The sequence below is a fragment of the Aridibaculum aurantiacum genome, from assembly GCF_017355875.1.
GTDB lineage: Bacteria > Bacteroidota > Bacteroidia > Chitinophagales > Chitinophagaceae > Segetibacter > Segetibacter aurantiacus.
Window position 1 is genome coordinate 1 of the sequence record NZ_JAFEWC010000004.1, and the last position, 230,686, is coordinate 230,686.

A 230,686-nucleotide genomic window follows, 5' to 3' on the forward strand; every position below is an offset into this window, starting at 1 on the left:
CTTCAATCTCCTGGACAACCATTAGCTTAAAGCTATTACTGTACCGGATGACTGTTCTCTCTACTTTTTGTGACATATTGATTGAGTTTAATTACTTCAATATGTCAACCAGTTTCAGGACGTGACACTAACGCCCAACTTCCAACCCCCAACTTCCAACTCAACATCTACCTCACCCACTCCCTCACATCCGGACAGTCTATAGCTGCTTCACGTACTGAAGCAGTATTACGGTATTGCTTAAGCTGGCGGAGATAAGTGGTACTACTGTTTTCCTGGAAACGGCTGCAGGCGACCAACCCTAACAGGCACTTAGCTTTCAGCTCGTTGTTTTTAGTTAGCGACATTGCCCTGCGAAAGTTGTCCATTGCTGATCGGCATCTATAGTAGTCATCGCCATAGCGGTGGCCATTTGGCCAGAATGTATAACCAAACCAATGTGCCTGCGGGTAAATACTTTCTGCATAATCTTCATTTGCTGATTTGCCATAACTAAACATCATCCATCCCTTGCCGTTGTAGGATGTATTTACCTGCACATTTCCCAGTTGATAATAGGCCGCAGCCTTTGCTTCATCATTGGTAGCATTGTTGATGGTATTCGTGATCTTAACCACGTCTTCCAGTACCAGCCGCTTGCTCACCATTTTATATGCATTCCTGCTTTTTGTTTGTGGTGCAAAACCAGTATTGGTGATATGTGTCAGCGGGAGGAAATCAGCATACTCATAGTTGTCTTCCCAAAAGCTCGGGTTCATCTGCTTTGCCACAGCCAACGCTTCAGCATATCGCTTCTGCCTGAAGAGGATCGTCAACTTCACATCTCGATACATATCATCTTTTGCCCACCGCACAGGGCTTAACAGTTTCTCAAAACCTGTCTTATCCTTCTTATGTTTCAGCGCCAGCAGGCTATCTATATGATGCGGCGAAGCAAACCTGTCGTACCAGGCTATATGACCATAACCCACATCACCCTCACTCCATCCATCGTAGGCATTGGTGATAACGCCTGCTTTGGTATACAACATGCCGGCGGTAAGTGTATCCTTCTTCTTTTCATAACCCCTGCTAAGCATCAGCACCAGCTCGGCCCAGTCATCAGTTCGTTCGGCACCTTCATCATCGTAGCTGGTGTAGTCTTTAGTAGTTCTTTTCCTGTAGCTTTCATTCAGCTGGTATAGCTTCTTGAGCTGCGCAGCCAGTAACGCTTTAGCTTGCGGTGAAGTGATATCTGTAGTATGTGCCGTTACCACCACCTGTTCTACCAGTCGCTGTACTTCCAGTTGTTTGTTCATGTACACCGGCAGCGTTTGCAGCAGCTGTTTTGCTTTGTTGTACTGCCGCTCCATGTTGTACAGGTGAACAAGTGCCAGTTGCAGCGAAGGCTTGCGGCGCCTCATCTGCAGTCCTTCTACGAAAGCGCGTAACTGCCCCAGGTATTGCACATCTGTCCTTCTCAGCCTGTCCAGTTCAGCTTGTGTATATTCCTCCATTGCCCGCTCTTCATATTCGAAGCCTAACATAGCAGGTGTCCAAAGCCATGTCTCCAGTTTGTTCACCTCTTGTCCCACCAGCATGGGCAGGTATTTTTCAACAGCATCGTAGCGCGCCAGTGCCTGCAGGTGTTTTAGTGCGCGACCATTCGTTTTATAAGCCTGCATCGCATGCACCAGCGCCAGCATTTTTGGATCTTTTGTTACTTGTTGCAGTTGCACCAGGTCATCCTTTTCTACATGTAAAAAAGCATACTGCTTCTTTTCTTCCGATTCATCAAATGCTTTTAAGAGGTAGCGGGTTTGCTCATTTCGATCCTGCAATACCATTGCATAATAAATGTTTGCCCATGCTGCCACAATTGTAGGCTTCCCCTGCAGGTGACGCTCATATGCCTGGCGCATTTGCGGGGCAAAGCCAAATCCTTCGCGACCGATGTACGCCCACAGCTTCATAGCCTGGAAGGCATAGCGCGGCTGCAGGTATGCAGGGGCAGTAGCAATTTTCTGAAACGAAAGTTGCGCAAGTTTTGCCACCTCCTTTTTCTGCCTCTCCACCGTTGTATCCCACGGATCGGGTTGTGCAAAATCAACTGCTTCTGCCTGCTTGGCAAGTACCATGTACTGGAGTGCTGCAGCATTTTCCTTTTGTATAAGCCACTTAATGAAACTGTTGTTACCAAACGATTTCCAGTTGTTCCGCTTGTAAGCTTGAACAAAAATATCTGGTGGCGTTTCATATTGCACATTGTATACATCAGCTTCTTTTGCTTTGTTACTACTATAGCTCACCCACTCGTTACAGTTGCGTATATAATCAGGCTGTTTCTCCGGCTCCCACTGGTACAGCTGCTGCGAATAGGTAAATGGTTTAAGACCTGCAGGAGCCTCAAGCCCGCTGTTGAAAAGGGAGAACCGCTGCTCATCGCTGCTAAGAGAAGGCCCGCAACAAAGGATGATCGTCCAGGGCAGCAGCAGGCACACCAGCAGCAGGCTAAAGCGCTGTAAATATTTTTTTGATAGCTTGTTCATATCGCTGTACAAGTTGTGGGTCGTAATGGTAAAGTGCTATGCGTTTGGCGGAAGGAACTTTTTGGCGTAACAGTTTTGCTGCCTCTTCCAATGCAGCCTCTGATGGGTATTCTACACGCAGTACATCACCCTGCCGAAGATAATGTGCCCCCACCTCTATATCTTCCTTCACTTGTATGCCCTGGTTAGTGGTCACAAAATGATTTGAATCTGCCATCCGCTCCGAAAACTGCGCATCATGAAGCAACCCTTTGAAGTTGTTTTGCTGAAACCATGCATACCAGCCAAAAACCGGCAGCGCCACATCAAGAGGTAGCGGGTAGTTGCTGATGGTAAGGTATTGCTCCAGGTCTTTTATGTCAAAAACAGAATTGGTAGTAGCTGCATGTTTTATGTTGCTCATATTGTAGCACATCAGCAGCCCTTTATCTACCGGCGGCAAACCCATCTTGTGGTGGTACTTGTAAGGGTACAGCCTTATAGTGGCAGAAATTGTTTTGCCCGGGAAAAGGCTCTTCATATACCGCAGGAAGTTGAAATAGTCGTCTCTTGTTGTCTCTGTCCAATCGCAATCGAACTGTATTTCTGCAGGTTCAGGCAGTGCAGGACCACCAGCAGCTACGTTGGCCTGGCTTAGTTTATTATGCAAAAACAGAATCCGGTTGCGCACTTTGTGTGGAAGCGAATCGCGCCAATAGCCGGTCAACCGCATAAAGGTTTGCTGGGTGATGTATATAACAGGCGTATAGCTGCCCTGCAGGTAAGGCGCAGCATGCTGACTAACGGAGAGTTCCGCACGTGGCACCGGCATCCACTGCTGGTAGTTCCAATCTATATCAAACAACCGGATGTAAAAGTGTGAGATGTCATGCTTCTTTATAAAATGCTTCGCAGTGCTATCGGCAGAAAAGCTCGTTTTCCAATAATAAAATGAATGCTGCGCCGGTTGTTTTTGCTTGCAGGCGTTGCAAATAAACACAACCAGCGCCAGCAGGAGCAGCATGTTTTTTAAACGAGATCGGGCGGGGAGCATAGATGTATAAATGTACGGAAGAGGAAGAATTGTGGCAGGCGATTTCATTCCATCTCCAAGAACTTTTATTACCGTATGATGTAGTTACTTCCTTCTATTTCGCTTTCACCCTCTATACCGCCAGTTCAAAAAAGCTTACTAGATTCGCTCATCCTAAACTCATGAACTTTTTAGCTGCAGTCATATTTGCTATAGCTGTTCAAGGCTTCTTCCTTTGCTACCTGCTCATCAACACTAATAAAGGTGTAGCGCAGCGGGTACTGGCTGCATTGGTCCTGGCTATGTCAATAGCCATACTGGGACCAGCCATGGGATTAGCTGGCTACTACGTTCTCCTTCCGCACTTCATACGCGTAGGCGATCCTTTGGTCTTCGTTTTTGGACCATTACTTTTTATCTATATCTGCTGCCTTACCCGCGGCCAGTTACCCAAAAAATGGCTGTTGCATTTCCTGCCGTTTTTGTTATATGTGCTGTACCTGCTGCCGTTCTATGCCATGAGTGGCGACGACAAAATAGCTTATGTAGAACGGCTTTTTGCTGACAAAACAATGAACACGGAAACGATGGTAGTGCAGTTTGTACGTACGGTACATGTTACCATTTACATGCTGGCTTCATTGCAACTGGTAGTGGCGTTCCAGAAACAGATAAAAGATAATTTTTCAAATATTGAAAAGGTAACACTGGCAACGGTAAGCCGCTTGCTGAAACTCTTTTTAGCCGTTGCTGTAGTTGGCACCTGCACTTTTATCGCCAGCTTTTTTACTTCCATCAATATTGTCTTCATCAACGGATTGATCAGCCTAACGGTGGGCATTGTAATTTATGGCGTTGCCTACGCCACCTGGTCAAGACCAGCTGTTGTACTGCCGGAACAGGTAGAAACCATGACTGATACTCCGTTGCCGCCAGAACTGCCTGCAAAACCTGCCGAACCAGAAGAAATACAAGAGGTACTGCAGGAGGAAAAAGAACGTACGAAACATCATATACGTGATGAGGATTACCCGCAGTTAGTAACCAAACTGGAAGAGCTGGTAAAAGAGGGCCTACACCTGGATAATGATCTGACGCTTCTTCAACTGGCCTATCGGCTGCATATTCAGCCTTACCAAGCTTCAGAACTGATCAACCGCTACTATAAGGGCAGCTTCTTTGATTTCATCAATAGTAAGCGAATACAAGAAGTACAAAAGCGGCTGAAAGATCCGGAACTAGCACATTTTTCAGTACTTGGAATAGCCATGGATTGTGGCTTCAATTCCAAATCATCCTTCAATACTGCTTTTAAGAAATTCACCGGCCTTACCCCCACCCAATTCCGCGAGACCACCCCGGCGTAGGCGTTCGACTTCCGAAATCAGCACGTCCGACTTTTGAAAATCAGTCGATTAGCCGCTTTTTGATGATCAATTTTGTGTTTTCAAACCACAACAAAAATCATCATGAAAAAGATTTCCATCATCATCGCTACGTTCCTAACATTACAAGCAGCAGCACAAAAAACCACCAGTTCTACCTGGGAAATTGAAATTGACCCATTGGCATATGCCTTCTTCAAAGGCTACTCAGGTCACGTTTCATACAATACTAAAAACATGAAGTACGACGCCGGCTTCTATGGGCTGGAGGTGCCGCCAAGTGTTCATGGTAATGAAGGTTTTACTGAAAAAGTGAAAGGCTTCGGTTTTAAAACCAGCTACCTGCTGGGAAATGTAAAAGGTCTGTATACTGGCTTAGGTGTTGGTTATACCACTACCGAGGCAAGACACCAGGCTACTTCAACCATTGCAACGGGAAATTCTGTGGGTGTGGGTGCTCATCTTGGTTACCGGCTTTTCCTGCAGAAGGAAAAAGATGGCACCCGCAAAGGCCTATACATAGCACCGTGGGTGAGCGTAGACTACAACATGCACTTACAAAAAGTGAAGTTTGAGAATATGCATTACAAGCAGAGCAACTGGGGCTTTTTTCCTACTGTACACATTGGCTACCGTTTCTAATCACCAAAAATTTTACAATGAAAAAGCTGATCAACCTGGAAGAAGCAGCAAAATTTCTTCTTTCGTTTCTTGTATTCATTCAACTCGGAAATAGCTGGTGGCTCTACTTTGCCCTGCTGTTCCTGCCCGACTTAAGTATGATAGGTTATGCTTTCAACAACCGTGTAGGAGCTGCCGCCTACAACCTGTTTCACCACCAGGCAGTAGCCATTGCCACACTGGTTGCCGGTTACCTGCTGCAGGCGGATTACCTGGTAATAATTGGCATCATCCTTTTTGGACATTCTGCCCTTGACAGGATGCTTGGCTACGGGTTAAAGTACCCGGATAGCTTTAGCCATACCCACCTTGGCTGGATTGGAAAAGAGAAAAGCCGCGCCAGTAACTAGCGCGGCTTTTCTAAAACATTCCGCGAATACTTACGACTTTTTAGAAGGTTTGAGGTGCTTCTCCTGCTCTTACTTTCTAAATAAGCGGAACGGCATTTAGCATTCTTCTTCTGGTTAAATTGCAGCTTCACACGTATGGACAGTTTCCGCTACTTTATTCCCGGTGATGATGGCTTCAGGGCAGACACAATGGATAACCTGTTGGCTGCAGGTTATTATCGCATGCAGCACCTGATGTTTACCACCAACGACACGCAAATTGAAGAAGACGAAGAACCGATACCGGTTTTCTGGCTACGTACACGCGTCAGCAGTTGCCAGCTCAACAGGTCGGCGCGGAACATCCTGAAGAAATGCAGCCAGTTTACTACTACTATTTTGCCAGCCTGTGTTACTGAAGAAATTGAAGATCTGTATGCGCTTTATAAAGATCATGTAGTGTTTTCCGTATCCCCTAGTTGTGCTGAATATTTACATACCGATCTTTTACCTCATCCTTTTGATTCGCTGATGGTGCAGGTAAGGCACGGTGCGCAGCTGGTTGCTACCGGCTTTTTTGATGTAGGACAACAGTCTATTGCGGGCATCATGAATGTTTACCACCCCGCATACCACGCTTACAGCCTCGGAAAGTTCCTGGTATTGCAAAAGCTGCAGTATGCGCTGGACCTGCAAAAGACGTATTACTACACCGGCTATATCAGCCCCGACAGTACCCGCTTCGACTACAAAGTTTTCCCCGATCCTACAGCGGTTGAGGTTTTTCTACCGGACCAACAGCAGTGGGTGCCTTACCATGCTTTGGGAAAACCTTTTCTTGCTGAATATTTTTTAAAGTACCTGCAGTAGGTTTTTTCAAGCTGGCTACTGTTTCCGCAGGCACATCTCTTATTCTTCTATTAACAGTTGATGGTTAAACACTAGCTACTGCACAGTATCTATCATTTGAACATTTAAACTTCAAAAACATGAAAAAATTTATACTCAGTGCAGTGATCACTTTAATGGTGGCAGGGTCAGTGGAGGCCCAGGAAAGGAAGTCGAAACAAAAACAACATTGGAAGCAGAATAAGTCGTGGTCGGCTTCGCAGCCAACAAAACTAAAGGGGCAGTTGTATAACCAACTCAACCTTTCTTCAAATCAGCGTGTACAGGCAGATAGGCTAAACCAAAACCTGGCTAGCCGTCTTCAATCTATGAACAGCAATAGCAGGCTTCCGCAACAACAAAAAAGAATGGCTGTTCTAAACCTTGTTCAACAACATCAGAATGGATTTCATGCGTTACTATCCCCGCAACAGTCGCAGCAATACAACTCGCTGCTGGGCAGTGGTGCGCTCAGCCAGGGTCTGGCAGGAAATAGCGCTTTAGCTTCTCTACTTGGCGATTATGGCTGGGTGGTGAACCTGCTGGGCAGCAACCTGAACCTCGGTAGCTTGTTAGGTGGCAACCTGGATATCGCCTCTCTACTTGGCTTGTTTACCAGGTAAAACATTGTTCATATATGAATGGAAAGAGCTGCCAATTAGCAGCTCTTTTTTATGTCTTTCTTTCTTATGCTGGTCTGAAACCTCCAGGCCAGCAACCATTTTCTACTAGCGGAAAGTTCTATTTGCCAGCACGCAGCTCCTGTTCTGGCCAATGCGGTAGCCCATGTAGTAGCCGGTATTGGTTGGCTGGTGGTGCAGGCGGATCTCATCCCGGGTACTTTTGTTGGTTGCCGCCGCTTCGGTACTTTGGTATACGGTCCAGTCTAAGCCATCGTGACCTTTCAGCAGCGTTATACCCGGCACATCACCGCGCTCCGTCCAGCGGCCCCTGATAACTTTTTTATCCATCTGCCAGGTATAAGTACCATCCGCTTTTATATCCAATGGCTGCAGTTTCATGCCACCACTAATGCGTCGGTATTTGTCGTCGCCTTTGTTGTAGGTAAATGTGGCGCCGGAGACATACATGTCCCACTTTCCAATGAAGTAGCTGTTATCAGGTTTCTCGCCCGGGGCTATTACGCCATAGCAAGGATAAGAATAGCGACTGCTGGCATCTTTTTCATCTTTTACGGTGTAGCTGCGTTTATCTACATCCACCGAGATGATGGTTCCGAAGTACGGGCCGGTAAGGAAATTACCACCGTCGTACCTCACCCTGTCGCCGATCTTGTACTTCTGACCAGGAAAATTAGCGGCGGCAACAGGCGCAGCATTGTTAGCTGCTTTAACCCTTATTTCAGAAACCCATTCGGTCGACTTAACCCCATCGCGGATATAGGTAATGTTATATTGTTTCCCGTCAACACCCACCACTTCACCTTCATACTCCTTGTTATCCCACCGCGTGAAGAGAACGCGGCTACCAGGTGTAAAAGTTTGCGCTTCGTTTTGGCGGTATAGCGGGAACATCAGGTTAGCTGCCAGGTTCATTTCACCGCTATAGTCATCATATTTAATTAAGTAGGTGCCTTCGCTGCCATTGGGCTGAAGATTGCTCTTGACGATGGCTCTTACCCTGTCACCAGAATAGGAAACTTCTACGCGATCGCCGGGCTTGAATGCACCCGGTACAGCAGGTGCTCCTGCATTATTTCCTGGCTGGTTACCTGCCTGGCCGTTGTTTCCCTGGTTACTTCCATTTGCAGGTGGGTTAGCTGGTGGAGGTGGAGGCGGAGGCGCAGCATTAGATGCCTTAACAGAAATCTCTGAAACCCATTCTGTATTGGTGAAACCATCACGGACGTAAGACAACTGGTAACGTTTATCATCTACAGCCACTACCTGCCCTTCATATTCCTTATTATCCCATCTAAGAAAAAGGACACGGTCTCCTACCTTGAATGATTGACTTGCATTGGGGCGGTACGGCGGACGGATCAAGTTAGCAGCCATGGTTTGGTTGCCACTGTAGTCGTCGTACTTAATTAGGTAAATACCTTCACGTCCTTCTGATTTTAAGTCCCTGATTATGGTGGCGCGTAACCAGTCGCCGGCATATGATGCCTCTACTCTATCACCTGGTTTATAGGGTTGAGCACTGGCAGCTAAGGAAAATAGGAATGCAAACAGGATGAATAAGCATGGTGGCAGCATGTGTTTCATAAGCTGAAGGTTCAGTTAAGGGTGGAAAAAATACGAACATCATCTGAAAAATGAGGAGGTAGGGGATTAAAATCGGGATGAATGATGGAGCGTCTATGGAGATAAAAAGTTACTCAGGCCGCGTGGCCTCGTCATTGCGCCGCCGCTGCACTTCTTACTTTACGTCAAGCTGCGCAAGCCGCAATTCCGGCTACGGCCGGAACCGTAAGAACTGAGGCGGCTCTGCAATGACTGGTAACTGGTTACTTGTTTTAGGCAGGCACTATATGCAAATAGAAAAGTGACAACAACAACTAAGAAGAAAAGAAACCTTTACAAGTTTACTTTAGGCTCATGAGGAGTAGAATCTACTGCCGCCGCAGGTACTCTGCCGGCACATGATCCGTCAGCCAAACATTATTTTCTGAAAGAAAGAATGCAAAACCTTGTTCATGCATCTGCAATGCATCTACTACCAGCACCACCGGCTTACCATGTCGTTGCCCAACTTGAAGGGCTGTAGATATACCTGCACTAAGATGAACGTGCTGGCGACCGCGTTTTTCTAAACCATGCGCTAAAATAGAAGCGAGGTTTTGTTCTGCTGTTCCATGATAAAGCTGTACCGGTGGCTCCACTGGCGCCAGCTCAAGGTCAACATGGATTGAGTGGCCCTGGCTCGCCCTGATCATGGATTTGTCTTCATTGAATGCAAAGCGTTGCTTGGCATTGGTAGCTACCATTTCCGCAAGCAGCTCATTGGTGATAGCTTTGCCAGATGCCTCTAGCTTCTCCAACAATTCAGCCGTAGAGGCCCAACCTTTTTCATCCAGACGAAGACCGATCAACTCCGGCCGGTGCCGCAATACAAGGCTAAGAAACTTGCTGGTTGATTTTAAAAGTTGTTCGTAATTCATGCGATTCAACGTGAAGAAGAAAAAGAAAACCTATTCCGCATATTTATATCCCACACCTCTTACAGAATGGAAGAACTGCGGGTTGCGGCTGTCTTTTTCAAAATACTTGCGGAAGTTGAGGATGAAGTTGTCGATTGTGCGGGTGGTAGGATATACATTGTATCCCCAGACTGATTGAAGGATTTTCTCCCTTGTCACCACTTCATTTTTATTTTCAATCAGCAGCTTTAGCAGCATGGTTTCTTTCTTGCTCAGCTCTATTGCCTGCTTGCTGAACGTTATAGCTGTTTGTGCTTTAAAGTCTACCTCGTTATTACCAAAACGATAGGTATCGCCAATGGTTTCCTTTTCCTGCAGTTGCTTATTCTTCTTGATCAGCTTCTCTACCCGCAGCAGCAACTCTTCCAGGTTGAAGGGTTTTGCCATATAATCATCTGCACCTTTTTTCAAACCCAATACACGGTCGGCGCTGGTGTTCTTCGCACTAAGAATTAGTATGGGCAATTCAGTATTCGACAGTCTTATTGTTTCAGCTACGGATATTCCATCTACATGCGGCAGCATCACATCCAGGATCATCAGGTCAAAATATTCATCTTTAACTGCTTTCAATGCTTCGTTGCCATCGTATGCAGAAGTGATCTCGTATCCCTCCAGTTCCAGGTTTAGCTTCAGCGCTTCATGCAGGTTCTCTTCGTCTTCTACCAGTAAAATATTTGCTCTTGCCATTCTATTTGAAGTTGGAGGATTGTAATCTTGTTGCACTGCAATTTACTGCATGCACTGCAAAGCAAAGTGCAAGGCACCAATGCTTCACTTTTGACAAGCGGAAAATTTAGGTAGATCAATTAGTCCTGAAGGTGACTGTAAAAGTTGTCCCTTCACCTTTTGCACTTGAAACACTAATGTGCCCGTTGTGGTCTTTTGCAATCATTTTACATAAAAACAAACCCAATCCTGTACCCTTAGTAGTACGTGTAGCTTCGTTGCCAATGCGGTAAAACTTCTCAAATAATTTTTTCTGCTCCTCTTCTGCTATACCTGCGCCTTCGTCCTCTACAGAAAAAATAACGTGGTTGTTTTTCTTCTGCAGCGTCACCTTTACTGGTTTGTCTTTGGGTGAATACTTTATGGCATTTTCAACCAGGTTGTTCATCATCATTTGCAGCAGCAATTCTTCGCCATATATCTGCACACCATCCTGTATTTCTTCCAAAAAAATACGTTGGGCAAAGCGGCTGGAAAAATCATCAACCGTTCTTTCCGCCAGGTCACTCAAGTTAATATTGCTTTTGGTGAGCTGGTAATCACCGGTATCTAATTGCGATGCAAGCAGAATATTACTGGCGAGTGCATTCAGCCTGTCAGCCTCCTGCAGCGTATTACTTACCAGTTTCTTTTGTTGTTCAGGATTAAGCTCCCGCCTAAGCAGTGTTTCCAGGTTGAGACGAGCAACGGCTATAGGAGTTTTAAGCTCGTGCGTGACCGTCATCATAAAATTTTGCTGCTGCCGCGACACCATGAACTGCCGGCGGGTAGCGCGATAAACAAAAACAGCTCCCACTACTATTACAGCTAAAAAGGTAACACCTTCACCTATGTATTGTGCTTTTTTGCGCTTGTATGCGTCGTAGATGGCTGCTTCTTTTTTCTGTAATTGCGGATCAGATGGGATAAGCTCATTTATCAACAGCTCCGTCATCTTTTCGTTCTGCGATTGCAGCGAAATGAACCAAAAGATCAAAGCGGCAATGATGTATAAAAGCAAGAACCAGTAAACTACGGTGATAATGGCAAGTTTCCTGGTGGTGAACATACTCATAGTGATCAGTTGACCTTCTGTACGCGGATCCCCACATTCAGCACATGATCCAGCGGATCTTCGCGCATGTCTTGAACAAGGGTAAATTTATAAGTACCAGCTTTTAGTGGTGCAGGTTTATCATTGAAAGGTAGCCTGTGTTCAAATATATCATCCATGCCACTGCCCAACCAGCCTTGCGCACTATTGGCTAACACAAACTGCCTGCGCAAGCTGGTGCTGTCGTCAGGGCTTTTGATATTCAGCTTTACCCAAATGTTGTTGTAGCGGTATGCATCAGAATGACGCAGCACCAGCATGATGTTGTACAAAGAAGTTGTATCTGTTATTTCAAAAGTAAAAGATGGCTTTTCCTTGCTGCTCCATTCGTGCTTTGGAAAGAACTTGGTCTTTTCAAAAACATCTATCGGCTGGCACGAAACAGCTGCAACAATCAATAATAAGAAGAGGTAAAACCGGTTCAAGAGTGAGTTATGATTGAGAGTTATGAATATGAGTAGAGTTAGCTTGCTACTTTATCAATTTTGACTTTTGCCTTTTGCCTTATAAAACGTTCAGCACCTGCTCTTTTGCCTTTTCCAGTTCATCTTTCATCAGCACTACATATTTCTGAATTTCTGAATCGTAAGCTTTAGAGCCAGTAGTATTTATTTCGCGCCCAATTTCCTGCATGATGAAGGAAAGCTTTTTTCCTTTGCTTTCGTCCTGCTCTGCCAGTATGCTCCTAAAGTAATCGCAGTGGTTTTTAAGCCTTACCTGCTCTTCGCTTATGTCTATCTTCTCGATGTAGTATATCAGCTCCTGCTCCAGGCGATTGTCATCGTAGCTTTCCTTACCTACGTTTTCTTCCAACACACGCTTCAGGCCTTCGCGGATCTTTTGCTGGCGCAATGGTTCCAGCCTGGCTACAATAGCTTGTTGCAAAAGAATGTTCTCTATCCTCAGCATCAGGTCAGTTTCTAGCGACTTTCCTTCGTCCACCCTATGCAGTTTCAACTGGTTGATCGCATCCAGCAGCACTTCTTCAAAACCTTTGAAGTCTTCATCTGTAAGCACATCATTGGTAGGTGTGATAACATCTGGAAGCTTAAGCAACGTGCTTAAAACAGAGCCTGCATCCAAACCTAATTCCTGCGTCAATTCTGCGATTGGTTGGTAGTAAGCCTTTGCCAGTTCTTTATTTATAGAAACAGGTTTAGAAGAACCATTCTGCTTTATATACACAATACATTCTACACTACCACGGACCAGCTTTTCCTGCAGCAGGTTGCGGATATTAAATTCGAATGGTTTCAACAATGGCGGAATAGTGATCCTAAGATCGAATTGTTTGCCGTTCAGTGATTTTAGTTCTACCAGGAATACTTTGTCTCCTACTGCCCGCTCTGCCCTGCCAAAGCCCGTCATTGAATGCAACATAATAATGTATAAGTTGATTAATTGTCCTTCCTGTTGAACCGCCTTTTCAACCTGCAAAATGCAGTGCTGACTGGGGTTGTATGCAACAAAAACGGCAAATGTTATTCGGGTAAAAATAAGGCAAAAGGTGGTTGTGCTAAAAAGTAAAAGCCGGCTCTTTTAAGAACCGGCTTTTGTTTAATTACCTTATATCGTCGAACAGAGTTGTGGTAGCTATTGAATGGTCATTGTTTGGGTACGTTCGTTGAGCGTAATCGTATAAGTACCAGCGGTTGCAGGTGTCTTAAAGTTATCACCGCCTTCCCAACGTATTCTTCTTGTATTTGCTGCAGCACCAGGACCGGCATCTTCATAATCAAATGCGCCCCATGCATTTCCTGAAAGGAATTTGATATCCTTATTCGCTTTTAAACCTACAGTCAACGTCCATATACCATTTCCTGAAAATTGCATAGCTGGAGAAGATGCAGGATCCCAATCATTCACGCCAGCCATGTTTATACCATCACCCACCAAACGCATTTCAGGAGCCAGCATCAACTCGTACTTAATGTTGTCTGGATCTCTGCCATCCCAGATTACCCTGTACCTGCCGGCTGCAGGAATGTTAGGGAAATTAGAACCATTTACTTCCATAGTAGTTCCGGTGCCGCCAGCTGCACCATAGCTGCGGGTTTCAGTTACAGTATTGCTACCGTTGTTCCACTCGTTATTATCAATCATTTTCCATCCACCTGCAGGAAGATCGAAAACGCCAACAAAAAGGTTTCTTCCGGCATAGCCCAATGAATGTGTGGTTACAGCCGAAGCAGGAGACCATCCATTCACATCACCAACTATACCCATTCTGCCTTCGCGGATATCGTATTTCATATTTGCCAGGTCTACGCTTATGCGATATACACCAGCATTTTGTACTGAAAGGTTCGCACCACCAGCAGACAGGTTGCCATTCGTGCCACCGTAGTTTGTACTCCATGAGCGGCCTTCAGTTATTTTGAATTCAGCACCTGCAGGCAGGTAGATGTAGGTGTAGTACATTTTGTTGAGCAAGCCACTGCGCAGGTCGCGAATGAATTCAGGCGCATTGCCTGGTTCCCAATCGGTACCGTTGCCGGTAGCAGCCTGGTAGCCTCCCGGCATGTACAGGCGCAGCAATGGCACGTAAGTATTTACAGTAATGGCAACCCTGTTACTAAAAGCAACTGCACCTTGTGCAGTGGTAGCTTTCACCCTGTATTCCAATCTTCCGGTAGTGCCGCCTGCTACACCTTCAGTAAGAGCTGTTTCGTTTATTTGTCCTTGAGTTAATGCTAAGCTATAGGTGTTAGCTCCTGCTGCTAATTCATTAGGACTAGCAAAGTTTTTACCTACAGAATCGTACTGGATGCTATAAGTGATCATTCCTGTATAACCTACAAAAGAAGGTGTCCAGTTAAACGTCAGCGCATTTTGACTAGATGAGGCCAATGTACCTGTAACGGTGGTGGCAGTGCTGGTAAGCGTAGAAGAGTCAGTGAATGGAGTAACTGTCAGGCGAACCACGTTAGACATGTACTGCTCGTTGTTGTTCTTATAAGAAGAAACCACACGAACATCCATGTTATATGGTGTACCCAGTTGGAAGCCATATCCAAGTAGAATAGCATTCAGTTCTCTACCTGTGAAAGAAGTACTTCTTTGACCGGTAACCTCTTTGGTTACTTTACGTGAAAAATCCCTACCAGCAGAATCGATCTCAACTACATATTTATAGTTGTTGCTGTCGGTGGCGTAGTTGGGACTTGTCCATGAAAAAGAAACCACAGCAGTATTAGAATCTGCAGGGGTAGGAGCTACAGTGGTACGCGAAGCTGTCAGTGTAACAGGAGTACCCTTTCCATAATAAGGAAGGTCTGCTATTTTTCTACAGCCGGCGATGGATAGCACCACTACCAGTGTGAAAGAAAGAAGTTTAAAAAGAGTTTTCATATCTGATAATTTATTAGCTGGTCGGCTGCCTTTGTTGGGGCAGCCAACCGTTTACTATTACTGTTTTACTACCGTGTATTTACCTGTTCTGAAATTCAGGGTGATCTTGTAAGTGCCGGCATCACCAGGTGTAGGAATGGCATCAGGATCGCTGCCGCCGCCCAGGTTCACACCTATATCACCACCGGTAGCACTGCTTCCACCATACTGTGGTTGCCACTGCCCTGGGTGCGATAAGAACTTATACATGGTTCCCGGAGAAAGCTGCGTGATGATGAAATATTCTCCCCTGTCTACACGGGTAAGCTTTTGAGCTGCAGGTGGTGAATTTGTCCAGCCTGAAGCGGTAGCATCACCAGTCATATACAACTCGTTGCTTGTAGGAGGAGGCACAGCAAAATCCTCGTAAGGCACAACGCCTGTTATTTGTATAGCATTGGAGAATAAACGAGCAGTTCCATTAATACTGGAAGCAATGCGGATCTCAATGTTATGCGGAATCTCTGCAACCATTCTCATCCGGGTCAGGTAGTTGTTCATCATTGCTACCGTTACTGTACGCGACAGGTCGTTGCTGATAGCTATTTCCACCTTTTCAGGATTGGTGAAATTTGCTCCAACTGTATCTACCTGTAAATGGTAGGTTACATTGTGAGAACTGACACCGGTATTGAACATATAATCCGGGTTGGTCCAGTTTAGCTGTGCAAACACTTCGTCTTTTCTTGCTGCTGTCAGCACTTTGTTGGCTGTAACTGTAGCAGTCAGTTTAGGCGCTGTTCCTCCTTGCAGAACAACCCTGTTCTCTTCTTTCTTACAACCCGCCAGTACAACCAGCGTGAGTGCAGCAGAAAAAAACCAATTCATATATCGTTTCATAATTATGATTATTTAGAAGATTAGTACCCTGGGTTTTGCCTGATGTTAGGGTTAGCACTTACCTCAGTAGAAGGTAATGGGAACAACCTGTAATTAGATGATACTGCTGTTCCGCCTTGTACTCCGCCTTTCCATGGCCATAGGTAAGCTGCAGTAGTAAACCTGTTGTAGCGGATAAGGTCGCTACGACGAACAGCCTCCCAATACATTTCACGGGATCTTTCATCCAGCAGCAGGTCAAGCGACAGTGCAGAAACATTGCCTGATGCATTTCCATATGCACGCTGGCGTAGCGTGTTGAAATAGGTCAGTGCTTCATTCTGGTTACCACCTGTTCCACCGCGCAATACTGCTTCAGCGTATATCAGGTACATTTCAGCTAAACGGAAAACAGGAAAATCTACATCAGAGTAAGTTCTTTCAGGGTCGTTACCATAGCCACCTGTGCGGGTACGGTTTCTAAACTTAGCTACACCCAAACCTTGCTCAAATACGCTGATGTCAGAGATTTCTACATTGTGCCCGTCAGTGAAGAAAAGTGCTCTCCTGTCGGTAATGTTTGATGAAGAAAAATTAGGGAAGCCAGGGAATTTTTCTGGCAGGTTGCGTGTTGTGCGCAGACCACTCCAGCCAGAAAGGCCGGTAAGGTCTTTATGCGGGGTGCTGCCACCACCTGTTGAACCATTGATTAAGAATGTAGTTCCTCCAAAGTTCCTTGTACGTACACCATCATAGTTCAATGTCCAGATAAACTCAGTGTTATTAACATGGTTATCAGCCATAAACAAGTGGCTGTAGTTAGGCATCAGCGTATAGCCGCCATCTATTACTTTTTTAGAATAGGTAATAGCGTCGTTCCACCTTGCAGTTCCTGTATAAACTTCTGCATTTAGGTAAAGCCTTGCCAGCTGTGCCCATGCAGCTGCCCTGTCAGCCCTGCCGTATGGTGCAGCTCTTGGCGCATCCATTTCAGGTTCTATTGCTTTCAGTTCAGCTTCTATAAAATTGAACAGGTTCTGCCTGGTTATTTGCTGTGGAAGATTTCCTGCACCTATGGGTGTTTCTTCATTAGTAAAACCTGGATTTCCAAAAAGGTCAAGCAGTACGCTATAAACGTGCGCCCTTACAAACCTTGCTTCAGCGCGCATCTTGCGTATATTATCAGCAGAAGCTGTTAATCCACGCTGGCTGATCCTTTCAGGAGAACTTTCCCTGATGAATTCGTTGGAAAGTGTAATGATATAAAAACAGCGGTTGTACAACCCGTTCAACATACCATTGTTAGCGCTCCAGTTCAGGTTGTGGAAGTCACGGATACCGGCATCGTTCCAGGCAACTACTGCTTCGTCTGTGGTTAGCTCCTGTGCCATCCACATCAGGCGCAGGAAGTCAGAGGTACCTTCATCTATACCTGCTACATCACCTGCACCAGCAGGACCAGCATTACCGGTAAGCGCCATTGAACCGTACACTTTTGAAAGCACCTGCAGGTAACCTCCTTCAGTGCCGTATACCTGCGCCGACGTTACATCGTTGGGCGGGAACCTATCAAGATCTTTGTGGCATGCTACCAGCAGCGTTGCCGCCATCAGCACCCAAATACTATATGTTATTAGCTTTTTCATTTCAATCGTTGTTTTGAATTAAAAGTTCAGGTTGAAGCCTAAAGTGAATGTGCGTGGACGAGGATAGAACTGGTTGTCTATACCGCCATTGATCTCAGGATCGATACCAGAATACCTGGTGATCACAAATGCATTTTGCACATTGGCTGAAACTCTTAGTCTTGAACCTCTGAAAACCTCACCTGCATCGTAAGAAACATTGATGTTATCCATACGCAGGAATGAAGCGTTCTGAACAAAATAATCAGATACATACAAGTTTGGATCTGCACCAACAAAGTTGGTAGTAAGGAAGCTGGTAGAACCATTGTTCATCCAACCAAGGGGGTTGAAGATGGCACGTTGTGTTCCTAAGTTAGAGTGAACGTTGTTGTACACATAGTTGTCGAAGCTACCACGTGCAACAAAACCTGCAGCCCACTTCTTATAAGTAAGGCTTGAGCTAAAGCCAAGCAGGTAACGAGGCTGAACTGACTTGTACTGGTAACGGTCGTCATCGTTGATAACACCATCACGGTTCAGGTCTTCATACAAACCTTCTATCGGGCGTCCTGATGCATCATATACTTGCTTCAGTACATAGAAACTTGAAGGCAGGTACCCGATACTGTGGATTAAAACAGTGTTACCTGTACCACCCTGGATGCCGCCAAAACGATTTCCGCGGAAAGAAGGATCAGGGTTCAACAGTAGCTGGCTGATCTTAGGATCGATGTATGTAAAGTTGAAGTTTGCATCCCATGTGAAATCCTTACGCTGAATAGGCACAGTATTGATGGTTACTTCCACACCACGGCTTTCTATGCTACCAACGTTTGTCAACAACTCATTACTGAAGTTGGTTCCCAAAGCAATTGGCACTACGCTCAGCAGGTCTCTTGTTTTACGAGAGAATACATCTACCGAACCATTGATACGGTTTTTAAAGAAACCAAAGTCAAGAGCTACGTTTACATTCTCTGTTGTTTCCCACTTCAGGTTTGGATCGTAAGCCTGTGGGCGCAACATTGGGTAGAAAGTGTTGCCAAGCTGGTATTGAGCTGTGTTATTGCTAAGCGTATAACGAGGAATGTAGCCATAGAAATCAATTCCACCTTGCTGGCCTGTAACACCATAACCAACTCTCAATTTCAGGTCAGATACTGTATTGGAATTTTTCAGGAAGCTTTCTTCGTTGATGCGCCATGCAAAGGCAGCAGCAGGGAAGAAGCCCCAGCGATTGTCCTGGCTGAACTTAGATGTACCATCTGTACGTGCACTCAATGTAACTACATACTTATTGGCAAGGGTATAATTCAAACGGCCGTAGTAAGAGATCAGTGTAAACTGCGGTTGGTTCATTGGGAACTGCGGCGTAGACTCTGGTCTTATACTTCCATTGAATCTGAAGTCAGGATAATTAAAATTAGTAAACCTGAAATCCTGGTAACCATGACCAGCCATCAGTTCCAAACGGCTATTGATGCTGGTAAGGTCGCGGGTATAGTTCAGGTAAAAATCGAGAAGCAGGTTGCGCTGCTGGCTCTTATAACGGTTGCGCATACCACCATAATGAAGAACGCTGTCTGCAGTACCTGCACGGTTCCTGCCAATTTCGTAACGACGATAAAATGCACCCGCACTGTCGCTGGCAACATCAGTACCCTCGCCACTTTGTACATCATATCCTAGGTTCAGGTTAGCACGCAAGCCTCTTACAAAAGGAAGTGAATAGTCGAACTGAACATTACCGATGCTGCGGAATACTTCGCTCCTGTTTTCACGCATTTCAAGTAAAGAAACCGGGTTACGTGGAGCAAGATCTCTTGGAACCTGTCCAATACCAATTGTTTCTAAATATTCGAAATAGCCACCAAAGCGGTTGCTGTTGGTACGTACTGGTTGTGTAGGATCGAATGCTATTGCAGAGCCGATAGCTCCTTCGTCAGCAAAACGATTACCTGTTCTTGCACCTTTTAAATTAATATCTACACGCAGTTGGTCCTTCAGGAAACGTGGGCTCAGGTTGATGGCCAATGTTTGCCTGTTGAAGTTGCTGGTGCGCAAAATACCATCCTGGTTTAGCATGCCACCAGAAATACGGAAAGGCAGTTTACCATCTGCTATTGCACCAGATGCAGATATGTTCAAATCCTGGCCAAAAGATGTTCTGAAAATCTCATCCTGCCAGTCAGTATTAGCTGTTCCAAGTTTAGCTGCATCACCAGGTGCACCCTTGCTGTTTACTATGCTACGCAGCTGGTCTGCTGAAAGCACATCCACCTTGCGGGCAGGAGTTTGAGCAAATGCCTGAGCATTTACATTGTAAACAACTCTACCTCTTTTACCTTTTTTGGTAGTAATAAGGATAACACCATTAGATGCCCTTGAACCATAGATAGCGGCAGCAGAAGGATCTTTTAGTACAGTAAAAGTTTCGATGTCGTTTGGATTGATCATGTTGAGCGGGTTCGCAGAACCAGCTACACCACCATTGTCTACAGGTACACCATCAATTACAATCAGCGGATCGTTGCTCGCATTTAGCGAAGCACCACCACGAATTCTTATTTGGCTACCAGCACCAGGAGCACCACTGGAAGGTGAAATCTGAACACCCGCTACTTTACCGGCTATCAGTTGCTCCGCTGAAACGATGTTTCCTTTCTGGAAATCTTTTTCAGTAACGGTGGCAACAGCACCTGTAACATCGCGGCGGCGCTGGGTACCATAACCCACTACTACCACCTCGTTGAGTGCAGCGGTAGCACCTGCCAGCACCACGTTAATAGGACCATCAACAATGGCCACTTCTTGTGTGGTAAAATTTACCGAGCTGATCACAATGGATGTTGCCCGGGCAGGAACTTTTAAAGAGAAGCTGCCATCAGCGGCAGTTGAGGTACCAGTTGTACCTCCTTTCATTACAACGGAGGCATTAGCAACAGGAGCTCCACCGGCATCGGTTACGCGTCCTGTAACTACTTTGTCTTGCGCAATTACTTGTCCTGTAAAAAGGAGCAAGGGCAAGACCATAGCAAAGAGCAGTCGTTTAAAGGTCATATTTTAAAATTTACGAGTTTACAAAAAGGCGCTGTTCTGATTTTTATGAGGATTAAGAAATAAGTCGTTCTTCTTCTTGCTGTGTATAGTGGAGTAAGGCCGCAAAAGAATGGGTTAATAAGACAATGCACCTCTTCAACACGATGCTTGCTGCCACACCATTTAAGCGTACTTTAATTTATAACCTGGAACTGTTGAACCTTCATTTTGCCATTCACTTCAATCTTTAACAAGTACATTCCTGTGGCAAGTCGCGAAGGATTGAAACCATTAGAATTAATTGGTAATTTTTGAGTTCCTCTTGCTTTAAAACCTGTGTATAGTGTAGCCAGTTGCTGGCCTGTCATATTCAATACAGACACCGTCACATTTCCACTTTCAGGCAGATCGTAATCTATAACCGCGAACTTGTTTACCGGGTTTGGATATATAGACATACGCATGTTGAGCGCTGTGGCAGCAACATTTCGCACTGGTGTGGTAACAAGATTATTTACATCCCTGTTCAGGTATACAGCATATTCTCCAGGCTGCAGTGTGATGCTTTCTGTACCACCTGTCGCGTTGCGCGTACCACCGCCTGTATAGTTGTACCAAATACCAGGGCTCTGGAAAGTGATATTACCAGTAGCCGGCACTACATCAAAATTGCCTATGACGGTAACGCGTAACGAGTCAGAATTCACCTGCAACCACTTAAAGGCTCCGGCTAAGTTGTATGAAACATTATTGGTAACCCAGGTAGGAAGGAAGTTGGGAATATTGCGCAAACGCAGCATGCGTGCATAATGATCGTGTAATGCTTTGCGATTTGGATTGCCTAGATAATCCCAGCGAATAGGCTTCGGATCTGTACGGCAATTATCATTCACGGTTCCGTTCTGGCAATAGTTGATAGAAAAATCGTAACCAAGTTCACCAAACTGCCACATCATTTTTGGCGCAGGTATCATTGACCAGAAACTGGTAGTTAGCTCGTTTCTTTTAAGTGCTACATTCAGGTCGCGTACATTATGAGCAGGGTTGTTGGTATTACCAAAGTTCAGGTTTCTATACATTAGCCTTTCTTCATCATGGCTTTCCTGGTAAGTGATCAGGTGAGGCCGCGTCCAGTTCCTGGCAGTATGAATGCCCCATTGGAAATTTGACTGAGCCAAATGCCCCATGGCAGCTTCGCTGAAGTTGTGGTTCAGGTTGCCCCACAGCAGCATGCCATAATTAGCCAGTTCTGTTTCTTCTGAGTTATCTGCAAAGTGTTCCAGTATGCAATAAGAATTAGCGGACGTTGCCATCATTTTATCGTAAATGCGTTTCCAGATGGCAATACGGCTGGCATCGTAGTTGCCCCACTGCGCTACATTACTACCAGAGTTTACCTGTGTAAACCCTTTAGAAAGATCCCATCTGAAACCATCGATCTTATAGTTGGTTAGCCAATGCTCCACCACGCGGTCTACCAATGTCCTTGTTGCCTGGCTTTCATGGTTGAAATCAAAACCAACATTGAAAGGGTGACGCGCTTCTTCATTGTGCCATGGGTTATCGGCAGACGGACGATTGAGTGCTGCATTCCAATACATCTGCACAGTTGGTGACATACCAAAAGCATGGTTCAATGCTATATCCATCACCACTGCTATGCCTTCTTTATGGCACTCATCAATAAACTGGCGCAATGCTGTTTCTGTACCATAAATTTTATCAGGGGCAAAAAAGTAAGAAGGATTGTATCCCCAGCTGATGTTGCCTTCAAACTCGTTGAACGGCATAATGTTGATGGTGTTGATGCCCAAACGCTTCAAATAGCCAAGCGTATCGCGTAAGGTATTCCAGTTTTGTGTGGCCACAAAATCACGCACCAGCAGTTCGTAAATAATCAGGTTTCTTTTATCAGGCCTGGCAAAATTTTGTACCTGCCAGTTGAATGTAGGCTTTGCTGTCTGCAGCACACTCACCACACCCGACTGACCAGCAGGGTAAGGTTTCAAATTTGGATAGCTGGCAGCCGGGATGTATTGGTCATTCCATGGATCCAATACTTTTTCAGCATACATATCTGCCACCTTCAATGTGCCATCAATCAAAAACTGGTAAGCATATTCTCTTGCAGGTGTAAGACCAGTAATCCTTACCCAGAAACGATTTCCATCAGGCGTTTTCTTCATCTGGTGCTGTACAGTTGGCGCCCAGTTATTGAACTCGCCAATAACAGCAACCGAATTTTTACCCGGGGCAAAAAGCACCAACGTAACAGAAGTATCGCCACTCTCGTAGTTGATACCATTGCGTACACCAGCAGGTAGTGGTTCCACTACAGTGGTCGGTGTTACAAAAAAGGTAACGGTATCTCTTTTTACTGTAGTACCCACTGTCGCTTCTGCTATCACGGTTTGGGTACCGGTAGTGGTGATGGTAACATTTGCTGAGACAGTGGTAGCATTTGCTGCATTTGCCACCTCGGTTCCATTAAATAGTAATTTCAGTTGTGCAGCATCGCTCGAAGCGCCAGAAATTGTAAGTGAATTTCCAATGACAAGGTTCAAAGGCTCTGCAATAGGATTGAACGTAGGCTGACGGAAAGGCTGCGTCACTCTCACCTGCAGGTTGTTATCATAAACCGGGATGTACATATCCGTTCCATCACGATTTCTTTGCGCCTTGGCTCCAGTTCCGCTTCTAAACAGGATCACGATCTTTTGGATCACCTCGTTCTGGTTGGTAACGCCAAAAAAGCTGCGTAGTCCACCTGTAATGGTAAACCTCCACTTGTTAGGCGACACATAAGTAGCCTGCGCTGCCGGTGTTGCCTGTCCCCATGTGAACTTAGAGTACTTCCAGTCGGTAGGGCTGGTGCTCAGGTTGGTGATCAGACCAATATGTACATAAACATCAGAAGTAGGTGTATGATCTTTTAATCCCTGGTTGCCAAAGTTGGCGTCCATGGAGATCTCAATTGTAGAAGAAGATTCTCTTACAAAAACAGGATTGGTAGAGAGGAGCTGTCCCTGGCAGATCACTGCATAGAACAGGAAAAACAGTGTAGAAAATAGTTTCATACGCACAGCAATTTCGTCAGTTAGAATTTGATTTAGTTGATAATCAACGTCATCTACTTAAATCAAATGTGTAAATCTTACACAATATAGAAAATATTTTATCCGTCAAATACTTTGTTAAAAAATAATCCTCTGCTATAGGCTTATAACCATTAGAAATCTATTCCGAACCACTTCCGCTTGTTTTGTTCATATTTCTCAAAATTGAACTTGTACAGTTTTCCCGGCCGGTGCGGAACATCTTCTTCATATTCTTCTATATCTATCAGGAAATCCATAGAGAAAAACTTCTTCCGGAAATTGCGGCGGTCGAGTGAAACGCCTAGAATTGCTTCATAAAGGTTCTGCAACTGGCGCAGCGAAAACTTTTCGGGCAGCAGGTTGAAAGCTAATGGATGCTCCTGGATACGCTTCTGCAGCCAGCTGTAGCATTCATCAATAATATCCTTATGATCAAAAGCCATATCGCACAGCTGGTTCACCGCATGCCAGTGCAATTCATTATCTAAGATCTTTAACTGGTGGTGAAGCACATTTAACAGCGAACAGTAAGCAACTGTTACTACTCTTCCACCCGGGTGGCGGTTGGGGCTGCCAAAGGTTTTTACCTGCTCCAGGAATACGTCTTCCATGCCCGTACGCTGGCGAAGAACCCGGTACGCTGCCTCGTCCAATTCTTCTGTATCGTGCACTACATCACCCAGTAGCGACCATTTACCTTCAAAAACTTCAAGATCACTGCGTATCAGCAGCACTTTCAGCTCATTCTCGTCAAAGCCAAAAATGACACAGTCTACAGTAATGGGAACAACAGGATAGGAATCAACAAGTGATTTTGGATCTTGAATAAGTGGAGCTTCCTGTGGCATATCTAGTACGCCTGGTGATGGAGATTTATCCATATTGGCAATCGTTAGTTTCTAGAAAGGATATGAAAGTAGGATATTTTAAGATTAATGTGTAAATGATACATATCATCAAAATCCTGGTGAACGCACATTTCCTTTACGAGTCAAAGATATCTGGTAAAGTGTAAAAGTTACACATTCATTTTATACTTTTATTTTCCTCAATTATTGCTAATGATAACTTGCCTTGCCCGCCACACATTTTTGGTGGTATCAATTTTTCTCTATTGCTCTTTCAATATGATAGCAATAGCACAAGAACAAACAACGTATCCAGTTTATACCGGCTCCGATCTTGGGGTAACGTACCAACCCAAAGGCACCAAATTTAAAGTATGGGCACCCAATGCATCGGAAGTGGTGCTACGGCTGTACCCATCAGGCCTGGGTGGAACGGCAACAAAAACCATCAATTTAAAACCTAGCACCAATGGTGTATGGGAAGTAGTGGCGGAAGGAGATCTGAAGAACCAATACTATACTTTCCAGGTAAAACAGGAAGGGAAGTGGTTGCTGGAGAGACCTGATATTTATGCCAAAGCCGTAGGCGCCAATGGTCTGAGAGGAATGGTGGCAGACATGAGATCTACTAATCCAAAGGATTGGGAGAAAGACAAAAGACCGCAGCAGAAGAGCTTTACCGACATCATCATTTACGAAACGCATGTACGCGACCTCTCCATCAGCCCCAACTCAGGCATCAAGAACAAAGGCAAGTTCCTGGGTTTTACAGAAGCCGGAACCAAATCACCAACAGGTGAAAGCACTGGTCTTGATCATTTAAAAGAACTGGGAATTACCCACGTTCACCTGCTGCCTTCCTTCGACTTTAGCACCATAGATGAAACGAAGCTGGAGCTAAATGAATACAATTGGGGCTATGATCCTGCCAATTACAATGTTCCTGAAGGGAGTTATGCTACAGATCCATATGATGGAAATGTGCGGATCAAAGAATTCAAACAACTGGTAAAAACACTTCATGATAATAGTATCCGTGTGATACTGGATGTAGTATACAATCATACAAGCACTACTGAAAAATCCAACTTCAACCAGTTTGCGCCGGGTTATTACTACCGGTTAAAAGAAGATGGCTCCTATTCCGACGCCAGTGGCTGTGGAAATGAAACTGCATCGGAAAGAGCAATGATGCGCAAGTTCATTGTAGAATCAGTTGCATATTGGGCAAAGGAATATCATATTGATGGTTTCCGTTTCGACCTGATGGGTATCCATGATATTGAAACCATGAACCAGGTAAGCGAGACGCTGCATAAAATAGATCCTACCATTTTTGTGTATGGCGAAGGCTGGACAGCAGGTGGCAGTCCATTGCCTGAAGATCAAAGGGCAATAAAGATCAACACGCCAAAACTGCAAAATATTGCTGCCTTTAGCGACGACATCAGGGATGGCTTACGCGGCCCTTTTAGCAACGACCGCGAAATTGGCTTTGTTAGTGGAAAAGCGGGCACAGCCGAAAGTGTGAAGTTTGGCATTGTAGCAGCAACACAGCACCCGCAGATCAACTACCATCATGTGAATTATTCAAAAGCTCCATGGGCAAATGAACCGAGCCAGTGCATCACCTATGTTTCCTGCCACGACGACCATACATTGTTCGACAGGCTGAAACATGGCAACGAACATGCCTCGGAAGAAGCATTGATAAAAATGGACAAGCTGGCGCATACTACAGTGCTTACAAGCCAGGGGGTGGTTTTCCTGCATGCAGGCGCTGAACTATTACGCACCAAACAAGGTGTTGCCAATTCGTACAAATCGCCGGATGCCATCAACCAAATAGACTGGAGCTGGAAAAACAAGTACAAGAAAGAATTTGAATATTACAAAGCACTGGTAGCGCTGCGCAAAAATCATCCGGCTTTTAGAATGTCGACTACCAAAATGATCCAGGAGCATCTTAGGTTTCACGATACACACGACCCGCTGCTGATAAGCTACGAGATAAGTGGCAATGCCAACGGCGACAAATGGAAGCAAATACTTGTGCTGCTAAATGGAAATAAGCATGATAAACATGTCTCGCTTCCTGCCGGTGAGTGGACATTGGCTGGTGATGGAAATACCATCAACGAAAAAGGTATCAGGAAAGTAGAAGGTACAGAACTGACCATACCTGCTACCACTGCATATATATTGTTTGCACGGTAACCTACATTTGCTGTCCAATCGTACCACATGTATTCAAAGGAACAAGTAGTAGCCCTACAGAAACGCACGAAAGAGCTAATTGAGGCCAATCATACAGAGAAAGCATTCGAGATAATAGAGCAGCTGCGCGACATTCTCCGCTTTCACGAGTACCGATATTATGTATTGAACGACCCGCTCATTTCCGATGCAGAATACGACCAGCTATACAAACTGCTGGAGAAGATAGAACATTCGCACCCGGAGCTCATTACAACTACATCACCTACACAACGTGTGGGCAGTAGCCTGAACGCTGCTTTTAAAACTGTTCCGCACCTGGTGCCGATGCTTAGCCTGGAGAACAGCTATAATGCTGATGACTTAATTGACTGGGACCGCAAAGCAAGAGAAGTAGCCAAAAAAGACGAGCTGGAATATTGCATCGAGCCGAAGTTTGACGGTGCCAGCATTTCACTTATTTATGAGAATGACCACCTGGTGCGTGGCGCCACCCGTGGTAATGGTGTAGAAGGCGACGACGTTACCACCAACATGAAGCAGGTACGCTCTATTCCACTGCACGCTGCCTTTTCTGAATATGGTGTGCACACGGTAGAGATACGTGGCGAGGTGATGATGAGCAAAAAAGCCTTCAAAGCTTTTAACGAACAACTGGCAGAACAGAACCTGCCGCCACTGGCCAACCCGCGCAATGCTGCTTCTGGTAGTTTGCGCATGAAAGATCCTAAAGAAGTAGCACGTAGAAGACTGGAAGCCTTCCTGTACAACATCAGCTATCATACTACTACCGGAGAAGCTGTAGACAAAAAGAAAGATGCGCTGCTGCACACTCACGCCGGCAACCTGCAGATGCTATGGAATGTTGGCTTTCGCAGCCCGATGAACGAGATGAAGGTGGTGAAGGGAATACAAGCCGTGATAGACTACTGCAACGAGTACGAAAGCAAGCGCGACGACCTGCCTTTTGAAATAGACGGCATGGTGATAAAGGTGAACGACCTGGCGCTGCAGGATGCAATGGGCATGACCACCCACCATCCCCGCTGGGCTATTGCATACAAGTTCAAAGCAAGGCAAGCAACCAGCAAGCTGCGCAATGTAGAGTTCCAGGTGGGCCGCACCGGCTCTATTACACCTGTAGCTAAAATTGACCCTGTGTTCATTGGTGGTGTTACGGTTGGTTCTATCTCTTTGTTCAACGAAGATGTGATAAAGGAGAAGGACCTGATGATCGGCGACACCGTGCTGGTGGAAAGAGCAGGTGATGTAATACCATACATTGTAAAATCATTGGCAGAGGTAAGAGATGGTAGTGAAACAAACATCCAGTTTCCTACTAAATGCCCTGCCTGTGAAAGTGAATTATATAGAGAAGAAGGCGAGGCTGTGTGGCGCTGCGTAAACATTGAATGTCCTGCGCAGGTGGTAGAAAGAATGATCCACTTTGTAAGCAAAGACGCCATGGACATCCGCAGCTTTGGCGAAGCCAACATTCGAAAATTCTATGAACTGGGACTGCTAAAAGATATTCCCGGCATCTACCAACTCGACTGTACCCGCATCGGCAGCCTGCCGGGCTTTGGAAAAAAATCAATAGACAACATACAAGCCGCCATTGAAGCATCCAAGCAACAAACGCTCAACCGGCTGATCTTTGCACTGGGCATTCGCTATGTGGGCGAAACAACTGCCAAGGTGCTGGCCAATACCGTAGACCACCTGCTCGACCTGAAAAACTATAGCGAAGAACAACTCCAGTCGCTGGAAGACATAGGCGTGAAGGTGGCAAAGAGCATCCATACCTTCTTTAGCAACGAACAGAACATAGAGATGCTGCATCAACTGGAGAGCTTAGGTGTGCAGATGAATAACACCAAGCGAACGGCTCCTGTAGCCGGTGGCTTAAGCGGTCAGACCTTCTTGTTCACCGGCACCCTCAACAAACTAAAACGTACACAGGCAGAAGAAATGGTAGAACAGCAGGGAGGGAAGCTACTCGGCAGCGTCAGCAGCAAACTCAACTACCTGGTAGTAGGCGAAGACGCCGGCAGCAAGTTGGAAAAAGCAAAAAAGATCAACACGGTGAAGATTATTAGTGAAGATGAGTTTTTGCAGTTGATCGGTGGTTAGTGATTGGTGATTAGTGTGGTTGATAGGTTGATTGGTTGATTGGTTGAGTAGTTGATATGTTGATATGTTGATTGGTAGCTGCATAATGTTGAACAACCTCATTTTCAAACTTTCAAATTCTGCTCATTTTCAAAATTTGCTTTCCCCCAAAATCCCCAAATCTCAAAATCCCAAAAATCCCAAAATCTAAAATCTAAATTCTCAAATCACCCCCATGCTCTCCCCTTCCACACTACAATACCTGGTTGATCTGAAAGCCAATAACAACAAGCCATGGTTCGATGAGAACAGGAGCCGGTTAGACGCTGCACGCAACGACTTCGAACAGATGGTGTCGGAGATACTAAAGCAGCTGGCAGATGCAGATCCTGACATGGCACCGCTGGAACCAAAGAAGTGCATCTTCAGGCAGTACCGCGATGTGCGTTTCAGCAACGATAAGACACCGTACAAGCACCACATGGGCGCCAGCTTCGACCGGGGAGGTAAGAGCTCAGGCTTTGCCGGCTACTACTTTCATTGCGAGCCCGGCAACAACAGCATGGTAGGTGGCGGACTGTGGATGCCTCCCGCCGATGTGCTAAAGAAAGTAAGACAGGAAATAGATTATTGCTACGATGAACTAAAGGCCATCACCGGCAGCAAAGAATTCAAAAAGACCTACGGCGATCTCGATGCCTCGCCAGAATACAAGCTAACCCGTGAACCCAAAGGCTACGAAAAAGACAATTCCGCCATTGAATACCTGAAGCTAAAAAGCTTCGTAGCCATCAAACCACTTACCGACAACGACCTCACCTCCAAAGGCATCACCAGCAAGATCGTCAAAGACTTCATCGTGCTGATGCCACTGGTGAAGTTTATTAACAGGGCGATTGAGTAGGGACGGGATTACAGGATGCTTTTTTGGTATGATTATTCTTCAAATCCCTCCTTTTTTGAGAGTTGTAGTATTCTTATTCCATTTTTTGCCTGCTTTACGGACATGCCCTTTCCTCTGCTTTCAATAATACCTAAATTGTAAGAAAGCTTTCTGTCGAACGGGGAAAAAAGATTGTTCTCCTTCGCCCATTTTGCCAATGCAAACCAAGTTTCAGCTTTCACAGTTGATGCTTCTTCAATCATTTTAATTTCCTGCTCTGTTAATGCCTCTGCCTGCATGCCATTACCACCATACAGAACCAGATGGTTTTTTAGCATTCCTGTGTCAAAATGCTTATCCCTTAACGTCAGCCAACATTCCTGTCTTTTACACCACTCGGTAATGTTCATACCAGACTTTGAGGGTGACATTATATGTTCCCAGACTACATCAATGAGGCGGTTGATTATTGCACGTAAGTCGTCATTTAATTCCTGCTGTTGCCAAATGGTTTCCAGATCAAGCTTCTGCCCTGTTTTGAAGGAGAGAATAGCAATGGTGTAAGAAACAACATTGGCTTTATAGCCTCCTAGCTTTTTTGCCGTTATCATTTTATCAATCTCATGAAATAAAATAGCTTTGGCAATCACGTGATGGTACTGCGTCTTGGAAATTTCCACGTTGTGATCCGTGTCCTTCACAAACAACAGGAAGTTTTTTTCTCCTCCTTTACTGGCATCATGAGGACGTTGTCGCCAGCTCATCTCATATTTTGCCAAATCTGTTTTATTAAACTTTTGCTTCTTTGGATACTCTACATCGAAGCGCTTCTGATCCTTCTTGGAAGGTATTCTTGAACGTTCGTCTAAATACTGTCCTCTTGTCCTTTCATAATACCACTTGCTTATAGCTTTTCCTCCACCAGTTTCCGGAACCCACTCACTCCTCGACCATTGCTCTAGAGAAACGTGATACTGCGAATTTGAACTGAAGTCCGAGTCTTTGATAGCTGTCTGGCTGTTTGCGAACCTTGAAATGCTGGGAACTACGTCATTTAAACTGTTACCAGGTTTAACGACAGATATCTTCATCGGCACGAAAGCCCTAGAAAGGTCAATTCCCTTTTCACCGGAGGTGTAATAGATGGAAGCCGTTGTCTGGCCACCATTCACAATCTGCAGATTCTCAATTCGGTTCAGATAAGGGATACCTTCTTCATATATCACGTCCACTTTTTCCGCGGTGGTGGAAATGCCATTGTTGTAGGCGAAGAACATATCTGGCTGGGTCCTGATGGTTTCTCGGATGCCGTTATTCACCTTTGCCTTGAACTGCAGAAAGGTCCTTACATTTTTTTCCAGAAGTCCCTGCTTATACTGGCCATATATGTCTGCGAGAATCAGAGCAGGGAGAATTGCAAGATATTCATCCACTTTATCGCTCACATTCTCCATCTGAAGACACTTCAGTCTGTAATTATAATCCCTTTGAAAATCAATTTCAATCTTCTGTTTTCCTGCTTTAATTAAATATTGCTGGTATATCCGCTCGATATCCCACAGCTCATAATCCCAAATAATATCGTTTTCCTCTTTATCCTGTGGTACAATGTGTGGTGAGCATAGCCCATTGGTAAGGACAAAAACACGGACGTTTCTGGAATAAGCTTTGGTATGCTGTATGATATCAATAAAATCAGACAGCTGTTCGTCTGGCTGATCAACTTTATCTCCAATAGTTCCATTTCTAACTGCCAGAAAGAACTTTTCGGCTTTGCTGAAAGCGTCTAGCACGTCTTTGTCTGAGATCTTCTGAATTCTTGAATCTTCTTTACTTAACGTGACAAACAGATCAATAGCCTCATTGTCATCGTCATAGTCCAAGGCGTTAATTTTCATGCCTCTCACTTTGAAACTGCATACTTGCGGTTCAAGAATTTCACCGCAATCTTTTATGTATTCCAAGATATCAATTGTAATTGCATCTTCTAAAGAAAGACTGTCAGTATCGACACTAATCATTACATTTTCAAGAAAGTCAGCTGCAAATTCGTCAAGTGTCACAATGTTTGATTTTATTGATTAAAAAGTCCAATTCGTGAATTATTAAGTGTTCCGATCACCGCTGCACGATCCAGGTATTTGTTCATTTTTTCGCAGCTTGTTTCGGGTAGCAGCACACAGGAATAGCAGGCTGCAAGGTTAAGCCCCATAAAGCCCTGCCCCTGTTCTGCTGATATGCAAAGCGGATCAGAGGAGCACCAGCGCGCTTTATCGACACCTTTGTTCATCACTGATGAAAGATAATCCGGCTGTCCTTTTTCAACCAATCCGCCTAGGGATCCCTCAGCGTCGGAAGTCGTGGTATAAATAAGGATACCGTTCATCTCTTCTTCAGTCCCGATTGAAGAGTTGCCACTACAGTAGATAATTTCTGCGAGGGATGAAAGACTGTATCCGCAGTCCTCTGCCAGCTCTTTTAGCAGTATATGGGAAAGTGTATGCAGGAATAAGTACCGTTTATTGATTAACTCATGATTCTGGTTGAAACTGAGGTTCGCCTGTTCTAAGTTGTGGTTTATCGTATCGAGACGTGCATTCGGATACTCATCTGCCCACGCATTGAGCTTTTTATTACTGAACTTAAGAAAAATTCCTTCTCCTTTCACTTCAACTGCGGGCAATTCCCTTGTATGCAAGGGGTCTCTGCGTGCATCCTGTATACGCTCAAATTCGTGTTTCTGCTTCGTATCTAAATTATCCGCAGCTTCTGCAAAAACTAGTTCTTCACCCATCAATGGTTTCACCCGCGTGAACCCCTTATAGACCTTCAGTGCGGAGAGTTTTTCAAGTAGTACTACTTCCTCCAACAGATCGGGCTGACCTGTGAGGCTGTTGTATTCATTACCATCAACTTTCTTCTTTTTGAACCATACTGTCTTATCCTTTATCACTGTCCCTGTAAAAGCGCTGAATTCCTGTTGACGAAGCAATACAGCTTTGTTGATAAAGCGCTCTTCGGGCTTTTCACCAAAATGATTCCGGATAAAACCGATGACTGCTTCCTTGGTATAGCCAAGTTTCAGCAACTGGTGATTCGGATTGCTTTCGACAAGTCTGATCAGGAAATCGCGCCATTGCTCGTTTGTATAGTCCTGATATATATCCGGCATACTGTCCCTGAAAATTGTGACCGTTGAGTCCAGATTTTGCTGCACTTCCGGAGGGCATTGCTGCTCATAGGCTGACTGTGGCAGGAGGATACCGCTGTAAATAATGGGGAAAATAATATTGCCGGCGCCCCTTTGCATTGTCCTGGGAAACTTGCGCTTTGCAGCCGGTGATAAATCATCACCGTCCATGATGTTTCCCTGCCTTGGAACGTCACTGACGAGCTCTGTTACATAGCTCTCATTGTTATGCCATCCTTTCCATGGTTTTGGCAGGTAATTGTTTACATAATCCAGATAATTTCCTTCTGCATCTGTTTCAGTGAAAATTGACTGGTCAAATATCTGACCGAGATCTCTGCTGGCTAAAAAAGTATTGCTTCCTCTCCGGTAACTCTCAATTGTAATATCGCTCAGACCTGCTGATCCTCCCTTTGATTTATAATAAAGCAGATGTCTCTGGCCCCTTTCTTTAGGACAGCTTTTGTGAACAAACCAGTCCCAAGGAAAATCACCCAGAAAACCCTCTTCTGTCGCAATCACAAAGCGCATTGGCACCAGATTGGGGCCGATACCCGTCTGATTATTAGTGCAGGCATCACAAGTAAAAGCTCGCATCTTCTGATCGAAAGAGCCCCGTTCAATTATTGCCTGCCCTCTCGTCTTTGTAATAAAATGAATCAGCCCACACTTTGGACAATACTGCGCTCCGGGAAACCGTATTCCATAGGCGGATAGATTATTAATGCCATCCTCCTGTGGGGGAACCACAAAATGATCGACCTTAAATGCTTCTGCCAGGCGACTGTCTCTAATCACCTGTTTTTTATTCGGGTCTTCCTGATTTACATTTCCCCAGTCGCCGTAGCCATCATCATGGCACAGCATGATCAGTGAAAGCTCCGGAAAATCAATCATTGAGCCGGACGGCCATGTATGTATAATTTGTGACTGTCTGATATCGTAACTCATAAGTTAAATGCTTTTAATCCTTACTTTGGAAGAAGATTCGACATTTCTCAATGTCTGCATTGTCGGAATGTGGTCCTGCAGCAGGCTTTCAACAAATTGTGCCGGAGCATTGTAAACAGCATTCGGATTTCTGATTTTAGTTACAACCTGTTCTATGTTGGGGTCATAACGCATATAATCCGTATAGACTGCTAGCCTCCGGTCACCATCGAGCATTGAGAGCCGTGTAGTGAACTCCTGCTGAATAGAATCAATTGTATCACATATCTCAGTTGCGTCAGCCGCTCCATAAATGGCAATTGCTTTGGCTTTGACATCCTGTATAACGCCGTCAACAAATGTCCTGTAAGCTGTATCTGCGGGACTGAATACACCGTGGCTTCCGGTAAGAAACAAACTGCGGGTCAGGGTAATCAGCACTGTAGGCAGGACCTTTTCGAGTGCCGGCCGGGAGAATGGTGTAACGGAGCTTGCTTCAACATGATAGTAATAAGCCTGATGGAATGCCTTGAATTGTTCATAATGTGAACGGTCCCTGTTTTTAGTGGGTGCAAGAAAAGTGAAAACCACACCAGGGCCTTCCCTTCCTACCCTTGAGCTGGCCTGAATATATTCTGCAGTAGTTTTGGGCTGACCGTTTACAATCATGGTGTTCAGCCTGGGAATATCAACGCCCACTGAAATCATGTTTGTCGCCGGTGCAATCTGCACCGGATCGGGATGTCCCCCCATAAGATTGTTTACAGCATTGATAAACGATTTATAATCCTTTTCACTGTCACCTGAAAAAGCAAGATCGATCTGATCGAAAAAAGGCTTGTTTAAAAATCCTGACCAGACAGAACCTTTTGCTGTTTTAATATCTCCATTTGTCCGGATACCCGTTGCGAAAAGTTTCTGAACCAGCAAATTATTTTCATCAAGCCCGGCAGGAAGTGTTGTCTTTTCCAGTCTGTCAAGACCTTTGTTAATGTCATCTGCCGTCATGACACTGGACAATTCACAAAGGGCATTCTGGTTGAACGGTTTGAAAAACGTGCTGAAATGATTAGCCAGCATTTTCCTGTAAGCGACAATGTCATCGGTAAGAAAGGTCCTGAACTTTCCCAATTCTTTTAATGCATTGAAATACACAACCAGTGTGTAATACCGATCCAGCTCTCCATTTGCTGCGGGCAGTACAGGTATTCTTTCAAGCAGGACTGAGGCCAGCCGGATCAGGGCTGTGCTGGTAGTCACACCCGATGGCATGAATCCAACATAGAGCCTGTTCTTTGGATCGTCTACCTTGATTTTCTTTGCGTAAAACGAATCGTCTGCATCGGTAGCCGGAGGAGGAAACTGAAGAAAATGCTTCCTGCCGTACAAACGCCTGCATTGTTCTTCCGCATTCCGAACGGTTGCCGTAGCGCCAACGACTTTGCAGATATTTCCCTCAGCTTCCCGGCAAAGTCTGTCGATTACAATCTCATATACCCCATATATCGTTCCCAAGGCAGAACTGATCAGATGTAGTTCATCTTGAATGATCAGTTCCGGGGAAGGATAGAGCCGTTTTACCTGATTATTGCTGAACTCTGTATTGAACAGATTGAAGGCATCACTCCTCCAAGCAAGCTGAACAAATTTATCGACAGTGGAGAACAGCAGTGACGGACGTTCCTGGTAAATTGTTTCATCCACTTCATAAACAGGAAATGTTTTATCAGGGTTTTTCCGGAAGTCAGCAGCAGTCACATAGAAGGCACAACGGGTATTTGTGCAGGCCATGTGATAACGTCCTGTTTCACTCCCTCTGTTATTTACCGTCCTGAAATAACCCCATCGTCCGATTACCTGATTGTTTTCAATTTCACGGACAAGACGGTTGCCGCAACACGGACAGGACAGCAGCGGAGGTGAACTTTTGTAAGTACTTGGTTGTCTGCCTCTGTTTACCTGCCTTATATAATCAGCATAGTCCCTCTGCTGATCCTCCTCATTGTTTGGTGTCATGGATCTACCCATCCAAATACCGTTTGATATTCTGACTTTCCCATATGCAGCCGGTTCCATCCGCCGGATAAGATCACAGGAACAGATCAGAATTGTTGCCCGCTCAAATTGTTGTTTGTTAAGAAGTCTCAATGTATACCGCATGAGGACAGAGACACCTGCTCCTTGGTCAGGGTCATTATATGATTTTCTAGCTTTCAAACGCCTGAAGAAAATAGTGAATGCTGTAAGACCTAAATAAGCTTCAGTCTTACCACCGCCTGTGGGAAACCAGATAAGGTCGACAGTATCACGGTCCGGTGAGGACGGGTCTGTAATCCCTTGGACCTGGGAAAGTAAGAAGGCGAGCTGAAACGGGCGCCAGCGTGCTAGTGTCCCCGTTTTTTCATAGTTGATTAAATCGATATGGAGTTCTCCTTCTTGCCATATTTTTCCAGCACCGGCATCAAATGGAATTTTGGTGTAATCGGGCAGGCCGTCATCTGTACCTGCGTTATTTTTCTGTACGCGTCCTGCCACCCTTCTGTGTCTGCTGAAATCTGCCATTACCCGCTGCATAAACATAGCCCTGTTGGCATCTTCAAAGGCTTTCCGTGCTTCGCTGTCTGCAGCTAGCAACTCAATCCCTTTCTTCATCCTTTCATAAAGCTTCTCACATTTTTTAAGGTTTTTTACGGCCTGTTCTTTAAGTTTCGGTTCCAGCCCATTGTTCTTGATTTGCTCTCCCTGATCGACTATCCACTGTTTATATAAATCGATAAACACTTCCAGCTCACTTTTTACCGTTGTCCAGTCATATGACATTTCAAGCGCAGTTCCGCTCAGTCTCTTTATATACAAAATATTGCTCCCCTTGAATACGTCCGGATTCAGATCCACACCATTCACTTTTTCCTGTGGAAGTACCTGTGTAAACACCTTCTGAACCTGGTCGTTTTCTTCATCCCAGTCCACCGATATGCCGTGTCCTTGTGCATAAACTTTGTAATTTCGGTAAAGCAATTTGAGATTAAGATCTTCTTCTGACAGAATATTTAAGTCGGTCCGGTCATCAAAAGCTTTGAAACCGTTTGTCGTTTGCACCGTTAGAGATGGCTGAAACAGACAATCGTCTGCACTTTTCTGGTGACCCGATGATTTTGCTTCCTTCTTATTGATCAGCGTGAAGGTTTTTATTTCGAGGGCTTCCTGACCATATTTATGCGGGTAGTTCCTTGTTGCAATCGTCAGAATTGCATTCTCATTAAGATTTACATTGATCAGATTTCCATTCTTTGAATAATTAAGGTCGCCAAAATCAAAGGTGTCACCTTTAATTTTAAGAGTAAATTCGTGCGGAACATGTTTATATACATTTACGCTGACCATTGTTACTGCTTCCCCCTTTACAACTTCTTTTTCAGCTTTTTTCTTCACATATACAGCAAAGCGGATATTGATTTCAAGTGAAGCATTTTTTGCAGTAAGAACAGATATCCCTGCAGCAGACGGACGGAACTTAGTGGTCAGCTCCAGCTCTCCGCTTTTATCTGTAGTATCCGCCTCCTGAGATGCTCTTACTTTCTGTGTTGTTGACTTTTCTTCACCGGAAGTATTTTCGCCTGCATTTTCCTGCTGCATCTGTGCTCCTGTGCCCACACTGTTGTCGTCCTGCTCCTCGTATTCTTTGGTAAGTGGGAGTTGAGGAAACAATACGCCGACAGAATAGAAATCAAGTGGGTTCTTCTCCAGCTGTTCGCCACTACCGTTTATTGGTCCGTGCAGAATTCTCGCAACTTCTGCAACAATAGTTTCTCTGAGCATAAAATTGATTTAGTTTGAATTGGCGATACGATTCGCGATAACAGAATGATACCGGCTGTTGATAAAAAAAATGCTTTGCGCTGTAGCCCGTGTATTGGCAATATAGATCAGTGACATCTGCTTTTTGTCATTCGGATTATAATCTTCCGGACTGCAGATAAGGATAAATCTGTTTTCCAGTCCCTTGTAGGCATGAATGGTTGACACAATTACTTTACCGGAAACCGGAAAAGCACTTTCAACATACCGGCCCGGATTGGATTGTACAAGAGATATAAGCTGCTCTCTTTCCGAACAAAGAATTGTTACATCTTTTCGTTCAACTCCTTCAGCTTCCAGTTTTATGATTGTCTCACTGACCCTGTTTTTCAGATCAGTATCAGAAGAATAAAACTTTATTTCACTGTTCCAGGTTTGATCCGTGCGAAGACAGGGCATTTCAGGGAAACCGGTTTGCAGTGAGGCCCTTTTGATTGTGGAAAGCGTATTCCTGCAGTTCAATTGAAGCAGACTGACAAAGCAGGGATACACATCACGCAAGTACTCAAAATATTCATCTGCATCATTGTTGTAAATGTTCTGGTACTCTTTGTCCATAAAAATTGCCCAGTTACCTGATTCTAGGCCGCCTTTCAACAGAAGTCCCAGTGCTTCGAAATGATATTCATTCAATATATCCTGCCCCTCATCTATGATCAGGTAATCGAACGACCGCTTTTTAGTTTCTGCCAAGTTCCGAACAAACTGAAGCGGCAAATCACGGGACCAGTATTCCTCATTGCTGCTGATGTCACCCGGCGGGTTTTGAAGAAAATCCCTGTCCCTGTATAAACTATGAAGGTGACAGATAAAATAATTTCCTTCAGTCACAAGGTTACGGCCTTGCTGAGTAAGGTATTCCGCCAGATTTTTATTAAAACAGATTAACAGGGTGCGCCTGCCATCTGTAAGTGCCCTTTTGAAAAGCTCCAGCGCGAGGAGTGTTTTGCCGGTTCCTGGGCCTCCCATAATCACGCCTCCCTTTCCCGGATTGTATTTCAGGTTATCCAGAATATACATCTGCATTCCTGTGAGGCGCTGTGCTTCCTCGCTTCCTTTTTTCAAAAGATCAGAAACGGGCAACCGGAAATGAAGATCCTGCCGGAAGTAACGGCTGACGGTACTTAGTTCTTTCTGACTTAGACCTGATCTTCCAGCATATTGCGGATGAGCGGACCAGTATCGTTTAACTTTCTGAAGAAAACCGATTAGACCCCCTTTCTTATGATCACTGTAATCATAAATCAATTCCGGATCAAATTCCATTTGCCCCATTGTTGATTTTCTGAACTCATCGGGTTTAATGGTGTCAGGGAACAAGACACCGATACCATATACCAGCCGTCCCGGGATGGATTTGCCCCGGAACAAATCCGGCAGCAGTGTGTCTCTCGTATAAAATAAAGTGTTGTACGCCTGCCTGAAAGGATCACCCGGCTCTGTACCTCCCTGAACATACCACTGATTTTTGAGCGAGTCGAATTTTACTGATCCGCCTTTTACTTCCAGAAAAAGGATGCATTCGCTGTCCATGTACACAAAGTCTATCTCTCCTTTGATCTTCTTATCCCCTGTTTTTGCCATGTTCAGAGAATGAAAAAGATATTTTTCGGTGTTATTAAAATAAGTGCTGTTTGCGGCCACCACATAAATCTCTTTTTCAGCCTGTGAGTTGAATTCATATCCGTTCAATGAAGAGGGACTAAGGGGCATGATTATATTTTATAAATTGTCGAAATTCTTTTTATCTCAATATGATTGATAAAATCATTTAACAGGTTGTCCGTATAAACCTCATCTTCTTGGAACCTGATACCATAAAGCCGTGCGATAAGTCTACGGATTGCGGTTCTTACAAAGCCTGCCTGAATGGATTTAAGATCAGCGTTGTGTTTATTGAAAGAACCGATTTCATCATTGTTGATAATGCCAAGTTTACCCAGTGCATGCAGCAAACTCACAAAATTATCCGGGCGTTGCGTGTCACCATCGATCCAGTTTTTCACTGTTGCAGGACCAATTTTAAATCCGTTGTCCAGCAGTTTTTTGCAGAAGAAATTCAGGTCCATCCGGCACCGGACGATATGATTTTTCAGCAGGAGCCTCCATTTTTTATCCATCTCAATTGCCAGAGAAAACGCAGGGTCTTTTCTTAAGGCCTGCTCCAGCAGGTCTTTGACCTGAAGACCACGTCTGGCTACAATAATCTGATCACCCGCGCTCAAGGTCGTTACGGACCTAAAAGACGCTTCATAATCAAAATCTTCCTTATCATCTTCATACACATAGAAATGTCTTGACTCCGGCACCTGACTAAGTGTCCTGTCATCAAACAAAAGAATGTATTTTTCAGATAGTTCTTTTGCATTAGAACCTTCATATTGCTGAACAATCTTTTGAACCACTTCCTGCAGGTCAATGTCCTGAACTTCTGATACATTTTGGACAATTTCCGGTTCTAACTTCGGCACATTAAACTCAACCTCAATGAGACCAGAGGCTATATTATCCGGAGACGAGGATGGCGGCTGGAGATTAAGCAAAGTATACTTCACACGGTCACAACCTACTTCTTTTTGTATGTCCTGATATTTACCAAATAGGTTTTTTGCAAAATAGCAGCTTCTTTCATTTAATATAAATAACTGATTTGCTGCTAACACATTGCCAATTGCCGCACCAATTGTTTTTCTATCACTGGTCAAATAAAATATATATGAAGAAGGAACTTCATTTTTCTGATTAAATGTGTGGAATTCTTTTTTATGGATATGTAGGATTTTGATGTTAGGGAGGGTCTCTCCCAAAGTATTTACAAGCCACTTCGCATCTTCAATGCTGCTGTTGTCCGATACTATTTCAATTGTTCCTTGTAAAGTTCTGCTGTTTAGCTCCTGTAAAATAATTGGTAGTTTGAAGTTGACAAAACGAGAATTATTCAAAATGTATTGTTCCAAATACCATTTTATGTCTTCTATTAGACCATAATCTTGTCCGCCAGAAAACCAGTTCTGCCGAAGTTCCTCTAAACTGGATAAAAAATCGGTTGAAAATTCCTGCAGAGCTTTAGGATCGAAAAAAGAATTTAGTTTAGTACGTAGATTGTAAAGACAACTGAGGGGTCGTATTATTTCACCATTACAAAAGCTTTCTTGAGCTATGTTTTTCAATCTTAAAATCAGGTCCCAAAGTTTCTTATTTAAATTTTCAAACTCAGGATCTCCTGTAGATGTGACAATTACTTTTGGTGGATTAGCTACTTTCTTTTCATCAAGATCTAATTGCTCCAATGGCTGCAAGAGCCATGGATTGTATTCTATTTTTAATTCATTAAAATAAGTATGAATATCCAGGTTGCTGATCCGGGAAATTAAGTACATATCCTTGATCTGTTTGTCCCGCACCATTTGAAGATATCCTTCATTTAGGTTTTGTAGTTCTTGCAAAAGGCTTTGTGACCTTTCCCAACTGTATATAAAAGAATCGAAATCATCTAAGATTATAGTTTTGACATGATTAAATCGACCTTTACCTGCCTCTATGATTGATTTATAAGCGCGAAACGAATCCTGACGTGCAACAATCAGAGAAACTGGAGCATTCTCAGTATTAGGCCCAGAAAGACGCTGAAACCGTAACTCTGCATCGTTGGCAGGAAAAATGACTTTTTGAATGTTTAAATGTCTTCTTAGATCAGTCCCTGCAACTTTTACGTTTTTAAGAAGACTCTCGAATTTGCTTATATTGGTAAACAAAACAACTGCCTCAAAATTATCTTGGGGAAGTATTGGAAGAGTAAAAATATTTTGTTCAACTGCTTGATCTAAATCTGCAAATTTCTCAATCTTATCTCTTAAAAAATTTGAATTAGACAACCAGTTTAGTTTGTATGTTTCGTCAAATGGAATTGATTTATCACCACCAGTCCCTGCTTGAATAATTAAACTGCGATCTATAAAATTAACTTGCCTTACATCATATATAGTTCCATTTAAAACGACTTGTTTACAGTTTGGTCCGTATGCTAAATTTCCAAAGTCATGCCTTTTCATTGAAAGGGACAATGCTTTCCTGTACTGACCCATTATTACAAAGAATGGGACTAAATTTATCGTAGTGGTACTGTTTGACGGATAAAGGCCTATAATTCGGTGGTTCCGATCGACAGTATTTTGATGGATTAAAAATGGAAGAAGTTGGCTTGCAGTAAAGTCAGACACAATGCAACCATTGATTTCATATTGAAGATTTCTTAAATCTGGGCATTCGCATGATATGGAATGCTGTATATAAGCCTTGTTAAGCATGTCAGGTTAATATTAAAACCGGACAACATTGGGGGATGTTAGTCTTGGTTAGCTAAGCAGGTTAATTGCAAGTTGAATGTACAACTTCATTAATTAACTACTACAGTTAACCTACAAAATCTTCATTATTGATTTCGCAATTGCATAAGCCATTAATGGCGGCACTGCGTTTCCTATCTGCTTGAATGCGGCAGTTCTATTAAAAGATAGTTTTCTTTTAATATCACTTGGCTTCACTCCTTCAAAATAATAATCATCCGGGAACGATTGAAGCCTGGCTGCTTCTCTAACTGTCAATGAACGGATTTGCTTGATATCAGGATGAATATAATAATGACCGTCTTTCGCTATATGGGCAACAACTGTCTGTGAATAAGGCAGGTCATCGGCAACTACTTTGAAACGATCAAAAAAAGAAGTCCTATTGTTATGGGTTTTAAGTTCATCAGGTAGATCATTATAATTTAATCTCTCCCCGCTCCTTTTCCACTTCTTTATAGCGATACGATATATTTTTTTGTCTTGTTGGTTATGTGGACGGGAGATATGTTGGGTCAGTACGTCTATGCCATTTCTGATGCAATTGTTTATTAAATATTGATTTGTATCACCTGCGTAAGCCTGATATTTATCTATTCCAGCTCCTGCCAATAAAACTGGTAAATCAACTAATACATCAGCTACGGTGGATTTGGTTTGGTGTTTTACTTCTTCGAGATTTGGTATCTCAAGATTTAAATCTTTCTTCCATCCAATAATAATTACTCTCCTTCTTCTTTGTAATACACCAAAATTGTTTGCTTCAACAGTAAACAGTTTCATCTTATAACCTCGATCTAAAAACAGCTTCTCCATCTGTTCAAGATAAAATCCTCTTTTGGCTGACTTCAACCCAAGAACATTTTCAAATACAAACATTTTAGGTTTATAAAAAGCTAGATAGTTGGCGTATTCTACAAATAAATAGTTTCGAGGATCACCCTCCATCTTTGTTGCAGATCTGGATCTACCAGCCAGTGAGTAAGCCTGACATGGAGGTCCACCTATAATTAAATCTACTTTTTGCTTGCCGAGGAGGCTCTTTATTGTTTTATGAATGGTCTCATTATGCTCAGGCCCAACTGGCAGATTAATTATTGAAGACTTTACTTCATCAGGGATTTCTTTATACAATTTTTCTCGACTTATCTCTCCCCTTAAATAGGATACATAGATGCTGTACTGATTGTTTGCCTTCAAGTAATGGTAGGCAGTTCTGGTTCTTAAGGAATAGCAAGCAGCTTTATCCATTTCAACGTGTGCAATAGGGGTAAATCCTGCCCGGATGAAGCCCTCGGATAATCCACCGGCACCTGCAAATAAGTCTATGAAGTTCATTTCCTGGAAGATACAATTTTGCCAGGCAATTTAGCAAGAGTTTTTTGAAGTTTCCCTGCTTTTGTCTCACACTCCCAGACTGTGAGTACTTTCCATCCAGCATCTTGAAGAGCTTTTTTGTTTCTCTTGTCTCTTCTGACGGTATCCGAAAACTTCTTTTTCCAATTTGTACTAGATTCTTGTGATGGAGTCGTGCAATACCTGCAGCCTGGATGCCGATGAAAATAACACCCATGTATGTCAACTACCGTTTTATACTTCGGCAAAACAATATCAGGCTTACCCGGCAGATCCTTGACATGAAGCCGGTAACGGAAGCCGTGCTTGTGCAGAAAGCGACGCACCAGCATCTCGGGCTTTGTATCCTTGCCCCTGATTGCAGCCATATTTTTACTGCGTGTTGCTTTATCATGCACATCTGCCATATACCAAAGCTCCAGTTCAATCATCTCGCCAAAGTCTCTGCCAGCACCTTTAACACCGTACAAGTTGCGACCCCGCCTTCGCCAATGCTTCGGTCGGGGCAGGCGCAATCGCGGCCAAATAATATTATAGGGCTGGTCCCATAATAATTCCTTCCCAAGTAAGCGGCGGCGTGGTAACCATGTGATGGATGATTGGTGGCGAGATCCAACACCTATTCACGCAGCACCCACCCATACAAAAAACAAAAGGAGCAGTTGCCTGCTCCTTTCCTTTACGATAAAATGGTGGGTGTTTCAATTACCTCTAGTGGTGGATTTGCTTTATCAAGCTTTGCTTTGCCTAAATAATCAGGCAGGTCCATACCCGCCATTTCGAAGATGTCTTTTAGCGGTGGTACTGATTTGTACAACCCGCTAATGAAGTTGGCGGTAGAACTTTTACCGTCGCCGGCTCCGCCATTCTCCCAAACCGTTACCTTGTCTATCTTGATGTTCTTGATAGCCTCGGTCTGCATCTTCACCAACTCAGGAAGTTTGTCGCTTATCAACAGCAGCACGGCATCTTTTGGATTGTTGCCTGCAGCTTTCACTATGCGATCCAAACCTTCGGCCTGCTTGGTAAGTATCTCGTACATACCACGTGCTTCCGCTTCCAGTTTTGAGTAGATAGCATCTGCTTCACCTTTTGCTTTTTCGCGGATCTTTTCTGCTTCGGCTTGTGCCTCCAGTATTGCCTTTTGCTTTTCTATTTCAGCACTTACTACAATGTTGGCTGTCTGCGATGCTCTTTCTTTTTCGGCACGGGCCTCTTCAGTTTTGCGCTCTGCATTGTAGGCTTCTTCCATGGCCTTGGCTGACTGCACTTTTTCTGCAGACATGGCACGCTTTAGGGCTTCTGCTTCTCTTTCTCTCCTGTCGGCCTCAGAGTTGGCAATTTGTATCCGCGATACGTTCTCACCTTCTACCGCTACAGCATTTGCCGATGCAGTTTTGATACGCGTATCTCTTTCAGCTTCTACTTTACCTATCTGCTCGTCGCGCTTGGCTGCGGCCAACAGTACTTCCCTGTCTTTTACAGCCATGGCTATACGTGTATCACGATCGCGCTGCGTTTCGGCTATCTGCACATCCCTGTCGCGCTGTGTTTCCTGGATGCTGATGTCGCGGCTGCGCTCTGCATTGGCTCTACCTACTTCACCCACCAGGTCTTGTTCTGCTACGCTCTTCTTAGCCTCGTTGATGGCCTTAGCAGCAGCCTCTTTACCAAGCGCCTCTATATAACCACTTTCATCTTTGATGTCGGTGATGTTTACGTTGATCAGTTTCAAACCGATCTTCTTAAGCTCTGCTTCTACGTTACTAGCCACATTGCTCAAAAACTTATCGCGGTTGTTGTTGATCTCTTCAATATCCATCATAGCAACCACCAGGCGCATCTGACCTAAGATGATGTCGTTGGCCAGGTTATGAATATCCTGCGCTTTCAGGCCCAACAGGCGTTCAGCTGCATTCTCCATTACACCAGGCTCGGTAGAAATACCAACAGTGAATTTAGAAGGCACATCCACACGAATGTTTTGCTTGCTCAGCGCCTTTGTCAGGTTTACTTCTATACTCATAGGAGTAAGATCGAGGAAGGAATAATCCTGGAACAACGGCATGATGAAAGCCGCACCACCATGTATACACTTAGCGGTAAGGTTACCTTCAGTTCCCTTACCTACTTTTCCGAATACCACAAGTATCTTATCGGAAGGACAACGTTTGTAGCGCCTGGCAAGCGCCATCACTACAAGAAATAATACAGCAATTACTACTGCAATTAAAATGAGAATTGTTTCTGGCATTGTTTGTTAGTTTTTATTGTAAAGAATTGGTTTTAGAAGTTACTACCAGCACATTGCTGTTCAACTTATTTACTACCTGTACCGTTTTGCCGGTAGCGATATCTGTTTCATCATCCGTTACGGCTTCTATTTCTACCAGGCGGCCCTGCACTACTACGTGCACTTTGCCACGTCCACCGCGCTGCGAAGGAATACGCAGGTATACTTCGCCTACCTGGTTAATGGCATTCTCCACCTGCAGTGTACCGCTCTGCCTGAGCTTATATACATTCTTAAGAAGCAGGTAAAGAATAGCAACCATAGTAACACCTGACAACAGGCCCACTGCTATAGCGGCTATGTCGCTACCACCGGCTTGCTTTGTAGCCAGGCCACTCCAACCGAAAATGGTAAAGAATACTACCAGGTTCCTGATAGAAAAGAATTGAAATGATACATCACCGCCGTCTATATCACCTCCATCGTAGCCGTCGTCAAAAAAATCGAATGCACCACCCAGTAGTGACAGAATTGACAGGATAACTAAAATGGTTGAAAACAATAACGCGATGATCCAGAGCATCATTTCCATTGATTGCATTTCAAGCAACCAGGAAATAAAATTTGAAAGCATGTTTGTTTGGTTTAGGGTTGTGAAAATATAGGAAAAACTAATCTGCCATGGAGCATTAAAGCCGTTACAAGCAAGAATGTCTTTTACAAAATGAATAACCCGCCATGTATAAGCATTCCAAATAAAGAGCAGCAAAAGAGGCTAAAAGAATTTGTCCGGCCACATTTGCTGCTCCTCTAAAAAAACATTTTCTGCTCCGGCACGACCATTATAAAATAATAAAGGTCCGCCAGTTGGGGACCTTTATTAAGTTGTAAAACTTCTTACTTATTTAATGATGTAGCCAAACCCAATATTAAATTGGATTTTTTAGGCTTGGGCTACGCCCAAGACGTTTCGTACATGTTCATTTTCTACAAACGGAGTTGGGCGCTGCCCAATTATTGGTCTCCCTGGTTTAAAGATCCAGCATCCTGCTTCAACATCCAGCATCGCTTTTTCTAACACCTAACATCTAACGCTTGATGCTCAACATCTTTAATCAAGTAGGAATCCTTTTGTTTATTCCTGGTTTTTCAGAATTCCTTTTTCCATTAAATACTCTGCTATTTGTACAGCATTTGTTGCTGCACCTTTACGCAGGTTATCGCTCACAATCCACATGTTTAAGGTATTAGGCTGTGTTTCATCTCTGCGCAATCTTCCTACAAATACTTCATCTTTTTCGTGTGCAGATAAAGGCATTGGATAATGCTGGTCTGCAGTATTATCTTCTACAATTATTCCCGGCGATGATGCAAGCAATTGCTTTACCTCTTCCAGTTCAAAATCATTTTCAAATTCTACATTCACGCTTTCGCTATGGCCACCAATGACAGGTATGCGAACGGTAGTAGCGGTAACACGAATTGTATCATCCTGCATGATCTTTTTTGTTTCGTTCACCATTTTCATTTCTTCTTTGGTATAACCATTATCCATGAAAACATCTATCTGCGGAATTACGTTCAGGTCAATAGGATATTTATAAGCCATTTCTCCTTCTACACCTTTACGCTCATTATGTAGCTGCTGTACAGCTTTTACGCCCGTACCGGTTACACTTTGGTAAGTGCTTACTACCACTCTTTTTATTTTGTATTGCTTATGCAGTGGTTGCAGTGCCACTACCATTTGTATGGTAGAGCAATTAGGATTTGCAATTATTTTATCGTCTTCTGTTAGTACATCAGCATTTACTTCGGGTACCACTAATTTTTTGGTTGGGTCCATACGCCATGCACTGGAATTATCAATTACAGTTATTCCTGCTTCGGCAAATTTTGGCGCCCACTCAAGTGAGGTACTTCCGCCTGCAGAAAATAAGGCTACGTCTGGTTTGGCAGCAATAGCATCGGCAGCGGAAACAACCTTGTATTTTTCACCTTTAAATTCTATTTCTATACCCACTGATCTTTCAGAAGCAACAGGTATTAATTCTGTTACCGGGAAATTTCTTTCTGTAAGTACCTGTAACATTTTGGTACCTACAAGGCCTGTAGCGCCCACTACTGCAACTTTCATATTGTTTTGTTTATTCAGTTATGGTTATAAAAAAAGCCTTCCGTGTTAGGGAAGGCTCAATATTGTATATACATGCAATCACCTTCCTTACCCAGGAAACTGTTTCTTGCACTTATTGATGATTTGTAACATGGCAACGAAAATAGGCATTTGCTGCATCTGAACAAAAAATATAGATATTGATATCAACAATGTATTTTAGGAGTATAATGAACTGCATTGCCTGCAATGGAAATGCAAGTGTATCCTACAGTACATTAATAGTTTACAATGAAAAATGTTTCGACTGCGGCACTGGTTGCTATTCTTATCCTATTTCATAATTCTTTGAAAGCGCAGTTTACTGACAACTTCAGCGATGGAGATTTTACCAGCAATCCTACCTGGGTGGGCAATACCAACGACTGGATGGTGAATTCTTCCATGCAACTTCAGAGTAACAATACCGTTGCAAACAGTACCTATTACTTAAGCACTGCCAATACATTGGCAACTGCTGCGCAATGGGATTGGTTCACCAGGATCGAATTCAATCCTTCGGGACCAAACTCTATTGATGTATACCTTACCGCCTCTGCAAGTGATCTTGCCAGCAATAGTACCGTAGGTTATTTTGTACGAATAGGAAATACCGATGATGAGATAGCATTGTACAGGAAAGATGCAGGAGGAACGATAACAAAGATCATTGATGGTGCAAATGGCATATTGAACAGTTCTGCCAGCATGATGAAAATACGGGTGATCAGAACAGCCAATAACCAGTGGAGTTTGCTACGTGATCTTTCCGGTACAGGTACTACCTATGTTTCAGAAGGAACAGTTACAGATGCTACATATACTACTTCTTCTTTTTTTGGAATACTGGTAAGGCAAAGCACCGCCAGCTTTTTTCAAAAACATTTTTTTGATGACTTTGAGGTAAAGGCTTACGTGCCTGATGTAACACCGCCGGCTATTGTTTCTGCCACGGCTGTTTCACCCAATACCATTGATGTTCTTTTCAATGAACCCGTTGATCTTACCACCTCACAAGTAGCAGCTAATTATTCTGCCAATAATGGTATAGGATCGCCCACAACAGCAGTACGCGATGCAGCTAATACTTCTTTGGTGCGGCTAACGTTTGCTAACAATTTTCCTTCAGGACCAGTACATACTCTTACAATAAACAATGTGCAGGATCTATCGGGCAATGCCATCAGCAACGGCACTGCCAGCTTTAGTTTTTACATACCTAAGCAGTTCGATATAGTGATAGATGAATTGATGCCTGATCCATCGCCTGTTGTATCGCTACCTAATACGGAGTGGGTAGAACTAAAGAACACCAGCGGAAGAGCCATCAACCTGCAAGGCTGGCGGATAACAACAGCCAGTGCTACAAGTGGCGCTATGGCTTCTTATGTATTACCTGCTGATAGTTTTGTTGTCATCACATCGTCCACACAGGTAGCAGCCTTTGCGGCTTATGGAAGAGTTTTGGGAGTTTCATCATTTCCTGCATTACCCAACGAGGCTGGAACAGTATCGCTTATATCTCGTGAAGGAGCAACCATACACACCGTTAGTTATTCTGACACATGGTACCAGAACGCGGTAAAAAAAGAAGGCGGATGGACGCTGGAAATGATTGACACCCGCAACCCGTGCAATGGCGGAAACAACTGGCGTGCAAGTGTAGACCCAAGAGGCGGCACACCGGGTGCAAAAAATTCAATTGATGCGGCTAACCCTGATCAAACATCTCCATCGTTAGTGCGTGCTGCAGCCACAGATAATCTTACGGTGGTACTTACTTTCAGCGAACCTGTAGATAGTGCTCGTGCTGCTACTGCTTCTAATTATACCATAAGCGATGGTGTAGGAACACCTGTTTCTGCATTAACCATTGCGCCTGCATTCAACCGTGTGCAACTGCGATTGGCAACACCTTTACAAACGGGCAGGGTATATACTATCACCGCTAATAATGTAGCTGATTGTAGCGGCAATACCATTTCTTCTTTCAATACAGCAAGAGTTGGACTGCCTAGTCCTATAGACAGCTTTAGCATTGTGATCAACGAGGTGCTGTTCAATCCACCAACAAATGGCGTGGATTACGTAGAGATATACAACCGCACCAACAATGTGTATGACCTGAAAGACCTTTACATCAACAACCGCGCTGGCTCTACTTTAGCTTTGGGTACACCACGACAAGTGTCTACAGATAACCTGCTGCTGTTTCCTGGTGAGTACTTTGTTTTATCGCCAAGTGGCGAAATGGTAAAACAACAATTCAATGCTTTGAACCCGCAGAACTTTGTTGACGTTGCTTCTTTTCCAAGCTATCCCAACGACAGGGGTTACGTGGTGCTGATGAATGCACAAGGCATCATAGTAGATGAACTCGCCTACAGCAATCAATGGCACTACAGGCTGCTGGATAATGAAAAAGGCGTTGCGCTAGAAAGGATCGATTTCAACAGGCCTACGCAGGACCAGAACAACTGGCATAGTGCGGCTTCTACCTCGGGTTTTGGAACGCCATCGTACCAGAACTCGCAGTACCGTGCTGATGTAACACTTCAAGGTGAAGTAACAATAACACCTAAAACATTTTCACCTGACAATGATGGATACGAAGATTTCACAGTGATCAACTATCGACTTACTGATCCTGGATATGTGGCTAACATCACCATTTTTGATGCTGCAGGCAGACCGGTGCGTTTATTGGCAAAAAATGCTACACTGGGATTGAATGGCAGCTTCCGGTGGGATGGATTGAATGATAAGCAGGCACGTGTACCAATAGGTGCTTACGTGGTGTATACAGAGGTGTTCAATATAGATGGAAAGAAACGTTCCTTCAAGAACACAGTGGTGGTAGCTGCAAGGTTCTAACGCAGTAGTTACATCATTGAACTAGACGATCATCCAAAGTTTCACAAAGACAAAACTTGCGAGGAACAACTCGACCATAACTGACCTCTTTATTGTTTTCTTCTGAGTAGTATTTTTACTGGTAATTCCTATGAATAGAACTTCTAAACCTGTGCGGGCATTTGTATGGTTTTCGTCATTGCTTGTTCTCTTATCTGTAGTCTTATATATTACCAGCCTTTCCGGAACCATTTCTTCAAAGCCAGCACTAATTGCTTTGGTTTGTGCATTATATACCGGCCTTCTATGTTTTGTAGCTATTCGCAAATATGCTTTTACTGCTACGGTTATTCTTTGTGCAAGCATTGCTATGATATTTCCACAAGCATTCATTGCATGGAATGGCTTTAGCCTTTCGCTGCTCATTGTGCCGCTAATGCAGCTTATCATGTTTGGAATGGGCACCACGTTGAGCCCTGCTGATTTTGCACGAATTGCACGTTCACCCTTGCCAGTGCTGGTAGGATTGATACTACAGTTTTCTATCATGCCTGTCGTAGGTTATATACTTGCTAACCTGTTTGGATTTGAAGGAGAAATTGCTGCGGGGATCATTTTAATCGGTTCCTGCTCGGGAGGTGTAGCCTCCAACCTGATGACATTTTTGGCTAAAGGAAATGTAGCGTTATCAGTCACCATGACCTTCTTCTCTACATTGGTTGCTCCTTTTGCAACACCTTACCTGATGAAAGTTTTTGCAGGTGCTTTTGTACCTATTGATCCCATCAAAATGATGTTCTCCATTTTGAACATGATCATTGTGCCGCTGCTTGCGGGGCTGGTAGCTCATGAGCTACTGTACAGCAAAAGAAAGTGGATGCAAGAAGTTTTTGTATTACTTGGGCTGGCTGCGGCGGCAGTTGTACTGGCAGTACTTGCGCTAAAGAACAATCTATTGTTCGGTCCGCTTGCCAATGGTATCATGATGGGCAGCTTCCTTATCGCGCTTATCATAATCATTAAGCTGGTAATGAATAACGTGCTGCATAAGCAAGGCGATTGGATGGATGCAGTTCTGCCTCTTATTTCTATGGCTGGAATTTGTATCATTATCACCATCATCATTGCGCAGACACATGAGGTTTTTACGGCTGTAGGTATATCGTTGCTCATCGCAGCTATCATTCATAATGCTGTTGGTTATACATTAGGCTATAGCTTTCCACTTTGGATCGGGCTGCTGTATAGAAAAATGCGGAAGCTATCAGGTTTTGCAAGCAATGATAGACTGATAATAAGTGAAGCAGAAAGAAGAACAATAGCCATAGAAGTAGGTATGCAGAATGGCGGAATGGCTACAGGTTTGGCCATTGATGTACTGCATAGTCATGTGGCGGCGCTTCCTGCAAATCTTTTTGGTACATGGATGAATATTTCAGGATCAATGCTGGCTAATTATTGGCAGCAAAAGCCTGTAGAAGACGAGACTGCCGATGAAGGGGAGAAGCAACCCAAGTAAGGCTGCTGAAAGAACTTTTCATTTTTCCTGCTTCAAATTATTATTGGCTATTTTCAGCCGGTAATATTGGATCTTCTATTTAGTCGGATCTCCAACCACCCAACGCATCTGCTTATGAAAACAAGTGTACTAGAACGCTATAACGTTACAATAACCGGGGAAGGAAAGCAACCTATGATGTTTGCCCACGGCCTTGGCTGTACCCAGATCATGTGGCGCTATATCTATCCTGCTTTTGAAAAAGACTACAAGATCATTCTCTTCGATTACCTGGGCAATGGTGGAAGCAGCAGTCAATCAAACTATGAAAGCATACAAGATCATGCAAATGATGTATTGGAGATTATAGAGGCTCTACAGCTACAGGAGGTAATCTATGTTGGACACTCCATCAGCAGTATGATAGGAATGCTGGCATCAATTAAATCTCGAGGCGTGTTTAGCAAAATGATAATGGTAGCGCCCTCTCCACGCTATATCAACGACAAAGACTATGTAGGCGGCTTTGACAAACACGAGATACAGGAAGTGCTGGCGGTAATGAAAGAAAACATGAACAACTGGGCAAAGATGTTTATGCCACAGGTGGTGAGCGGAGATAATGCTGCAGCATTAAGCGAGGAACTTCGAGCCAGCTTTTGCAACACAGATAACATGGTAGCTTACAAATTTGCAGAGCAAGCATTTAATATTGATCTGCGGGACCAGCTACATAAGCATACTACGCCCACACTCATCCTGCAAGGAACCAATGACATAGTGGTGCCTGAGCGTGTGGGGCATTATCTAAAGGAGAATTTGCAAAACAGCACATTGGTAGTGATGAAGGCGGTTGGTCATTATGCACATTTATCTGCCCCTGGTGAAACGGTGGAGCTGATACAGCAATACTTACAAGAAAATTAGCGTGATCAACAAGAGAATAACTGGCGTAGGAGCAAGTCTACTTTCCGCTTGCTGATCTCTTTGCGGGTTATTTTATAACACCAGGTAAAAAGGCTCTCTTTGTTACTGTCGTATTCATTTATTCGCTGCACGATGTTGATGAAACAGGTTTCAAGTATATCTGCACTGGTAGCTTCGCCAAAAGGAACCTGTACAATGAACCCGTAAAGTGGCTGCGAATACATGTCGTACAACCTGTTGATGGCGGTACTACTCTTACGTGCTATTTCCCTTGCAAGGGCAGCATCGGTAGCACGCTGATGAGGCACTACCAGGTTCTGTACCCGCTGTGGAATGGAGATGGTGTTTGTTTGGTTCATACAGGAATCTATCCACACAAATTATTATGCCAGCTGCTGCAGGTTTATTTATCCAGGTATCGCTCTCCTACTTCTGCAGGAACGAGTACTTCTACTCCCCAATCCTCTAAAATTTCTTCTTTTAGTTTTCGCACGATCTCTTCCAGCCCATGGTACCAATCAAGGTGCGGACTCCACTGGTCGCAGCCACCTTCAGGACCTATACATTGCGTATGATCCCAAACTTTTTTACATGATGGACAGCGGCCGCCGGTGTCAAAGGTGTTCCATACATGGCCACACTCGCACATCCATTCTGAGTCTTCTGCAGGCTCCCACTGGCATTTAGGGCAGTATATGTCTATATTATCCATGGTTATTTCTTTTGTTCAATTTAATAATTCAGCAGCTTTTGAATGTATTCATGCAGCCTGCTTTTAGCCATAAAATTTTTCTCCAACTCCATATTGAAAGGAATGGGAGTGTCGAGAGATGCACACCTGAGCACCGGTGCGTCCAGCATTTCAAAACAGTTTTCTGTGATCCATGCACTTAGCTCACCACCAATGCCTCCTGTTAGTGTATCCTCGTGAAGCAGTAGCACCTTTCCCGTTCTACTTACCGCTTCTTTTATAGCAGTGTAATCTAAAGGAAGTAACGTACGCAGGTCCAAAATGTTTATAGAAATACCTGCATTCTGCCCCGCATATTCCTGTGCCCAATGTACGCCGCTTCCATAAGTTATTATGGAAATATCGTCTCCCTCCTGCACTTTCCGTGCTTTACCTATTTCTACTTCATAATATTCTGCAGGCACATCGCCGCTTACGCTTCGGTATAGCGCCTTGTGTTCAAAAAACATAACCGGATTTGGATCGTTGATAGCAGCTATCAGCAATCCTTTTGCATCGGCTGGAGTTGATGGATACACCACCTTTAGCCCCGGTGTATGTACAAACCAGGCTTCGTTGCTCTGGCTGTGGAAAGGACCCGCACCTACACCGCCACCTGTAGGCATACGTATTACCACATCGGCATTCTGGCCCCATCGGTAGTGGATCTTTGCCAGGTTATTTACGATCTGGTTGAAGCCAACAGAAACGAAATCGGCAAATTGCATTTCCATCATGCTCTTATAGCCTTCCAGGCTCAATCCCAGTGCACTGCCTACAATGGCACTTTCGCACAGCGGTGTGTTGCGAACTCGTTCTTTACCAAACTCCTGCAAAAAGCCTTCTGTAATTTTGAATGCACCACCATATTCCGCTATATCCTGCCCCATCAGCACCAGGTTTTCATGCTTTTGCATCGACTGGTGCAGCCCTTCTTTTATGGCATCTATAAACCGGAGGTTGCGGCCAGATGCCGCAGGTTGGGTGCTTGTGGATGAAGTGTAAGGCGCGTAAACATCGGACAGCTCTTCTTCTGTATTTGGTTGTATATCTGCCGCCTCGAAAGCGAGTTGTAGTTCTGATTCTATGTATGCCTTGAACTCCGCCTGGTTGTCTTCTATCTGTTGCTGTGTAAGCACCGAAGACTCCAGAAGAAAGTGTTGGAAGTTTTTGATCGGGTCGTTCTTGCTCCACTCCTCGAACAGGTGCGAGGGAACATATTTTACCCCGCTGGCTTCTTCGTGTCCACGCATCCTGAAGGTCATACACTCTATCAGGTAAGGCTTCTGCTCCCTGATGCAATACTCACGAATACCATTGATGGTGTCGTACACTTCCAGCACATTGTTACCGTCTATACGTACTCCATCCATACCATAACCTTTGGCCCTGTCTACCAGTCTTTCGCAGCGATATTGTTCATTAACCGGTGTGCTTAGGCCATAACCATTGTTTTCAATAATAAAAATTACCGGCAGGTCCCATACTGCAGCTACATTCAGCGCTTCATGAAAATCTCCTTCGCTTGTACCACCATCGCCGGTAAAAGCAAGGGAAACCTTATTTTCTTTTTTAAGCTTGTAAGCCAGCGCTACACCATCTGCTATGGCCAGTTGCGGACCAAGATGCGAGATCATACCGCAGATATGATGTTCTTTAGAGCCAAAATGGAAGCTGCGTTCGCGGCCTTTGCTGTAGCCTTCTTTGTTGCCCTGCCACTGCATGAAGAGCTTGTGCAAAGGCATTTTACGGGTTGTAAAAACACCGAGGTTCCGGTGCAGCGGCATCATCCATTCATCGTGCTGTAAAGCGAGTGCTGCACCAACAGAAATGGCTTCCTGTCCAATACCACTGAACCACTTGCTGATCTTTCCCTGCCGCAGGAGCACCAGCATCTTTTCTTCGATCATCCGGGGCAGAAGCAGGTTGCGGTAGGTAAATATCAGCTGGTCGTTGGTGAGGTCCTTACGGTGAAATTGCATATGGAAGTAATTACGGCTAAGATAGGGAATGAGCGGAATGGTTGATGCTGGATACTTGATGGTAGATTGGAGGATGGATGTTTCATGCTGGATACTTGATGCTAGATGCTGGATAGCCTAAGCATGCAATGTCATCCCGACGAAGGAGGGATCTCCCATCAAGTAAGTTGGAAGTTGGTTGTTGCAGGTTGGAGGAGATGCCTCGTACCTCGGCATGACAAGCCATTGAATGTCATCCCGACGAAAGAGGGATCCCCTTAAAGTAAGTTGGAAGATGGAGGTTGGAGGTTGGAAGTTGAAGAGATGCCTCGTACCTCGGCACGACAGCAATTAATCAAACAGCAGGCTGCAAGAAATGCCAAAGCCGGTATTGATACCGGCTTCCAAATATTATTAGATATACCTGCTCTTGCTATTTCTCTTTCCTGTTCAACCCAAAGAAAGCCTCTATAAGAGAAGAGGAAATGGAAACGATGAAGCTGAACAGCAGGGCACTGAACCAGCTGCCTACCCTGAAACCCGGAACCAGATCGGACGTCCACATGATGATGAGTATGTTGATGACCAGGAGAAATAGCCCCAGCGTGAATATGGTGATGGGAATGGTTAGCAAAATAAGAATGGGGCGAACGATTGCATTGAGCAAGCCAAGCACCAACGCTACAACAATGGCCGTCCACGAGCTGTTGACGGTAACTGCAGGTAGTATCCATGAAGCTATCAATACAGCTATGGCTGTTATCAGGATCTTGATGATAATACGGTGCATAGGTGAAGTTATTTAGTTAGTTCCTGGTTTCTTTTCCTGGTTTTGCTCCCGGTGTCATGCCGACGAAGGAGGCATCTCCTTTGGCGGTGGTGGGTTTATGTTTTTAGTTCCTGGTTTCTTGTTCCTGGTTTTGCTCCTACTGTCATACCGACGAAGGAGGCATCCGCAAAAAATTATTTAGTTTCTTGTTCCTGGTTCCAAGTTTCTGTCCAGTAATCACTGATCTCCAATCACTGATCTCTGATCTCTCCTATCAAACAACCACCAGCTCATAAAACTCCTCGGGCACCAGGTATTTTTCTGCCAGCTCTTTTATCTCTTCTGCGTTTATGTTTTTGATGGTGTTGATAGACGTATAGAAATAGCTTTCATCCAGCCCGTTCAGCACATAGTTTTTCCAGCGTGCGATTATCTGGAAAGGACCGTCAAGATCGCCAAGTATACTTCCGATCATGTAATTGCGTACTAGCGAAAGTTCATCTTCGTCAACCAATTCCTCACGCAGTCCTTGCATCTCTTTGTACACCTCGGCTATGGTTGCTTCGCTCACATCACGGCCTGCTTCGGTGCTTATCATCCACGCGCTGGTTTGCACATGATTTTGAAAATAGCTGTGGATGCCGTAGGTATAGCCTTTGTCTTCGCGGATGTTGCTCATCAGTCGCGAGCCAAAGAAACCTCCAAACAAGCTGTTCAGAACCTGCACTTTTATAAAATCAGGGTGATGACGATTAGGAAACGGGCGGGCAATGCGTATCGCGCCTTGTACGCCATTTTCATCGTTCATTATCCTGTACTTCTTTTCGCTGGCTGCAGTAGGCAGTATTTCCTTTGCTGCAGGCGCAGTGCCTTTTAGTGGTAAATGCCCCAGCACCTTATTAAGCTGCTCCATCATATCGGCTGGTATTTTACCTGCAACAAATATGACACAGCTACCATGGCGGTAGTACTGGTCGTAAAAAGCAACAATGCTTTCCCGCTCCAAAGCCTCGTAATCTTCCATAGAAGTATAGCGTCCATACGGATGATGGAAGCCATAGATGTACTCATCGATAAGACGGTTGGCAACAAAGTCAGCCTTTTTCATGCTCACTTTTAGCCGCTGCTTTTGGTTCTGCTTATAAATGGCTAATTCTTCTGACGGAAAAATAGAATCTGTAAGCAGTTCACCTACAACAGGCAAAACCGTATTCAGGTGCTTGGTAAGACCATGCAGAGTGATATTGGCTGTTTCGTTGTAGCAGTTACGGTTCAGGTAAGCGCCGTAGTATTCGAAGTGCTCATTGATTTCGAAAGCTGTGCGGGATGAGGTGCCATTCTTCAACATGAAATTGGCGGTACCTGCAACGATGTTCTGCTCTTCATACCAGTTTCCTGCAAAGAACACCAGCTCTACCAGTGTTACTTCCTGTGCACCGGCATCTATGGCATATACCTGCACACCATTATCCAAGGTAAATCGTTCACATTGCTGCAGTTGAAGATCAAAATCAACGGCATCTTTTATAGGGGGAGCTTGTGTTCTGTCTATCATTTTATTGCTGTTAAAGGGTACCTCGCAGATCCTTTAGTTTTGTTTCCACTTATGATCTTCCGTATATAAATCAAATTGTTGATCACAAGCCTGGTGATATTTCTCAATTAACTCTTGCTGAAGTAATGCATGGTGCTGCTGTTGGCTTCATCAAATATTTCTTTAGCAGTTTCTTTCAGGTCTTCAGCGGTTACCTGCTGGTAGCGCTCCAGTTCGGTGTTCATCATGTTAGCATCGCCCAGCAGCTCATAGAAAGCAAGGCTATTAGCGCGGTTCATGATTGTCATGTCTTCAAAAGCGATCACACTTTCCGTCTTGTTCTTCACCTTCTGTAGTTCCGTTTCACTTACAAGGTCAGCCTGCATCTTTTCTACTTCTTCCTGTACCGCTTTTTCAGCCTCTTCCATTTTCACACCTTTTACCAGCTTGCCTTCTATGGTAAGCAGGCCAGGTTCTATGCTGCCCATGTGGTAACAGTCGATATTGCTAAAAAGCTGGCGTTCCTTTACCAGCGCCTGGTATAGTCTTGAAGAACCTCCACCACTTAATACATCAGAAATAAGATCAGCTGTATAGTATCCTTTCTCAAGTCGTGAAGCTATATGCCATGCTTTGTAGAAAGCATCTAATGGCACATCGGCCTCTACCGTCAGAAGTCTATGCTGTGTTTGTTTTGGCTCCTGCGGCAGGTTACGATTGTATTTTTCACCCATTTCTATAGGACCAAACCATTTTTCCGACAGGCGTTTTACCTCTTCCAGCTTTACATGTCCCGACACTACCAATATGGCATTCACTGGGCGGTAGTGCTTAAAGAAGAAATTCTTTACATCCACCAGGCGTGCATTTTCTACATGGCTTAAGTCTTTACCAATCGTCATCCATTTATAAGGATGTGTAGTATAAGCCAGTTCACGCAGCTTATGCCATACATCTCCATATGGCTTGTTGATGTAGTGCTCTTTAAATTCTTCGCACACCACTTTGCGCTGTACGTCCAGGCTTTTTTCGCTAAACGCCAGGCTCAACATGCGGTCACTTTCAAGCCAGAAAGCTGTTTCCAGGTTTTCGGCAGGAAGCTGAATATAATAATTGGTGAGATCGTTGGTTGTGTAAGCATTGTTCTCTCCACCTGCCATTTGTAATGGCTCATCATAATCTTCTATGTTAATGCTACCACCAAACATCAGGTGCTCAAACAAATGCGCAAACCCTGTTCGATCAGGATCTTCATCGCGGGCTCCTACATCATACATCACATTTACCACAGCCATAGGTGTGCTATGGTCTTCATGCACTATCACTCTTAAACCATTATCCAGGACAAACCGATCGAATTGTATCATATATAATAAAGAGGGTGCAAATTATGTAAAATCTAGAGGACGGCTCTAATTCAAATCCTCCACCAGTACGGCAGACATCCCTGCAAACTTTTTCTCTTAAATAAAAACTGCCTCCGTTAGGAAGCAGTCATATAAACACTATTGATTAGCTTCTTATTTAGCTACCATTATCTTCTGGAACAACTGTTCACCGTGGTGATACACGATAACCATGTACGTACCATTGATCAGCTGGCTTGCATCGAGCCTGATGGTGTTACCATTCATTTTCAGGTTGTGCTGCTGTACCATTTTGCCGCTTGCATCGGTTATGCGAACCAGTACGGTGCCATTTACATTGTTATTTAGCTGTAGTTGCATATAACTTGAAACAGGATTTGGATACACTATGAGCTTGCTATTTAGCGGCACGTGCACCGAGAACACCTGGCTATACTTATACGAACCGTCTTTATCTACCATTTTCAACCTATAGTAAATGCGCTGCCCACGATTGGTAATAGATTTATCTGTATAGCTATACTGGCGGCTATTGGTGGCTACTACCTCATCAATCTTTTGGTAAGTAATTCCATTAATGCTTTTCTCGATCTCGTACCTGGCAAGGTCCGATTCGTTTTCTGACAGCCACTCAAGCAAAACATTCTCCGCTTGCAGTTTTCCACCAAACTGTACCAGGTCTACCGGCAATGCAGTTAATCCCGGGCAGCTACTATTCCAAACCCTCGTTACAAACTGCGGGCTATCAACAAAAGGATTCCTGTTTCCCTGGTAAGTATAAGCGGCATTGTTACGGTCTATTTCCTTCTGGCTTACCGGGTCTAACTGGTGCCACTGGATCATAAGACGCAGGTAAGGAATATCTACGCTGGGATAAGTATTAGGTTCAAAAGCTTGTGCAGCCTCAGAATTAGCTGCATAGTTGGCCATGTTATCCTCGTACCGGGTCACGAAATACAGGAAAGCCCTGGCAAGATCTCCTTTGAAAGAATCAATAGGCTCGAACACGGGACCTGTAATTCCTGCCACCGCCGAAGAACCCAACTTACTTCCGTTTTGCGTAGTATGAGTAGCCGTTGCCACTTTACCGTATGGATAGTTAGCTCTTAATCCATTCACGTATTTATCCGTTGGAAAAATATGGTGATAATCAGTTGCCGGACCCGGCGTACTGGTACTTCCAGAGAACCAGCTTAAAGGAACGGAGTGTTCGCGATTGTACAATTGTCCTTCTGAGGTACCACCGGAGCCCTGGTCCTGTTGGCCACCTGTACCTGTGCCGGGTGTGAAATTATAAGGATCATTACTTGGACCCGGCCGATCTGAATACACATCCCAGATAACCATGGCCGAACCAGTTCCTACTTCACGAGGCTTTACATCCGATACCTGGAACTGGGTCCATAGATCGCCATAAGTTCGTGGATTATGACCATTTGTAATGATGGATTTGAGCGTTGTCTTTAAACCACTGCACGACAATCCTGAAGTTGATTGATAATATCCTGCAGGAACCTGTGCTATAGAAAATATAGAGGTTAGTGTATAAGCAGCAAGTAAGAAATATTTCATAGATAGTAGCAAAAAGCGGTAAATGTAAATTTTTACCTCCACCGATGGCTGTTAAAAAGATGTAGAATTCATCTTCATAAATATCATGCCCATTTAGAGAATGGATTGCACCTTCAAAACCACTTCTTTCAGCTGGTTACCACGCCTTATGATCATCCTTGCACGGGAGTTGGCCAGTTGCAGAATATTCTTATATACCTGGATATTTCCGCTCAGATTATTATTAACCGAAATGATCACATCTCCGGGTTGTAAACCTGCCCTTTCGCCCGGCGAGTTTTTTATCACATCTTCTATCACTATTTCGCCATCTACCAGGTAAATGCCGAGCCCGGTATATGAGTAATCAAAAGGTTCTTCAAAATGTGTATTGGGCGAAAGGTGTATCTCTTTCTTTTCATAATTCAGTACCAGGTTAAAACGCCTTAGCAGGTCGTTGCCTACCAGGCCTCCCAATTCAGGGTAGTTGGTCAGGCCATTATCATCGTGAAAAAGGTGCACCGGAACATTCCTGAACTTATAAGGGCCCAAACGCATTTCCTTCACCGTCGTTAGTCGCATAGCTTTTTTTCCTCCCAGTCCCTCGCCTTGCGTTTCAATGATCTTCTTGCGGCGGCCAGTCAGCAGGCTGTCGCCAGCGTATTCTTCCGAAAGTAAAAGACACAAACCCGCACCGGTATCAAAATAAAAACTGGAAGTGGAAGAGCGTCCGTCTCGAATGGAGGCACCAAAAACAGGCAGATTGTTTAGCCGCGGCCTAAGCACCCAGCCCTGCCGCGGGTAGCTTATACTGCCTTGCGAGTAAACCTGCAACAGGTATTTATCATAATCTACCTTTACAATATACCTGCTCAAAAAGCTATAACCGATTATCCCATCGATCTTTAGCCCATACACACTGGTAAGTATGTCGTAGTCATTAATGTGAAAATCCAGCTGGTGCACCGCCAGCCCCGGGAAGTTCAAACGCTGGTTTAGTACAAATGAGACGGTCCTGGTGCCGGCCAACCCGCGTATGGTTCTTTGCGACGGAGTTACTTTCAGCTTTAGGTAAGCTACCGTGGTACTATCCAGCGAAATTCCACCGCTGCCGGTGTCCAATATAAAATTCAGCGTGTCAGGAAAATCAGAAAGCGTAGCCTGCAAAATAATTACTCCGCCACTCAACAGTTTTATGGGAAATGAAGCCAGGAGTTTCGCCTGTGGCTTTATAAAATCCTCCTGTGCATGAGTGGCTATAGTACATACCAACAGGCTGCTGATTACAAGCAGGATCTTTAGGTAACCAGCCTTGGTACTACTATCAGGCTTTTGTTGTGTCACTCACTTCAGGGTTTAGTACGCTATTCAGCCAATCAAATTACAGCTTTACATGTGCACTACCAGCAGTATGTATTAATATAATTTAAGAAACAACTAGCTTACTCTTATAGCTGATGCAGTTGTGGTGTCGTACTTTTGCGAGCTATAAATTATTACATGCAATTAGCTGATTTATACCAGAAGGCGCTCAATTTCGGCTTTCTTAGCGTAGAAGAAGGTGTCTTTCTTTTTGACAATGCTCCCACTGCCGACCTGATGCAGGTAGCCAACGAACTTCGCAAGCAGCAGGTGCCGCATGGTAAAGTTACCTGGATCATCGACCGCAATATGAACACAACCAACGTGTGTATTGCCAACTGTAAGTTCTGCAACTTCTACCGCATACCTGGTCATCCCGAAGCGTATGTTACTGACCTGGAAACGTACAGGCAGAAAATTGAAGAAACCTTTAGGTATGGCGGCGAGCAGCTCCTCCTGCAAGGTGGTCACCATCCTGATCTTGGCCTGCAGTATTATGTAGACCTGTTCCGGAACCTAAAGCAAATGTTCCCTAACCTGAAGCTTCACACTTTAGGACCTCCCGAAGTAGCGCACATTACCAAGCTGGAAAAAAGCACGCACCACGAAGTACTTAAAGCTTTGAAAGAAGCTGGAATGGACAGCATGCCTGGTCCGGGTGCCGAAATACTGGTTGATCGTGTTCGCCGTTTGATAAGCAAAGGCAAATGCGGATCGCAGGAATGGCTCGACATAATGCACGAAGCGCATAAGCTGGATATTACTACCAGCGCTACCATGATGTTTGGACATGTAGAAACAGTGACTGAGCGTTTTGAGCACCTGGTAAAGATCCGCGAAGTGCAGGCAAAAAAGCCAGAGCACGCTAAAGGTTTTGTTGCTTTTATCCCGTGGACCTTCCAGGATGTAGATACACTGCTTGCACGTATACGTGGTGTACACAATCTTACTACAGCCGACGAATACATAAGGATGATCGCACTTAGCCGTATCATGCTGCCAAACGTAAAGAACATTCAAGCCAGCTGGCTAACGGTTGGAAAGCAGGTTGGACAAATCTGTTTACATGCAGGTGCCAACGACTTTGGCAGCATCATGATAGAAGAGAATGTAGTAAGTGCTGCAGGCGCTCCTCACAGGTTTACCAGCAAAAGCATTCAACAAGCTATCCGCGAAGCAGGTTTCGAACCACAGCTGCGCAACCAGCAATACGAGTTCAGGCAATTACCAGAAGTAATGGAAGAACAGGTGATCAGCTATTGATCATCATTGGTTTCAGCATAATTAAACCTACTGTAGCATCGCCTGCAGTAGGTTTTTCTTTTTAATTCATCCAGCATATGGCATCGCTAGGAATGTTTTTTGTGCAACCGGTGATTTCAAGCAATCACTATGTGGAAACAGTTAATAGATCAAATAGACTCTTTGCCTCCGTATGCACTCAACTTAGTACTGGCTTTGGCCGCTATTCTTACAGGATTGATTTTTAAAGGAATAGCTACAATCATTCTTAGAATTTACTCTCGCAAAAACCTGGATTATTCGCTTTTCAGAAGCATCATTAGCCGTTTAAGCACACCTATTACGTGGTTTTTGCCTTTGCTTACGCTCAATATCGTGTTGCCGCTAATGGTTCTAAATGCACGGCAGCTGAAAGTGTTGAATAATATCAACGGTATACTGCTCATCGTCGTTTTTGCCTATATACTGATAGCCTTGGTGCATATTGTCCAGGATTATTTTTACAATATTTATGACCTGCGAAAAGAAGACAACCTGCGTGAACGAAGGGTAAGAACACAGATCCAGTTCATCAGGAAACTTCTTATCGGGATGATCGTAATCATTTCAATAGGAGCGATTTTATTAAGCTTCCCAAGCCTGCGCAGGGTAGGAGCTGGTCTGCTTACCGGTGTGGGTGTGGGTGGTATCATTATCGGTTTGGCTGCACAGAAAACATTGGGTAACCTTTTGGCAGGATTGCAAATAGCATTTACGCAACCTATACGTATAGATGATGTAGTGATAGTAGAAAATGAATGGGGCAGGATAGAGGAAATTACTTTGACTTATGTGGTAGTGAATATTTGGGACCAGCGCCGGCTGGTGGTTCCTATCAACCATTTCATAGAGAAACCTTTCCAAAACTGGACACGAACAACATCACAGATACTGGGTACCGTTTTCCTTTACCTCGATTATACTGCACCTGTAGATATGATAAGAGCGGAGTTCGACAGGCTGGTGAATAAATCGCATCTATGGGATAGGAGAGTAGGCGTTTTACAAGTTACCAATACTACGGATCGCACCATAGAACTGCGTGTATTAGTGAGTGCCGCCAGTGCCGGAAATGCATTTGATCTAAGGTGTTATTTGCGCGAAAACCTGGTGTCTTTCATACAAAAGAATTATCCCGACTCCTTGCCTAAAACAAGAGCAGAAATTTCACCGGAAAAACAACCTGCTGAGCTTGTTGACCTGCTGAAATAATAAAGCGGAAAAGGAGCTAAAGCTTTATTTTTTACCGCGCAACATATCGGAGCCAAAGCATTTTATATGACCATCAGGCCTGTTGGTAGCAATTCTTCTCATACCTGTAGAAAAGCGTTGCTTTTTTGCCTGCATTTTATCTTTTGCCTCTGTTTGAGCAAAATAAAGCCGGATCACTTCTTCGAGAACAATTGCTTTAGGAGCAAGTTTATGATTAGTGGAAATTATCTTTTTTAAAGATGGCAAAGCATCAACACCAAATCTTGATGCTACCTGAACAAAATCAACCTCCTCTTGGTGCAAACATTCATTGATCTGTTCAACCAGGTTCTGTTTCATGATGTATAGTTTATGCAGCTATGGTTTATTTAGAAAATCTTAAACAAAACCCAGGCCGCGTATACAGCCTGATTTTTAGCTAAGACTTGTAAAAGATACATTATTTCAGGAAGTAGCTGTTAAAAAGAAATTCGTAATCTTGAAAGCGATAAAACACCTTTTTTAAATTGTATGATACCTATAAGCACGATCATTTTAATTATCACTGTTCTTGTTTCTTATAAAGGTTTGAAAGACCATTCGTTCTACGACAGGTATTGCTTTAAAATAGCGCCAGTAATACATTACAAAGATTATAAACGCATTATTACTTCTGCATTTTTACACGTAAGCTGGATGCACCTGATTTTCAATATGGTAGCTCTTTATTTTTTTAGCAGCAGTGTAGAATTAGCACTTGGTCCTGTTTATTATCTTATTATTTATTTCTCTTCCATCATTGGTGGCAACCTGCTAAGTATGTTCATTCACAGGCACCACGATAGCTACAGTGCAGCCGGTGCCTCAGGGGCCATTTGTGGGGTAATATTTGCAGCTATTGCCATTATCCCGGGAATGAGTGTAGGCCTGTTTCTTTTGCCATTTAGCATGCCGGGCTGGTTGTTTGGATTGATCTATGTTGCTGTTTCTATTTATGGCATCAGGTCGAGGCGCGATAACATAGGCCACGATGCACACCTTGGCGGCGGACTAACGGGCATGTTTGTAGCCATTGCGTTACACCCTTCAGTCATTACTACCAATATTGTTACCATCCTAATTGTAGCTGTACCAGCTATTGCATTTATCCTGTTCATTATTTATAAACCTGAAGCATTGTTGGTAGATAATATGTTTTACCGCAGCAACAGTTTTTATACTGCAGACGACAAGTACAACCTGACTAAAAAACAAAAGCAGCAGGCACTGGATGATATACTGGAGAAGATCCACAAAAAAGGCATGAATAGCCTGACTGCAAAGGAGAAAATGCTACTGAAAGAATATTCCGAAAAGGCATAAAAAAAGGTTGCCGTGGCAACCCCTTACATAGGTTAGCAACTAATTTTAAACTTCTCTTCTGCTACCACCGCGAAGTAGTGCTACAAGTAGTAAAATAAATACAGCGATACCTACAACCCATACCCAAGGAGAACCAAAAAATCCTCCGCCGCCACTATTAGTATTTACGTTAACATCTAATTGTCCGCCTCCGCCGCCACCATCTTGTGCGAATGTTACAACAGAAACAAGTATTGCCATTAAAGCCATGAAAAATTTAGAAATGAAAGCCAGCGGTGCTGATTTTCTAAGAACGGTTTGCATGATATTGTTTTTTAAAAATGAATTAATTATTAGTAAATTTTTAAAATATCATGCCATATAATACATCCAGCAAACACCTATTAGATCTTCAAAGAAAAGAGCTCCAGGCCATTGCCTTTTCCTTTTAGTTCTACCATGCCTAATGCTTCAGTTTGCCAGGCTTTCAGATCTATAAGCTCACGCATTTCTTCCGAAATAATATACTTCTGGTTTAGCTCGCTACAAGCACTGCGAATGCGTGCCGTAGTATTCATAGTATCGCCGCTCATGGCAATATCTTTTTTGATTACGCCTATCTCTCCTACTGTTACATCACCTACATGTATACCTACCCTAAACTCAGGAATAACTCCATATTTCCGCCTGAAGTCTTCGTTGTGTTTTTGCAGGTTCTTACGAGCCTCAATCAATGCCGCCATACAACGCTTTGCATTCTTCTTATTGTTCACCCACGACACCACTACCTCATCGCCAACGTATTGGTAAATGTTTCCACCATGCTCAATGATAGCATGCGATATCTGGTGAATAAAATCGCGGATGAATTTGAAGTATTGCTGGTGTCCCAGTTTCTCGGCGATAGGCGTCGAATCTTTCAGGTCAAGAAACATAACAATACGTTTCTCAATTTTAGGCTCGATGTATTTTCCGATCAATATATCCATGAACACGCCCGGCGAGTACTTTTCATTTATCTCCAGTACCAGTTGCGTCATAAAGAATAGCCCCATCCAGTAGATGATCTTTTGCGTTAGCCAATCAGGCTGAAATGCATCTTGCCCATAGCGATGAAATGCTTCTACAACGCCAAGATCTAGGATGAAAACAATGTGGGCTGCATGAATGAGGTAGTTAACTATATAAGCCGCCACCAACAGTATAAGACTGCGAAGCAAAAAGCTAAGCCAGAGCGAATGACGCGTAAATAATTTTCGCAACTTAAACACCAGCAGGTAACCGATACCCAGGCTCATTACAAATAATAAAAACGAACGTAGCGCTATGGCTGATGCAAAGCTGTAGTAAGTAGGTTCGCTTCGCGTAAGCAGTACCACAAAATCTAAACACGTCCAGAAAAGTGATATATAAAAAATGAGCTTAAACCTATACCTGTTTACAAAGCTGAAATTGAAATATTGTTTCAGGGATTTCATATGCGGCTTTGCAAGTATTGATAAATTGTTCGTTGCGCATTGACGGGCTCACCTTCGGGTTGCAATTTTCGCTGCTCCAGGTTAGATGATAAAACAACAGCTTTATCTGTATCCGACCATTGTATATCAAAATAATCTACCAGCTCTTTTTTTATCGACAGGTTCTTTATTGATGTGCAAACCTCGATACGGTGGTAAAGGTTACGCGTCATCCAATCAGCTGATCCCATAAAGACCTCAGGATTATCACCTGCTCCAAAAATGAACAGCCGTGTATGTTCAAGGTACCGGTCTACTATTCTCTTCACGGTTATTTTCTCACTAACGGAAGTGATGCCAGGCATCAGGCAACATATACCACGCACCAGCAACTGAACCGGCACATTTGCCTGGCTCGCCTTGTACAACATGCTTATCATGTGTGGTTCTTCCAGGCTATTAACCTTTACGCGTATCAATGCATCTTCGCCCATAGAAGCTTTATGTATCTCCTGGTCTATCAGTTTCTCAAAGCGCTCCACCATATTAAATTGAGAGACCAACAGTTTATCAAACTTCAATCGCGGCTTTTGGTTAAGCTTGTTTTCCTTCTGCAGGTACTTAAACAATTGCAGCAGTTCATTTATGATAAAAGGATCTGACGTAAGGAGTACGTGGTCTGTATAAAACTGTGCAGTTATCTCATTGAAATTACCGGTGCTAAGAATAGCATAGGATACAACCTCCTGCCCATTTTTCTTTTTTATAAGTGCAATTTTAGAATGCACTTTTATATGCGGCATACTGTAGATGATCTTGATGCCGGCCTCACGCATTTTCCTGCTCCACTTTATATTATTAGCCTCATCAAAGCGAGCTTTCAGTTCTACAAATGCCGTAACCTTTTTACCATTTTTAGCTGCACTAATCAGTGCATTCACGATGTGAGAATCAGCAGCAACCCGGTACAGTGTAATATATATTTCAGTAACTGCCGTGTCAACTGCAGCCTGGTTAAAAAAAGACAAAACAGGATTGTACGAATGATAAGGAAGGTGCAGCAGGATATCTTTAGTATTTAGGATATTGAATATGTCGCCACAATCCATTTCATCCGTCAGCGGTAAAGGTTTTAGCTTTTGGTATTTCAGCTTTTTATCAAAAGTTGGAAATGAACCCAGGTCACTTAAATGATGATACCTGCCACCGGCAAACATTTCTTCAAACTGAAGATCAAATGCTGAAGCAAGGAATAGCTGTACATTTCGCGGCATTTCCTGCTCGTATAAAAACCTGGAAGGCGGACCATAATCCCTTTTCTTTAATTGCTTCTCAATTTTGTACAGCAATTCATCATTGTATTCATCTTCTAGTTTCAATTCAGCATCACGGTTGAATTTTATACTGTATGTTCCTGCTATTTCGCAAGCCGGAAATACGCAATTCAAATTTTCCCGGACTATATCGTCAATAAAAATTACATATTGATAATCTTCCAAAGGTGAAAGAACAAAAAAGCGAGGTAATTTATCTGAAGGAATATTTATGACTGCATGTCGCAAGCTGATATTATCAGAACCCTGTATGGTTACTACCAGGTACAGGTGATTATTCTCAGGAACAAAACGATGTTTGAAATTACCTTCAAGGTATAAAGGCTGAATAAACGATAGTACCTGCGAAAGAAATATTTCTCTTATTTCACGAATATGCTCCTCGCGTATTTTTTGCTTGTAATAAAAGATAATCCCTTCTTCTTTTAAGGCAGGCAAAATTTGATCTTCTAGAATGCGTCCGAAATAATCCAGCTGCCTGTTTATTTCGCTTTGCATTTTACCTGGCACGTCTTCATTATATCCATTACTTACCTGTGCCTGTATTTTTGTATTTAATTTTGAAAAAGCAAAAATGGAAGGATATCGGACTCTAAAAAATTCATCAAGATTAGATGAAAAAATAGAAAGAAATTTTACCCGTTCAAATAAAGGAACATTGTTGTCAGCAGCTTCCTGCAAAACCCTATAATTAAATCCTAACCAACTAAGGTCGCGATTGTAAAGCATCTTAATTAATTGTTTATAATGGTGTACCCGAAGAATTGGTTATCGTTCCTTCGGCAGCATCATTTAGAAAAACTGCAAGACCAAAAGCCACTACGGAAATAATAATTCCAAACATGAAAATATTATAAGCCCACCTGATCAATTTGTATTTACGTGCAAGCACCACCCCTAGTTGGAAAATATCTTTCACCAGTGATCCATATAAATATGTTGGATCAATCATCATCCTACTCATTGCTTGCTCGTACTGTGAAAGTGAAGTGCGGTGGAAATTACCAAAAAATAACAGGTTCACTTTTTTATCAATAATGTCCTGGTCACTAAAGGTTCCTTCACTTACTTTAGGCCTGGTAGCAAGAATTGCTACAACAATAGTAACTACTGAAAATGCAAGAAATATAACTGTTGGAATGGTGAGGTAAGTATCAACCTGCAGACGCCGTAGCAGTACCGATAAAATAACTGAAATAATAATTGCATTTACAGAAATAAGGATATTGGCTTTTCCATCTGCCATATCACTTAGGCGCATATGGTTTTCTGATGTTAGCCTCAGCATTGTTTGGATGCCTTTTGTTGTAAAAGCATTCTGCTTATCTACCAATTCATCTTTTGTACTTACTTCAGCAATTTCATTAAGATCTTTTTTCAGCTTCTTTAAATTCTTTCTCTTTTTTTCTGTCAGCAATTCTTTGCAGTAGGTAGTATAATATTGGTGATTTTCCAGTAGCTCAATTGCCTTTTGTTGCCACTCTTTTTTACTACCTGCATTGCCCCGCAACCTGAATTCTTCGTACACCAATTTATTAGTGATATTAAATTCTTTCGTGCCGAGATTGTAAGTATCTGCATCGCAAATAATCTGCTGAAGCAGGTTCACCGCTTTCCTGTTTGGCTTGGTAGCCAGAATACATTCTTCAATTGTGTTTACCAGGTCATCATCCTGCGTTTGCATGCGCATAAATTCACGCATCAATTCTGCACTTTTTTCCTCATGGCGCGCCGGCTCTTCAAATAAGTAGCCAGTATCATGAAACCAGGCAGCTACATAAAGTACCACCATATCATTTTCTACCAGGTTGTAATGTGCAGCTATTTCTTTCGTTCTGTTAACTACACTTTTAGTATGCTGCAGGTTATGGTACACCAGGTTAGGATCGTGTACCCTGCCGTACATATCTGTTACATACTGCTCTGCATTCTTATATATCTGATTGTAATCCATGTTCTGTTATTAAAATGTTAGGTTGAACTTAGTACCAAGAGAAAAATTAAAAAGTTTCTCTTCCTGTGAAAAACCAATAGTGGCTGAAATAAGCACTGCATTATAAGCAGCATAATAAAAGCCACCGCCATACGAGTTGTGCCATCTTTTTGAATCTTCGCCACGCATCCACACACGGCCCAGGTCGTTGAAAGCAACTACACCCACTGCCCCAGGAAAGATGTACGATGTGGACTGGAATAACCTGTAGCGTAATTCCAAGCTGGTATAAAAAGCACCAGAGCCGGCAAACCTGTTCTTTCTAAATCCTCGGAGGAAGTTGTTCTGGCCCAAATTCATAGCCTGGAAATATTCGAAGTTGCGGGTAAAGATGTGGCCGCCACCAATCCTCAATACAGACATAAGCTTAGCTGGTTCTGCCAGGCTTGAATACACCGTCATGTCGGTAGTAAAGCTGGTAACAGGCGCACTGGCTTTATTTAGCCCACCTACTGAAGTAAACTGTGTAAGCCAATAAACACCACGGGTAGGGTAAAGCTGGTTATTCAGGTTGTTTACCAAAGCCATGAAACGTCCACCGAAGTAAGATTTATTACTGTAAACATTTACAGAATCAAGCCCTATCATTCCGGGGTGAGAAAGTATCCTGTTCTCGTTGTCCTGTGGTCGGTTCCAGTAGTGGTAGAAATACGGACCAACACCATAAGTAAGCACAGAGTTAGGTCGGCGGCCTAACAGTGCTTCGGCCTCCACGAAATTGTACCGCACACGGTAGAAGCGCCTGCCAAGCTGTATATCGTTCTCTGAATTGTTTCCTAAACCAAAGAAGTTGTTCAATACAGGCTTTACGATCTGGCCATTCAACAACAGGTCGTTTTTACCAAGCACCCTGTTGAACTGGCCATTGTACCGCACCTGGTAAGAGCCCCTGTTTACAGCAAAAAGGGACGTCAGTCGTTGGTGTGTGGCAAAAGGCTCTTTTCTAAAGCTGTGGGTTGTTTTAGAAAAACCAATACCTACCAATGGACCATCTTCTACGTTATACCCAAGATTTAACTCCGGCAGGTTGATGCGGTTGTACTCGTAACCTGTAGGAGAATAATCATGAATGGCAGGTTCAGCTGAAAAACGCTCTCTAACCTTCGCGCCATTTTTAATAAAATTCTTTTCCGTCTCCAGATCATATATCAAAGCCCTCACGTTCCCCTTCACATCAAAAGTGTCATTCCCTCTTCCTCCTATTATCCTGATCTTGATATTTGATGTAGCATCGGCATCAATATCATAATAGTCATCACCGTTCAACCCGTACAACCTGATCTCTTTGGTAATTGCATCATGAAATTTGCGGTCGTAAAGAACAGATGTAGTATCCTGTTGATTTTTAGAGTAAACCCTAACCTGTACCTGGTCGCCTACTTTACTTACTTTAAAATATTCATGCTCGTTGCTACCTACTATATTCACTTCTTTTGCCAAAAAGTTATAGTACTGGAGCCCGGCCTTCATCAACTGGTCGCGCCTGCTGCGAATTTTTTCTTCAATCAGTGAGCCTTTTAGTGCATATACCTCTTTTGGCATCTTTTGCACTGCATCTCTTATCACCTGGTCTGAAAGCTGCGACTGAAAATTGCTGATCGCCTTTTGCCAGTCATTGCGTTCCAGGTTATTCAGAAACAAACGATCGAAATCGCGTGCCCAATACGAAAGCCATTTTACATTGCGTATGTCTTTTCTAAAACCCTGGAGAAAAGGCATCCTGTTAGCAGAAACAGCTTTTATCAAAAGTCCATCGGATACTGAGAAAGCCTGGTCGCGGTCGCGGGGAATTGGTATGTACAACTTTCCTTTTCCTGTATCTCCTACTATAAACCGCCATTGATCAAAGTGGCGATCCCAGTCAGCGATCAATATATCAAGTAAACGTGCACGCAGCACGGCCTGCTGGTCTACCGTATGATCATTGTCCTCCCGCATTTTACTTATCACCTTAGCCGTACTTCTTGTATCCACCAGGCTTGCCACTGGCTCACGCTCCTCGAACAAGCAGATCTTATTGGCAAACACCTGTCGGTACTCACCAAAATCATTGTCGTTAGGTACAAAATAGATTTTTGGAGAAGCTACCACCACATTGGCTGCCTTAGCCAGTGGCGGTACTATCACCGGCGAATAAGGATGAGCAGTAGTAACAAAATCCTGCAAATAGTTTTGGGCGGCCGTTGCCCTGAAATTTGCAGGCAATAGTTTTTCCAGGTCTTTATCTATTGTTCTAAGAACATATTCCTTTCCATTCTTATCTGCCAACCGCAACGACTTCGTTTGTTTTCCTCCACCTATACTAACAGGTTTTAGTCCCAGCTTCCTTATTTTAAATACAGGTAAGCGAACCGGCGTTGCCCACTCTTCACGGTAGTTGTCACCATTAAAAAACCGTTTCAATCCTGATGCATTGTTGTAGCGTGGATTGGCAGAAATGGTAATGCTATCTGCATTGAAAGGAACATAAACGATCCTTACCGTATCCTCGAAACGCAGTGGTGGCAATTTCGAAAAATTGAACAGGTTAGAATCATAAGCCAGCCTTGTGTCTTCACCCGTTACATTGTAGAAAGAGGTACGAACGTTTTTGTTTTTTGAGATCTCCAATACTGCGTAGCCCAGTGTATCAGATACATATAAACTATTGCTGCCGGGTGAAACACGGGTTTCCTTGCAGCCAGCGCCACTTACTATATAGTAATAAGTAGAGTCTTTTATCAGCTGCTGGTTATGCTCATGGCCTGCAACAAAAATGATATTAGGATGCTGCTGCGCCACTTTTGATATAGCATTCACCATGTTTACATAGGTAGGGTGCTTCAGGTCTTGCGGCGTACCAAACACACCGCGGGCTATTGGGTAAATAGAGCCTATACCCGGCAGCGGCACGTACAGGTTCTTCCTTATATCAGTTAGTGGAAATATGTGCGATTTCAAAGGGAAATATCCACCATGAATGCCGTAGCTTTTGAACGGGTGGTGCGTAGCAAGTATCACCAGCTTCTTCGAATGTTTAGCGATCAGGTCTTCCAGCTGGCTGAGTACCTCTGTTTGTGTTTTGTACGGACAATCTGACTCTATGCCGGGTTTCTCCCAACGGTGTAGCCACCATTGTGTATCCAACATGATCAAAACCACTTCATCAGAAAGTGATACTTCTACAGGACCAGGGCAGCCGTCTTTTGGTTCAAAGCTTACTCGTTGCTTAGCTCCCAGGTTATCTATTAGTTCCTGCTGGCGCTGTACAAATTGCAACCCGTAGCGGCTGCTATTGTTCCAATCGTGGTTACCCGGAATCATATAAACACGTGCAGCTGTTCCCCTGTTTACCTGTACCTGTGTATCTAGTACAGCACGCAGTTCCGTGTAAGTCAGGTCCTGCTCATCAGGCAAACCATCCAGGTACAGGTTGTCGCCCAGGTATAGAACGGTTGTCTTTTTGTCGAGGTTTATATTCTTCCGCACCGACTCAATCACCGGCTGTTTGCCATTGAACAATTTACCAGCGTCGCCTATTAATACCAATCTTGCCTGTATGGTATCTGCTTGTGCTACGCATATGGCAGAACAGAACATACTCACTAAACCGGCGGCAAGTTTCTTCATGGAATGGATGGTTTACTTTTAAAAATGAGAATATTACCTGCACCTACTTCTGCTGCTTCGTTAGAAATAAGCATGTCACCGGCAGGTGTGAAGTTTAAACCTTCAGGTTGCTTGAACCGTGCTGGATCAAGGGGAATAACATCTTTTATTTTACCATCCCGTTCTGCTATCACCAGGCATTTATTTACAGAAGATACGATGTAGAGGTCCTGTGTGATTGGATGTATAGCTGCAGCAGAAGGTTTAAATTTCTTTTCCTCGCTGTTAAGGGCTGCTAAAACCTGTTTGCCAGAAATGGTGAAATAAGGCGAAGCACTAAAGGATTTCGTGTCAAGATCATAAGCATAGGCAGTCACCTCTTTCTTATCCGATTTACAATCTTTGCAGATCACTACCAGCTTGTTGGCAGCACTATCGTAGTACAAGGTTTCAAACTCATTCTTGCCTTCTACCGGCAGTTTAAGTTCTTCTACATCCAAAGAATCTGAAGCATATATTCTGAAGCGGGTAAGATTGCCGTTGCTATGTAATGCGTAAAAGGTACTATCAACTAAAGCCAGGTCTTCGTAATCAGCATCTTTAGAAAACTGCCAGCTTTCAATTCTTACTTTATTCCTTATATAAATCTTATACAACAGACCCAGTTCATCGTTCACGGCAAAAACACTGGTGTCTTTAGGATAATAAACCACTCCCGATATTTCGTCCAGCTCTGTTTTTAAACTTACTACTACTGGTGTGTGGATGTCGTAGCCAGCAATATCAGGGTATTTTTGTTTACCGCTCAGCATATTGCACGACGACAATAATGTCCATCCTGTAAGCAACAGCAGGTTAGCTATTTTCAAAAATCTACACATAGGCATATGAATTCCGGCAGCTGTAACTGCACCTTATAAAGTCAAATCTTTTGCCGCCAATGCGGCGCTGATTCTTAGCAGCTTTGACAGGAAGAAAACCTAAATATGTATGTGTTGGGGAAGTTTTTCTACAGTAGAAGCGGGTGTAGGAAAAGCTGAAAAATATTGAATAACAATACTATGTAAAAGAAAATTGCTTGCGGAAGGGCTCAGCTTAAGACAAACCGGTAGCCTATCCCTTTCATGGTTAATATCTCCACCGAAGGATCATCTTTAAAATATCCACGCAGCTTTGTGATGTATACATCCAGGTTCCTGCTATTGAAAAAACTGTCATTACCCCATAGAAGATTTAGTATCTCGCGGCGGTCAATCACCTTGTTGCGGTGCTGCCACAGGTACTTTAGCAGCTCGCTTTCGCGGTAAGAAAGCTTTCTTTCTTCATCACCAAAAGTAAGCACCTGCCGGTTGGTGAAATATTGGTAGCGGCCAATTTTTACAGTTTCTGCAACTGGTTCTGCTGCGCCATTACCATTATTAATGATGCGCAGCAAATTCTCGATCCGAACAATGAGCTCCTCCATGCTGAAAGGCTTGCGGATATAATCGTTGCCGCCTGTTTTAAAACCTTTCACCACGTCCTCTGTCTGCACTTTTGCGGTTAAAAATATAATAGGAACGTCCTCGTCTATCTCCCTTATTTCTTCGGCTATATCAAACCCGTTTTTGTTTGGCAACATCACATCAAGGACGCAGATGTCTGGCTTATACTGCTTGTAAGATTGCACCACCTTTGCCCCGTCTTCCTCCATCAGCACATCAAACCCTCTCATCTCCAGGCTTTCCTTTACTATTTTACCCAGAAAGGTTTCATCTTCTACATATAGAACTTTTATGACTGGCATGGGTTGATGTTTCTTGTATTTTTTCTGATGATGCTACTATTAAACTTTAGGAAACTGAACGACGAATGAGCTTCCTACTCCCGGCACACTTTCTACTTTTATAGAACCACGGTGCTGCTGCACTATATGAGCCACATAGCTCAGGCCAAGGCCATAGCCTTTAATGTTGTGCTTGTTGTGCATCGGCACGCGGAAGAACTTTTCAAATATCTTGTCTTTAAACTCGGGCTGTATGCCTATCCCATTGTCCCTGACCATAAGTTGCACAACTTCTTCCTTGGCTTCTATTGCCACCTCTACCTGCAGGTCTTCTTTACAATATTTAATAGCATTATCGAGCAGGTTGTAAATAACGCTGGTGATGTGCAGCCGGTCTCCTTCCAGGTGAAAATTCTCTCCTGAGGTATTGAAGCTTACCTGGCCCTTGCACTTCTCAAATTGAAGCCGCATGCTGCCCAACACTTCCTGCACCAGCTGCCTTAGATCAACCCGCTCTATATTAAGTTCAACGTCCTTCTTCTCAAACATGGAGAGCTTGAGGACTTTATCAACCAGCAACGACAACCGCTGCAGTTCAGAAGAAGAGATATCCAGGTATTCTTTTGTCCGTTCCGGATGATGGAGCGCATTAAAACTCTTCATGGCCTCTATCGCCACGTTCACAGTAGCAATAGGTGTTTTCAGTTCGTGGGTAATGTTGCTGATGAACTCGTTCTTCATTTCGGCCAGCTGCTGCTGCGCTAGTACGTTCCTGTACATTACTATAAAACTTGCGACAGTAAAAGCAACCAGCAAAATCGAGAGTGCCATCTGCGGGCCGATCTTCCCGAAAAGGTATGGCGTGAAGGAGTTAAATTGCGCCTGGTAAAAATTAGGTTTCACCATACCAACAGGCACGGGAGAAGTAGCAAGTACAGTGGAGTCAATTATTATCTCATTCTTCTTTTTGTCTTTGTACTTAATGATGTTGAAAGGCACTTTGATGCCTGATTTTGATAATTCTAACTGGTAGGCAGAATCCAATTTAGCCATGGATAGTGTATCAGCAAACGCTGTAGTGGTAAAAATTCTTATCGGCTGAGCTGGCTTCTTTAATACATCTTGTGCCTGGTCATCGCTTTCCTTAAGAGCTATATTGTTTATACGTATGGTGGCTTTTGCAGGTGCTTTTTCAATAGTCTTTATTGGTTCTGGTGGCTGTACTTCCTGCGTATGCTTCATCACAAACCTTGTGATCGTATCGCCGTTAGCACGCATTTCAAGTATCCGTTTTTGCACCTCCTGTAACAGCGAATCCGAATTTTTCACCAGCGATGAATCTCCCTCCAACCGCCTGTACATTACCCGCATCTGGTTTCCTGGTTCTACATTTCTTTTTGTTATCTGGAAATGAGCAGCCGCAGGTACAGTATCTATCCCCAGTTTCTTTACCTCATTTTGCTGCGGATCTTTTAGCTGAATTATCACCTGGTTTGGTAGCGTGTCACCTTTTTTACCGGAGGCCACAGCCTTCCGTTTCATCACATTGATTGCTTCTACATTAAATAGATTTTCGCCCGCCTGCTCAAAGAAGCTTGTATCCATTTTAAAATTTGCCACCTGCACTTTGTAAACGGCCTCCCTGAACACCACATCAGCCTCCCGCTGCAATGCGCTCTTCTCATCATTGTATAGCCTCGATATCCAGTAAACCTGGAAACCGACTATCAGCAGGATGGTAGCCACCATCATTGCCCGTGCTATATGTATCTTTTGCTGCGCTGTCATGTACAAAAACAAATGTAGCCGAAACCAAAAGCATTCACTCCCGCCGTTAACCTTAATTAACCTTGTTGCAACCATACTTAACCCTGCTGCCATGGCTGCCACTTTACATTTGCTCAAGAAAATTTTACCGCATGAAAAAGATACTAATTGCTATTACTGCCGTACTCTGCAGCCATACTTTGCTTGCCCAAGTAAAAGAAGGGACCATTCTTTATGAAAGAAAGATGGATATGCACCGACGCATACAAGATGAGCAAATGAAGGCGATGATGCCACAGTTTCGTACCAGCAAACACCAGTTGTTGTTTAGCGACAGTGTCTCAATTTATAAAGCTGTGCAGGAAGAAGAAGCTCCGGACCCATTTGCCGATGGCGGCGGCAATAGAGTTATGTTTAGAATGTCTGCCGGTGAAGGCGAGCAATATCGCAACTTCAGCAATCAACGGTTTATAGAAAGCCGGGAATTGGGTGCTAAAACTTATATCATAGAAGATACCATACGCCAGCAACCATGGAAGCTAACGGATGAAACAAAAACCATACTGAACTACAGCTGCAAAAAAGCTACACGTAAAACAGAACGCGGTCAAGAGGTGGAGGCGTGGTATACCGAAGCAATACCTTGCCCTGCCGGACCAGAAGGATTTGCAAGTTTGCCAGGTGCTATACTGCAGCTAAACATCAATAATGATGAAATAGTGTATGTGGCTACAGCGGTGTCAGATAAGGTAAATGCTAAAGAACTGAAGGAACCATCTAAGGGTAAAAAGGTAAATCGTGCAGAATTTGCCAAACTTATGCAAGAAATGTATGGCAGTCCTGGCCAGGGCGGAGGCAACAGGGTAATAAGAATAATGAACTAGTGATTAAAGAAAAATGGCAGCCAATTCTAAGGCTGCCATTTTTTAATTTAGCTGGTGGGCTGAGTGGCCTCACCCGGATTGTTTCTTCGTTGACTGTTGTTTTCGCTTTGTCTATTGTTACTGTTTTGCCTGTTGTTTCCTCCCTGCCTGTTGTTCCCAGCTTGCCTATTGTTTCCACCCTGGCCGCTACCGCCGCCTTGCCTGTTTCCGCCGCCCTGGTTGTTTCCACCTTGCCGCGGGTTCCGGAACTGCTGGTTAGGTCTCTTGTTTTTTCTGTAAGCAACAGGTTCATAAGCTGGAGCTTCACCAAAATCAGCTGGCACTGGTGGCTTTTCTACTTCGCCTACCAGTTCTTCTATTCTCTGAAACTTTCGCTGCTCTAGCTCGTTCACAAATGTAATGGCGACACCGTCAGTTTGCGCCCTTGCAGTACGACCTATCCGGTGCACATAATCTTCGCCATCGTTGGGCACCTCGTAATTTATTACCAGCTCTATATTGTCTATATCTATTCCTCTTGACAAGATATCGGTAGCTACCAAAATGCGCAGCCTGCGATTAGCAAATGCTGCCAGCACTTCCTCGCGCCTATCTTGCTCCAGGTCCGAATGTATCTCGTCAACCGAAAGTTTGGCCGACTTCAATAGCCTCGTCAGGTCTTTTACATTGTGCTTCTTGGAGCAGAATATGAGAACGCTACTGTAGCTGGTGGTAGAAAGTATATGCTTGATCAGCGGCAGCTTCTGTTTTTCGTACACCACGTAAGCCTGTTGGTGAATAGACTTAGGCGGAGCCGAAACAGCAATGTTGATCTCCACCGGGTTCTTCAAGATCTTGCGGCTAAGCTCGCGAATACGCGAAGGCATTGTTGCAGAAAAAAGTAGCGTCTGGCGGGTTGCGGGCAGGAATGATATAATCTTCATGATATCATCATTGAAGCCCATGTCCATCATCCGGTCTGCTTCGTCCAGCACCAGGAAATCAAGTTTTTGCAGTTTTACATAACCCATAGCCAGGTGGCCAATCAGCCTGCCCGGTGTAGAGATAACTATATCCGCACCTTTTGAAAGTGCCTGTTTTTCCTGCACAAAGGATGCTCCGCTTCCACCACCGTACACTGCAATATTGCTGATTGGGGTGAAATAAGATAAACCTTCCAGGTTCTGCGATATCTGTATGGCCAGCTCACGTGTAGGAACGATGATAAGTGCATTGATGTGTTCATGCTCCGGCATGGAGATGATCTTATGAATGAGCGGCAAAAGAAAAGCTGCCGTTTTACCAGTACCTGTTTGTGCAGAGGCTATTATGTCCTTGCCTTCCATGATGTGAGGGATCACCTGTTCTTGTACCGGTGTAGCATCTTCAAATCCTGTATAATAGATGCCTTCTACAAGGCGTTCGTCAAAACCAAATTCAGTAAACTTCAAAATATGTATTTAATAATGCCAAATATACGTATAGAAACACAGGAGCAGAAGGTAAGGCAGAAGGAGCAAGATGTATTTATCAAAGAATTAGCCTACACGCATTGGCCTGATTCTTATACCTATCTAAAAAAACAAACAATGAAACCAGTGATGATACGCCTGGACTTGGCAGGAACTACAGTGCATGTAAATGCCAACCAGATACTTTACTACTATGCAAAACAGCGCGATGACGGGCAGGTAGTGACAGAGCTTTTCTTCACTGAAAAGTTTGGGATAGAGGTGAAAGAGACGCCTGCTGAAATAGATGGGCTTATTAACGCCAACACGCTGCTAGGGTAGAACGAAAATTGCGGCTGATTTCGGGTTTGGATGCTGGATTTCTAATACTGATGATGCCTGGTGACCATAAATCTAAAATCCACAATTGCTAAATCTAATATCCTTTGGCATATTTTTTACGCAGGAAAACCTGTACGAAAACTTGAATTATGCTTGACAAACAAGATGCAGGAGACAAACAAAATTTGTCAAAATCAACCGATGATGACAAATACCTTCCGATAGACCCGGGCCAACAAAGTGAAGTGGGGCTAAAAATAGAAACACCCATTGTAAAACGCGATGAAGGTATAAGTGAGCAAAGCGCTAAATGGGAAGATGCCCAGGAACGCGGAGGCATAGGTGAGTCTATCATTCCTGAAGAAGCAGAACAATACATAAAGGATCCTTCGCCAGAGGAAATGGCTCATGATGATAACAAAGACAAGAAAGACTGGAGCTTTATGAAAGATGGAGAACGAACGCCTCCTGAAAATAACCCGGAGGATATAAATAACGAAAGCCTGTGATCATCATAGGCTTTTCTTTTACAGCTATTCCTCCCTTTTCATATAAATGTTTACCTTAAGATTAGATGCATTTGATCCAAAACAAACTTGCTATTGTAACAGGCGCCAGCTCGGGCATAGGGAAAGCAATTGCTGCCGCCCTGCTAGGTGAAGGCACTATAGTAGTGAATGCAGATATTGTTGCTCCACCAGATCCTCCTTCTTTGCCCGGTTATCATTTTGTACCTACCGATGTAACCAACGCAGCTAGTGTGAACGCGCTGTATAGCAAGGTGCACGAGCTGGGTGTTCCAAGCATCCTTGTTTGTAATGCCGGCAAAGGAATTCATGAGAAGCTGGGTGAGGGAGACCCGGAAAAGTGGGCACGTGTAATAGACCTGAACATCACCGGCACCCTGCGTATCCTTCGCAGTTTTCTTCCTGCTCTCACCTCTGGTACAGAGCCTGCCAATATTATTTTCATTTCTTCTATTGCTGCAAAAAGTGCTTACGAATATGGTGGCGTATACGCTGCTACCAAAGCTGCTGTTAATATGATTGCTGAAACCTTACGCTTAGAAACGAAGGGAAAAGCACGCATAACAGTGATAGCCCCCGGCGTGGTGGACACAGGCTTCTTCAGCAACCTGGAGAGCGGCCAGCTAGATGTGGAATCTATCGGCCTTGGAGCGCTCGATCCGGCTGAAGTAGCAGAAGCTGTTCTGTATGCAATTTCCCTCAAACCTGCGCAGGTACTGAATTATATTGAACTCCGGCCTATCCTCCAAGTGCCTTGATTTACAACGTGGAACGATTTTTTAGAGGTAGTAGAAGAACCTGCTAAACAACCATTATAGATGAGTAAAAAAATACTGATTACCGGGGGCGCCGGCTTTATTGGATCTCACCTTGCCGACGAACTATTAGAAAAAGGATACCAAGTAAGAGTGCTGGACAACCTGAGTGAACAGGTTCATGGCAAGAATTGTGAAAGACCCGAATACCTGGACCCTGACGTAGAATTGGTAGTGGGTGATGTGCGCGACCCGGAAAAAGTGAAGCAGGCGCTAAAAGGAGTAGATGCAGTATATCATTATGCAGCTATGGTGGGTGTAGGTCAGAGTATGTACGAAGTAAAAGAGTACACTGATGTAAATAATATAGGTACAGCAGTACTCATGGAAGCCCTGATGAACAACCCGGTGGAAAAACTGGTGGTAGCATCAAGCATGAGTATCTATGGCGAAGGTTTGTATAAAGATGCATCTGGAGCCATCAAAACTGGGCTGGAGCGTAAACTGGACCAGCTAAAGCAAGGACTATGGGAAGTACGCGACGCAAAAGGAACCGTTCTTAATCCTTTTCCTACGCCTGAAACAAAACAACCTTGCCTTTCTTCAGTTTATGCTTTGAGCAAATACGACCAGGAGCGCCTTTGCCTGCTGCTGGGTAAAGCATATAACATTCCAACTACAGCGCTACGTTTCTTCAATGTATATGGTACAAGGCAAGCCCTTTCAAACCCATACACTGGCGTGTTGGCCATATTTGCTTCCCGCCTGCTCAATAACAATTCGCCAATGATATTTGAAGACGGCAACCAGAAACGTGATTTTGTGCATGTATCTGATATTGCCCGTGCCTCACGCCTTGCTATGGAAGTTCCTGAGGCGGATGATGAGGTCTTCAACGTAGGCAGTGGCAATTCATATACTATTACTGAAATAGCTGAACGCATGTCAGCTGTTATGAACAAAGAACATATCAAACCACTTATAACAGGTAAATATCGCGTAGGCGATATCAGGCATTGTTATTCTGATATAACCAAGGCAAAAGAAATTCTGGGTTACGAACCACAAATTACTTTGGAAAACGGGCTGGAAGAGCTGGCTCAATGGCTGGAAGGACAAACAGCTGAAGACAAGGTAAACGAGGCAAGTAATGAATTAGCTGCCAGGGGACTTACTGTTTAATCCATTAAATCAAAACCCGTATGTTAGACAACACCGTAAACAAAATAAACGGCACCATGCCTGGAAAAGTAGGGGTGGTTCAATGGTTTCATATAAATCAATACGAAGAAGTGGAGCGTACGCTTGCCGACCTCGACAAGCTTGGAATAAACCTTTTACGCACTAATATATCATGGGCAGATTATCATCGTCCAAACGGCAAAGAGTGGTATGACTGGCTGTTCAAGACAATTGGCAACAAAGTAGAGATCCTGCCTTGTATCCTGTATACACCGCCATCCATTGCCGTTAAACCTAAATCATCTGCTCCTCCGCAAAATCCACGTGATTATGCGGATTTTGTAGATAGGATCATCAGCGAATACGGCCAGTATTTCACTTATGTAGAGCTTTGGAACGAGCCTAATAATACTGCCGAATACGACTTTACAATAGATCCTGATTGGGACATCTTTTGTACCATGATTGGCGCAGCTGCTAATTGGGCTAAACAATGCGGCAAGAAAACCGTCCTCGGCGGCATGAGCCCTATCGATCCAAACTGGATGCAACAGATGTTTCGCAAAAACCTGATGCAATACATTGATGTGGTAGGTGTACATGGTTTCCCTGATGTATTTGATTACAACTGGGAAGGATGGCAGCCCGAACTACAGAAGATACAGCGTGTGCTTGACGAGAATAATTGTAAAGCAGAACTTTGGATAACAGAAGCCGGTTTTTCTACATGGCAAAAGAACGAGAAGAAGCAGATGAAGGAATTTATTTCCGCTGCAGAAGCTGGTGCGCCTCGTATGTACTGGTACGGCTTGCGTGATCTTTCTCCAGAAATGGCTGCTGTAGACCGCTTCCATTTAGACGAACGCGAATATTATTTCGGAATGCAACATGCCGATGGCTCTGCTAAGTTGCTGTTCACCATGCTGGCTGCTAAGGGTATTGAAGGCCTGAAGAAGTACCAGTGGATGACAGAACATATCGTAGGCAAGCCTCCAGAAGAAAAATATACATTAATAACAGGCGGTGCCGGTTTTGTAGGTACCAACGTGGCTGATAAAATTTTATCATCCGGCAAGCCAGTTATGGTTCTTGATAATCTATCGCGTGCCGGTGTTCAGAACAACCTTTTCTGGCTAAAAGAAAAGCATGGCGACAAGCTGCAGATCATGGTTGCTGATATACGCGATCGTGCCTCAGTGACCGCGGCTGTACAAGGTGCCGATATGGTTTTCCATTTTGCAGCGCAGGTGGCGGTTACATCCAGCCTTACAGATCCTTTCCATGATTTTGAAGTGAATGCACAAGGCACGCTCAACCTGCTGGAAGCCATCCGCCGTTCAGCACATCAACCGCCAATTGTATTTACCTCTACCAATAAAGTGTACGGCGACCTGCACGACCTGGGCATCATTATGAACGGTACCCGCTACCACCCGGAGAACCTGCACTTCCGTAAGCATGGTATAAGCGAAGAAAGAATACTTGACTTCCACAGCCCTTATGGTTGTACAAAGGGTGTAGCCGATCAATACATTTTAGACTACGCAAGAACCTTTGGACTTAAGACTGTCGTATTCCGCATGAGCTGTATTTACGGTCCACACCAGTTTGGAACAGAAGACCAGGGATGGGTGGCGCACTTCCTCATCCAGGCGCTAAAAGGCAAGCCGATCACTTTGTACGGCGATGGCAAACAAGTACGAGATATCCTGTTTGTTGAAGACCTGGTGAACGCATTCCTGCTGGCACAGGAAAACATCGACAGCATAACCGGCAACGCGTTCAATATGGGTGGTGGTGTAGAAAATACCATTAGCCTGTTGGAACTGGTAGACCTGATAGGAACAATCTCTGGCAAAAAACCAGAAGTGAAGTTCGACGATTGGAGACCAAGCGACCAGAAGTATTATGTGTCTGACTTCAACAAGTTTACAAAAGCAACCGGGTGGACACCAGCCTTTAGCACTACAGAAGGTATCAAACGTTTGTACGACTGGCTGCAGGAAAATGCAGACGTTCCGCGCAAAGCCAAAGCACCCGTTAAGAAATTACATAACCCTTCAACCAAACTTACCGTAGTTAAATGATTGCTGCTGTTTTAACCAACCCCGGATCCTTTGAATTAAAAACAACCGCTAAGCCTGCCATACAACCCAATGAAGTACTTGTACAGGTAGCTGGTTGTGGCATCTGCGCATCCAGCCTTCCGTTATGGGAGGGAAGAGAATGGTTTCAATATCCTGTTGCTCCCGGCAGTCCCGGTCACGAAGGCTGGGGCCTGGTAGAAGCCATAGGCGACGAGGTGCGTACAGTAAAGACCGGTGATCATGTTGCCTTTCTTTCCGGTCATGCCTATGCAGAATATGATGTTACCAATGAGAATTCACTTGTAAAACTTCCAGCTTCCTTACAGGGCAAACCTTTTCCTGGTGAGCCTTTGGGATGTGCCATGAATATCTTTGAGCGCAGCGATATAAAAGCCGGTGACACCGTTGCTGTTATTGGAATTGGTTTTCTTGGTGCGCTGCTTTGCCAGCTGGCAAAACATGCAGGCGCCAAAGTCATTGCTATTTCACGCCGGCAATATTCGTTGGATTATGCAAAACAATATGGAGCTGATGAGCTCATTCCTTTAACTGCCACTTGGGAGGTTTCTAACAAAATATCCGAACTAACTGGTGGTGCTTTTTGCGACCGCGTTATAGAGGCTACCGGCAAACAGGAAGCCATTGATGTAGCTACCGAAATAGTAAGCGAAGGTGGTCGCCTCATCATAGCTGGTTACCACCAGGATGGTCTGCGCCAGGTAAACATGCAAAAGTGGAACTGGAAGGGGATTGATGTGATCAACGCACATGAGCGTAAACCTGAACGCTACCTGCACGGTATGCAACAGGCTGTTACCGCGGTAGAAAATGGCGTCATTCAACCTGGTGCACTTTACACAGATCTACTATCAATGGATCAACTGGCGGAGGGTTTCAAAAAAACTTCTGCACGACCCGACGGTTTCATGAAAGCAATCATTACGCTGTAGAACCACGATTGCAGTAATTGGAAGGATTGCTAGGAAACGTGATGATTAGTTCACACATCTTTCAATCCTAACACGGTTGTTGAGATCAGCTAATAATTCTTTACTCAGCATCCTTGCGTCGCACACTTGTACAGCATATCTTATATCAGCAGAAACAAACCTAAATCATCCTACATGTCGACTGCAACCTTATTTGAACCAAACATAACTGAAAGCGAAAATGTAGTTGCTTCAGTACCTGCAGCAACTGCCAAACCCAAACTAGCCTTTGTGGGCGTAGGCTGGATTGGCCGCAACCGCTTGCAAGCCGCTGTAGATAGTGGGCTTGCTGAAGTAACACTCATCTCCGATCCTTCTGAACAATGTTTGGAAGAAGCAGGCAAAATTGTTCCCGGCTGCAAGACAACACAATCTTTTGAAGAGATACTGGCTGATCCTGCAGTGGACGCTGTAGTTATAGCCACACCTAGTGCATTACACAAGCAGCAGGCAGTACAGGCGTTTGAACATAACAAAGCTGTTTTCTGCCAGAAGCCATTAGGCAGAGACGGCACAGAAGTACACGCCGTAGTATGGGCCGCAACCAAAGCAAACAGATTATTAGGCGCCGATTTTTCGTACCGCTACACTGCAGCATGGCAAGCCATCCTGCCCATACTTCATTCCGGTGAACTAGGCAACATCTTCTCTGTTGATCTCACTTTTCATAATGCCTATGGCCCTGATAAGCCATGGTTCTACAATATGAATCAATCAGGCGGTGGTTGTGTACTCGATCTTGGTATTCACCTGGTGGACCTGATGCTTGTAGGACTACAATTTCCTGCTGTAGATAAAGTAGACAGCAGGCTGTATGCTAAGGGTACACCTGTTAAAGGAAAAAATGAAGTAGAGGATTTTGCTGCTGTTACCATGGACCTTGCTAATGGCACGGTTGCTAAACTCAACTGTTCATGGAACCTGCAGGCAGGACAGGAAGCTGTGATAGAAGCAACCTTCTATGGCACCAATGGTGGCGTAACGATGCGCAACATCAATGGCTCATTTTACGACTTTGAAGCCGCTCGTTTTTGGGGTACCAAAACAGAAGTTTTAGCCTCGCCCCCTGATGCATGGGGAGGAAGAGCCCTTGTAAAATGGATAGAACAACTTTCATCAAGCAATGCTTTTAATGAGCAGGCAAAAGAATATTTACAATCAGCAGAAATACTAGACAGGATATATGGAAGAAAATAAACCAATCAAGGTATTGATGACCGCCGACACCGTTGGCGGCGTGTGGACGTACAGCATGGAATTATGTAAAGCCTTAGCTCCTCACAATGTGCAGGTAGCATTGGTAACCACAGGTGCGCGCCTGGCGCCATGGCAGTGGGATGAGGTGATTGCCTTGAGCAATGTAAAAGTGTATGAGACGGATTACCTGCTGGAATGGATGGAGAACCCGTGGCGCGATATAGACGAAAGCGGTGATTACCTGCTCCAGTTGGAAAACGATTTACAGCCTGATATCATTCACCTGAATTGTTATGCTTATGGATCTTTAGCATGGAAAGCGCCAGTTGTTATGGTAGCTCATTCCGATGTTTATTCATGGTTCATTTCAGTAAAAAATGATGATCCGCCAGCTGAGTGGAACGAATACTTCTTCAGGGTAAAAAGTGGATTAGAAAAAGCAACCCTGGTGGTAGCTCCATCCAGTGCTATGATGGATTTTGTTACCAATATCTACGCGCCTCAAACAAACAAGCAGGTCATCTACAATGCACGGCAGCCGCAGCTTTTTAGCAGGGCGCAAAAGCAAGAGACCATCTTTAGCATGGGTCGCATTTGGGATGAAGCTAAGAATGTAAAGCTGTTGGTACAGGCGGCAAAAAACATCAACTACCCGATAAAGATTGCTGGTGAAGCTGCTTTTGAACATAATGTAACGGATGTATACAACCCGCATGTAGAGTACCTGGGTAAGCTTAACAGCACCGATATTTCTAAAGCGCTTTCTACAGCATCTATATATGTTCTGCCGGCGAAGTATGAACCATTTGGTCTGTCTGCATTAGAAGCCGCTCTTTCTGGTTGTGCACTGGTGCTGGGAGATATTCCTTCACTGCGGGAAGTATGGCAGGACAATGCCGTATATGTGCCAACTGATAATGAAGAAGCATTGGCTGATTGCATCAACAATCTTATGAGCAACAAAATGCTTTTAGAAGAATATGCTTCTAAAGCATTTGCACATGCGCAACAGTTCACTCCTGCTGCTATGGCCCGGCAATATATGCAGGTTTACCAGCAACATATACAACTACATCAATCAACAGAAGCAAAAGCTGCATCATGAACATAGTAATGTTTTACCACTCGCTACTAAGCGATTGGAACCATGGTAATGCACACTTCCTGCGTGGAGTGGCAACAGAACTAGTAGAAAGAGGCAACGATGTAAAGATCTACGAGCCAAAGAATGGCTGGAGCCTTGCCAATTTGGTCAACGATTATTGTGAAGAGGTGATACAGGAGTTTCATCAACACTACCCGCTCATAAATAGTATAGCCTACGATCCTGCTACCATCAACCTTGATGAAGTACTTGGTGATGCTGATCTTGTGATTGTTCACGAGTGGAGTGATCATGCGCTGGTGAAATCAATAGGTGAGGCAAAACAGAAGCACAACTTCAAGCTGCTCTTCCACGATACACACCATCGTGCTGTATCCGAAAGAGAAAGTATGAAAGCATATGATCTTACCCATTTTGATGGCGTACTCGCTTATGGTGAAGTAATACGCAAAATCTACCTGGAGCAGGGCTGGACAAAGAAGGCATGGACATGGCACGAAGCTGCTGATACCAATGTTTTTAAACCCTTGGCCTCTGATGGTTACGAAGGTGATTTTGTATGGATAGGCAACTGGGGCGATGATGAACGCACCAAGGAGCTGCATGAATTTATTATTGAGCCAATAAAAGAGCTGAAGCTAAAGGCTAAGATATATGGCGTTCGCTATCCTGATCATGCACTGCAGGCACTTGCCGATGCAGGCATTGAGTATGGTGGCTGGCTGCCCAATTTTAAAGCACCAGAGGTATTTTCTAAATATCGTTTTACTGCGCATGTACCGCGGAGGCCTTATGTAGAGTCTCTGCCGGGCATTCCTACCATCCGCCCGTTTGAAGCTATGGCTTGTGGTATACCTATGATCTCTGCTCCGTGGAATGATGTAGAAAACCTCTTCACGCCTGGTGTTGATTTTCTTACTGCTACCAACAAAGCGGAAATGATCAGTCACATAAAAAGTATTTTGTCAGACGATGCACAGGTAGAGGAGCTGACAAGCCATGCTTTACAAACTATACAGAAACGCCATACCTGCGCTCATCGTGTAGATGAACTGTATGCAATATGCGAAGAGCTAAACGTGAACAATATTTCAACACTTACAACTGCATAACCTATGAAATTTGCATTCTTCGGATCGAGCCTTGTATCAGCTTATTGGAATGGTGCAGCCACTTATTACCGCGGCATCATCAGGGCCATGAATGAAAGAGGCCACAGCATTACCTTCTACGAACCTGATGCTTACGATCGTCAAAAAAACCGCGACATAGACGATCCATCATGGGCAACTATAAAGGTGTACCAGCCGCAGGAGGAAGAAGTATACAAGGCGCTGGAAGATGCAATGCATGCAGATGTTATTATCAAAACAAGTGGTGTAGGTGTAAATGATGAGCTGTTGGAGAAAGAAGTAGCTGCACTTCGATTAAAGAATAAGATCGTCATCTTCTGGGATGTGGATGCACCTGCTACACTGGATCGTGTGATGTACAATGACAATGACTACTTCGCAGAACTGATACCGCAGTACGATATGATACTTACCTATGGTGGAGGCGATCCTGTAGTGAATGCATACAAGTCATTAGGTGCAAAAAATTGCTTTCCTATTTATAACGCACTAGATCCATCTACGCATCACCCGGTTGATAAAGAAGAGCGTTTTGCTGGTGACCTGGCTTTTCTTGGAAATCGTTTACCTGATAGAGAAAAACGTGTAGAAGATTTCTTTTTACAAGTGGCAGAACAACTGCCATCGCAACGTTTTATTTTAGGCGGAAATGGCTGGCACGACAAGCCGATGTCATCCAACATCAACTACATAGGTCATGTGTATACCAAAGATCACAATGCGCTGAATTGCTCACCAAAAGCTGTATTGAACATTAGCCGCGATAGTATGGCGAAATACGGTTTCTCTCCAGCCACACGTGTGTTTGAAGCAGCGGGAGCCGGCGCATGTATCATTACTGATTATTGGATAGGTATTGATTTCTTTTTTGAACCAGGAAAAGAAATACTGGTGGCAACTAGTGGTGATGATGTGCGTGATATCATTTCTCATTTAACTGAAGAAAAAGCAAAGGAGATAGGACAGGCGGCACTCAAGAAGGTACTGGAAAAGCATACCTACACACACCGTGCAGAGGAGCTGGATAAGATCTTTGCAAGAGAATTCACAACTGCAGGAGTGTAGGTGGGAATCATCAAACCCCAAAGGTCACGAAAGAGCATAAAGTTTTTTTGATGACTTTGAATGTTGACATGAAATCGGCTTTTTTATTTTTCATTTTTCATTTTTCATTTTATAATGAACATCGTAATACTTGGGCTATCCATAACTTCTTCCTGGGGAAATGGCCATGCTACCACCTTTCGTGGTCTTGTAAGAGAACTACATAAAAAAGGTCATGACGTTACTTTTCTTGAACGTGATATGCCTTGGTATGCCTCTAACAGGGATATGCCCAATCCGCCATTTGGTAAAACCATTTTATACAATAGCCTTGATGAAATAAAGGTGAAGTATGAAACAGCGGTACAGCAGGCGGATCTTGTTATTGTGGGATCGTATGTACCCGAAGGAGTACAGGTAGGACAATGGGTAGTAGATACTGCAGAAGGTGTAACTGCATTCTATGATATTGATACGCCGGTTACGCTGGCCAAGCTTGAAAAAGGAGATTACGAATACCTGCACCCGGACCTCATTCCGCAGTACAATATCTACCTGTCATTTACCGGCGGACCTACACTAACCAAATTAGAAGAAGTGTATGGCTCACCTATGGCGCGGCCTTTCTACTGTTCATTTGATCCTGAATTGTATTATCCTGAAGAGCAGGAAATGCAGTGGGACCTTGGTTACCTTGGCACCTATAGCGATGACCGCCAACCTCCTCTGGACAAGCTGATGACGGATGCTGCCAGGTGTTTAACTGATCAACGTTTTGTAGTTGCAGGACCGCAATATCCTTCCACCATTGATTGGCCACAAAACGTAGAACGCATAGAGCACCTGCCACCAGCAGCGCATCGCAAGTTTTACAATAGCCAGCGGTTTACCATGAACATCACACGAGCTGATATGATCAAAGCAGGTTATTCACCAAGTGTTCGTTTGTTTGAAGCTGCAGCTTGTGGTACGCCTATCATCAGCGATGTATGGGATGGAATAGAAACCATTTTTGAAGCTGGCACTGAAATTTTGTTAGCATCTTCGGCAGCAGATACCATAAAGTACTTAACAGAGATTAGTGATGAACAACGTAAGGCAATTGGTGAGAATGCACGAAGAAAAGTACTTCAACTGCATACTGCTGAACACAGGGCAACTGAATTAGAAATCTATTACAAAGAAGCAATATGCCAACAGCAGGTACAGCCGTCTCAACAGAGAAACTTAGAAGCAAAGTAGAATCATTAAAGCCTTGGTTTCATAATCTTCATTTACCTGGTGGCATACAAACTGCACCGGGTCATTACTTCGGCGACTTCCCAAAATTTAAGTGGGACCAGGTAAAGGACAGCATTCCTCAAAACCTGGACGGCATGACTGCTTTGGACATTGGTTGTAATGCTGGTTTCTATTCATTTGAATTGGCTAAAAGAGGTGCAACTGTTCTTGGTATTGATCTCGATCCGCATTATTTAAAGCAGGCAAAATGGGCCGCTAAAACATTAGGATTAGAAGACAAAGTAAAGTTCAGGCAAATGCAGGTGTATGATCTTGCAAAGCTGAAAAGGAGCTTCGATATCATAATCTTTATGGGTGTGTTCTATCACCTTCGCTACCCAATGCTGGCGCTTGATATAGTGGCTCAAAAGGTAAAGAAGATGATGGTGTTTCAAACGCTTACCATGCCTGGCGATGATATTGTTTATGAAGAGAACATAGAAGTAACGCAACGTAACAAAATGCTGAAACAAGGATGGCCGAAAATGGCATTTATTGAAAGCAAATTTGCCGGTGATGTTACTAACTGGTTTACACCTAACCATGCATGTATACTGGCTATGCTACGCACCTGTGGCATGAAGGTAACTTCTATGCCTGGTCATGAAATATACATTGCGCAACCAGACGATGCTTTTACCAATGTTGCCAAAACATGGAACCACTCAGAATACCTCTCGGCCATTGGACAGGATTACACAGAGCTTTTAGATGTTAAAGTGAAAAGAAAGGAATAACCCTTGGTTAGGTTTTTGCCAACAGCTTCCAATGAAGTTGTTGGTTTCTATATTCCTGTTATTCTTACTCTCTTGCAACCAGCAAGAAGAGCCACGAATAGCTATCACAGATACATTTGACACCACTCCGTCAGAAGATACCATCAAGGAAGATCTGTATATACCTGACGAGAAGACAATCAGGACAGGAAATACCACTCCCGCCGAAGTAGTTGAGTTTGCCAAAACACTGATTGGAACACCTTATCAGTATGCATCTAACGATCCGGCTAAAGGTTTTGATTGTTCTGGTTTCATACACTATGTTTTCAGCCATTTTCATATACAGGTACCACGTTCTTCAGTTGGTTTTACCAATGTAGAATACGAAGTGCCGCTGGCGGATGCAAAGCCAGGTGATCTCATCCTTTTCACCGGCACGGACTCTTCAGTGCACGAAGTAGGACATATGGGATTGATCACTTCGGGTGGTACAGAAAAGGCATTTATCCATTCTACTTCAGGCAAAGCGCACGGTGTTACCATCACTCCGCTGAATGATTATTACATGAGCAGGTTTGTGAAAGTTATCCGCATTTTTAAGCAGAACGATTCGCTGTAGAATTGCACTTACGTGATAGTGAAAAACTATTGCTTCCAAACCTACTTTTCCACATTACAATAGAAGTATAACCAGCGTTGGTTGCAATAGAAATTTTTATACAACCTAATCCTGTAGCGGGTTTAGAAGAAAATCAAGCAGTTATAGATGAGCTCTCTTTAAGTTAGCTTATTCAGCAGATTTTTTTTAATATTTCTTTGCACAATGTGCATTATTAATGTTTGTTTTTTATGCAACACATCCCCTAAATTGGATGTCTTAAGAGTATATAGAACTGACACAATTCTTTGCATATGGAAATAGATTTTTACATTGACCATCTTTCTACTACCGACGTCAACCATTGGTATTCTGAAGAGTTTATAGTGAGTAGCCTTGTTCGATTTTTGAAGGAGAATGGATACAAAATTCATAAGGACAAAGCAGTAGACAGAAGCGAAAAAGTGGTGATTGCTTCTAAGTATTTTACCAAAGAAGTGATAGAGATAAAGGGTTTTCCTGCTAAAGCGGTACAAACAGGTTCATCACAAAAATCTACCAATTCAACTGCACAGGCAAAACACTGGTTTAGCGATGCATTGTTCAGCTCGTTTGTAAACTTTGGCAAATACTACTCTAATGAAAATGCTGAGATAGCGATGGCGTTGCCAAATGCTGAAAGATATAGAGCAATCATTGAGAAAGTACAGGATTACTTCACCATCAACAATCTTCACTTTAAGATCTACCTCGTAAACGAGGATGGCCAGGTAGAAGTATCTAACCTAAACGAAAACATGCGTAAATAGGCAATATTTAGAATGTGTAAAAAGCCTTTATGCTCTTGCATTAGGGCTTTTTTATTTTCAGCATATTCACATTCCTCTCTGAATGATTGGCTGGCATTATTTTGAAGTAGTTTCAACAATCATTTTAGCTTATGCCAAATCGCGGAACAGTAATCCTGGTATCTATTGTAGCAGTTGTTAGCAGCATGTATTCATGTACGCGCCATCCCTACTATGCTACCAACAAACAGTATAAACAGCAGGCAAAAGAACTGGCACAACAGATACGACAAGAGCCAGCTTTGATTTCCGGGCAGCAACCTGCACCAGCGTATTGGGTGGGAACTACTAATTTCAATTTGCGCAAACCCAACATCGTTGTTCTGCATCACACTGCACAAAATAGTTGCGAGCAAACGCTGAAGACGTTCACACTTACAAGTACACAGGTAAGTGCGCATTATGTTATTTGCCGCGATGGAACAATACATCAAATGCTGAATGATTACTTACGTGCATGGCATGGAGGAGTAGGAAAATGGGGTAGTGTAACCGATATCAATTCATCCTCAATCGGTATAGAACTCGACAACAATGGAACGGAGCCTTTCCCGGAAGTCCAGATCAATAGTCTGCTGGTGTTGCTTGACACACTGAAGCGCAGGCACAACATACCTGCAGCCAATTTTATTGGTCATGCTGATATAGCGCCCACACGCAAAGTTGATCCAAGTATCCTGTTTCCATGGCAGACGCTGGCAAAGCGCGGCTTTGGCTTATGGTATGATGAGACAAAAGATACCATTCCCGCCAATTTTGACCACCTCCTGGCGCTTAAAGTTATTGGGTATGATTTAAAAGACAGCACAGCAGCTATTATGGCCTTTAAACGTAAATATTTCGCGATGGAGCGTACACCACCCACTTTCAGTGAACAGGAGAAGCGACTGTTGTACAGTGTCATGCGAAAAGCTCTGTAACCACTATATCGGCCTTCTTTTAAAAATCATCTTTACCGTATCCAGCTGGCGCAGGTGCAGCGCAGTGTCGTTAATGGAATAATTATTTACACGTAAAAGATTATCAAGAAACACCTGCTCTTTATAAGCGCCTGTACAAGCCATTTTTGTGGTCATAATTTCATTATCAAAAGTTATGGAGGCACCGCGTACCAGGAAGCGGCCACTTATTGTATTGCAGCCTGTATTGCCGTAGAAAGCAGCCGAGTCTACATCCAGGTGAAGGATAGGCACCTTATTCCAGTTGCTCGCATGTCCAGGCATAGCAGTAAGTTGCCACTCACCTGATAATACAGATGGTTTACGCGCCGTATCACGCTGTTCGCTATTGATGGCTGTAGTAGGAGTATCCAAGGCTTCGGCGCCAACTGAAGTGGTATTATTTTCTGAAGTACTACAGGTAGTAAAGAAGATACCAAATGCTACCGTAAACAATAGACTTTTCATATCCCCAGATTTTTTAAAAGCGCCACAATTTTTTTGCCATAGGGTCAGCTTCATATTCAAATAAGCTTTAGCATTTACTACAACTAGTGTAGCTCACATCGAGAATTCCACTGACGGATGACAGGTTGTAGTTCAACAACAAAAAACTAGTTTTGCCGCCACTATGGCAACAACAATTTGCATTTGTGGTGCAGGCACTATGGGGAGCGGAATAGCACAGGTAGCTGCTCAAAAAGGTTTCACCACCATCTTGTTTGACGTAAGCAACGAAATGGTTCAAAAGGCAAGGCTGGCTTTAGAGACTACGCTTACTGCACTTGAAACAAAGGGAAAGATAGCGGAAGGAGATAAAGACAGCATTATTGGCCGCATCACGTTCACAAGCAATGTAGATGACTGCAAAGCTGATGTTATCATAGAAGCTATCGTTGAAAAGCTGGAGGCTAAAGTCGATCTATTCAACAAGCTATCGTCTATCAATTCTCCTGCTACTATTTATGCTACCAACACATCTTCTTTACCTATAGGTGAAATTGCTGCTGCAGTGCCGGAACGTTCGCATGTGGCAGGTCTTCATTTCTTTAATCCTGCACCGCTTATGAAGCTGGTGGAAGTTGTTGCCGGGAAAGATACTTCACCGCAAGTGGTAGAGCAATTGGTAGAACTGGCAAAACAATTGGATAAAACTCCTGTAGTTTGTAAAGATGCTCCGGGTTTTATAGTGAACCGCGTTGCACGTCATTATTATCTTGAAGCAATGAAACTGGTGGAGCTGGGAGTTGCTGATCACGAAACCATTGATAAAGTATTGGAAGCTGCAGGCTTCAAAATGGGTCCATTCAAGCTAATGGATATGATAGGCATGGACATCAACTATGGCGTTAGCAATATTGTTTGGAATGCATTGGGTAAACCTGCCCGTCTTACACCGTCGCCTTTACAAAAAGCAAAAGTGAATAATGGTGAACTAGGAAGAAAAACAGGCAAGGGATTTTATAATTATGAGAAGCAATAAGTAACCGCGTAGGTACAGCTAGAAAGATATGCAGCATACAGAACAAAATCATTCACCAACATCCGTTTTTGTAACGGGAAGCACCGGCCTTGTTGGCTCCCACCTGGTTGCTGCATTGGTTGGTAAAGGATACAATGTGTCTGCATTATATAGAAAAGAAATACCTGTAGTACCACACCAAGAAAAGGTAAGGTGGATACAAGGAGATATACTGGATGTGATCTCACTGGAAGAAGCAATGCAAGGTGTGGATCATGTATATCATTGCGCAGCTGTTGTTTCCTTCAGCCCAAAGGATGTAGACCAACTTTTTAAAATAAACATAGAAGGCACTGCCAATGTAGTGAATGCAGCGGTTGCCAATAATGTAAAGAAGCTTGGTTATGTAAGCTCAGTAGCCGCTCTTGGAAGAACACCTAATGTAGAGGAGATAAATGAAACCATGAACTGGAGCGAAGAGACCAGCAACAGTAATTATGGTAAGAGTAAGTTTCATGCAGAAATGGAGGTGTGGCGCGGAATAGGAGAAGGACTACCTGCTGTTATCATCAATCCGTCTATTATACTCGGCGCCGGTGATTGGAACAGTGGATCTACCAAACTTTTTAAAACTGCTTATGATGAATTTGGCTGGTACAGCGAAGGAACAACAGGCTTTGTAGATGTAGCAGATGTGGTGGATGCATTCATACAACTAGTAGAAAGTGATGTGAGTGCACAACGTTTTATTATCAGTGCAGAGAACATCACGTACCAGGAGCTATTCACCATAATGGCAAAATGCTTTGGCAAAAAACCGCCGCATAAAAAAGTTACTCCATTGCTGGCATCACTGGTATGGAGACTGGATGCTTTAAAAGCTATGTTCACTGGTAACAAACCATTAATAACAAAAGAAACTGCAGTAGCAGCACAAGCCACTGTTAAGTACAACAATAGTAAGATCAACCAGTACCTGCACAACTTTAACTACAAACCTTTAGAAGAAAGCATTGAAGCTATCTGCAAATCGTTGATCAAGAAATACAACCTGTAGCTACTTCGTCTCCATTACCTTCTTCCATAGCTCTGGAATTCTTTTCACCCATACCAGTTCTTTCTTCTTTGAAAGAGCATCTTCTACAGGACTTCCAAAGTAGACTTTACCTGCTTCCAGGTCGCTACCAACACCACTTTGTGCCAGCACGGTTACGTTCTCATGTATAGTAAGTGTTTTACTTACTCCTACCTGCCCCCATAGCGTTACACCATCTTTCAAAGTAGTACCGCCTGCTATAGCCACCTGCGCAGCAAACAAGCAGTTCTTACCTATCACTACATCATGACCTATATGCACCTGGTTGTCCATTTTTGTTCCTGCACCAATGCGTGTATCAGCCGTTACACCTCTATCTATTGTACAACCTGCTCCTATCTCTACATAATCTTCTATCACTACATGTCCGCAGCTCTCCATGCGCTTATACCATACATCGCGATTCTTCTTTGTGTTGTAGTAAAATCCATCGCTGCCAATTACACTGCCTGCTTGTATCACTACATTATCACCAATCTCTGTATAAGGATTGATGGTAACATTTGGATGTATGATGCAGTTCTTTCCTATAATAACATCATTACCTATATAAACATTCGGCATCACTACAGTGCCTTCACCAATGACAGCAGATTCGCTTATAGGTGTAGCTGATGCTTTGAATGGACGATAATGCCTTACTATCTTAAGATAAGCTTCAAAAGGCTCTGGAACTACCAGCAATGTTTTGCCTTCAGGTACAGTTACATCCTTTGTATTTATGATGATGTAAGTAGCATTGCTATGTAGCGACTTGTTGTAGTATTTCGGATGATCAACAAAGCAAAGATCACCTTGTTCTACACGATGAATCTCGTTGATACCTGTAGCCATTGCACTACCATCGCCAACAAGTTCAGCATCTAAAAAATCAGCTAGCCATTCAAGCGAAACAGGTGTAGGAAACTTCATGAGAAAATTGTTTGCTTGCAAAGGTAATATTGATCTTCACCCGGCAAGATTCATTTTCAATTCGGGCATTACTACAAGCACAGAAAGAAACTGAGAGGCTATGTTTTATGTTTCAAGTAAGTACCGATAGAACTATGATGCTGATCAAGCAACATCTCGCAAATGCAGTAGTCATGCATGTTTCAGCATTTGAGCTATCAATATACTTGATACATCATTCTATAGGTTGATCATGTTTACTTCAATAAGTAGTCTGTAGAATGTCTGTAGATAGCAGGACATCTAGTGATGCTGTGATCATCAATTTTTAAAATACTACATCGGCTGAAACTATGATGAATAAAGGGTTTCAGCCTCATCCTGGTAACAAAGCCCTGGTAGATAATTCAGTTTTTCTTCTTCATGCAAATGATAACATCGTGCATAGATTGCTTATCCTTATTAACAACGATATGAAAAATGTGAATAAAATAGTTCAGGATTTTTTTTGTGTTAGAGAAAACTATTTTTAATATTGTGTAGGGAATTTTACGTCCCTGTACTTACTAACCCATCCATATACAAAAGCTCGGTTTTCAACCGGGCTTTTTTCATGTATATGCACTACTACTTTATCATCTATAAACCATTCCAGGTACTCTCACAATTCACTTCGCAAGAAGCAAAAACAACACTTGCTGATGTATTCAAAGTACCCAAAGATGTATACCCTGTTGGACGTTTGGATTATGATAGTGAAGGCTTGTTGATCTTGTCAAATGATGCATCACTCAACCAGCGTTTGCTGCATCCCAAGCATAAGCATGAGCGTGAATATTGGGTGCAGGTAGATGGTGCATTTACATTAGAAGCCTTGCAAAAAATACAGGCAGGCGTAACCATTAGTATAGATGGTAAACAACATCGCACGCTACCATGTAAAGCTTACATTTTTACTGATGCACCATTGGTACCTGAACGAGATCCGCCTATCCGTTTCAGGAAGAATATACCTACCAGTTGGATACGAATCACACTTCACGAAGGGAAGAACAGGCAGGTAAGAAAGATGACTGCAGCTGTTGGTTTTCCTACGCTCAGGCTTATCAGGCATAGGATAGAAAGCATAACCATTGACGGGATGAAACCAGGAGACATAAAACAATACACACAACAGGAGATAATGAAGTTGCTGTTCTAGGTTCTGTTATTCTTCTTTGCAGAAAATAATTTTTTGTAACTGAAGTTTTAGCTACAGGATGGCACTAGTTATTCTTCCACCTATAACAGGTACGCCTCCAACGAAATAGGTAGTTAACGTCTATAGCGCAAAGCATCTCAAATGAAAATATTAGGGTTTAAAAAAGTATAAATTTTCTATACCGCTTCCTTTACTCATAATACATGTTACTTTTGTTGAAACCTTTGGCAGCATGCAATTACAACCCGTTGATGTTGTAAAAAACATCTCACCCGACACCTTCAGATCTGCATATTATTCTCCTAAAAAACCGCTGGTTATAAAGGATCTTTCAAAGCAGTGGCCGGCATACAGCAAGTGGAACTGGGACCATTTTAAAACGCTTGTTGGCGAGAAGAAAGTAGCTCTTTACAACAACGTGAAGAGCGATGCATATACTCCTATCAACACGGCAGATGACTATAAAACATTTGGTGAGTACATAGACATGATAACCACCGGACCTGCAGCGTGGAGGATCTTTCTTTTCAACATTTTCGACCATGCACCAGAGCTTACAAATGACTTTACATGGCCTGAAGACCTGATGAAAGGTTTTGTAAAGAAATACCCGATGCTGTTTGTTGGTGGCAAGTCAAGCATCACGCACATGCATTTCGATATCGATCTTTCGCATATACTGCATACGCAGTTCGTAGGAAGAAAACGCGTTTTGTTGTTTCCTTACGAAGAGCAACACAAGCTATACAGGAAGCCATTTGAAGTACTTAGCATGGCTGACTTTTCTAACTACTACCAAAACAACGGCACACCTAACTATACTGAGTTTCCTGCACTAAAACAGGCGAAAGGTTACGAAGTAATACTAGAGCACGGAGATACTTTGTTCATGCCTGCAGGATATTGGCATCATATGGAATACCTGGATAGTGGCTTTGCCATGAGCCTGCGCGCTATGCAGTCTAGCCTATCCGGAAAAATGCACGGTGTATGGAACCTGTTTGGTATGCGGGGAATTGATACAGTGATGAAGAAAACTGCTCCCATACAATGGTACAACTGGAAGAAAAAGAAGATATACAAAAAGGCAAATGAAGCCCTTGCACAATCTTAAGTTTATAAATGAAAAGACCCGCCTTTACAAGCGGGTCTTTTAGTTATACATCATTTCAATTAATTGATCTCCCAAACCTCCTTACCACGCAGTAGTTTATCCAGGTCACCTTCGCCTTTGGTAGCAATGGTTTCCTCTATCTGCATCTGCATCACATCCTCGTAGCACGCCCTGTCGTTTTCGTAGAACACGCCAAAAGGTCTTGGATAGTGACCACCAGATTTCTGTGGATCATCAAACATACGCACCAGTATCTGTGCTTTATAAAAATCACGTTCGTCGTGTACCCATAGGTCATCAGCGGTTACACCATTTCCTAGCTCAACCACCACTGGCTGAAAGCCATCCAGCTTAATACCCTTGTTTTGCGTAGCACCAAAGATCAATGGCTTGCCATGCTCAAGAAACAGCACTTCTTCAGGCTTGCTTGATTTCTCAGTGAATATTTCAAATGCACCATCATTAAAGATGTTACAGTTCTGGTAGATCTCAAGAAAAGAAGCACCTCTATGTTGGTGGCTGCGGGTAAGCATTGTTTGCAGGTGCTTTGGATCACGGTCCATGCTGCGTGCTATGAAAGTTCCATCAGCGCCCAATGCTAAAGCAAGTGGATTAAAGGGATGATCGATACTTCCGTATGGAGTGCTTTTAGTTACCTTATTTGATTCGCTGGTAGGTGAATACTGTCCCTTGGTAAGGCCATAGATCTGGTTGTTGAACATCAGGACGTTCACATCAAAGTTTCTGCGCAGCAAATGGATAGTATGATTTCCACCAATGCTTAAGCTATCGCCATCACCGGTTACTATCCAAACACTCAGCTCAGGCCTGCTTGCTTTTAACCCACTGGCTATCGCTGTAGCACGACCATGAATGCTATGCATTCCGTACGTATTCATATAGTATGGGAAACGGCTGCTACAGCCAATTCCGCTAATGATGACAATATTTTCTTTAGGAACACCAATCCCAGGCATTATCTTCTGAACCTGTGCAAGTATTGAGTAATCGCCGCAACCCGGGCACCAGCGCACTTCCTGGTCTGTTGCAAAGTCTTTAGCCGTAAGGGTTGTAGGAGCAATTTGTGTTATCGTAGACATCTAATAAATTCAATTGAAGTACAAATTTCTTATAAATAAATTATCTGCAGGTGCTTTTATATTTTTTTAGCTAAGTATATGCATTTGAACATCCATTACAATTGTAAAGCAGCCATTTAGATGGTTTTTGAGTCATTGAAGTCTCTGAAACTAAGATTATATGTTAAGGATTTTCCTGGCAATCACTGCCCTCTGCTTATTTCTGTCCAGTTGTAGAAAGTACGATGACGTAGTACCAAGCCAGCCAGCTGCATCAGAATTTTCATCAACTGTAGCTATAGAATGGATGGAACAATATCGCCAGGCGGTAAAAAATGAAGGACTTAATCCTCCACGTGCTTCCAGATTTTATGCTTATGCTGGTATTGCTTTGTACGAAGCGGTACTACCAGGTATTCCAGGTAATAGGTCTGTAGAAGGACAAGTTCCATTGTTGGCTAATCTTCCTAAAATAGCTTCTTTTACCAGGTTACAATACAACATTGCTTTAAACGAGGCAATGTACAGGGTGGCAAAAGGACTTTTGCCAAATGCCAGCGCGGCTACCAAAAATCAACTGGATGCTTTGTACAAGAAGTACAACGATCAGCTGAATACGCAGGTGCATGAAACGGTAAAAAATGATTCACGCGAGTTTGGTTATATGGTAGCGCAATCAGTTCTGAACCGTGCCAACAAAGATGGTATGGCTGAAACTACCAGCATGGTCTATACAGTTCCAGGTAGAACCTCAAACGCTGCTAACTGGGCTCCTACAGGCGCTGTTCTTAACCCATTAGAGCCTTTTTGGGGTAAGGTAAAATGTTTTGCCATGCTTAGCAGTAGCGAGTGCGAAGAAGCACAGGCTATTCCCTTTAGCAGCACTCCGGGATCTGCTTTTTACAACCAGGCGGTAGAAGTATACCAGGTATCTCAAAATCTAACACAAGATCAAAGGAACATTGCCCAGTGGTGGGCTGATGGCGCTGGCACACCTACACCTCCGGGACACTGGGTAGGTATAGCCAATCAACTAGCAAAAGAAAAGAACCTGCCTTTAGCCAAAACAGCTGAAATGCACCTGATGCTGGGTATTGGTCTTGCTGATGCATTCATATCATGTTGGGATGCGAAGTACAAGTACAACCTGCTACGCCCACAAACATATATCCGCGACTACTTACCAGGTGCTTCTTCATGGTCTTCTTTTATTTCAACACCACCTTTCCCAGAGTATCCCTCAGGGCATTCAGTTTCGTCAGGCGCAGCGGCAGAAATACTTACCGGCTTCTTCGGAAATATCTCTTTTACCGATAAAACCAATACTAGCATGGGGCTGCCTGCACGCACTTATAATTCATTGCGTGATGCAGCTAACGAAGCGGCTATGTCAAGGCTTTACGGCGGTATACACTACAGGGAAGGAAACGAGAATGGCGTAAAACAAGGTAAAACAGTAGGGGAAGTAGTTTTCAAGAACATCAAGCTGAAATAGTAGCGCAACAATAGCTTTTAAAAGAAGAGGAGCAGCACCTGGTAGTGTTGCTCCTCTTCTTTTATAGAGTGAGCCACTCTGAAATCAAATTTCTCTTGTTGTCTCCGAAGCATCTTGCAATTCTTCCCAATACTCTGCCGCACGGCGTGTGTGTGGAATAACAATAGTTCCGCCAACAATATTAGCCACGGCAAATATCTCGTACATCTGTTCGGTGGTAACGCCCAGCTCATAGCTTTTGCCTAAATGATATTTGATGCAATCATCGCAACGAAGTACCATACTAGCCACCAGCCCCAGCATCTCTTTCGTTTTCTTATCCAATGCACCTTCGTCGTATGTATTTGTATCCAGGTTCCACAGGCGCTTCATCACCAGGTTGTTTTTGCCTAGTATCACCTCGTTCATGCGTTCTCTATAGTCGTTGAACTCCTCTACCAGTTTGCTCATATTGTAAAATTTAGACTGCAAAGATAGAGCGATGAAAGAACCATGATTTACAAGATGAGGAAGATTAAGAAATTGCAGGACAGAAGCTGCTTGTAAAACAAAAGACCCTGGATGATCACCAGGGCCTTTAAAAATGTATTGAATGTGGACTAGTATGGATACCTGCCGTCGCTGATCAACTTAGCAGCTATTCTTCTTCTTGCATCTTTGGTATTGTATGCTTCCACTTTAGTGAAACGCTTAATACCTAGTAGCATCATTCGCTGTTCATCGCCGCTGGCAAATGCATTCACAGCGTCTTTACCATACTTATTTATCTTATCAGCAGCATCTGTCAAGTATACTTTCATCATGTCCATTTCGTACTGGATAGCTGCTTCACCCTTGCTTTCAGCCAGCTTCATGACCCGCAACAGTGCGCTTTCAGCATTGAAGGTTTCAATTGCCATATCAGCAATATTCATCAGTATCTCCTGCTCGTGCTCTATCTGCATCATCAGCTTTTGAACAGCAGCACCGGCTGTCATCAATATGGCTTTCTTGAAGTTGGCTATAGCTTTCAGTTCTTTTGAGAAAGCTTCCTCTTCTCCACTTCCAAAATCAGGTATGCTCATCAGCTCCTTCTGCACACTCATAGCAGGACCCATCAGGTCAAGCCTGCCTTTCATTGCGCGCTTCAGTACCATATCTACAGTAAGTAAACGATTGATCTCGTTGGTGCCTTCGTATATCCTGTTGATGCGGCTATCGCGGTAGGCTTTGCTAATAATGTATTCATCGCTATAGCCATTGCCACCATGTATCTGTACGCCTTCATCCACTACAAAGTCCAGCACCTCGCTGCCATAGACTTTCAGCATGGCACATTCTATAGCAAATTCTTCCGCTGCACCTAGCAATGCTTCGTTGAAAGGCTTGCCACTGTTCACCAATTCTGTTTCCTTATCATCTATCCATTTTGCTGTTCTGTAGAGTGCAGTTTCACAAACCCATGTCTGGATAGCCATCTCAGCCAGCTTGTGCTGTATAGCTCCAAAGTTGCTGATCGGCTGCTTGAACTGTTCACGGGTAAGTGCATATTCTATGGAGGTATTCAATGCTCTTCTTGAACCACCCAAAGCCGCAGCACACAATTTCAACCTGCCAATGTTCAAAATATTAAATGCAATGATGTGCCCTTTGCCAATTTCACCGAGCACATTTTCTACCGGTACTTTGGCATCTTGGAAGTACAGCTGAACAGTAGAAGATCCTTTGATGCCCATCTTATGTTCTTCAGGTCCATTAGTAAATCCTTCTGTGCCTCTTTCTACAATGAATGCGGTGAACTGGTTACCATCTACTTTAGCAAATACGGTGTAAACATCCGCAAAGCCTCCATTGGTGATCCAAACTTTCTGACCATTCAGCAGGTAGTGCTTACCATCTTCAGATAAACGGGCTGTTGTTTTTGCGCCCAGGGCATCACTTCCACTATTCGGTTCTGTTAATCCATATGCACCTTTCCATTCTCCTGTAGCAAGCTTGGGCACATACTTCTGCTTTTGCTCTTCAGTACCAAAATATAATATGGGCAACGTACCAATACCTGTATGCGCAGAAACAGCAACTGAAAAAGAGAAACCGCCACCCAGTCCTTCGTTCACCAAAGTAGAGGTAATGAAATCTTTTCCTAATCCACCAAGGTCTTCAGGCATTGAAACACCCAGCAAACCTTGCTCACCGGCTTTGGCAACCAACGAAGGCATCAGACCTTCTTCCAATTGATCTATGCGATCAAGTACCGGTATCACTTCATTCTCAAGAAAAGAAAGACACATTTCTTTTACCATCTTTTGCTCTTCATTGAAATCTTCAGGTATGAAGGTTTCAAACGGCGAAGCTTCTTTTATAAGCCACTCACCGCCTTTCAGGCTTTGGGCATTTTGCGTGCTAGTGCTCATGATTATATTTTTTGAAGTTGTTTGCTATAAGTTTTCGCTTGCTCTCAGCAGCTATAGTTGTAGATGGTTTTTATTGAACCGGCAGTGCCTCTCTCTTCATCATCGTTGCGTCGCACACTTGTACTGCAAAACGCTCTTCTGCCACCAGCGTGGTCCTTATCCATTCTAAGAAGACCAGCATCTCCACATCCAACATCCCCAAATCAGAAATCAGACATCATCCCATCCTATTTTAGGTTGTCATATACCTTCTGCAATACAGCTTTACACATTTCAATATTCGCTTTACTTACACCTTCCAGCGCCTCATTCAGCGTTTGATTAGCCATCTCCAGTGTTACTTCCTGCAGCTCGTTCGCTTTATCTGTTAGGTATATCAGGTTAATCCTTCTGTCATCAGAAGAGGCTACACGCTTTACCAATTGCAGCTTCTCAAGATTATCAACCAGCCTAGTTATGCTCGGCTTATCCCTGAACGTACGCAGGCAAAGCTCTTGCTGGCTCAAACCGTCTTCTTTCCACAGGTGGTACAATACGCTCCACTGCTCTATGGTTATGTCAATGTTCGCCTGTTTGAAATTTTTCTGTAATCTCCGTGCTAGTGCTGTAGAAGCCATACCAGTTATAAAGCTGTATAGCTCTCCTCGCTTAAATTGGTTGTTTGACATATAGTTAGTTATGCAACTATTCAAATATAATGATCTTTTACCTGTACTTCCATTACATTATTGATAAAAAAATAGTTCGTTCTCGTCAGCTACTTTCCAAGATGGTGCCAAAAAGCTTCATCATCTTCATTGATCTTTATGCTTCTTGTTTTTTAATCAGGTATAATTTTCGTTACCAAGTTCAGGCATGAATAGTTTTTACATTCAACATACGCATTCAGATTTTCACTACCGCAAGTATGGAAGTGGTCAAAAGCTGGTGTTTGCTTTTCATGGCTATGGCCGCGATAGTTATACTTTTTACTTTCTTGAAAAACATCTTGGAAAAACGCATACTATCATTGCTATTGATCTACCATTTCATGGTCTTACAGAATGGGATAAGGAGCTGACGTTTCACCCGGAGTACCTGGTACAGGTAATACAAGAAATAAGAAAACAGCAGGACAAACTGAACGAACAATTTGTACTGATGGGCTTTAGCATGGGAGGAAGAATTGCACTGCACCTGGCGCAGATCATGCACAAGCATGTAGACAGGCTGGTACTGGTAGCGCCCGATGGATTGAAAGTAAACTTCTGGCACTGGCTGGCTACACGAACATGGGGAGGAAACAAGCTGATGCACCATACTATCAATCATCCGCAGTGGCTGCAGAAAACGCTTGGCTTTGCCGAACGTACAGGCATGATAACAAAAAGCATTGCAGGCTTTGTTCACTATTATGTAGATGACGAGGAGCAACGGCTTATACTATTTCGCCGCTGGACCACCATGCGAAAGTTTGTACCTAACCTAACCAAACTAAAGCGGCTTATAAAGAAGCAAAAGATGCAGGTGAGAATGTTGTTTGGTAAACACGACAAGGTTATTTTATACACCGGCGGACAGCATTTCATACAAGGCATAGAAGACCTTGCAAGAGTGCGCATCATTGAGTCGGGACACAACCTGCTACACGAGTTTCATGGCAGGCAGATAGCAAGCATGTTCACTGATTAATTCTTTTCTTTGCCGCACATGGTGCTAATTATCATTCTTATCATTGCTGCTGTTTTTACTATAGGTTATGCTGTACTGATAGAAACATACCGGCGCTGGTTCTTACAAGTTCCGCTGTTCCGGGCACACCAGCAGCACGTACCGAGAACTTCTTTTTCAGTTATTATTCCTGCACGAAATGAAGAAGAGCAAATTGAAGCATGCTTGCTTTCTGTATTACAACAAAACTATCCTTCACCACTTTTTGAAGTGATACTGGTTGATGATCACTCTACTGATAATACTGCTGCCATAGCTACATCTCTGCAGCATCAGTATCCTAATCTTAAGGTGCTAAAGCTTGCTGAACTACTGGACCAGAAGTCGCTAAACAGTTATAAGAAAAAAGCTATTGATACGGCAATTCAATATTCTTCAAAAGAATGGATAGTAACAACCGACGCAGATTGTATAGTTCATACCAATTGGCTTAAAACGTTGGATGCATTTATACAGCAGCAGCAACCGGTGTTTGTGGCGGCACCTGTTGCATTTACCAATACAGGTTCATTTGTGTCCCGTTTCCAGTTTCTTGATTTTATGAGCCTGCAAGGCATAACTGCGGCTGCGGTGCATAAGAAGTTTCACAGCATGTGCAATGGAGCAAACCTTGCTTACAGTAAAAAAGCATTTTATGAAGTGGGCGGCTTTAAAGGCATTGACACCATAGCCAGTGGTGACGATATGTTACTCATGCACAAGATCTACAAAAAGCATCCTTCACAAGTAGGTTTTCTTCTATCAAAAGAAGCCATAGTAGAAACCGCTCCTATGCATACATGGAGCGCCTTCTTCAACCAAAGAATCAGGTGGGCCAGCAAAGCAGATAAGTTTGATGACAAACGAATATTTAGCGTGCTGCTGTTCATCTACCTGTACAACTTCTTCTTTCTTGCATTACTTGTTATGAGCCTTTGGTGGCAGGTAATGCTGTTAGTATGGCTGGCACTTATTGCTTTAAAAACTTTGGTAGAACTGCGCCTTGTGATTCCTGTAGCCCGCTTCTTCAATGCTATGCCTTTGCTCTGGTGGTTCCCGGTGATGCAGCCGTTTCACATTGGCTATACCATCATTGCTGGTTGGCTGGGTAAATTTGGAAAATACACCTGGAAAGGAAGAAGCGTGAAATAATGCTACACCGGCTGCTTATGAAGCTTTGACTGCAATACAATGATGAACCCAAGGCTGAGCCAAAATAAACTTCCTATTTTATCTGTCTCCAAAAGATCACTGGAGAGCAATAAGCTCCCTATCATGGTCAATGATACTCCAATGGCTAATGACAGGTTTTTATAAACCTGCCGCCGGTGTCGATGATATAATTTTTCGCAATGAAGCAGCATGCTGTAGAATAGAAGTAAGAATATTACGAGCCCGGGAACACCTTGCTCAACAAGCGTAAGCAGAAAATAATTATGAACCGTTGAGTGTTCAGGATTTTCACTTACCCATGTACGGAATTGGGTTATTGTATAGCGCTTATAGTTCTGGTAGAATGTATTTGGACCAAAACCAACTATTGGTTTATCAGGAACCATATTAGCCGCAGCTACCCACCTATAAAATCGTTCTGCATTGGATACATCTTTCAGTTGCACTGTAGCAGATAAGTGTTCACCAATATCTTCATGAAAAACGGTAGTATTAAAATCGTGTGCGAAGCGCAGGTAGTTATTGTCTTTCACCAGCCAGGCAGACGCAGCTATCAATGCAGCAAGAGCCAAAATCAAAACATGCTTTAGCCATTTAAAATAAAGAATAACAGCGGCGGCTCCGCCAAAAAATAAAGCTAACCATGCACCACGAGCATATGCGAAAACAACTCCTGCCATAGCTATCGTTAAAGCTAGATTCCATATTATTCTATGCTGCTGTTTAGCTGCAGACCGCATCACAAACGCCAGTGGCAGCAGGCAAACCAGCATTGCTGAATAGTTAACATGGTTTCGGAAAAATGGAGATAGCGTGTACTTGATACCTTCGAATGAGAAGCCATACAAAGCATGTCGTGCTATTGACTGAACCACCACAAACAACATCGGCAAAAGCAACAGGTAAGCTAACAGCTTTAGCCGTCTATTACTCCAATTGATCATTGAAGGAAGAATAACAAACGGAACAATGAACCATGTTTTTGCAAGTAGAAACTTTATACTTAGCCATGTATTGGTAGAATAAAAACAACATGTGGCGATCCATAGCAGGTGGATTATTAGTAAGAAAAACAATGGGTGCTGTAAAACAGCAGCAGGGAATTTTTTAGGTGAATGAAAAAATAAAAGTATAGCTGCAGCAGTCAACAGCATCATTAGCGGTTCATCAGGAAAATCAATACCCAGTGAAGGTGTGAAATTATATTCAGTAGAAAGTGGAAGCAGGAAGATGAGCAGGTAGAACAGCCAATGTGTTTTATTAACCACAACATACCACACCGGCTTAGCCACTACATAAGCAAAAGGTAAAAGTAGAAACAGCGGCTGTTCCTTTAAAAAAGCTACAACCATTGCCGCAATGAATATTGCTGCGGCTATCATGAACTTCTTATGCAACGACAGCTGAAGCATCAGCTAGACCATTTACGATCGTACACCACTGCGGCGATAACAGCGAAAGCAAGAGAAGCTAAAAACACTGCTACCAGCACATCTCCTTTGCGCGGCTTATGATGTGTAACAGCTGGAGACGCATGCTGCATAACAACTAACGCTGCAGGTTGATTATCTATAGCCAATTGGTATTCGTTAGATGCTTTGTATAGCTGTTGTAGTTGCTCTACAAGCGCTGCACGCTTGCTTAATAAAGCAATTTGTGCTCCCTCTGTACGGCCAGTGCGTATCATGTTTTCCAAAGCAACTAGTTCCAACTCTTCTTTTTCAATACGTGTTTGTAAAGCAGTTAGTGATGAAGCATATTCTTTTCGCCAGGAGCGTTCTGCTGTAGAGGCTATCAATTCTACCATCCTGTTGGCGATGTTAGAAGACAGGTGACGGTCTTTGGTAGTAACCGAGATATACAATTCGTTGTTCTCTGTCTTAAGCAGTTTTACATCATCCTGCAGTGCCTTTACAGCAGCCTTCTCAGCACCTCGTGTATCACTTACTTCATAATAATCTTCCAGTTTAAACTGCTCTACCAACTGCTGGTATACAGTATCCATACTTGCTATGCCCAACAATCTTCCGAGATCATCGCCATTGCCATAAGGCGAATACAGGTGCTGTACATTGTTATTAAGTAACCTCGATTTATCAGCAAGAGCAGGATTGGTAGCTACAATTACAGCTTCTGATTTGTAATATTTAGGGAGAACAAAAAACAACAGCAATGCTGCCAGCAGCACCACAACAGCAACGAAAGTAGCAATGATTTTACGGTGGCGAATTATAACCTGCCATACGCCAGCCAGGTTGAACTCCGATGAGGGTTGAGACATAATACTATAATTGATGAAGATAGTTACTGGTTGGTAACCACTACATTTCTGTTGAAGCTTTCTTCAAGCGAGATAAATGTTTCGGTTCGTTCTATGCCTTTTATCTTTTGCAGTTCATCGTGCAACACATGGCGCAGCTGGTTGATATCTTTACAAACAATTTCAGCAAACATGCTATAATTGCCCGTGGTATAATTTAACCGCACGATCTGCGGGATCTTCGTCAGCTCTTTTACAACAACGTCGTACAACGAACTTTTCTCGAGGTAGATACCTATGAAGGCAATCACATCGTAGCCTAAAAGCTTCAGGTCTACATTGAGACGTGTACCTTTAACGATGCCCATTTCCTGTAGCTTTTTAATGCGCACATGAATGGTACCGCCCGAAACATACAGTTTCTTTCCAAGGTCAGCATAAGAAATCTCGGCTGTTTCCATCATTTCATAAATGATCTGGTAGTCGAGTTTGTCAAGATTAAATTTAGCAGCCATTTCAAAAACCTTTATTTGATAAATTTCATCATCAGAAGCAAATATTTGATGATTTTCTAAACTTTCAAAATATTTATTGAATTATTTCTTCTATTTCAGCTGTTCAGCCTAACATTGCAATACAAAGTTCTTATACAAACACTGTGGGGTGATGAAATTTTTGGCAGACATGCCCTCTTGTCTCGGGGGTGAGGATAACAGGATAAACTAAGCGTAGAGCCGACTGGAACTTGCGTTCGGCCGACCAGGGTTGACCACTAAACTTTGCGCCATTGCTAACTGCCTCGTGGAGGTTCGATCCCTCCCCCTACAGCAAATTGATTTTAGATTTAAAGATTGCGGATTGAAGATTTACTCTCAATCTTAAATCATCAATCTAAAATCTACAATGTTCTTTAAATACTGTGGAGTGATGAAATTTTTGGCAGACATGCCCTCTTGTCTCGGGGGTGAGGATTATAGGATAAACGAAGCGTAATGCCTTTCGAAAGAAAGACTGGGGTTGACCACCGCTACATTGCACTTTGGCTAACTACCTCGTGAAGGTTCGAGCCCTTCTTCCACAGCAAATTGATTTTAGATTTCGTGATTGCGGATTGCAGATTTACTCTCAATCTTAAATCATCAATCTAAAATCTACAATGTTCTTTACATACTGTGGAGTGATGAAATTTTTGGCAGACATGCCCTCTTGTCTCGGGGGTGAGGATCATAGGATAAACGAAGCGTAATGCTTTCCGTAAGGAAGACTGGGGTTGACCACCACACATTGCACTTTGGCTAACTACCTCGTGAAGGTTCGAGCCCTTCTTCCACAGCAACAGCTATTTGGAAATTTTGAGATTTTGTGATTTTGAGATTTTATTCAATCTCAAAATCACAAAATTCCAAGATCAGCAATTACCTCTTGTTTTCTTAGCCCGTAACTTCTCATGTGTGTTAGTTGCGGGCTTTTTTGTGCTTCCAATGTTTTAGTCAACTCTACTTGTAACTCCTGTATTGCATTTACTTACTGCTATTTTAAGTCTTCTTCCTGTTCTTACAGAACCACACGGCATAAGATTTTTATTATATGAACCTTTCCGACCCATCACCTTTCTTAGTTCATAAATCTATACCTTATGGAACCAGCAGTACCTGGATTTGTGCTTCACCGTGATTTCATTACCCCTTCAATGGAAGAGGACCTGATGAAGGAAATAGACAGCCAGCCATGGGTGGTTGACTATGACCGCAGGCTGCAATACTATGGCTACAGGAATGAACTGGAAAAGCCATATGACCTGGTAGCGTTTCCTGTTCGCATGCCTCCACTGATCCAACAACTATCAGAGCAGATAGTGGAACAGGGTATCGTGGTTGTACAGCCAGACCAGGTAATTATTAATGAATATCTACCCGGCCAAGGTATCAGGCCGCACAAGGACAGGAACTACTTTGAAAACCAGATCTGCGGTATCAACCTGGGAAGCGGTTGTATAATGCGATTTTTAAAAGGTACAGATGTGGTAGATGTAGAGGTGCCGAGGCGTTCGTTGTATGTAATGCAGGATGAGGTACGGTACAAATGGAAACACGCCATACCTCCCAGGAAGAAAGACGTAATTGACGGCAACGTGCAACATAGAGACAGAAGGTGGTCGATCACTTACCGCAAGGTGAAAGAGAAAAAGGTGAAGCCACTTAATCCTGAGGGTAAGGTAGCTGGAATGCTGAGAGAGATCTACGGCATCAACGTCTAATAATCCCGGAAGTGCACACTTCGATAAAAGTTATTTTTGCCACCACCAGCCTCATTGTAAGTAAAAGTATCCGATGAAAGCCAGGGACGAAACTTACCAGTACTACTTCTATTTCATCCAGGAGAGAATGAAGATCTTTTGGAGGAGGTTTGAAGGTTTGGAGAGTGATTTGACTGATGATCCTATTCTTGCTCAATATAAATTTACCAATGTTTATCGTGTGCTGGACAGGGTGAGCCAATACCTGGTAAGACATGTTATTTCAGAAAAAGAACAGCAATATCCTGGCGTAGATAACCTGCTTAGGATTATCGTTTTTAAGATCTTCAACAACATCTCCACATGGGAATATCTCGAAAGCCGACTTGGTGAAATAAGCATCAAAACATTTGATGTTGACAGGATAACTGCTTTGCTCGACGAGCGGATAAAACAGGTGGCCATCTTCAGTCCTGCTTACATGATGACGGGCTCTCATGCTAAGTATAACATGTATGCGAGAAAGCATGAGAAATGGTTGCGAATGGTAGAGAAAGAGCTACTACAAGGTAAAGGCTTTGAAAAAATTATTGCAGCAAAGTCTTTGGAACAAGTATACAATATCCTGTTGCAATGTTCTTTTATTGGTGAGTTCTTAGCATACCAATATGCAATTGATTTTAATTATTCATCTGTTATCAACTTCAGCGAGAACTCGTTTGTAAAAGCAGGCATAGGTGCCATACGAGGAATTAAAAAATGTTTCTCCGGTATAGGTCATTTTACATTCGAGGATTGTATCAGGTACACCCAGGATAACTTTGAAAAGCATCAACAGCAATACGGTTTCACAGACTTCAAAAACTTATTCGGTCGACCACCACAACTGATCGATCTGCAGAATTGCTTTTGCGAAACGGACAAATACCTACGAGTTAAGATGCCTGGCTTATTAGTTGGAAATGTACGGATCAAACAAAAGTTTGACAGGCCGAAGGGGAGGATATCATTTTACTTTCCAGAAAAATGGAGATTAAATAAATTCATTGATCAAAATACTCAAGGCCAATAAGTACTTCACATAGAAGAAATTAAGGCAGCTGAAATATTTCCAGAGATTGAAAAATTTGTTGATTGACAAGCACACAATCCCTACATCTCTAAATCAGCAATCACCAATTGCTTCTACCTTATTCTTACTTCTACACCATTGGCATAATTCTCTGCTTCATGCTGCAGGTACCTCAGAAAATTTTCTTCATTGGTGAACAACAGGCTGCTCATTTCCCAACCAGCTACAAACCTGAAAGTAGCAGGAGTTGAAGTGAGAGGCATCAAAACCGTATATGTATTAAGAATATCACTTCCTGCATTGGGTGTAGCAGCAGCATTTAAAAACTGGTTGCGAGGAACCATGATAGCAAGCCCCAGTTGATCGTTGTTATCACTCTGCACGCCATAGGTGTAAAGCACTTTTACCAAGCCTACATCCACCTGCTTTAGCTGCAGGTTTTTCAGGTTTACTATGCCGGCTACCAACTGCGTTCCAGCAGGTGCATTGGTTACTGTTACTTTACTTTCATAGTAATATTTTCCTCCCCATATGCTTATTTCTTCAGTTACATCTACAGGAGCAATGCCTGGCAATACACGCCAATTTCTATAGTGCATTCTCAGGATCGCACGCACAGGTCCATCAGCTACTTTTTCATATGTTATGGTTCCCACATTAGCGCCACCTATCCGTACTAGTGTATCCTTATTAGCAAGCGGTATTTTCAATGCCAATGATCCTGCTCCAAGAGATTTACCTACGGCCAATATATCCATCCCCCAATCAGCGTATTTGTGATAGCTGTTAGACGGATCCGTTCCAACGGTATCCATCAACATAGCAGGGGTCCGCTTACCAAAAATGTCTTTGATGTTTCGCGTGTCCATATACACCCTGAAAGCAACTTTATCATTTTCCCATGCTGGTCCTTCTGTTAAATACGGCGGTAATTTTTGCTTGGTGAAATCAGTAGGTGCAGTATTTCCTGGCACCGTAACAGAGTCCAGCTGAGGACCAAAAGAATTGCCATTGACTTTTTTGCGCATGCGTACATGTGCCCTTGCCACTCCACCTGCAGGCGGAGGTGTGGTGGAAGAAATTCTTACCGATGTCTTCTCGCCCGGCTCCACCTTATATAGAAATGCCACTTCATCCCACATGCCATCTTTATCCAGGTCATCCTGCTGCACTGCTACAGGCTTTCCTTCTCTATCTGTAACTGTTACATACCTGCCTTCCTGCAACTTGCCGGTTTTCTCTTCTATAGCTGCACGCGAAAGAACAACCAACTCGTCTGCTCTTTCTGATGAAGATGTATTCTTAAGTGTAACTATATAATTTCTTTCTGCTCTTCTTGTACTGCTGCATCCTGCAATTAAAGCAACTACAGTTATAGCTAAAATTGTTTTACATGTCATAGGAAGAAGGTTAGAATTATTATGCCATGCAAGATAAAAACTTACATCATGCAGGTGTGGCTGTTGCTTATTTCATAAGAAATTGAATCATCAAAACAACAACAAGATGTCTCCACGCATAGATGGCAAATCCACACCAACACTTCCTTCAGGTTTTAATTACCTTCACTTACATGAAGATTGATCTTACAGCCATACCTACACAACCACCTAAGGGTTATGTAAAAAGTGAAACGAAAGCAGAGCTTCGTAAGCTGGTGGAGGAACTGGATGAACTGCAAAATTTACTGTATGCAGAAGGCAAACATGCTGTGCTTATCATCATACAAGGATTAGATGCCAGTGGAAAAGATGGAGCTATAAAAAATGTTTTTGGAACGCTTAATCCACAAGGGTTGAAGGTGCAGTCGTTTAAAGCTCCTACACGCGAAGAGCTTTCGCATGATTTTTTGTGGCGTATACATAAGCACACGCCAGCTAAAGGAATGATCCATGTGTTCAACCGATCTCACTACGAGGACATCCTCATTACGCGTGTTCACCAAATGATAGATGACACTACTGCTAAGAAAAGGATAGATGCTATCAATGATTTTGAACAGCTGCTGTTGGATAATGGCACACACATCCTGAAGTTTTACCTGCACGTATCGCAGCAGGAACAACATAAGCGGTTACAGGAAAGAATAGATGATCCTCGAAAGCATTGGAAATATGATGAAGCGGATTTCAAAGAGTCGAAGCAGTGGGATAATTACATGAAAGCTTATGCTGATTGTTTTGAACATTGTAATGTAGTTCCCTGGACTGTAGTGCCTGCAGATGAGAACAGGTACAAGGAATACGTGATTGCAAAAGCACTGTTTGAATTGTTGTCTTCACTCAATATGAAGTACCCGGAACTAAAGAAGATGTAGCTCCATCTCAACCGCTTTTAGAAATAGATTATGACGTTGAAAGAACAGGTATCCCAGCAGTGTTGTGAACAGGTAGAAATAAAAATGAATGTGCTGGAGAAGACCCTGCACGACCTGCGTGAAAGCGCCGCCAATGAAACAAAAAGTACAGCAGGCGATAAACATGAAACCGCACTGGCAATGCTGCAGATAGAACAGGAAAATACCAGCAGGCAATTGCAGGAAGTATTAAACCAAAAACTTGTACTGGAAAGAATAAACTTACATGTTCAACCCATTCAAGTGGTACAGGGCAGTCTTGTTAAAACCAACAAGGGATACTTTTTTTTATCTATCGCATTGGGTAAAGTGAAAGCTGGAGATAATATGGTCATTGCTTTATCTCCACAATCACCTTTAGGAGCCAAACTACTTGGAAAAAAAGTGAATGACATGGTGGAAATGAATGGAGTGAAGTATTTGATTGAAGAGATTGCTTAACCTTCCTCCTGTTTTAATTTCCTCTATTCCCCTCGCTTCTCATGGACTTCCTCTTATTGTATCAAACTGGCTGCTCTAAATCCTTGTGCATGTAAACCACGCCTGGCAATGGATTATCATAATATGCTGTTGTTTCTGTAAAGCCGAACTTCCTGTACAGGCGAATCGCTGCTACCAGCCTTTGCAGTGTATCCAGCACCATACGATGATAATGTTTTGCGGTAGCATCTTGTAGTATTACTTGTACCAGCGCCTCTCCTATGCCATGCTTCCTGAATGAAGGGCGCACATACATTCGCTTCATTTCACAAACTTGTTCATCCAGTTGTTGCAGGGCAATACAACCTGCAGCGTCACCATTCAAGAATGCTATAAACAAACTGCCATGCGGCGGGCCGTACTTCTTCAGTGGTTCAGCTAACTCACTATCAAATGTTTGAAAGCTAAGGTTCTCATTTAGCTCAGCTGCATATTCGTTGAACAATGTTTGTACAAGTACAAGTTCTGTTTTATCCTCTATTCTTTTTATCTCCAGCATTAGCCAAAGTTATAGCACAAGCTAAAGCCACAATGCCAGCTGGCACAACATTAGAAGCATGTAGGTAAACATGTTTTATGGAAGAGAAACAAGATCCGAATCTTTCTTCGCCTCAAGAATCAAATACCACCAAGCATATCAACTTTAGGGAAGCGGAAGAAAATGCAGCAGCTGATGGTGAAAAAGGTAATGGTGACGAAGCCGCACCGGAAGTAAAGAAACAATGGGAAGACCTGCGGAAAGGAGAATAGAAGTTGTTTTATTTAAATAATGCAGAATGGGTAATACCATAGCACGCAGAAGATAATCGTGCTATGGTATCACCTGCTTGCTGTTAATCTTCACATCCTATAGGTGCACCGGGAGGAATAACTACATGTTGTGTAGTCTTCGCTTTTTCAGGAGACTTCATCCGCTGTTGTGCAAGTGCCAGGTGTCCCTTATAATTTCCTGTTGCTGTTTTTTTCTTGGCCTCAATAAATGAATTAAGCTCAGCCAGTGCCTGGTTGATTACAGACTGTGTAGCAAAAGAAGCTTTCTCATCTTGCGATAAGGCAAGCAGGTAAGTAAGCAGAACCTGCTCGGTTTGTTGCTGCACCAGCTCTTCCATTCCTGAACGACGTGGTGCCTTCCATGTTTTATTTACCAGGTGCTGTATCACTTCAGCGGCAGACAGTTCAGATTGCGCTTGTGACAACCTGTTTACCCGCTCCGTTACCAGTAGAAATGAAAGAGGCAGATCAGCAGCAGTTTCTGCAGGTGCCAATGCATCAAAGGCGAGGCCTGTACGTTTGCGAAACAACTCATTGCTAAAACTATATCCTGCCGGACGCGGTGGAATAAGATCAATGATACGCTGCGGCACCAATAGCACTTTAGGATCAAGTGCGTCAGTTACAGCATTCAATGCATTTAATTGCTCTGCTTTGGAAACAGGCTTCGTCACCAGTTGATTATCGCCACGCAGAGCATACGTGTAATTCAATCCTCCTACCAGTTTGGTAACGGCCTCCAACTGGTAGCGGTGGTACAGGTAAATAGGTACCAGTACATCTTCTAAAAAAGCCATAGGCGTGCCGCTGCGGATGTTATTCACGCCAAAATTATTTAGTGCCTTTGCCCGCACTTTCAGCACATTTTTTAGTTCATCTACAGGGCTGGCTGCATTATCCCAAAGGTGGGCTGTAGGATGTATACCTGCAGCTGCACGTGCATCGCGATCAGCTATAAACTGGTAACCTTTGGCCGAAGCATCCTGTAAGATTTTATTGAGCATAGCAGCTTCATTGGTGCCGGCAGGAAAATCGCGATAGCCATAGTTGATAGCTATTTTATCCCAGTCACCTATTCCTTTTGCATATGCCTCTGACAAATCAATCTGTCCACTGCTGGTAAGCTTTACATACGGTGCGGGATAATCCATCACACTTGCACGATCTGTAACACTGGCTGCATAATTATGCTGCAGCCCCAGCGTATGCCCTATTTCATGTGCTGACAGTTGCTCAAGCCTGTCTAATGCCATACGTAGCATTTTATCATCAGCAGGTACTCCATTTTCAAAAGGTGCAAGCAGCCCCTGCGCGATCAGGTAATCCTGCCGCACACGCAGTGAGCCAAGTGTAACATTACCTTTTATGATCTCTCCTGTACGTGGATCTACCACCGACGCGCCATACGACCAGCCGCGGGTAGAACGGTGAACCCAGTTGATCATGTTGTAACGAATGTCCATAGGATCGGCATCTTCCGGCAGCACCTGCACCTGGAAAGCATTGATAAAGCCGGCTGCTTCAAATGCCTGGTTCCACCATTTTGCTCCATTCAACAAGGCTGTTCTTATAGGTTCAGGTGTGCCATTATCCAGGTAATAAATGATTGGCTTTACCGCTTCACTTCTTGCAGCCGCTGGATCTTTCTTTTGCAGCCGGTGACGTACGATGAAATATTTTTCTATCGGCTCACTTACGGGTGTACTGTAGTCGTAGTAAGAAGTAGCAATGAAACTACTGCGTGGATCAAAAGCACGTGGTGTATAATTATTATCGGGTAGTTGTACAAAAGAATGATGCATGCGAAGCGTGATTGCATCCGGAGATGGCGTAACAGCATTCACAAAATTTCCTGTTTCTCCATCATTGTTCACTAAGGTGATGCTGGCTTCAAGCTCGGTATTGAGTGGAAAATTTTTACTCTGCGGCAGGTACATAGAAGAGCGTGTCTTGTCAAACGAATAGTTTCCCTGGCGCATTCTGCGCAGTGTATTTCCGATCTTCAGTGCATCGCGCAATAGGAAGTCTGTAGCATCTACCAGCACGCTACCAGCTGTTTCAGCTTCTATGGTAAATCCCCAAATGGTTGACTGCGCAAACGACTGCTCTACGGCACGCTGTTCAGCAGGGTTTTTGCTAAGGGCACGGTAGCGAAAATTTGGCTGCACCATCAGCAGTTTACGGCCCACTCTTTTAAACTGTACAATCTTTTCATCATCAAGCCTTCCGCGGTCTGCGCCTACGTCGTTAGAACCCAATCCTGCAGGCAGAGAAGTTACATACAGCACCTGGCTATCAACTTTGTTGACCTCTAACCAAACCTTACCTGTTGCTTCCTCCCAATAAAAATTCAGGAAGCCTTCATGCCGGGTCATATCTTTTGTTTTATCCTGGATAGAAGGCAACTTTTGAGCAAATGAAATGATAGGAAAAAGAAGCAGTGCAATGAGTAAGCTGTACATGAGCAGTTGTTTTGGTACAATGTAAAAAAGTTTCAAACACAAAACCTTATTTGTAGGAAGCCTAAAACCTATTTAAACCAGGATTGCTCAAAGGACATGAAGAAGCACCAAGATCATTAAAAGTAAATTCCATGTTCAGCCTTGGCCTGTTCCTTGAATAGGTTAGGCATGCAGGAGAACATCTTCATTTTGCCGGATAAACGTCAGCTAGGTTATGCTGTGTATGGACCTGTGAACGGACAGCCGGTGTTGTATTTTCACGGCACGCCTAGTTCGAGGTTAGAACCGATGTTGTTACTTGGATATAACAAGGATATAGATGTTTTGACGAACCGCTACAACCTCCGGCTTATTGCTATCGACAGGCCAGGTATGGGTCTTTCTACTTATGATCCTAACGGTTCTTTTGCATCGTGCGCTGCAGATGCAGTTGCTTTATTAGATCATCTAAACATCGATACATTCAAGATCCTCTGCTGGTCAGGTGGAGGCTCGTTCACATTATCTACATCCTATCATTATCCTAATCGCGTATTAAGTGCACATATCATTTGTGGCTTCACACGCAGCTTTGCTGATCCTGGGGTATTTGCTAATATGGGCGGTAACAAATATTACTTTGGTGCGGCAAGATTTACTCCCCGCATAATGCAGTTCATTATGAACTATGTTGGAAAGAAGACGCCTGATCGTCCATTACCGCATTGGCTTTCGCAGCTCAAGCCTGTTGACCTTAACCTGATGAAAGACCTCCGTGCATTCCGGCAGCTAAGCAAGGTTACACTGAATGAAGCGTGCAGGGTAAACAGTAAAGGCCTCGTACATGAAGCACGGCTGTACTATGGAGACACTGGTTATTCGCTTGGTAAAATTCAACCACCAGTTCACTACTGGTGGGGAACAGATGATAATGTAGTTACCAAAGTGCATGCAACTTCAGTAGAGCAGCAGGTACCTAATAATACCATGCATTACCGGCAGGGAGAAGCTCACTTGTCGCTTTATGTAAATTATATAGAAGAGATACTGAAGGTGCTTGCTGAGGCGTGAAAACAATAATCTCCTTTTTACCAACATTTCCAGCAAAGCATATGGCTACCAGCCGCGCTGCCTGCGGCTATATTTTTGCATATTGTTTCTTACAAAAAATGGCTATGGATATAAATCAGCAACAACTGGAAATGAATGTTAACCTGCACTCGCTCAGGCCTGAGTTTCTTAACAGGGAGTTGCACTACATCATTGCTTCTGACGAAAACAATTTCCGTTTTGTATCATGGGACCAGGAGCCATCTGGCAGCGAAATGAAATTCTACTGTTTCCTGGTGGAAAAAGAATTGCACATACCTGCAGGTAATGTGACACTTAAAGAAAGTTATATACTGGACACTAAGCCAATGTACCCGTTGATAAGCAATGCTGAAGATTTCATTGTTACCATAAAAAGCATGGACAAGGGTGCCACTAAATGTGTAAGAAAATTTGCTGATGATGACATTGACAATATTCAAAAAGAACTGCAGGCAGCATATGGCAATGTTGAGCAACATATGGTAAAGAGCCCCGAGTTTCAACACCTGCTGCTCGTGCTCGATAATGTAGAGATTTCAATATCTGCTACCATGGTATACTTCAAGCAAAAAGTGCAGTTTACCGAACAGCATTACCAGCACATAAAAGAAGAGGCACAGCAACAGTAACCTTCACCGTTATCACCTGCGCATACACCCTATTTTTGCCGCATGATAGATGCAAATGAATTACGTATTGGCAACTATATTTTACACAAAGCAAGTGTAAGGATACTGCCGGTGAAATGTACGCTTCAACATTTTGAGCTGCTGGCAAAAGGGCAGGCGAAAGATATGTTTCCAATAACGTTTAAACCTGATATTCTGCAGAAGTGCGGGTTCATTGAAAACAAGAAATATTATCAATACCCTGAGGTGAGAGAGTATGTGCTTACGCTTCCTGTGCTGGGCAATAATAAGAACGAGATCTATGCCTATATCAACAGCAACAACCAGGCTTATGCACGTGCTACAGTCAATGATCTTGTTATTAGCAACAACATCCACCACCTGCACCAGCTGCAAAATCTTTATCACGCTTTAGTAGGCACTGAATTGGATATAACATTGTGATGTATGGAATACAAGCAACTTGGAAAATCAGGATTAAAGATCAGCCGTACTGGATTTGGCTGTATGTCGCTGCAACCAACGCAGCACAATGTGCAATACCTGGTGGATGAAGCCATCAGTAATGGCATTAACTATTTTGATACCGCTGACCTGTACGATAAAGGACTGAATGAAGAGATTATAGGAAAAGCAATCAAAGGTCAACGGGAGAAAGTGGTTGTTGCTACTAAAGTTGGAAACCAATGGCGCCCCGATGACAGTGGCTGGGACTGGAACCCGCGCAAGTCATACATCTTACAAGCAATAGATGAAAGCCTGCGCAGGTTGCAAACAGATTATATTGACCTTTACCAACTGCATGGTGGTACCATTGATGATCCCATTGATGAAACAATAGAAGCTTTTGAAATACTGAAGCAGCAGGGGAAGATCAGGTACTACGGCATATCATCTATTCGTCCGAATGTGATAAGAGAATATGTGAGGCGCTCAAACATCAGTAGCGTGATGATGCAGTTTAGCCTGCTGGACCAGCGCCCGCTTGAAACATGCCTGCCGCTATTACAGAACAACAACATAGGCGTATTGGCGCGGGGAAGTGTGGCCGGTGGTTTATTGGTTGATAAGCCTGCCAAAGCTTACCTGGATCATTCAATAGAAGAAGTGTTAGCAGCACAACAGGCTGTGCAACAGAGTTCACCAGGTAGTCGGTCTGCTGCGCATACAGCCATTCAGTATGTACTTCATCATGCAGCAGTTACAGCTGCTGTTGTTGGTATAAGAACACAAAAACAATTGCAGGATGCACTTGCCGCATCAGCGTTTTCACTTTCAGCAGAAGAAGTACAAACATTACAACAAGCCATTCCTGCAAAATTTTACAAGGACCACCGGTAGAAGAGAATGCAAAACATTGATGAGATCCACCCTAATTTACCAGCTGGTGATGTTCAAATGTTTACCGCATAACAATCTTAATGTGCTGGTATTTTATCAACCCTATTTTTGCAGCAGTAACTGAACCGTATAACTATGATGGCCGACCAAACTGACATTTTTGATGCATGCCGCCGTGGCGATGTAGAGCTGGTGGAGAAGATATATGAACGCAATCCTGATATCATACATGTAGAGGATTTCAAAGGTTTCACTCCTCTTATCATTGCAGTGTATAATAACCAACCTGCAGTGGTTGACTTTTTATTAAGTAAAGGCGCAAGAGCCGAAATGCAAGACCAGGCCGGCAACACGGCATTGATGGGTGTGTGCTTTAGAGGATATATAGATATCGCTAAAAAATTACTGGATGTAGGTGCAGAGGTAAACCAAAGGAATTACCAGGGAGCTACAGCACTTACATTCGCCGCCACTTTTGGTCATTTAGAAATAGCCGAATTGCTGTTGCAAAAAGGAGCCGATATGACCATTCCAGATAGTCGTGGTAAGAGTGCTTTTGATCATGCCATCATACAAGAAAATGAAGACATGATAAAACTGTTGCAACGGTACCAGGAAGCCGATCATGATAATCAATAAGAACATCTATACCTGTTTCTATCAAAGGAAGAAATCAACTGGTCTTGACATTAGCAACATTCAAACTGCCTATACTTTCCAAAGCAGGTTGTAATTTAACTATTGCCATAAGCCGCAATAACAGCCAGAAGCAACACAATAGCCACACCACAAAGTATAAGCGATATAGTGCCTAATGTGCGACCCATTCTTGCATTGCGTACATCTGTGGCACCCTCCCGTATTGCTGATGTGCCAGTGGTGATAGCAAGTATACCTAAAGGCAAAGAGGCAAAACCTGCCAAAGGAAGTAAAAACATTACTCCCAACGAGACTAAGGCAAATACGCCCAACACCACAGAGGTGCCTGCTTTTCTATTAGCCCTCTCCACATCCTGCGAATTGTTCTTCTTTTTAAAAAGATCGAATAACCGCTGAACGAGTGATCTATGCTGATCATTGGAAGATATGGTTGTTGGTGTTACATCTAAAGCCACACTGGTGGTAGTTGCGGCGTTGGTTGTGAATGTTTGCATGCTTACTAGGAGGAGAATTACTATTCGGTACATAGCTGTTGTTTTAGTTTTTCACTACGGTAGTTTTAAAAACTACCGTAGTATCACTCTTCCATCAATGTACAATGGAAACAACAGAAATGCAATGGCCAAAAATTGGAAAAGCAAAAAATTGTGGTGTAAATTGTAAACCTGCAAAACTTATAACAACCAGAATTAGCAATACCTGTCCCACTGCATGAACAACCCGGACCTGCATAAACTACAGCTAAAGATCGTCAGGGTGAAGATTCACATAGTTATGTCTCTGCTAGCAATAGCCGCAATACTTGCTGGGTTCATTTACCAGGATGACGGACAGCCAGAAGTGAAACAGACATATTGCGCTACCGTTTCACCAGATTATCCAATAAGTAGAAACGATGCAGGTAGGGCGTTATTCAGCTCCAATTGTGCCAGTTGTCATGCCATACACAAAGACCTTACAGGACCTGCCTTAGAGAACTTTGATGATAGAATGTCAATGGATTTTTTCCGGCTGTTTCTTCGTAATCCCCAGAAAGCATACAAACAAGATTTCTATATACGCGCACTAGCAGAGAAATTCAATGGCGGAGAGCATATACCATTCAAACTCGCCAAAGCAGAGATTGACAGTTTAGCAGCCTACATCATCGAGTCCAGCAGATGATGATGTATTAGAAGAAACTATGTCCAGTACAAGATCTTTGCTGCAGGAAACCGCCTGCCTATCTCCTGGTAAAAAAACCGCTTCATCTGTAGCATTACATCAGCTGGATATACATATTTGCTGCCGCCAAACTTGTTGCGCTTTACTGCCCGTTGTGCTTCATCAAGGTCAAGACTTGTGTTTGGATACCATCCCAACAGCACCTCTTTAGAGCCGGGCGTAAAACGATGGGTGATCAACTCGAAAGTAAGATCGGTAGGGAAATCTAGCTTTTGCTCCAGCCTGTCCAGCAGCTTAATATACTCTTCCTGCCAGTTTTCGATAGCCATGATAGGAGCAAGTACTACACCTATAGGATAAGCGCCGCCGCCTGCTTCTTTTGGCAGCGCCAGTTTGCGCAGTGCAGCCAGTCTTGCTTCAAGTGGCGAAGTGCCTCCTTCCAACCTGCGCGACACAGGTTCTGCATTTAGACTTATACGCCAGCGGGTGTGGCCATTGTGTTCTATGTCAAGTAAAGGATCTACCGCATCAAACTTTGTAACAAACCTAAGATGCGCCTCCGGCTTCTGTCCAAAGAAACGAATGGTCTCTTCCAGGCTACCGGTAAGATGCTCAATACTCAGCGGATCAGTATAACAGCTGGCTTCAAAAGAAGTGATCTTATTTGCCTGCATATACCGCTCATTATTTTTAAGAATAAGCGGCAGGTTGGCAAATACACGTACCGCCGGTGGGCCTTGCAAGCTGCCGGCCAGGTAACAATATTGGCAATGTGCAGGACATCCTTCCGCCAGGTGAAACTGGAAATCTGCTGATGGCGGAATGGGCCTTAGCTTGAATGCGGAAGGCGGCGCATTAACTATGGCAAGTGTATTCTTAGCCAGCTTATACGTTTCGCGTTCAGTTTCGCCGCGTAAACCGGTAACCCTGTTGTTCTTCATTATTTCTATTGGCAATCCAAGCCGCTGTACCCGCTCGTACACCTGCTGACCAAAGGGTTGCTCAAGCGCTTCCGGTACAAATACCACTCGTTTTGGCATCCAAAGTTTAGGATGCTTTACTGTTGTTTCTGCTGTATTGATTGGAGGAAATTCTACTTCTGTTTGCATGCCTATACAACACAATTCATGCTCCTGAAGTTGCAGTTTGACAGGCTGTCATAGATAATAAATAGTTAATGCTTATGCCTGTTCTACCTGCTGATTTTTGCTGGTTTCATCATCTTCTTTATGCCTGAAGATCTTTGTCAGCAAACGGTATAATTCAGGATGATTTTGCTGTAACAGTTCCGGCTGCTCGAAAAAATATTCAGAAGCAACAGCAAAAAATTCTGCCTGGTTGGTGGCACCATAAGGATCAATATCTGACTGCTCATCGTGTATCTGCTGTATCTTATACTGCATCAGGCTGAGCCACGGCAAAACATACTGCTGGTCTACCAAAGAACGGGGCACACCGTCTACTGCTCCGTCTGTTTTATCAATTAAATGAACAAATTCATGGATGCCTGTATTGGTTTTGCTTTCAGAATTCATAAAGCCATAGCGCAGGTCAGGCTTCGAAAGGATCATCATGTTTTGATATGGTCCATCACCCACCACACCGGCTCGTGTTCTTTCTTCTCCTTCCTGGTTAAATTCATGATCGAAACTACCCGGGTACAGCAGCACTTCGTTCAGGTTCATGTACTCCCAGTTATGAAAATTGAATATGGGAATGATGGCACTGGCCGCAATAAATAGCTGGTCTATACGCTCCACCTCAGTATTCACTCCTGTGATCTTGACATTAGAAAGAAAATGCACCATCCGCTGCTCAAACTCCTGTTGCAGTTCTGCACTCAATTTTCGGTAAAAAGAAACGTACTGACATAGCAGCATCCTGTCACTTTCCTGCAAGGGAGGAAAAGGCTTTAGTGGCCTCCTTCTATAGCGAATGATGATATATAGAATAGCTAAAGCGCCTACCGATGAAACTATAATGGCTACCCGTTCTATCATCGGGTGAAAGTAGAAGAAAAATCAGAAGCGGAATAATGCCTCAGATTAAGCATACATCAAAAGCTAAAGCTTGCATCCTTTTTTGGGTTATCCAGTTTGGTGCTCTGGCGCTTGCCATTCATCATTACATGGATTATGTTTATCTGCTCTTTAGTAAGATCATAAAGAATGGAATTACTTACCGCAATCTTTTTTGACGGTGCCAGGTCAGTTACTTCAAAATAACAATACACCGATTCCTTATCCTTTTCAAAACCAACAAACTTCAGTTGTACAGGCTTACCTTCTATTTGAAGGCTTAGTCTTCGTTGAATATAATCTTGTATCACCCGGTTATTCTGTTCCTGCAATTTTGCATTGCCCAGGTCAACAGCGGTTTTATAATTGTGCTTCAATACCTCTTCCATATCATCTACAAACATCTTACAGCTAATTTCCATGGAACGGCTTTGGGCATTGTAGTTCATCTCTGTTACGCTTACGTAAAAAGGATGATATACGGTGCTGTTTGCCGTAGTACAAAGAAGAAACACACCCACCACGCAAGCCACCAAATACTTATTTAACAAGAAGGACATCAAAAAAAGTTTTCAATACAAAACTCTGGTTTATTTTCAACCGAAGTTTAAACAGGAGATATTTAACAAATGAGTGATTTCGGGTTTTACTTTTCCCTCGGATGGGAACACATCATTAGCTTGGATGCTTTAGATCACCAACTTTTTGTGATAGCACTTACTGTATTGTATACTCTGAAGGACTGGAAGAAAGTGCTGATTTTAGTTACTGCTTTCACCATTGGTCATTCCATCACGCTTGCCCTTAGTACGCTTGATATCATTGCTCTGCCAACGGAACTGGTGGAGTTCTTGATACCACTTACGATTTCTATTACAGCGTTATTCAATATCATCAAGCGAAAGCCTTCAGTTAAGACGGTACAGGTAAATTATTTATTTGCACTATTTTTTGGGTTGATACATGGACTTGGTTTTGCAAATACACTAAAGTTCATGTTGGCAAAAGGGCAAGCTTTGGGCACATCGTTGCTTGCTTTCAACCTTGGGCTGGAGGTTGGGCAGGTGATTGTAGTCGTTTTGCTACTCTTGCTTACCCATCTTATCCTTAGTTATACCAAAGTACAACAGAGAACATGGATCATTTTCATATCTTCCATAGTCCTTGTTGTTTCTTTAAAATTAGTTTTGGAAAGGTTATCATTTTAAACATACACACTACAGATGAGAAGAACATTCTTGAGTTTTCTTTCAGGGTTCATCATTTTATCAGCTGGTGCACAAAACATTCAAAACAACCCCGGCTCCAACCACGGGAACAAGTTTGAACAGTTGGGTACCATCTTATCTACGCCTAATGAATACCGCACAGCCAGCGGGGCCCCGGGTAATAAATACTGGCAACAGCGCTGCGACTACGACATCAAAGCAACGCTTGATGAAAAGAACCTGCGACTTATAGGAAGTGAAACACTTACCTACTACAACAATTCTCCTGATCCGCTTTCTTACCTATGGTTGCAGCTGGATGAGAATGAGCATAGCTCTACAAAAAATGCGAACTACCAGACCAGCAATTCAATGCGGTCAGTAGCAACTACCCGCACATTGGAAGGTATGGCGGATACTAAAAAAGACAATGGTTTTGGTGTAAACATCACCCGCATTCGCGATGCACAGGGTAAGCCTATCCCGTACGTGGTAAACAAGACCATGATGCGTGTAGACCTGCCTGCTCCACTGAAGCCTGGTCAAAAGCTGGTTTTCTCCATCGACTGGAACTATAACATTCCTGACCGTATGGTACAGGGTGGACGCGGTGGATATGAATATTTTGCCGATACCAAAGATTACCTGTTCACTATTGCGCAGTGGTTTCCACGTATGTGCGTGTACAGCGACTTCCAGGGATGGCAGAACCACCAGTTTACCGGCCGCGGCGAGTTTGCCTTAACCTTCGGAAATTACAAAGTACAAATGACCGTTCCTGCTGACCACGTTGTTGGTTCTACAGGTGAATGTCAAAACTACCAGCAGGTACTTACGCCACAGCAGCTGGCGCGTTGGCAACGTGCACAAACAACCAAAGAGCCAATTGAGATTGTAACGCTGGACGAAGCAAAGCAGCGTGAGCAGAAGAAATCTACTGGTACCAAAACATGGATCTTCACGGCTAAAGATGTACGTGACTTTGCATGGACCTCTTCACGCAAGTATGTGTGGGATGCTATGCCTATCAATATTGAAGGAAAGAAAGTGATGTGCATGAGCTTTTATGGCAAAGAAGCCTATGGCCTGTATCGTCCTTATTCTACCAAAGTAGTAGCACATACTATTAAAACTTATTCTCACTTCAGCATTCCTTACCCTTACCCTGTGGCACAGAGTGTAGAGGCGAGCAATGGTATGGAGTACCCAATGATCTGCTTTAACTATGGCAGAACAGAAAAAGATGGCACTTATACTGAGCAGGTGAAGAATGGTATGATTGGCGTTGTTATCCACGAAGTAGGTCACAACTTCTTCCCTATGATCATTAACAGCGATGAGCGCCAGTGGTCGTGGATGGATGAAGGACTGAATACATTTGTAGAATACCTGACCGAGGAAATGTTTGATAACAAGTTTCCTAGCCGTCGTGGGCCAGCCTGGACCATTGTAGATTATATGAGACTTCCAAAGGACCAGCTGGAGCCTATCATGACCAATTCTGAGAACATCATACAATTTGGACCAAACGCTTATTCAAAGCCTGCTACAGGTTTAAATATTTTGCGCGAAACGATCATGGGCCGCGAGTTGTTTGACTATGCCTTCCAGCAGTATTGCCGCCGTTGGGCATTCAAGCACCCTACGCCTGCAGATTTCTTCCGCACCATGGAAGATGCCAGTGGCGAAGATCTTGACTGGTTTTGGCGTGGATGGTTCTATAGTACAGATGTAACAGATATCTCTCTTGATACTGTACGCTTCATGATACCGGAATTGAATGCCACACCACGTACACGCGATACAACGGCTACTGTTGCACGCCCAATGATTCCTGGTTTTGACGATATTTCAAAAATCCGCAACCGCGAAGACAAGAGCATCCGCTTCCAGACTGATGTTGATACTACTCTTCGCGACTTTTACTGGTACTACAGCCGCGGCCTAAAGAAGGTGGATACCAGCAGGTTCCCTGTTACAGTTGGTGGTGCGCTGGAAGCACTGGACGAAGAAAGCAAGCAGCAGTTCCGCAACAAATACTTCTACGAGCTGACCTTCTCGAACAAAGGCGGTCTTGTAATGCCGATCATTATAGAATGGACCTATAAAGACGGAACAAAAGAAGTAGAACGTATCCCTGCACAAGTGTGGAGACACAATGAAAAGCAGGTGGTAAAATCTTTCATGAAGGACAAAGAAGTTTCTGCTATACAGATAGATCCACTACGCGAAACTGCTGATATTGACCACACCAACAATATTTGGGGAGCTATCACAACGCCTCCAAGTCGTTTCCAGGTGTTTAAACAAAAGCAGGAAGGTCGTGGACAATCATCTGGCCGCAATCCAATGCAGAGCGAGATTAAGTAGCTGTAACGCTTCAAGTTTATAAAGCTCCTGCCCCAGCGGCAGGAGCTTTTTTGTTTTTAAAAAATGTTTAAAACCAGCCGTAGGATAAAATAAGCCGCTATACGCGCCGTTATGGTCTAGCCTGCCATTGCAGGCATCCATTCTTATGACGGCCTTCGGTAAACATCTTTTACTTCTTGCAGCAGTTGCCCTTGCCTGGGTAAATGCTGGTGCGCAATCATCCAACCGCTATACCGGGAGTGCACTTTCTGCAGCAGAGGCGTCAAAGATTTTAGAACATCACAACCAGGCAAGAAAGGAAGTAGGCGTGCAGCCGCTTGAGTGGAGCACATCCATGTCTTCCTATGCACAGGAATGGGCAAACTATCTTGCGGCAACCAAGGGCTGCGATCTTATTCACAGGCAAAGAGCTGGTGAAGATGGGAAGAAATATGGTGAGAACCTGTTCTGGGGAAGCTCCACCAGGTCGTACCAGCCTTCGGATGCATCAAATGCCTGGTACAGCGAAAAAGGTAGCTACGTGTACGACCAGCTGGCCAACAACAACTGGAATACCACCGGCCACTACACACAAATGATCTGGAAAGGCAGCAGGGAAATAGGTGTGGGTGTAGCCTACTGCGCTGGCGGAGGATTGATAGTAGTTGCCAATTATTATCCTGCAGGAAACGTGATATCCCAATACCCGTATTAGTTGCTGCAGCTATTGACGTAATCATTTCTTCGCTGTATTATGTAGTAGCCTGTGTAGCACCACCTCACCTACAAATCTTCCTTCATGAGCTACTTATTGCAGCAGATCCTCAGAAGCTGCTTTAGATGTTTTTGAATATGCTTTCAATAAAGTTCAGCAGAAAAAATATTGATGACCACCATGATTGATCAGCTGCGTAAATAAGATGCCCCATTCACATCCACTATTCCGCCTGTCATAAATTCTACTCCATCGCTAGCCATCATGGCTACTACCCGGGCTACTTCTTCCGCGGTGGCTACCCGGTTCATGGGGCTCTGCTGCCGTACCTTTTCACCAGCCTCACTTTCCAGGTAAGCTGCGGCCATATCTGTTTCTACAAAACCCGGCGCTACAGCTCCAACCACAATATTATACTTACCAAGTGCTACAGCTAGTGATTGTGTCAAAGCATTTAATCCTGCTTTGCTGGCTCCATAGGCCGGATGATCCGGCTCCCCACGAAATGCACCACGCGAAGAGATATTGATGATCTTACCGTACTGCTGTTGTATCATCTGTTGTGCAACTATAAAACAGAGATTACTCACTCCCACCAGGTTTGTCGATATGGTTTCAGCCCACACCTTCTGCCACACCTCGTAGCTCACTTCTGCTATTTTATGTTCTAAAAAAACACCCGCATTGTTTACCAGTACATCCAGCCTGTGGTATTGATCCATCACCTGTTTATAAACAGCTTGTATGGCAGCGGCATCAGCTATATCCAGCTGGTACATGTTGTGCTTTCCCGGGCGCAACATTGCCAGCGTTTGCGCTGCCTCCTTTTCATTGCTTTTGTAGGTGATGATGACCTTAGCACCAAGATCTGAAAACAGCTTAGCACACGCTCTGCCTATACCTCTTGAGCCACCTGTAACCAGCACATTCTTGTTTGTAAAATCCATTATCATAGCCTTCTAAATTAATTCATTGCTTGCTGCACAGCTAACTATATCTAGTTCTTCTTTAGCTAAAACATATCCTATTCAAAACAAGATTTCTACCTAAACCAAATGGATAAAGAAAGCGCCACCTTGTTCAAATCATTTACTTGTTAAAGCCTTGCTAAACCAGCCGCTGCTGCTCATTGCCTTTATGTAAAACTTCTGCCTGAATCATCCAAAGCAAAACTTCTATTTATGAAACTGCTGCTCACCACCCTCGCTGCCATGTGCACATTTGGCACATACCAACTCACAAAAAATTCTGCCGACACCACTGAGGTTACTTCATCAAAACAGGAGATAATCCAGGCAAAGAAACCAGCATCATCATCCAAAATACAAGTGGCCATCCTGCTGGATGTAAGCAACAGTATGGACGGCCTGATCGACCAGGCAAAGTCGCAACTATGGAATATGGTAAATACAGTAGGTAAGGCTACTTGCGAAGGTGAAACACCGGCCATAGAGATAGCGCTGTATGAATATGGCCGCAGTAGCAACAACCAGCGCGATGGCTACATCAAAAAGGTCAGCCCTTTTACTAAAGACCTTGACCAACTATCGGAAGAACTTTTTAAATTAACCACCAATGGCGGCGATGAATACTGCAGCCATGTTATCTACATCTCGCTGCAGCAGCTTAATTGGGACACCGCAGCAAACACGTACAAAGTGATCTTCATTGCCGGAAACGAAGACTTCAACCAGGGATCAGTTACTTGGTCAACAGCCTGTGCAGAGGCAAAACGTAAGGGTGTAACTGTAAATACGATCTACTGTGGCGACCGTGCACAAGGCATGCGTGAGCATTGGAACCTTGGCAGCGAGTGTGGCAATGGCAGCTATACCAACATCAACCAGAATGCAAAGCTGGAAGACATTCGCACTCCCTACGACAGTATGCTCTTTGTGCTGAACGACAAGTTGAACGTAACTTATATTGGATATGGTACTATGGGTGAGTCTAAAGCTGCCAAACAGGTAATGATGGACAAGGCAAATAAATCTGTAAGTGCAAACACAATGGCCGCCCGTGTTTCAGTAAAAGGAAAAGCAAATCTTTACAAGAACGAGGAATGGGACCTGGTAGATGCAACAGCTAAAGATCCGGCAATAATAGAAAAAGTTGACATGAAGAGTTTACCTGCTGAATACAAGAATAAAACAAAGGAAGAGGTAAAGCAGCTGATTCAGCAGAAAGGCATAGAGCGCGGTAAACTTCAAAACCAGATTGCTGCGTTAAGTGCACAACGTGAAGCCTACATAGCCGCAGAACGTAAGAAGAATGCAACTAAGGCAGAAGCAACACTGGAAACAGAAGTGGAGCGTGTGATAAAGCAACAAGTGCGCAGGTATAACATGATCATTGAGTAAAGAAATGAATGCAAACAAAAGAGGCGGAGCTAATACCGCCTCTTTTTATTTATCTAGTGCAGAGATATCTATAAAGCTTCAAATAAACCGGTAGCCTTATTCTTTCTTACCGTACCTGCTTTAAAGTACCTGCCATTCATGGCTACATAAACGCCATTGGCCAGCGCCTGCACAAAGGCCATAGCGCCACCAAGATTGAATAATCCATCGGAGCTACCAAACTTGTAAGGGATCATTGCGCCGGTAAGTACAATCGTTTTTCCCTGCACAACCTCCTGGAGAAAGCTAGCTGTATTAGTCATAGTATCCGTTCCGTGGGTAATGATGATCTTATCTTCAGCAGAAGCAATACAGGCATCTGCAATAGCCTGCCGGTGCTCATCCGTCATCTCCAGGCTGTCTATCATCATCAGCGACTGCACCTGTACATCTACCACACATCTTCCCAACTTCAGCATCTCCGGCAAGTGCGTGTCCTTGAAAAACAGCTGGCCATTCAACTCGTTATACTCTTTGTCGAACGTGCCGCCAGTAATGATGATCCGTATGCTCATAATCAGGATTTGAAATGCAAAGATGAGGCAGAATGGTGGTTGATGCAAAAGCAGCTGGTTTGGACGTTGGTTTAGAACGCAGATGACGCGGGTGGTTAAGATTGAGTTTTAATTGCTTTAGGATTTGCATGGCCTCTTTTAAAGAAATAGGAACGTATATGATTTGGGATTCAAAGATGTAATATGATGTCTTAGCACTTGCGTGGCTTGCAGCCGATGTAGTTTTTTGGAGTGGCACACTTTTATCTCTGGTAAACGAAAGACAGCCATGAAAACATTAATCTACATACTCTTCATCATTTGCCTTGCTGCCTGCGGAAGGCCAATAGATGTAACCTCGCGACCTAATGCACACACCGCCACAAGCGGAACTTTAGGATCAGCAAAATTCAATAATCAACTTCCTGCAGGAACAATGGATACATTAGCTCGTAATGTACCACGCACAGATACACTTCCGTAAGAAGCGTTAATCTTACAGCTCCAGTTGAAGAAGAGATTACTATTTCTTTTCTTTTAACACAGGTGGACAGGCAAAGGCTTTATTTTAGTTGACTATGAAAAAGTTCGCCGGCCTGTTTATTATTACTTGCTTGTTTTCAGCTGCTTCACCTGCTCAACCTGCCTTAGCGCAAAGCCAGCAAAATAAACAGCAGGCTACTGCTGATGCTGGCGCTCCTGATTATTCTAATTTAAAATATTGGGCTTCGCATCCACGCAAGCGCGATACTGGTGATAGTATTCCTTCATTTTTAAAGAACGAGAAACGCGATACGCTTGCAGATGTATTCTTTCTCCATCCTACAACCTATACACAACGTATGGAAGAAGGGAAATGGAATGCTGATGTAAACGATGAGTGGCTTAATCTACACACTGACAACAGGACGATCTTAAACCAGGCGACTATTTTCAATGGCAGCTGCCGCGTATTTGCACCTCGTTACCGCCAGGTTCACCTGCGTACATTTTTTACTTTCAATAACCCTGCTGCTGCTACTGCATTCGATGTAGCTTATGAAGACCTGAAGCAGGCATTTCTATATTATTTACAGCATCACAACAATGGCCGACCTATATTAATAGCAGCTCATAGCCAGGGGAGTTTGCACGCTATCAGGTTGCTGAAAGAATTCTTTGATGGCAAGCCTCTACAAAAGCAATTGGTATGTGCATACGTAGTTGGGTGGCAAATAAAACCTACTGATCTTAAAACAATTCCTCTTGGTCAATCTGCTGATGCAACAGGTTGTATAGTAGGCTGGAGAGCTTATAAAAAAGGAACCAGTGATTTTTTAGTACAAACAGAAAATGGTAATGGGATGGTAGTAAATCCACTTACCTGGACCACCTTAGATGCGTGGGCACCCGCATCCTTACATAAGGGAATGGTTGATAAAAGATTTAACTCACTTGCTCCTGTTACTATAAGTGCAGGTATCGATCCAAAGCTGAAAATACTTGGAGTGGAAGTTAGTGGCAGTGCTGAAGGCATAGGTAGCAATACAAATTATCATGTGGCTGATTACAACCTCTTTTACATGAATGTGCGGGAAAATGTAAAAACAAGAGTTGATGCTTATTTAAAAAAGAATATGCAGAAAAAATAAATCGTGTTGTTCCTACTGCTGCTGATGATGATTAGAAAAAATCACTGCATCATCAGAGTATTTATTTCAGCTTATTCTTCTTTTTTAGCAACAATTGGTGCATGACATGTTGAATTAATTTCACATGAACTTAGCAATATGCATTCTTCAAAATTGTCCTGGTAAACCTTATGAATTGAATTTCAGGTAAAATCTTCTTTATGTGAAACCCAGTATTGGCGCGGGTTCCAGGAAAATGCAGCTGGCATACTATTGTATCTACTTTCCTCATAAATCTAATATTATGAAAAAGGATACGAATTGGCTGGAGGGGCTAATAGAACAGATATTGGAGCAGAATAATGCATTAAGTAAATACCTCGTTATACTTCTGGTTTTATTTATTGGGGCCGGAAGTTTATATGTTCTTTTGAATACTACTGGATAGCAGCAAAGGGTGTTAGTAGAAGTTGTATTTGTAGATATTGCAGTTGTTGTTGGTCTGTACGATCAACAACAACTCCAGTAGTTTTTTCATTTATGATTTTTTTTTCCTAATTATCTCCACCTGAGTCCTGCACATATTTCTTTCTGAAAAAATAATACATCGGTATTCCTGTAGACATTAATATCAATCCCATTGCAGCTTCACGTGGCCTGCTGAAAAATGTATTGAACACAAGTCCTATACAGAACAACACTACAATCGCCGGTACGATTGGATAACCCCAAACTTTATAAGGCCGTGGAGCATCCGGCATTTTTTTCCGCAGAATAAATACACCTAACGTGGTAGCGCCATAATATATAAATACTGCAAAAATGATCATATCGGTCAGTTGATCGAAAGTGCCTGACAGCACCAATACACATGCCCATATACATTGGTAAAGCAGCGAGTTAGCTGGTGCTTTTTTCTCATTCAGTTTTTCTACGCTTTTAAAAAATAGGCCTTCACGCGCCATGGCAAAATAGGGACGGCTGCTTGCAAGAATAGTAGCATTGGTACAGCCCAACGTAGTGATAAGAATAAGTATGGAAATGAATAAGCCACCGCCTTGTCCCCAGAAACTCCTTACAGCTTCTATGGCCGCAATCTGGTTACCACTGGTATACACGCCTTGCAATGCATCCACAGGCAGCAGCGACAGGTAAGTAGCATTTACCAACAAGTAAATGCTTATTACAACCAGCACACCTATTGTAATGCCTCGCGGAATGTTACGTTTCGCATCTTTTATCTCTCCACCTATATATCCAATAGCAGCCCAACCCTGGTATGCCCAAAATGCCGCAAGCATGGCTGTGAAAACGCTGCTGGTAGAAACGGTAGATCCATCAAGTGTTTGTAGTGAGATCCTGCTAAGGTCGGAGCGGCCACTACTAAGACCAAAGATGATAATGGTAAATATGCCTGCAAATACCAGCAGTAGTATTGCTGTACTTACACCTGCTCCTGTTTTTACACCATGAGTATTTATCCAGGTGAGAAGGATGATGAGTGTTATGGCTATGAGTTTAACCTCGAAGTACGCGAAAGGAAAAAATACCTCACCGATAGAAACTTCAGACATAGAAGCTAAAACAGGCGGTAACTGGATAATGCTCTGCAGCGATTCAGCAAAAACATAAGCCAGCGATGAGATGGCTGCCGTTTGTATAACCGTGAAAAGTGACCAGCCAAACAGGAAGGCGAAAAACCGGTTGTAAATTTTTTTATAATAGGCAAACTCGCCACCTGTATCAGCTAAAAGCCCTGCCACCTCTGCATTACACAAGGCACCAAACAAACTGATAATGCCGGCAATGATCCAGCAGACAAGTACCCACCCCGACGACTGAAGCTCTGCAGCCATGGGTGCTACTTTTTTATACACGCCTGAGCCAATGATGTTGCCTATCACCACTACCACCACGAGTTGTAAGCCAAGCGACCTGCTAAGATTGGATGCACTCATATTGCTGTTTGGCTGACAAGCTAATTAAGAAAACATTATTAACCACAACATCTTTTCTCCTATTGAATGGTTCCAAAACTACCAAGTTGACCGAAGCAACTGCTTGCTTTTACCGTTCATGTTAATCTTTAATATGAAAATATAAGTCCGCCTAATTTTGCCGCGCCTTTTAGTACACACACCTTTTATATATGCACCCATCTTCCCGTTCTTTTAATAGAACAACCCTTAAGCGTAGTTTACTTGCTTCTTACACGTTCCTGTTGTTATCAATTTTTACTGGATCTTTTGCTCAGCAGCGTACCGTTACCATTTCTGTAGTTGATAATACCAAACAAGCTGTTCCTTTTGCTACAACCAAAGCACTACTTGCCTCAGATACACTAATGGTTGTACAGAAAGTTACTGATAGTACAGGCGTGGCTCGTTTCCAGCTTCAGCAAGGAGCGCAGTATATACTGCGTGCTACTTCTGTAAACTTCCTGGAAGCGGAGAAAAAGATAGTGGTAACAGGTGACAACAGGTTTAGTATTTCCCTTTCGCCAGCTGCATCTACACTTGGTGGTGTAGTGGTTACTGCCAGCAGGCCGCTCATGCGACAGGAAGATGACAAGACAATTGTAGACCCTGAAGCACTTGCTGTAAGCAGCACCAATGCCTACGAGATCCTGGAGAAAACGCCGGGCTTATTTGTAGACCAGGATGGTAATGTATACCTGAGCAGTACAACACCTGCACGTATCTACATCAATGGCAGGGAGCAGCGGATGAGCGCACAGGACCTGGCAACCATGCTGAAGAGTTTGCCTCCTAACTCTATTCAAAACATTGAGATATTACGTACACCTTCTGCACGGTACGATGCAAGTGGTGGTGGTGGTATAGTGAACGTGGTGCTGAAAAAAGGGGTACGCATTGGATTGACAGGAAGTGTGAATGCCGGCTTCAATCAGGGGCGGTATGGCAACCAGTTTGCGGGATTGAACCTGAACAACAGCAGTGGCAAACTGAGCAGTTATATCAACCTGCAGTACACACGTCGGAAGTCGTATGATAATATCATCACCAATCGACTTTTCGCTGCTGATTCTTTGCTTAGTCAAAATGCCAATACCGTTTATCCGGGTAGTAGTTTTTATATAGGTGGCGGATTGGGATACGAGATCAACAAGAAATGGGAGATCAGCTACGATGGCCGTCTTAGCCTGAACCGTTTTGATAATGCTACCATCAACAGCTCGCAGATAAATAAGATTAGCAATGGACAGTTGATCACATCGAACCTTGCTAACGTAAATAATACAGGTACCAATTCAACTATTTCCCAAGCTATATCTACAAAGTACAAGATCGATAGTCTTGGCTCGGAGTGGACCAATGACTTCTCTTACACAGGTACGCCAGGCAGTAGTCACCAGGACTTTGGGACTTTCTTCAATCAACCTGCTAGGGAACCTTTCTTAGGTGCTGGTGACATCAACACGCGCTTCAACTTTTTTAGCGCCGCCAGTAATGTGCTTTGGAAGCTGCCAAAAAAACTAACATTGGAAGCTGGTGTTAAATCAACGGTTGCCAGCTTTAGAAATACTACGGATTTCTTCAGGCAAATAAACGGCAACATGTTGCCAGATGCTGTTCGTACTGCGGCTTACCGTTACAATGAGAACATCAATGCTGCATTTTTACAAGGCTCCAAAACAATAGCTGGTATAACCCTGAAAGTGGGAACAAGGCTGGAGAATACAAACATGCAAGGTAACCAGATGGTGCCCAAGGATACCTCTTTCAATATCCATCGCACCGACCTTTTTCCTTATGTGTATATCAGCCGCAACCTGATGACCATAATGAGCTATGAGCTGAGGGCTTACCTGGTGTACCGACGCACTATCAGCCGCCCTGGATACGAGCTGCTCAATCCATTTCCGCGGTTCATAGACCAGTACATGTTTGAAACAGGAAACCCTTCTTTGCGGCCGCAGTTCACGCAGAATTACGAGGCCAACATCTCTGTGAATGAGCGTCCCATTTTTGCGTTAGGTGTAAATGAAACAAAAGACATTTTTACAAACGTGATATACCAGGCTGACACCAGCAGGAGCCTTGCTTACCGCACCTACGACAACTTGGGCACCAACAAAGAAACTTACTTCAGGTTGATAGGTGCCATTCCGCCGGGTAAACGATATTTTATAGTAGTAGGCGGACAGTACAACCATAACTTCTATAATGGCCGCTACGAAAACAGCCCGCTGCAGTTTAAGCGCGGAAGCTGGTCAATCTTTAGTTACCAGACCTTGCGCATCACGCCTAATACACAGTTTGTGTTGAATGGTTTTGCGCGCTTCAATGGGCAATTGCAGTTCTACGAACTCAGCTCCTTTGGCGCACTTAATCTTAGCATCAACCAGCAGTTCCTGAAAAAGAAGTTGATGGTGTCTTTAAGTGCTACTGATGTATTCTTTACCAACAACAATAACTTCAGTCTGCAGCAAGGGACCGTAAATGCCACCGGCTACCGTGAAAGTGATACGCGCCGCTTTGGGCTGAACATCCGCTACAACTTTGGTTTACGTAAAAAAGAAGAAAATAACTTCCTGAATATTGAAAGCCCGGAGAAAGCTCAATAGAGAAATAAACATCAATAAAAAAACCACCCTGGACTGGGTGGTTTTTTTATTTAGAGCGAACGAGTTTATTTAGCCTCGTTAGCTATCCTTACTTGTTCTAACCTTTTTACATAGGTCTCTATCCAGTTCTTATAAGTTCCTGTAGACTTAGCATTTCCATATTGTTTTCCTTGCAGCCTGTCTACTACATCGTAATTAAAAGTGAAGCTGGGCGCCATCCTCGACATGCCCATATTCACAGCTTCAGTGTACCTGACGGTAGTGCGAAACATGTAACGATACTTTTGCCTGTCGCTGTACTTGCTGCTGTTTATCATAGTAGGGTCAACCATTTCAAAAGGACCCGTATAAAACTTTTCGATGCTGGAATGAATGGTCCTGTTGATATGCGTGTGGTCTGTGTTCAGCACGAGTAAAGTAGTTTGCTCTTTACCAAAATCCGGCGGCACAGCTGTTTCATTGGCAGATATACTCCTGGGGCTAGAGCAGCCAAGCAAAACAGAAATAGTTAAGGCAGGTAGCAAAGCATATAATGTTTTCATAGAACGTGTACTATAATTTCGGCTCAAGTTACTGCTGCTATGCATTATAAGCACGACATAAACTATAGCATGCAGTTAAAAAGAAGATATTGTATACAAATGAAACTTACTGGGCAACAGGATCACTGTGAAGTGCTACGCGATTTCCTTCTGTATCCTGGAATACAGCCATATAACCAATCTCATCGGAGATCTGAGTCTTAGGTATAAGAATTTTCCCACCTGCTGTTTCTATTCTATCCAGCACTACCTGCAGGTCTGGGTTGCCATTAAGATAAACCAAAGCACCTGTAGTTGATGGTTGATAAAAACCGGGAGAATGGCATATAGCTCCGCCTACACCACCTGGCTCTGTAGGAAACATTCGCATGCGAAATTCCCCAAGATCCATGGGTACTAACTGTAGATCGAATATGGCTTCGTAAAATGTAGTGGCGCGTTCAAGATCCTCAGCCGGGATCTCGAACCAGTTAATGGCATTTACTTTCATAGCAGTTGTATTTGATGAAAAAGTATCCTAAGATATTCATTCATCAACTAATGCAAATGCCCGTTCATGAAATATAACGCCAGTAACCTTAGTATCTCATTTACATACCAAAGCTACCCTGCCATGTGCACAGGGTGGCTTTGGTAGTAAAATTATCAAGGAATATTAAAGGACGATCACGCTATTGTTATCACCAAACACATTTGGTTGGTGCAGGTCAGCTTCCGGCTCATTAAGCCACTGTGTAGCGTTTACGCGATATCTAAATTCGTGTTGTGTATTCTTTGGAAGAGATAGTTCGCAGGTAAAAGAACCATCTTTCTTTTTTGTCATCTCAACTGCATTTTCCCAATCACTATTCAGACCAAGGATCTCTACTTTTTCAGCTGCTTCAGGCTTCAAGGTGAACTTTACTTTGCAATAATCTTTAGTCTTGAAATATGTTTTTTGAACCATGATATTAATTTTAGTTAGGGTACCGTTAATACAAATATTAAAGAAAGGTAACCTTCAACATGGTTTTCAACCAAAGAATGTTTTTCACAATATGGGGAAGAAACCTTTGCTGGTAGCGGATTTCAGCGGGTTCCCTTTATGGCTTGCAAGCGTTTTCCTATATGTAAATAAATGATGAACTATCATTTAACCGTCTTTAGAGCCTCTTCACACTCTTGTGGTGTATCGTATGGAACACCATTGCATTGTACCCACCTTCCCTGCACTCTTCTATAGCAATAATATTTTCCATCATCCTCATCTTGCTGGCATTTGTAGTTGCTGTTTCGGTTCGTGAACCGGTTTGACTGGAACAAACGAATAGAGAATTGGTGGTTCTTTTTGTCGCTCATATACGTGAGTTATTAAAGCTGGATAGTAGTTAAATATCTAAATAACAGCGCGTGCTCATCCTGCATTACTTCCTTTACAGGAAATACAACTGGCTTATATCCTCCAATTTTATTAGGGTCGAGAAAAACGATCTTTTCTACTTTGATAGAAGTGATATTTCCAAACGCAGGTTTCAAGAAATCTGGAGAAACGAAAAGCACTCCTCCCGGCCGTGTTTGTTTTCCTTGCACTACCAGCTGAAAATTGCCCGCTGGTTGTTTTACCGCCAAATCAGTAGTAAACCTGATGGACTGCAATGATGGATTAACAACGCCAAAATATGCCGGACCAAAGCCAAGGCATTCTCTATCAGGATTGAATTTAGCCGTGAAGAAAACAGCTGCATTGATATTGCTTGGCGATGTAGTTACCAATCCCAGGTAAAGCCGTGTAGCATATCCATCTACTTTATGATAGGTAACTTTTTCTTTACGTGAGCTATCATTCATCTCGTTCCACTCCAGCACATAATCTTTTTCTATATAAGCCTCTTTCAAAACCGCAGCATACATTCTGACCGACTCCAGCTTTTGTATATCCTGGTCAGGATACAGCTTTTGAGCAGCCGGCAGTAGCTGGTTGAAGAAGTGGTCTTTCCCAACATCTTTATTGAAAGAAAACGGTACCGTTTTTTGCATGCACGATTGCATTAGCAACAATGCAAGCGCCACCGGGATAAGCTTACAGTTTGACATTTTGAAGATTATTGTATGATCCACCTATATAGTACCTGTTGATATCGCTATTTGGATGTAGTGGGTAAAGCCCGCGCACATGGATGATATCCTGCAGGCCAAACACTCTTCCGCTTTGTGTGCGCAGCGAGCCTAGTACTCCTGCATCTATGGCAAAGCCGGCAGCAGGAAAATACCGGATGTTATAAGCTGAAGCATTGTATGTGGGAGGTATTTTACTATTGCGACCGCTAACGGTAGAATCCGGCAAACTATACTGGGGCATGTTGATACCTATAACATTCGATAACTCGTACAGCAGGGGCGAGTAACCTGTAAACTGGTCGAAAGAAAATTCGAGGATATTGTAATTGCTATGGCTATGAAGGAAGGCACCAAAGCCACCTGTCCACCACCTGTCAAAGTTGTCGGCCAGCGGAAGAATATTGAATGGCGCTGCGCCATCATTGTAATAATTAATTGAAACATTAGGCGAGGAAAAACTGAATGAACCAACCACCTGGTTGCGCTTGTTATTGTTTACAATGAAGTTGGTCCCGATCATGAGCGCGTACTTCTTGTTAGTAGCAATGTTATAATACCCACCTGTATTGATGGTGCGGTAATACTTGGTATACGGCAGGTCTTCCCAGCCATAGCCTATATGAAAAGAATTAGTGAGATCCATTTGGATATCACCAATCAATGGATTGAGATTAGCGCCGAGTGATTTGGTGTAAATACTAATTGTAGGAGCGTAACTCAGCAGCAACCTGTTGCTGTTTATACCATTGATATTATATGCTGCAAACATGCGCAGCCCAGGAAATTGCTGGCTCACCCTATAGTTCAGCGTAAGGTTACATCCTACATTGAAGTGAGAGGTAAACTGCCAATTGTCTTGTGCGGCTACAAGAAAAACCTGTGTATACAACAGTACGCTTAGAATGATCTTTTGCATGATTGGACAATTGTAGATCAAACATCCATGTGAATGATGATGTTAAACTATAAAACCTATTGCTTCCTTACAAGTACATGCAGTATTTTAATCTAAAGCGTTAGCCATAGTGTAAGAAGCAAATAGGATTAGCCATTTATCATCTTCATTATCTCGTAAAGTAGGAGATTGACAGCTCATCAATTAATGAGTGCAGCTAAGGCCGATGCTATATCTTCAATTTTTTGTAGCGTAAAATTTACCAGCACATGAATAAGCTTGTTGCCCTTGTCATCATTACCCTATTCTACCAATCATCAGCAAGCTGCCAGTTGGCGCTTCCCTATCCTTCGGTAGATGCGCAACGTGCGGCTTATGCCAATAAAAAATGGGTAAAGCCAACAAGACTGCTTGATAGCTTACAAATAGTAACGGATCTAAAGTTCCTGGCATCTGATACATGCGAAGGACGCTCCCCGGGATCGGTAGGACATGAGCTTGCAATGAAGCGGGTGATAGCACGAATGAAAGCTGCAGGACTTGATAGCCTGGACAACTCGCTGGTGCAAACTTTTTCTGCAAGAGGACCATTCGGAAATACCACCGGCAAGAATGTTATCGGCTGGCTGAAGGGGAAAAAAGAACCTAACAAGTTCATGGTTATAAGCGCACATTACGACCATGTAGGCAAGAATAGCCGGGGTACTTTTTATGGAGCAGATGATAATGCAAGTGGTGTAGCGTGTCTACTGGCCATGGCTAAATATTTTAAAAAGAACCCGCAGCCATACTCCATCATTTTCGCTGCATTCGATAGGGAAGAAAGCGGGTTGCAAGGTGCTCACAAATTTGTAGAATACATGGATAGCACCAACAGGTTGTCTGCCATCAAGTTTAACCTGAACATGGATATGATAGCCCGTAGCGACAGCAACGAGATGTTTGCTTCCGGCACCCGCCACTACCCGGCTTATATAAGCGTGGTAGAAAAGGTAAGGCCGCTTACCAATACTGTTTTACTAATTGGCCATGACTATGGTTCATCGCGTGAAGACTGGACAAAGCTGAGCGACCAGTTTGCTTTTCACAAAAAGAACATCCCGTTTTTGTTCGTAAGCGTAGAGGATCATGAAGACTATCACAAACCAACCGATACAGTAGACAGGATAAACCTTAGCAGGTATATTGAGAACTGCAATATGCTGCTATTGCTGGCAAAGTCGATTTCCCTGTAGGATATAAGTTGATAAACCTGGTTGATACTAGCTCGCCAGGTTGAGCCTGCTGGCACACATAGCTGCATAAAATTTGAAAGTCTGCTTTCTCTCTTCAAAATTTTTTTGGAGATCGCTGTTGTTTCTAAAAACAAACCTTGGAAACTTCCTGTAAACATTCAATTCACGGGCTATATCAGCAAGATGGATCATCGCTTCCACTACCTCGCTATTCCTGGTCATTTTTTTCCTAATAAGCTTATTTGGCAGGCAATACATATCATAAGTTTTTAGATTATGGATAACATCGGGGAGATGTTTGCACCATCAAAGACAAACACTGTTCCAAAAATTTATAGTTGAATTTCCAGGAAGAAAATTGGTTAACAAGGGTTCTTTTAGAGTGCTAAACAAACATTGCGAAATGCAGGCCTGCAGGCTTTTCCAGCGTTTTTCGCCAATAAAAAACCACCCCATTATGTGGTCAGAAGAAAAACTTACCCTTCGTAGTTTCGCTTAAAGAATTACCCCCAATGCGTTTTATCTTTTTAATCCTCTTCACGGCCTTGGTAGTACAGGGCACTGCACAAACGGTGCGTCTAGCTACTTACCGTTATGGCAATAACAGCCGCCTTCAAAGTCTTCAACCATATGCAGATCATTTACGTAACAAATACAAGTTTGATGTTTCTATAAAAAGTTACGAGTCGGTGCACGCGCTTATACAGGCCATGCAAAAAAATGAAGTTGACATCGCGCTGATCAACACCTTTGGTTACCTGCTGCTGGAGTCGGAGGGTAAACATAATATGCGTGCAGTCGCTACGCTAAAAGTTACACGCCAAATATCTGATGGTTATCGCACAGCCATTATAGCTGGTCCACAGGTTACGGTTCATAAGTTGGAAGAGCTAAAGAAACTGGGTTCAAAGCTTCGCCTTACGCTGGTCAACAGGGGCTCTACCTCAGGTTACCTGGTACCACGCATGGCATTGGCTGGTGCCGGCATTCCTTCACCTGAAAGTACTTTTAAATACGTGCTGTATAGCGAAATACATGATGCAGCTGTTGATGCGGTATTGAGCAGAATGGCTGATGTGGCCGCAGTAGGTTATTCTGAATATAGCAGGTATGTACAGCAAGATGCCTCTAACAGGAGCAAGATGCGCCTCCTCTGGTTGTCTCCTGAAATACCGTATGGACCTATCATGTTCAATAACAAAATGAGCGCGGGATTGAATGCTCAATTATTGCATTCCTTCTTAAACCTGCACAAAGAGAACGCTGCTGCTTTCGAAGCTATGAAATCTGGTTGGAGTGAAACAAAAGACGCTTCTTTCTTCTTTACAATTGATGGTAGTTACTACTCCAACTTTAAGAAATTGCTGGGCAGCGAGCATGACATCCAAAAAATGCTCAAGCAAGTGAAGCGATAACTTTTTTGATACATCGCATGCATCTTATCCTCCTTCGCCATCAGTTATCTCACTGCCTACTCTATCTGTGGCAGATGGATCTGGCTTAGGATCCTCAGACGGATCCTGGCGGATATTTTCATTGGCTCGTGGATTCTCGTTTTGTGCCATGGGCGATGGCTTCCCTTCTTGTCCTGCCTGTTCGGCTTGATTCTGCTGGTCCATATCTATGCTTTTATCTATAGGTAAAAAGGATTATGCCAATTATAAAAGGCATGGTTTTTTGAAGCTGTAGGAAACAGAATGGCCACTTATTTAATTTGTATCACCGTTATTGGTATGGCAGCATTGCTAATGGCATGGATGCCTGCTATTAGCCAGAAAACAAAAGTTTCTTATTCTATAGTATACGTGGTCACAGGTATGATCCTCTACATGATCTTTACCAAATTGCCTGATCCTGATCCGCTGCTTCACGAGGATTTTACAGTACACCTTACTGAACTTATCGTCATCATTTCATTGATGGGTACCGGCTTAAAAATTGACGAACCCTTTGCCCCAATGACTTGGTCAGTACCTCTAAGGCTGGTAAGTATTACGATGGTTCTTTGTATAGCAGCTATGGCTGTTTTATGTAAATATGCATTAGGCATGGATTGGGCAAGCTCAATCTTAATTGGAGCATGCCTGGCGCCAACAGACCCGGTGCTTGCCAGCGATGTACAGGTAGGGCCGCCTATGGAAGGTGATAAAGGAAAAGTGCACTTTAGCCTGACAGCCGAAGCTGGTATGAACGACGGTACAGCATTTCCTTTTACCTGGCTTGCAATAGCCGTGGCAATGCTGGCTGGTAATGAACAGCTTGATGTATGGCATTGGGTGTGGAAAGACCTTGTATACCGTGTAGTGGCAGGTGTTGCTATGGGCTTTATTATTGGTCGCATATTGGCATATTTTGTTTTCGACCTTCCCGAGCGAAAAAAGGCTATACAAATAAAGGATGGTTTTGTGGCTGTGTCTGCCACACTGTTAGTATATGGCTTTACTGAACTGGTGCATGGCTATGGCTTCATTGCGGTTTTTGTTACTGCTATTACGCTACGCAATTACGAGATCAACCACAAGTACCACAAGAATCTGCACGACTTTACCGACCAGATAGAACGTATACTTATTGCAATAGTGCTCATCCTTTTTGGTGGTGCAATTGTGTCCGGTTTACTAAATGCACTTACCTGGCCAATGATACTTTTGAGCCTGGCGTTCCTGCTAATTATAAGGCCTGCATTGGTGTGGCTTACTTTATATGATATTCCTATCAACCGCAGAAAGAAATGGGCGATCGGCTTTTTAGGTATCCGCGGTATTGGCTCTTTCTTCTATTTATCATTTGCGCTTTTACAAGCTAAGTTCTCAGAGCCATCTGCTTTATGGTCCATTGTTGGATTTATCGTTCTCATCTCTATCATCATCCATGGTTTTACAGCAACCAGTTTACTGGAAAAACTTCCTACAAATAATCCACCTATAAAGGAGCAATTGAAGAGGTAAATTCCTTCTTAATCTTCGTCTAGATAAAAAGGTGGTTCATCCAGTAAAAAGGCACGTTCATCGTTTTCGATATATGAGATTACACATGCACTTTATATTTTTAAGTTCCTAAAAAATGATGCATGAAAAAACTGTTTTTACTAACGCTCCTGTTTGCACAACTAGCTAGTTACGCACAAACAACTTATAAAGGTTTACCTGTTATCCGTGCCAATTCTATGAAAGCTGATTACCGCTTCAACGACTGGTGGTCACGCGGCAGCTGGACCATAAGCCCTAATATATCACCGGACCCAATTGATTTTTTTGCAGGTAAAAATGATATTCAGTTTGCTTTTTACACAGATATTGATTCCATTGCTTTTCCTGTAAACAGGGAAACAAAAAAGCAATTTTATGTACTTACTGCAAAAGGTGATTATGCACTAACAGAGGTAAGAAGCCTGCAATTAACCGGTATTGGATTTGATAATAAAGCAACATCAGAAGGATATAAATTCCAATATCAAACCAGCGCGAACAATAAATATTTACAAACCTTAAGAGAACAATACCAGCTAGACAAGGTGGTAGAAAATAAACAAACCGAAACAGAAAAAGCACTTGCCCTGCTGCATTGGGTACATAGCCAGTGGAAGCATGATGGTGACAATGAACCAAAGAAAAGTGATGCTCTTTCCATTTTGGCTGAAGTAAAAGAAGGAAAGAATTTCAGGTGTGTTGAGTACGGGATAGTAGGAACAGCTGCAATGAATGCTATGGGTATGCCTGCGCGTGTACTGGCATTGAAAACAAAAGATGTAGAAACAACAGAATATGGTGCAGGTCATGTTTTGATGGAAGTTTTCTTAAAAGAACATAATAAGTGGGTGCTGATGGATGGACAGTTTGATGTAATGCCGGTGCTGAATAATGTCCCGCTAAATGCAGTAGAGTTTCAGCATGCAATTGAAAATAATTATGATGAACTGGAGTTGCGCAGCGGTGTTGGCACCAGGAAGCATAATTACGTAAGCTGGGTTTACCCATACTTATACTACTTCGATATTAAGTTTGATAACCGCCAGCTTGTAGATGAGCAGCCTGTAAACTACAATGGTAAAAAAGGATTGATGCTGGTTCCTACTGGCGCAAAGCAACCAACCGTTTTTCAAAAGCAGTATCCTATAACTTATTGTGCATACACCAATTCTTTAGCTGATTTCTATGCTGCACCATTTTAGCGCATATCGCTTGTAGTTGGTTGCAAATTAAAAGGAGCGTAAACAAGAGGAAATGATCTCTTATTTACGCTCCTATTTTTATTGTATAAATTATTACTGCTTTTGCAGGTAACGAACAATAGCCAATCGAATATCAGAAAGTGAATTAGAAGTAGAGGTTTCAGCAGGATATACTTTTACTATATCCTTATTCTTTTCATTTAAAAAATCCATATTGGCTTCTTTACCTGTAAGCAGGAAATCGCTAATTGCTACTCTATAAGTTTTATTTGGATCTATAGATGCATTGTTGATCATCCACGTGCCATTGTTATAAGTAACAAATTCGCTGTGCAGCAAATAACCACCAATACCTGTATTCTTTCTTCCTGTTTCTAACGTTTGAATAAGCAGGTTTCCTTTCATATCTACCTCACGTATGCCGCCACCAAAAGGCATACTGCGGATGATATCATATTGTGTCACAGGTACCGGCAGTATATCATCTACACGAATGGATCCTGAATTCACAATGGCTACATCTGCCTGCGGTGCAGCTTCATGCATTGCCTTTACAATAAGGCGGGTGAGGTTAGTTGGTTGTTTACGTAAAAATTCTTCACGTCCATCCAGAGGCTCACCACTCTTCATTACCACTGCACGTGCATCAAAACCTAAAGAGCTATAGTTCTTTTCAGCAATGTCTGTCCACTTGTTTACAACAATATTAGTCAGGCTATCGAATCCAATGGTCTCATCTATATACCGCAGTTGTGGCGTTACGGTTACTTTCCCATTCTTCCGGTTGATGAGCAGTTTATTTACATAAGCTGATTTGGCATTTGCATGCGCTTTTGTAATGTACACTTTACCTTCTTTTACAAAACGCATATTGTGCTCGTGTCCGCCCATGATAAGTGCAAGACCCGGAATTTCTTTAGCCAGCTTTTGGTCGTCCTCTACCAGCAAATGTGTAAGTGCTACCACTGCATCTACAGAATCTTTAATGCGGTTATACAAGGTTTTGGCTGTTGTCATCACGTCTGTATAGCTTACATAATCAGCACGGTTAAAAGGCAGTGTCAAACCAATGAAACCGATCTTAGCTGTAGTACCATCAGCATCTTTTACATGCATAATATGTGTTTCAGGAAAAGCTGGTCCACCAGAAGTTCTTCTAAAAGGCTGCACCTGTCCATTGGTTTTATGAAAGGTGTTGGAAGCGATCCACATGAAGCCTGATTCATTTATTCTATCCTGCAATTCGTTTTCCGTGATATCAAATTCATGGTTGCCAAACACCGCATAATCCATTCCTGCAACATTCATCGCTTCTACCATTTGTTTACCACGAATTCTCTTGCCCTGGTACTGCAGGCTGTTGTAAACAGAAGGGCTCAAAAAATCACCGGCCATCACCAGGAAGGTGTTTGGGTTTTGTTGCTTGTATTCTTTTTTCAAAGCAGCTACCCGCGCCATTCCACCTTCTTTACCTGCAGCTAATGGTTGTATCTCGTACACATCGTTTACCTGTACAAATACTACTTCTATTTTTCCATCATCATTGGCGTTAGAAGGAACGTAGCCTGTAGTTTTACAAGAAGCCACAGCAAGGAAACATGCAGCTATTAACCAATTCTGTCTTTTCATGAACATGTATTTTTTAAAAATGCAAGTTAGCAGTTGTAGGAAAATGAAATCTTGATTGTAAGCAATAGTAAACAGATATTGCCGGGGAGTTAGATCATTTTTTTGTGAACGAGCAAGTATTTGAAAATGCTATCATTCAGAAATGATCGATCTATGGCTGGTTAATCATTTACATGTTATAGGCAACCTAGTATTCCCATATGCCAGGTTTTGTAAGCGGTGCATAAAATAGGCAAGCACAACATTCGCTCCTCTATCTTTATCAAAAAAGTTTTGGACCTACACGAAATATACCAACAGTTTGTACTAGGCTTGTTAGCCACCACATGGTATGAAGCATTAGCAGTAGTGGCTGGCATTACCAGTGTTTGGTTTTCTAAAAAGGAGAACATCCTGGTATATCCTGTTGGGCTGGTAAATACAATTTTATACGTCTACCTAAGTATAGATGCGCAGCTGTTTGGTGAAGCAACAGTGAATTTATACTACACCATCATGAGCATTTATGGCTGGTTGTTGTGGAGCAAAAAAGACCGGCAGCATCATCCTGTTTTACATGTTACGCATGCTACGGCTAAGGAGTGGTTACATCACCTGCTGTTCTTTGCCGCTTTTTATATAGCTATTTATGCTGCGCTGGTATATGTACAAAAAGCATTTTGGCCTGGAGCCATTCCATGGGCCGATGCACTAGCCAGTGCCACTGCATTCACTGGTATGTGGCTCATGGCAAAGAAAAAAGTGGAAAGCTGGATCTGGTGGATACTTACTAACATCGCTTCTATCCCTTTGTATTTTGTAAAAGGCTTCGTCTTTACCAGTGTGTATTATTTCATATTGTTGTTGCTTGCCTTTGCTGGGCTTGCAGAATGGAATAAAAGAGCTAAAGCAACTAAAAGAGAAGCACTGGTAACAGCATGAAACAACAAGAAAAAAAAGTAGTGATCATAGGGCCTGAGAGTACAGGTAAAAGCACTTTGTGTGAAGCACTTGCCAACCATTACCAAACTACATGGTGTGCTGAATATGCACGTGAATATTTACTCGAACATGGTGCGGATTACACGTATGAAGACCTGGTGGTAATTGCAAAAGGACAACTATCGCTTGAAGCAACCACTATTGATCAAGCAGCGGATTTATGGCAACAACAGCCGGTAAAAAGTACACCGGTGCCGCTGGTGTTTGTTGATACAGATATGTACGTGATGAAAGTATGGAGTGAGTTTGTTTTTGGTAAGGTGGATCCATTCATCCTGCAAAAAATAGATGAACAACATACTGACCTGTACCTGCTGTGCAATATTGACCTTCCATGGGTGCAAGATGAACTGCGCGAATACCCCGACCTGGAAAGAAGGCAACAGCTGTTTGACATATATAAAAAGATAATGGAGAACCAGGATGTGCAATGGGTGCTGGTAGAGGGCCCTCACGAGCAACGCATAGCAACGGCAATCGCTGCTGTTGATTTATTTCTTAGCAGCCTTACCTGAGTGTACTAGCTTCTGCACATCAGGATCTACTTCTATATTCCGCATCTGTTGTAGTACACGCGGATAGCGCCAGCTAACCCACCTGCTCATAGGAACTACTGTATATCTCTTAGGGCTTGGTAAACAGGCTATCACCATGGCAGCTTCCTGCCTGCTCATGTGTATAGCTGGTTTTTTAAAATAAGCTTGGGAAGCTGCTTCTATACCAAAAATCCCAGGACCCATTTCAGCTATATTTAGATATACCTCCAGTATCCGCTCCTTTCCCCAGATCCATTCTATCATCTTAGTATAATACAGCTCAGGCACCTTGCGTATATACCTGCCTATACCGCTGCCTTGCCATAAGAAAACATTTTTTGCAACCTGCTGGCTGATAGTACTGGCACCGGCACCACGCACCTTTTTGCTTTTTCCCGGCTTTGCCTGCATGCTTTTCTCCAGCGACCTCCAGTCGAAGCCACCATGATCAGCAAATAGTTGGTCTTCGCTGGCCATAGCGGCAAGCTTTGGTGCCGGTGAAATTTCACTGTAGGAAACATAATCGCGCTTGAGGCCATAGCCTCCAAACAGGCTGCCGAGTTGTGTAAGCGTTACAGGAGGCATTATCCATTTGCAAATGACTAGGTAGATATTAGATAACAGGAAGGCCCAAAGCAGTATCCTGAATACCCGCCGAAATAGTTTACCGAATAGATCTTTTACCGTCATGCAATAGAATATGCGGCAAGATAGCAAGCCCAGCTTTATGGCGTACCCAGTGGGATGTAATGAGTAGAATATTTTTTACCAACCATGTAAAAATCTTTGCGCAACTTATTGATGGTAATGCCTGCTGCCAGCGCTCCTGCTGCAGGTAAAATATTGCGTAGATTATCTTGAGCAAAGGGTGAATAATTAATGTAAAGAGAATTTACAAGATTAACAGCCAGGAAACCGCCACCACCCAATACCAGCAGATTACCTACAGATAAGGTGTTGAACTTTCGTGGCTTTGGTATGCCTGCAATCTCCTTGAAATGTATTGAACGCAAAACCGTAGCTACGGTATCCATGCGTGTTACTCCCAACTGCGTAGGCACCTGCCTCACCACCAACTCACGAAAAAAGATACTGTCACTTTTTATATTTGTTATCTGAGTTGCTACATATTCACCACTTGAAGTAATGAACGTGGCTACAGATCCTTTGAAGAAGGTTTTTAAGGTGCGCTGGTTCTTTTTAAAAACAACAATATCACCTTGCGCCTTTGCCTGCACAACAGAGAAAAGAGATAATATAAACAACAGGTTTCGCATGGTTCAGTCTAGTGAGATTGATAAAAAATTCATTCCTTAAACCTGTTCGTCCATTGGCAATGAAGCTTATAAATGTGAAACAACAGTCGGTGGTTGTTCCTGCAAAAGATTATTCTATTCTATCTCCATATGCCAGTATGCCCCATGTAAGAGCAACGCCAAAACCAATTAAGATCAACCCGCTAATGCGGTTGATGATATGGATATTATGAGGTGTAAGTTTTTGCCTGATGCGGCCGGCAAGCAACACCTTAGCTATATCGAAAGCAGCCACTACTACCAGGCAAGTTGCATATACTACCAAGCGGTAGTTAAAAGATTGAACCAACAATGAGGTGGAGGTAAGCAGCCAAAATCCGATAACACTGGGGTTTAGTGTGTTCATAAAATAACCCGCCAAAAAGATCTTGATGTAATCGTGCGTGCTGATCTGGATCACCTGCATGCCGCTTTCGTTCACAGCTATTTTTTTAAAGAAAGTAACATAAATGCCAAGAGCAATCAGCAGTGCACTTCCTCCCAATCCTATAGCTAATTTGTAATCAAGCAGGCTACCAAATAGTTCGGTAAATAGGTTACTGGCTATCACCAATGTTATATCGCTGGCCGAAACTCCTATGATAAATGCAAAACCACCTTTCAACCCGTTGTTGATGCTTTGCTTGAGAATAGAAAAAATTACAGGACCAACTGAAATACTCAGCATTAACCCTAAGGCCAATCCCTTTAGTAGTGCAGCAATCATTCGTTCGTTTTACTTATTTATTACCAGCTCACCTTTCAGAAACTTCTGCCAATCTTCCAGCATCCTGCCCTTCAGTACACGTGGAAATTTATGCTGGCCTCCCACTTTACCTTTCAGCCTCATAAATTCCATGAAGTCATCCTCGGTAAGTACATCAAGAAAAACTTCCTTTAATGCACTTGTTCTTTCTACAGCATAATCGTCGTTCAGCTCTTTTAGCTTCTCATCTATTTTTACGCGCAACAGTTCTTTATCTACATTATCGTTGGTAGCTACATACCAGTGATGCGCAAAGAAATTACCATGCGGTACACCAGCCACAGTAAATTCAGGTATGCTTACATTCAGCTCTTCGCTCACCAATTGAACAGCACGGTTCATATTATCTACACTCAGGTGTTCGCCTACCAGGCTAAGGAAGTGCTTGGTGCGGCCTGTGATAATGATCTCGGCTCGTTCTTTATCAGTAAAACGTACAGTATCGCCTATAAGGTAGCGCCACGTACCTGCCGGTGTAGAAAGTAGCAAAGCATAATCTTTTCCTTCCTCCACCTGGTGCAGCATCAGCACTTCAGGATTTTCTACCACGTTGCCATCTGCATCAAAGTTCTTTTCATCAAAAGGAATAAACTCGTGGAAGATGTGAACAGAGGTAACCAGCCTCATGCCTTTAGCATATTGCCTGTCCTGGTAAGCAATAAAACCTTCGCTGGCTAAATAAGTTTCTATGTAAATGAGTGGCTTGGCCAGTAGTTTTTCAAAACCTTTTTTATAAGGCTCAAACGCCACACCGCCATGTACAAAAAATGCCAGGTTAGGCCAGATGTCGTGAATGGTCTTCAGGTTATACCGCTGTATCACCTTCTCCACCAATAGTTGTATCCATGCAGGTACACCTACTATAAAACCAATATCCCAATCAGGAGCTTTTTCTACTATCTCATCAATCTTCTTATCCCAATCTTTTGTTTTGGCTATTCGTTTCCCTGGTTTGTAAAATGGCTGAAACCAGAACGGCGCTTTTTTTTGTGTAATACCACTGAGGTCGCCGGCGTAGTAGCCTTCCTTCTTTTGAAGATCGGTGCTACCGCCAATGGTAAGCCAACCTTTTCCGATGGATTTTACAGGAAGATCCTGGTAATACCGCAGCGTAAAAAGCTGCTTGATCATTACCATCTTATTGCCTCGCAGCAAATCGTTGGTAACGGGAATATATTTACTGGCTGCTTCACTGGTGCCACTACTAAGCGCGTAATATTTTATTTTACCAGGCCAGCAGATGTTGGGTTTATTTTCCAGGGTCTTGTACCACCACTCCTTGTATATCTTGTTGTAATCATATACGGGGACCAGTTGCTGAAAAAGCTTTCCCGGCTGCTTACTCATTAATATCTCGTCAAACTGGTACTTCTGGCCAAACTCCGTAAAACGGGCCTTTCGCAACAGCTTCTTCAACACCTTCTGTTGCTGCTTCTGTATATTCTTTTCGCGGAGCCGTAATACTTTGGCAATAGAGGATGGTAATTTGATATCAAAAATGGCCATTAAGCAACTTTAGATTAAGAAAAGGTTACGAAACTACATTAAAATGCAGCATTATGGTGGTTTACCTACAAAACCATACCTCCGCTGCTATAGCTATTGCCCTAGTTTTTTGTAATTTCTGATAATGATCTTTAGATCGTGTGTCCATGTGTATTGCCTTGCATACCAAAGATCTATCTGGTATGCATCTGCCTGCAGCTGCTGCATGCTAGCCGGATCACCGGTGGTGGTAAGTACACCAGGTAAAAGCTGTGGCAACCCTTTGCTGTTGCTGCTAAAGCCCACCCATGTTTTCTTATTCACTAATACCATGAGAGCATTGTACATGCTTTTAAAACCACAGAGAAGTATATGAACCGGGAAAGTAATAAGTATGAATAATGCAAGGCTCACGTCAACTATACGTTTCATGCGCCGTTGGTACGGGTGCGCCAGCTGAAACTTACCTTCCACAGAAACAAATTCGCCTGAAGTGTCTTTGGAGTCGCTGCCAACAATGCTGTGGCTGCCATTCGCATGAAAACGCACACAGACATTGGACGGAAACTGCTGGATGAGATCAATGATCTTTTTATAGCTAAGATAGCCTTGCGAAAAAATCACCTCCCGAACCCTTGTGTTCTCTATCAACAGCTGCAACTGGTCGAGCGATGTAACTGAGTTCTCTTTTGCACCATTAGCCGCTATTCGCCCCATCAACCTGTTGGCAAGGCCTGCCTGGTTAAGCAGGTTTACTATTTCCTTGTATTCATCTGCAGTAGCCACTACCAATGTTTGCTGCTGCCGCTTTTCTTCATCATCATCTTCTACCATACCCCAATTTTGCAACATCCACCTAAACAAGGTAATGAAGGCCAAGGCCATTAGTCCACCAAAAAGTATCACGCCCCGTGAGAACCTATACTTTTCTGGTAATAAAGAATACACTGCTAACATGACCACCGTAGCAACGATAGCGGCATAAAATGCTTTAAAGGGTTTGTACTTGTTGTCGTAAATACCGGCCAGTGTGGCTGCTACCAAAAAAACCAGCGTAAAACCCGGCAAAGAGATATTGATTAGCCGCGGGTTGAAGGCATCGCCATCGCGCACAATATTTATCCAGAGCTCATTTACCAGGTGAAATGCTGCAAGTATGAAGAGCGCATCAAATAGGGGCAGACCTATTTTAACTATAAAATTTACAACAGCCGAAACACCAGCACGCAATACAATGGCCAGTTGGATGAAGAACGTGAAAAGCCTGGCCTTGCTCCCACTATAGTGTTTGCTCACAAATATGCTCATCGCCTGGTAAAACATCTTTACATAGTTCAGGCTGCCTTTGCGTGTGCTTTCTCCTTTAAAATGAATTATGCTGCTGCCACTAAAGTAGTAGTTCTTATACCCTGCTTTTTGTATTCTATAGCTCAGGTCTACATCTTCACCATACATGAAGAAAGTTTCGTCATATCCCTTTAGCTCAAGCAGCAGATCGCGGCGCGCCATTAGGTATGCTCCCGCCAGTACATCCACTTCATGATTGCTATGTTCATCAAGGTAACCAAGCGAATATTTTCCAAATACACGGGATGTAGGAAACAACCGGTGCAAACCTACCAGCTTATAAAAAGAAGTAGTGGGAGAGGGAAAAGAACGTTTGCTTTCTGGTAAAAACTTACCACTACCATCCAACATTCGTATGCCTAATGCACCTGCGTCTGTATGCGATTTCATGAAGTCATAACACTTTTGCAGGCAGTCCTCGGGCAGCAGCGTATCAGGATTTAAAAACAGAACATATTCACCTGAGCACTGGTACAACGCAAGGTTATTGGCTTTGGCAAAACCAAGGTTGTCAGGACTGGCAATGAATTTTACCCAGGGAAACTTTGGCTGCAGGTACTCGATGCTTCCATCGGTAGAGGCATTATCAACTACAAAAACTTCGGCTTGCAACCCGTTGATGCTTCGGTATACTGAATGCAGGCACTGCTCCAGGAAATACCTGACATTGTAGTTTACTATGATGATGGAAACATTCACTCGCTTTACAGGACCACGAAATACGCTGTTTTAGGTTATTTATCAAAAACAATGGCTGGTGCAGCAGCTGTCGCTGGTACAATAATGGTGATTGTGGTAAACTTATATTTGCAGCATGCTAAAAGAAACATTGATCAAGGCTACATACGATGGTGCCGAAGTTTTGAAGAAGTTCTTCAACGGCACTTTTACCATCAGCAACAAAGAAGGCATTAATAACCTGGTAACGGAAGCCGACCATGAATCAGAAAGAGTGATCATGGAAACGATAAAAGCGGCTTTTCCTGATCATTACATTCTTACTGAAGAATCAGGTGAGCTAAAGATGGATAGCAATTACAAATGGATCATCGACCCCATTGATGGTACTGTGAATTTTGCTAATGGCATTCCTATCTGCTGTGTAAGTATCGGCTTAGAAAAAGATGGCCAAATGATATTGGGTGCTGTATATAATCCTTTTTTCAACGAGTTCTTTTTTGCTGAGCGTGGCGCCGGCGCTACTTTAAATGATAAGAAGATCTCTGTTAGCGAAAAGACGGAGGTGATGTCCAGCTGCCTCGTTACCGGCTTTCCTTACACCTACCTGGATGCTCCAAATGGTCCACTCCAGATTTTTGAAAAATTCATACGCAGTGGTATACCTGTAAGAAGACTAGGTAGTGCAGCTATTGATCTTTGCTGGGTAGCCGCCGGTCGTTTTGATGGTTTTTACGAGCATAAACTACAGGCATGGGATAGCGCAGCCGGCTTTTTAATGGTAGAAGAGGCAGGCGGAAAAGTTACCGACTTCGACGGCAACCCTTACAGCCCATACCAGCCACACATATTGGCTACCAACGGCAAAATCCACGATGAGATGCTGCTGGCGGTGAAGGGGAAATGGAAGCAGTAGAAGTTTAAAGTACAGGGTAAGAAGTACGAAGTACGGTTGCATTAGCTGCAAACAGTATGTATTTTGTTTTGAACAAGCAAACAGTACATGCCTTACCTGGACTTGAAAATCAGAACCTTCAACTTTGCTGTAAATGTTGGAAAGCTTATACAGCAGTTACCATACACTATTTAAATAAGCAGTATTGCTACCAGCTTATCAGGTGTTCTTCTTCAGTAGCTGCAAATTATAGTGCTTCGCAAAGAGCTAAATCAACGGCAGATTTCATCAATAAATTGAAAATAGTTGAAGAAGAAGCTGATGAAAGTGTTCTATTCCTTAAGCTTCTGAAGGAGTTTAATCCTGCCTTTCAGCATCAACTTGAAGAACTTATTGCCGAAGGGACCGAACTGCTGAAAATAATTGTAGCATCTATCAAGAAGACCAGGCTTAATACTTCAGAAAATTTTCATTCTTAAATAGTATGAGCAGGTATTCACATCGTACCTCTAACTTCGCAACTCGTACATAACCACTCTATCATTATGGAATCCCGTACCGAAATATCTACCCTTGGCGAGTTTGGTCTTATTGATCATTTGACCAAAAATTTTGAGATTCAGAATGCCTCTACTTTAGTGGGCATTGGCGATGATGCAGCTGTTATTGACCATTTTGGAAAGCAGACAGTTGTATCAAGTGATATGCTAATTGAAGGCATTCATTTCGACCTGATGTATACACCGCTAAAGCACCTGGGATACAAATCGGTAGTGGTGAACCTGAGTGATATCTACGCCATGAATGCTACTCCTACACATATCACGCTCAACATTGCTTTCAGCAATCGTTTTAGTGTAGAAGCACTTACTGATTTTTACGAAGGAGTATATGCTGCGTGCGAGAAATACAATGTAGACCTGATTGGTGGCGATACCTCTTCTTCTCAAAAAGGGTTCATTATAAGCGTTACCGCAATAGGCGAGGTAGTGACAGAAAAAGTAGTAAAAAGAAGTGGCGCAAAAGAAGGAGACCTGCTGTGTGTATCAGGTGACCTGGGTGCAGCATTCCTTGGACTGACCCTGCTTGAAAGAGAAAAGAAGATATACCTGGAATCGCCGGAAGTGCAGCCAGATTTGGAAAATGAACAATATATAGTTGGAAGATTATTAAAGCCAGAGGCTCGTAAAGACATTGTGGAATTTTTTGAACAGGCCCAGGTACAGCCAACAAGTATGATGGATGTGAGCGATGGTCTTAGCAGCGAGATACTTCACCTGTGCAGGCAAAGCGGCGTAGGGTGCAAGCTTCACGAAGATAAAATACCCGTACACGAGGATGCCCGCCAGTTTGCCTATAAGCTTGAACTTGATCCAACCGCTTGTGCTTTAAGTGGTGGTGAAGATTATGAACTCATTTTCACTATCCCGCAATCTGATTATGAGAAGGTGATAAAGAACGAGCAGATCTCCATTATTGGTTATATGACTCCTGCTGATGAAGGCTCACATATAGTTACCCGCGGCGGAAATACACATAAGCTTACAGCCCAGGGCTGGCAAGCGTTTGCATAGTTTTAACAATGTGTGGATGGCCTGTCCTTTGTTCTTTTAAAAGAAATAAATAGACAGGAAATGAAAAACATAATACTCATCGCAGCAGCATGGATAATGGCATTATCTAGCTGCACAAAAGAAGCAACAGCACCAGCACTTGAAGAAACTAACAGCAATACCATAAGCATGTCGAATGGTGAAAGTGCAGAAGAAATCAAAGCAACTATAGAATGGACCGCAAGTCCGGAAGTAGACGGGTTAGGTTGGGTTTTGAGCTTACCAAAAGACCAGGTAGAAGTCCCTCTCAATCTTTCAGAAGATTACAAAAAGCATGGAATGGAAGTGATTGTTTCTTTTAAAAGAACCAACCAAAGAGTTCCGTGTCGTTGTGCAGAACCTAAGTACTATGTAGAGATAACCTCTATTCGCGTAGCCAATCCTTAATAGAGGAAACGTATATTGCAAGGGTGAAAAGAATTGCTGTTTTACTTATACTGGCTGCAGCGGTCTATGCATTTACAGGTTGTAAAACAGGCGCTCCGGCATCTTTCCATCCAAACAACAAGTACAGTGCGCAGGTATTGCAAAACGAGCTTTCGCTGTTACAAAACATTTTAGAAGCCAATCATCCAAGCCTTTACTGGTATACGCCAAAAGACTCTTTGGATGCTTACTTCGCATTAACCCATGCTTCCTTACAAGATTCTCTTACAGAAAAAGAGTTTAGAAATAAGGTAGCATGGGTTATTAGTAAAATAAGGTGCGGTCATACTGCAGTCAGGCATTCCAAACAATATAGCAAACACTTTAGCCGCAACCAGTCGCCGCTTTTCCCTCTGTCGGTAAAAATATGGCCCGATAGCGCCGTGATCATTGGTAACCTGAACAGGCAGGATTCTGTATTAAGACGCGGCACCATCATCACGGCTATCAACAACTACCCTATTCAAAGGATCATCGACAGTATGTTTAGCCTGATGAGCACCGATGGCTATTCAGACAATTTCAAGTACCAGGTTATCAGCTTCAACTTTCCGGCTTATTACAAAAACACGTTTGGCCTCGATAGCCAGTATATTATCCATTATGTAGATTCATCGGGAAGGCGGAATCACAAGGTGCTCAACAATTTTTACCCGAAAAAAGATACAACTGCACTACCGCTGGTAGTAGCACCATATAAAGTAAGCAGGCGAGACAGAATACGAATGAGTCGGCTTAGCAAGCGGAACCTGCGAATTGATACTGCACTCAATACAGCTGTACTTTCAGTTAATACCTTTAGCGAAGGCAGGCTTCCTTCTTTTTTCCGTAAAAGTTTCAGGCGCATACGTAAGATGAAGATTGAAAACGTAGTGCTGGACCTGCGACAGAATAGTGGCGGAAGTGTATTGGCGAGTACGAAGCTGACGCAGTACCTGGTAGACAAACCTTTTAAAGTTGCAGATACTGTTGCCGCTATCAACCGGCGGCTCACTTACCGGCAGCATATCCAGCCCTGGTTCCTGTATTGGCTAAGCATGCACCTTACGGGTAAAAAAATGAATGATGGCAGGATCCACTTCCGCTATTTTGAGAGGCATCACTACAAGCCAAAGCGCCGCAACCATTTTGATGGAAACATTTATGTAGTTGCAGGCGGATATACTTTTTCCGCTGCCACGCTTGTAACAGGTTTTCTGAAAGGACAGCAAAATGTAACAGTGGTAGGGGAAGAAACAGGCGGAGGCGCTTATGGAAATTCTGCCATGCATCTTCCTGTTATTATTTTACCAGCCACACGTTTGCGGGTATCGCTGCCCCTGTACCGGATAGTGCTCAACAGCGACCTTCCCAAAAATGGTCGCGGCATTTTTCCTGATGTAGAAGTACCACCATCGTCTACAGCCATACAAAAAGGAGTGGACGCAAAAATGGAGAAGGTAAGAGAGCTGATTCAAGGTTCCAGTAAAGCAAATGAAATTTTACGTTCACCATGAGGAAAGAGTAACTAGACCATCCAGTTCGCTCCAGCTAGATAATTCCACCTGCTAGCCCACCACCTAATTTTTTGGAACTGAAGTTTACTGCTCCTGCCCCTCATCATGAATGATCATGAAAGGATCGGCATCTTTCCAGAACGGCATTTTTTCACGTATGCTTTCCACTTCGGCTTTTTGGAGCGTGATGGTAAATATGTCTTCGTCGTGTGACTTCGTGTAAAGAACTTCACCCAGCGGGTTTATCACCATGCTATCGCCACTATGGTAAATGTCTTTGCCATCGTTGCCTACGCGGTTTACCCCAATGCAGAATGATTGATTTTCTATAGCCCTTGCCTGCAACAGCGTTTTCCACCCATGGCTACGGCGCTCCGGCCAGTTGGCTACATACACCAGCATGTCGTACTCCATCGTCTTTTCGTCTTTTTCGCGCCTGCCTTGCCTGCTCCAAACCGGGAAACGCAGGTCGTAGCAAATGTTCAGGTTTATCTTCCATCCTTTTACCGAGGCTATCAACCTGCGGTTGCCGGCAGTATAATGTTCGTGCTCGTTGGCATATGCAAAAAGATGTCTCTTGTCGTACTTGCCCATGGTGCCGTTTGGAAGCATCCAGATAAGGCGGTTGTAGTAGTTGCCATTTTCCTCCACCATCAGGCTGCCGGTAAGTATCACGTTCTTTTCTTTGCTCACCTGTTTCATCCACTGCACCGTTTCGCCCGTCATCTTTTCGGCAAATTGTACCGGTCTCATGCTAAACCCCGTGTTGAACATTTCTGGTAAAATGATCACTTCAGTTCTCTCTGTTATAGAATTGATCTTATCATCGAACATGCGCAGGTTAGCCGCTTTATCTTCCCAATGCAATGCTGTTTGAATAAGTGTACAGGTGAGTGTAGACATGCTATACTTTTTTAAATGTTTGTAGATGCATATGAACCATATCGGGTTCAAAACCTTTTTGCACCAGGTAAGTTTTTGTTTTATTCAGTTTCACCAGGTACTGCTGCCCACGCAGCGAATCCCATTTAGCCAAAGCTAATTTGGCCAAGGTGTTTTCGTATTCTTCTTCGTCAATACTTTTTAATCCGATTTTAATACAGTAGCTGCTAACGCCTTTCTGTTTCAGTTCGTAACTGATCTTCCTTTTACCCCAATGCTTTATCCTGAACTTTCCGCCGGCATATTGAATAGCAAATCTTTCTTCATTTAAATAATTGTCTGCTATAAGATTAGCTATTATTTCCTCCACCTGGTTCTTATACAGGCCCAGGCTGTAGAGCTTTTCTTTTACTTCAGAATGGCAGCGTTCCTGGTAGGCGCAGTAGTGTTTTATTTTCTTTAAGATTTGCTCTTCTGCCATTTGTTTTGAACCATTAATAGTGGTTTCCCCTTAGCTTTATCAAAAGTGGCCAGTTTGTTGTTAAGCAATGCCAAAAACTTAACATCCCCCAACAAAACTAGTTAAGCTGAAATGAAAAAGGAACTGAACCCTATCGTGTGTCTTATTGATGATGATAATATCTACCAGTTGATCACTACCAAAATCATTGAAATGGTAAATCCTCAACAACAGGTAATTAGCTTTTCTAATGGCCAGCAAGCCATCGATTATTTTACCAGCCTTAGTAATGAACATACCACGCTTCCTGATATCATTTTCCTTGACCTGAACATGCCCATTATGAACGGTTGGGATTTTCTTGATGCTTTTTCTTCGCTGCAAAATCTTCCAAAAAAGATACCTGTGTACATGGTAAGTTCTTCTGTAAATGAAGACGATGCTGTACGCTCAAAAACGTATCCCGTAGTAAAAGATTTCATCATAAAACCTTTTTCTAAGGTGCAAATAAAGGAGATACTTACCACTGGGATTGGTGTGAATTAATACCGCCGCTACAGAAGAAATACACATTTATGCATTTACCCAGCTCCGTGCTCAGGTTATCTTTGTGCAATTAACATTTTACTGTAGGTTTGTTTCTTTTGTTAAAACCAGATCACAAAATGAAGTTTATTGTTTCGTCTTCATCCTTGCTCAAACATTTGCAGCAGATAAACGGGGTGATCAATGCCAATACGGTATTACCCATTTTGGAAGACTTTCTATTTGAAATTGAAGACCGCAAACTGACCATTGTAGCCACCGATCTTGAGACCGTAATGAGCGTTCAGATGGATGTGGAAAGCAAATCAAACGGGCGTGTTTGTATCCCGGCTAAGATCCTGATCGACTCTCTTAAGAATATAGCAGACCAACCACTTACTTTTAATATCGATAAGAACTTTGCTGTAGAACTGACCAGCGATAATGGTAAGTATAAGGTGATGGGAGAGAACCCAGACAACTTCCCTAAGGCTCCTACTGCTGATGATACTACCCCTTTTACCATGCCTAGTGGCGCTTTGGTAACGGCTATCAATAAAACATTGTTTGCAGTAAGCAACGATGACCTTCGCCCTGCTATGACGGGTGTATTCTTCGAACTTTCTAAAGACTATATACAGTTTGTAGCTACCGATGCTCATCGCCTGGTTCGCTACAAGCGGCTTGATGTAAAATGTCCGAAGAACGAGAATTTCATTGTGCCTAAGAAGCCGCTGAACCTGCTAAAAAATGCACTGCCTGACAACGACGATGAACTTACTGTTAGCTATAACAGCAACCATTTATTTGTTTCGCATGGCACTACACAGCTAATCTGCCGACTGATAGATGCACGTTTCCCTGATTATAAGGTGGTAATACCTACAGACAATCCATACAAACTGGTTGTTGGTAAAGGTGATTTCCAGAGTGCGCTGCGCCGCGTAAGTGTTTTCAGTAACAAAAGCACCAACCAGGTTGCTCTTACTATAAGTGGTAGCGAACTACAAATGGCTGCCCAGGATGTAGATTTTTCTTTTGAAGGAAATGAAAGAATGAATTGCCAGTACGATGGCGAAGATCTACAGATTGCTTTCAATGCGCGTTTCTTAATTGAGATGCTGAACGCAGCTGAAACAGATGAAGTAAAAGTGGAACTGGCTACTTCTACCAAAGCAGGTATCATCAAACCAACATCAAGCGAGGATAACGAAGACCTGCTGATGCTGGTAATGCCACTCATGCTCAACAACTAATACGCTACTAACCATTCTTTATATAAATCCTCCTGCTTCAGGAGGATTTTTTTATTTTTAATAGGCTGGTCTTTGAAGGAATTGTTGTGTTGCCAGCCACGGATCGACTATCAGCTACTGTTGCGTCGCACTCTTGTACAGCATCTCGTGGCGCAGCGCTTCGGAAGCTAAGTACATTCAGCTTAAATAATCTCTTGCCATATGTTCGAAAATATAATTGATCATTTTCAAACGCTGGAGCAACGGCCGCTAGAGCGAATGGCTTTTATAGTTGGCGGCCTGCTTATCTTCTGGATCATTGAAGGAGCCATCCCGCTGGTAAAACTCCAATACAAGCGAAACAAGTGGAAGCATGCAAGTATCAACTTCGGCTTTACGGTTATTCATCTTGTTATTCATACTTTTCTTGCTATCATCATTGTCTTAATGAGCGACTGGTGCAAGGCTAATGGTTTTGGCCTTGTGTACTGGACAAATGCTTCTGTGTTAGGAGCCATACTGATTTCTTTCCTTGTACTGGATCTTTTTGGTGGCTGGCTGGTACACATCACCCAGCATAAGATTTTTCACCTATGGCGGTTCCATGTTGTGCACCATGCCGATAATAATGTAGATGTCACTACAGGCTTACGCCATCACCCGATAGAAAGTGTGCTGAGAGGCATATTCTTCTTTATGGGCATCCTTGTCTCCGGCGCGCCTATGTATGCTGTCATGATCTTCCAGACGTTGCTGGTGCTGGCTACCGCATTTACACATGCTAATATCAGGTTGCCGCGATGGATCGACAATAGCCTGAGCTACGTATTTGTTTCTCCGAATATGCACAAGGTGCACCATCACTACATGCAGCCGTATACCGATAGTAATTATGGCGCGGTTCTTTCCATCTGGGACCGCTTGTTTGGCACCTACCGAAAACTGGATCCCAAGGATATAAAGTATGGCCTTGACAGGTACTATCCTAATGAGAAAGATGAGGATTTTAAGATGTTGCTTTTCCACCCGTTTAAGAACCAGGATTTGAAGGATTAGGTTCATTTCGGGAAAATCTATTTCAGCATCCACCTCGAAGTTTATGCTTTATCACTTGAAGTTTTACATCATTTACAGAGGTTGATTGTCCTTGTCATAACTTCATCCTTTACTCAAACTTATATTCACACATGAATCGTGGTTCCACCATCGCCGTTATTCCTGCCCGTTATGCAGCTACACGTTTCCCTGCCAAGCTAATGCAGCAGTTGGGAAATAAATCTGTGATCAGGCATACGTACGACAATACAAAAGCAACAGGATTATTTGATGAAGTATTTGTAGCTACCGATAGCGACATCATTTACAATGAGATTACCAGCAATGGTGGTAAGGCAGTAATGAGTATAAAGCAACACGAAAGTGGCAGCGACCGGATAGCAGAAGCAGTAGCCGACATGGATGTAGACATAGTAGTGAATGTTCAGGGAGATGAGCCTTTTGTTCAGAAGGAGCCACTGCAGAAACTGTTAGAGGTCTTTGAGGGTGAAGAGGGGCAGGATGTTCAGGTAGCATCGCTGATGCAGGTGCTTACGGAGCAGAAATTAATCAATGATCCTAACTATGTAAAAGTGGCTGTAGATAACAAGATGAATGCGCTGTTCTTTAGCCGATCAGTTATTCCATATTCGCGCAGCAGCGAGGGCAGTATTATCTACTATGAACACATTGGTGTGTATGCTTTCAGGAAACAGGCGTTGCTCAATTTTACCAACTGGCCAATGACACCATTGGAAAGCGCTGAAAAGATAGAATGCCTGCGGTACCTGGAAAATGGCGTCAGGATGAAAATGATAGTAACAGAGTATATGGGAGTAGAAATAGATACACCGGAAGACCTGGAAAGAGCTGCTAAATTGCTTTAGTTCTGAAGCCTGTCCAGTATGCCGTTGATCCTTTCGTAAACCAATGTTAGTTCTTCGTCGTATTTATTAGAATTCTCTTTAAAAGCTTTATACAGCAGTTTAGCCTGTTGCACTCTTAGGTCTGCATATTCAGAAAGCAATTCACGCTTTTGATTAAGTTCTTTGTCTAGCTTGTAATTCTTGGTTGTAGCTACTTGTTTTTGAAAGCTTTGCCATTCAGGTAAAGTGCTGTCAGCTAAAATGCCTGCGGCCTGGTCCATATTCTGAACATACTGCAGCCTGCTCATTTGCTGTACAGCCTGCTCCTCCACCTTGTTCATCTGAACAAGGGTCTGTTCAAAAAGAGGTGTATCGTCGCGACGCGGCCTCAACAATAAAAATGCTGCAATAGAAGCTACCCCGGCTATACCGATAAATACTTTTTTATTCTTACTAACTATATCGCGGGTATCGTTCCAAAGTTTGATAGGATGTGGAAGTTTCCACACATTGTCGTTCATATAGGGTCCTTTCTAAAGGAGAGACCAAAAGTCGGCCATTTCCACCGCAACAATAGTATAATTTCGCATCTGTAAAAAATATAAACGATGAGTAGTTTTCGCAATTTCAAAATGATTGGTTATGTGGTTTTTGGAAGAGGAAGTTTTAACCAATTGAATGATATATTGAAACCGCATAGGAAGGATAACAGACCAATGGTTTTCCTTGTAGACAACTACTTCGAAAATGGTGCTAATGGCCTTGTAAAAAGGATCCCTGTACAGGAAAATGACAAGGTGATTTTTGCAGATGTAACGTACGAGCCTAAGACAACTTATGTAGATAGTATTGCACAACAATTAAAAGATGAATATGGAACTGTAAGCGGTGTAATAGGCATTGGTGGCGGTTCTACTCTTGATCTTGCTAAGGCTGTAAGCCTCATGATGACCAACCCCGGATCATCTGCCGATTACCAGGGTTGGGACCTGGTACAGAAAGCTGGTGTTTATAAAGCAGGTATTCCTACACTAAGCGGTACCGGTGCTGAAGTAAGCCGCACCACTGTGCTTACAGGCCCTACGCGTAAGCTCGGCATGAACAGCGATTTCACTCCATTCGACCAAATAGTTTTAGATCCTGAATTGATAGCTAATGCACCGGTAAACCAACGCTTTTATACAGGCATGGACTGCTATATACACTGCATTGAAAGCTTGCAGGGAACATACCTGAACGAGTTCAGCAAAAGCTATGGCGAAAAAGCACTGGAACTATGCAGGAAAGTATTTTTAGAAAAAGATACATGGGATGAAGAAAGCGATGACAAGCTAATGATGGCAAGTTATGCCGGCGGTATGAGCATAGCTTATAGCCAGGTAGGTGTAGCACATGCTGTCAGCTATGGCCTTAGCTACTTGCTTGGTACCAAGCATGGCATTGGAAACTGTATCGTCATGAACCAACTGGAAGAATACTACCCGGAAGGAGTAGCGGAGTTTAAACGTATGGTTGAAAAAAGCGGTGCAGAAATACCAACCGGAATTTGCAAGGGATTGACTGATGAACAATTTGATACCATGATAAACGTAAGCCTTGGTATGAAACCTTTATGGGAAAACGCACTTGGTAAAAATTGGGAGCAGGTAATGACGCGACAAAAGCTTCGTGATTTATACGAGAAACTATAACAACGATAGCCGCTTTTGCGGCTTTTTTTCTTCTAGAAAATACCATAGCACCGCCACCATCTCAACATTCAAATCGTCTGTCCACTATCTTTAATCAATGCGTCCTCATAAATACATCAAACGGATTATTCAGCCCATTTTTACTACCGGCCGTACCAAAGAGATCCTTCATGTAAACCCAACCGTTCAACCCATTCGTGAAGAAGCCAAAGAGATCAAGATATTTATTTACAACTACGATGGCCGCCACCTGAACGAGATGCAGGCTGAAACACCGGAAGCGTGTTTTGATTTTAAAGACACGAACAATGTAAGCTGGATAAATATCGATGGCATACGTAAAAAGGATGTAGAACTTATTTGCAGAAAGTTTGGAGTACACAACCTGATAGTGGAAGATATTTTAAGTGTTGGGCAACGGCCAAAAACGGATGAGATAGAAGGCATCATGTTTTGCCTGCTAAACATGCTTTACTTCAACGATAGACATTGCTCGGTAGAGCAGGAGCAGATAAGCATAGTGTTGGGAAAGAACTTTGTGCTCACCTTCCAGGAAGATGCAAGCCGCGACGTATTTGATTCCCTTCGTGAAAAACTACGGTTATCGTCCAGCAAGATCAGGCACAGCGGTGCTGATTACCTCTGCTATTCATTGATAGATATGATCGTTGACCACTACTTTGTAGTGATGGAAAGCCTTGGCGAAAAGATTGAACAGCTGGAAGAAGAGATCATCAGAAATACCAACACCCGTTCGCTGGCAAAGATCAATAGCCTGAGAAAAGAACTGATAGTACTAAAACGAAACGTGTCACCGGTTCGCGACCTGGTGAATGGCTTTATAAAAAGTGAAAGCGAATTGCTGGAAGACCGCACTACAAAATATTTCAAGGATGTATACGACCATATAGTACAGGCTAATGACCTGGCGGAAAACTACCGCGATATGATGACGAGCCTGCAGGATCTGTACTTGAGTAAAGTGAACCTGAAGATGAATGAAGTAATGAAAGTGATGGCTGTAGTTACTTGCCTACTTGCACCGGCAACTGTTATAGGAGGAATCTTTGGAATGAACTTCGACATCATACCCTATGCACATAATCAATGGGGTTTTCATGTTACAGTAGGATTCATGCTACTGGTGCCTGTGATGATGTTATTCATCTTCAAAAGACGCGGCTGGTTCTAATTACAGTTGATTATATAAACAACAAGCATACTTACTTTATAAAACAGTAAGATCTCGTAATAGATAAGCTGAAGATATCGTTACCTGAATCTACTGTAAGCCAACGTAAGCAGGTCTTTTTTCCATTTAAGAAAGCGAAGGCGAAGACGAATATCATTAAGCACTGTAGCGCTTTGTTCTGTAGATAGCTGCATTTCCAACTGTTGTATTTCTTGCTGAAGAGCATCAAGTTGCTGTCCGTGCATACCCATACCTGTAGAAGGACTATTCATCTCCCAAAAATAGAGATCACCTCACACAGAAGAAGCCATGTTTATAAAATGGGAATAATTACAGGCTCGCCCGTACAATACACAGAACGACCGCTAAATATAAGCTGATGCAATAACCTAAACTGCCTTGTTCATTTCTTGGATGAACTGTACTTCTGTGATTTGTAGCGTTACTGTAGTGCCCATATTGGGTAAAGAAGATATGAACATGTCGCCGCCGGTATGCTTTAGATACTGACGTGTAAGGAATAAACCAGCGCCCGATCCTTTTTCATTTTTTGTACCCAAAGAAGAGGCTATAGGCGAATCATTTAAAATGGTATGAACCGTTTTTTTGTCCATTCCTTTTCCATCATCTGCTACTTTTATAAGTAGTGTATCCTTCTCTTTAAAGATCCAGATATTGATATTGCCGGAGGTGGTGTACTTGTTTGCGTTGTGAAGCAAATTATTCAGCACTAGTTGAAGTCCTATTCCATCTACATAAACATCTGTATCAATGTAGCAGCTTATAGAAACCAGGTTTTGCTTGGCTTCTATATCCTTTGCTTGTAGCGCTACAGTTTCGCGAACAAGCTCTTCTATGTTATAGAACTTCATGCGGCGGCTACTGCTATGAAGAAGTTGTGTGCCCAGGTACATAAGCTTTTCAACCGTGCATATCAATAGGTCTACCCGCTCCTGCGAGTCATCTACCAGGTGTGTAAGCTCTTCCCTGCTTAGCGCGCCCTGCTGAAACAAGCCCAGCAGTTGTTGAATATTGCTAAGAGGCGTTTTTATCTCATGCGCCAGCATCGAAAGCATCAACTTGTTGATTCCTTCTTTTGACTGTAATTCCCGCACTTCTTCCTGTGCCTGTTGAAAAGCTGCTCTTTGCTCCAGCAGTAGGTCTACCTGCTTACCTAGCAGTTGCAAGGCGTTTACCTGCTCCTCGCTTAGCTGGTGATGCTGCAAGTGAAACACGCACAAAGAACCAATGGTAGTACCCGCAGGTGATTTTATAGGAACACCTGCATAAAAGCGCAGGTGATGTTTTTTTACCAGCGGATTGTTGCTAAACAATTCATTGGTTTCTGGCTGGTCTACTATGTATATGTTTTGCCTGGAAGCAATGGTATGAATGCAAAAAGAATTTTCTACCGGTATGTTCTTAATTGCATTGGCAGTGCCTGCTTTTGTCCATTGCCTGTTTTTATCAATAAGTGTAATAGCACTGTCGCTGGTCTTACAGATCAGCGCGGCCATGTTCACTATATTTTGAAAAACTTCTTCATTTTCTGTATCCAGGATCTTTAATGAATAAAGTTCTTCCAGGTGCAATGGAGTCATTGTATGGGATTTTAGGGCAAATACAAAGCTACCGGCACTAACAGCCGTATGTTATTAAAATGAAGTAAAATCCGTTAAAAGATGATTAGTGCTTTTATGGGTGTTTCAGCCAGTTTTGGTGCTGGTTTTCTTTTTATTTTTCTTCACCAGGTTGAAAGAATCATCAATCATTTGCAGCACTTCTTTCCTGGGAATGGTACCATCTACAACCACTGTATTCCAGTGTTTCTTGTTCATGTGGTAACCGGGTATAACAGCTGCATACTGCTCCCGAAGCTCAAGCGCTTTTTGAGGATCGCATTTTACATTCACCCGGAGAGGGTGTTCATCGAGCGAAGCGAGTAAAAATATCTTCCCATCAACTTTAAAAACCAAAGTGTGCTCATCAAAAGGAAAACATTCCTCTGCACCTGGCTTCTGGATACAATATTCACGCAGCAGTTCTATATCCACCTGTACATAGTTTAAAGCAATTACCGCTTCTTGAAAATAGGCACTGTACTGCAAGGCTCGCCGTACATAATGCTTTTAACCACTGGTCTTAGTAATGAAGTGATAGCTACGTAAGCAGTTTCCGGGATAGGTACATCGCCACAACCTTTTACCACTACACGTTTGTCTGCATAATCCTCTGCTTGTACCTTACTGATATTTTGAAGAAGGACATTTTGTACCAGTTCTTTCCCGGTACCAAAAGCAACCTCTTTTGCCACCGGCTGTAAGTTGGAAGCTACCAACATATAGGCCCACATAGGAATGATGGCATCTGCAGAGCAGGTAACTGCTACATATTTATTGCGGTATTGCTCCCAGTCGTGCGACTGCAGCGATGCTCTGAAATCCTTCTCTTTCAAAATAAGACCCATGAACAAGTAGTCCTTAAGGTCAAATACAGTTATCTCGCCTTTTGGATAAAAGTCCTCCAGGTCTATTGTAGTAAGTGCACTTTCTGTTACCCTGTTTACTATCGGTTCCATACTACAAATTTACAACAGCAGCAGGTTTATTGGTGTTAAAAGGAAATGATCTGCACGCCAAGATTGTTGAATTGCGGAATTTCTCAACCAAACCTTTAGCAAATAAAAACGCCCCGCATGAGCGAGGCGTTTCACATATTTGAATTGATATTCTACTAGTAGAAATCAAACCTGTTATCAGTAACCTTAGCAGCTTTCTTAAGTGCTTCCATGCTACGGTAGCCACTCATTTGCTTGTACTGCATTTCCATTTGGCGGCGTGTATCTTCTACATTGATGCCAGTGTTTGCCTGTGCACCAACGCTTTCACCTCTTACTACGAATACTCCACTATTACCTGCAATTGGCTCGCTGATCTTTCCCTGGAGAGACTTGTTGAAAGCAGCACCTGTTACTTTTGGTTCATTACCAATCTGGGGAATGAAAGGCTGTGCGAAACTTACACTGTCAGCACGCTGCACTGTCTGACCAGCACCTTGTGCTATAGCTTCCAATGTAGCGCCACCTTTGAACTTGGTGTTGATAATCTGCTGTGCTTTCTTCTCGTTGATGATGAGAGGCTCAGCGCTAGGACGTGCACGGCTTACGCTCATCAATCCTTTTTCTGATACACCAGTAATAAGAGCTACTACATATTTCTCACCTACTTCAAAAGGCTCACTTACATCACCAGCCTTATTCTCGTAAATCCAACGTACCAGGCTGCGGTTTTCACCTAATCCCGGAACTGCATAATCATTAGGTTTTACGTCCATGATCTGTAGCGGCTGAAGACCTTGCTTGTTAGCATTCTCTTCAAATTGCTTTTTGTTGCGGCTTGAACCTGCAAACTGTGAAGCAACTGCACTTGCAGCATTGATCGTAGATTGACTTGCATCAATTGGCTTAGCCAGGTAAGCTACTTTGAAGGCTGGTTCAAAACCTTTTTGGTTCAATACTTCTATATAATGGTAACCACTGTAAGAAGCGTTTTCAACCTTCACAACTCTCTTGTCGCCGGTCTTGCCATAAAAAGCAACTTCAGCAAATTCCCTGCTCAATCCACCAAATTGAGTAGAAGAGAAATCATATTCACCTCTTGTTTCTTTACTTCCCTGGTCGTCGCTATACTGAACAACCATAGAGTTGAAATCGGCACCACCCTGGATCGCTCTTTGAATACTGTCGATACGTGCTTTTGCTATACTGTCAGAAAGTGTTTCTCTTCCTTGCTCGCCTGTCTTTACCAGGATATGTCTAACCTTAACGCTATCTGGCATTTGCCTGCGGTCAATCATTTTTGCCAACACAAAATTGTTAGCATCTATATATGGTCCGTAAACTTCACCATTAGCCAGGTTCCTGATTGCATCTGCATTTGACATTTGCATTTTAGAACCTTGTGTATAACCATCAAAAAATGGTATTTCGCTGGTTACCCTGTTTATGAATCCTTCATTGTCAGTAGTAGTAGCAAATTCATCGCGAAGTGTAGACAGTTGATTTAAGATAGCAGCAGTGTCTTCTGCGCTTGCAGTTGCATTGAAGCTCACGTATGAGATACTGCGGCTTGCTTCTTCTTGCTTGAATTGTTCTGGATGTTTATTGATGTATGCTTTTACATCGTCGTCAGAAACTTTGATGGCTGTATCAGCAATGCTTGAATAAGGAACAGCTACATAAGAGAAACTAGCAATAGCATTTTGATCTGCCACAGTTTTCTCAGCCATCCACTTTGGCACGTAAGCACTTTGGCTTAGCAGGGCCATATACTTCTGGCGTAATCCCTGGCTGATAGTAGGAAGTATATATACCTCCTGGAACATTTCCAGGTTAGGATTATTCTGTTGTTTTTTGATGTTGGCAAAGTATGCCTTTGCGTCATTTACTTTAAACTCGCCGGTTGCCGGGTCAGTAAATTCATTTTTAAGCCACTGCGGAGCATTTGGTCCAAACAATACGTCGTTCAGTTCTTTATCAGTGAATTGCAAACCCAGCTCATCGTACGCCTGCTTCATTACAATCTCATCAATGGTTTGCTCCCATACATTTCCAATCAGTTGTTCGCGTCGGGCCTGCTGGCCATACATGGTTTGCGCTACATTGATCTTTCTCTCAAACTCATTGTGGTCTATTTTCTCACCGTTCACCTTACCTACTACAGTGCTCCTGCTTCCCATTCCTGAGCCGCGCCCTACAAAGGCATCCATTAAGATGAACCCGATCAAACTAAGGGCAATAACCGCAATCACCACAGCAGCGTATTTATCCCTGATTTTTTGAATAACCGACATGTTGTTATATAGCTTTTTTTAGTGGATGGCAAAAATAGGGGAATATATGGTTTGAACAAATTGTGGAAAACGTGCCGAAAGCCTTGTTCTTCTTGGCTTGTATATATATTGGCACAATTCTTTTATGTTGAAAACTTGAATAATCGACATTTCCAAGAATATCTTGAATTTTTCTATCCACAGCCTCTTGTTTAAAAGCATGATTCTCTGTGGATATAGCTGGTTTTTGGCTTTCTGAATCGTGGAGACGTGGGGTCTAACTTCATTTTATTTTTCCGAAACCGGGGTAGTGGCCGGAACCGGAAGAAGTTATTCCACCTGCGCCTGCTGTTTTCAACTGCCCGCTGGAGTCTGTTTTTTTACAGCCCTTTCATTTTCCCCAACTGTTGGTAAACCTCTACAACACTTAATGATATGGTAATAGTAGCTGTGGATGGTATGTGAATATCAGTGGATAAAGCAGCATATTCTACATTTGCAAATAATAATTTTAGAAGTTATCCCGCTATTAACAGCCGTAATAGTAGTAGGGGTTTATATAAATAAGTGTATTTAAATACTATTACCTGAATTATGAACATCGAAGCAGCAAAAAATAAAGTAATCGAAAACGGTTTTTTGGATGTGGAAGTTGACGTTCATTTAGACCTGTTTTCGGAGATCGAAAGATTGAAGAAAGAAAAGAATGCAATTGTGCTTGCGCACTATTACCAGGAGCCTGACATACAGGATGTGGCAGATTATATTGGGGATAGCCTGGGGTTGGCTCAAAAAGCGCAATCCACAGATGCGGACATGATCGTGTTTGCCGGCGTTCACTTTATGGCCGAAACAGCCAAGATCCTGAACCCGACCAAGAAAGTTGTATTGCCCGACCTGAAAGCAGGTTGTTCGCTGGCTGACAGTGCACCAGCTAACCTATTTCGTGCTTTCAAAGAAAAGCACCCGGACCATATTGTTGTCAGCTACATCAACTGCACTGCAGATATCAAAGAATTGAGCGATATCATTTGTACCAGCGGAAATGCAGAAGCGATCATCAACAGCATACCTAAAGAGCAGAAGATCATTTTTGCACCAGACAAAAACCTGGGTGCTTACCTGAGCAAAAAGTTAGGAAGGGAGATGTTGCTGTGGAATGGTGCTTGTATGGTTCACGAGATCTTTAGCATGGAGAAGATCGTAAAACTAAAAGTTCGTCATCCAAATGCTAAGGTGCTTGCACACCCTGAATGTGAAGAACCGGTATTGCGTATAGCTGATTTTATTGGAAGCACCACGCAAATACTGAAATACTCAAAGACAGATCCTGCCACTGAATTTATTGTAGCTACTGAAACCGGTATACTACACCAGATGCAGAAAGACTCTCCTCATAAGACTTTCATACCGGCGCCACCAAATAATTCGTGTGCGTGTAACGATTGTCCGTATATGAAGTTGAACTCGCTGGAAAAGCTTTACCTGTGTATGGAATACGAAACGCCGGAGATACATATGGATGAAGCGCAAAGAATAGCTGCCAAAAGACCTATAGATAAAATGCTAGAGATCAGCAGGGCAGCCGGGTTATTAGGGTAATCCAACTTTCGATAAAATAATAAAGGCTCTTCCAATCAGAAGAGCCTTTTTATTACCCGATGTTCAACTAGTAGTTATACTCAAAATTCAGCATGTCTTGTTTGTAATAACGCAGCCTTCTCCTTTTTGTAGAGATGTTTGATATTACAAATCCTAATGCTATTGCCGCACTTACACTGAAGGCTTTCCAAACCATGCCATTGCTTGCAGCGTTTTGTTTTTCCGGAACATATACCACGCCATTTACGTCAGCCACTGCAGGTTGGTGCAGGTAGCGGCCTTGGGCAGGTAAGGCAATCTCCCTGAAGTTCTTTACAAGATGCTCGAGCGATTCTTTTAATTCTGCACCTTCCATAGGTGCACCATGGCCTGTAGCTGCAACGTTCGGATGCAGGTAGGCCAGTTTACGCACAGAAGCCTCTGCCGCATCCCAGTCGGTTGTAAAGTATTTAGGCGGACCTGATAATTCTCTTCTGTTGGTCATAGATGAGATAGCAGATTCTTGTTTGGTAGTTACAAAGGCATCGCCTGCTATCAAAATTTTGTCATCTTCTCTAAAAAGGCTGATATGGCCAGGTGCATGACCCGGTGTATGAATGTATTTCCATCCATTTAGTCCGGGGATGGTTTCATCATTTGGTAAAACCCTTACATGTTGCCAAATATTAATAGGAGTCTTAGGATACATAAAGGCCATTGCGGACATCATACCGCCCCCCACTGATGGATCCGGGGGTGGATAGCTCGATTTGCCTGTTAGGTACGGAATCTCCATGTAATGGGCAAATACGGGCACTTCCCACTCCTCTGCTAACCGTGCTACTGATCCTACATGATCAAAATGCCCGTGCGTGAGCACAATACAGGTTGGTTTACTCTCTTTACCAAACAGTTTAGTGGCCATACTTTTAATCTTACCATATGACCATTTCAAACCCGCATCTATCAAAACCCAGCCTCCTGATTGCTGGTCTTCTATCATATAAAAGTTGACTATCTTGTCTTTCATACCCCATATACCCGGGGCAACTGTAAAGGCACCCGCTGGTACTTTTCTCTCTTTGTTCATAAAATATTATTGATGGTTGTAGAAAAAGTTTGATGTATATCCAAACAAAAGCATGCCATAGAAGCAGCGCCAGTAGCGGGTTTTGGGATTTAAAACCTATTGATTGATGCGGGTTGCAAAAAGGCTAGGCATATTTTTTATACCTGCTTAAGAAACAACAAACTATGGCGGAAGAAAAATATGAAGACAGCCCAGGTCAACCAACGCCTGGAGAAAATGATCCAAAAGAAGCTATTGACACTCCAAAAGAGGTAGAAGAAGCAAACGATCCCAATATTGATGAGGATTTCCCTGGCTACCCACATTACCCGGCTAAGGAAGATCTACTGAACCCGGAAAACAACAATGGAAAAGTGGACCTGGATGTGGAAAGCTTTAGCAGGAGTAATGCTATTGATCCCTTACACATAAAGAACATTGAAGGAACTTCTACTGTTGATGGAATAACTGCAGTAGAAATTGCGGAAGATGATGACAATGATATTGGTATAGTACCGGGAACAGAGGCAGATGTTACTGCTGAAGATCTTGCTTTGCTTGGTCCACGCGATGCAGATATGGATATGGGAGAAGATGAAGAGCTGGCTGCACGTGGATGGAAACCTAAAGCTGGTACTGACTTGGACATTCCTGATGCTGACATGAATGATGTAACAGGCGATGCTATGGGACAGGGTGATGAAGAAAATAGTTACTACAGCCTTGGTTCAGATAATAAAGATGCCCTGGAAGAGAATACAGATAACAACTTTTAGATGTAAGTATTTTCCAAATAGAAATGCCGGAGTTAAAGATGCCGGCAATTCTATTTATGGCAAAGCCTGATGTGTTTCATGATTTTCCGCATTAGCAGATTTACGCCAACTAATCTTCCTCCTGCCTTTGAAGTACCTGCCGGTTCACCTTTATCCCTCTTTTGAAAAACTTATAAGCTTCCTGGATAAAGTGCCCAAACTCGAGGTCGTTAAGATGTACTACCATTTCGTAAGTAGGCCTGTATTCCACCATGAAAGAATCTATCTCAGGTGAGGTAAGACCAGTGAGTTTTCGTACTAGTCCTTTATTGAACCTATGGTTGATATACTTATCCTTTTCTTCCTGTATCAATCTTCTTTGAAAAGCCATGGTAGACCTAATCTTTCTAAAACGAAACATATTGATCAGTTCATTTAGGTCTATACCTACACCAGCAGCTCCGGGTGTTGATAAAGTAGAAGTTTTTATTCCTGGTTTTGAATACCCGAAGATCTTCGCATAATCCGTTCTATTCTGGATAGAATCCATCCTGTAGTTTCTCGGCTTAACCGTTACTCCCGGCAGCTCTTGTACTTTTTTAAGAATGGAAATATCAAAAGAGTAGATGTTTGGAATGCTTGCAACAGGGTATTTGGGCGTGGCTTTATTTAAATAAGAAAAGTAGATTGAATCATTAGGGCTTACTGTTATAGAATACCTGCCAGCCGAATCTGTGAAAGTTCCCCTGCCCGAAGTAGACAATACACTTACAGCTTCAATAGGTGTCTTTCTTGTGATGTCGTAAACTGTACCGCTAACTACTACTTGCGCGCTTACATTATAAGCAGTTGCAAAAGCCATAAGTAAAAGTAGAAAGACCCTATTCAAAGTGGTTGTAGTTTGATTTTCAATATTAAATGATGCTACTGAGCTGTAAGAAACAGTAGTTTAGTTTTAACGGTGAATTGGGAATAAAAAAAGGCTGCAGATTATGCAGCCCTTAAAATTAGTCGGTCATTATTTACAAATACTTGTCACCAATATTTCGTTTTACTTCTGCTACGTATTCCTTTATCTCTTGTTCCTTATCTTTTTTACAAATAAGTAATACATCGGTAGTATCTACAACAATAAAATCATCCAAACCTTGTAGTACCAATAGTTTATCATGTGGTGCTGAGATCATACATTGGGTAGCATCTACTACCATCACTTTATCACCAGCCACTGCATTTCCTAAATAATCCTTTTCCAGGTTATCGTATGCACTTGCCCATGTACCTAAATCGCTCCAACCAAAACTGCTTGGTATTACATATACATTCTCCGCTTTTTCCATGATTGCGTAATCTATAGATACGCTGGTACACAAAGGGTAAATACGGTCAATAGCTTCTTTCTCCTCGCCGGTATTGTACTTATCTTTTTCTGTTGCAAACACCTCAAACATTTCTGGTTGGTGTTTCTCAAAGCGATTGATAATGGTATCGGCTTTCCAGATAAAGATGCCTGCATTCCATAAAAAATCACCGCTTAATAAAAATGTTTTAGCCAGCTCAAGATTTGGCTTTTCAGTAAAAGTTCTCACTTTAAAAAGATGGTCTTCTTCTGAATTTGCCTCATGTTGAATGTAACCATAACCTGTATTAGGATATGTTGGTTTGATACCTAAAGTAACCAGGGCATCATTGCGTTCTACAAAATCTATTGCTTTAGCACAGGTTGCTTCAAAGGCCGCATTGTCAAGTATTAAATGATCTGCCGGCGCAATGATCATAGTTGCATCCGGATCTTTTGCTAATACTTTAAAAGAGATATATGCAATACAAGGCGCAGTATTTTTCCTGCTTGGTTCCGCTACTATATTATCTGTTGGTAATGCCGGAAGCTGCTCCTGTACAATAGAAGTATATTCTTCGGAAGTGACTACAAAAATGTTTTCTGCAGGAATGAAATTGGCAAAACGCTCATATGTCCATTGTATAAGTGATTTTCCAGTATTCAGTATATCGAGAAATTGTTTAGGATACCCGACACGGCTCTTTGGCCAAAAGCGGCTTCCTATTCCTCCGGCCATTATGGCAACGTAGTGGTTCTTGTTCATTATGTTATAGGGTTACTATTTAATTAAACTATTCCTTCTCTCACCAGGTCGTGCAGGTGTAGCATTCCAAGGTAAGTTCCTTCTTTATTTACAACGATCAATTGGCTGATATCATGTTGGCGTAATAGTTCCAGTGCCTGTACCGCAAGTTCATCATGTAATATGGTTTTAGGCTGAAGAGAATAAATATCAGTTGCTTTTATATTATCTAACAATACATCTTTAGTAAGCATACGCCTGACGTCTCCATCAGTTATTATGCCTTCTATTTTTCCATCGTCACTTACAACGGCTGTTGCTCCTAAACGTGTATGTGTTATCTCCATAATTATTTCACGAAGATCTGCAGTAGGAGGTACTGAGGGTTTTGCATTGTTGGGATAAAGATCCTGTACCCGCAGGTACATTCTTTTACCAAGATTACCACCAGGATGGTACTTAGCAAAGTCTTTTCCGGTAAAGCCAGCTAATTCCATCAGGCATACAGCCAGTGTATCGCCCATTACCAATTGAGCAGTAGTGCTGGTGGTGGGTGCAAGATTGTTGGGACAAGCTTCTTGTTCTACAGTGGTATTTAGAAATATATCTGCATTGCGCGCCATGTATGAAGTGGCATTTCCACCCATACCTATCAGCACGTTCCCAAAATTCTTTATTAGTGGAACAAGGACTTTGATTTCAGGACTTTCGCCGCTTTTACTTACCAGCATTACCACATCTCCGTCCTGTATCATTCCAAGATCGCCATGTATGGCATCGGCAGCGTGCATGAAAAGACTTGGTGTTCCTGTACTGTTCAAGGTAGCTGCTATCTTCTGTGCTATGATGGCACTTTTACCAACTCCACTTACAACCAATCTTCCCTTGCTTTTATTGATAGCTTCAACTGCTTTTTCAAAATCTGCATTTATGTAAGCAGCAAGTCCTGCAACGGATTGAGCTTCCATTTCTATAGTACGCAACGCAGTCTTTTGAATGATAGGATTCATGCGGCGCAAAAATATGGGTTATGGTATGCTTTACCTAAATAGCGGCTTATATAGAGAGCATAATTTATATGAAGTTTCTGCGTTATTAGTATAATTAATCAGTTTATTAAATGGTCATTAAAGTTAAAACTTTAACAAAAGGCGGTTTTTATTGCGCCAATCGCTTTGTTACCTTCGCTAACCTTAAAAATAAATGGAATTAGTTGCTCAAACAACCTTTTAGAGATGAGTGATTAGTGGTTTCTCCTGAAAATCTATATCTTATTTTATAATGAACTGCCGAGGAGGTGGATCCGGAAAAAATGATAAATGGCAACGACAACAAAAAAACCCGCTACTAAAAAAGCTGCTTCAAAAAAGGCGAAAGAGGTAATTGAACCTTTAAGCCCTGGTTCCCAACAACAACATTCTTACGATATACATGCAGCATTACTGCAGTACTTTGGCTTCAATAAATTTAAAGGAACCCAGGAACAGGCTATTAATAGTCTTCTGAATGGCAACGATACTTTTGTTATCATGCCTACCGGTGGTGGTAAAAGTTTATGCTATCAATTACCGGCATTGATCATGGAAGGTTGTGCCATCATTGTTAGCCCGCTGATAGCGCTAATGAAAAACCAGGTTGACCTGGTGCGTGGATATAGTGAAAAGGATCATGTTGCGCATTTTCTAAATTCTTCTCTTACTAAAGCGCAGCAGCGCGAAGTAAAATCTGACCTTGTAGAAGGAAGGACAAAACTTCTTTATGTGGCGCCAGAAACACTTACCAAGCAAGAAAATCTTGATTTCTTCAGTGACCTGAAGATCTCTTTTTTCGCTGTAGACGAAGCGCACTGTATTTCTGAATGGGGTCATGATTTCAGACCTGAATACCGCAGGCTGAAAGAAATGATGACCATGATAAACCCGGATGTAGCCATTGTTGCACTTACTGCTACAGCTACACCTAAGGTTCAAAGCGATATTCTTAAAAACCTTGGACTGCGTACGCCTGCTGTTTATATCTCTTCCTTTAACAGGCAGAACTTATACTACGAGATCCAGCCTAAGGTAAAGAAGGAGCAGACTATAAAACATATTGTTCGTTTCATTAGCCAGAACAAAGGAAAGAGCGGTATCATTTATACACTCAACAGGAAGACCACTGAGGAACTTGCTGAGATTTTAGTTGCTAATAAGATTAAAGCTGTTGCTTACCATGCAGGTTTAGATGCTAAACTTCGTGCTGAGCGCCAAGATAAATTCCTAAAAGAAGATACGCAGGTTATTGTAGCTACCATTGCCTTCGGAATGGGTATTGACAAACCAGATATTCGTTTTGTTATCCACTACAACATTCCAAAAAGTATAGAGAATTACTACCAGGAAACTGGTCGTGCAGGACGTGATGGTTTAGAAGGAAAATGTATTCTCTACTATTCTCATAAAGATGTAGCCAAACTGGAACACCTGATGCGTGATAAGCCACTGAGTGAGCGTGAAGTGGGTGCACAGTTGATAAATGAAACTGTTAGCTACGCCGAAAGCAGTGTTTGTAGAAGAAAGATCTTACTTCACTATTTTGGTGAAGACTGGGATACCAGTAAATGTGGTGGTACCGGCGGATGTGACAACTGTGTTCCTAAAGAAAAGATAGAAGCAAAAGATAACGTCGTTAAGGTTTTGAAAACCGTCAAAGCTTTGGATGAGCGTTTCACTATTGATTATGTTGTGAACGTGATCATTGGTAAGGCTACACCACAGATCAACATGTACCGCCATAATAATCTTGATGTATTTGGTATTGGTAAAGATGAGGATGCGCATTACTGGAATAGCCTGATCCGCCAGCTGTTGCTCGAGAACCTTTTAGTGAAAGACATTGAAGAATATGGTTTGCTTAAGTTCACTAATACAACTGAAGTTTTCCTTAAGAAACCACAGAGCTTTGAGATAGTGCTGAACAACAAGTTTGAAGAGGCTAATGAAGACGATGAAGAAAGCACAGATGCTGGAACGAATGTAGGCAACGCAACAGACGATAAGTTGTTTGAAATGCTGAAAGAGCTTAGGCAAACAGAAGCAAAGAAAAAAGGTTTACCACCATTTGTTCTTTTCCTGGAGTCATCGCTTCAGGATATGGCTACACTTTATCCAACTACACTAAAAGAATTGGAGAAAGTGTCGGGTGTTAGTGTAGGTAAATCGTTGAAATACGGAAAGCCTTTTGTTGAGTTGATTGGTAAATACGTAGAAGAAAATGGAATTGAAAAGCCGGATGATTTTGTAATGAAGAGTGTTGCCAATAAGAGTAGCAACAAAATATTCATCATTCAAAATGTAGATAAGAAGATACCTCTTGAAACAATTGCCAAAACCAAAGATCTACGTTTAGATGCATTGCTGGAAGAAATGGAAACCATTGTAGCCAGTGGCACAAAGTTGAATTTAGGTTATGCAATTGATGATATGTTGGATGAAGACGAACAGGAAGAGATCATTGATTATTTCCGCAGTTGCGAAACCTCATCATTGCAAGTAGCGCAAGAAGAGCTGGCTGATGGTGGTTACGACTGGGAGCAGTTAAAGATCATGCGAATAAAATTCTTAAGTGAATACGGTAACTAAAAAGAACGCCCACTCAAATGAGTGGGTTTTTTTATGGAGTTTGTTCAGGATTGCATCCAAAGAACAAATTTACTCTTATGGCCGAAATCACTTCAACTATTGTATCCAGGAACATAACTGGTGTTCGTCGTAGTAAAAAACTTTCTACCCGTGTTGATCTTACACCTATGGTAGACCTGGGATTTCTCCTTATCACCTTTTTCATTTTTACTACTACAATGTCTGAGTCAAAGGCTACTACTTTAATTATGCCTGATGATTCGAAACCTGTCAATTCCAACAAACATCCGGAACACAAAACCATCACTTTTATCTTAGGTGAGAATAATAGTGTGTTTTACTATCCTGGTACTGATTTGGAAAACATGGTAAGGCTAATTAACCCAAACGATATCCGCAATTACATCATTTCTAAAAAGCAACAACTCGCGCAGGTAAATGAGCAAGACGATCTGCTTGTTTTGATCAAACCTACTACTGAGTCTACATTTTTAAACATTGTAGATGTATTGGACGAAATGCTGATCAATGATGTAAAGAAATACATGATCGTAGAAAACGATGAGCAGGAGGTTATGCAACAAAAAAAAGTTGCATTATGATGAATAGGTGAAGCAGCTACCGGCATAAATTTTGTGTCATATCCCTACACACCTTTAAATATTTCGGTAATGCAAATCCAAGATTTCCAAACTTCTGTAGCCGAGTCTATCAGCTATCTCAGTATAGTTGCAAATAATATAGGTAAGCTTACGCTTAAGATTTTTGACACCAATGGTTTTATTGCAAAAACTATAAGTACCCAAATAGCTCAAGGTGCTCAACTGTTAGACATCAATCTTGGAGATCTGAACGAGGGAACATATATCATCAATGCTTTCAATGGCGATGAATTTTTAAAGGCGTTCCGAATAACAAAATAGAAATATTGCATCTTACCCTAATATCAATCCTGCTTCTGCAGGATTTTTTATTTATACTACTTCTCAAATAGCAAAACATATTTTTCCCCAACCTTCACCTGCTACTGGATAACTTTTGTATTTTGCCCGCCATTTCTCTTTATTTATTTTACTCTAACTCTAACATGTTATGTCTATTCCCGTTGTAGATCTTGCGGAATTTTTAAGTGGTGACCCGGAGCGTAAGAACGCATTTGTACAGCAACTTGGAAATGCTTACGAAGAAGTGGGTTTTGTTGCAGTTAAGAATCATGGTGTACCTGATGAGCTTATTGCTAATCTCTATGAATATGTTCAGCAGTTTTTTTCTCTGCCTTTAGAAAAGAAATTGAATTATGAAATTCCTGGACTTGCTGGCCAAAGAGGTTATACAAGTTTTGGTAGGGAACATGCCAAAGGAAGTGAAGCGCCGGATCTTAAAGAATTCTTCCAGTATGGTCAGAATGTAGAAGATAACGATCCGATCAAATCTGAATATCCTGATAATGTGCAAGTAAATGAGGTTGCTCATTTTAATGAGACCTTGTACCAGGCATATAAGCATTTTCAGAAGAGTGGCACTTCCATGCTACAGGCTATAGCCATCTATCTTGGTGAAGATGAACACTTCTTTGATACTCATGTTCACAATGGGAACAGCATATTGCGTTGCATTCATTATCCTCCTATCACGCAAGAGCCTAAAAGTGCTATACGTGCCGAACAACATGAAGACATTAATCTAATCACGCTGCTGGTAGGAGCCAGTGCGGATGGATTACAAATATTGACCAAGCAAAATGAATGGGTTGGTGTTACCTCGTTACCTGAACAGATCGTTGTAAATGTTGGTGATATGCTTCAACGTCTTACCAACAACAAATTAAGAAGTACAACACACAGGGTGGTGAATCCAGCAAGAGAACACTGGCACACTTCACGCTTCTCTATGCCGTTCTTTCTTCACCCGCGTAGTAATATGAGTTTGGCTTGCCTTGAAAGTTGTATTGATGAGGCTCATCCAAAAGCTTATGAAGACGCTACAGCAGGAGAATATTTAGATGAAAGATTACGTGAGATAGGGCTTAAGAAATAACAAAAGGAAATACTGAATACCAGGTATTGGTTTTTATTCGCCACATATCTTTTTTGAAGGCTGTGTTATTACACAGCCTTACTGCTTTTGGTGGGCCACAAATGCATTTTGTACGAATGCATCGCTTCTTTGTAAAGGAGCACAGGTATATAGATGAAGCCGAGTTGCTAGAACTAAATGCTTTTGTACAACTCTTGCCCGGTGCTAGTAGTAGCCAGCTTCTTACACTCATTGGTTACAAACGAGGAGGGATTTTTCTAGCTGCTATTACATTGTTCATCTGGATGCTGCCTGCTTGTATCCTCATGACACTTCTTACATTTTTACTATCCTACGTCAATGTAGAAATGTTCAGGTATGTACAACCAATGGCTGTTGGCTTTCTTGCATTTTCTGCATTTCATAGTTACAAGCTTTTCATCAGGCACCAGGCCACATTTTTTATAATGACGGGTGCGCTTCTTATTACAGCACTTATCAGTTCTCCCTGGGTTTTTCCTTTATTGATCATAGCTGGTAGTATTATCAGCAACTTCAGTGATAAACGCATTCCTGAACCAAAAGAGAAACCAAAGCCAATAAAGTGGGGTAATATATGGCTATTTATTTTAATATTTGTTATAGCTGGTTTTCTTAGTGAACTTGCTCGTATAAATGATTGGCAACTCAGGAAGCCTGTTAACCTGTTTGAGAATTTCTATCGTTTTGGAAGTTTGGTTTTCGGTGGGGGAGGAGTACTTATACCGATGATGTTTGAGCAGTATGTTTTAAGAGCTAAAACACGTTATTTAACTCCTGAAGAATTTCTTACTGGTGCAGGAATGGTACAGGCTTTTCCAGGACCCATATTTTCTATAGCTGCTTTTGTTGGAGGAATGGTGCTGCGCCACCTAGGGCCGGGTTACCAGCTACTGGGTGCTTTCATTGGTTCTGTTGCTATTTTTCTTCCTAGCTTCCTGCTGGTTATTTTTTTCTATCCTATCTGGAATAAACTTAAACAGCATGTGATAGTGTTTAGGGCAATGGAAGGTATTAATGCTGTAGTGGTAGGAATTATGCTTGCTGCAACAATCTTATTATTCGTTTCCATTTCTGCTCCTTTCAACTGGTTAAACCTGTTGGCAGTTGTTTTCACCTTTGCTGCTTTACAATTCACGAAACTTCCGTCTCCTTTGATTGTACTAGCATTTTTGTTGTGGGGCTTGTTGGGCTAGCTTTTGTAGTACCTGTTTTGTTCTATCTCTTCGCGTACTTTCTCTGGAACCAGATACCTGATTGACTTATTGTTTTTTATCAGCAGCCTTACCTGTGTTGCAGATATTTCTAATAGGGGAGCATTTACAATAGTGATATTTTCTGCTGGATTCTCAACAGGGAAATTTGGCCGTTGGTATATGTATACCTGGTAATTGTTCAGGAGCAGCTCATAGTTTTTCCATTTAGTAATGTTCTGGAAACTGTCTGAACCCATGATGATGGAGAACTCGTGCTGCGGGTATTTTTCCTTTAGGTAAGTCAGGGTATCAATGGTATAGGAAGGACGAGGAAGTTTGAATTCAATGTCAGACACCTCCAAGTTTTCATCATCTTCCACTGCAAGCTTTACAAGATGTAAACGGTTAAACTCATTCAACAAGCTCTTTGATGGCTTCAGTGGATTGTGTGGCGAAACCACCAGCCATATCTTTTGCAGGTCAGTTTTATTTTTAATAGCACTAGCAATGATGAGGTGGCCAATGTGGATAGGATTAAAAGAACCAAAGTACAATCCGATTTTCATAGCGAGGAGGTGAAGGTTACGACTGCTGTTGTTGTTTATATATCTTCTACAATGATTTTCTCAGCTTCGCTTATGCGTAAGCTCAGGTTATATCCTGCTACGGTTATAGATATAGGATCTCCTAATGGAGCTTTCTGCTCAACCTTTATCTTTTCCCCCGGCACACATCCCATCTCCATTAGCTTTATAAAAATATCATCCTTCTCAAATGAATGTATAATTACTGTCTTTCCTATTTCTACCTCTGATAGTTTCCTCATCATTCTATAGTTGTTGTCAAATGTATAGGGTCTGATCTTCTTTTTGTTACGAAATTTGGAACAGCAAAAACTAAATATGTCTATACGCTTCTCTTATGCCGATGTTTCTACTATTCCTTTGAAGAACAAAAAGGTGGTTAAACTATTCATCCAGGAGCTTTTTCAACTGGAGAACAAACCTCTTTCACAACTTAACTATGTATTCTGCAGCGACGAATACCTTCTGCAGATCAATAAAGACCATCTTCAGCACGATTATTATACTGATATCATCACTTTCGATCTTACTGACCCATCTTCAGAAGGTACTATTGGGGAGATATACATTAGCGTGGATCGGGTAAAGGATAATGCTAATGATCATAAGGTTACCTCAACTAATGAACTGTTACGGGTAATCTTCCATGGTGCCTTGCACCTGTGCGGCTATGGAGACAAAACGAATCGTGAAATAACAATTATGAGGGAAAAAGAGGATCATTATTTACGTTTATTTGAGAAACGTTTATAACCTGATGTTCCACGTGAAACCCCTGTTTTTCCTGTTATTACTGGCTCCTGTTCTTTCTTTTGGTCAACATTTTAGTACAAGCACCATTGAAGTTCGTGCTATGCCTAATATGCCAGCAAGAGATTTGGGTATTGAAGCCTTTTTGTACTCTTTTCCTGAAACCAAATCCATGCCTGCTGATGTTAGGGAGTGGTTTTATTGGACCAATTTCAGCAGGAGCAAGCCTCGAGTGTTCTGGGACAGTGTAGTGGCACCTATTCTTTCTACTCATCCAAACCTCAGAACCTCCTATGCAGCTAGTTTAAAGAAGGATCTTTATGCTACCGGTCCCTTAGAGATGCTGAAACCTAATGCTATTCTTTCTTCTCTTGCCCAAGCACATGCTAATGAGCTAAAGAAGCGGAATGCCCCTCCTTCTCATACTTCTCCTTCTGGTGCTACCTTCCAGGATAGGATGGTAAAAGGAGGAATAGAGAAATGTGCAGGCGAAAACATCAGTTTTGGCCCTTCTAATACCATCTTAGCCCTTGTTTTTCTATACATAGATGAAGGAATACCAGATTTGGGGCACAGGAAATCCCTGCTTAATAGTTCATACAAGGAAATGGGCGTAGGAATTTCAGCCTATAACAACGGTAGTTTTATGGTAATTCAAGACTTTTCATGTTTACAGTAGCTTTTGCTGCTGTTCCACGTGAAACAATTCATTTAAAAGATAAACCTCCTCATAGGTTTATCTTTGTTTTTTTAATAGAGAATGATGTTTAAAGAATATGATGTAATAGTGGTTGGTGCTGGTCATGCTGGTTGTGAAGCAGCAGCAGCGGCCGCCAACTTGGGTAGTAAGGTGTTGTTGGTTACAATGAATATGCAAACCATTGCCCAAATGAGCTGTAACCCGGCAATGGGTGGTATAGCTAAAGGTCAGATTGTAAGAGAAATTGATGCTTTAGGTGGTTACAGTGGTATAGTTACAGATGCCAGCCTCATTCAGTTCAGGATGTTGAACAGGAGTAAAGGTCCTGCAATGTGGAGCCCTAGGGCACAAAGTGATAGGATGCTGTTCGCCCAGAAGTGGCGTGAAATGCTTGAAAATACTCCAAACGTTGACTTTTACCAGGATAATGTAGTGTCTATCATCGTAGAAGGAGAAAGGGCTTGTGGGGTAGTGACTGGTTTAGGTCATTCTATTCGTTCAAAATCTGTGGTTGTAACCAGTGGAACCTTCCTGAATGGCGTTATCCATATAGGAGAAAAACGTTTTGGTGGTGGTAGAATGGCAGAAAAAGCCTCTACAGGCATTACTGAACAGCTGGTTGAACTAGGTTTTGAGAGCGATAGGCTGAAAACAGGTACGCCTCCACGTATAGATGGAAGAAGCCTTGACTACAGCAAAATGGAAGAGCAGAAGGGCGATGATGAGGTTGTAGGCTTCTCTTTTATGGATGTTCCTAAGATCAAACCTGAACAACAAAGAAGCTGCTGGATAACCTATACATCTCCTGAAGTACATGAAATGCTGAAGACAGGCTTTGACCGGTCACCAATGTATGCAGGAAGAATAGAAGGAGTAGGTCCACGCTATTGCCCTAGTATTGAGGATAAGATCAACAGGTTTGCAGAGAGGGAGCGCCACCAGCTGTTTGTAGAGCCAGAAGGCTTCAATACAGTGGAGATCTATGTAAATGGTTTTTCTACCTCGTTGCCTGAAGATGTTCAATACGCAGCTTTACGTATGGTTCCTGGTTTTGGAAATGTAAGGATGTTCCGTCCAGGATATGCTATTGAATATGATTATTTTCCACCTACACAGTTGAAGTATTCCTTAGAAACCAAAAAGATCTCACACCTATTCTTTGCCGGGCAGATCAACGGTACCACAGGGTATGAAGAAGCTGCATGCCAGGGATTGATGGCTGGAATAAATGCGCATCAAAAGGCAGCGGAACTGGAACCATTCATCTTAAAAAGAAGTGAAGCATATATAGGTGTATTAATTGACGACCTCATTAGTAAAGGAACTGACGAACCTTACAGGATGTTCACCAGCCGTGCTGAATACCGTACGCTGCTGCGACAGGACAATGCAGATCTTCGTCTTACTGAACTTAGCTACAGGCTTGGACTTGCTACGCAGGAAAGAATGGAGAAGGTTCGGGATAAGCAGCATAAAGTAGAAGCGCTAAAGCTGCTGGTAAAAGATTATTCAGTAGAACCAGAAGAAATAAATCATTACCTGAAAAAGGTTGGCTCTGCACCAATCAACCAAAAGCAGAAGCTGAACCAGTTGATGCTAAGACCGTCTATAGATATGGCCGGGCTTATTTCTGCATCTCCAAAGCTGCAGGAGTTGCTCAAAGATTTTCCTGCTGAAGTGGTAGAACAAGTAGAGATACAGGTAAAGTATGATGTGTATATCAATAAAGAAAAAGAACTGGTGGCGCGGATGAGCCAGATGGAAGAACTTGAAATTCCTGAAGCTTTTAATTATGATAGAGTAATGTCTTTATCGAACGAGGCGCGGCAGAAATTTCTGAAAGTTCGTCCACGCACACTAGGACAGGCCAGTAGAATTAGTGGTGTTAATCCTAGTGATGTTCAAATACTTATGGTATATATGGGTCGATAATCTTTTTCTTCATCAGGGAGAAAAGCTGCAAAGAAATCTTGTTATTTCTTCTATTCCTTTTTGGAAATCTGGAGCAGAAGGTGTTATATTTGCAGCCCCTAAGGGGAGAAGGTGCGGTAGCTCAGTCGGTAGAGCAAAGGACTGAAAATCCTTGTGTCGCCGGTTCGATCCCGGCCCACACCACAACCTAAAAGCTCAGAATGTAAGCGTAAAGCAACTTCTGGGCTTTTTTGTTTTTCCTAAGTTCTTCGCTCTCCAACCTTTCTTCTTATGAGACGCTGCTTAACTAGCTTTCGGCATGCAAACAATTTAATATATTAATAAAAAATATAATTTAATTAACTCAATGATCTTAACAAGCACCCGAAGATGTACACTTCCATATATCATAGTCTGGCGTTCTTATTGTGAACTGATTAAATTAAAGGAAGATAAACGTCAGCTTGTGTGGTACCACTTTTATCTAGGTGCACAAGTATGTAGGACTTAATAAGTACGTTACGCTATGTACTTCTAACCAATTCATTTAATTGTCTACAAAAAAATCATTATGCTGTGATGAATGGAGCTCGTATCAGTCCCACATTATCATCACATCATAAGCAGCACCGTTCGAACGACAATCTGAACTTGGAGCAGCATGTATGATCAAAACATCATTTTTTATTTCGTACCATTCCCACGATGCCGGACCCGTATGTATCTCGTACCAGCCAGTAGGTGGCACATAAACAGGCATAGGTCCACCTCCGGAATACTTTGACAGAAACACTTTAATACCAGTGGTGGACGGTATTGCAGACGATAAGTTGGGAATACGCATCGTGCAGGAATCATCCCACCCCAAGCCAATATATTTTTTCATTTTGGACGAGTCCGGCAGGACTGTCACTTTCATCGTATCCCAGGAAACAGCATTATCATTGTCAGTTACTGTTAATTCAAATTGATAAACACCCTCCTTGAGATTGGAGACAAAGGCCTCATAAACCTTCAATCCCCCAATTGTAACCGTAGTACTCATGTTTGGAGAATTTGGACCTGTTAGGTTCCGCCATTGGTAAGAGACAATGCGACCATCAGGATCAAACGAAAGCTGACCACTAAGGCGCGTAGTGTCTTGTGGCTTCATGATTGTTTGGTCTGGCCCGGCATTGGCGACGGGTACTTTGTTGACATCCGTTTCAATAACAGGCTTGCGACAAGACGTTACAATAAAAATCATTAACAAGAGATAGGTTAAACGTGCTCTGATCATACACTGGATTTTTAATGTTTGTAATTATTCCAATCACTTTACATCTCACCTGTAGTTCTTATCCTTCCATTTGTGGCAGGGATCGTGTAACCTCAGCTTATTAATTTTATTAGCTCCGAATAATAATCTGAAGCATCCAATTGCCTGCGCCAGTCACAGGTCTCGGGGTAACAAAAGCTGGCGTTTCTGAAAGAGCAGGCAACCAGTTGGGATCACCAGTTGTATTTTCATTTCCGTCATTTGCAGCAAGGCGTATTGCAGTTTCCGGTCTCCAGGAATAAAAATGATAGCCGGCATTAAGTTGTGAGCTGATACTTTCAGCCATTGATACATGCATAAGAGCAAATAATCTTGCCGTCTTCCACGCATCAAGCTTTTTATTTTGAATAGCCTTTCTAACAATATTGTTCCAAATGAACGACGGCCTGTTTTCACTCCAGAATTTCCCGATCTTCTCTTCTTCTGCAGTGCGTGTACTACCAACGCGGGCACCTTTCACTTTTACTTCATTAAATTCTACAGTATACTCTGCTGAGTTAACGCCATAAGGTCCCGCGGGCCTGAACTGCTGATTGCTTTGTATCACCCAAGGCTTCATGACTGTGCCCCAGTTCGGCAGGTTTCTATTTGCAACCAATGTTTGCGTGGGTACCCAATTGGCTGCGGAAAGCGTGGAGCGATATTCGCCGGGATTAACACCATTGGGAGGGTTTGGTGAATTGATAATAAGTTGCGTAAATCCATCATTGGCCCGATTGGCAATTAATGCATCGGCAGATCGCTTTCCCAAAGCCATACCCAAGTCTTTACCTTGTCCATCCGGGATTGTTGCCAGGCTTTCAGTATACCATTGATCAAGTGGAGGATTTCCTACGAGCGTAGTCCGCTTCATGACCCAATAGGCAGCACTAGCAACTGCCGCATCAGGGTCAGCATCTTTTTGTCTTTCAAAAAAAGCATAATGCTCATACTTTGGTTTAATACTATTTAGCGCATCGTGTACGGCAACTTGTATTCTTGCAAAAACACGGGTTCGGGCAGGTTGTGTGAACCCTGGATTTAGTACTGTAGCAGCTTTTTCATTCCAAAACATCACCATATCATTTTCAGCAAATCCGTTGTTAGATTTCATCTTTAAATCAACCTCTGGATTGACAGGGCGAGTTGGATCTTTGTCTATTTCTTTGTTACAGGAAAATAGGATAACGACTAAAACCACCGAAGCTAGGAAGAGTACTTTTCTCATAAGTCAAGTTTTATTTGTTACGGAAATTGGTCTGAACAGCATAAAACTATATCTCGAGAAAGGCAGTTTTTGATAATTGAGACAGGCCGGTGAAGCACGAATACAGAAAGGATAATTCAGGGAGCTTATAGATTAAATTGTCTTTGATCTGCGACTAAATCGTTTTGTCGAAGACTCTGAAGCTGCAAGAATATTCCTTTGGATGAAATGTTATAGCCTTCAAGGCAGATGAAAGAATGACTAGAGGTTTCTGATTACCACCTATTACTTTAAAGACAGGTCATCCGTATGGCTTCTTTAGAACACTGGCTAAGTTCAGATTGCTATCAAGGAAACTAGTTGTAACCGGCGCTTCCTGCCCGATGCATAATGAAATCAATAGCCGTCGTACACAGGACTAGCCGTTTCGTTGTTTTTTCTTCTGCATTACTATTCTCCTAAAAACAAAAAGGGCTCCTCCGTGGAAACGGAGCAGCCTCTAACGATTGCTTGCCATATGAAAGAGTTCGAATAATTTTATCTAGTGTCACCCTTAGGTGAATAAGTGTCTTTTAAACACTTAAACAAATATACAGCCATTATCTGGTTCAATTATTCAATGTTGTAACATTACTACGATGCTAATCCTGCACATAAATCAGTCAATAAATTGATTTACAGATTATTAGACCGCCACCAGCTTATGATGCCCAAGATGATTTAATCATTTCGTAACATTAGGACCAAAAAGCTCTTCCTCCCACGTTAAAAAAGTTTCAATAGCATGAAGAAGTCGCTCCACAGTTCATTCCTGGTGTTACTGTCCATCCCAGGTCAGTCAGGTTTTGAAAATAAATTTTAAGAATAAGTGTTAAAATGACATTTATTATTTTACTTTAGAACCTAATTCGCCTGCCAATGAATACCCCTGATAATTATGTTATAGGAGTGGATTATGGAACAGACTCCGTTAGATGCATAATAGCCGACACGGCAAACGGTAATGAAATAGCTTCTGCCGTTTATTATTACCCTCAATGGAAAGAAGGCTTGTACTGCGATGCAGCCAACAGTCAATTCAGACAACATCCCCAGGATTACCTGGATGGACTGGAAGATACCATCAAGCGTGCATTGCTCCAGGCTGGTCCTGCAGTAGCTGCTAAAATTAAAGGTATTTCTGTAGACACAACAGGATCTACACCTGTAGCCGTAGATCGATCTGGTACTCCGCTGGCTTTGCTGCCGCAGTTTCGCGACAATCCAAATGCAATGTTTGTGTTGTGGAAAGACCACACAGCAGTACAGGAAGCAGCTGAGATAAATGAACATGCAAAATCCTTTGACACCAACTACCTGCAGTTCATTGGCGGCATTTACTCATCCGAATGGTTTTGGGCAAAGCTTTTACGCATAATGCGTGAAGACGAAAAAGTAAGAGCCGCAACTTATTCGTGGGTAGAGCACTGCGACTGGATACCTTTTGTACTTACAGGAGGAAAAAACGCAGATGAAATGAAAAGAGGCATCTGCTCTGCCGGTCATAAGGCTCTATGGTCAGAGCAATGGGGTGGATTTCCTCCAAATGAATTCTTCTCTTCTCTTGATCCTTTACTGGAAGGATTTACTTCAAGATTATTTACCACAGTTTATACATCAGACCAGGCTGCAGGAACATTAAGTGCAGAGTGGGCAGAACGTTTAGGATTATCTAAAGACGTAGTAGTAGGCATAGGAGCCTTTGATGCACACATGGGTGCAGTAGGTGGGCAGATAGAGCCTTACCACTTAAGTAAAGTGATGGGTACTTCTACCTGCGATATGCTGGTAGCTCCACCTGCAGAAGTACAGGATACTTTAGTAGCCGGTATTTGCGGACAGGTTAATGGTTCTATCATTCCGGGTATGATTGGAATGGAAGCAGGCCAGTCAGCATTTGGAGATGCATACGCATGGTTCAGAAAAGTGCTTGCATGGCCGCTACAACAAATACTTCCGTCATCAAGTATTGTAGATGCCAGTACAGCCGCTAAACTAATAGATGAAACAGTTGATAAAATAATTCCTGAGCTAAGCAAGCAGGCAGCCAATATACCTAATGATGAAGATGCACCACTTGCTGTTGATTGGTTCAATGGCCGGCGCACTCCCGATGCCAACCAGGAACTGCAAGGTGTTATCACTGGTCTTCATTTAGGTACTGATGCACCGGCTATGTTCAAAGCTATTGTAGAAGCTACATGCTTTGGAGCCAAAGCCATTGTTGATCGTTTCAATGAACAAGGCATACCAGTAAAAGGATTGATAGGTATGGGTGGTGTGGCTAAAAAATCTCCATTCATCATGCAGATGATGGCTGATATTATGAATATGCCGATCCGCATTCATAAAAGTGAACAAACCTGCGCACTGGGTGCAGCCATGTTTGCCGCTACAGCTGCAGGTATCTTCAATAAAGTAGAAGAAGCAATGGAAGCAATGGGACCAGGATTTGATGCTACTTATTCACCTGTTCCGGAACAAGTTTCCTTCTACGCTAAGCGATATGAGAAATACAAAGCACTGGGTGCTTTTATAGAAAACCCTGCTGCTACCAAAGCTGATACTCAACAACTGCAACATGCCTGATAAATATGCACACATCAGGGAAGAAGCATACGAAGCAAATATGCAACTCCCTAAGCTCGGACTTGTAATCTTCACTTTTGGAAATGTAAGTGCTGCCGACAGAAGCCTCGGCGCATTTGCTATCAAACCAAGTGGTGTTCCTTACGAAGATCTTTCACCCGAAAAAATGGTAATTGTAGACTTTGATGGAAAGACCATCGATGGCACGCTTCGTCCATCAAGTGATACACTTACACATGCTGTATTGTACAAGCAGTGGGAAAACATCTACGGCATCGTACACACACATTCTACTTACGCCACCGCATGGGCACAGTCGCAGCGCGACATACCCATTTTTGGTACCACACACGCAGATTATAATACTGTAGATATTCCATGTGCACCGCCAATGAGCGATGACATGATACAAGGCAATTACGAATACGAAACAGGTTTCCAGATCATCAATTGTTTCAACGAACGCGGCTACGACTATAAAGAGGTAGAGATGGTGCTGGTTGGCAATCATGCACCATTTACATGGGGCAAGACCGCAGCCAAAGCTGTGCACAACAGTGCCGTGTTGGAAGCCATTGCACAAATGGCTTTGCTTACTGAGCAGGTAAACCCACAGGCACCGCGCCTAAAGGACAGCCTTATCAGGAAACACTTCGAACGCAAGCACGGTCCTGATTCATATTACGGCCAGTCGTAGAAGAGTGAGAGAAGTGTGGGAGCGGGCAGTAGTATATCTATTATACTTCTGTTGCGTCGCACACTTGTGCCGAAGATCACTGCGCAGCCACGGCTTTATGGTAGAGCTGTTGATATAGATGGATACTGGTATAACTGTACAAGTGTCGACCCCGCAAGTATGACGGCACAAGCGCAACACTGATGATCCATGATCCGATGCTCGTAAACCCACATTCCTTACCAATTAAGCAGAACGCTACTATTTTGATTTTTGACTTATAACTTTTGACTTATTATGATACCAAATCTTAAATCACTCGAAGTCTGGTTTGTAACCGGCAGCCAGCACCTGTATGGCGAAGAGACACTAAAGCAGGTAGACGCTCACTCTGAGCAAATTGCTAAAGCTTTGAATGCAGCATCGCAGATACCTGTGAGTGTTGTTTTTAAACCTGTAGTAAAAACTACTGAAGAGATCTATGCCATCTGCCAGCAGGCAAACGTGGCACAGAACTGTATCGGCATCATTGCGTGGATGCATACATTTTCACCGGCTAAGATGTGGATAAACGGGCTGAAGATATTAAAGAAGCCTTTGCTGCACCTGCACACACAGTTCAACCGCGACATTCCGTGGGATAGCATAGACATGGACTTTATGAACCTGAACCAAAGTGCACACGGCGATCGTGAGTTTGGTTTTATCATGACACGTATGCGCCTGAACCGCAAAGTGGTGGTAGGGCATTGGGAAGACGAAGGCGTGCGTGACCAGATCAATACATGGGCTCGTGCTGCTGCAGGTTGGAACGACTGGCAGGGAGCAAAGTTTGTTCGCTTTGGCGACAACATGCGATTTGTAGCAGTTACCGATGGTGATAAAGTAGAAGCAGAATTGAAGTTTGGCTTCTCGGTGAACACGCATGGTATAGGCGATCTTGTACAGGTGATAAATGGTGTTGGCGGTAGTGACGTAGATAAACTGATACAGGAATATGAAGAGCGCTATAAACTTGCTGAAGGACTAAGAAAAGGTGGACAGCATCACCAGTCGCTGGTAGAGTCAGCAAAGATCGAGATTGGCCTGCGTACATTCCTGGAGCAGGGCGGCTACAAAGGTTTCAGCGATACGTTTGAAGACCTGCATGGAATGGTGCAACTGCCAGGTATGGCTGTACAACGCCTGATGAACGAAGGTTATGGATTTGCTGGTGAAGGCGACTGGAAAACAGCGGCTCTTGTACGGGCAATGAAAGTAATGGGCAGCGGGCTGAAAGGTGGTAATGCATTCATGGAAGATTATACTTACCACTTCGATCCAAACAACCCGATGGTACTTGGTTCGCATATGCTGGAAGTAGACGAAGCATTGGCAGAAGGAGAAATAAGCTGTGAAGTACATCCACTTGGTATTGGTGGTAAAGCTGATCCGGTACGTTTGGTATTTAACTCTGGTGCAGGTCCTGCACTTAATGCATCTATAGTAGATATGGGCAATCGCTTCCGCCTGATTGTAAACGAAGTAGAAGCAGTGAAAGCTGAGCATGATCTGCCGAAGCTTCCTGTGGCACGTGTACTATGGAAACCATATCCTGATATGAAGACTGGCTGTGCTGCATGGATATATGCAGGTGGTGCGCACCATACATGTTATAGCCAAAACTTATCAGCAGAACATATGGAAGACTTTGCATCGTTTGCAGGTATCGAATATGTTTTGATAGGCAAAGAGCTTAACATGTATAACTTCAAGAATGAACTCAGGTGGAACGAAGTAGCTTTTAGATAATACCACACCACCACCTTAACTAAAACAAACACAAACCCAAATTATGAACGCAGGCTTTACAACCTTGGACTATGTCATCTTCATAGTCTACGCCCTTATGATCGTTTCACTTGGCCTATGGCTCTCCCGTGGCAAGGAGGGTAAAGAGGAAAATGCAAAAGACTATTTCCTGGCTGGCGGTACACTATCATGGTGGGCTATTGGCGCATCTCTTATTGCTGCCAACATTTCCGCTGAACATTTTATCGGCATGTCTGGTTCTGGCTTTGCCATCGGTCTTGGTATTGCGGCTTATGAATGGCTTGCAGCCATCACGCTTATTTTGGTAGCAAAGTATTTACTGCCCATCATGATCGAGAAAAAGATCTACACCATGCCGCAGCTGGCAAGCGAACGTTTTGGTTCCGGTGTTAGCTTCTTCTTTTCTTTCTTCTGGTTGCTGGTTTACATTTTTGTAAATCTTACATCGGTATCCTGGTTGGGTGCTATGGCTATGGACCAGATATTGGGCGTACCTATGACTTATGGTGTACCTGGTTTATTGCTGTTTGCAGGTCTTTATTCAATCTATGGTGGTCTTAAGGCAGTAGCACTTACTGACGTTCTACAGGTTGTTTTCCTAATAGGTGGTGGATTGATAACAGCATGGTTTGCCCTAGCTGCAGCATCCCCAACAGGAAGTGCATTAGATGGTTTTTCGCTGGTACTAAATAGTATCAGGCAAGATCCTGCCGATCTGCATTTCAATATGATCATCAAAGAAGGCGTAACAGCTATACCTGATGGAGCGGGTGGTTCAAAAGATCCTTATATAGATCTACCTGGACTTGCGGTGATCTTTGGTGCAATGTGGTTGATCAACATCGGCTATTGGGGTTTTAACCAATACATCATTCAAAAAGGATTGGCAGCTAAGAACCTCAATGAAGCTAAGAAAGGTTTGATCTTCGCCGGCTTCCTGAAGATACTTATCCCGCTGATCGTTATCATTCCGGGTATCACAGCTTATTACCTTACAAAAGATCCGGCTAACATCGAGAAGTTTGGTGCTATCTCTAAAGCTGACCAGGCTTACCCATGGTTGCTTCGCAACTTTGCACCAGTTGGTGTAAGAGGATTGGCATTTGCTGCATTGGTAGCAGCAGTAGTATCATCACTGGCTTCTATGCTAAATTCTACATCCACCATTTTTACGCTGGATATTTACAAGTCGCACATCAACAAAAATGCTGATGGTAAACAACTGGTAAAAGTAGGACGTATCACTGCATTCGTTGCATTGGTTGTTGCTATGATATCAGCACGTCCTTTATTGGGCGGACTTGACCAGGCATTCCAATACATACAGGAGTATACCGGGTTTATCTATCCTGGTGTAGTGGTAGTATTTGGTATGGGACTACTGTGGAAGCGTGCAACCAACCGCGCTGCTTTATGGACAACTATTGCTACCATTCCTACCGGTATAGCTATGAAGCTGGCGTTACCTGACCTTCCGTTCATTTTACGTATGGGATATGTTTGTATGATACTGATTACGCTTGCTGTATTTCTAACACTTACTGACAACAGCAGTAATGTAAAAACAACCCCGGTAACTGAAAGAAACAGGCAGATGCAACTGAATGGTGCAAGGCTGTTTTCCATACTTGCTGTTGTTTCTTTTGTAGCAGGCCTGCTTTGGGGCACCGACTTGTTTGGTATGAGTATGGTTAACCTTGGATTTCATTCCATCTTCATGTTGACGTTCCTGTTTGCATTCCTTGCTGTGATTTTAAGTACCAATGCAACGAGCCAGGTGCAACATGAAAAAGCATACGATTTCGATCCAACTGTTTTTGAAACTGATTCAAAATTCACACTGGGCGCTATGGGTATCGTTGTCATTATTGTTAGCCTTTATGCGTACTTCTGGTAATCTATTCTTATTGCTAAAACACCAGGTACAATTACTAAACCAGCAAACAATTATTGACTGCCCTTTCTATATATCAACAACACGATAGGCTGCTGGTAGCAGTTGACTGTATCATCTTTGGCTTTGACGGGCAGCAACTCAAGGCGCTGCTCATCAAGCGGAGCTTCGAACCAGAGATAAACAAGTGGTCGTTGATGGGTGGATTTGTACAACAAGATGAAAGTGTAGATGCTGCGGCTGTCAGGGTATTGCAGCAACTAACAGGACTTGAGAATATATATATGGAACAACTCGGCTGCTATGGTGAAGTAGATCGGGATCCTGCCGGCCGGGTTGTTTCTATTCCTTATTTTGCTCTTATAAAAATAGATGAACACGAAGAAGAGCTATTGGAAAAGTTCAATGCGAAGTGGTATGCTCTGGATAAAGTGCCAAAGCTCATCTTTGATCATAATAGAATGATGAACCAGGCAATTGAACGTTTGCAACTGAAAGCATCAACACAACCTATAGGGTTTGAACTACTGCCTGAAAAATTTACCCTCACACAACTGCAGAACCTGTATGAGGCAATCTTTGAATCATCTTTTGACAAACGAAACTTCACACGAAAGATCAACTCACTGGGTATACTGCAAAAGCTGGATGAAAAAGAAAAAGTGTCTTCTCGTAAAGGAGCATTTTACTATTTATTCGACAGGGATAAGTACAACAAGCTGCAGCACGAGATCAAGAAGTTTATTTGATGTTGCTTCTTCTCAGGTTAGATCCTAAGAATTCATCGAGTAAACAGCATATTCACCGACCGTAAAAATCATAACACTAAGTTCTTCGGGTTTATTTAAGCTTTAAAACATCTCGCAATTAGCTTTGCAAACAATTGTCTATAAAGACTATCAACAACATAGTGCTGGCTATATTACTAGACACAGAATAATCATATTGTTTAACCTGCTACCCTATAACATGATAGTGCATGATGGACAATTATCCACATGATGTTAGTTTAGGTTGAATTTTTGTTGCTATATGAATTCTTCCTTCAAGTTTCAACTGCCTGGTGAGTTCTGTAGTTCAGCCAAAATATTAGAAAATCAACTTTTAAAATAGAATTGTATGTCGACACAAGCTGCAACAACAACTTTTAATCACGTCAGCTACTTGTGGGATGATGAAAAAGCAGCATCGCTTGCCGGTGATGAAGTAGGATTGCTTATTTATCGCTCCAATTTATTAGGCGCAGACCTTCGCTTAACCAACTATGGCGGAGGCAACACCTCTTGCAAAGCCGAAGCAAAGAACCCTTTAACCGGTGAGCCAACAGAAGTTATGTGGGTAAAAGGTTCCGGTGGTGACATCGGTACACTTAAGAGAAGCGGGCTGGCGGCATTGTATGTTGACCGCCTTCGTGCACTGGAGAATGTGTATCGTGGTATAGAGCACGAAGATGAAATGGTGGAACTATTCAACCACTGCATCTACGATCTTTCTTCTAAGGCGCCTTCTATTGATACGCCTTTACATGGCTTTCTTCCTTTTAAACATATTGACCACCTGCACCCGGATGCGGCAATTGCAATTGCTGCAGCCAAAGATGGTGAGCGCATCACGCAGGAATTGTTCAATGGAACAATAGGTTGGGTAAACTGGCAAAAGCCGGGCTTCGACCTTGGACTGCAACTGCGCCAGTGCCTGCAGGAAAACCCGGGCATCCGCGGTATCATGTTAGGCTCTCACGGTTTATTTACCTGGGGCGACACAGCTTACGAATGTTATATCAACACGCTTGAAGTAGTAGAGCGTTGTGCACAATATATAGAGGACGCCGTAGCCAATAAAGGCCAGGTTTTTGGTGGAAGCAAATTAGAAGCTTTGCCAAAAGAAGAACGTCTTGAAAAAGCAGCTGCTTTGGCACCGGTTCTACGTGGCTTCTGCTCAAGCCAGCAAAAGATGATCGGTCATTTTACGGATGACGACCGCGTGTTGCAATACATCAACTCAAACGATTTGGACAGGTTGGCGCCGCTGGGCACCAGTTGCCCTGACCACTTCCTGCGTACGAAGATCAGCCCGCTAGTATTGGACATTACTGCTGTTGACGATCTGAACGATGTAGCCGCTATTAAAGAAAAGCTGGCGCCGCAGTTTGAAGCATACCGCCAGATGTACACCGAGTATTACAATACCTGCAAGCACGATAACAGCCCTGCTATCCGCGATGCTAATCCTGTGGTGATTTTGTTCCGTGGCGTAGGTATGTTCACATTTGCAAAAGACAAACAAACAGCGCGTGTAGCTGCTGAGTTTTATATCAATGCCATCAACGTAATGCGCGGTGCAGAAGCCATTTCTGAGTACACTTCGCTGCCACGCCAGGAGGCTTTCAATATTGAATACTGGTTGCTGGAAGAAGCAAAGCTGCAGCGTATGCCAAAGCCTAAGCCACTTTCAGGACGCATAGCACTGGTAACCGGTAGCGGTGGTGGAATAGGAAAAGCTATTGCTAAAAAGTTTGCTGAAGAAGGTGCATGTGTTATCATCAACGATATTAACCAGGAGCGCCTGCAGGAAACCATGGACGAGTTCCAGAAGGACTTTGGCCGTGATACTGCTGCTTCTACCTTACTTAATGTAACCGACGAACCCTCTATTGTACAAGCACTGAAGAATGCAGTACTTGCTTTTGGTGGTGTTGACATCATTGTGAACAATGCTGGTATCAGCTTGTCGAAAGCGCTTACCGACCACACTACCGAAGATTGGGATAAGGTGTACGATATACTGGTGAAAGGACAGTTCATGGTATCGAAAGAAGGCGTGAAGGTGTTGCGCAAGCAAAACCTGGGCGGCGATATCATCAATGTAGTTTCAAAAAATTCTGTTGTAGCTGGGCCTAACAATGCGGCTTATGGTTCTGCTAAAGCTGCTCAGGCACATCTTACACGTTTGCTGGCAGCAGAGCTGGGTGGCGATAAGGTGCGTGTGAACACAGTAAATCCTGACGCGGTGATTGCCGGCTCTAATATTTGGGCAGGTGGCTGGGCTGAAGGTCGTGCAAAAGCTTACGGTATCACCGTAGAAGAGCTGCCGGCTTATTACGCCAAGCGCACACTGATGAACGAGGTGATACTACCAGATGATATTGCCAATGCATGCTTTGCTTTTGTAGGCGGGCTGCTTAGCAAATCAACAGGTAATGTACTGAATGTAGACGGTGGTGTAGCCGCTGCATTTGTGAGATAATTGCTTTAGCCGCTAAGACGCAAAGTCACCAAGTGACGCAAAGTTTTACGGTTTGATGTGTAACTGAAGTTTCACACTTTTATACAGATTAAAGAAGAAAAATCTTAGCGCTACTTAGTGCCTTTGTGCCTTTGTGGCCAATAAAATAAAAAACAGCTTGCCATGCCAGTTGAAAAATATAGGATAGAGGAGCTCAACCACGAGCAATCACAGGAGCATAAAAGACAATTTGATTATGTAGCCGCGTCGGTGCGTAACGTGGAAGATGTACTGCAAAAGCTGCAGGATTTCCAGGTAGCAATACCAAGCTGGGCGCTGGGTACAGGCGGTACACGCTTTGGTCGTTTTTCTGGTGGTGGCGAACCACGCAGCCTTGAAGAAAAGATCGAGGACGTAGGACTGCTGCACCAGCTCAACCAATCGAGCGGTGCTATTTCATTGCACATTCCATGGGATATTCCTACCAATGTTGCTTCTATCAAAGCATTGGCTGCACAACATGGTCTTCGTTTCGATGCGGTGAACTCAAACACTTTCCAGGACCAGCCCGACCAGCAGCACAGCTATAAATTTGGCTCGCTTCAGCATGCTGATAAAGCTGTACGTAAGCAAGCAATTGAACACAACATAGAAGTGATAAAGCACGGTGTTGAGCTGGGCTCTGATTCACTTACTGTATGGCTTGCGGATGGTTCAAGTTTTCCCGGACAACTGAACTTCAGGAAAGCATTCCAGAACACACTGGAGAGCCTGCAGGAAATTTATGCAGCACTACCAGAAGACTGGAAAGTGTATGTAGAATACAAAGCATTCGAGCCAAACTTCTACTCAATGACAGTGGGCGATTGGGGACAGTCGCTGCTGTTTGCTAACAAGCTGGGTCCAAAAGCATATACATTGGTTGACCTTGGTCACCACCTGCCAAACGCCAACATCGAACAGATCGTTTCGCTGTTGCTGATGGAAGGTAAGTTGGGTGGTTTCCATTTCAATGATTCTAAATATGGTGATGATGACCTGACCGTAGGAAGCATCAACCCTTACCAGCTGTTCCTCATTTTCGTGGAGCTGGTGGAAGGTATGAATGCAAAAGGTATGAACCACGCTACCGACCTCGGTTGGATGATAGATGCTTCGCACAACATTAAAGATCCACTGGAAGATCTGCTGCAATCTGTTGAAGCCATTCAAATTGCTTACGCACAGGCACTGCTGGTAGATGCAGCGGCATTGGATGCAGCACGCCAGTCAAATGATGTAACACAGGCGCAGGAGATACTGCAAAATGTATATCGTTTAGACGTAAGACCATTGGTAGCCGAAGCAAGACTACGTGCCGGTGGTGCCTTGCAACCACTGAAGCTTTTCCGCCAGTTGAAGCTGAGAGAACAACTGATCAGCCAAAGAGGATTGAAAACAGTAGCGACCGGACTTTAAAACAGGAAGCATGTTAGCCACACCCGTAATAGCTGTATTTGATGTTGGAAAAACCAACAAAAAGCTTTTCCTGTTCGATAAGCACTACAAGATCGTTTACGAGCGATCAGCACGTTTTATTGAAACCGAAGATGAAAATGGTTTTCCATGTGAGAACCTGGAAAGCCTGAAGCAGTCGGTATTTGATGCACTGCACGAAATAGAAGGTAAAGAAGAGTTTGATGTAAAAGCTATCAACTTTACTACCTATGGTGCCAGCTTTGTATACATTGGTGAAGACGGGGAGCCGGTAGCTCCTTTATATAATTATCTAAAGCCATACTCACCGGAGTTGCTCAAGCAGTTTTACAGCACCTATGGAGGCGAGGAAAAATTTTCAGAAGAAGCTTCTTCGCCTGTGCTGGGAAACCTGAACTCGGGTATGCAGCTGTATAGGATGAAGTACGAGCAACCAGAAGTGTATGCAAAGATCAAGTATGCATTGCACCTGCCGCAGTACATGAGTTATCTCATAACCGGGCAGGTGTTTGCTGATATAACCAGTATCGGCTGTCACACCAATCTTTGGAATTTTACTACCAACGATTACCATGAGTGGGTGTACAAAGAAGGTGTGATAGAAAAGCTGCCGCCTATTGTTGCATCCAACTTCACCGTCCCTTCTAATTTCAATAAGGAGATAAAAGTGGGTGTTGGCCTGCATGATAGTTCAGCTGCACTTATTCCTTACCTGTCTTCTATACATACACCCTTTGCACTTATCTCCACCGGTACCTGGTGCATTACATTGAACCCGTTCAACGATACACCACTTACCAGCCAGGACCTGCAAATGGATTGTTTGCGCTACATGCAGTTTAAGGGTAAGCCGGTAAAGGCTTCAAGGATTTTTGCAGGTAATGAACACGAAGAGCAGGTGAAGCGTATCGCTGAACACTTCAACCAGAGTCCTTTAAAGTATCGTACGATGCCTTTCAATGCGGAAGTGATGGAAACACTGCAGCAAAAAGTAGATACACCCGCACAAACTGTCTCAGACGCACTTATCAAACAATCGGCCTTTCCATCAAGAGAATTGGGCATATTTGATACCGATGAAGAAGCCTACCATCAACTGATGCAGGATATCATTAACCAGCAATTTGCCTCTACCAATCTTGTGCTGCGCGGAAGCGAGGTTTCAAGAATTTTTGTGGATGGCGGTTTTAGTAAGAACGATATCTACATGAACCTGCTTGCTGCAGCATTTGCAGGCAAAGAAGTATTTGCTGCTTCTGTAGCGCAAGCCACAGCACTGGGCACTGCACTGGCAATGCACGATAGCTGGAACAATCAACCTATTCCTAAAGACCTGATAGAACTAAAATATTTTGCAGATCATGAAGTGATCTCATGATCTACTAACTGGTAGTGAGTAAAAGATGAAGCACCAGTTTCTTTCATCGAAGCTCATTTATAAAATGAAAGATGAAAGCTTTTCTAACTATACTTATTATTGGTCTTGTTTTTTGTAATGAGCTGCACGCGCAGAAAGTACAAGGTACGCTTAAGGGTAAAGTACAAGACTCAACACAACTACAAGTTTTAAAAGATGCTACCATCACTGTATACCGTACAAAGGACTCAGTGGTTGTAGCATCTTCTCTTTCTAAAGAAGATGGAGATTTCCAGGTAGACAAACTTCCTTATGGTGAATACACCTACAACATTTCTTTTTACGGGTATGCTGAGGTAGAGCAGCAATTTAAAATTGACGCCGAGCAACCGGTTCACGATGCAGGTAAGATTTTCCTGCTAAATAAGATTAGCTACCTGGATGAAGTAATTGTGCGGACAGCACCCGTTTCCATAAAAGGTGATACTACAGAATTTACAGCCGGTGCTTTTAAAACCATACCTAATGCTTCTGCCGAAGACCTGCTGAAGAAACTGCCGGGGGTAGAAGTAGATCGTGATGGAACAGTAAAAACACAAGGAGAACCAATAACCCGTGTTCTGGTAGATGGTAAAGCGTTTTTTGGTAATGATGCTAAAATGGCAACGAGAAATCTTCCTGCAGATGTAATAGATAAAGTGCAGGTTATAGATGCACTCAGCGAACAAAGCGAGTTCAATGGCTTTGATGACGGACAGCGTATCAAAACCTTGAACATTGTAACAAAAAAAGACAAACGCAAAGGCGCATTTGGTAAGGGTAGTGTAGCAGCAGGTAATGAAGGTAGGTATGCTGCATCGGGTAATGTGAACTACTTCAACGGCAACCAGCAGGTTTCGGTTTTTGGTCAATCCAACAACGTGAACAACCAGAGCTTCCAGGGTGATGATGGTGGCGGAGGTAGAGGCAGAGCCGGTATAACAACTACATTGGCCGCAGGTGCTAATTACAATGATCTATGGTCGAAAAACACTAAAGTAAACGGTAGCTATTTTGTAAACAGGATCAGGACAGAGAACAACCGCGACAGGTTTAGAGAAACATTTGTAGCAAATGATTCCTCTTTGTTTAGATCTAACATCAACCAGATCTCCACAACAAATATCAACCACCGCCTCAACTTCGAGATAGACCAGAGGTTTGGAGAACAGACATCTATCTTATTCAGACCTTCTGTTAGTTTGAATGAAGGTGGCAACAATAATCTTTCTTATTCACGAACTACAAAGGGACGAGCCTTAGAATTGAATAATGTAGCCTCTACAGTTGGATCAGAAAGTTTTGGCTACAATACCAATAATAGCCTGTTACTTAGGCACAGGTTCAAAAAGCAGGGAAGATCTTTTAGCGTTAACCTTACACATGCGGCTAACAGCAACGATGCAGATGGAACGAACTATAGCATCAGCAGTAGCTCCAGCAGGGGAAATGATACCATCAACCAGGTATCAATGAACAACAGGGGCGGTAACAGCTTTGGTTCTAATCTATCATTTACAGAAAGAATAAGTAGTAAATCTCAACTGGAACTTAACTATAACTACAACTTCAACGAGAGCTTTTCTGACCAGCAAACCTTTAGGTTAAACAGGTTCACCAACAAGCATGATGTAGAAGTGAACAACCTCACCAACAAGTTTGAGAACAGCAATCAAACGCATCGTGGAGCGGTGAACTATCGTGTACAAATGAGCAGGATGCTTTCTTACACTGTAGGATTTGCTGTTCAAAATGCAAACCTGGTAAGCAATAATATTTCAAAGGAGCGGTACCAATCGTACTCGTTCAATAACTACTTTCCTACGGCAAGTTTGCAGTACCGAAAAGGCAGAACCCTCAACCTGAGATTTAACTACAGGGGAAGCACCCGCCAGCCAAACATCAACCAATTGCAGGATGTAGTAGACAATGCAAATGTGCTAAACATAAGAAGCGGAAACCCGTTGCTACGCCAGGAGTTTCACAACAACATGGTGCTGAATTTTACAACCTATAGTACTGCCCGCCTTAGCAGCTTTGGTGTAAACCTGAATGCGAATATGATCTCTAATAAGATCTCAAATACAAATACCATCAACACGACCGGTGATACCATCATAGTGGATGGATTTAAACTTGGTCCGGGTGCACAATTCTCGAAGCCGCAAAACCTGAATGGAGCTTACAACCTGAACGGTAACATTAACTATAGCTTCCCGCTAAAGAACCCAAAGTCTACCATTAGTCTGAACACACGGTTTAGCCATGGCAGAGATGTAAACCTGGTAAACAGCACAGAGACGTTTATTAATAATTACACTATTGGACAAACGGTGCGTTTAACAATGAACCTGAAGGAGCGCTTCGACCTGAACTTCGCCAGCACCTCTACTTTTAACTTTGTCCGCTATTCATTGCAGGCAGAAAGAAACGGTGATTTTTTCCAGCAGCAGTTATCGGTAGAACCTACTTATGTAACAAAGGATGGTTGGTTGGCTTCAGTTGATTTTGATTACCTGCTAAACAGGGGACAATCTGCCGGCTTCAACCAGGGCGTGCCTTTGGTGAATATGGCTATTGCAAAAACATTTTTGAAAGCAAAACGCGGCGAACTGAGGCTGAGTGTTTTTGACCTGCTAAATATGAACCAAAGCCTTACCCGTAACGTAGAGCAGAATTTTATTGAAGATGTACGGACACAGGTGCTTACCCGCTATTTCTTGCTTAGCTTCACTTACAATTTAAGGAGGTTTTCAGGAGGAGGTGGCGGCAGACCATCTATGGGAGGAAGGAGAAATACAGTGGGACAATAAATAAAGAAAATGAAGGTTGCGCTTTTTATTCCATGCTATGTTGACCAGTTTTACCCGCAGGTAGCTATTGCTACTATGCAATTACTACAAAAGTTTGGCTGCGAGGTTACTTACCCGCTTGATCAGACTTGTTGTGGCCAACCAATGGCCAATGCAGGTTACGAACATCTTACAGGCTCGTGCAATAAAAACTTCATCAACAATTTTAAAGATGCTGATTATATAGTTGGCCCAACGGGAAGCTGTGTAACACATATAAAAGATCACCTGCACGATGATGCGCAGGAAGCAGCAGCCACACATATCCGCAAGCATGTGTACGAGCTTACAGAATTCATGGTAGATGTGTTGAAAGTAGAACACATAGATGCATACTTTCCGCATAGGGTAGGGATGCACCAAAGCTGCCATGGTTTACGCATGCTTCACCTGGGTTCTATGTCAGAAAAAGTAACACCACATTTTTCAAAGGCCGAACAACTACTACAGCATGTAAAAGGACTGGAGCTTTCTTATCCTACCCGCACAGATGAATGCTGTGGCTTTGGCGGTACGTTTTGCGTTACCGAAGAAGCAGTATCAGTACGGATGGGTAAAGACAGGATAGAGGATCACAGTGTGAATGATGTAGAATATATAACCGGTGGCGATATGAGTTGCCTGATGCACCTGGAAGGCATTTTGAAAAAGCAACGGAGCCACGTGAAGGTGATACATTTAGCCGAAATACTCAACGCCAACGTTGCAGATAAACTACCGGGGAAAGAAGCAGGTAAGCAGCAGGAGGTGGTAAATGCATAAAAGAAAGCGGTGGTATTGATTGTACCACCGCTTGTTTTTTTAGTATTCAAGTTGTTTATCCAGCTCAGATTAATGTTTGAAAAGATTTCCGCCTTACCTGCTCATCTACTCTAGAACTATACACCTCTCATATTCTTGACAAAACAAGTACTGAAGTTTCATCAACTCCAATTGGAGCAATCACTTTATTCCATCTTGCCTGCTTTCTTAAAGCTTACAAGATCGAGATGTTTGACGCGAATAACATTTACAGAATGCGGTGCAAGGTTCACCTTCAGGCTTTTTCCACTAGCCTTCCACTGCTCTTCTACAGGCACAATAGCTAAAGGTTCTTTCAATGAATTCTCAACATCAAGTCCACTGGCTTTCATCACATAATGTCTTGCATTCCCGGAAAGCTTACTTACACCGTCCAGCTTTATCTCTTGCTGCAGTCCGTTGGCTGAAACGTTGACCAGTTTTATGATAAGCTCATTGGTTGTCTTATCAACAGATGCTGAAGCATACAAGCTATCCTGGCCAGCCAGCGGTGCATTGTTTTTAAGAATAGGAACGATATGCGTACCTCTGTTAGTTGAAAACATTTTTTGTACATAGTAGTTAGGTGTGCCCACTACATGCAGGTTGTCTATCCAGATCATATCAGGCGTCCACTGCCAACCATCTACGTGTGCAAACAATGGTGCGTATGATGCCATTACCACTACGTCAGCATTCCTTTCAAGCCCGGTCATAAATGAAGCCTCTGCAAGTGCTGCACGCCAGTTATTCTTGTTGTGGATGCTTACTGTTTTGTCACTCTGTGCGGCATACTCACCGGCAAATACTTTAGAGCCATTCCTGTCGTAGTTGTCGTAGCGGGCTGCATTTTGCAGGAACCACTCCGGGCGACGATAGTAATGTTCATCAATGATGTCAGCATTCATCTTTCTCAACTGGCCGTTCAGGTAATCGAAACGTTCTCCATCAGGATCAGTACCTGCTGAAGTGATGAGCTGCATCTTTGGATATTTCTCCTTGATGGCTTTGGTAAACACCTGGAGCCGGTCGATGTATTGTGGTCCCCAGTTCTCATTGCCTATGCCCAACAGTTTTAGATTGAATGGCTCAGGATGTCCCATCTGTGCACGCACCTTACCCCATTTAGTAGATGCATCGCCATTGGCAAATTCTATTAAGTCGAGTGCGTCTTGTACATAAGGATCCAATTGGTCCAGAGGTACCATCTCTGCTGTATTGAACTGGCAGGCCATACCACAGTTTAAAATTGGCAGTGGCTCTGCACCTATATCTTCAGCCAATTGGAAATATTCGAAGAAACCAAGTCCAAAAGTTTGGAAGTAATCCGGCGTTGGCCGATGTGCAAATTCAAAATTCCAGCGGTTGATCAGCAACTGGCGTTCTTCTATTGGGCCAATCGTTTTCTTCCATTGATAACGCTGCGAAAGATCATATCCCTCTACAATACAACCTCCGGGAAAGCGAAGGAAACCAGGCTTTAGGTCAGCGAGCATTTGCACCATATCGGCACGCATACCACCCTTACGGCCTTTCCATGTATCGCCAGGAAACAACGAGATCATATCAAGATCCATTTGGCCGCTACCTTCGAACCAAACAGCTAAAGTGCCTTTGGGCTCTGTTGCTGTTGCTTCCAAACTGGCTTCAAGCTTTCTCCACTCCTTTCCTGTGGCTACTGGCGAAATGGTCGTTTTTCCTATCACTTCGTTCTTTGCATTCAACAGCTCCACGTGCACCTTCACCCCGGCAGCAGGCTGCCTGTACAACATTGAGAAGTCGTAGCGCAAGCCTTGCTTGATGCCCATCCCGCGAAATCCTTCGTTTATGATCCCAAAATCGCCTTTTGCTGTATGGTTTGGATTTACCTGGATGAAACGTGGGTTGTTGGTTTGTTTGTCCTGGCGGTTCAATATCAATAGGTCTCCTTCTTTTCTTTCCTTTCCTTTAAAGGTCCAGCCAGCTAATGGTTTCAAAAATTCAAAGGAGCGGTTCTTCACCAACTCGGCGTATATACCACCATCTGCACTCATATTGATGTCTTCAAAAAATACTCCCCACATAGTGGGTTGTATATCTGCCTTCAACTGGTTTGCCTTTACAACGATGGTATTATTTTGTGCCTGTGCAGGCATAATACATACAGAAGCCACAAAAGCAGCAACTACGGAAATGTTTTTCACTAGCATGATTAATCTTCTTTTAGTTCTATTACCTCTTTTTGTTGAGTGATGGATGTTCCATTACCAGGCGGTATACAGCCGCCAGTCTTCTATCATGTGTTGTATATATCATTTCTTCTTACCCCAGATAGCAGTCCCTTGGTTGTTGAGGCCCGAGAAGATGATGGTTGGTTTTTTGTTTTCCCAATCCCTTCCTTTTTGTACAAAAACTTTATCAGTAAAGCCATTGCTCCACTTCAGTTCTAACCAAGGCGCGTTGTAGGTCCACCTACTGTTGGCATCACCATTCAGGGTGCCATTGGCAGCTATGGTTAGTGAAACAGCTGACTGTAGATCGGGTGATGTTTGTTCGTTAGCATAACCTGGCACAACACGATATCCAAATATGATCTGCTCCCAGTTGCCAGCCAGGCTATCTGCGGCTACGGTACTGTTGTCTTCCCAGGCATAACGCTGTGGCGATACAACCGGCCACCCATCTTGTGTCCAGAAGATCTTACGAACATGAAGGTTCATAAAAAACCTGTTGACTGTAGGCCTTGCCTGTGAGGCATAGAAGTAATTGTTGCTTCCATCGGTGAATACTGCATTGTGCGATACTCCCTGGTAGCCACCATGCCCCATGAACTGGTAAGGTGCAATGATCATTGGTCCGTGATCTATGTTGGTATTGGCATCTATGCCATTGAAGTCGTAGAAAGGTCCCATAGGATTATCTGCCCTGCATACGCGGGTATTGTATTTTGTTTCCAGCCAATCGTATGCAATGAACATGTAGTATTTATTCAGCGTAGGATTGTAGATAACCTCTGGTCCTTCAATGTTACCATTGTACCTGCCATTGGTGAAACCGCGGTTCGCTACCCGTGTGCCTTTATCGCCGGGAGAGAGGGCAAGACCAGTAGCCGGGTTAAGCTTCAAAACATAGATACCATCCCATGCAGAACCATAATACATGAATTGTTCGCCGGCAGCTGTAGTGATGACTGCTGGATCAATAGCATTTGTCTGCCTGCTGTTGTCATCAGTTGATGTTACTACCAAACCTTTCTCTGTCCATGGGCCTTCAGGATTGGCGGATGTAGCCAGGCCAATTACGCTTAATCGTGGTGTAGGTGAAGACAGCGAGTAGTACAACCTGTATTCATTTCCTACTTTCAACGCGTATGGCGCCCACAAACTATTGAAAGGTGTGCCGCCTTTAGATTGTATGAACTGTGCACCCTGCGCAGGAAGACCATTGAATACCCACCCGATATACTTCCAGTCTACCAGGTCCTTTGATCTTCTTATTTGCAAACCAGGTCTTACATCTACACCATAAGCGGCATCTGTACTATAGCAATAGTAGTAGTCGCCAAACTTCTGGATAGACGGATCGTGCACATTATGCGAGCCCCAACGCAGGTAGCTGGAAAAGGGCGCTACATCTTCGTAGTTGTCTTTTATGGAATTAAGATCAAATGGAGTGGTTATGGGAACTGTAGGTTCCTGGCCAGAAGAGGCCGCTTCTTTTTTGCATGACACGGATCCTAGCAGGAAGAATGGCAGTACGAAGAAGGAAGCTATTGTTGAGACTTGATTGTTAGCCATTTTCTCTTGTTTATTTTAGTTCTAAAACTATTACCGAAGCAGGAGGCATCTTCACCTGCAGCATGTTTCCTTTAATGCTTGCACCGGTAAAGGCAACGGGCTTTATCTTATCAGCATTATCAAAAGTGTTATGATCCTGCAGGTTTTTGGCAGCCAGTATTCTTCCTTTTACAGAAGAAAATTTAGCATCACGTATATCTATAGAAACATCTTGTGATGCAGCGGGATCTATGTTCACCAACGAGATGTGCGTACGACCTATAGAGTCTTTGGAGGCTGATGCGGAAACAGCAGCAAGCTTCTCTCCACCAAGTACATAGTCTTTGCTTGTTATGTCAAGCGGCAGCAGCTTTGCATCCTGGTGCACATTATACATTTCCAGTACGTGGTAAGTTGGTGTCAGCAACATCTTTTCACCATTGGTAAGAATAACGGATTGCAGCACATTTACTGTTTGTGCCAGGTTGGCCATGCGCACCCTGTCGCTATGGTTATTAAAAATGTTGAGCGTAGTACCTGCGATCATAGCATCACGCATCGTGTTCTGTTGATAGAGGAATGCAGGATTGGTTCCTTTTTCTACTTCGTACCAACCACCCCATTCGTCTACTACCAAAGCCACTTTTTTTGCAGGATCATATTTATCCATGATGGCCGAATGTTTCCGGATAAGCGTATCCATGAACAACGCCGTCTTCATGGTTTTGAAATACTGTTGTTCATTGAAGTCAACTGCATCACCTTTCTTCGTCCATTCCACAAAAGAATAATGATGCAAGGCAACGCCCTCCAGCATTTGAACAGGTATGTTTTTCATTAGAACCTCTGTCCAGTTATAATCTGCTGAGTTAGCCCCGGAAGCCACTCTAAAGATGCCGCTGCTATTGGTCCAGTCGGTCATAAAGGTGGCGTACTTGCGATAGAGATCTGCGTAATAATCAGGTTTCATATTACCACCACAGCCCCAGGTCTCGTTACCTACACCCCAGAATTTTACATTCCATGGCTTGTCCCTGCCGTTTTGTTTGCGCAGGTTCGACATAGGACTTTCGGTAGAATAGTTAACGTACTGCACCCAGTCTATCAGTTCCTGTACCGTACCGCTGCCTACGTTTGCAGCCAGGTAAGGCTCTGTATTCAACAGCTCACACATGTTTAGGAAATCATGCGTGCCGAAGCTATTGTCTTCTGTCACGCCACCCCACCAAGCATTTACCATCTTCGGCCTGTCTTTCTTGCTACCAATGCCATCTTTCCAATGGTAGGTATCGGCAAAACAGCCACCCGGCCAGCGTAGGTTGGGGATCTTAAGAGCCTTCAATGCGTTTACTACATCATTACGAACACCAGCGGTATTGGGTATGCGTGTATTTCCTTCGCCTACATAAAAACCATCGTAGATACACCTGCCAAGATGCTCTGCGAAATGTCCATAGATATGCTTGCTGATGGTATTCTGAGACTTTCCCGCATGTAGCACCAGCGTGTTTGTTTGTCCTATTACCGAGGCAATTATTATCCCTTTGAACAAAGCCAGCGCAAAAACCTTCTTCATATTTTCTACTACATGTTTTCCATTAAAAAAGCCAGGGACATTGACTTATAACTGCTTGCTCCGACAAGTCAAGCCCTGGCTTATACCTTATGTTACCTTCTTGCTTTATCTGTTTATTTAAATCTTAATAACCGGGGTTTTGCTTGTAACCCGGGTTCAGATCTATCTCTCTCTGTGGCAGAGGGAAATATTCACGGCCCGGAGCATACGTGTTGAATTCCGGATCTCTTTGTTTTAGCAATGCCAGCTTAGAAGGGTCCTGTAACCATCCCCAGCGACGGATATCATCAAAACGATGACCTTCCTGGCTGAACTCCAGCAAACGCTCATGCGCCAGCTGATCGCGCATTTGTGCTTGTGTCATGTTAGGTTTTACGGTAGCAAGGTTTGGAAGATTTACACGGCTGCGCACTTGTTGTATGATGGGATAAGCTGCATTGGTTTGTCCCATCTCATTCAGGCATTCAGCATACATCAGCAATACATCTGCATAACGCATGATGCGTTCGTTGATACCAGAACGCCAGTCAAATTCATCAGGCCTGTTGCCAAGGTAGTTCTGGTATTTCTTGCAGTACAGGTCGTTACGATCTGCAGCATTGTTAGCATAATGCGCCTGGAAAGTAGTCTGGTACATTGGTGTGGTGGGAAGCTTGGTATCTACTGTATCATTGTAAAAAATGGTTGACAGTAAACGCGGATCCACCTTATTGTCTACAGTTTTTTCGAGACGGAAATCATTCAATACAGTACGTGTAGGCTGTACGTCTGTCCAGCCAAAGCCACGTGGTGCATAAGTGATGGCACGGGCAGATGTTTTACCCCAACCTGGTTGCGGAGGTCCGCCCCAGCCTAAGTCTCTGCCGCCTGCATCTCTTGAAAATTGTACTTCAAAAAGTGACTCAGAATTGTTCTCACTTACTTCAGTAAAATTGTCACGGTAGTTAGGCACCAGGCTATACAAGTTCATATCCATGATCGCTTTGAACTGTGCTGCCGCTTCTGTATACTTTTTGTTGAACAGGTATGCCTTTCCAAGAAAAGCCATTGCAGCTCCTTTGGTCGCACGACCAAGATCGCCTTTGTCAGGTCCTGTTAGTGTAGCATATCTCGCCGGAAGCATTTCTGCAGCTTTGGTAAAATCGCTGATCACCTGGTTCCAGCCTTGCTCTGGTGTGGACTGAGGTATCTTATAACTTCCAATTTCGCTTGCTGTTGTTAAAGGAAGCGGCACATTACCCCAGAAGTTTACCAGGTGGTAGAAATACAAACCTCTCAGGAAATATGCCTGCCCTAGCAAACGGTTTTTAAGTGCCTGGTCCATCTCAATACCCGGAACATGTTGCAACACCTGGTTGCAACGGAACACGCCCTGGTAGTAGGTTTCGTATGCCCATCCGTAAATTGCATCATTGCCTGGTTGTAAAGCAAATTTTCCTGAATTGTACATCTGGTCCCATGGGCTGTTGCTTCTGCAATCATCGGCCCTTGTGTCGAGCATCAATGGCGTACAGCGCATATAACCACCATCGGGTAATAAGCTGCTATAAGCTGCGTTCACGCCTTTCATAGCATCATCCTGTGTCTTCCAGAAGCTTTCTGAAGTTTGTTGATTTGGATTTACCTGGTCAAGTTCTTTGCGGCAGCCTGCCAGCATGCCGGCAGCCAGTATTATGTATAGAAGTTTGTTCTGTTTCATATGTCTCGTTTTGGGTGGTAATTAAAAGGACAACTGTGCGCCTACGGTTATTGTTCTTGGATTAGGGAAAGAGCCGATGTCGAATCCACGGCTAAACAAACCATCACTCATGAAGTCCGGATCGTAGCCTTTGTATTTGGTGAATGTCACCACGTTTTGACCTGAAACATAGAACCTCGCGTTCTTCACAGTACGGTGTATACGCAGCTTGCTCACGTTTACAGTATAACCCAATTGAAAGTTCTGAAGTCTTACATATGAACCATCCTGCAGGAAGCGGTCGGAAGCCCTTGCATTACCATTAGGATCACCGATCACAGGACGTGGAATATTGGTGTTTGTATTGGTAGGCGTCCAGAAGTTCAGCATGTCTGTGTGGTGGTTGTTATACTGTCCCAGCATCAGGTCGCGGTAGATACCATTGTATACTTTGTTGCCCGCACTTCCTTGCCAGAACATAGAAAAGTCGAACTGGCCATAGCCCAGCGAAAGGTTGAGACCGTAGTAGATATTAGGTATAGAACGCCCAAGGTAAATACGATCGTCATCGGTGATCTTTCCGTCTTTGTTGGTGTCCTGGAACTTCACATCACCAGGAGCTGCATTGATCTGCGTTGGCGATTTTGAAACATCGTCTGCATCACGGAAGATGCCGATCATTTTATAGCCATACAATTCACCTACAGAACGTCCTACTTCTGTTTTACTTGCAGCGCCATAGATAGGGTTATCATTAGGTCCTAATTTCAGCACCTTGTTATCCAGTGTGTGCACATTACCATTTACGCTATAGGTAAGTTTTCCTCTTGAGCCATGGTATTGCAGGCTCATCTCTACACCGGTGTTAAGCGTAGATGCCGCATTTGTTCTTACATCCCATGGAAATGAACCGATGGATAAAGAGATAGGTACACGTGCTAACAGATCTTCTGTTTTATTCCTGTAGTATTCAGCTGTGAAGATGAGCTTGTCTTGCAACAAACCCAGGTCAAGTGCCACGTTGGTTGTTTTCTTTCTTTCCCATTTCAAGCCCGGATCTACCAAAGAAACAACGGTTGCACCCGGAGCTAGCGTATTACCAAACAAGTAGCTGGCATTAGGGTTAATGAATGATTGGTATTCATAAAATTCAATGTCCTGGTTGCCCAACTCACCATATCCACCTCTCAGTTTCAATGAGCTGATAACAGTAGGAAGCTTGATGAACTTTTCGTTGTGAATATTCCATGCTGCAGCTACAGAAGAGAAGTTGCCCCAGCGCAGATCAGGGTTGAACCTAGAAGTTCCATCTCTACGGAAGTTAAAGGTGAGTAAGTAGCGACTGTCGAAGTTGTAGTTGGCTCTTCCAAAGAAAGAAGAAAGTGTAGCAGTACCTGAACCACTTGCCAGTGTTTTGGAAGCTGGATCTGCAATGGCACTGAACGTATAAAAATAAGGCTCTGGCAAACCTACGCCACTTGCATTGGTCCAGCTGTTCCTAAATTTCTGGAATGCCTGGCCGGCCAGCAGGTCTACTTTATGACGACCTTTTTGGAAGTTATAAGTAAGGGTGTTTTCTACCATAGAAGTTATGTCGGCACCTTTACCTTCAAACATGAACGACTGTGTGTTGATGTAGTACCAGCCGAGATCGTACGTTGGTTCAAAAGCAAAGTTCCTGAAGTCTGTACGGTCGTAGCTCAGGTTGATCTTATACTTCAGGTTCTTAATAGGCTCTATCTCGCCCCAGAAGTTTCCTAATGCCCTGTTGCGGTCACTGGTATTTTGCAGCAGGTTATTCATACCAATCACGTTCAGGCTAATGGCACGCTGTGTAGCATTGTCGCTTCCACCATAACCACGCAGCCTGTTAGGATCGTGAACCGGCATGGTAGGTATGGCTGTAACCAGGCTGGTAACAGCGCCACCAAATACAGCATGAAACTGCATTCCATTAAAAGGATTTACTTTCTCTGATTTTGTGTAAAAAATCTTTGAACCATAGCTGAAGATGCCTTTGCGGCCGGTAAGACCGGCATTAATTGTATAACGCTTATAGTTCTGAGGTCCGCGGTAAGTGCTGCTCTGGTCGAAATAACCAACGGAAGCATTGTATGCCGCAGACTCGTTACCGCCAGCAAACCGGATATTATGATCCTGGATGACACCGGTTTTGAAACCTTCTGCCTGCCAGTCAGTATTTACATTGTTGATGAAACGTGGGTTGGTAGGATCGTTTCCTGGTGCAATGGCTAATCCAGCATTTAGCTCAGCTGTATTAGTTATTTTTCTATAACCTGCAGCATCGGTAACAGATAGTTTTCGTGGCACATTCTGCACACCAGCATAGCCGGTATAATCTACTTTTAGTTCACCCACTTTAGCTTTTTTGGTAGTGATAACCACCACACCTGCATAGGCACGTACACCATAGATAGCGCCGGCAGATGCATCTTTCAACACCTGTATGCTTTCAATGTCGTTGGGAGAAAGATCAAAAGGATTGTTCATTTGAACACCATCTACAATGAACAACGGATTGTTGTTACCAAAGGTGCTGATACCCCTGATCTTCATCTGTACAAACCCTCCTGGCTCACCCGAACCATGTACAGTTACACCCGGCGCCTGCCCCTGTAGCATCCTGGCCACATCGTGTGTTACGGTCTTTTTTGCCTCACTTACGTTCACCACTGATACGGATCCGGTAAGGTCTTTTCTCCTTTGGGTTCCGTAACCAACCACTACTACATCATCCAGCAGGGATGCGGTAGGTTGCAATTGAACAGTGATGGCATTGTTTCCGCGCAAGGTCACTTCCTTCACTGTGAAGCCTACACCGCTAATGACCAGTGTAGCACCCGGGGCGGCTTCAATGGTAAATGAACCATCAGCAGCAGTATAGGTTCCTTGCTTTGAACCTTTAACTGTAACAGATGCTCCTTCTACGGGAACTGAGGCATCTGATAAAACAACCCCTTTAAATGTTTTTTTTGTGTTTTGCTGCGCATGAGCAGAAGGAATAACGAGCTGTGATAGCGTGATGAGGAGTAAGAAAATACAGCCATTCACTAGCCGTTTGCAAGGCAATGTTAGTTTCATAAGCATTAAATCGTTTAGTGGTAAATGCAGAATAAGCTACCGATGTGAAATTGGTCAGATCATTTCACATTACTTCTCCTTCTAGTGTCATTATTTCAACCGAAAGTCTCAATAAGCAAAAAGCCATAGATGAATTTTAAAACCAGCATGAGGTGCTATGGTCATTTCCCTAACTTTAACTCTACCAGAAACCTCACGATTGTCCATTCCCAAGACCATACTACAGGTAGTGATCATGCTGATGCTATGTAGCAGTGGATGGGCGCAGTCGTACTATTTCAAACATTTCCAGGTAGAGAATGGGTTATCTAACAACGCGGTTGTTTGTAGTATACAAGACAAACTTGGTTTCTTGTGGTTTGGCACCAAGGACGGGCTGAACAGGTTTGATGGTTATACTTTCAAAACTTTTAGAACCGATGCTAACAATCCCGGCAGCATCGGCAGCAACTTCATTCATACATTGTATGAAGACCCAAGGGAAATATGTGGGTGGGTACTGAAGCAGGTTTATATAAATACGATCCTAAGTCAGAAAGCTTTCACTTGCTTGATGTAAAGATCAATTTTACCGTGAACCAGCTGGTGGTTGACCAGGAAGAAAACCTATGGCTAACGTCGGGGTTAACGCTGTATAAATACTCTTTCAACAAAAAGACATTAACCCCTTACGCACCTCAGCAATATTTTGAAGCTACAGCAATATGCACAGCGCCAGGTGGAACTTTATGGGTTTCTACCTCTAATGGTTACCTGGCAAGGTATGAGCGCGCAACCAACAGTTTCACCACTTTCGATCTTTTTCCGAATTCAAAGGCTACGTACAAGTGGATACAAAAAATAAAGGCTACAGGTAACGGTGAAATACTAGTGGGTACTGGTAACGCAGGTGTTAAGGTTTTTGATACGCGCAGGCTTAGCCACTACAATCTTGATCTAAATATTACCAACAGCGTCGATTTGTTTGTCAGGGACTTTTTAGAAACATCGACCAATGAATTATGGATAGGAACCGAGGCAGGCATATTTATCTATAACAGGCAGACCAAAAGCACAGTCAACCTAAAGAAACGTTACAACGATCCGTACACCATTTCTGACAATGCCATATATACATTTTGCAGGGACAAAGAAGGTGGTATATGGGCAGGTACATACTTCGGCGGCATCAACTATTATCCATCTCCTTTTACTCCATTTAAAAAAGACATTCCGCGTATCGGCGAAAATTCTTTGAGCGGAAATGTGATAAGGGAAATAACAGAAGATAAGTTTGGAAACCTGTGGATTGGTACTGAAGATGCAGGCTTGAACAAGCTGGATAAAGTAACAGGGAAGTATATAAACTATACAGCTTCAGGCGCCAGTGATGCATTGTCTTATTCTAATATTCATGGACTGCTGGCCACAGGCAATGAACTATGGATAGGAACATTTGAACATGGCCTGGATATACTGGATATAAGAACAGGAAAAGTGGTACGGCATTATGGCGCATCCGCCGGAAGCTCGCTCAAAAGCAACTTCATTTATACGATATACCAGGCACCAGGTGGTGAGATAATGATAGGCACCACTATTGGTATTTATGTATACAATGCTGCTAAAAAAGATTTTGAAGCAATGCCTGGTATGCCGCTGTACAATTGGTATACATCTATTGTAAAAGATGCAAATGGCATAATATGGTCGGGCACGTATGGCAACGGCATAAACTACTATGACAGCAAAACCGGCCATACAGGAAACTTCCGGTTTAGTGCTACAGACGGCAATAGCTTAAGCAGCGACCGCGTCAATTCTATTTTCGAGGACAAGGACCATGCTCTATGGTTTGCTACGGAAGATGGTTTGTGTAAATGGAATCCAGCTAAGAAAAATTTTAACCGTTACACCACCGACAATGGCTTACCCAGCAACTTTATCATTAGCATCTTACAAGATGATGATAAGAAGCTCTGGATAAGTACAACCAAAGGACTTGTATCCTTTGATCCGTCGGTGGAAAAAATACAGGTCTTCACAAGTGCCAATGGTTTGATATCTGACCAGTTCAATTTCAGCTCAGCTTACAAAGACGCTGGCGGAAGAATGTACTTCGGTAGTGCCAAAGGCATGATCTCTTTTCATCCTAGAGAGTTTCGGCACAACACCTATGATCCACCTGTGTATATCACAGGCTTCCAGGTAAACCATAAAGATCTTGCTGTAGAAGCGGAGCAATCGCCGCTGAAGAGTGCCATCAGTTTCACTGAAAAAATAAAGCTTGATTACGATCAATCAACCTTCAGCATCGACTTTGCTGCACTAAGTTTTACAGCACCTGAAATGCTGGAGTATGCTTACAAACTACAAGGGCTCAACAATGATTGGACATACCTGAAGACCAACCGTAAAGTTTACTTTACTAAGCTGGCACCCGGCAGGTATACGTTTATGGTGCGCGCCAGGAATAGCAGCGGTGTATGGAGTAAAGATGACACTCGACTTGTGATAGAAGTGCTACCGCCGTGGTGGGCGAACAACTGGGCCTATGCGGCTTATGCATTGGCTATTTTAACGATCATCTTTTACCTGCTATATAGCTATCACAAAACCACAGAAGAGAAAAACAGGAGGAAGATAGAGCTGCTTGAGATAGCAAAAGAGAAAGAGATCTTCACGGCTAAAATTGATTTTTTTACCAATGTAGCACATGAGATACGCACACCGCTAACACTGATAAAAGGGCCACTAAAAAAAGTGATACGAATAGCTGGTGGAATAGAGGAGTTACAAAAAAGTCTAAGCATCATGGAGCGCAATACCGACAGGTTGGTTGATCTTACCAACCAGCTGCTCGATTTCAGGCAAACAGAGATCAATGGATTTGGACTTTCCTTTGTTCATTATAACATCAACGAATTGCTGCACGATGCCTTTCAAAGCTTTACGGAGCTGGCGGAAGAAAAAGATCTTCAGTTTAATATCCACCTGCCTGCTGAACCGGTATACGCATATATAGACGCAGAAGGCATGAACAAGATCGTTTACAACTTATATGGTAACGCGGTAAAATATGCTTGCAGTAAGATTGACGTCCGGTTATTTCCCCATCCCACCGATGAGGCTTACTTTGTTGTACAGGTAGCGAATGACGGGTACATCATTCCGCCAGAACTAAAAGACAAAGTGTTCGAACCATTTTTCCGAATAAAAGAAACAGATCATATCAAAGGCACCGGTATAGGCCTTGCACTTTCCAGGACATTGGCACAGCTTCACAAAGGCGAGCTGGTACTGGAAGATCCACAGGATGGGATGAATATCTTTCAAATGGTATTACCTTACCACCAGCAGATAGAGTTCAACCTTTCTGCTGATAAAAAAATTAGAAAAAGAGCAGATGAAACCGAACATATTGGTAGTTGATGACAACGAGGATATCCTGGAATTTTTGAGCGATGAGCTGAACGAGAAATACCAGGTGACCACTGCACTTAATGGCAACGCTGCTTTAGCTGTTATGAAAGAAGCCGCTATCCAACTTGTGGTAAGCGATGTGATGATGCCTGAAGTAGATGGCTTTGAATTATGTAAAAAGATCAAATCTGACTTTGAACATTGTCATGTGCCAGTGATACTACTCACCGCTAAGAACACTTTACAATCTAAGATACAAGGGCTTGAACATGGCGCCGATGCCTATATAGAAAAGCCGTTCGATATAGAATACCTGGCGGTGCAGATAGCAACGCTTATCTCTAATCGTAATAAGGTAAGAGAGTACTTTATCCAGTCGCCATTGGTGCATATAAAGAGCATTGCCCACTCCAAGTCCGATGAACTGTTTCTTGAAAACTTAAACCAGGTAATTTTTGACAACCTGGATGAGCCAGAGCTGGATGTAGACAACCTGGCAAAGTACATGAATATGAGCCGGCCAACGCTTTTCAGGAAGATCAAGCTGGTGGCAGATCTTACACCACATGAACTTATCAATCTTACCCGCTTACGTAAAGCAGCAGAACTGCTGGCTGAAGGCGATTACAAGATCTACGAGATTTCAAACATGGTAGGGTATAACTCGCAGACGATCTTCGGTAGAAACTTCTTTAAGCAGTTTGGCTGTACACCTACAGAATACCAGAAGAAAAACCAGGCAGTAAAAAAATGATACTTTAAATTCTTTGTGTCTACTGCACCGCCAGTTTCCTTGCTTGGCTTACATTAGAGGAATCAAAGGTTGTTACCAGTAAGAAAACAAGCAAACAACCGGCACATACTATACAGGAACGAGGGGAAAAGAAACAGTTTGAAAACAGATAACCAGGAATAGATTTCAATGACAACCGAAACCCACAGCAAAGCAGCCAGCGCCTTTCTGCAAGACGAGGAGCGCAGCAAGTGGCACGATGATACGCTATGGTTTGTGCGTGCAAAGCGAGATAAAGCGGCTAACAAATTACCGGGATGGGAAGCATTGCGTGATGCAGCAGCAGCCATCAAAGAGCATACACTTTCCAGGCTTGATGAATACCTGGAAGAATTTGAAGCCAATGCCATTGCTAATGGTGTAAAAGTGCATTGGGCCAATGATGCAGCAGAACACAATTCCATTATCTATTCTATACTCCAGGAAAATAATGCGAAGCGGGTTGTAAAGAGCAAGTCGATGCTTACGGAGGAATGTGCTTTAAACCCATACCTGCAATCAAAAGGAGTAGAGGTAGTAGACACCGACCTGGGTGAATTCATTGTTCAACTACGTGATGAGCATCCAAGTCATATTGTACTTCCTGCCATTCACCTGAAGAAGCAGGATGTAAGCGATACTTTTCATCAGCATCTTCACACAGAAAAAAATAATAAAGACGAGGTATACCTGACACGTGCAGCCCGCAGTTTTTTGCGTGAGAAATATCTTACAGCAGATGCCGCTATTACAGGTGTCAATTTTGCCATTGCAGAAACGGGCGGTATTGTAGTATGTACCAATGAAGGCAATGCAGATTTTGGCGCTAATGCTAACAAGGTTCACATCGCCTGTATGGGTTTTGAAAAGCTTATTCCAAAGCTTGATCACTTATCTGTTTTTTTAAGATTACTTGCACGTAGTGCTACAGGCCAGCCAATCACTACTTATTCAAGCCATTTTAGAAAGCCAAAGCAAGGGCAACAAATGCACTTGGTGATAGTGAACAATGGCCGTGCAAATCAATTGAGTAAACCTGCATTTCGCAACTCATTAAAATGTATTCGTTGCGCAGCTTGTTTTAATACCTGCCCTGTTTATAGAAGAAGCGGCGGACATAGTTACCATACATCTATTGCTGGTCCTATAGGTAGCATACTTGCACCAAATATGGATATGCGCAAAAATGCCGACCTGCCTTTTGCCTCTACCTTATGCGGCTCATGCACCAATGTATGCCCGGTAAAAATTAATATTCACGAACAGCTGTACGCATGGCGGCAGGTGCTTATGAAAGAAGGATATGGTGGCGCAGCCAAAACTGCTGCTATGAAATCTATGTCTGTTGTTCTTTCTAATCCTAAACTATATAGGGTAAGTGGATCCGTTGGCCGCAGTGTAATGCGTCTTGCACCATGGTCGGTAAATAATAAGCTGAACCCATGGTATAAGCAACGCGATCTTCCTGAACCACCTAAACAAAGCTTCAGAGACTGGTACCTGAAAAACAAAACCAATGAGTAGCAGGCAGCAAATATTAGCAGCTATCAAAGCAGCACGTCCCGAACCTACGCCACTTCCTGCAATGGATTTTGCAGGAGATAAAAATGGAATGCTGGAAGAGTACATCACCACCCTTACAGGCATAGGAGGAAATTGTATTGTAGCGGAAGACCTGCAAGTAGTGAATGATCACATTGCTGATCAGCTTGCTGCGGGAAAGCAGGTTGTGCAAACAATAGATACATTGGCAGCTTACAATGCCGAAGCCTTCAAAGATGCAACTGCCCTTGCGCTCGAAACGGTAGATACAGCTTATGTAAAAGGAGAATTAGCGGTAGCAGAAAATGGTGCTGTATATGTTCCTGAGAAGAATATGCTGCACAGGGTATTACCATTTATCTGCCAGCATCTTGTTTTTGTAGTAAATGAAAAGCAACTGGTACCTACTATGCACGAAGCCTATGCTACCAACATCATGAATGGAGATGACTATGGTGTTTTTATAGCGGGTCCATCTAAAACAGCTGATATAGAACAGTCGCTGGTGATAGGTGCGCATGGTCCCTTAAATCTTACCGTTTTTATGGTACAAGACAATAAAGGCAGCTAAACCATTTGCACTTACTACAACACCTGTTGTTTATATTTATTAATAAACCGAAACAAAACCCATAAGATTCTAATGAAGCAATTAATTGCATGTTTATTGTTGGCAACCGCTATTGGTGGACTAACATCTTGTAAAGATCAAAAAGGAACTACCATGAATGAAGAAAAAGCAAAAGCAGGTATAACAAGTAAAGATTGGGGCGAAGCCGATGGGAAGAAGGTAATGCTGTACACGCTTACCAACAACAGCGGCATGGAAGTAAAGATCACCAACTATGGCGGCATTGTTACCTCGTGGATGGCACCGGGTAAAGATGGTTCCAATGCTAATATCGTTCTTGGCTTCGATGACCTGCAAGGCTATATGGCGCCACCACCATATTTTGGAGCTATCATTGGTCGCTATGGCAATAGGATATCAAAAGGAAAATTTTCTATAGACGGACAGGAATATACTCTTGCAACAAACAATGGTCAAAACCACTTACATGGCGGTGACAAAGGCTTTGATAAAGTAGTATGGGATGCAGCACCTGTAAATGAAAATGAACCGGCTCTCACACTTACTTACCTGAGTAAAGATGGTGAAGAAGGTTATCCGGGAAACTTAAAAGTAACTGTGAAATATACTTTGACAGATGCCAACGAGCTGTTGATAGAATATGATGCAGAAACAGATAAAGCTACTCCTGTTAATCTCACCAATCATAGCTATTTCAATCTTTCAGGCGATCATACCACTGGTATATTGAATCACTCGCTGATGATAGATGCAGATAAATATACTCCCGTAGATACTACACTTATACCTACTGGAGAATTAAAAGATGTAACTGGGACTCCTTTTGATTTCAGGCAATTCAAACAAATAGGAGCAGACATAGCAAAAGTAGAAGGTGGCTACGATCACAATTGGGTATTGAACAGGAAAGGAAGTGACCTGCAACGTGTAGCCGTTCTTTCAGATGCAGCAAGCGGACGCCAGTTAGAAGTTCATACCACTGAGCCTGGAATCCAATTCTACTCTGGTAACTTCTTAGATGGCACACTATCAACCAGTAATGGTAAGGCTATCAACAAACACGCAGCGCTATGTTTAGAAACGCAGCACTTTCCTGACTCGCCTAATCAACCATCTTTCCCAACCACTATACTAAAGCCGGGCGAGAAGTATCATACAGTTACTAAGTACGTGGTAACAGTAGCGAAATAGACTACTTCTAAAATAATGATTAAAGAAGCCGGCTTTCTGCCGGCTTTTTTTGTAGAACAGTGAGAGAAAAACTTTGGTTCTCAGGTTCAACTTTTTGTGCTTGTTTTTGTTTGGTTTTAGCAATCATGTCCATAAAACCTTAATATCTAAACAGAAGGTTTGGATGGTACTGAGGAATGCTTTTTTAGTATAAGGCATTTGCTAATCTACCCATGAGAAACTTATGTTGAACACTTTTACTATTGACATCGTACCTGGTAATGATGAGCAGCGATTAGATGCACTTTACCGGTATAAAATATTAGATGCGCCTTCAGAAGAATCCTTCAACAACCTAACTCAAATTATTGCTGATGTTTTTGATGTGCCCATTGCCCTGATCTCACTTGTAGATAAAGAGCGTGTGGTATTTAAAGGTAATGTAGGTATGCCCGGCGTGAAGAATGTAGACCGCGGCTTAAGCTTGTGCTCACTGGCTGTTTTATCCGATGGGCCAACTATTATAAATAATACTTTAGAAGATCCATGCTTGCTTATGAACCCGCTGGTACATGGCGATTTTGGACTCAGGTTTTATGCCGGTGCACCACTGGTTACGCCTGATGGTTTCAACATAGGAACAGTTTGCATAGTAGATAAGAAGCCACGCAATTTCACAGATCGTGAACAGGAAAGACTACAAAGATTTGCCTCAACCGTTATGCACGAAATAGAATTGCGACTTGGTGCACGGCAGCAGGCAGAGGCTGAACAGGAGGTAAGACAAAAGAATATAGAGCTTAATGATCTTAATAAGGAGCTGCGGTTCCTGATGGATACCATTCCACAGCTAACATGGTCAACAAATGCTGAAGGTGAAATAGATTTTGTAAACAACGGCTGGATGGACTACACAGGCCTTCGCTTCGAAGATCTTTTAGGTAATGGTTGGCTGCAGACTATTCATCCATTAGATCAACAGGAAGTAAACAAGATCTGGAAAAGTGCAGTTGCATCAGGAAGTAATTATGAAGTTCAGTATCGCTTACGTAAAAGCGATGGCAGCTACAGGTGGTTCTTAGCCAGGGGCAACGCCATGAAAGACAGCAATGGGAAAATATTGAAGTGGTATGGCACAACTACAGATATTCATGATCAGAAGAATGCAGAGGAGGTGCTTGAAAAAAGAGTGCAGGAAAGAACAGCTGAGATAGAACTGCAGAAGACTCTATTGAATAATATTCTTACCAACTCGCCCAGCGGAATAGTTGTGTATATGCCTGTTCGCAATAACACCGGTGAGGTAACAGACTTTACATGTGTGCTGGCAAACCAGGCTGCGGAGCAATTTACCGAAATACCCAATGAGTGGCGGATGACCAAGACGCTATTGCAAATCGCGCCGCAACTAAAGGAGTCTCCACTGTTTCAAATGGCAGTTACCGCCTTAGAACAAGGAAAAGATTTCCAGGCTGAGTATTATAATGAGCCGATCAAAAAATGGTTTTCGCTTTCGGTGGTAAAAATGGATGATGACCACCTGATCAATGTATTTTCAGATATAACGTCAAGGAAGGAAACACAGCTACAGCTAGAGCATACCGTAGAAGAACTAAAAAGATCGAATGATGAGTTGGAACAATTTGCCTACGTGGCTTCGCACGACCTGCAGGAGCCGCTGCGGAAGATCCGGTTTTTCAACAATATGATCTCGGAAAAAGTGGTGCTGCAGAATGATGCGGTACGTTACATTTCTAAAGTAGAAGAATCAGCCAGCCGCATGTCTGCTCTTATCATCAACCTGCTCGAATATTCCAGGCTAAACCAGTCGGGCAAGCAGTTTGAAAAAGTAGATCTTACAACGGTGGTTAAAAGAGTGGTCTCCGATTATGAACTTCTTATCCAACAAAAACAAGCTAAGGTTTCCATAGCTACGCTTGATGTAGTAGAAGCGAACCCGCTGCAAATGAACCAGCTCTTCTTCAACATTATTGGTAACTCACTTAAGTTTAGCAATGATGATATTCCACCT

195 protein-coding genes and 1 tRNA gene (1 of these 196 cut by a window edge) are annotated in these 230,686 nt (G+C 43.1%); 100 read left to right on the forward strand and 96 right to left on the reverse strand.

The window, feature by feature from the left end; genetic code table 11:
* Nucleotides 1–167: 167 nt before the first annotated feature.
* Together J4N22_RS18330 and J4N22_RS18335 are read right to left on the reverse strand one after the other, a co-directional pair.
* Nucleotides 168–2,528 (reverse strand): hypothetical protein, encoded by a 2,361-nt coding sequence (locus J4N22_RS18330; protein ID WP_207497034.1) that lies wholly within the window; start codon nucleotides 2,526–2,528, stop codon nucleotides 168–170.
* Entirely contained in the window at nucleotides 2,491–3,531 is a 1,041-nt protein-coding gene (locus J4N22_RS18335; protein ID WP_207497035.1) for a hypothetical protein, read from the reverse strand. Before J4N22_RS18335 ends, J4N22_RS18330 begins: the two co-directional genes overlap by 38 nt.
* A 191-nt stretch (nucleotides 3,532–3,722) precedes the next feature.
* On the opposite strand from J4N22_RS18335, the gene J4N22_RS18340 reads away from it, so the two are divergent.
* The 5 genes from J4N22_RS18340 (at nucleotide 3,723) to J4N22_RS18360 (ending at nucleotide 7,446) form a co-directional block, all read left to right on the forward strand.
* On the forward strand, nucleotides 3,723–4,907 hold the full coding sequence (locus J4N22_RS18340) for a helix-turn-helix domain-containing protein (RefSeq protein ID WP_207497036.1): 1,185 nt from the start codon (nucleotides 3,723–3,725) through the stop codon (nucleotides 4,905–4,907).
* Between the two features lie 102 nt (nucleotides 4,908–5,009).
* Nucleotides 5,010–5,567, forward strand: a complete 558-nt coding sequence (locus tag J4N22_RS18345) for a hypothetical protein (protein ID WP_207497037.1) — start codon at nucleotides 5,010–5,012, stop codon at nucleotides 5,565–5,567.
* A gap of 17 nt (nucleotides 5,568–5,584) precedes the next feature.
* Entirely contained in the window at nucleotides 5,585–5,956 is a 372-nt protein-coding gene (locus tag J4N22_RS18350) for a DUF4260 domain-containing protein (RefSeq protein ID WP_207497038.1), read from the forward strand.
* Between the two features lie 135 nt (nucleotides 5,957–6,091).
* Nucleotides 6,092–6,805, forward strand: coding sequence for a hypothetical protein (locus J4N22_RS18355; RefSeq protein WP_207497039.1), 714 nt, complete (start codon nucleotides 6,092–6,094; stop codon nucleotides 6,803–6,805).
* A 119-nt stretch (nucleotides 6,806–6,924) separates the two neighbouring features.
* On the forward strand, nucleotides 6,925–7,446 hold the full coding sequence (locus tag J4N22_RS18360; protein ID WP_207497040.1) for a hypothetical protein: 522 nt from the start codon (nucleotides 6,925–6,927) through the stop codon (nucleotides 7,444–7,446).
* Nucleotides 7,447–7,551: 105 nt separating this feature from the next.
* Here J4N22_RS18360 and J4N22_RS18365 read toward each other — a convergent pair whose 3' ends face one another.
* The 12 genes from J4N22_RS18365 to J4N22_RS18420 form a co-directional block, all read right to left on the reverse strand.
* A complete protein-coding gene (locus tag J4N22_RS18365) occupies nucleotides 7,552–9,051 on the reverse strand; it encodes a hypothetical protein (protein ID WP_207497041.1) in 1,500 nt (499 codons plus the stop codon).
* Nucleotides 9,052–9,398: 347 nt separating this feature from the next.
* A complete protein-coding gene (locus J4N22_RS18370; RefSeq protein ID WP_207497042.1) occupies nucleotides 9,399–9,947 on the reverse strand; it encodes an RNA 2'-phosphotransferase in 549 nt (182 codons plus the stop codon).
* 30 nt (nucleotides 9,948–9,977) lie between these two features.
* Nucleotides 9,978–10,676 (reverse strand): response regulator transcription factor, encoded by a 699-nt coding sequence (locus tag J4N22_RS18375; protein ID WP_207497043.1) that lies wholly within the window; start codon nucleotides 10,674–10,676, stop codon nucleotides 9,978–9,980.
* 115 nt (nucleotides 10,677–10,791) lie between these two features.
* A complete protein-coding gene (locus J4N22_RS18380) occupies nucleotides 10,792–11,769 on the reverse strand; it encodes a sensor histidine kinase (RefSeq protein ID WP_242692296.1) in 978 nt (325 codons plus the stop codon).
* A gap of 5 nt (nucleotides 11,770–11,774) precedes the next feature.
* A complete protein-coding gene (locus J4N22_RS18385) occupies nucleotides 11,775–12,233 on the reverse strand; it encodes a gliding motility lipoprotein GldH (RefSeq protein ID WP_207497044.1) in 459 nt (152 codons plus the stop codon).
* A 79-nt stretch (nucleotides 12,234–12,312) separates the two neighbouring features.
* Nucleotides 12,313–13,188, reverse strand: a complete 876-nt coding sequence (locus J4N22_RS18390) for a YicC/YloC family endoribonuclease (RefSeq protein WP_207497045.1) — start codon at nucleotides 13,186–13,188, stop codon at nucleotides 12,313–12,315.
* Nucleotides 13,189–13,401: 213 nt separating this feature from the next.
* Nucleotides 13,402–15,159: a SusE domain-containing protein gene (locus tag J4N22_RS18395; RefSeq protein ID WP_207497046.1), complete on the reverse strand. Its 1,758-nt coding sequence runs from the start codon at nucleotides 15,157–15,159 to the stop codon at nucleotides 13,402–13,404.
* A gap of 57 nt (nucleotides 15,160–15,216) precedes the next feature.
* Nucleotides 15,217–16,038 (reverse strand): SusE domain-containing protein, encoded by an 822-nt coding sequence (locus J4N22_RS18400; RefSeq protein WP_207497047.1) that lies wholly within the window; start codon nucleotides 16,036–16,038, stop codon nucleotides 15,217–15,219.
* 20 nt (nucleotides 16,039–16,058) lie between these two features.
* The gene (locus J4N22_RS18405) at nucleotides 16,059–17,663 is read right to left on the reverse strand and encodes a RagB/SusD family nutrient uptake outer membrane protein (protein ID WP_207497048.1); all 1,605 of its coding nucleotides are present in this window, start codon (nucleotides 17,661–17,663) and stop codon (nucleotides 16,059–16,061) included.
* 18 nt (nucleotides 17,664–17,681) lie between these two features.
* The gene (locus J4N22_RS18410; RefSeq protein ID WP_207497049.1) at nucleotides 17,682–20,705 is read right to left on the reverse strand and encodes a SusC/RagA family TonB-linked outer membrane protein; all 3,024 of its coding nucleotides are present in this window, start codon (nucleotides 20,703–20,705) and stop codon (nucleotides 17,682–17,684) included.
* A 173-nt stretch (nucleotides 20,706–20,878) separates the two neighbouring features.
* On the reverse strand, nucleotides 20,879–23,761 hold the full coding sequence (locus J4N22_RS18415) for an alpha-amylase family glycosyl hydrolase (RefSeq protein WP_207497050.1): 2,883 nt from the start codon (nucleotides 23,759–23,761) through the stop codon (nucleotides 20,879–20,881).
* 152 nt (nucleotides 23,762–23,913) lie between these two features.
* Nucleotides 23,914–24,663 (reverse strand): NUDIX hydrolase, encoded by a 750-nt coding sequence (locus J4N22_RS18420; protein ID WP_242692297.1) that lies wholly within the window; start codon nucleotides 24,661–24,663, stop codon nucleotides 23,914–23,916.
* Nucleotides 24,664–24,909: 246 nt separating this feature from the next.
* Between J4N22_RS18420 and pulA the strand changes: the two genes are divergently transcribed.
* The 3 genes from pulA to J4N22_RS18435 all read left to right on the forward strand — a co-directional run bounded on the left by pulA (nucleotide 24,910) and on the right by J4N22_RS18435 (nucleotide 29,863).
* The gene (gene pulA / locus J4N22_RS18425; RefSeq protein WP_207497051.1) at nucleotides 24,910–26,847 is read left to right on the forward strand and encodes a type I pullulanase; all 1,938 of its coding nucleotides are present in this window, start codon (nucleotides 24,910–24,912) and stop codon (nucleotides 26,845–26,847) included.
* 27 nt (nucleotides 26,848–26,874) lie between these two features.
* The gene (gene ligA, locus J4N22_RS18430; RefSeq protein ID WP_207497052.1) at nucleotides 26,875–28,980 is read left to right on the forward strand and encodes an NAD-dependent DNA ligase LigA; all 2,106 of its coding nucleotides are present in this window, start codon (nucleotides 26,875–26,877) and stop codon (nucleotides 28,978–28,980) included.
* A gap of 214 nt (nucleotides 28,981–29,194) precedes the next feature.
* Entirely contained in the window at nucleotides 29,195–29,863 is a 669-nt protein-coding gene (locus J4N22_RS18435) for a DUF2461 domain-containing protein (RefSeq protein ID WP_207497053.1), read from the forward strand.
* Nucleotides 29,864–29,895: 32 nt separating this feature from the next.
* Here the strand turns inward: J4N22_RS18435 and J4N22_RS18440 are convergent, their stop codons facing one another.
* From J4N22_RS18440 to J4N22_RS18485, 10 genes are all read right to left on the reverse strand, one after another.
* Complete coding sequence (locus J4N22_RS18440) at nucleotides 29,896–31,905, reverse strand: AIPR family protein (protein WP_207497054.1); 2,010 nt, start codon at nucleotides 31,903–31,905, stop codon at nucleotides 29,896–29,898.
* A gap of 11 nt (nucleotides 31,906–31,916) precedes the next feature.
* On the reverse strand, nucleotides 31,917–33,983 hold the full coding sequence (gene drmB, locus J4N22_RS18445; RefSeq protein WP_207497055.1) for a DUF1998 domain-containing protein: 2,067 nt from the start codon (nucleotides 33,981–33,983) through the stop codon (nucleotides 31,917–31,919).
* Nucleotides 33,984–33,986: 3 nt separating this feature from the next.
* Nucleotides 33,987–37,781, reverse strand: coding sequence for a helicase-related protein (locus tag J4N22_RS18450; RefSeq protein WP_207497056.1), 3,795 nt, complete (start codon nucleotides 37,779–37,781; stop codon nucleotides 33,987–33,989).
* 9 nt (nucleotides 37,782–37,790) lie between these two features.
* Nucleotides 37,791–39,533: an AAA family ATPase gene (locus J4N22_RS18455; protein WP_207497057.1), complete on the reverse strand. Its 1,743-nt coding sequence runs from the start codon at nucleotides 39,531–39,533 to the stop codon at nucleotides 37,791–37,793.
* A gap of 2 nt (nucleotides 39,534–39,535) precedes the next feature.
* The gene (locus tag J4N22_RS18460) at nucleotides 39,536–42,127 is read right to left on the reverse strand and encodes a hypothetical protein (protein ID WP_207497058.1); all 2,592 of its coding nucleotides are present in this window, start codon (nucleotides 42,125–42,127) and stop codon (nucleotides 39,536–39,538) included.
* 111 nt (nucleotides 42,128–42,238) lie between these two features.
* On the reverse strand, nucleotides 42,239–43,504 hold the full coding sequence (locus J4N22_RS18465; protein ID WP_207497059.1) for a DNA cytosine methyltransferase: 1,266 nt from the start codon (nucleotides 43,502–43,504) through the stop codon (nucleotides 42,239–42,241).
* Nucleotides 43,501–43,953 (reverse strand): very short patch repair endonuclease, encoded by a 453-nt coding sequence (locus J4N22_RS18470; RefSeq protein WP_242692298.1) that lies wholly within the window; start codon nucleotides 43,951–43,953, stop codon nucleotides 43,501–43,503. The genes J4N22_RS18465 and J4N22_RS18470 overlap by 4 nt, the downstream gene beginning before the upstream one ends.
* Nucleotides 43,954–44,201: 248 nt before the next feature.
* On the reverse strand, nucleotides 44,202–45,776 hold the full coding sequence (locus tag J4N22_RS18475; protein ID WP_207497060.1) for a flotillin family protein: 1,575 nt from the start codon (nucleotides 45,774–45,776) through the stop codon (nucleotides 44,202–44,204).
* Nucleotides 45,777–45,789: 13 nt separating this feature from the next.
* Complete coding sequence (locus tag J4N22_RS18480) at nucleotides 45,790–46,347, reverse strand: hypothetical protein (protein WP_207497061.1); 558 nt, start codon at nucleotides 46,345–46,347, stop codon at nucleotides 45,790–45,792.
* 543 nt (nucleotides 46,348–46,890) lie between these two features.
* A complete protein-coding gene (locus tag J4N22_RS18485; protein WP_207497062.1) occupies nucleotides 46,891–47,892 on the reverse strand; it encodes an aspartate-semialdehyde dehydrogenase in 1,002 nt (333 codons plus the stop codon).
* Between the two features lie 270 nt (nucleotides 47,893–48,162).
* On the opposite strand from J4N22_RS18485, the gene J4N22_RS18490 reads away from it, so the two are divergent.
* The 3 genes from J4N22_RS18490 to J4N22_RS18500 all read left to right on the forward strand — a co-directional run bounded on the left by J4N22_RS18490 (nucleotide 48,163) and on the right by J4N22_RS18500 (nucleotide 53,188).
* Nucleotides 48,163–50,784, forward strand: coding sequence for a lamin tail domain-containing protein (locus J4N22_RS18490; protein WP_207497063.1), 2,622 nt, complete (start codon nucleotides 48,163–48,165; stop codon nucleotides 50,782–50,784).
* A gap of 130 nt (nucleotides 50,785–50,914) precedes the next feature.
* On the forward strand, nucleotides 50,915–52,282 hold the full coding sequence (locus J4N22_RS18495; RefSeq protein WP_207497064.1) for a bile acid:sodium symporter family protein: 1,368 nt from the start codon (nucleotides 50,915–50,917) through the stop codon (nucleotides 52,280–52,282).
* 114 nt (nucleotides 52,283–52,396) lie between these two features.
* Nucleotides 52,397–53,188, forward strand: coding sequence for an alpha/beta fold hydrolase (locus J4N22_RS18500; protein ID WP_207497065.1), 792 nt, complete (start codon nucleotides 52,397–52,399; stop codon nucleotides 53,186–53,188).
* Nucleotides 53,189–53,193: 5 nt separating this feature from the next.
* On the opposite strand, the gene J4N22_RS18505 is transcribed toward J4N22_RS18500, so the two are convergent.
* From J4N22_RS18505 to J4N22_RS18540, 8 genes are all read right to left on the reverse strand, one after another.
* Nucleotides 53,194–53,547, reverse strand: coding sequence for an RNA polymerase sigma factor (locus tag J4N22_RS18505; protein WP_207497066.1), 354 nt, complete (start codon nucleotides 53,545–53,547; stop codon nucleotides 53,194–53,196).
* A gap of 44 nt (nucleotides 53,548–53,591) precedes the next feature.
* Complete coding sequence (locus J4N22_RS18510; protein ID WP_207497067.1) at nucleotides 53,592–53,900, reverse strand: hypothetical protein; 309 nt, start codon at nucleotides 53,898–53,900, stop codon at nucleotides 53,592–53,594.
* A 20-nt stretch (nucleotides 53,901–53,920) separates the two neighbouring features.
* A complete protein-coding gene (locus J4N22_RS18515; protein ID WP_207497068.1) occupies nucleotides 53,921–55,900 on the reverse strand; it encodes an alpha-ketoacid dehydrogenase subunit alpha/beta in 1,980 nt (659 codons plus the stop codon).
* Nucleotides 55,901–56,312: 412 nt separating this feature from the next.
* Entirely contained in the window at nucleotides 56,313–56,669 is a 357-nt protein-coding gene (locus J4N22_RS18520) for a phage holin family protein (protein WP_207497069.1), read from the reverse strand.
* 253 nt (nucleotides 56,670–56,922) lie between these two features.
* Nucleotides 56,923–58,203 (reverse strand): M16 family metallopeptidase, encoded by a 1,281-nt coding sequence (locus J4N22_RS18525; protein ID WP_207497070.1) that lies wholly within the window; start codon nucleotides 58,201–58,203, stop codon nucleotides 56,923–56,925.
* Nucleotides 58,204–58,310: 107 nt separating this feature from the next.
* Nucleotides 58,311–59,549, reverse strand: coding sequence for a M16 family metallopeptidase (locus J4N22_RS18530; RefSeq protein WP_207497071.1), 1,239 nt, complete (start codon nucleotides 59,547–59,549; stop codon nucleotides 58,311–58,313).
* Nucleotides 59,550–59,702: 153 nt separating this feature from the next.
* The gene (locus J4N22_RS18535; protein WP_207497072.1) at nucleotides 59,703–61,121 is read right to left on the reverse strand and encodes an endonuclease; all 1,419 of its coding nucleotides are present in this window, start codon (nucleotides 61,119–61,121) and stop codon (nucleotides 59,703–59,705) included.
* 93 nt (nucleotides 61,122–61,214) lie between these two features.
* Nucleotides 61,215–62,444, reverse strand: coding sequence for an aspartyl protease family protein (locus J4N22_RS18540; protein ID WP_342450943.1), 1,230 nt, complete (start codon nucleotides 62,442–62,444; stop codon nucleotides 61,215–61,217).
* Between the two features lie 156 nt (nucleotides 62,445–62,600).
* Between J4N22_RS18540 and mqnC the strand changes: the two genes are divergently transcribed.
* Both mqnC and J4N22_RS18550 read left to right on the forward strand, forming a co-directional pair.
* A complete protein-coding gene (gene mqnC / locus J4N22_RS18545; RefSeq protein WP_207497073.1) occupies nucleotides 62,601–63,725 on the forward strand; it encodes a cyclic dehypoxanthinyl futalosine synthase in 1,125 nt (374 codons plus the stop codon).
* Nucleotides 63,726–63,854: 129 nt separating this feature from the next.
* Nucleotides 63,855–64,955, forward strand: coding sequence for a mechanosensitive ion channel family protein (locus J4N22_RS18550; RefSeq protein WP_207497074.1), 1,101 nt, complete (start codon nucleotides 63,855–63,857; stop codon nucleotides 64,953–64,955).
* A 24-nt stretch (nucleotides 64,956–64,979) separates the two neighbouring features.
* Here J4N22_RS18550 and J4N22_RS18555 read toward each other — a convergent pair whose 3' ends face one another.
* Nucleotides 64,980–65,294, reverse strand: coding sequence for a hypothetical protein (locus tag J4N22_RS18555; RefSeq protein ID WP_207497075.1), 315 nt, complete (start codon nucleotides 65,292–65,294; stop codon nucleotides 64,980–64,982).
* 171 nt (nucleotides 65,295–65,465) lie between these two features.
* Between J4N22_RS18555 and J4N22_RS18560 the strand changes: the two genes are divergently transcribed.
* Nucleotides 65,466–66,296, forward strand: coding sequence for a rhomboid family protein (locus J4N22_RS18560; protein WP_207497076.1), 831 nt, complete (start codon nucleotides 65,466–65,468; stop codon nucleotides 66,294–66,296).
* Nucleotides 66,297–66,341: 45 nt separating this feature from the next.
* Here J4N22_RS18560 and J4N22_RS18565 read toward each other — a convergent pair whose 3' ends face one another.
* The 8 genes from J4N22_RS18565 to J4N22_RS18600 form a co-directional block, all read right to left on the reverse strand.
* Nucleotides 66,342–66,599, reverse strand: a complete 258-nt coding sequence (locus J4N22_RS18565) for a hypothetical protein (protein WP_207497077.1) — start codon at nucleotides 66,597–66,599, stop codon at nucleotides 66,342–66,344.
* An 80-nt stretch (nucleotides 66,600–66,679) separates the two neighbouring features.
* Nucleotides 66,680–67,753, reverse strand: coding sequence for an adenylate/guanylate cyclase domain-containing protein (locus J4N22_RS18570; protein WP_207497078.1), 1,074 nt, complete (start codon nucleotides 67,751–67,753; stop codon nucleotides 66,680–66,682).
* A complete protein-coding gene (gene ppk1, locus J4N22_RS18575) occupies nucleotides 67,750–69,795 on the reverse strand; it encodes a polyphosphate kinase 1 (protein WP_207497079.1) in 2,046 nt (681 codons plus the stop codon). The genes J4N22_RS18570 and ppk1 overlap by 4 nt, the downstream gene beginning before the upstream one ends.
* Before the next feature lie 13 nt (nucleotides 69,796–69,808).
* A complete protein-coding gene (locus J4N22_RS18580) occupies nucleotides 69,809–71,020 on the reverse strand; it encodes a Pycsar system effector family protein (protein ID WP_207497080.1) in 1,212 nt (403 codons plus the stop codon).
* 9 nt (nucleotides 71,021–71,029) lie between these two features.
* Nucleotides 71,030–74,668 (reverse strand): BamA/TamA family outer membrane protein, encoded by a 3,639-nt coding sequence (locus tag J4N22_RS18585; protein ID WP_207497081.1) that lies wholly within the window; start codon nucleotides 74,666–74,668, stop codon nucleotides 71,030–71,032.
* On the reverse strand, nucleotides 74,665–75,528 hold the full coding sequence (locus J4N22_RS18590) for an SdiA-regulated domain-containing protein (protein WP_207497082.1): 864 nt from the start codon (nucleotides 75,526–75,528) through the stop codon (nucleotides 74,665–74,667). Before J4N22_RS18590 ends, J4N22_RS18585 begins: the two co-directional genes overlap by 4 nt.
* Nucleotides 75,529–75,737: 209 nt before the next feature.
* Nucleotides 75,738–76,433 carry a response regulator transcription factor gene (locus J4N22_RS18595; protein WP_207497083.1) on the reverse strand — a complete coding sequence of 232 codons (696 nt, stop codon included), beginning with the start codon at nucleotides 76,431–76,433 and terminating at the stop codon, nucleotides 75,738–75,740.
* Nucleotides 76,434–76,472: 39 nt separating this feature from the next.
* Nucleotides 76,473–78,200 (reverse strand): sensor histidine kinase, encoded by a 1,728-nt coding sequence (locus J4N22_RS18600; RefSeq protein ID WP_207497084.1) that lies wholly within the window; start codon nucleotides 78,198–78,200, stop codon nucleotides 76,473–76,475.
* 131 nt (nucleotides 78,201–78,331) lie between these two features.
* Between J4N22_RS18600 and J4N22_RS18605 the strand changes: the two genes are divergently transcribed.
* The gene (locus J4N22_RS18605; protein ID WP_207497085.1) at nucleotides 78,332–79,063 is read left to right on the forward strand and encodes a GLPGLI family protein; all 732 of its coding nucleotides are present in this window, start codon (nucleotides 78,332–78,334) and stop codon (nucleotides 79,061–79,063) included.
* Between the two features lie 47 nt (nucleotides 79,064–79,110).
* Here J4N22_RS18605 and J4N22_RS18610 read toward each other — a convergent pair whose 3' ends face one another.
* The gene (locus J4N22_RS18610) at nucleotides 79,111–80,493 is read right to left on the reverse strand and encodes a DEAD/DEAH box helicase (RefSeq protein WP_207497086.1); all 1,383 of its coding nucleotides are present in this window, start codon (nucleotides 80,491–80,493) and stop codon (nucleotides 79,111–79,113) included.
* Nucleotides 80,494–80,496: 3 nt separating this feature from the next.
* Between J4N22_RS18610 and J4N22_RS18615 the strand changes: the two genes are divergently transcribed.
* The 15 genes from J4N22_RS18615 to J4N22_RS18685 all read left to right on the forward strand — a co-directional run bounded on the left by J4N22_RS18615 (nucleotide 80,497) and on the right by J4N22_RS18685 (nucleotide 95,220).
* Nucleotides 80,497–80,835 (forward strand): hypothetical protein, encoded by a 339-nt coding sequence (locus J4N22_RS18615; RefSeq protein WP_207497087.1) that lies wholly within the window; start codon nucleotides 80,497–80,499, stop codon nucleotides 80,833–80,835.
* Between the two features lie 149 nt (nucleotides 80,836–80,984).
* Nucleotides 80,985–81,344, forward strand: a complete 360-nt coding sequence (locus J4N22_RS18620; RefSeq protein WP_207497088.1) for a hypothetical protein — start codon at nucleotides 80,985–80,987, stop codon at nucleotides 81,342–81,344.
* Nucleotides 81,345–81,409: 65 nt separating this feature from the next.
* Nucleotides 81,410–82,120, forward strand: coding sequence for an SDR family oxidoreductase (locus J4N22_RS18625; RefSeq protein ID WP_207497089.1), 711 nt, complete (start codon nucleotides 81,410–81,412; stop codon nucleotides 82,118–82,120).
* Nucleotides 82,121–82,180: 60 nt separating this feature from the next.
* Nucleotides 82,181–83,299 (forward strand): SDR family NAD(P)-dependent oxidoreductase, encoded by a 1,119-nt coding sequence (locus J4N22_RS18630; protein ID WP_207497090.1) that lies wholly within the window; start codon nucleotides 82,181–82,183, stop codon nucleotides 83,297–83,299.
* Nucleotides 83,300–83,319: 20 nt separating this feature from the next.
* Nucleotides 83,320–85,386 (forward strand): NAD-dependent epimerase/dehydratase family protein, encoded by a 2,067-nt coding sequence (locus J4N22_RS18635; RefSeq protein WP_207497091.1) that lies wholly within the window; start codon nucleotides 83,320–83,322, stop codon nucleotides 85,384–85,386.
* Nucleotides 85,383–86,336 carry an MDR/zinc-dependent alcohol dehydrogenase-like family protein gene (locus J4N22_RS18640; RefSeq protein ID WP_207497092.1) on the forward strand — a complete coding sequence of 318 codons (954 nt, stop codon included), beginning with the start codon at nucleotides 85,383–85,385 and terminating at the stop codon, nucleotides 86,334–86,336. Before J4N22_RS18635 ends, J4N22_RS18640 begins: the two co-directional genes overlap by 4 nt.
* A 174-nt stretch (nucleotides 86,337–86,510) precedes the next feature.
* Complete coding sequence (locus J4N22_RS18645; RefSeq protein ID WP_207497093.1) at nucleotides 86,511–87,572, forward strand: Gfo/Idh/MocA family protein; 1,062 nt, start codon at nucleotides 86,511–86,513, stop codon at nucleotides 87,570–87,572.
* Nucleotides 87,559–88,677, forward strand: a complete 1,119-nt coding sequence (locus J4N22_RS18650; protein ID WP_207497094.1) for a glycosyltransferase family 4 protein — start codon at nucleotides 87,559–87,561, stop codon at nucleotides 88,675–88,677. Before J4N22_RS18645 ends, J4N22_RS18650 begins: the two co-directional genes overlap by 14 nt.
* Nucleotides 88,674–89,789 (forward strand): CgeB family protein, encoded by a 1,116-nt coding sequence (locus J4N22_RS18655; protein WP_207497095.1) that lies wholly within the window; start codon nucleotides 88,674–88,676, stop codon nucleotides 89,787–89,789. Before J4N22_RS18650 ends, J4N22_RS18655 begins: the two co-directional genes overlap by 4 nt.
* Before the next feature lie 3 nt (nucleotides 89,790–89,792).
* On the forward strand, nucleotides 89,793–90,875 hold the full coding sequence (locus tag J4N22_RS18660) for a CgeB family protein (protein ID WP_207497096.1): 1,083 nt from the start codon (nucleotides 89,793–89,795) through the stop codon (nucleotides 90,873–90,875).
* A gap of 114 nt (nucleotides 90,876–90,989) precedes the next feature.
* Nucleotides 90,990–92,096 (forward strand): CgeB family protein, encoded by a 1,107-nt coding sequence (locus tag J4N22_RS18665; RefSeq protein WP_207497097.1) that lies wholly within the window; start codon nucleotides 90,990–90,992, stop codon nucleotides 92,094–92,096.
* A complete protein-coding gene (locus tag J4N22_RS18670; RefSeq protein ID WP_207497098.1) occupies nucleotides 92,045–92,872 on the forward strand; it encodes a TIGR04290 family methyltransferase in 828 nt (275 codons plus the stop codon). The genes J4N22_RS18665 and J4N22_RS18670 overlap by 52 nt, the downstream gene beginning before the upstream one ends.
* A 31-nt stretch (nucleotides 92,873–92,903) precedes the next feature.
* A complete protein-coding gene (locus tag J4N22_RS18675; protein WP_207497099.1) occupies nucleotides 92,904–93,473 on the forward strand; it encodes a C40 family peptidase in 570 nt (189 codons plus the stop codon).
* A 293-nt stretch (nucleotides 93,474–93,766) separates the two neighbouring features.
* The gene (locus tag J4N22_RS18680; protein WP_207497100.1) at nucleotides 93,767–94,261 is read left to right on the forward strand and encodes a hypothetical protein; all 495 of its coding nucleotides are present in this window, start codon (nucleotides 93,767–93,769) and stop codon (nucleotides 94,259–94,261) included.
* A 131-nt stretch (nucleotides 94,262–94,392) separates the two neighbouring features.
* Entirely contained in the window at nucleotides 94,393–95,220 is an 828-nt protein-coding gene (locus tag J4N22_RS18685) for an N-acetylmuramoyl-L-alanine amidase (RefSeq protein ID WP_207497101.1), read from the forward strand.
* Between the two features lie 3 nt (nucleotides 95,221–95,223).
* Here J4N22_RS18685 and J4N22_RS18690 read toward each other — a convergent pair whose 3' ends face one another.
* Nucleotides 95,224–95,706 carry an META domain-containing protein gene (locus J4N22_RS18690; RefSeq protein ID WP_207497102.1) on the reverse strand — a complete coding sequence of 161 codons (483 nt, stop codon included), beginning with the start codon at nucleotides 95,704–95,706 and terminating at the stop codon, nucleotides 95,224–95,226.
* 163 nt (nucleotides 95,707–95,869) lie between these two features.
* Here J4N22_RS18690 and J4N22_RS18695 point away from each other — a divergent pair, with 163 nt between their 5' ends.
* Nucleotides 95,870–96,721: a 3-hydroxyacyl-CoA dehydrogenase family protein gene (locus J4N22_RS18695; protein ID WP_207497103.1), complete on the forward strand. Its 852-nt coding sequence runs from the start codon at nucleotides 95,870–95,872 to the stop codon at nucleotides 96,719–96,721.
* Nucleotides 96,722–96,749: 28 nt separating this feature from the next.
* Nucleotides 96,750–97,757, forward strand: coding sequence for an NAD-dependent epimerase/dehydratase family protein (locus J4N22_RS18700; protein ID WP_207497104.1), 1,008 nt, complete (start codon nucleotides 96,750–96,752; stop codon nucleotides 97,755–97,757).
* Here the strand turns inward: J4N22_RS18700 and J4N22_RS18705 are convergent, their stop codons facing one another.
* Nucleotides 97,758–98,708, reverse strand: coding sequence for a UDP-3-O-(3-hydroxymyristoyl)glucosamine N-acyltransferase (locus J4N22_RS18705; RefSeq protein ID WP_207497105.1), 951 nt, complete (start codon nucleotides 98,706–98,708; stop codon nucleotides 97,758–97,760). It abuts the gene before it with no gap.
* Between the two features lie 592 nt (nucleotides 98,709–99,300).
* On the opposite strand from J4N22_RS18705, the gene J4N22_RS18710 reads away from it, so the two are divergent.
* Nucleotides 99,301–99,888, forward strand: a complete 588-nt coding sequence (locus J4N22_RS18710; protein ID WP_242692299.1) for a pseudouridine synthase — start codon at nucleotides 99,301–99,303, stop codon at nucleotides 99,886–99,888.
* Between the two features lie 232 nt (nucleotides 99,889–100,120).
* On the forward strand, nucleotides 100,121–101,002 hold the full coding sequence (locus J4N22_RS18715) for a cupin-like domain-containing protein (RefSeq protein WP_207497106.1): 882 nt from the start codon (nucleotides 100,121–100,123) through the stop codon (nucleotides 101,000–101,002).
* Between the two features lie 59 nt (nucleotides 101,003–101,061).
* Here J4N22_RS18715 and J4N22_RS18720 read toward each other — a convergent pair whose 3' ends face one another.
* Nucleotides 101,062–102,102, reverse strand: a complete 1,041-nt coding sequence (locus J4N22_RS18720) for a 2-oxoacid:ferredoxin oxidoreductase subunit beta (RefSeq protein WP_207497107.1) — start codon at nucleotides 102,100–102,102, stop codon at nucleotides 101,062–101,064.
* A 160-nt stretch (nucleotides 102,103–102,262) separates the two neighbouring features.
* Here J4N22_RS18720 and J4N22_RS18725 point away from each other — a divergent pair, with 160 nt between their 5' ends.
* The gene (locus tag J4N22_RS18725) at nucleotides 102,263–103,576 is read left to right on the forward strand and encodes a vanadium-dependent haloperoxidase (protein ID WP_207497108.1); all 1,314 of its coding nucleotides are present in this window, start codon (nucleotides 102,263–102,265) and stop codon (nucleotides 103,574–103,576) included.
* An 84-nt stretch (nucleotides 103,577–103,660) separates the two neighbouring features.
* Here the strand turns inward: J4N22_RS18725 and J4N22_RS18730 are convergent, their stop codons facing one another.
* From J4N22_RS18730 to J4N22_RS18740, 3 genes are all read right to left on the reverse strand, one after another.
* The gene (locus J4N22_RS18730) at nucleotides 103,661–104,026 is read right to left on the reverse strand and encodes a carboxymuconolactone decarboxylase family protein (protein ID WP_207497109.1); all 366 of its coding nucleotides are present in this window, start codon (nucleotides 104,024–104,026) and stop codon (nucleotides 103,661–103,663) included.
* A 149-nt stretch (nucleotides 104,027–104,175) separates the two neighbouring features.
* Nucleotides 104,176–105,969 (reverse strand): acyl-CoA dehydrogenase family protein, encoded by a 1,794-nt coding sequence (locus J4N22_RS18735; RefSeq protein ID WP_207497110.1) that lies wholly within the window; start codon nucleotides 105,967–105,969, stop codon nucleotides 104,176–104,178.
* A 227-nt stretch (nucleotides 105,970–106,196) separates the two neighbouring features.
* The gene (locus J4N22_RS18740; protein ID WP_207497111.1) at nucleotides 106,197–106,637 is read right to left on the reverse strand and encodes a MarR family winged helix-turn-helix transcriptional regulator; all 441 of its coding nucleotides are present in this window, start codon (nucleotides 106,635–106,637) and stop codon (nucleotides 106,197–106,199) included.
* Between the two features lie 187 nt (nucleotides 106,638–106,824).
* Here J4N22_RS18740 and J4N22_RS18745 point away from each other — a divergent pair, with 187 nt between their 5' ends.
* Nucleotides 106,825–107,640, forward strand: a complete 816-nt coding sequence (locus tag J4N22_RS18745) for an alpha/beta fold hydrolase (protein WP_207497112.1) — start codon at nucleotides 106,825–106,827, stop codon at nucleotides 107,638–107,640.
* Between the two features lie 18 nt (nucleotides 107,641–107,658).
* Nucleotides 107,659–108,810, forward strand: a complete 1,152-nt coding sequence (locus J4N22_RS18750; RefSeq protein WP_207497113.1) for a glycosyltransferase family 2 protein — start codon at nucleotides 107,659–107,661, stop codon at nucleotides 108,808–108,810.
* A 2-nt stretch (nucleotides 108,811–108,812) separates the two neighbouring features.
* Here J4N22_RS18750 and J4N22_RS18755 read toward each other — a convergent pair whose 3' ends face one another.
* Genes J4N22_RS18755 through J4N22_RS18765 form a run of 3 tightly spaced genes read right to left on the reverse strand, consistent with a single transcriptional unit; the run spans nucleotide 108,813 to nucleotide 111,606 of the window.
* A complete protein-coding gene (locus tag J4N22_RS18755) occupies nucleotides 108,813–110,243 on the reverse strand; it encodes an O-antigen ligase family protein (protein WP_207497114.1) in 1,431 nt (476 codons plus the stop codon).
* A complete protein-coding gene (locus J4N22_RS18760) occupies nucleotides 110,243–111,112 on the reverse strand; it encodes a Wzz/FepE/Etk N-terminal domain-containing protein (protein WP_207497115.1) in 870 nt (289 codons plus the stop codon). Before J4N22_RS18760 ends, J4N22_RS18755 begins: the two co-directional genes overlap by 1 nt.
* A gap of 23 nt (nucleotides 111,113–111,135) precedes the next feature.
* Entirely contained in the window at nucleotides 111,136–111,606 is a 471-nt protein-coding gene (locus tag J4N22_RS18765; protein WP_207497116.1) for an Lrp/AsnC ligand binding domain-containing protein, read from the reverse strand.
* A gap of 1,304 nt (nucleotides 111,607–112,910) precedes the next feature.
* On the opposite strand from J4N22_RS18765, the gene J4N22_RS18770 reads away from it, so the two are divergent.
* Nucleotides 112,911–113,348 (forward strand): alpha-ketoglutarate-dependent dioxygenase AlkB, encoded by a 438-nt coding sequence (locus tag J4N22_RS18770; protein ID WP_425339421.1) that lies wholly within the window; start codon nucleotides 112,911–112,913, stop codon nucleotides 113,346–113,348.
* 73 nt (nucleotides 113,349–113,421) lie between these two features.
* On the forward strand, nucleotides 113,422–114,399 hold the full coding sequence (locus J4N22_RS18775; protein ID WP_207497118.1) for a nucleotide kinase domain-containing protein: 978 nt from the start codon (nucleotides 113,422–113,424) through the stop codon (nucleotides 114,397–114,399).
* Between the two features lie 113 nt (nucleotides 114,400–114,512).
* Here J4N22_RS18775 and J4N22_RS18780 read toward each other — a convergent pair whose 3' ends face one another.
* Complete coding sequence (locus J4N22_RS18780; RefSeq protein ID WP_207497119.1) at nucleotides 114,513–115,799, reverse strand: DUF4861 domain-containing protein; 1,287 nt, start codon at nucleotides 115,797–115,799, stop codon at nucleotides 114,513–114,515.
* A gap of 173 nt (nucleotides 115,800–115,972) precedes the next feature.
* Here J4N22_RS18780 and J4N22_RS18785 point away from each other — a divergent pair, with 173 nt between their 5' ends.
* Together J4N22_RS18785 and J4N22_RS18790 are read left to right on the forward strand one after the other, a co-directional pair.
* A complete protein-coding gene (locus tag J4N22_RS18785) occupies nucleotides 115,973–116,716 on the forward strand; it encodes a PPK2 family polyphosphate kinase (protein WP_207497120.1) in 744 nt (247 codons plus the stop codon).
* A 30-nt stretch (nucleotides 116,717–116,746) separates the two neighbouring features.
* Complete coding sequence (locus J4N22_RS18790; protein WP_207497121.1) at nucleotides 116,747–117,196, forward strand: hypothetical protein; 450 nt, start codon at nucleotides 116,747–116,749, stop codon at nucleotides 117,194–117,196.
* Nucleotides 117,197–117,257: 61 nt separating this feature from the next.
* Here J4N22_RS18790 and J4N22_RS18795 read toward each other — a convergent pair whose 3' ends face one another.
* Nucleotides 117,258–117,734, reverse strand: coding sequence for a GNAT family N-acetyltransferase (locus J4N22_RS18795; RefSeq protein ID WP_207497122.1), 477 nt, complete (start codon nucleotides 117,732–117,734; stop codon nucleotides 117,258–117,260).
* A 77-nt stretch (nucleotides 117,735–117,811) separates the two neighbouring features.
* Here J4N22_RS18795 and J4N22_RS18800 point away from each other — a divergent pair, with 77 nt between their 5' ends.
* Nucleotides 117,812–117,985: a hypothetical protein gene (locus tag J4N22_RS18800; protein ID WP_207497123.1), complete on the forward strand. Its 174-nt coding sequence runs from the start codon at nucleotides 117,812–117,814 to the stop codon at nucleotides 117,983–117,985.
* 83 nt (nucleotides 117,986–118,068) lie between these two features.
* Here J4N22_RS18800 and J4N22_RS18805 read toward each other — a convergent pair whose 3' ends face one another.
* Nucleotides 118,069–120,468, reverse strand: coding sequence for a zinc-dependent metalloprotease (locus J4N22_RS18805; protein ID WP_207497124.1), 2,400 nt, complete (start codon nucleotides 120,466–120,468; stop codon nucleotides 118,069–118,071).
* 168 nt (nucleotides 120,469–120,636) lie between these two features.
* Between J4N22_RS18805 and J4N22_RS18810 the strand changes: the two genes are divergently transcribed.
* From J4N22_RS18810 to J4N22_RS18830, 5 genes are all read left to right on the forward strand, one after another.
* A complete protein-coding gene (locus J4N22_RS18810) occupies nucleotides 120,637–121,518 on the forward strand; it encodes an alpha/beta hydrolase (RefSeq protein WP_207497125.1) in 882 nt (293 codons plus the stop codon).
* A 104-nt stretch (nucleotides 121,519–121,622) separates the two neighbouring features.
* Complete coding sequence (locus J4N22_RS18815; RefSeq protein ID WP_207497126.1) at nucleotides 121,623–122,168, forward strand: hypothetical protein; 546 nt, start codon at nucleotides 121,623–121,625, stop codon at nucleotides 122,166–122,168.
* Between the two features lie 42 nt (nucleotides 122,169–122,210).
* Nucleotides 122,211–122,612: a hypothetical protein gene (locus J4N22_RS18820; RefSeq protein ID WP_207497127.1), complete on the forward strand. Its 402-nt coding sequence runs from the start codon at nucleotides 122,211–122,213 to the stop codon at nucleotides 122,610–122,612.
* Nucleotides 122,613–122,615: 3 nt separating this feature from the next.
* A complete protein-coding gene (locus J4N22_RS18825) occupies nucleotides 122,616–123,509 on the forward strand; it encodes an aldo/keto reductase (protein WP_207497128.1) in 894 nt (297 codons plus the stop codon).
* A gap of 135 nt (nucleotides 123,510–123,644) precedes the next feature.
* Nucleotides 123,645–124,148: an ankyrin repeat domain-containing protein gene (locus J4N22_RS18830; RefSeq protein WP_207497129.1), complete on the forward strand. Its 504-nt coding sequence runs from the start codon at nucleotides 123,645–123,647 to the stop codon at nucleotides 124,146–124,148.
* A gap of 95 nt (nucleotides 124,149–124,243) precedes the next feature.
* On the opposite strand, the gene J4N22_RS18835 is transcribed toward J4N22_RS18830, so the two are convergent.
* On the reverse strand, nucleotides 124,244–124,696 hold the full coding sequence (locus tag J4N22_RS18835; protein ID WP_207497130.1) for a hypothetical protein: 453 nt from the start codon (nucleotides 124,694–124,696) through the stop codon (nucleotides 124,244–124,246).
* A gap of 184 nt (nucleotides 124,697–124,880) precedes the next feature.
* Here J4N22_RS18835 and J4N22_RS18840 point away from each other — a divergent pair, with 184 nt between their 5' ends.
* Nucleotides 124,881–125,333 carry a c-type cytochrome gene (locus J4N22_RS18840; RefSeq protein ID WP_207497131.1) on the forward strand — a complete coding sequence of 151 codons (453 nt, stop codon included), beginning with the start codon at nucleotides 124,881–124,883 and terminating at the stop codon, nucleotides 125,331–125,333.
* Nucleotides 125,334–125,350: 17 nt separating this feature from the next.
* Here the strand turns inward: J4N22_RS18840 and J4N22_RS18845 are convergent, their stop codons facing one another.
* The 3 genes from J4N22_RS18845 to J4N22_RS18855 all read right to left on the reverse strand — a co-directional run bounded on the left by J4N22_RS18845 (nucleotide 125,351) and on the right by J4N22_RS18855 (nucleotide 127,911).
* Entirely contained in the window at nucleotides 125,351–126,442 is a 1,092-nt protein-coding gene (locus J4N22_RS18845; protein WP_207497132.1) for a spore photoproduct lyase family protein, read from the reverse strand.
* Between the two features lie 72 nt (nucleotides 126,443–126,514).
* Complete coding sequence (locus J4N22_RS18850; RefSeq protein ID WP_207497133.1) at nucleotides 126,515–127,333, reverse strand: M90 family metallopeptidase; 819 nt, start codon at nucleotides 127,331–127,333, stop codon at nucleotides 126,515–126,517.
* A 56-nt stretch (nucleotides 127,334–127,389) separates the two neighbouring features.
* Nucleotides 127,390–127,911, reverse strand: a complete 522-nt coding sequence (locus tag J4N22_RS18855) for a DUF6702 family protein (RefSeq protein WP_207497134.1) — start codon at nucleotides 127,909–127,911, stop codon at nucleotides 127,390–127,392.
* Nucleotides 127,912–127,980: 69 nt separating this feature from the next.
* Between J4N22_RS18855 and J4N22_RS18860 the strand changes: the two genes are divergently transcribed.
* From J4N22_RS18860 to J4N22_RS18870, 3 genes are all read left to right on the forward strand, one after another.
* Nucleotides 127,981–128,559: a HupE/UreJ family protein gene (locus tag J4N22_RS18860; RefSeq protein ID WP_207497135.1), complete on the forward strand. Its 579-nt coding sequence runs from the start codon at nucleotides 127,981–127,983 to the stop codon at nucleotides 128,557–128,559.
* Nucleotides 128,560–128,574: 15 nt separating this feature from the next.
* Nucleotides 128,575–130,929 carry a M1 family metallopeptidase gene (locus J4N22_RS18865; RefSeq protein ID WP_207497136.1) on the forward strand — a complete coding sequence of 785 codons (2,355 nt, stop codon included), beginning with the start codon at nucleotides 128,575–128,577 and terminating at the stop codon, nucleotides 130,927–130,929.
* Nucleotides 130,930–131,074: 145 nt separating this feature from the next.
* Nucleotides 131,075–131,623 carry a CAP family protein gene (locus tag J4N22_RS18870; protein ID WP_207497137.1) on the forward strand — a complete coding sequence of 183 codons (549 nt, stop codon included), beginning with the start codon at nucleotides 131,075–131,077 and terminating at the stop codon, nucleotides 131,621–131,623.
* A 188-nt stretch (nucleotides 131,624–131,811) separates the two neighbouring features.
* Here J4N22_RS18870 and J4N22_RS18875 read toward each other — a convergent pair whose 3' ends face one another.
* Nucleotides 131,812–132,570 carry an SDR family NAD(P)-dependent oxidoreductase gene (locus J4N22_RS18875; RefSeq protein WP_207497138.1) on the reverse strand — a complete coding sequence of 253 codons (759 nt, stop codon included), beginning with the start codon at nucleotides 132,568–132,570 and terminating at the stop codon, nucleotides 131,812–131,814.
* A 234-nt stretch (nucleotides 132,571–132,804) separates the two neighbouring features.
* On the opposite strand from J4N22_RS18875, the gene J4N22_RS18880 reads away from it, so the two are divergent.
* Nucleotides 132,805–133,983, forward strand: a complete 1,179-nt coding sequence (locus J4N22_RS18880) for a vWA domain-containing protein (RefSeq protein WP_207497139.1) — start codon at nucleotides 132,805–132,807, stop codon at nucleotides 133,981–133,983.
* 68 nt (nucleotides 133,984–134,051) lie between these two features.
* Here the strand turns inward: J4N22_RS18880 and J4N22_RS18885 are convergent, their stop codons facing one another.
* Nucleotides 134,052–134,537 carry an asparaginase domain-containing protein gene (locus J4N22_RS18885; RefSeq protein ID WP_207497140.1) on the reverse strand — a complete coding sequence of 162 codons (486 nt, stop codon included), beginning with the start codon at nucleotides 134,535–134,537 and terminating at the stop codon, nucleotides 134,052–134,054.
* 268 nt (nucleotides 134,538–134,805) lie between these two features.
* Between J4N22_RS18885 and J4N22_RS18890 the strand changes: the two genes are divergently transcribed.
* Both J4N22_RS18890 and J4N22_RS18895 read left to right on the forward strand, forming a co-directional pair.
* The gene (locus J4N22_RS18890) at nucleotides 134,806–135,000 is read left to right on the forward strand and encodes a hypothetical protein (RefSeq protein ID WP_207497141.1); all 195 of its coding nucleotides are present in this window, start codon (nucleotides 134,806–134,808) and stop codon (nucleotides 134,998–135,000) included.
* Between the two features lie 94 nt (nucleotides 135,001–135,094).
* Nucleotides 135,095–136,147: a DUF3089 domain-containing protein gene (locus J4N22_RS18895; RefSeq protein WP_207497142.1), complete on the forward strand. Its 1,053-nt coding sequence runs from the start codon at nucleotides 135,095–135,097 to the stop codon at nucleotides 136,145–136,147.
* A 533-nt stretch (nucleotides 136,148–136,680) separates the two neighbouring features.
* On the opposite strand, the gene J4N22_RS18900 is transcribed toward J4N22_RS18895, so the two are convergent.
* Complete coding sequence (locus J4N22_RS18900; RefSeq protein WP_207497143.1) at nucleotides 136,681–138,084, reverse strand: APC family permease; 1,404 nt, start codon at nucleotides 138,082–138,084, stop codon at nucleotides 136,681–136,683.
* Nucleotides 138,085–138,275: 191 nt separating this feature from the next.
* Here J4N22_RS18900 and J4N22_RS18905 point away from each other — a divergent pair, with 191 nt between their 5' ends.
* On the forward strand, nucleotides 138,276–140,714 hold the full coding sequence (locus J4N22_RS18905) for a TonB-dependent receptor (RefSeq protein WP_207497144.1): 2,439 nt from the start codon (nucleotides 138,276–138,278) through the stop codon (nucleotides 140,712–140,714).
* Between the two features lie 65 nt (nucleotides 140,715–140,779).
* Here J4N22_RS18905 and J4N22_RS18910 read toward each other — a convergent pair whose 3' ends face one another.
* From J4N22_RS18910 to J4N22_RS18935, 6 genes are all read right to left on the reverse strand, one after another.
* Nucleotides 140,780–141,256, reverse strand: coding sequence for a hypothetical protein (locus J4N22_RS18910; protein ID WP_207497145.1), 477 nt, complete (start codon nucleotides 141,254–141,256; stop codon nucleotides 140,780–140,782).
* Between the two features lie 106 nt (nucleotides 141,257–141,362).
* Nucleotides 141,363–141,746: a VOC family protein gene (locus tag J4N22_RS18915; protein WP_207497146.1), complete on the reverse strand. Its 384-nt coding sequence runs from the start codon at nucleotides 141,744–141,746 to the stop codon at nucleotides 141,363–141,365.
* 165 nt (nucleotides 141,747–141,911) lie between these two features.
* Nucleotides 141,912–142,202 (reverse strand): isoamylase early set domain-containing protein, encoded by a 291-nt coding sequence (locus J4N22_RS18920; protein WP_207497147.1) that lies wholly within the window; start codon nucleotides 142,200–142,202, stop codon nucleotides 141,912–141,914.
* 182 nt (nucleotides 142,203–142,384) lie between these two features.
* On the reverse strand, nucleotides 142,385–142,594 hold the full coding sequence (locus J4N22_RS18925; protein WP_207497148.1) for a hypothetical protein: 210 nt from the start codon (nucleotides 142,592–142,594) through the stop codon (nucleotides 142,385–142,387).
* 12 nt (nucleotides 142,595–142,606) lie between these two features.
* Nucleotides 142,607–143,272, reverse strand: a complete 666-nt coding sequence (locus J4N22_RS18930; RefSeq protein WP_207497149.1) for a hypothetical protein — start codon at nucleotides 143,270–143,272, stop codon at nucleotides 142,607–142,609.
* Nucleotides 143,273–143,315: 43 nt separating this feature from the next.
* The gene (locus J4N22_RS18935) at nucleotides 143,316–144,269 is read right to left on the reverse strand and encodes a hypothetical protein (RefSeq protein WP_207497150.1); all 954 of its coding nucleotides are present in this window, start codon (nucleotides 144,267–144,269) and stop codon (nucleotides 143,316–143,318) included.
* Nucleotides 144,270–144,517: 248 nt separating this feature from the next.
* Here J4N22_RS18935 and J4N22_RS18940 point away from each other — a divergent pair, with 248 nt between their 5' ends.
* Nucleotides 144,518–145,483, forward strand: coding sequence for a M20/M25/M40 family metallo-hydrolase (locus tag J4N22_RS18940; protein ID WP_207497151.1), 966 nt, complete (start codon nucleotides 144,518–144,520; stop codon nucleotides 145,481–145,483).
* A gap of 27 nt (nucleotides 145,484–145,510) precedes the next feature.
* On the opposite strand, the gene J4N22_RS18945 is transcribed toward J4N22_RS18940, so the two are convergent.
* Complete coding sequence (locus J4N22_RS18945; protein ID WP_207497152.1) at nucleotides 145,511–145,705, reverse strand: hypothetical protein; 195 nt, start codon at nucleotides 145,703–145,705, stop codon at nucleotides 145,511–145,513.
* Nucleotides 145,706–145,995: 290 nt separating this feature from the next.
* Between J4N22_RS18945 and J4N22_RS18950 the strand changes: the two genes are divergently transcribed.
* On the forward strand, nucleotides 145,996–146,898 hold the full coding sequence (locus J4N22_RS18950; RefSeq protein ID WP_207497153.1) for a phosphate/phosphite/phosphonate ABC transporter substrate-binding protein: 903 nt from the start codon (nucleotides 145,996–145,998) through the stop codon (nucleotides 146,896–146,898).
* Between the two features lie 24 nt (nucleotides 146,899–146,922).
* Here the strand turns inward: J4N22_RS18950 and J4N22_RS18955 are convergent, their stop codons facing one another.
* Complete coding sequence (locus tag J4N22_RS18955) at nucleotides 146,923–147,102, reverse strand: hypothetical protein (protein ID WP_207497154.1); 180 nt, start codon at nucleotides 147,100–147,102, stop codon at nucleotides 146,923–146,925.
* 78 nt (nucleotides 147,103–147,180) lie between these two features.
* Here J4N22_RS18955 and J4N22_RS18960 point away from each other — a divergent pair, with 78 nt between their 5' ends.
* Nucleotides 147,181–148,431 carry a cation:proton antiporter gene (locus J4N22_RS18960; RefSeq protein WP_207497155.1) on the forward strand — a complete coding sequence of 417 codons (1,251 nt, stop codon included), beginning with the start codon at nucleotides 147,181–147,183 and terminating at the stop codon, nucleotides 148,429–148,431.
* A 122-nt stretch (nucleotides 148,432–148,553) separates the two neighbouring features.
* Nucleotides 148,554–149,654, forward strand: a complete 1,101-nt coding sequence (locus tag J4N22_RS18965) for a transglutaminase-like domain-containing protein (protein ID WP_207497156.1) — start codon at nucleotides 148,554–148,556, stop codon at nucleotides 149,652–149,654.
* 93 nt (nucleotides 149,655–149,747) lie between these two features.
* Here J4N22_RS18965 and J4N22_RS18970 read toward each other — a convergent pair whose 3' ends face one another.
* Entirely contained in the window at nucleotides 149,748–151,283 is a 1,536-nt protein-coding gene (locus tag J4N22_RS18970) for a bifunctional metallophosphatase/5'-nucleotidase (protein ID WP_207497157.1), read from the reverse strand.
* Between the two features lie 273 nt (nucleotides 151,284–151,556).
* Here J4N22_RS18970 and pnuC point away from each other — a divergent pair, with 273 nt between their 5' ends.
* Both pnuC and J4N22_RS18980 read left to right on the forward strand, forming a co-directional pair.
* The gene (gene pnuC, locus J4N22_RS18975; protein WP_207497158.1) at nucleotides 151,557–152,204 is read left to right on the forward strand and encodes a nicotinamide riboside transporter PnuC; all 648 of its coding nucleotides are present in this window, start codon (nucleotides 151,557–151,559) and stop codon (nucleotides 152,202–152,204) included.
* On the forward strand, nucleotides 152,201–152,779 hold the full coding sequence (locus J4N22_RS18980; protein WP_207497159.1) for an AAA family ATPase: 579 nt from the start codon (nucleotides 152,201–152,203) through the stop codon (nucleotides 152,777–152,779). The genes pnuC and J4N22_RS18980 overlap by 4 nt, the downstream gene beginning before the upstream one ends.
* Here the strand turns inward: J4N22_RS18980 and mtgA are convergent.
* From mtgA to J4N22_RS19005, 5 genes are all read right to left on the reverse strand, one after another.
* Nucleotides 152,756–153,490, reverse strand: coding sequence for a monofunctional biosynthetic peptidoglycan transglycosylase (gene mtgA, locus J4N22_RS18985; RefSeq protein WP_207497160.1), 735 nt, complete (start codon nucleotides 153,488–153,490; stop codon nucleotides 152,756–152,758). The genes J4N22_RS18980 and mtgA overlap by 24 nt on opposite strands.
* 35 nt (nucleotides 153,491–153,525) lie before the next feature.
* Nucleotides 153,526–154,077, reverse strand: coding sequence for a hypothetical protein (locus tag J4N22_RS18990; RefSeq protein ID WP_207497161.1), 552 nt, complete (start codon nucleotides 154,075–154,077; stop codon nucleotides 153,526–153,528).
* A gap of 109 nt (nucleotides 154,078–154,186) precedes the next feature.
* Complete coding sequence (locus tag J4N22_RS18995) at nucleotides 154,187–154,822, reverse strand: LysE family translocator (RefSeq protein WP_207497162.1); 636 nt, start codon at nucleotides 154,820–154,822, stop codon at nucleotides 154,187–154,189.
* Nucleotides 154,823–154,831: 9 nt separating this feature from the next.
* Nucleotides 154,832–156,367 (reverse strand): GH3 family acyl-acid amido synthetase, encoded by a 1,536-nt coding sequence (locus J4N22_RS19000; protein ID WP_207497163.1) that lies wholly within the window; start codon nucleotides 156,365–156,367, stop codon nucleotides 154,832–154,834.
* A gap of 93 nt (nucleotides 156,368–156,460) precedes the next feature.
* The gene (locus tag J4N22_RS19005; protein WP_207497164.1) at nucleotides 156,461–158,392 is read right to left on the reverse strand and encodes a glycosyltransferase; all 1,932 of its coding nucleotides are present in this window, start codon (nucleotides 158,390–158,392) and stop codon (nucleotides 156,461–156,463) included.
* Between the two features lie 115 nt (nucleotides 158,393–158,507).
* On the opposite strand from J4N22_RS19005, the gene J4N22_RS19010 reads away from it, so the two are divergent.
* The 5 genes from J4N22_RS19010 to J4N22_RS20235 all read left to right on the forward strand — a co-directional run bounded on the left by J4N22_RS19010 (nucleotide 158,508) and on the right by J4N22_RS20235 (nucleotide 162,801).
* Nucleotides 158,508–159,287 carry an inositol monophosphatase family protein gene (locus tag J4N22_RS19010; RefSeq protein ID WP_207497165.1) on the forward strand — a complete coding sequence of 260 codons (780 nt, stop codon included), beginning with the start codon at nucleotides 158,508–158,510 and terminating at the stop codon, nucleotides 159,285–159,287.
* Between the two features lie 68 nt (nucleotides 159,288–159,355).
* Entirely contained in the window at nucleotides 159,356–159,745 is a 390-nt protein-coding gene (locus J4N22_RS19015; RefSeq protein WP_207497166.1) for a four helix bundle protein, read from the forward strand.
* A gap of 66 nt (nucleotides 159,746–159,811) precedes the next feature.
* Complete coding sequence (gene thiL / locus J4N22_RS19020) at nucleotides 159,812–160,840, forward strand: thiamine-phosphate kinase (protein ID WP_207497167.1); 1,029 nt, start codon at nucleotides 159,812–159,814, stop codon at nucleotides 160,838–160,840.
* A gap of 60 nt (nucleotides 160,841–160,900) precedes the next feature.
* Complete coding sequence (locus J4N22_RS19025) at nucleotides 160,901–161,266, forward strand: hypothetical protein (RefSeq protein WP_207497168.1); 366 nt, start codon at nucleotides 160,901–160,903, stop codon at nucleotides 161,264–161,266.
* A 23-nt stretch (nucleotides 161,267–161,289) separates the two neighbouring features.
* Entirely contained in the window at nucleotides 161,290–162,801 is a 1,512-nt protein-coding gene (locus J4N22_RS20235) for a S41 family peptidase (RefSeq protein ID WP_207497169.1), read from the forward strand.
* Between the two features lie 84 nt (nucleotides 162,802–162,885).
* Here J4N22_RS20235 and J4N22_RS19035 read toward each other — a convergent pair whose 3' ends face one another.
* Together J4N22_RS19035 and J4N22_RS19040 are read right to left on the reverse strand one after the other, a co-directional pair.
* Nucleotides 162,886–163,704, reverse strand: coding sequence for an amidohydrolase (locus J4N22_RS19035; protein WP_207497170.1), 819 nt, complete (start codon nucleotides 163,702–163,704; stop codon nucleotides 162,886–162,888).
* Between the two features lies 1 nt (nucleotide 163,705).
* A complete protein-coding gene (locus J4N22_RS19040) occupies nucleotides 163,706–164,164 on the reverse strand; it encodes a regulatory protein RecX (protein ID WP_207497171.1) in 459 nt (152 codons plus the stop codon).
* Nucleotides 164,165–164,275: 111 nt separating this feature from the next.
* Between J4N22_RS19040 and J4N22_RS19045 the strand changes: the two genes are divergently transcribed.
* From J4N22_RS19045 to kdsB, 4 genes are all read left to right on the forward strand, one after another.
* The gene (locus J4N22_RS19045; protein ID WP_207497172.1) at nucleotides 164,276–164,689 is read left to right on the forward strand and encodes a response regulator; all 414 of its coding nucleotides are present in this window, start codon (nucleotides 164,276–164,278) and stop codon (nucleotides 164,687–164,689) included.
* A gap of 119 nt (nucleotides 164,690–164,808) precedes the next feature.
* Nucleotides 164,809–165,924: a DNA polymerase III subunit beta gene (gene dnaN, locus J4N22_RS19050; protein ID WP_207497173.1), complete on the forward strand. Its 1,116-nt coding sequence runs from the start codon at nucleotides 164,809–164,811 to the stop codon at nucleotides 165,922–165,924.
* A 201-nt stretch (nucleotides 165,925–166,125) separates the two neighbouring features.
* Nucleotides 166,126–166,959: a sterol desaturase family protein gene (locus J4N22_RS19055; protein ID WP_207497174.1), complete on the forward strand. Its 834-nt coding sequence runs from the start codon at nucleotides 166,126–166,128 to the stop codon at nucleotides 166,957–166,959.
* A 131-nt stretch (nucleotides 166,960–167,090) separates the two neighbouring features.
* Nucleotides 167,091–167,825, forward strand: coding sequence for a 3-deoxy-manno-octulosonate cytidylyltransferase (gene kdsB / locus J4N22_RS19060; protein WP_207497175.1), 735 nt, complete (start codon nucleotides 167,091–167,093; stop codon nucleotides 167,823–167,825).
* Here the strand turns inward: kdsB and J4N22_RS19065 are convergent.
* Nucleotides 167,822–168,325 carry a hypothetical protein gene (locus tag J4N22_RS19065; RefSeq protein WP_207497176.1) on the reverse strand — a complete coding sequence of 168 codons (504 nt, stop codon included), beginning with the start codon at nucleotides 168,323–168,325 and terminating at the stop codon, nucleotides 167,822–167,824. The two genes, kdsB and J4N22_RS19065, sit on opposite strands and share 4 nt — an antisense overlap.
* A gap of 87 nt (nucleotides 168,326–168,412) precedes the next feature.
* On the opposite strand from J4N22_RS19065, the gene J4N22_RS19070 reads away from it, so the two are divergent.
* Nucleotides 168,413–169,495, forward strand: a complete 1,083-nt coding sequence (locus tag J4N22_RS19070; RefSeq protein WP_207497177.1) for an iron-containing alcohol dehydrogenase family protein — start codon at nucleotides 168,413–168,415, stop codon at nucleotides 169,493–169,495.
* A 97-nt stretch (nucleotides 169,496–169,592) separates the two neighbouring features.
* The gene (corA, locus tag J4N22_RS19075) at nucleotides 169,593–170,687 is read left to right on the forward strand and encodes a magnesium/cobalt transporter CorA (protein WP_207497178.1); all 1,095 of its coding nucleotides are present in this window, start codon (nucleotides 169,593–169,595) and stop codon (nucleotides 170,685–170,687) included.
* An 80-nt stretch (nucleotides 170,688–170,767) separates the two neighbouring features.
* On the opposite strand, the gene J4N22_RS19080 is transcribed toward corA, so the two are convergent.
* The 5 genes from J4N22_RS19080 to J4N22_RS19100 all read right to left on the reverse strand — a co-directional run bounded on the left by J4N22_RS19080 (nucleotide 170,768) and on the right by J4N22_RS19100 (nucleotide 175,538).
* Nucleotides 170,768–170,959: a hypothetical protein gene (locus J4N22_RS19080; RefSeq protein WP_207497179.1), complete on the reverse strand. Its 192-nt coding sequence runs from the start codon at nucleotides 170,957–170,959 to the stop codon at nucleotides 170,768–170,770.
* Nucleotides 170,960–171,076: 117 nt separating this feature from the next.
* Nucleotides 171,077–172,288 (reverse strand): GAF domain-containing sensor histidine kinase, encoded by a 1,212-nt coding sequence (locus J4N22_RS19085; protein ID WP_207497180.1) that lies wholly within the window; start codon nucleotides 172,286–172,288, stop codon nucleotides 171,077–171,079.
* A 105-nt stretch (nucleotides 172,289–172,393) separates the two neighbouring features.
* The gene (locus J4N22_RS19090; RefSeq protein ID WP_207497181.1) at nucleotides 172,394–172,741 is read right to left on the reverse strand and encodes an MmcQ/YjbR family DNA-binding protein; all 348 of its coding nucleotides are present in this window, start codon (nucleotides 172,739–172,741) and stop codon (nucleotides 172,394–172,396) included.
* 20 nt (nucleotides 172,742–172,761) lie between these two features.
* Nucleotides 172,762–173,265 (reverse strand): DUF2480 family protein, encoded by a 504-nt coding sequence (locus tag J4N22_RS19095; protein WP_207497182.1) that lies wholly within the window; start codon nucleotides 173,263–173,265, stop codon nucleotides 172,762–172,764.
* Between the two features lie 155 nt (nucleotides 173,266–173,420).
* Nucleotides 173,421–175,538, reverse strand: a complete 2,118-nt coding sequence (locus J4N22_RS19100) for a peptidylprolyl isomerase (RefSeq protein ID WP_207497183.1) — start codon at nucleotides 175,536–175,538, stop codon at nucleotides 173,421–173,423.
* 573 nt (nucleotides 175,539–176,111) lie between these two features.
* Here J4N22_RS19100 and nadA point away from each other — a divergent pair.
* A complete protein-coding gene (nadA, locus tag J4N22_RS19105) occupies nucleotides 176,112–177,119 on the forward strand; it encodes a quinolinate synthase NadA (protein ID WP_207497184.1) in 1,008 nt (335 codons plus the stop codon).
* A 67-nt stretch (nucleotides 177,120–177,186) separates the two neighbouring features.
* Here nadA and J4N22_RS19110 read toward each other — a convergent pair whose 3' ends face one another.
* Nucleotides 177,187–178,188, reverse strand: a complete 1,002-nt coding sequence (locus J4N22_RS19110) for an MBL fold metallo-hydrolase (protein WP_207497185.1) — start codon at nucleotides 178,186–178,188, stop codon at nucleotides 177,187–177,189.
* A gap of 164 nt (nucleotides 178,189–178,352) precedes the next feature.
* Here J4N22_RS19110 and J4N22_RS19115 point away from each other — a divergent pair, with 164 nt between their 5' ends.
* The gene (locus J4N22_RS19115) at nucleotides 178,353–178,943 is read left to right on the forward strand and encodes a hypothetical protein (RefSeq protein ID WP_207497186.1); all 591 of its coding nucleotides are present in this window, start codon (nucleotides 178,353–178,355) and stop codon (nucleotides 178,941–178,943) included.
* A gap of 109 nt (nucleotides 178,944–179,052) precedes the next feature.
* Here J4N22_RS19115 and J4N22_RS19120 read toward each other — a convergent pair whose 3' ends face one another.
* From J4N22_RS19120 to J4N22_RS19130, 3 genes are all read right to left on the reverse strand, one after another.
* The gene (locus tag J4N22_RS19120) at nucleotides 179,053–179,784 is read right to left on the reverse strand and encodes a peptidase associated/transthyretin-like domain-containing protein (RefSeq protein WP_207497187.1); all 732 of its coding nucleotides are present in this window, start codon (nucleotides 179,782–179,784) and stop codon (nucleotides 179,053–179,055) included.
* Nucleotides 179,785–179,944: 160 nt separating this feature from the next.
* Nucleotides 179,945–181,027, reverse strand: coding sequence for a mannose-1-phosphate guanylyltransferase (locus J4N22_RS19125; protein ID WP_207497188.1), 1,083 nt, complete (start codon nucleotides 181,025–181,027; stop codon nucleotides 179,945–179,947).
* A gap of 23 nt (nucleotides 181,028–181,050) precedes the next feature.
* A complete protein-coding gene (locus J4N22_RS19130; protein ID WP_207497189.1) occupies nucleotides 181,051–182,016 on the reverse strand; it encodes a KpsF/GutQ family sugar-phosphate isomerase in 966 nt (321 codons plus the stop codon).
* A 309-nt stretch (nucleotides 182,017–182,325) separates the two neighbouring features.
* Here J4N22_RS19130 and recQ point away from each other — a divergent pair, with 309 nt between their 5' ends.
* The 5 genes from recQ to chrA all read left to right on the forward strand — a co-directional run bounded on the left by recQ (nucleotide 182,326) and on the right by chrA (nucleotide 187,877).
* A complete protein-coding gene (gene recQ, locus J4N22_RS19135) occupies nucleotides 182,326–184,626 on the forward strand; it encodes a DNA helicase RecQ (protein ID WP_207497190.1) in 2,301 nt (766 codons plus the stop codon).
* A gap of 77 nt (nucleotides 184,627–184,703) precedes the next feature.
* Complete coding sequence (locus J4N22_RS19140; RefSeq protein ID WP_207497191.1) at nucleotides 184,704–185,228, forward strand: ExbD/TolR family protein; 525 nt, start codon at nucleotides 184,704–184,706, stop codon at nucleotides 185,226–185,228.
* Between the two features lie 69 nt (nucleotides 185,229–185,297).
* Nucleotides 185,298–185,549 carry a hypothetical protein gene (locus J4N22_RS19145; protein ID WP_207497192.1) on the forward strand — a complete coding sequence of 84 codons (252 nt, stop codon included), beginning with the start codon at nucleotides 185,298–185,300 and terminating at the stop codon, nucleotides 185,547–185,549.
* Nucleotides 185,550–185,718: 169 nt separating this feature from the next.
* A complete protein-coding gene (locus tag J4N22_RS19150; RefSeq protein ID WP_207497193.1) occupies nucleotides 185,719–186,663 on the forward strand; it encodes an isopenicillin N synthase family dioxygenase in 945 nt (314 codons plus the stop codon).
* Nucleotides 186,664–186,725: 62 nt separating this feature from the next.
* Entirely contained in the window at nucleotides 186,726–187,877 is a 1,152-nt protein-coding gene (gene chrA / locus J4N22_RS19155) for a chromate efflux transporter (RefSeq protein ID WP_342450945.1), read from the forward strand.
* Here chrA and nadD read toward each other — a convergent pair.
* Together nadD and J4N22_RS19165 are read right to left on the reverse strand one after the other, a co-directional pair.
* A complete protein-coding gene (nadD, locus tag J4N22_RS19160) occupies nucleotides 187,874–188,443 on the reverse strand; it encodes a nicotinate (nicotinamide) nucleotide adenylyltransferase (RefSeq protein WP_207497195.1) in 570 nt (189 codons plus the stop codon). The two genes, chrA and nadD, sit on opposite strands and share 4 nt — an antisense overlap.
* A gap of 35 nt (nucleotides 188,444–188,478) precedes the next feature.
* Nucleotides 188,479–188,706 (reverse strand): FeoA family protein, encoded by a 228-nt coding sequence (locus tag J4N22_RS19165; RefSeq protein WP_242692301.1) that lies wholly within the window; start codon nucleotides 188,704–188,706, stop codon nucleotides 188,479–188,481.
* A gap of 73 nt (nucleotides 188,707–188,779) precedes the next feature.
* Between J4N22_RS19165 and ybeY the strand changes: the two genes are divergently transcribed.
* The 4 genes from ybeY (at nucleotide 188,780) to J4N22_RS19185 (ending at nucleotide 192,026) form a co-directional block, all read left to right on the forward strand.
* Entirely contained in the window at nucleotides 188,780–189,214 is a 435-nt protein-coding gene (gene ybeY, locus J4N22_RS19170; RefSeq protein ID WP_207497196.1) for an rRNA maturation RNase YbeY, read from the forward strand.
* A gap of 13 nt (nucleotides 189,215–189,227) precedes the next feature.
* Nucleotides 189,228–189,890, forward strand: coding sequence for a CAP domain-containing protein (locus tag J4N22_RS19175; protein ID WP_207497197.1), 663 nt, complete (start codon nucleotides 189,228–189,230; stop codon nucleotides 189,888–189,890).
* Nucleotides 189,891–189,974: 84 nt separating this feature from the next.
* The gene (gene mnmG / locus J4N22_RS19180; RefSeq protein ID WP_207497198.1) at nucleotides 189,975–191,843 is read left to right on the forward strand and encodes a tRNA uridine-5-carboxymethylaminomethyl(34) synthesis enzyme MnmG; all 1,869 of its coding nucleotides are present in this window, start codon (nucleotides 189,975–189,977) and stop codon (nucleotides 191,841–191,843) included.
* Between the two features lie 110 nt (nucleotides 191,844–191,953).
* A tRNA-Phe gene (locus tag J4N22_RS19185) sits at nucleotides 191,954–192,026 on the forward strand.
* A 391-nt stretch (nucleotides 192,027–192,417) separates the two neighbouring features.
* Here J4N22_RS19185 and J4N22_RS19190 read toward each other — a convergent pair.
* Both J4N22_RS19190 and J4N22_RS19195 read right to left on the reverse strand, forming a co-directional pair.
* Complete coding sequence (locus J4N22_RS19190; RefSeq protein WP_207497199.1) at nucleotides 192,418–193,101, reverse strand: PKD domain-containing protein; 684 nt, start codon at nucleotides 193,099–193,101, stop codon at nucleotides 192,418–192,420.
* A gap of 109 nt (nucleotides 193,102–193,210) precedes the next feature.
* Nucleotides 193,211–194,347 carry a vanadium-dependent haloperoxidase gene (locus J4N22_RS19195; RefSeq protein ID WP_207497200.1) on the reverse strand — a complete coding sequence of 379 codons (1,137 nt, stop codon included), beginning with the start codon at nucleotides 194,345–194,347 and terminating at the stop codon, nucleotides 193,211–193,213.
* Between the two features lie 897 nt (nucleotides 194,348–195,244).
* Between J4N22_RS19195 and J4N22_RS19200 the strand changes: the two genes are divergently transcribed.
* The 10 genes from J4N22_RS19200 to J4N22_RS19245 all read left to right on the forward strand — a co-directional run bounded on the left by J4N22_RS19200 (nucleotide 195,245) and on the right by J4N22_RS19245 (nucleotide 211,047).
* Nucleotides 195,245–196,954 (forward strand): ribulokinase, encoded by a 1,710-nt coding sequence (locus J4N22_RS19200; RefSeq protein WP_207497201.1) that lies wholly within the window; start codon nucleotides 195,245–195,247, stop codon nucleotides 196,952–196,954.
* A complete protein-coding gene (locus tag J4N22_RS19205) occupies nucleotides 196,947–197,651 on the forward strand; it encodes an L-ribulose-5-phosphate 4-epimerase (protein WP_207497202.1) in 705 nt (234 codons plus the stop codon). The genes J4N22_RS19200 and J4N22_RS19205 overlap by 8 nt, the downstream gene beginning before the upstream one ends.
* A gap of 276 nt (nucleotides 197,652–197,927) precedes the next feature.
* Nucleotides 197,928–199,421, forward strand: a complete 1,494-nt coding sequence (gene araA / locus J4N22_RS19210; RefSeq protein WP_242692302.1) for an L-arabinose isomerase — start codon at nucleotides 197,928–197,930, stop codon at nucleotides 199,419–199,421.
* Between the two features lie 43 nt (nucleotides 199,422–199,464).
* Entirely contained in the window at nucleotides 199,465–201,339 is a 1,875-nt protein-coding gene (locus tag J4N22_RS19215) for a sodium:solute symporter family transporter (protein ID WP_207497203.1), read from the forward strand.
* 53 nt (nucleotides 201,340–201,392) lie between these two features.
* Complete coding sequence (locus J4N22_RS19220) at nucleotides 201,393–202,085, forward strand: NUDIX hydrolase (protein ID WP_207497204.1); 693 nt, start codon at nucleotides 201,393–201,395, stop codon at nucleotides 202,083–202,085.
* A gap of 370 nt (nucleotides 202,086–202,455) precedes the next feature.
* Nucleotides 202,456–204,582 (forward strand): bifunctional aldolase/short-chain dehydrogenase, encoded by a 2,127-nt coding sequence (locus J4N22_RS19225; protein ID WP_207497205.1) that lies wholly within the window; start codon nucleotides 202,456–202,458, stop codon nucleotides 204,580–204,582.
* Nucleotides 204,583–204,744: 162 nt separating this feature from the next.
* The gene (locus J4N22_RS19230) at nucleotides 204,745–206,019 is read left to right on the forward strand and encodes a sugar isomerase (RefSeq protein ID WP_207497206.1); all 1,275 of its coding nucleotides are present in this window, start codon (nucleotides 204,745–204,747) and stop codon (nucleotides 206,017–206,019) included.
* Nucleotides 206,020–206,029: 10 nt separating this feature from the next.
* Nucleotides 206,030–207,415 carry an FGGY-family carbohydrate kinase gene (locus J4N22_RS19235; protein WP_207497207.1) on the forward strand — a complete coding sequence of 462 codons (1,386 nt, stop codon included), beginning with the start codon at nucleotides 206,030–206,032 and terminating at the stop codon, nucleotides 207,413–207,415.
* 71 nt (nucleotides 207,416–207,486) lie between these two features.
* The gene (locus tag J4N22_RS19240) at nucleotides 207,487–210,246 is read left to right on the forward strand and encodes a TonB-dependent receptor (RefSeq protein ID WP_207497208.1); all 2,760 of its coding nucleotides are present in this window, start codon (nucleotides 207,487–207,489) and stop codon (nucleotides 210,244–210,246) included.
* Between the two features lie 9 nt (nucleotides 210,247–210,255).
* Complete coding sequence (locus J4N22_RS19245; RefSeq protein WP_207497209.1) at nucleotides 210,256–211,047, forward strand: (Fe-S)-binding protein; 792 nt, start codon at nucleotides 210,256–210,258, stop codon at nucleotides 211,045–211,047.
* A 185-nt stretch (nucleotides 211,048–211,232) separates the two neighbouring features.
* On the opposite strand, the gene J4N22_RS19250 is transcribed toward J4N22_RS19245, so the two are convergent.
* The 5 genes from J4N22_RS19250 to J4N22_RS19270 form a co-directional block, all read right to left on the reverse strand.
* The gene (locus J4N22_RS19250; RefSeq protein ID WP_425339420.1) at nucleotides 211,233–213,254 is read right to left on the reverse strand and encodes an alpha-L-arabinofuranosidase C-terminal domain-containing protein; all 2,022 of its coding nucleotides are present in this window, start codon (nucleotides 213,252–213,254) and stop codon (nucleotides 211,233–211,235) included.
* Nucleotides 213,255–213,356: 102 nt separating this feature from the next.
* A complete protein-coding gene (locus J4N22_RS19255; protein WP_207497210.1) occupies nucleotides 213,357–214,841 on the reverse strand; it encodes an arabinan endo-1,5-alpha-L-arabinosidase in 1,485 nt (494 codons plus the stop codon).
* A 10-nt stretch (nucleotides 214,842–214,851) separates the two neighbouring features.
* Entirely contained in the window at nucleotides 214,852–216,396 is a 1,545-nt protein-coding gene (locus J4N22_RS19260; protein WP_207497211.1) for an alpha-N-arabinofuranosidase, read from the reverse strand.
* A gap of 124 nt (nucleotides 216,397–216,520) precedes the next feature.
* Entirely contained in the window at nucleotides 216,521–218,095 is a 1,575-nt protein-coding gene (locus J4N22_RS19265) for a RagB/SusD family nutrient uptake outer membrane protein (RefSeq protein ID WP_207497212.1), read from the reverse strand.
* Nucleotides 218,096–218,116: 21 nt separating this feature from the next.
* Nucleotides 218,117–221,176: a SusC/RagA family TonB-linked outer membrane protein gene (locus J4N22_RS19270; RefSeq protein ID WP_207497213.1), complete on the reverse strand. Its 3,060-nt coding sequence runs from the start codon at nucleotides 221,174–221,176 to the stop codon at nucleotides 218,117–218,119.
* Nucleotides 221,177–221,375: 199 nt separating this feature from the next.
* On the opposite strand from J4N22_RS19270, the gene J4N22_RS19275 reads away from it, so the two are divergent.
* From J4N22_RS19275 to J4N22_RS19305, 7 genes are all read left to right on the forward strand, one after another.
* Nucleotides 221,376–221,735, forward strand: a complete 360-nt coding sequence (locus J4N22_RS19275; protein WP_207497214.1) for a ligand-binding sensor domain-containing protein — start codon at nucleotides 221,376–221,378, stop codon at nucleotides 221,733–221,735.
* Nucleotides 221,663–224,587, forward strand: coding sequence for a ligand-binding sensor domain-containing protein (locus tag J4N22_RS19280; protein WP_207497215.1), 2,925 nt, complete (start codon nucleotides 221,663–221,665; stop codon nucleotides 224,585–224,587). The genes J4N22_RS19275 and J4N22_RS19280 overlap by 73 nt, the downstream gene beginning before the upstream one ends.
* A complete protein-coding gene (locus tag J4N22_RS19285) occupies nucleotides 224,562–225,332 on the forward strand; it encodes a response regulator transcription factor (RefSeq protein WP_207497216.1) in 771 nt (256 codons plus the stop codon). The genes J4N22_RS19280 and J4N22_RS19285 overlap by 26 nt, the downstream gene beginning before the upstream one ends.
* 168 nt (nucleotides 225,333–225,500) lie before the next feature.
* The gene (locus J4N22_RS19290; protein ID WP_242692303.1) at nucleotides 225,501–226,874 is read left to right on the forward strand and encodes a lactate utilization protein B; all 1,374 of its coding nucleotides are present in this window, start codon (nucleotides 225,501–225,503) and stop codon (nucleotides 226,872–226,874) included.
* The gene (locus J4N22_RS19295) at nucleotides 226,867–227,463 is read left to right on the forward strand and encodes a LutC/YkgG family protein (protein ID WP_207497217.1); all 597 of its coding nucleotides are present in this window, start codon (nucleotides 226,867–226,869) and stop codon (nucleotides 227,461–227,463) included. The genes J4N22_RS19290 and J4N22_RS19295 overlap by 8 nt, the downstream gene beginning before the upstream one ends.
* 72 nt (nucleotides 227,464–227,535) lie before the next feature.
* Nucleotides 227,536–228,675 carry an aldose epimerase family protein gene (locus J4N22_RS19300; protein WP_207497218.1) on the forward strand — a complete coding sequence of 380 codons (1,140 nt, stop codon included), beginning with the start codon at nucleotides 227,536–227,538 and terminating at the stop codon, nucleotides 228,673–228,675.
* 223 nt (nucleotides 228,676–228,898) lie between these two features.
* Nucleotides 228,899–230,686: the 5' portion of a PAS domain-containing protein gene (locus tag J4N22_RS19305; RefSeq protein WP_207497219.1), read on the forward strand. Its footprint extends 306 nt past the window's final position; the window shows 1,788 of its 2,094 coding nt (coding positions 1–1,788); it begins with the start codon at nucleotides 228,899–228,901; its stop codon lies off the right edge, out of view.

Excerpts from the sequence above, each read along its gene's own strand:
- J4N22_RS18330 (WP_207497034.1), bottom strand. The coding sequence starts at position 2,528 with ATGAACAAGCTATCAAAAAAATATTTACAGCGCTTTAGCCTGCTGCTG.
- J4N22_RS18855 (WP_207497134.1), bottom strand. The coding sequence starts at position 127,911 with ATGTCCTTCTTGTTAAATAAGTATTTGGTGGCTTGCGTGGTGGGTGTG.
- J4N22_RS18365 (WP_207497041.1), bottom strand. The coding sequence starts at position 9,051 with ATGAAACACATGCTGCCACCATGCTTATTCATCCTGTTTGCATTCCTA.
- J4N22_RS18485 (WP_207497062.1), bottom strand. The coding sequence starts at position 47,892 with ATGAAAGTTGCAGTAGTGGGCGCTACAGGCCTTGTAGGTACCAAAATG.
- J4N22_RS18580 (WP_207497080.1), bottom strand. The coding sequence starts at position 71,020 with ATGGATTACAATCAGATATATAAGAATGCAGAGCAGTATGTAACAGAT.
- J4N22_RS18715 (WP_207497106.1), top strand. The coding sequence starts at position 100,121 with ATGCAATTACAACCCGTTGATGTTGTAAAAAACATCTCACCCGACACC.
- J4N22_RS18865 (WP_207497136.1), top strand. The coding sequence starts at position 128,575 with ATGAGAAGAACATTCTTGAGTTTTCTTTCAGGGTTCATCATTTTATCA.
- J4N22_RS18720 (WP_207497107.1), bottom strand. The coding sequence starts at position 102,102 with ATGTCTACGATAACACAAATTGCTCCTACAACCCTTACGGCTAAAGAC.
- J4N22_RS18695 (WP_207497103.1), top strand. The coding sequence starts at position 95,870 with ATGGCAACAACAATTTGCATTTGTGGTGCAGGCACTATGGGGAGCGGA.
- J4N22_RS19110 (WP_207497185.1), bottom strand. The coding sequence starts at position 178,188 with ATGAACAAAGAGAGAAAAGTACCAGCGGGTGCCTTTACAGTTGCCCCG.
- J4N22_RS19245 (WP_207497209.1), top strand. The coding sequence starts at position 210,256 with ATGAAGGTTGCGCTTTTTATTCCATGCTATGTTGACCAGTTTTACCCG.
- J4N22_RS19165 (WP_242692301.1), bottom strand. The coding sequence starts at position 188,706 with ATGATGAGGAAACTATCAGAGGTAGAAATAGGAAAGACAGTAATTATA.
- J4N22_RS19150 (WP_207497193.1), top strand. The coding sequence starts at position 185,719 with ATGTCTATTCCCGTTGTAGATCTTGCGGAATTTTTAAGTGGTGACCCG.
- J4N22_RS18890 (WP_207497141.1), top strand. The coding sequence starts at position 134,806 with ATGAAAACATTAATCTACATACTCTTCATCATTTGCCTTGCTGCCTGC.
- J4N22_RS18945 (WP_207497152.1), bottom strand. The coding sequence starts at position 145,705 with ATGACCAGGAATAGCGAGGTAGTGGAAGCGATGATCCATCTTGCTGAT.
- J4N22_RS18990 (WP_207497161.1), bottom strand. The coding sequence starts at position 154,077 with ATGCGAAACCTGTTGTTTATATTATCTCTTTTCTCTGTTGTGCAGGCA.
- J4N22_RS18535 (WP_207497072.1), bottom strand. The coding sequence starts at position 61,121 with ATGAAATATTTCTTACTTGCTGCTTATACACTAACCTCTATATTTTCT.
- J4N22_RS18625 (WP_207497089.1), top strand. The coding sequence starts at position 81,410 with ATGCATTTGATCCAAAACAAACTTGCTATTGTAACAGGCGCCAGCTCG.
- J4N22_RS18820 (WP_207497127.1), top strand. The coding sequence starts at position 122,211 with ATGATAGATGCAAATGAATTACGTATTGGCAACTATATTTTACACAAA.
- J4N22_RS18340 (WP_207497036.1), top strand. The coding sequence starts at position 3,723 with ATGAACTTTTTAGCTGCAGTCATATTTGCTATAGCTGTTCAAGGCTTC.
- J4N22_RS18620 (WP_207497088.1), top strand. The coding sequence starts at position 80,985 with ATGCTTGACAAACAAGATGCAGGAGACAAACAAAATTTGTCAAAATCA.
- J4N22_RS18680 (WP_207497100.1), top strand. The coding sequence starts at position 93,767 with ATGGAAATAGATTTTTACATTGACCATCTTTCTACTACCGACGTCAAC.
- J4N22_RS18960 (WP_207497155.1), top strand. The coding sequence starts at position 147,181 with ATGGCCACTTATTTAATTTGTATCACCGTTATTGGTATGGCAGCATTG.
- J4N22_RS19065 (WP_207497176.1), bottom strand. The coding sequence starts at position 168,325 with ATGAACGACAATGTGTGGAAACTTCCACATCCTATCAAACTTTGGAAC.
- drmB (WP_207497055.1), bottom strand. The coding sequence starts at position 33,983 with ATGAGTTACGATATCAGACAGTCACAAATTATACATACATGGCCGTCC.
- J4N22_RS18475 (WP_207497060.1), bottom strand. The coding sequence starts at position 45,776 with ATGCCAGAAACAATTCTCATTTTAATTGCAGTAGTAATTGCTGTATTA.
- J4N22_RS18560 (WP_207497076.1), top strand. The coding sequence starts at position 65,466 with ATGATACCTATAAGCACGATCATTTTAATTATCACTGTTCTTGTTTCT.
- J4N22_RS19045 (WP_207497172.1), top strand. The coding sequence starts at position 164,276 with ATGAAAAAGGAACTGAACCCTATCGTGTGTCTTATTGATGATGATAAT.
- J4N22_RS19255 (WP_207497210.1), bottom strand. The coding sequence starts at position 214,841 with ATGGCTAACAATCAAGTCTCAACAATAGCTTCCTTCTTCGTACTGCCA.
- J4N22_RS18885 (WP_207497140.1), bottom strand. The coding sequence starts at position 134,537 with ATGAGCATACGGATCATCATTACTGGCGGCACGTTCGACAAAGAGTAT.
- J4N22_RS19285 (WP_207497216.1), top strand. The coding sequence starts at position 224,562 with ATGAAACCGAACATATTGGTAGTTGATGACAACGAGGATATCCTGGAA.
- J4N22_RS18630 (WP_207497090.1), top strand. The coding sequence starts at position 82,181 with ATGAGTAAAAAAATACTGATTACCGGGGGCGCCGGCTTTATTGGATCT.
- J4N22_RS18685 (WP_207497101.1), top strand. The coding sequence starts at position 94,393 with ATGCCAAATCGCGGAACAGTAATCCTGGTATCTATTGTAGCAGTTGTT.
- J4N22_RS18765 (WP_207497116.1), bottom strand. The coding sequence starts at position 111,606 with ATGGCTGCTAAATTTAATCTTGACAAACTCGACTACCAGATCATTTAT.
- J4N22_RS18965 (WP_207497156.1), top strand. The coding sequence starts at position 148,554 with ATGAAAAAACTGTTTTTACTAACGCTCCTGTTTGCACAACTAGCTAGT.
- J4N22_RS18670 (WP_207497098.1), top strand. The coding sequence starts at position 92,045 with ATGCCAACAGCAGGTACAGCCGTCTCAACAGAGAAACTTAGAAGCAAA.
- J4N22_RS18525 (WP_207497070.1), bottom strand. The coding sequence starts at position 58,203 with ATGATAGACAGAACACAAGCTCCCCCTATAAAAGATGCCGTTGATTTT.
- J4N22_RS18790 (WP_207497121.1), top strand. The coding sequence starts at position 116,747 with ATGACGTTGAAAGAACAGGTATCCCAGCAGTGTTGTGAACAGGTAGAA.
- J4N22_RS19280 (WP_207497215.1), top strand. The coding sequence starts at position 221,663 with ATGTGGGTGGGTACTGAAGCAGGTTTATATAAATACGATCCTAAGTCA.
- J4N22_RS18405 (WP_207497048.1), bottom strand. The coding sequence starts at position 17,663 with ATGAAAAAGCTAATAACATATAGTATTTGGGTGCTGATGGCGGCAACG.
- J4N22_RS18925 (WP_207497148.1), bottom strand. The coding sequence starts at position 142,594 with ATGAGCGACAAAAAGAACCACCAATTCTCTATTCGTTTGTTCCAGTCA.
- J4N22_RS18860 (WP_207497135.1), top strand. The coding sequence starts at position 127,981 with ATGAGTGATTTCGGGTTTTACTTTTCCCTCGGATGGGAACACATCATT.
- J4N22_RS19145 (WP_207497192.1), top strand. The coding sequence starts at position 185,298 with ATGCAAATCCAAGATTTCCAAACTTCTGTAGCCGAGTCTATCAGCTAT.
- J4N22_RS18530 (WP_207497071.1), bottom strand. The coding sequence starts at position 59,549 with ATGATACAATTCGATCGGTTTGTCCTGGATAATGGTTTAAGAGTGATA.
- mtgA (WP_207497160.1), bottom strand. The coding sequence starts at position 153,490 with ATGACGGTAAAAGATCTATTCGGTAAACTATTTCGGCGGGTATTCAGG.
- J4N22_RS18980 (WP_207497159.1), top strand. The coding sequence starts at position 152,201 with ATGAAACAACAAGAAAAAAAAGTAGTGATCATAGGGCCTGAGAGTACA.
- J4N22_RS19055 (WP_207497174.1), top strand. The coding sequence starts at position 166,126 with ATGTTCGAAAATATAATTGATCATTTTCAAACGCTGGAGCAACGGCCG.
- J4N22_RS18795 (WP_207497122.1), bottom strand. The coding sequence starts at position 117,734 with ATGCTGGAGATAAAAAGAATAGAGGATAAAACAGAACTTGTACTTGTA.
- nadA (WP_207497184.1), top strand. The coding sequence starts at position 176,112 with ATGAACATCGAAGCAGCAAAAAATAAAGTAATCGAAAACGGTTTTTTG.
- J4N22_RS19205 (WP_207497202.1), top strand. The coding sequence starts at position 196,947 with ATGCCTGATAAATATGCACACATCAGGGAAGAAGCATACGAAGCAAAT.
- J4N22_RS19025 (WP_207497168.1), top strand. The coding sequence starts at position 160,901 with ATGAAAAACATAATACTCATCGCAGCAGCATGGATAATGGCATTATCT.
- J4N22_RS18410 (WP_207497049.1), bottom strand. The coding sequence starts at position 20,705 with ATGACCTTTAAACGACTGCTCTTTGCTATGGTCTTGCCCTTGCTCCTT.
- ybeY (WP_207497196.1), top strand. The coding sequence starts at position 188,780 with ATGTCTATACGCTTCTCTTATGCCGATGTTTCTACTATTCCTTTGAAG.
- ligA (WP_207497052.1), top strand. The coding sequence starts at position 26,875 with ATGTATTCAAAGGAACAAGTAGTAGCCCTACAGAAACGCACGAAAGAG.
- J4N22_RS19140 (WP_207497191.1), top strand. The coding sequence starts at position 184,704 with ATGGCCGAAATCACTTCAACTATTGTATCCAGGAACATAACTGGTGTT.
- J4N22_RS18935 (WP_207497150.1), bottom strand. The coding sequence starts at position 144,269 with ATGCAAAAGATCATTCTAAGCGTACTGTTGTATACACAGGTTTTTCTT.
- J4N22_RS19295 (WP_207497217.1), top strand. The coding sequence starts at position 226,867 with ATGAGTAGCAGGCAGCAAATATTAGCAGCTATCAAAGCAGCACGTCCC.
- J4N22_RS19070 (WP_207497177.1), top strand. The coding sequence starts at position 168,413 with ATGAGTAGTTTTCGCAATTTCAAAATGATTGGTTATGTGGTTTTTGGA.
- J4N22_RS19085 (WP_207497180.1), bottom strand. The coding sequence starts at position 172,288 with ATGACTCCATTGCACCTGGAAGAACTTTATTCATTAAAGATCCTGGAT.
- J4N22_RS18970 (WP_207497157.1), bottom strand. The coding sequence starts at position 151,283 with ATGAAAAGACAGAATTGGTTAATAGCTGCATGTTTCCTTGCTGTGGCT.
- J4N22_RS18840 (WP_207497131.1), top strand. The coding sequence starts at position 124,881 with ATGAACAACCCGGACCTGCATAAACTACAGCTAAAGATCGTCAGGGTG.
- J4N22_RS18740 (WP_207497111.1), bottom strand. The coding sequence starts at position 106,637 with ATGTCAAACAACCAATTTAAGCGAGGAGAGCTATACAGCTTTATAACT.
- J4N22_RS18920 (WP_207497147.1), bottom strand. The coding sequence starts at position 142,202 with ATGGTTCAAAAAACATATTTCAAGACTAAAGATTATTGCAAAGTAAAG.
- J4N22_RS18570 (WP_207497078.1), bottom strand. The coding sequence starts at position 67,753 with ATGAAATCCCTGAAACAATATTTCAATTTCAGCTTTGTAAACAGGTAT.
- J4N22_RS18450 (WP_207497056.1), bottom strand. The coding sequence starts at position 37,781 with ATGCTCAGAGAAACTATTGTTGCAGAAGTTGCGAGAATTCTGCACGGA.
- J4N22_RS18420 (WP_242692297.1), bottom strand. The coding sequence starts at position 24,663 with ATGGATAAATCTCCATCACCAGGCGTACTAGATATGCCACAGGAAGCT.
- J4N22_RS19215 (WP_207497203.1), top strand. The coding sequence starts at position 199,465 with ATGAACGCAGGCTTTACAACCTTGGACTATGTCATCTTCATAGTCTAC.
- J4N22_RS19000 (WP_207497163.1), bottom strand. The coding sequence starts at position 156,367 with ATGGCCATTTTTGATATCAAATTACCATCCTCTATTGCCAAAGTATTA.
- nadD (WP_207497195.1), bottom strand. The coding sequence starts at position 188,443 with ATGAAAATCGGATTGTACTTTGGTTCTTTTAATCCTATCCACATTGGC.
- J4N22_RS18435 (WP_207497053.1), top strand. The coding sequence starts at position 29,195 with ATGCTCTCCCCTTCCACACTACAATACCTGGTTGATCTGAAAGCCAAT.
- J4N22_RS18495 (WP_207497064.1), top strand. The coding sequence starts at position 50,915 with ATGAATAGAACTTCTAAACCTGTGCGGGCATTTGTATGGTTTTCGTCA.
- J4N22_RS18500 (WP_207497065.1), top strand. The coding sequence starts at position 52,397 with ATGAAAACAAGTGTACTAGAACGCTATAACGTTACAATAACCGGGGAA.
- J4N22_RS19290 (WP_242692303.1), top strand. The coding sequence starts at position 225,501 with ATGACAACCGAAACCCACAGCAAAGCAGCCAGCGCCTTTCTGCAAGAC.
- J4N22_RS18345 (WP_207497037.1), top strand. The coding sequence starts at position 5,010 with ATGAAAAAGATTTCCATCATCATCGCTACGTTCCTAACATTACAAGCA.
- J4N22_RS18930 (WP_207497149.1), bottom strand. The coding sequence starts at position 143,272 with ATGCAAAAAACGGTACCGTTTTCTTTCAATAAAGATGTTGGGAAAGAC.
- J4N22_RS18815 (WP_207497126.1), top strand. The coding sequence starts at position 121,623 with ATGGATATAAATCAGCAACAACTGGAAATGAATGTTAACCTGCACTCG.
- dnaN (WP_207497173.1), top strand. The coding sequence starts at position 164,809 with ATGAAGTTTATTGTTTCGTCTTCATCCTTGCTCAAACATTTGCAGCAG.
- J4N22_RS18645 (WP_207497093.1), top strand. The coding sequence starts at position 86,511 with ATGTCGACTGCAACCTTATTTGAACCAAACATAACTGAAAGCGAAAAT.
- J4N22_RS18380 (WP_242692296.1), bottom strand. The coding sequence starts at position 11,769 with ATGAGTATGTTCACCACCAGGAAACTTGCCATTATCACCGTAGTTTAC.
- J4N22_RS18770 (WP_425339421.1), top strand. The coding sequence starts at position 112,911 with ATGCCTCCACTGATCCAACAACTATCAGAGCAGATAGTGGAACAGGGT.
- J4N22_RS18335 (WP_207497035.1), bottom strand. The coding sequence starts at position 3,531 with ATGCTGCTCCTGCTGGCGCTGGTTGTGTTTATTTGCAACGCCTGCAAG.
- J4N22_RS18900 (WP_207497143.1), bottom strand. The coding sequence starts at position 138,084 with ATGAGTGCATCCAATCTTAGCAGGTCGCTTGGCTTACAACTCGTGGTG.
- J4N22_RS18400 (WP_207497047.1), bottom strand. The coding sequence starts at position 16,038 with ATGAAACGATATATGAATTGGTTTTTTTCTGCTGCACTCACGCTGGTT.
- J4N22_RS18725 (WP_207497108.1), top strand. The coding sequence starts at position 102,263 with ATGTTAAGGATTTTCCTGGCAATCACTGCCCTCTGCTTATTTCTGTCC.
- J4N22_RS18955 (WP_207497154.1), bottom strand. The coding sequence starts at position 147,102 with ATGGACCAGCAGAATCAAGCCGAACAGGCAGGACAAGAAGGGAAGCCA.
- J4N22_RS18605 (WP_207497085.1), top strand. The coding sequence starts at position 78,332 with ATGAAAAAGATACTAATTGCTATTACTGCCGTACTCTGCAGCCATACT.
- J4N22_RS19190 (WP_207497199.1), bottom strand. The coding sequence starts at position 193,101 with ATGATCAGAGCACGTTTAACCTATCTCTTGTTAATGATTTTTATTGTA.
- J4N22_RS19200 (WP_207497201.1), top strand. The coding sequence starts at position 195,245 with ATGAATACCCCTGATAATTATGTTATAGGAGTGGATTATGGAACAGAC.
- J4N22_RS18490 (WP_207497063.1), top strand. The coding sequence starts at position 48,163 with ATGAAAAATGTTTCGACTGCGGCACTGGTTGCTATTCTTATCCTATTT.
- J4N22_RS18835 (WP_207497130.1), bottom strand. The coding sequence starts at position 124,696 with ATGTACCGAATAGTAATTCTCCTCCTAGTAAGCATGCAAACATTCACA.
- J4N22_RS18375 (WP_207497043.1), bottom strand. The coding sequence starts at position 10,676 with ATGGCAAGAGCAAATATTTTACTGGTAGAAGACGAAGAGAACCTGCAT.
- J4N22_RS19080 (WP_207497179.1), bottom strand. The coding sequence starts at position 170,959 with ATGAATAGTCCTTCTACAGGTATGGGTATGCACGGACAGCAACTTGAT.
- J4N22_RS18390 (WP_207497045.1), bottom strand. The coding sequence starts at position 13,188 with ATGTTGCATTCAATGACGGGCTTTGGCAGGGCAGAGCGGGCAGTAGGA.
- corA (WP_207497178.1), top strand. The coding sequence starts at position 169,593 with ATGCGTCCTCATAAATACATCAAACGGATTATTCAGCCCATTTTTACT.
- J4N22_RS18760 (WP_207497115.1), bottom strand. The coding sequence starts at position 111,112 with ATGTCTCAACCCTCATCGGAGTTCAACCTGGCTGGCGTATGGCAGGTT.
- J4N22_RS18350 (WP_207497038.1), top strand. The coding sequence starts at position 5,585 with ATGAAAAAGCTGATCAACCTGGAAGAAGCAGCAAAATTTCTTCTTTCG.
- J4N22_RS18635 (WP_207497091.1), top strand. The coding sequence starts at position 83,320 with ATGTTAGACAACACCGTAAACAAAATAAACGGCACCATGCCTGGAAAA.
- J4N22_RS18585 (WP_207497081.1), bottom strand. The coding sequence starts at position 74,668 with ATGAAGAAACTTGCCGCCGGTTTAGTGAGTATGTTCTGTTCTGCCATA.
- J4N22_RS18515 (WP_207497068.1), bottom strand. The coding sequence starts at position 55,900 with ATGCAATTTCACCGTAAGGACCTCACCAACGACCAGCTGATATTTACC.
- J4N22_RS19010 (WP_207497165.1), top strand. The coding sequence starts at position 158,508 with ATGCTAAAAGAAACATTGATCAAGGCTACATACGATGGTGCCGAAGTT.
- J4N22_RS18870 (WP_207497137.1), top strand. The coding sequence starts at position 131,075 with ATGACGGCCTTCGGTAAACATCTTTTACTTCTTGCAGCAGTTGCCCTT.
- J4N22_RS18810 (WP_207497125.1), top strand. The coding sequence starts at position 120,637 with ATGCAGGAGAACATCTTCATTTTGCCGGATAAACGTCAGCTAGGTTAT.
- mnmG (WP_207497198.1), top strand. The coding sequence starts at position 189,975 with ATGTTTAAAGAATATGATGTAATAGTGGTTGGTGCTGGTCATGCTGGT.
- J4N22_RS18845 (WP_207497132.1), bottom strand. The coding sequence starts at position 126,442 with ATGCAAACAGAAGTAGAATTTCCTCCAATCAATACAGCAGAAACAACA.
- J4N22_RS18780 (WP_207497119.1), bottom strand. The coding sequence starts at position 115,799 with ATGACATGTAAAACAATTTTAGCTATAACTGTAGTTGCTTTAATTGCA.
- araA (WP_242692302.1), top strand. The coding sequence starts at position 197,928 with ATGATACCAAATCTTAAATCACTCGAAGTCTGGTTTGTAACCGGCAGC.
- J4N22_RS18415 (WP_207497050.1), bottom strand. The coding sequence starts at position 23,761 with ATGAAACTATTTTCTACACTGTTTTTCCTGTTCTATGCAGTGATCTGC.
- J4N22_RS19120 (WP_207497187.1), bottom strand. The coding sequence starts at position 179,784 with ATGGCTTTTGCAACTGCTTATAATGTAAGCGCGCAAGTAGTAGTTAGC.
- J4N22_RS18665 (WP_207497097.1), top strand. The coding sequence starts at position 90,990 with ATGAACATCGTAATACTTGGGCTATCCATAACTTCTTCCTGGGGAAAT.
- J4N22_RS18915 (WP_207497146.1), bottom strand. The coding sequence starts at position 141,746 with ATGAAAGTAAATGCCATTAACTGGTTCGAGATCCCGGCTGAGGATCTT.
- J4N22_RS19240 (WP_207497208.1), top strand. The coding sequence starts at position 207,487 with ATGAAAGCTTTTCTAACTATACTTATTATTGGTCTTGTTTTTTGTAAT.
- J4N22_RS18505 (WP_207497066.1), bottom strand. The coding sequence starts at position 53,547 with ATGAACCAAACAAACACCATCTCCATTCCACAGCGGGTACAGAACCTG.
- J4N22_RS18480 (WP_207497061.1), bottom strand. The coding sequence starts at position 46,347 with ATGGAAATGATGCTCTGGATCATCGCGTTATTGTTTTCAACCATTTTA.
- J4N22_RS18705 (WP_207497105.1), bottom strand. The coding sequence starts at position 98,708 with ATGAAGTTTCCTACACCTGTTTCGCTTGAATGGCTAGCTGATTTTTTA.
- J4N22_RS19115 (WP_207497186.1), top strand. The coding sequence starts at position 178,353 with ATGGCGGAAGAAAAATATGAAGACAGCCCAGGTCAACCAACGCCTGGA.
- J4N22_RS19035 (WP_207497170.1), bottom strand. The coding sequence starts at position 163,704 with ATGTCTACACTCACCTGTACACTTATTCAAACAGCATTGCATTGGGAA.
- J4N22_RS18395 (WP_207497046.1), bottom strand. The coding sequence starts at position 15,159 with ATGAAAACTCTTTTTAAACTTCTTTCTTTCACACTGGTAGTGGTGCTA.
- J4N22_RS18565 (WP_207497077.1), bottom strand. The coding sequence starts at position 66,599 with ATGCAAACCGTTCTTAGAAAATCAGCACCGCTGGCTTTCATTTCTAAA.
- J4N22_RS18895 (WP_207497142.1), top strand. The coding sequence starts at position 135,095 with ATGAAAAAGTTCGCCGGCCTGTTTATTATTACTTGCTTGTTTTCAGCT.
- J4N22_RS18470 (WP_242692298.1), bottom strand. The coding sequence starts at position 43,953 with ATGATTGAACTGGAGCTTTGGTATATGGCAGATGTGCATGATAAAGCA.
- J4N22_RS19235 (WP_207497207.1), top strand. The coding sequence starts at position 206,030 with ATGTTAGCCACACCCGTAATAGCTGTATTTGATGTTGGAAAAACCAAC.
- J4N22_RS18360 (WP_207497040.1), top strand. The coding sequence starts at position 6,925 with ATGAAAAAATTTATACTCAGTGCAGTGATCACTTTAATGGTGGCAGGG.
- J4N22_RS19130 (WP_207497189.1), bottom strand. The coding sequence starts at position 182,016 with ATGAATCCTATCATTCAAAAGACTGCGTTGCGTACTATAGAAATGGAA.
- J4N22_RS18750 (WP_207497113.1), top strand. The coding sequence starts at position 107,659 with ATGGTGCTAATTATCATTCTTATCATTGCTGCTGTTTTTACTATAGGT.
- J4N22_RS19260 (WP_207497211.1), bottom strand. The coding sequence starts at position 216,396 with ATGAAGAAGGTTTTTGCGCTGGCTTTGTTCAAAGGGATAATAATTGCC.
- J4N22_RS19265 (WP_207497212.1), bottom strand. The coding sequence starts at position 218,095 with ATGAAACAGAACAAACTTCTATACATAATACTGGCTGCCGGCATGCTG.
- J4N22_RS19270 (WP_207497213.1), bottom strand. The coding sequence starts at position 221,176 with ATGAAACTAACATTGCCTTGCAAACGGCTAGTGAATGGCTGTATTTTC.
- J4N22_RS19230 (WP_207497206.1), top strand. The coding sequence starts at position 204,745 with ATGCCAGTTGAAAAATATAGGATAGAGGAGCTCAACCACGAGCAATCA.
- J4N22_RS19195 (WP_207497200.1), bottom strand. The coding sequence starts at position 194,347 with ATGAGAAAAGTACTCTTCCTAGCTTCGGTGGTTTTAGTCGTTATCCTA.
- J4N22_RS19040 (WP_207497171.1), bottom strand. The coding sequence starts at position 164,164 with ATGGCAGAAGAGCAAATCTTAAAGAAAATAAAACACTACTGCGCCTAC.
- J4N22_RS18640 (WP_207497092.1), top strand. The coding sequence starts at position 85,383 with ATGATTGCTGCTGTTTTAACCAACCCCGGATCCTTTGAATTAAAAACA.
- J4N22_RS18460 (WP_207497058.1), bottom strand. The coding sequence starts at position 42,127 with ATGCTTAACAAGGCTTATATACAGCATTCCATATCATGCGAATGCCCA.
- thiL (WP_207497167.1), top strand. The coding sequence starts at position 159,812 with ATGGAATCCCGTACCGAAATATCTACCCTTGGCGAGTTTGGTCTTATT.
- J4N22_RS18700 (WP_207497104.1), top strand. The coding sequence starts at position 96,750 with ATGCAGCATACAGAACAAAATCATTCACCAACATCCGTTTTTGTAACG.
- J4N22_RS18655 (WP_207497095.1), top strand. The coding sequence starts at position 88,674 with ATGAACATAGTAATGTTTTACCACTCGCTACTAAGCGATTGGAACCAT.
- J4N22_RS18520 (WP_207497069.1), bottom strand. The coding sequence starts at position 56,669 with ATGCACCGTATTATCATCAAGATCCTGATAACAGCCATAGCTGTATTG.
- J4N22_RS18825 (WP_207497128.1), top strand. The coding sequence starts at position 122,616 with ATGGAATACAAGCAACTTGGAAAATCAGGATTAAAGATCAGCCGTACT.
- J4N22_RS19095 (WP_207497182.1), bottom strand. The coding sequence starts at position 173,265 with ATGGAACCGATAGTAAACAGGGTAACAGAAAGTGCACTTACTACAATA.
- J4N22_RS18675 (WP_207497099.1), top strand. The coding sequence starts at position 92,904 with ATGAAGTTGTTGGTTTCTATATTCCTGTTATTCTTACTCTCTTGCAAC.
- pulA (WP_207497051.1), top strand. The coding sequence starts at position 24,910 with ATGATAGCAATAGCACAAGAACAAACAACGTATCCAGTTTATACCGGC.
- J4N22_RS19100 (WP_207497183.1), bottom strand. The coding sequence starts at position 175,538 with ATGTCGGTTATTCAAAAAATCAGGGATAAATACGCTGCTGTGGTGATT.
- J4N22_RS18745 (WP_207497112.1), top strand. The coding sequence starts at position 106,825 with ATGAATAGTTTTTACATTCAACATACGCATTCAGATTTTCACTACCGC.
- J4N22_RS18880 (WP_207497139.1), top strand. The coding sequence starts at position 132,805 with ATGAAACTGCTGCTCACCACCCTCGCTGCCATGTGCACATTTGGCACA.
- J4N22_RS19250 (WP_425339420.1), bottom strand. The coding sequence starts at position 213,254 with ATGCTAGTGAAAAACATTTCCGTAGTTGCTGCTTTTGTGGCTTCTGTA.
- J4N22_RS18950 (WP_207497153.1), top strand. The coding sequence starts at position 145,996 with ATGCGTTTTATCTTTTTAATCCTCTTCACGGCCTTGGTAGTACAGGGC.
- mqnC (WP_207497073.1), top strand. The coding sequence starts at position 62,601 with ATGCAATTAGCTGATTTATACCAGAAGGCGCTCAATTTCGGCTTTCTT.
- J4N22_RS18775 (WP_207497118.1), top strand. The coding sequence starts at position 113,422 with ATGAAAGCCAGGGACGAAACTTACCAGTACTACTTCTATTTCATCCAG.
- J4N22_RS18755 (WP_207497114.1), bottom strand. The coding sequence starts at position 110,243 with ATGCTTCAGCTGTCGTTGCATAAGAAGTTCATGATAGCCGCAGCAATA.
- J4N22_RS18660 (WP_207497096.1), top strand. The coding sequence starts at position 89,793 with ATGAAATTTGCATTCTTCGGATCGAGCCTTGTATCAGCTTATTGGAAT.
- J4N22_RS18910 (WP_207497145.1), bottom strand. The coding sequence starts at position 141,256 with ATGAAAACATTATATGCTTTGCTACCTGCCTTAACTATTTCTGTTTTG.
- J4N22_RS18465 (WP_207497059.1), bottom strand. The coding sequence starts at position 43,504 with ATGAACTTCATAGACTTATTTGCAGGTGCCGGTGGATTATCCGAGGGC.
- J4N22_RS18600 (WP_207497084.1), bottom strand. The coding sequence starts at position 78,200 with ATGACAGCGCAGCAAAAGATACATATAGCACGGGCAATGATGGTGGCT.
- J4N22_RS18455 (WP_207497057.1), bottom strand. The coding sequence starts at position 39,533 with ATGCCCCTTAGTCCCTCTTCATTGAACGGATATGAATTCAACTCACAG.
- J4N22_RS18555 (WP_207497075.1), bottom strand. The coding sequence starts at position 65,294 with ATGAAACAGAACCTGGTTGAACAGATCAATGAATGTTTGCACCAAGAG.
- J4N22_RS18830 (WP_207497129.1), top strand. The coding sequence starts at position 123,645 with ATGATGGCCGACCAAACTGACATTTTTGATGCATGCCGCCGTGGCGAT.
- J4N22_RS18355 (WP_207497039.1), top strand. The coding sequence starts at position 6,092 with ATGGACAGTTTCCGCTACTTTATTCCCGGTGATGATGGCTTCAGGGCA.
- J4N22_RS18590 (WP_207497082.1), bottom strand. The coding sequence starts at position 75,528 with ATGTGTAGATTTTTGAAAATAGCTAACCTGCTGTTGCTTACAGGATGG.
- J4N22_RS18690 (WP_207497102.1), bottom strand. The coding sequence starts at position 95,706 with ATGAAAAGTCTATTGTTTACGGTAGCATTTGGTATCTTCTTTACTACC.
- J4N22_RS18805 (WP_207497124.1), bottom strand. The coding sequence starts at position 120,468 with ATGTACAGCTTACTCATTGCACTGCTTCTTTTTCCTATCATTTCATTT.
- J4N22_RS18510 (WP_207497067.1), bottom strand. The coding sequence starts at position 53,900 with ATGGATAATATAGACATATACTGCCCTAAATGCCAGTGGGAGCCTGCA.
- J4N22_RS19225 (WP_207497205.1), top strand. The coding sequence starts at position 202,456 with ATGTCGACACAAGCTGCAACAACAACTTTTAATCACGTCAGCTACTTG.
- J4N22_RS18710 (WP_242692299.1), top strand. The coding sequence starts at position 99,301 with ATGTATATGCACTACTACTTTATCATCTATAAACCATTCCAGGTACTC.
- ppk1 (WP_207497079.1), bottom strand. The coding sequence starts at position 69,795 with ATGCTTTACAATCGCGACCTTAGTTGGTTAGGATTTAATTATAGGGTT.
- J4N22_RS18995 (WP_207497162.1), bottom strand. The coding sequence starts at position 154,822 with ATGATTGCTGCACTACTAAAGGGATTGGCCTTAGGGTTAATGCTGAGT.
- J4N22_RS18905 (WP_207497144.1), top strand. The coding sequence starts at position 138,276 with ATGCACCCATCTTCCCGTTCTTTTAATAGAACAACCCTTAAGCGTAGT.
- J4N22_RS18875 (WP_207497138.1), bottom strand. The coding sequence starts at position 132,570 with ATGGATTTTACAAACAAGAATGTGCTGGTTACAGGTGGCTCAAGAGGT.
- J4N22_RS18940 (WP_207497151.1), top strand. The coding sequence starts at position 144,518 with ATGAATAAGCTTGTTGCCCTTGTCATCATTACCCTATTCTACCAATCA.
- J4N22_RS18615 (WP_207497087.1), top strand. The coding sequence starts at position 80,497 with ATGTATTTAATAATGCCAAATATACGTATAGAAACACAGGAGCAGAAG.
- J4N22_RS18730 (WP_207497109.1), bottom strand. The coding sequence starts at position 104,026 with ATGAGCAAACTGGTAGAGGAGTTCAACGACTATAGAGAACGCATGAAC.
- J4N22_RS19125 (WP_207497188.1), bottom strand. The coding sequence starts at position 181,027 with ATGAACAAGAACCACTACGTTGCCATAATGGCCGGAGGAATAGGAAGC.
- J4N22_RS18550 (WP_207497074.1), top strand. The coding sequence starts at position 63,855 with ATGTGGAAACAGTTAATAGATCAAATAGACTCTTTGCCTCCGTATGCA.
- J4N22_RS18800 (WP_207497123.1), top strand. The coding sequence starts at position 117,812 with ATGGAAGAGAAACAAGATCCGAATCTTTCTTCGCCTCAAGAATCAAAT.
- J4N22_RS18850 (WP_207497133.1), bottom strand. The coding sequence starts at position 127,333 with ATGATAGAACGGGTAGCCATTATAGTTTCATCGGTAGGCGCTTTAGCT.
- J4N22_RS18370 (WP_207497042.1), bottom strand. The coding sequence starts at position 9,947 with ATGAATTACGAACAACTTTTAAAATCAACCAGCAAGTTTCTTAGCCTT.
- recQ (WP_207497190.1), top strand. The coding sequence starts at position 182,326 with ATGGCAACGACAACAAAAAAACCCGCTACTAAAAAAGCTGCTTCAAAA.
- J4N22_RS18785 (WP_207497120.1), top strand. The coding sequence starts at position 115,973 with ATGAAGATTGATCTTACAGCCATACCTACACAACCACCTAAGGGTTAT.
- J4N22_RS18735 (WP_207497110.1), bottom strand. The coding sequence starts at position 105,969 with ATGAGCACTAGCACGCAAAATGCCCAAAGCCTGAAAGGCGGTGAGTGG.
- J4N22_RS19300 (WP_207497218.1), top strand. The coding sequence starts at position 227,536 with ATGAAGCAATTAATTGCATGTTTATTGTTGGCAACCGCTATTGGTGGA.
- J4N22_RS18650 (WP_207497094.1), top strand. The coding sequence starts at position 87,559 with ATGGAAGAAAATAAACCAATCAAGGTATTGATGACCGCCGACACCGTT.
- J4N22_RS18595 (WP_207497083.1), bottom strand. The coding sequence starts at position 76,433 with ATGCCAGTCATAAAAGTTCTATATGTAGAAGATGAAACCTTTCTGGGT.
- kdsB (WP_207497175.1), top strand. The coding sequence starts at position 167,091 with ATGAATCGTGGTTCCACCATCGCCGTTATTCCTGCCCGTTATGCAGCT.